This is a genomic window from Pseudidiomarina salinarum (assembly GCF_000753715.1).
GTDB classification, from domain to species: Bacteria; Pseudomonadota; Gammaproteobacteria; order Enterobacterales; family Alteromonadaceae; genus Pseudidiomarina; species Pseudidiomarina salinarum.
The window spans coordinates 113,930-282,282 of the sequence record NZ_JPER01000003.1 but is presented as its reverse complement, the minus strand read 5'-3'; the positions used below and the strand labels follow the sequence as shown (position 1 = coordinate 282,282).

General features: G+C 53.5%; 172 protein-coding genes and 1 pseudogene (1 of these 173 cut by a window edge). 86 read left to right on the top strand and 87 right to left on the bottom strand.

The features are described from left to right. Positions 1-141: 141 nt before the first annotated feature. Positions 142-690 (top strand): gamma carbonic anhydrase family protein, encoded by a 549-nt coding sequence (locus IDSA_RS07640; RefSeq protein WP_034775665.1) that lies wholly within the window; start codon positions 142-144, stop codon positions 688-690. Positions 691-694: 4 nt separating this feature from the next. Here the strand turns inward: IDSA_RS07640 and IDSA_RS07635 are convergent, their stop codons facing one another. The 3 genes from IDSA_RS07635 to IDSA_RS11875 are packed head-to-tail and all read right to left on the bottom strand — an operon-like array spanning position 695 to position 5,959. Further along, positions 695-3,811: an error-prone DNA polymerase gene (locus IDSA_RS07635; protein WP_034775663.1), complete on the bottom strand. Its 3,117-nt coding sequence runs from the start codon at positions 3,809-3,811 to the stop codon at positions 695-697. Then, positions 3,795-5,267, bottom strand: a complete 1,473-nt coding sequence (locus IDSA_RS07630) for a Y-family DNA polymerase (RefSeq protein ID WP_034775661.1) — start codon at positions 5,265-5,267, stop codon at positions 3,795-3,797. The genes IDSA_RS07635 and IDSA_RS07630 overlap by 17 nt, the downstream gene beginning before the upstream one ends. Further along, positions 5,264-5,959 (bottom strand): hypothetical protein, encoded by a 696-nt coding sequence (locus IDSA_RS11875; protein WP_051986165.1) that lies wholly within the window; start codon positions 5,957-5,959, stop codon positions 5,264-5,266. The genes IDSA_RS07630 and IDSA_RS11875 overlap by 4 nt, the downstream gene beginning before the upstream one ends. A 122-nt stretch (positions 5,960-6,081) precedes the next feature. Here IDSA_RS11875 and IDSA_RS07620 point away from each other — a divergent pair, with 122 nt between their 5' ends. Continuing rightward, a complete protein-coding gene (locus IDSA_RS07620; RefSeq protein WP_034775659.1) occupies positions 6,082-7,020 on the top strand; it encodes an acyltransferase in 939 nt (312 codons plus the stop codon). On the opposite strand, the gene IDSA_RS07615 is transcribed toward IDSA_RS07620, so the two are convergent. From IDSA_RS07615 to ccoG, 3 genes are read right to left on the bottom strand one after another with little or no spacing between them, the layout of a single operon-like run. Continuing rightward, positions 7,002-7,607, bottom strand: a complete 606-nt coding sequence (locus IDSA_RS07615) for a thiol:disulfide interchange protein DsbA/DsbL (protein WP_034775657.1) — start codon at positions 7,605-7,607, stop codon at positions 7,002-7,004. The genes IDSA_RS07620 and IDSA_RS07615 overlap by 19 nt on opposite strands. Before the next feature lie 20 nt (positions 7,608-7,627). Further along, positions 7,628-8,647, bottom strand: coding sequence for a serine/threonine protein kinase (locus IDSA_RS07610; protein ID WP_034775655.1), 1,020 nt, complete (start codon positions 8,645-8,647; stop codon positions 7,628-7,630). Beyond that, positions 8,640-10,055: a cytochrome c oxidase accessory protein CcoG gene (ccoG, locus tag IDSA_RS07605; protein WP_034775653.1), complete on the bottom strand. Its 1,416-nt coding sequence runs from the start codon at positions 10,053-10,055 to the stop codon at positions 8,640-8,642. Before ccoG ends, IDSA_RS07610 begins: the two co-directional genes overlap by 8 nt. Positions 10,056-10,221: 166 nt before the next feature. On the opposite strand from ccoG, the gene IDSA_RS07600 reads away from it, so the two are divergent. The 6 genes from IDSA_RS07600 (at position 10,222) to IDSA_RS07575 (ending at position 18,968) form a co-directional block, all read left to right on the top strand. Beyond that, on the top strand, positions 10,222-12,702 hold the full coding sequence (locus IDSA_RS07600; protein WP_034775651.1) for a S8 family peptidase: 2,481 nt from the start codon (positions 10,222-10,224) through the stop codon (positions 12,700-12,702). A 118-nt stretch (positions 12,703-12,820) separates the two neighbouring features. Beyond that, on the top strand, positions 12,821-13,642 hold the full coding sequence (locus IDSA_RS07595) for a DUF6689 family protein (RefSeq protein WP_034775649.1): 822 nt from the start codon (positions 12,821-12,823) through the stop codon (positions 13,640-13,642). A gap of 11 nt (positions 13,643-13,653) precedes the next feature. Beyond that, a complete protein-coding gene (locus IDSA_RS07590) occupies positions 13,654-14,505 on the top strand; it encodes an FHA domain-containing protein (RefSeq protein ID WP_034775647.1) in 852 nt (283 codons plus the stop codon). A gap of 113 nt (positions 14,506-14,618) precedes the next feature. Then, a complete protein-coding gene (locus tag IDSA_RS07585) occupies positions 14,619-17,624 on the top strand; it encodes a serine/threonine-protein kinase (protein WP_034775646.1) in 3,006 nt (1,001 codons plus the stop codon). Then, entirely contained in the window at positions 17,572-18,333 is a 762-nt protein-coding gene (locus IDSA_RS07580; protein ID WP_051986164.1) for a sensor histidine kinase, read from the top strand. Before IDSA_RS07585 ends, IDSA_RS07580 begins: the two co-directional genes overlap by 53 nt. Next, positions 18,330-18,968: a response regulator gene (locus IDSA_RS07575; RefSeq protein ID WP_034775644.1), complete on the top strand. Its 639-nt coding sequence runs from the start codon at positions 18,330-18,332 to the stop codon at positions 18,966-18,968. Before IDSA_RS07580 ends, IDSA_RS07575 begins: the two co-directional genes overlap by 4 nt. Here IDSA_RS07575 and IDSA_RS07570 read toward each other — a convergent pair. The 3 genes from IDSA_RS07570 to IDSA_RS07560 form a co-directional block, all read right to left on the bottom strand. Beyond that, on the bottom strand, positions 18,965-20,233 hold the full coding sequence (locus tag IDSA_RS07570; RefSeq protein ID WP_034775642.1) for a Zn-dependent hydrolase: 1,269 nt from the start codon (positions 20,231-20,233) through the stop codon (positions 18,965-18,967). The genes IDSA_RS07575 and IDSA_RS07570 overlap by 4 nt on opposite strands. 174 nt (positions 20,234-20,407) lie before the next feature. After that, positions 20,408-20,935, bottom strand: a complete 528-nt coding sequence (locus IDSA_RS07565; protein ID WP_034775640.1) for a carboxymuconolactone decarboxylase family protein — start codon at positions 20,933-20,935, stop codon at positions 20,408-20,410. 80 nt (positions 20,936-21,015) lie between these two features. After that, positions 21,016-21,561 carry a peroxiredoxin gene (locus IDSA_RS07560; RefSeq protein WP_034775638.1) on the bottom strand — a complete coding sequence of 182 codons (546 nt, stop codon included), beginning with the start codon at positions 21,559-21,561 and terminating at the stop codon, positions 21,016-21,018. A gap of 151 nt (positions 21,562-21,712) precedes the next feature. Between IDSA_RS07560 and IDSA_RS07555 the strand changes: the two genes are divergently transcribed. The 3 genes from IDSA_RS07555 to IDSA_RS07545 all read left to right on the top strand — a co-directional run bounded on the left by IDSA_RS07555 (position 21,713) and on the right by IDSA_RS07545 (position 25,912). Continuing rightward, positions 21,713-22,627, top strand: a complete 915-nt coding sequence (locus tag IDSA_RS07555; protein ID WP_034775636.1) for a hydrogen peroxide-inducible genes activator — start codon at positions 21,713-21,715, stop codon at positions 22,625-22,627. Positions 22,628-22,713: 86 nt separating this feature from the next. Further along, complete coding sequence (locus IDSA_RS07550; RefSeq protein ID WP_034775634.1) at positions 22,714-23,862, top strand: PQQ-dependent sugar dehydrogenase; 1,149 nt, start codon at positions 22,714-22,716, stop codon at positions 23,860-23,862. A 19-nt stretch (positions 23,863-23,881) separates the two neighbouring features. Next, positions 23,882-25,912 carry a TonB-dependent receptor family protein gene (locus IDSA_RS07545; protein ID WP_034775632.1) on the top strand — a complete coding sequence of 677 codons (2,031 nt, stop codon included), beginning with the start codon at positions 23,882-23,884 and terminating at the stop codon, positions 25,910-25,912. Here IDSA_RS07545 and IDSA_RS07540 read toward each other — a convergent pair. Continuing rightward, positions 25,890-27,272 carry a sigma-54-dependent transcriptional regulator gene (locus IDSA_RS07540; RefSeq protein ID WP_034775630.1) on the bottom strand — a complete coding sequence of 461 codons (1,383 nt, stop codon included), beginning with the start codon at positions 27,270-27,272 and terminating at the stop codon, positions 25,890-25,892. The genes IDSA_RS07545 and IDSA_RS07540 overlap by 23 nt on opposite strands. Beyond that, a complete protein-coding gene (locus tag IDSA_RS07535) occupies positions 27,269-28,771 on the bottom strand; it encodes a sensor histidine kinase (protein WP_232221281.1) in 1,503 nt (500 codons plus the stop codon). The genes IDSA_RS07540 and IDSA_RS07535 overlap by 4 nt, the downstream gene beginning before the upstream one ends. 161 nt (positions 28,772-28,932) lie before the next feature. On the opposite strand from IDSA_RS07535, the gene IDSA_RS07530 reads away from it, so the two are divergent. Further along, positions 28,933-29,313, top strand: coding sequence for a DUF4168 domain-containing protein (locus tag IDSA_RS07530; protein WP_034775628.1), 381 nt, complete (start codon positions 28,933-28,935; stop codon positions 29,311-29,313). A gap of 95 nt (positions 29,314-29,408) precedes the next feature. Here the strand turns inward: IDSA_RS07530 and IDSA_RS07525 are convergent, their stop codons facing one another. After that, entirely contained in the window at positions 29,409-30,089 is a 681-nt protein-coding gene (locus tag IDSA_RS07525; RefSeq protein ID WP_034775626.1) for a type 1 glutamine amidotransferase domain-containing protein, read from the bottom strand. An 80-nt stretch (positions 30,090-30,169) separates the two neighbouring features. Between IDSA_RS07525 and IDSA_RS07520 the strand changes: the two genes are divergently transcribed. After that, positions 30,170-30,664 (top strand): PH domain-containing protein, encoded by a 495-nt coding sequence (locus IDSA_RS07520; RefSeq protein ID WP_051986163.1) that lies wholly within the window; start codon positions 30,170-30,172, stop codon positions 30,662-30,664. A gap of 5 nt (positions 30,665-30,669) precedes the next feature. Beyond that, on the top strand, positions 30,670-32,157 hold the full coding sequence (locus IDSA_RS07515) for a PH domain-containing protein (protein WP_034775624.1): 1,488 nt from the start codon (positions 30,670-30,672) through the stop codon (positions 32,155-32,157). 8 nt (positions 32,158-32,165) lie between these two features. Here the strand turns inward: IDSA_RS07515 and IDSA_RS07510 are convergent, their stop codons facing one another. Then, positions 32,166-32,627 carry a methyltransferase family protein gene (locus IDSA_RS07510; protein ID WP_034775622.1) on the bottom strand — a complete coding sequence of 154 codons (462 nt, stop codon included), beginning with the start codon at positions 32,625-32,627 and terminating at the stop codon, positions 32,166-32,168. A gap of 55 nt (positions 32,628-32,682) precedes the next feature. On the opposite strand from IDSA_RS07510, the gene IDSA_RS07505 reads away from it, so the two are divergent. Then, positions 32,683-33,252 (top strand): gamma-glutamylcyclotransferase, encoded by a 570-nt coding sequence (locus IDSA_RS07505; RefSeq protein ID WP_034775619.1) that lies wholly within the window; start codon positions 32,683-32,685, stop codon positions 33,250-33,252. Here IDSA_RS07505 and IDSA_RS07500 read toward each other — a convergent pair. Further along, positions 33,249-33,596, bottom strand: coding sequence for a zinc ribbon domain-containing protein YjdM (locus IDSA_RS07500; protein WP_034775618.1), 348 nt, complete (start codon positions 33,594-33,596; stop codon positions 33,249-33,251). The two genes, IDSA_RS07505 and IDSA_RS07500, sit on opposite strands and share 4 nt — an antisense overlap. A gap of 53 nt (positions 33,597-33,649) precedes the next feature. Then, entirely contained in the window at positions 33,650-34,498 is an 849-nt protein-coding gene (locus tag IDSA_RS07495) for a patatin-like phospholipase family protein (protein ID WP_034775616.1), read from the bottom strand. 196 nt (positions 34,499-34,694) lie between these two features. Here IDSA_RS07495 and IDSA_RS07490 point away from each other — a divergent pair, with 196 nt between their 5' ends. Continuing rightward, complete coding sequence (locus IDSA_RS07490; protein WP_034775614.1) at positions 34,695-35,258, top strand: porin family protein; 564 nt, start codon at positions 34,695-34,697, stop codon at positions 35,256-35,258. 55 nt (positions 35,259-35,313) lie between these two features. On the opposite strand, the gene IDSA_RS07485 is transcribed toward IDSA_RS07490, so the two are convergent. Further along, a complete protein-coding gene (locus IDSA_RS07485) occupies positions 35,314-36,345 on the bottom strand; it encodes a saccharopine dehydrogenase family protein (RefSeq protein WP_034775612.1) in 1,032 nt (343 codons plus the stop codon). A 114-nt stretch (positions 36,346-36,459) separates the two neighbouring features. Between IDSA_RS07485 and IDSA_RS07480 the strand changes: the two genes are divergently transcribed. Beyond that, the gene (locus tag IDSA_RS07480) at positions 36,460-37,407 is read left to right on the top strand and encodes an ATP-grasp domain-containing protein (protein ID WP_034775611.1); all 948 of its coding nucleotides are present in this window, start codon (positions 36,460-36,462) and stop codon (positions 37,405-37,407) included. A gap of 3 nt (positions 37,408-37,410) precedes the next feature. On the opposite strand, the gene IDSA_RS07475 is transcribed toward IDSA_RS07480, so the two are convergent. Beyond that, positions 37,411-37,746, bottom strand: coding sequence for an antibiotic biosynthesis monooxygenase family protein (locus IDSA_RS07475; RefSeq protein WP_034775609.1), 336 nt, complete (start codon positions 37,744-37,746; stop codon positions 37,411-37,413). Positions 37,747-37,841: 95 nt separating this feature from the next. Here IDSA_RS07475 and IDSA_RS07470 point away from each other — a divergent pair, with 95 nt between their 5' ends. Further along, positions 37,842-38,978, top strand: a complete 1,137-nt coding sequence (locus IDSA_RS07470; protein WP_034775607.1) for an alkene reductase — start codon at positions 37,842-37,844, stop codon at positions 38,976-38,978. Here IDSA_RS07470 and IDSA_RS07465 read toward each other — a convergent pair. After that, the gene (locus tag IDSA_RS07465) at positions 38,973-40,526 is read right to left on the bottom strand and encodes a phospholipase D family protein (protein ID WP_232221279.1); all 1,554 of its coding nucleotides are present in this window, start codon (positions 40,524-40,526) and stop codon (positions 38,973-38,975) included. The genes IDSA_RS07470 and IDSA_RS07465 overlap by 6 nt on opposite strands. A 188-nt stretch (positions 40,527-40,714) precedes the next feature. On the opposite strand from IDSA_RS07465, the gene IDSA_RS07460 reads away from it, so the two are divergent. From IDSA_RS07460 to IDSA_RS07435, 6 genes are read left to right on the top strand one after another with little or no spacing between them, the layout of a single operon-like run. Beyond that, positions 40,715-41,116: a hypothetical protein gene (locus IDSA_RS07460; RefSeq protein ID WP_034775603.1), complete on the top strand. Its 402-nt coding sequence runs from the start codon at positions 40,715-40,717 to the stop codon at positions 41,114-41,116. Next, entirely contained in the window at positions 41,113-41,304 is a 192-nt protein-coding gene (locus tag IDSA_RS07455; RefSeq protein WP_034775601.1) for a helix-turn-helix transcriptional regulator, read from the top strand. The genes IDSA_RS07460 and IDSA_RS07455 overlap by 4 nt, the downstream gene beginning before the upstream one ends. Positions 41,305-41,362: 58 nt before the next feature. Next, complete coding sequence (locus tag IDSA_RS07450) at positions 41,363-41,617, top strand: hypothetical protein (protein WP_034775600.1); 255 nt, start codon at positions 41,363-41,365, stop codon at positions 41,615-41,617. Positions 41,618-41,620: 3 nt separating this feature from the next. Then, positions 41,621-42,364, top strand: a complete 744-nt coding sequence (locus IDSA_RS07445; protein ID WP_034775598.1) for a hypothetical protein — start codon at positions 41,621-41,623, stop codon at positions 42,362-42,364. Continuing rightward, positions 42,339-43,592 (top strand): APC family permease, encoded by a 1,254-nt coding sequence (locus IDSA_RS07440; RefSeq protein WP_126760560.1) that lies wholly within the window; start codon positions 42,339-42,341, stop codon positions 43,590-43,592. The genes IDSA_RS07445 and IDSA_RS07440 overlap by 26 nt, the downstream gene beginning before the upstream one ends. Continuing rightward, entirely contained in the window at positions 43,589-43,924 is a 336-nt protein-coding gene (locus tag IDSA_RS07435) for a TraR/DksA family transcriptional regulator (RefSeq protein ID WP_034775594.1), read from the top strand. The genes IDSA_RS07440 and IDSA_RS07435 overlap by 4 nt, the downstream gene beginning before the upstream one ends. Here IDSA_RS07435 and IDSA_RS07430 read toward each other — a convergent pair. Together IDSA_RS07430 and IDSA_RS12030 are read right to left on the bottom strand one after the other, a co-directional pair. Continuing rightward, complete coding sequence (locus IDSA_RS07430) at positions 43,908-44,444, bottom strand: NUDIX hydrolase (protein WP_034775735.1); 537 nt, start codon at positions 44,442-44,444, stop codon at positions 43,908-43,910. The two genes, IDSA_RS07435 and IDSA_RS07430, sit on opposite strands and share 17 nt — an antisense overlap. A gap of 16 nt (positions 44,445-44,460) precedes the next feature. Further along, positions 44,461-44,589, bottom strand: a pseudogene (locus tag IDSA_RS12030) (GFA family protein); the annotation flags it as partial. 102 nt (positions 44,590-44,691) lie between these two features. Between IDSA_RS12030 and IDSA_RS07425 the strand changes: the two are divergent. Then, positions 44,692-45,255, top strand: coding sequence for a flavin reductase family protein (locus IDSA_RS07425; RefSeq protein ID WP_034775592.1), 564 nt, complete (start codon positions 44,692-44,694; stop codon positions 45,253-45,255). A 14-nt stretch (positions 45,256-45,269) separates the two neighbouring features. On the opposite strand, the gene IDSA_RS07420 is transcribed toward IDSA_RS07425, so the two are convergent. The 21 genes from IDSA_RS07420 to IDSA_RS07320 all read right to left on the bottom strand — a co-directional run bounded on the left by IDSA_RS07420 (position 45,270) and on the right by IDSA_RS07320 (position 66,008). Next, positions 45,270-45,740: a hypothetical protein gene (locus IDSA_RS07420; RefSeq protein ID WP_034775590.1), complete on the bottom strand. Its 471-nt coding sequence runs from the start codon at positions 45,738-45,740 to the stop codon at positions 45,270-45,272. 108 nt (positions 45,741-45,848) lie between these two features. Beyond that, entirely contained in the window at positions 45,849-46,052 is a 204-nt protein-coding gene (locus tag IDSA_RS07415) for a hypothetical protein (protein WP_051986162.1), read from the bottom strand. A 30-nt stretch (positions 46,053-46,082) separates the two neighbouring features. Beyond that, positions 46,083-46,880 carry a PhzF family phenazine biosynthesis protein gene (locus tag IDSA_RS07410; protein ID WP_034775588.1) on the bottom strand — a complete coding sequence of 266 codons (798 nt, stop codon included), beginning with the start codon at positions 46,878-46,880 and terminating at the stop codon, positions 46,083-46,085. Positions 46,881-47,010: 130 nt separating this feature from the next. Then, a complete protein-coding gene (locus IDSA_RS11870; RefSeq protein WP_051986161.1) occupies positions 47,011-48,486 on the bottom strand; it encodes a hypothetical protein in 1,476 nt (491 codons plus the stop codon). Between the two features lie 128 nt (positions 48,487-48,614). Beyond that, complete coding sequence (locus IDSA_RS07400; protein ID WP_034775586.1) at positions 48,615-50,447, bottom strand: SLC13 family permease; 1,833 nt, start codon at positions 50,445-50,447, stop codon at positions 48,615-48,617. Positions 50,448-50,474: 27 nt separating this feature from the next. Beyond that, positions 50,475-52,307 (bottom strand): glutamine--fructose-6-phosphate transaminase (isomerizing), encoded by a 1,833-nt coding sequence (glmS, locus tag IDSA_RS07395; protein ID WP_034775732.1) that lies wholly within the window; start codon positions 52,305-52,307, stop codon positions 50,475-50,477. Between the two features lie 7 nt (positions 52,308-52,314). After that, positions 52,315-53,679, bottom strand: coding sequence for a bifunctional UDP-N-acetylglucosamine diphosphorylase/glucosamine-1-phosphate N-acetyltransferase GlmU (gene glmU / locus IDSA_RS07390; protein WP_034775585.1), 1,365 nt, complete (start codon positions 53,677-53,679; stop codon positions 52,315-52,317). 153 nt (positions 53,680-53,832) lie between these two features. Then, the gene (locus IDSA_RS07385) at positions 53,833-54,252 is read right to left on the bottom strand and encodes a F0F1 ATP synthase subunit epsilon (RefSeq protein WP_034775584.1); all 420 of its coding nucleotides are present in this window, start codon (positions 54,250-54,252) and stop codon (positions 53,833-53,835) included. Positions 54,253-54,268: 16 nt separating this feature from the next. Next, the gene (gene atpD / locus IDSA_RS07380; protein WP_034775583.1) at positions 54,269-55,654 is read right to left on the bottom strand and encodes a F0F1 ATP synthase subunit beta; all 1,386 of its coding nucleotides are present in this window, start codon (positions 55,652-55,654) and stop codon (positions 54,269-54,271) included. Positions 55,655-55,693: 39 nt separating this feature from the next. Further along, positions 55,694-56,560: a F0F1 ATP synthase subunit gamma gene (atpG, locus tag IDSA_RS07375; RefSeq protein ID WP_034775581.1), complete on the bottom strand. Its 867-nt coding sequence runs from the start codon at positions 56,558-56,560 to the stop codon at positions 55,694-55,696. A gap of 67 nt (positions 56,561-56,627) precedes the next feature. Further along, complete coding sequence (gene atpA, locus IDSA_RS07370) at positions 56,628-58,169, bottom strand: F0F1 ATP synthase subunit alpha (protein ID WP_034775579.1); 1,542 nt, start codon at positions 58,167-58,169, stop codon at positions 56,628-56,630. A gap of 14 nt (positions 58,170-58,183) precedes the next feature. Next, on the bottom strand, positions 58,184-58,717 hold the full coding sequence (gene atpH / locus IDSA_RS07365; RefSeq protein WP_034775577.1) for a F0F1 ATP synthase subunit delta: 534 nt from the start codon (positions 58,715-58,717) through the stop codon (positions 58,184-58,186). An 18-nt stretch (positions 58,718-58,735) separates the two neighbouring features. Beyond that, positions 58,736-59,206 carry a F0F1 ATP synthase subunit B gene (gene atpF / locus IDSA_RS07360; RefSeq protein WP_034775575.1) on the bottom strand — a complete coding sequence of 157 codons (471 nt, stop codon included), beginning with the start codon at positions 59,204-59,206 and terminating at the stop codon, positions 58,736-58,738. Positions 59,207-59,252: 46 nt separating this feature from the next. Continuing rightward, positions 59,253-59,486: a F0F1 ATP synthase subunit C gene (gene atpE / locus IDSA_RS07355; RefSeq protein ID WP_034775573.1), complete on the bottom strand. Its 234-nt coding sequence runs from the start codon at positions 59,484-59,486 to the stop codon at positions 59,253-59,255. A 62-nt stretch (positions 59,487-59,548) separates the two neighbouring features. Beyond that, positions 59,549-60,409 carry a F0F1 ATP synthase subunit A gene (gene atpB, locus IDSA_RS07350; RefSeq protein ID WP_034775570.1) on the bottom strand — a complete coding sequence of 287 codons (861 nt, stop codon included), beginning with the start codon at positions 60,407-60,409 and terminating at the stop codon, positions 59,549-59,551. Between the two features lie 13 nt (positions 60,410-60,422). Beyond that, a complete protein-coding gene (locus IDSA_RS07345; RefSeq protein WP_034775568.1) occupies positions 60,423-60,809 on the bottom strand; it encodes an ATP synthase subunit I in 387 nt (128 codons plus the stop codon). Between the two features lie 72 nt (positions 60,810-60,881). Beyond that, on the bottom strand, positions 60,882-61,781 hold the full coding sequence (locus IDSA_RS07340) for a ParB/RepB/Spo0J family partition protein (RefSeq protein ID WP_034775566.1): 900 nt from the start codon (positions 61,779-61,781) through the stop codon (positions 60,882-60,884). A gap of 8 nt (positions 61,782-61,789) precedes the next feature. Then, positions 61,790-62,593 carry a ParA family protein gene (locus IDSA_RS07335; RefSeq protein ID WP_034775564.1) on the bottom strand — a complete coding sequence of 268 codons (804 nt, stop codon included), beginning with the start codon at positions 62,591-62,593 and terminating at the stop codon, positions 61,790-61,792. 6 nt (positions 62,594-62,599) lie between these two features. Next, positions 62,600-63,232, bottom strand: coding sequence for a 16S rRNA (guanine(527)-N(7))-methyltransferase RsmG (gene rsmG, locus IDSA_RS07330; protein ID WP_034775562.1), 633 nt, complete (start codon positions 63,230-63,232; stop codon positions 62,600-62,602). Between the two features lie 32 nt (positions 63,233-63,264). Further along, positions 63,265-65,166: a tRNA uridine-5-carboxymethylaminomethyl(34) synthesis enzyme MnmG gene (gene mnmG / locus IDSA_RS07325; RefSeq protein WP_034775560.1), complete on the bottom strand. Its 1,902-nt coding sequence runs from the start codon at positions 65,164-65,166 to the stop codon at positions 63,265-63,267. Between the two features lie 353 nt (positions 65,167-65,519). Next, positions 65,520-66,008: a flavodoxin domain-containing protein gene (locus IDSA_RS07320; RefSeq protein WP_034775558.1), complete on the bottom strand. Its 489-nt coding sequence runs from the start codon at positions 66,006-66,008 to the stop codon at positions 65,520-65,522. Positions 66,009-66,134: 126 nt separating this feature from the next. Here IDSA_RS07320 and IDSA_RS07315 point away from each other — a divergent pair, with 126 nt between their 5' ends. From IDSA_RS07315 to IDSA_RS07295, 5 genes are read left to right on the top strand one after another with little or no spacing between them, the layout of a single operon-like run. Next, positions 66,135-68,558, top strand: a complete 2,424-nt coding sequence (locus IDSA_RS07315; protein WP_034775556.1) for a M1 family metallopeptidase — start codon at positions 66,135-66,137, stop codon at positions 68,556-68,558. Then, positions 68,558-69,052, top strand: coding sequence for a DUF6702 family protein (locus IDSA_RS07310; protein ID WP_034775554.1), 495 nt, complete (start codon positions 68,558-68,560; stop codon positions 69,050-69,052). The genes IDSA_RS07315 and IDSA_RS07310 overlap by 1 nt, the downstream gene beginning before the upstream one ends. A 51-nt stretch (positions 69,053-69,103) precedes the next feature. Next, positions 69,104-69,562 (top strand): hypothetical protein, encoded by a 459-nt coding sequence (locus tag IDSA_RS07305; protein WP_051986160.1) that lies wholly within the window; start codon positions 69,104-69,106, stop codon positions 69,560-69,562. Further along, complete coding sequence (locus tag IDSA_RS07300; protein WP_034775552.1) at positions 69,559-70,677, top strand: PQQ-dependent sugar dehydrogenase; 1,119 nt, start codon at positions 69,559-69,561, stop codon at positions 70,675-70,677. Before IDSA_RS07305 ends, IDSA_RS07300 begins: the two co-directional genes overlap by 4 nt. Further along, on the top strand, positions 70,677-71,489 hold the full coding sequence (locus IDSA_RS07295; protein WP_051986159.1) for a S1/P1 nuclease: 813 nt from the start codon (positions 70,677-70,679) through the stop codon (positions 71,487-71,489). Before IDSA_RS07300 ends, IDSA_RS07295 begins: the two co-directional genes overlap by 1 nt. A 1-nt stretch (position 71,490) precedes the next feature. Here the strand turns inward: IDSA_RS07295 and IDSA_RS07290 are convergent, their stop codons facing one another. The 3 genes from IDSA_RS07290 to flgA all read right to left on the bottom strand — a co-directional run bounded on the left by IDSA_RS07290 (position 71,491) and on the right by flgA (position 73,013). After that, positions 71,491-71,943 (bottom strand): flagella synthesis protein FlgN, encoded by a 453-nt coding sequence (locus tag IDSA_RS07290; RefSeq protein WP_034775550.1) that lies wholly within the window; start codon positions 71,941-71,943, stop codon positions 71,491-71,493. A 6-nt stretch (positions 71,944-71,949) separates the two neighbouring features. Further along, positions 71,950-72,246, bottom strand: a complete 297-nt coding sequence (gene flgM / locus IDSA_RS07285) for a flagellar biosynthesis anti-sigma factor FlgM (RefSeq protein ID WP_034775548.1) — start codon at positions 72,244-72,246, stop codon at positions 71,950-71,952. Positions 72,247-72,314: 68 nt separating this feature from the next. Continuing rightward, entirely contained in the window at positions 72,315-73,013 is a 699-nt protein-coding gene (gene flgA / locus IDSA_RS07280) for a flagellar basal body P-ring formation chaperone FlgA (RefSeq protein ID WP_034775546.1), read from the bottom strand. A gap of 152 nt (positions 73,014-73,165) precedes the next feature. Here flgA and flgB point away from each other — a divergent pair, with 152 nt between their 5' ends. The 11 genes from flgB to flgL all read left to right on the top strand — a co-directional run bounded on the left by flgB (position 73,166) and on the right by flgL (position 82,447). Next, the gene (gene flgB, locus IDSA_RS07275; protein ID WP_034775545.1) at positions 73,166-73,576 is read left to right on the top strand and encodes a flagellar basal body rod protein FlgB; all 411 of its coding nucleotides are present in this window, start codon (positions 73,166-73,168) and stop codon (positions 73,574-73,576) included. Between the two features lie 26 nt (positions 73,577-73,602). After that, positions 73,603-74,007, top strand: a complete 405-nt coding sequence (flgC, locus tag IDSA_RS07270) for a flagellar basal body rod protein FlgC (protein ID WP_034775543.1) — start codon at positions 73,603-73,605, stop codon at positions 74,005-74,007. A gap of 12 nt (positions 74,008-74,019) precedes the next feature. After that, on the top strand, positions 74,020-74,688 hold the full coding sequence (locus tag IDSA_RS07265) for a flagellar hook assembly protein FlgD (protein WP_034775541.1): 669 nt from the start codon (positions 74,020-74,022) through the stop codon (positions 74,686-74,688). 36 nt (positions 74,689-74,724) lie between these two features. Beyond that, the gene (gene flgE, locus IDSA_RS07260) at positions 74,725-75,909 is read left to right on the top strand and encodes a flagellar hook protein FlgE (RefSeq protein ID WP_034775539.1); all 1,185 of its coding nucleotides are present in this window, start codon (positions 74,725-74,727) and stop codon (positions 75,907-75,909) included. 16 nt (positions 75,910-75,925) lie between these two features. Continuing rightward, a complete protein-coding gene (locus tag IDSA_RS07255) occupies positions 75,926-76,669 on the top strand; it encodes a flagellar basal body rod protein FlgF (RefSeq protein WP_034775537.1) in 744 nt (247 codons plus the stop codon). 14 nt (positions 76,670-76,683) lie between these two features. Further along, positions 76,684-77,466: a flagellar basal-body rod protein FlgG gene (gene flgG / locus IDSA_RS07250; RefSeq protein WP_034775535.1), complete on the top strand. Its 783-nt coding sequence runs from the start codon at positions 76,684-76,686 to the stop codon at positions 77,464-77,466. A gap of 38 nt (positions 77,467-77,504) precedes the next feature. Then, positions 77,505-78,137 carry a flagellar basal body L-ring protein FlgH gene (locus tag IDSA_RS07245; RefSeq protein WP_232221278.1) on the top strand — a complete coding sequence of 211 codons (633 nt, stop codon included), beginning with the start codon at positions 77,505-77,507 and terminating at the stop codon, positions 78,135-78,137. Positions 78,138-78,166: 29 nt separating this feature from the next. Further along, positions 78,167-79,267, top strand: a complete 1,101-nt coding sequence (locus IDSA_RS07240) for a flagellar basal body P-ring protein FlgI (protein WP_034775532.1) — start codon at positions 78,167-78,169, stop codon at positions 79,265-79,267. Beyond that, positions 79,267-79,563, top strand: coding sequence for a rod-binding protein (locus IDSA_RS07235; RefSeq protein ID WP_034775530.1), 297 nt, complete (start codon positions 79,267-79,269; stop codon positions 79,561-79,563). Before IDSA_RS07240 ends, IDSA_RS07235 begins: the two co-directional genes overlap by 1 nt. 61 nt (positions 79,564-79,624) lie before the next feature. Then, positions 79,625-81,229, top strand: a complete 1,605-nt coding sequence (gene flgK, locus IDSA_RS07230; RefSeq protein WP_034775529.1) for a flagellar hook-associated protein FlgK — start codon at positions 79,625-79,627, stop codon at positions 81,227-81,229. An 18-nt stretch (positions 81,230-81,247) separates the two neighbouring features. Beyond that, positions 81,248-82,447, top strand: coding sequence for a flagellar hook-associated protein FlgL (gene flgL / locus IDSA_RS07225; protein ID WP_034775527.1), 1,200 nt, complete (start codon positions 81,248-81,250; stop codon positions 82,445-82,447). A 17-nt stretch (positions 82,448-82,464) separates the two neighbouring features. On the opposite strand, the gene fliR is transcribed toward flgL, so the two are convergent. The 13 genes from fliR to fliF are packed head-to-tail and all read right to left on the bottom strand — an operon-like array spanning position 82,465 to position 93,223. Beyond that, the gene (gene fliR, locus IDSA_RS07220) at positions 82,465-83,244 is read right to left on the bottom strand and encodes a flagellar biosynthetic protein FliR (RefSeq protein WP_034775525.1); all 780 of its coding nucleotides are present in this window, start codon (positions 83,242-83,244) and stop codon (positions 82,465-82,467) included. Positions 83,245-83,257: 13 nt separating this feature from the next. Continuing rightward, the gene (fliQ, locus tag IDSA_RS07215) at positions 83,258-83,527 is read right to left on the bottom strand and encodes a flagellar biosynthesis protein FliQ (RefSeq protein WP_034775523.1); all 270 of its coding nucleotides are present in this window, start codon (positions 83,525-83,527) and stop codon (positions 83,258-83,260) included. A 9-nt stretch (positions 83,528-83,536) separates the two neighbouring features. Beyond that, positions 83,537-84,271: a flagellar type III secretion system pore protein FliP gene (fliP, locus tag IDSA_RS07210; RefSeq protein WP_034775522.1), complete on the bottom strand. Its 735-nt coding sequence runs from the start codon at positions 84,269-84,271 to the stop codon at positions 83,537-83,539. After that, positions 84,271-84,645, bottom strand: a complete 375-nt coding sequence (gene fliO / locus IDSA_RS07205) for a flagellar biosynthetic protein FliO (protein WP_034775520.1) — start codon at positions 84,643-84,645, stop codon at positions 84,271-84,273. Before fliO ends, fliP begins: the two co-directional genes overlap by 1 nt. After that, complete coding sequence (fliN, locus tag IDSA_RS07200; protein ID WP_034775518.1) at positions 84,642-85,055, bottom strand: flagellar motor switch protein FliN; 414 nt, start codon at positions 85,053-85,055, stop codon at positions 84,642-84,644. The genes fliO and fliN overlap by 4 nt, the downstream gene beginning before the upstream one ends. After that, positions 85,048-86,130 (bottom strand): flagellar motor switch protein FliM, encoded by a 1,083-nt coding sequence (gene fliM, locus IDSA_RS07195; RefSeq protein ID WP_034775516.1) that lies wholly within the window; start codon positions 86,128-86,130, stop codon positions 85,048-85,050. The genes fliN and fliM overlap by 8 nt, the downstream gene beginning before the upstream one ends. Positions 86,131-86,135: 5 nt before the next feature. Next, positions 86,136-86,630: a flagellar basal body-associated protein FliL gene (fliL, locus tag IDSA_RS07190; protein ID WP_034775515.1), complete on the bottom strand. Its 495-nt coding sequence runs from the start codon at positions 86,628-86,630 to the stop codon at positions 86,136-86,138. A gap of 31 nt (positions 86,631-86,661) precedes the next feature. Further along, positions 86,662-87,906, bottom strand: coding sequence for a flagellar hook-length control protein FliK (locus IDSA_RS11865; RefSeq protein WP_051986158.1), 1,245 nt, complete (start codon positions 87,904-87,906; stop codon positions 86,662-86,664). Positions 87,907-87,908: 2 nt separating this feature from the next. Further along, positions 87,909-88,367, bottom strand: coding sequence for a flagellar export protein FliJ (fliJ, locus tag IDSA_RS07180; protein WP_034775513.1), 459 nt, complete (start codon positions 88,365-88,367; stop codon positions 87,909-87,911). Further along, on the bottom strand, positions 88,364-89,734 hold the full coding sequence (gene fliI / locus IDSA_RS07175; RefSeq protein WP_034775511.1) for a flagellar protein export ATPase FliI: 1,371 nt from the start codon (positions 89,732-89,734) through the stop codon (positions 88,364-88,366). The genes fliJ and fliI overlap by 4 nt, the downstream gene beginning before the upstream one ends. Continuing rightward, positions 89,727-90,464: a flagellar assembly protein FliH gene (fliH, locus tag IDSA_RS07170; protein ID WP_051986157.1), complete on the bottom strand. Its 738-nt coding sequence runs from the start codon at positions 90,462-90,464 to the stop codon at positions 89,727-89,729. Before fliH ends, fliI begins: the two co-directional genes overlap by 8 nt. Beyond that, positions 90,451-91,467, bottom strand: a complete 1,017-nt coding sequence (gene fliG, locus IDSA_RS07165) for a flagellar motor switch protein FliG (protein ID WP_034775726.1) — start codon at positions 91,465-91,467, stop codon at positions 90,451-90,453. The genes fliH and fliG overlap by 14 nt, the downstream gene beginning before the upstream one ends. Further along, on the bottom strand, positions 91,460-93,223 hold the full coding sequence (gene fliF / locus IDSA_RS07160; protein ID WP_034775509.1) for a flagellar basal-body MS-ring/collar protein FliF: 1,764 nt from the start codon (positions 93,221-93,223) through the stop codon (positions 91,460-91,462). The genes fliG and fliF overlap by 8 nt, the downstream gene beginning before the upstream one ends. A 185-nt stretch (positions 93,224-93,408) precedes the next feature. Here fliF and fliE point away from each other — a divergent pair, with 185 nt between their 5' ends. Next, on the top strand, positions 93,409-93,726 hold the full coding sequence (gene fliE / locus IDSA_RS07155; RefSeq protein ID WP_034775508.1) for a flagellar hook-basal body complex protein FliE: 318 nt from the start codon (positions 93,409-93,411) through the stop codon (positions 93,724-93,726). Positions 93,727-93,732: 6 nt separating this feature from the next. Here fliE and IDSA_RS07150 read toward each other — a convergent pair whose 3' ends face one another. Both IDSA_RS07150 and IDSA_RS07145 read right to left on the bottom strand, forming a co-directional pair. Then, positions 93,733-94,086, bottom strand: a complete 354-nt coding sequence (locus IDSA_RS07150; RefSeq protein ID WP_034775506.1) for a flagellar protein FlaG — start codon at positions 94,084-94,086, stop codon at positions 93,733-93,735. Positions 94,087-94,183: 97 nt separating this feature from the next. Beyond that, positions 94,184-95,002 carry a flagellin N-terminal helical domain-containing protein gene (locus tag IDSA_RS07145; RefSeq protein WP_034775503.1) on the bottom strand — a complete coding sequence of 273 codons (819 nt, stop codon included), beginning with the start codon at positions 95,000-95,002 and terminating at the stop codon, positions 94,184-94,186. A gap of 216 nt (positions 95,003-95,218) precedes the next feature. On the opposite strand from IDSA_RS07145, the gene IDSA_RS07140 reads away from it, so the two are divergent. From IDSA_RS07140 to IDSA_RS07070, 15 genes are all read left to right on the top strand, one after another. Further along, on the top strand, positions 95,219-96,913 hold the full coding sequence (locus IDSA_RS07140) for an HD domain-containing phosphohydrolase (protein WP_034775502.1): 1,695 nt from the start codon (positions 95,219-95,221) through the stop codon (positions 96,911-96,913). Between the two features lie 114 nt (positions 96,914-97,027). Continuing rightward, entirely contained in the window at positions 97,028-98,380 is a 1,353-nt protein-coding gene (gene fliD / locus IDSA_RS07135) for a flagellar filament capping protein FliD (protein WP_034775500.1), read from the top strand. Positions 98,381-98,394: 14 nt separating this feature from the next. Then, entirely contained in the window at positions 98,395-98,793 is a 399-nt protein-coding gene (gene fliS / locus IDSA_RS07130; RefSeq protein WP_198024052.1) for a flagellar export chaperone FliS, read from the top strand. A 2-nt stretch (positions 98,794-98,795) separates the two neighbouring features. Then, entirely contained in the window at positions 98,796-99,152 is a 357-nt protein-coding gene (locus IDSA_RS07125) for a flagellar protein FliT (RefSeq protein WP_034775499.1), read from the top strand. Beyond that, positions 99,149-99,958 carry a flagellar hook-length control protein FliK gene (locus tag IDSA_RS07120; RefSeq protein ID WP_034775497.1) on the top strand — a complete coding sequence of 270 codons (810 nt, stop codon included), beginning with the start codon at positions 99,149-99,151 and terminating at the stop codon, positions 99,956-99,958. The genes IDSA_RS07125 and IDSA_RS07120 overlap by 4 nt, the downstream gene beginning before the upstream one ends. Then, on the top strand, positions 99,955-100,224 hold the full coding sequence (locus IDSA_RS07115) for an EscU/YscU/HrcU family type III secretion system export apparatus switch protein (RefSeq protein ID WP_034775495.1): 270 nt from the start codon (positions 99,955-99,957) through the stop codon (positions 100,222-100,224). The genes IDSA_RS07120 and IDSA_RS07115 overlap by 4 nt, the downstream gene beginning before the upstream one ends. Before the next feature lie 161 nt (positions 100,225-100,385). After that, positions 100,386-100,685 (top strand): flagellar transcriptional regulator FlhD, encoded by a 300-nt coding sequence (locus tag IDSA_RS07110; protein ID WP_034775493.1) that lies wholly within the window; start codon positions 100,386-100,388, stop codon positions 100,683-100,685. 10 nt (positions 100,686-100,695) lie between these two features. Further along, positions 100,696-101,235 carry a flagellar transcriptional regulator FlhC gene (gene flhC / locus IDSA_RS07105; protein ID WP_034775491.1) on the top strand — a complete coding sequence of 180 codons (540 nt, stop codon included), beginning with the start codon at positions 100,696-100,698 and terminating at the stop codon, positions 101,233-101,235. Positions 101,236-101,297: 62 nt separating this feature from the next. Continuing rightward, positions 101,298-102,161 carry a flagellar motor stator protein MotA gene (gene motA, locus IDSA_RS07100; protein ID WP_034775489.1) on the top strand — a complete coding sequence of 288 codons (864 nt, stop codon included), beginning with the start codon at positions 101,298-101,300 and terminating at the stop codon, positions 102,159-102,161. A gap of 2 nt (positions 102,162-102,163) precedes the next feature. Next, the gene (gene motB, locus IDSA_RS07095) at positions 102,164-103,081 is read left to right on the top strand and encodes a flagellar motor protein MotB (protein WP_034775481.1); all 918 of its coding nucleotides are present in this window, start codon (positions 102,164-102,166) and stop codon (positions 103,079-103,081) included. A gap of 98 nt (positions 103,082-103,179) precedes the next feature. Further along, entirely contained in the window at positions 103,180-104,319 is a 1,140-nt protein-coding gene (flhB, locus tag IDSA_RS07090; RefSeq protein WP_034775479.1) for a flagellar biosynthesis protein FlhB, read from the top strand. 5 nt (positions 104,320-104,324) lie between these two features. Beyond that, positions 104,325-106,403 (top strand): flagellar biosynthesis protein FlhA, encoded by a 2,079-nt coding sequence (gene flhA, locus IDSA_RS07085; RefSeq protein ID WP_198675481.1) that lies wholly within the window; start codon positions 104,325-104,327, stop codon positions 106,401-106,403. Beyond that, complete coding sequence (gene flhF, locus IDSA_RS07080) at positions 106,400-108,523, top strand: flagellar biosynthesis protein FlhF (protein ID WP_034775477.1); 2,124 nt, start codon at positions 106,400-106,402, stop codon at positions 108,521-108,523. The genes flhA and flhF overlap by 4 nt, the downstream gene beginning before the upstream one ends. Positions 108,524-108,533: 10 nt before the next feature. Beyond that, on the top strand, positions 108,534-108,998 hold the full coding sequence (locus IDSA_RS07075) for a hypothetical protein (RefSeq protein WP_051986155.1): 465 nt from the start codon (positions 108,534-108,536) through the stop codon (positions 108,996-108,998). A gap of 14 nt (positions 108,999-109,012) precedes the next feature. After that, on the top strand, positions 109,013-109,708 hold the full coding sequence (locus IDSA_RS07070) for an RNA polymerase sigma factor FliA (protein ID WP_034775475.1): 696 nt from the start codon (positions 109,013-109,015) through the stop codon (positions 109,706-109,708). Between the two features lie 17 nt (positions 109,709-109,725). On the opposite strand, the gene IDSA_RS07065 is transcribed toward IDSA_RS07070, so the two are convergent. From IDSA_RS07065 to IDSA_RS07050, 4 genes are read right to left on the bottom strand one after another with little or no spacing between them, the layout of a single operon-like run. Then, complete coding sequence (locus IDSA_RS07065) at positions 109,726-110,397, bottom strand: DUF6969 family protein (protein ID WP_034775466.1); 672 nt, start codon at positions 110,395-110,397, stop codon at positions 109,726-109,728. After that, entirely contained in the window at positions 110,397-111,158 is a 762-nt protein-coding gene (locus IDSA_RS11860) for a protein tyrosine phosphatase family protein (RefSeq protein WP_051986154.1), read from the bottom strand. Before IDSA_RS11860 ends, IDSA_RS07065 begins: the two co-directional genes overlap by 1 nt. A 4-nt stretch (positions 111,159-111,162) precedes the next feature. After that, on the bottom strand, positions 111,163-111,783 hold the full coding sequence (locus IDSA_RS07055; RefSeq protein WP_051986153.1) for a DUF6691 family protein: 621 nt from the start codon (positions 111,781-111,783) through the stop codon (positions 111,163-111,165). Next, entirely contained in the window at positions 111,780-112,286 is a 507-nt protein-coding gene (locus IDSA_RS07050; protein WP_034775463.1) for a YeeE/YedE thiosulfate transporter family protein, read from the bottom strand. Before IDSA_RS07050 ends, IDSA_RS07055 begins: the two co-directional genes overlap by 4 nt. A 315-nt stretch (positions 112,287-112,601) precedes the next feature. On the opposite strand from IDSA_RS07050, the gene IDSA_RS07045 reads away from it, so the two are divergent. Then, the gene (locus tag IDSA_RS07045; protein ID WP_034775461.1) at positions 112,602-113,165 is read left to right on the top strand and encodes an NADPH-dependent FMN reductase; all 564 of its coding nucleotides are present in this window, start codon (positions 112,602-112,604) and stop codon (positions 113,163-113,165) included. A 17-nt stretch (positions 113,166-113,182) separates the two neighbouring features. Here IDSA_RS07045 and mnmE read toward each other — a convergent pair whose 3' ends face one another. From mnmE to rpmH, 5 genes are read right to left on the bottom strand one after another with little or no spacing between them, the layout of a single operon-like run. Further along, positions 113,183-114,559, bottom strand: coding sequence for a tRNA uridine-5-carboxymethylaminomethyl(34) synthesis GTPase MnmE (mnmE, locus tag IDSA_RS07040; RefSeq protein ID WP_198024051.1), 1,377 nt, complete (start codon positions 114,557-114,559; stop codon positions 113,183-113,185). After that, positions 114,556-116,220: a membrane protein insertase YidC gene (yidC, locus tag IDSA_RS07035; RefSeq protein ID WP_034775451.1), complete on the bottom strand. Its 1,665-nt coding sequence runs from the start codon at positions 116,218-116,220 to the stop codon at positions 114,556-114,558. Before yidC ends, mnmE begins: the two co-directional genes overlap by 4 nt. A gap of 19 nt (positions 116,221-116,239) precedes the next feature. Continuing rightward, positions 116,240-116,506, bottom strand: coding sequence for a membrane protein insertion efficiency factor YidD (gene yidD, locus IDSA_RS12025; protein ID WP_084694070.1), 267 nt, complete (start codon positions 116,504-116,506; stop codon positions 116,240-116,242). Further along, positions 116,440-116,832, bottom strand: coding sequence for a ribonuclease P protein component (gene rnpA / locus IDSA_RS12020; protein ID WP_084694069.1), 393 nt, complete (start codon positions 116,830-116,832; stop codon positions 116,440-116,442). The genes yidD and rnpA overlap by 67 nt, the downstream gene beginning before the upstream one ends. Beyond that, positions 116,833-116,967 carry a 50S ribosomal protein L34 gene (gene rpmH, locus IDSA_RS12015; RefSeq protein ID WP_084616802.1) on the bottom strand — a complete coding sequence of 45 codons (135 nt, stop codon included), beginning with the start codon at positions 116,965-116,967 and terminating at the stop codon, positions 116,833-116,835. Positions 116,968-117,277: 310 nt separating this feature from the next. Here rpmH and dnaA point away from each other — a divergent pair, with 310 nt between their 5' ends. Genes dnaA through gyrB form a run of 4 tightly spaced genes read left to right on the top strand, consistent with a single transcriptional unit; the run spans position 117,278 to position 123,335 of the window. Then, entirely contained in the window at positions 117,278-118,678 is a 1,401-nt protein-coding gene (dnaA, locus tag IDSA_RS07030; RefSeq protein WP_034775449.1) for a chromosomal replication initiator protein DnaA, read from the top strand. Positions 118,679-118,713: 35 nt separating this feature from the next. Continuing rightward, positions 118,714-119,814 carry a DNA polymerase III subunit beta gene (dnaN, locus tag IDSA_RS07025; protein WP_034775447.1) on the top strand — a complete coding sequence of 367 codons (1,101 nt, stop codon included), beginning with the start codon at positions 118,714-118,716 and terminating at the stop codon, positions 119,812-119,814. Positions 119,815-119,820: 6 nt separating this feature from the next. Then, entirely contained in the window at positions 119,821-120,903 is a 1,083-nt protein-coding gene (recF, locus tag IDSA_RS07020) for a DNA replication/repair protein RecF (RefSeq protein WP_034775445.1), read from the top strand. Positions 120,904-120,914: 11 nt separating this feature from the next. Continuing rightward, positions 120,915-123,335, top strand: coding sequence for a DNA topoisomerase (ATP-hydrolyzing) subunit B (gene gyrB, locus IDSA_RS07015; protein WP_034775443.1), 2,421 nt, complete (start codon positions 120,915-120,917; stop codon positions 123,333-123,335). A gap of 70 nt (positions 123,336-123,405) precedes the next feature. On the opposite strand, the gene glyS is transcribed toward gyrB, so the two are convergent. Further along, positions 123,406-125,475, bottom strand: coding sequence for a glycine--tRNA ligase subunit beta (glyS, locus tag IDSA_RS07010; protein ID WP_034775441.1), 2,070 nt, complete (start codon positions 125,473-125,475; stop codon positions 123,406-123,408). A 3-nt stretch (positions 125,476-125,478) separates the two neighbouring features. Continuing rightward, positions 125,479-126,384: a glycine--tRNA ligase subunit alpha gene (gene glyQ, locus IDSA_RS07005; RefSeq protein WP_034775440.1), complete on the bottom strand. Its 906-nt coding sequence runs from the start codon at positions 126,382-126,384 to the stop codon at positions 125,479-125,481. A gap of 81 nt (positions 126,385-126,465) precedes the next feature. On the opposite strand from glyQ, the gene IDSA_RS07000 reads away from it, so the two are divergent. Both IDSA_RS07000 and IDSA_RS06995 read left to right on the top strand, forming a co-directional pair. Then, complete coding sequence (locus tag IDSA_RS07000; RefSeq protein WP_034775438.1) at positions 126,466-127,071, top strand: DNA-3-methyladenine glycosylase I; 606 nt, start codon at positions 126,466-126,468, stop codon at positions 127,069-127,071. Positions 127,072-127,084: 13 nt separating this feature from the next. Then, positions 127,085-127,564, top strand: coding sequence for a GNAT family N-acetyltransferase (locus IDSA_RS06995; protein WP_034775436.1), 480 nt, complete (start codon positions 127,085-127,087; stop codon positions 127,562-127,564). Between the two features lie 7 nt (positions 127,565-127,571). Here IDSA_RS06995 and tusA read toward each other — a convergent pair whose 3' ends face one another. The 3 genes from tusA to fadB are packed head-to-tail and all read right to left on the bottom strand — an operon-like array spanning position 127,572 to position 131,168. Further along, positions 127,572-127,826: a sulfurtransferase TusA gene (gene tusA / locus IDSA_RS06990; protein ID WP_034775434.1), complete on the bottom strand. Its 255-nt coding sequence runs from the start codon at positions 127,824-127,826 to the stop codon at positions 127,572-127,574. A gap of 6 nt (positions 127,827-127,832) precedes the next feature. Next, positions 127,833-128,999, bottom strand: coding sequence for an acetyl-CoA C-acyltransferase FadA (fadA, locus tag IDSA_RS06985; RefSeq protein ID WP_034775432.1), 1,167 nt, complete (start codon positions 128,997-128,999; stop codon positions 127,833-127,835). Between the two features lie 27 nt (positions 129,000-129,026). Beyond that, on the bottom strand, positions 129,027-131,168 hold the full coding sequence (fadB, locus tag IDSA_RS06980) for a fatty acid oxidation complex subunit alpha FadB (protein ID WP_034775430.1): 2,142 nt from the start codon (positions 131,166-131,168) through the stop codon (positions 129,027-129,029). Between the two features lie 168 nt (positions 131,169-131,336). Here fadB and IDSA_RS06975 point away from each other — a divergent pair, with 168 nt between their 5' ends. Genes IDSA_RS06975 through IDSA_RS06965 form a run of 3 tightly spaced genes read left to right on the top strand, consistent with a single transcriptional unit; the run spans position 131,337 to position 135,381 of the window. Beyond that, complete coding sequence (locus IDSA_RS06975; protein WP_034775428.1) at positions 131,337-133,304, top strand: transglycosylase SLT domain-containing protein; 1,968 nt, start codon at positions 131,337-131,339, stop codon at positions 133,302-133,304. Positions 133,305-133,309: 5 nt separating this feature from the next. After that, entirely contained in the window at positions 133,310-133,927 is a 618-nt protein-coding gene (locus IDSA_RS06970; RefSeq protein WP_034775426.1) for a YigZ family protein, read from the top strand. Between the two features lie 2 nt (positions 133,928-133,929). Beyond that, entirely contained in the window at positions 133,930-135,381 is a 1,452-nt protein-coding gene (locus IDSA_RS06965) for a TrkH family potassium uptake protein (protein WP_034775424.1), read from the top strand. 13 nt (positions 135,382-135,394) lie between these two features. Here IDSA_RS06965 and trkA read toward each other — a convergent pair whose 3' ends face one another. Genes trkA through def form a run of 4 tightly spaced genes read right to left on the bottom strand, consistent with a single transcriptional unit; the run spans position 135,395 to position 139,547 of the window. Continuing rightward, a complete protein-coding gene (trkA, locus tag IDSA_RS06960) occupies positions 135,395-136,771 on the bottom strand; it encodes a Trk system potassium transporter TrkA (protein ID WP_034775422.1) in 1,377 nt (458 codons plus the stop codon). Beyond that, positions 136,768-138,078, bottom strand: a complete 1,311-nt coding sequence (rsmB, locus tag IDSA_RS06955) for a 16S rRNA (cytosine(967)-C(5))-methyltransferase RsmB (RefSeq protein ID WP_034775420.1) — start codon at positions 138,076-138,078, stop codon at positions 136,768-136,770. Before rsmB ends, trkA begins: the two co-directional genes overlap by 4 nt. A gap of 1 nt (position 138,079) precedes the next feature. Then, positions 138,080-139,036, bottom strand: coding sequence for a methionyl-tRNA formyltransferase (fmt, locus tag IDSA_RS06950; RefSeq protein ID WP_126760572.1), 957 nt, complete (start codon positions 139,034-139,036; stop codon positions 138,080-138,082). 4 nt (positions 139,037-139,040) lie between these two features. Further along, a complete protein-coding gene (gene def, locus IDSA_RS06945; protein ID WP_034775418.1) occupies positions 139,041-139,547 on the bottom strand; it encodes a peptide deformylase in 507 nt (168 codons plus the stop codon). An 81-nt stretch (positions 139,548-139,628) separates the two neighbouring features. On the opposite strand from def, the gene IDSA_RS11855 reads away from it, so the two are divergent. The 7 genes from IDSA_RS11855 to aroE are packed head-to-tail and all read left to right on the top strand — an operon-like array spanning position 139,629 to position 144,993. Then, complete coding sequence (locus IDSA_RS11855; RefSeq protein WP_157980781.1) at positions 139,629-140,693, top strand: LysM peptidoglycan-binding domain-containing protein; 1,065 nt, start codon at positions 139,629-139,631, stop codon at positions 140,691-140,693. 35 nt (positions 140,694-140,728) lie between these two features. Continuing rightward, positions 140,729-141,766, top strand: a complete 1,038-nt coding sequence (dprA, locus tag IDSA_RS06935) for a DNA-processing protein DprA (RefSeq protein WP_034775417.1) — start codon at positions 140,729-140,731, stop codon at positions 141,764-141,766. A gap of 2 nt (positions 141,767-141,768) precedes the next feature. Beyond that, a complete protein-coding gene (locus IDSA_RS06930) occupies positions 141,769-142,242 on the top strand; it encodes a DUF494 family protein (RefSeq protein WP_034775415.1) in 474 nt (157 codons plus the stop codon). Further along, positions 142,243-142,641: a DNA topoisomerase family protein gene (locus tag IDSA_RS06925; RefSeq protein ID WP_051986151.1), complete on the top strand. Its 399-nt coding sequence runs from the start codon at positions 142,243-142,245 to the stop codon at positions 142,639-142,641. A 28-nt stretch (positions 142,642-142,669) separates the two neighbouring features. Further along, entirely contained in the window at positions 142,670-143,221 is a 552-nt protein-coding gene (gene tsaC, locus IDSA_RS06920) for an L-threonylcarbamoyladenylate synthase type 1 TsaC (RefSeq protein WP_034775413.1), read from the top strand. A 2-nt stretch (positions 143,222-143,223) separates the two neighbouring features. Beyond that, a complete protein-coding gene (gene hemF / locus IDSA_RS06915; protein WP_034775410.1) occupies positions 143,224-144,141 on the top strand; it encodes an oxygen-dependent coproporphyrinogen oxidase in 918 nt (305 codons plus the stop codon). A 24-nt stretch (positions 144,142-144,165) separates the two neighbouring features. After that, positions 144,166-144,993 (top strand): shikimate dehydrogenase, encoded by an 828-nt coding sequence (gene aroE / locus IDSA_RS06910; protein WP_034775409.1) that lies wholly within the window; start codon positions 144,166-144,168, stop codon positions 144,991-144,993. Between the two features lie 15 nt (positions 144,994-145,008). Here aroE and IDSA_RS06905 read toward each other — a convergent pair whose 3' ends face one another. Further along, the gene (locus IDSA_RS06905) at positions 145,009-145,275 is read right to left on the bottom strand and encodes a hypothetical protein (RefSeq protein ID WP_051986150.1); all 267 of its coding nucleotides are present in this window, start codon (positions 145,273-145,275) and stop codon (positions 145,009-145,011) included. A gap of 518 nt (positions 145,276-145,793) precedes the next feature. Here IDSA_RS06905 and polA point away from each other — a divergent pair. Further along, positions 145,794-148,568, top strand: a complete 2,775-nt coding sequence (gene polA / locus IDSA_RS06900) for a DNA polymerase I (protein WP_034775408.1) — start codon at positions 145,794-145,796, stop codon at positions 148,566-148,568. Between the two features lie 140 nt (positions 148,569-148,708). Here polA and IDSA_RS06895 read toward each other — a convergent pair whose 3' ends face one another. Beyond that, positions 148,709-149,626: a DMT family transporter gene (locus IDSA_RS06895; protein ID WP_034775407.1), complete on the bottom strand. Its 918-nt coding sequence runs from the start codon at positions 149,624-149,626 to the stop codon at positions 148,709-148,711. Then, positions 149,613-150,251: a ribosome biogenesis GTP-binding protein YihA/YsxC gene (gene yihA, locus IDSA_RS06890; protein ID WP_034775406.1), complete on the bottom strand. Its 639-nt coding sequence runs from the start codon at positions 150,249-150,251 to the stop codon at positions 149,613-149,615. The genes IDSA_RS06895 and yihA overlap by 14 nt, the downstream gene beginning before the upstream one ends. A 112-nt stretch (positions 150,252-150,363) precedes the next feature. On the opposite strand from yihA, the gene IDSA_RS06885 reads away from it, so the two are divergent. The 3 genes from IDSA_RS06885 to IDSA_RS06875 all read left to right on the top strand — a co-directional run bounded on the left by IDSA_RS06885 (position 150,364) and on the right by IDSA_RS06875 (position 152,463). Then, a complete protein-coding gene (locus tag IDSA_RS06885) occupies positions 150,364-151,002 on the top strand; it encodes a c-type cytochrome (RefSeq protein WP_034775405.1) in 639 nt (212 codons plus the stop codon). 512 nt (positions 151,003-151,514) lie between these two features. Continuing rightward, positions 151,515-151,994 carry a Der GTPase-activating protein YihI gene (yihI, locus tag IDSA_RS06880; protein ID WP_034775404.1) on the top strand — a complete coding sequence of 160 codons (480 nt, stop codon included), beginning with the start codon at positions 151,515-151,517 and terminating at the stop codon, positions 151,992-151,994. Further along, positions 151,987-152,463: a DUF2489 domain-containing protein gene (locus IDSA_RS06875; protein WP_051986149.1), complete on the top strand. Its 477-nt coding sequence runs from the start codon at positions 151,987-151,989 to the stop codon at positions 152,461-152,463. Before yihI ends, IDSA_RS06875 begins: the two co-directional genes overlap by 8 nt. On the opposite strand, the gene IDSA_RS06870 is transcribed toward IDSA_RS06875, so the two are convergent. After that, positions 152,460-153,734, bottom strand: coding sequence for a metal-dependent hydrolase family protein (locus tag IDSA_RS06870; RefSeq protein WP_084694068.1), 1,275 nt, complete (start codon positions 153,732-153,734; stop codon positions 152,460-152,462). The genes IDSA_RS06875 and IDSA_RS06870 overlap by 4 nt on opposite strands. 171 nt (positions 153,735-153,905) lie before the next feature. On the opposite strand from IDSA_RS06870, the gene cysE reads away from it, so the two are divergent. Beyond that, a complete protein-coding gene (gene cysE, locus IDSA_RS06865) occupies positions 153,906-154,703 on the top strand; it encodes a serine O-acetyltransferase (RefSeq protein WP_034775402.1) in 798 nt (265 codons plus the stop codon). A gap of 68 nt (positions 154,704-154,771) precedes the next feature. Here cysE and IDSA_RS06860 read toward each other — a convergent pair whose 3' ends face one another. Beyond that, positions 154,772-154,978, bottom strand: coding sequence for a cold-shock protein (locus IDSA_RS06860; protein ID WP_034775401.1), 207 nt, complete (start codon positions 154,976-154,978; stop codon positions 154,772-154,774). Between the two features lie 207 nt (positions 154,979-155,185). Further along, positions 155,186-155,734, bottom strand: a complete 549-nt coding sequence (locus tag IDSA_RS06855) for a hydrolase (protein ID WP_034775400.1) — start codon at positions 155,732-155,734, stop codon at positions 155,186-155,188. A 155-nt stretch (positions 155,735-155,889) separates the two neighbouring features. Here IDSA_RS06855 and IDSA_RS06850 point away from each other — a divergent pair, with 155 nt between their 5' ends. From IDSA_RS06850 to IDSA_RS06840, 3 genes are read left to right on the top strand one after another with little or no spacing between them, the layout of a single operon-like run. Beyond that, positions 155,890-156,903 (top strand): GGDEF domain-containing protein, encoded by a 1,014-nt coding sequence (locus IDSA_RS06850; protein WP_034775399.1) that lies wholly within the window; start codon positions 155,890-155,892, stop codon positions 156,901-156,903. 57 nt (positions 156,904-156,960) lie between these two features. Next, positions 156,961-157,452, top strand: a complete 492-nt coding sequence (purE, locus tag IDSA_RS06845; RefSeq protein ID WP_034775398.1) for a 5-(carboxyamino)imidazole ribonucleotide mutase — start codon at positions 156,961-156,963, stop codon at positions 157,450-157,452. After that, positions 157,449-158,537 (top strand): 5-(carboxyamino)imidazole ribonucleotide synthase, encoded by a 1,089-nt coding sequence (locus IDSA_RS06840; RefSeq protein ID WP_034775397.1) that lies wholly within the window; start codon positions 157,449-157,451, stop codon positions 158,535-158,537. The genes purE and IDSA_RS06840 overlap by 4 nt, the downstream gene beginning before the upstream one ends. On the opposite strand, the gene IDSA_RS06835 is transcribed toward IDSA_RS06840, so the two are convergent. Both IDSA_RS06835 and IDSA_RS06830 read right to left on the bottom strand, forming a co-directional pair. Beyond that, positions 158,534-159,196, bottom strand: coding sequence for an alpha/beta hydrolase (locus IDSA_RS06835; protein WP_034775396.1), 663 nt, complete (start codon positions 159,194-159,196; stop codon positions 158,534-158,536). The two genes, IDSA_RS06840 and IDSA_RS06835, sit on opposite strands and share 4 nt — an antisense overlap. A gap of 4 nt (positions 159,197-159,200) precedes the next feature. Further along, entirely contained in the window at positions 159,201-159,821 is a 621-nt protein-coding gene (locus tag IDSA_RS06830) for a DUF502 domain-containing protein (RefSeq protein WP_034775394.1), read from the bottom strand. A 54-nt stretch (positions 159,822-159,875) separates the two neighbouring features. Here IDSA_RS06830 and IDSA_RS06825 point away from each other — a divergent pair, with 54 nt between their 5' ends. Both IDSA_RS06825 and IDSA_RS06820 read left to right on the top strand, forming a co-directional pair. After that, positions 159,876-160,436, top strand: a complete 561-nt coding sequence (locus IDSA_RS06825) for a glutathione S-transferase family protein (protein WP_034775392.1) — start codon at positions 159,876-159,878, stop codon at positions 160,434-160,436. Between the two features lie 44 nt (positions 160,437-160,480). Continuing rightward, positions 160,481-162,631, top strand: coding sequence for a prolyl oligopeptidase family serine peptidase (locus tag IDSA_RS06820; RefSeq protein ID WP_034775391.1), 2,151 nt, complete (start codon positions 160,481-160,483; stop codon positions 162,629-162,631). A gap of 71 nt (positions 162,632-162,702) precedes the next feature. On the opposite strand, the gene IDSA_RS06815 is transcribed toward IDSA_RS06820, so the two are convergent. Beyond that, complete coding sequence (locus IDSA_RS06815) at positions 162,703-164,715, bottom strand: tetratricopeptide repeat-containing diguanylate cyclase (protein ID WP_198024050.1); 2,013 nt, start codon at positions 164,713-164,715, stop codon at positions 162,703-162,705. Between the two features lie 342 nt (positions 164,716-165,057). Between IDSA_RS06815 and IDSA_RS06810 the strand changes: the two genes are divergently transcribed. Then, complete coding sequence (locus tag IDSA_RS06810) at positions 165,058-167,196, top strand: S9 family peptidase (protein ID WP_232221277.1); 2,139 nt, start codon at positions 165,058-165,060, stop codon at positions 167,194-167,196. Positions 167,197-167,264: 68 nt separating this feature from the next. Here the strand turns inward: IDSA_RS06810 and IDSA_RS06805 are convergent, their stop codons facing one another. Then, positions 167,265-167,981 (bottom strand): YebC/PmpR family DNA-binding transcriptional regulator, encoded by a 717-nt coding sequence (locus tag IDSA_RS06805; protein ID WP_034775389.1) that lies wholly within the window; start codon positions 167,979-167,981, stop codon positions 167,265-167,267. Between the two features lie 116 nt (positions 167,982-168,097). On the opposite strand from IDSA_RS06805, the gene IDSA_RS06800 reads away from it, so the two are divergent. After that, positions 168,098-168,353, top strand: the 5' end (the start) of a protein-coding gene (locus IDSA_RS06800) for a YeiH family protein (protein ID WP_034775388.1). The gene runs 683 nt beyond the window's last position; only the first 256 of its 939 coding nucleotides appear in the window; the start codon lies at positions 168,098-168,100; its stop codon lies beyond the right edge, outside the window.

Below are 168,353 nucleotides of genomic sequence, written 5' to 3'. Positions count from 1 at the left end.
TTGCCGACTGCTGCGTTTCTGAACAAAGGCTGTAGGAAATCTGCACAGAGCGTATAATTCGCCAGCATTACGGCTTTCTGCTAGGCTTTTAGGTTGATGGGTAACAGATCAAAAAGACAACAAAATTAAGAGGATTCAGTCATGAGTGGGGATATTCGTAGTTATCGTGGCATCGAGCCCCGATTCGGAGAACATGTTTATATTGATCCCAGCGCGGTTATTGTTGGTGATGTTGAAATTGGCGAACACAGCAGCGTCTGGCCTTTGGTTGCCGCCCGCGGCGATGTGAACCATATCCGCATCGGCAAGCGCACCAATATCCAGGATAACTGCACGATTCATGTCAGCCGGGTCAGTGACCGTAACCCCGAAGGGCATCCGGTACATATTGGGGATGAAGTCACTGTTGGCCATCAGGTCATGTTGCACGGCTGTAAGATTGGCAGCCGGGTACTCATCGGCATGGGCGCAGTGATTATGGACGGCGTGGTGGTTGAAGACGATGTGATTATCGGCGCCGGCAGCTTAATTCCGCCAGGCAAAGTGCTGCGCAGCGGCTATCTGTATGTTGGCAGTCCGGTCAAGGAGCTGCGGCGACTGAGCCAGCAGGAACTGGACTTTCTGCCCGAATCAGCCGCGAATTATGTCGAACTGAAAGATGACTACGGGCTGAACGTCTCGCCGGTATAACCGCTTAATGAAAATCCCGGGAACGGTTGGTGCGCATCCCCAGACGCGCCAACTGTTCACTTTCGTCAAATAACTTACCGGCGATCACATGCATCACCTCACCGTGAATTTCGACGATTCCACGTACCTTTAGCAGGCGCGCGGTCAGATACGGCTTGCGGAACTGCCGCGCAGTGGTCTGCCAGATCACCACGTTCACCAGCCCAGTTTCATCCTCAAGGGTAATAAAAGTCACGCCACTGGCGGTTCCCGGTCGTTGCCGGCAGGTAACCAGGCCCGCTACCTGAACCACCTGTTGATGCCGGCACCCGCGCAACTCCGTCGCCGTCTTGCAACCGCTGAGCCCGCCTTGTTCCCGTAGCAACGCCAGCGGGTGCCGCCGCAGGGACAAACCTGTGGTGCGATAGTCGGCGGCAATATCAACAAACTCACGGGGCGGTGCCAGCTCCGTTGCTTCGTCCTGCTGTTGCGCTTGCTCCTGAGCAAACAAGGGCAACTGCTCCTCTTGCAGGGCCAGACTCTGCCACTGGCTCTGATAGCGATGACCACTCAGATTCGATAACACATCCGCCGCCGCCAGCCGTTGCAGCTCCGTAGCCGGAAGCCCGAACTCGCGTAATTGCTGCTGGGATGAGAAACCGCCGGCCGGGCGCTGTTGTAGGATCGGTGCCATAACCTTTTCCGGCAGCCCCCGGATCAGCCGCAGCCCCAACTGAATAGCAAGCTGCCCTTGCATTGGCACTAACTGATGATGCCAGTCACTGTGCTGGATGTCGGGCGGCAGTACCACCACATGATGCCGCCGCGCATCCTGCACCAGTTGATCTGCCGAATAGAACCCCATCGGCAGACTGTTCAGCAGGCCACAATAGAAAGCCGCCGGATAGTGACACTTCATCCAGGCTGAGGCATAAGCCAGGTTTGCAAAGCTGGCAGAGTGTGACTCCGGAAAACCATACTCACCGAAACCACAAATTTGCTGGTAGATACGCCGGGCAAACTCGGCGTCATACCCCCGTTTTTGCATGCCGTCGATCAGCCGCGCTTCAAACTGCGCCAGTTCACCACTGCTGTGCCAGTTGGCCATAGCGCGCCGTAGTTGATCCGCCTCACCACCGCTGAAACCGGCCGCCACCATGGCCAGTTTGATTACCTGTTCCTGAAAAATCGGGACCCCGAGGGTGCGTTCAAGTACCTGGCGCACTTCCGGACTGGGAAAATCGACCGGCTCCTCACCGGCACGGCGGCGCAGATAAGGATGAACCATGTCGCCCTGAATAGGCCCGGGGCGCACAATAGCAATTTGCACTACCAGGTCATAAAAGGTGGCAGGTTTCAGTCGCGGCAGCATATTCATCTGCGCCCGGGATTCAATCTGAAACACCCCAACCGAATCGGCGCGCTGCAGCATCTGATAGACCTTAGGATCTTCGGTGGGTATGGTGGCGAGATCCCAGTCCAGCTGATGATGCTGTCGTACCAGCGCGAACATTTTCCGCAATGCCGTGAGCATCCCCAGCGCCAGCACATCCACCTTGATCAGCCGTAAAGTCTCAAGGTCATCTTTGTCCCACTGGATCACCGTGCGCTCCGGCATACTGGCATTTTCCACCGGCACCAGTTCAGCCAGCGACCCGGCCGCAATCACAAAACCACCCACATGCTGGGACAAATGGCGGGGGAAGCCCCGTAACTGGTCGGTCAGCTCCAGCAGCCAGCGGCCGCGTGGGGTGCCGGTCAGCCCCGGCACCTGTTGCTGCAACTGCGCCTGCCAGCTGGTTTCGCTGTCACGGCGATCAATATGCCGCAGGTAATGACTCAGTTCCTGCTCGCTGAAACCCAGTGCCTTACCGGCATCTCGCAGCGCACTACGCAGCCGGTAGCAAATTACCGTTGCCGCCAGCGCTGCCCGGTCACGACTATATTTCCGGTAAATATACTGAATAATCTCTTCCCGGCGCTCGTGTTCAAAGTCCACATCGATATCCGGTGGCTCATCCCGCTCTACCGAAATGAAACGCTCAAACAGCACATCGATTTGGTCCGGATTCACCGCGGTAATCTGCAGGCAATAGCACACCACTGAGTTCGCCGCCGAGCCACGGCCCTGGTATAAGATGCCGCGCTGTTGCGCAAACTGCACCAGATCCTGAATAGTCAGAAAGAAATACTCGTAACGCAGCTGCGCTATCAGTTTCAGTTCTTTTTCGAGCTTCTCCCGCACTGCGGCAGTCAAACCATTGGGAAAACGCTGCGCCGCGCCCTGGTAGGTCAGTTCACACAAATAATCCGTGGCAGTTCTGCCAGGAGGGACCAGTTCAGCGGGGTACTCATAACAAAGTTCGCTCAGACAAAAGTCACAGCGATCGGCAATGTCCGCCGCGGCGGTCAGCCAGTCGGCGGGGTAGCATTGCTGTAATTCAGCCGGACTGCGCAGCCGGTATTCCTGATTCGGCAGTAAGGTCGATACCACTTCGGTTAGCGGTTGCTGTTGGCGGATTGCCGTCAGCAGGTCATGCAGCGGCTGGCGACCGGCGCTGTGATAATAGACTTCACAGGCAGCCAGCACCGGCAGTCCAGTTTGCTGCTGATAGCGCTGATAGGCCCGGTATTTAGCGGCATCATCCGCCAGATAGTGACGACTGTAGGCTAACCAGCAGCGCTGCGGGAAAGCTGCTGACAACGCCTGGCCATAGTCCGCAACGGCCTTGTCATCCTGCGGACGCCAGTACAGCAGACAGTTATCCAGCTGCGCCATAAAGTCGGCTGCGGTCACCTCATAGTGGCCTTTCTTGCTGCGCCCGCGAGCCGTGGTAATTAACCGACATAACTGGCCATAGCCGCTGCGGTTGGTGGCCAGCAAAATCACCGTGCCCAGTTCAGGCACCTTGAACTCACTGCCAATTAACAACTTCAGGCTGCTATCCCGGGCTGCCAGATAGGCTTTCACCACGCCGGCCATGGAGCACTCATCGGTGATCGCCAGCGCCTGATAGCCCAGTTGCTGCGCCTGTGCGATCAGTTCGTGCGGGTGAGAGCCGCCCCGCAGAAAGCTGTAATTACTCAGACAGTGCAGGGCAACAGGGGCGGGCATAGCCGCCAAATCAGGTGAACCAGCCATGTAAAAACCATCCATACTCTGACTGATAAATCCAACCCTGCCGCTGGTGCTCATCAAGGGCAATGAAATAGTCGCGCTGCACCGCCTGATCATCCCACCAGCCGCTGCTAATCCGCTCCGGACCCCATTGCAACTGCCAGTGTTTCGATTCGGTAGCCTGCGGCTCAGGCAGCAGCCATAACGGCCGGGGCAGGGAAGCTGTACCGGCCGACGCTTGCTGCTCGCGCCAGGGCTGACACTGATGGGCGCGTTCCGGCCGCCAGTCGGTTACCGGCATAGGAACCTGCACCGCAGCAGCACCCAGCCGCGCCTGTAAGCGGCTGACCAGCTCACCCAGTGGCCGCGCGGCGGTGGTGGCGTGATCATCGCTATCCGGGTCACCGTGAATTAACGTGCCAGCAGTAGCGGTTCGCGGTTCCAGCGCACCGGCCTGCACACTTAGTTCAAGCGCGGGATGCGTAAGCTTATAGTTCTCTAACTGCAACTGGCATAAGTTCAGCAGATCCTGTTGCTGCCACACCGCATGGGCAAAGTTAACCCGCACCTTGGTTGGCGGGCGATCCCGGTGATAGGCCTGTAGCGTCAAGCCGCGCAGGCTCAGCTGGCGAATTTGCAAAAACACTTCCAACTGCTGCAACAAGCGTTTCAACGGGAATAAGAGCTGCGGCCAGTTGCTCACTTCACTGAGTAAGTCCAGTCGCTGGTAAAAACGCGCCGGAGGCCGGAAATAGTGCTGCGGCGGCAAGTAATCGCCACGCAACTCGGCCAGATATAAAGTCACCGCCTTGCCGAAACGGGCGCCCAGTTCAGCGGCAGGCCGGCTCAGCAGGGCGCCGACAGAATCCAGACCTACCTCCTGTAGCCGCTTGATTTGTGCTGCTGGCAGTTTACTGGCAGTGATTGGCAACTGCTGTAACGCCGCGGATACCCGTTGTGGATCGCTGCACAGACCAGCTTGACCGGCCTCGGCCAGCAACCGCGCACTCAGCGGACTATAACCGCTGGCCAGCGCCAGCCGCACCGGCCAGTCCTGCAGTCGTTGCTGCAAACGCTGTTGCAACCCTTCGTAGCCGCCATAAAGCCGCAATAAACTACGCACTTCAAAAAGCAATCCCTGAGGTGGGTATAAGGCAATCTGCGCCACATCCTGATAAATCACCTGAGCTAATTGTTGCAGGATCTGCTGCTCGCGCCAGCTCTGATAGTCACGCAACTGCAGTGCGGGTACCAGGGTGGTGGCGGTGACTTCAGCCATACCCACACTAACCCCGGCATCCAGTGCGGCCTGGTTGGCCTGCACCAGATAGCGCTTACCCGGCCCGGCGTTCTGCGCCAGCGCCTGAGGCTGTTGCTGCTGCTCAGCACTTTGCAGTGCCGACTGGTAATCGATCAGCAACTGCGAAGCATGCAGGTACAGCCAGCCATTGGTGGCTGGCGGCGTGATCTTACTGGTCATGCGAGCACTTTTGCCTGGCTACGCCGCCGGGTGGGCAAATACTGATCTATCGCACAGGGAAATGGCGGCAGTGGCCAGCCATAGCGCCGCTTCAGAATGCGGATCTGAAAGTCACCGTCGCGCCATACCTGCAACCGGTTCACATAAGCTCTGGCCTCAATCTGGGGCTGGGCTCTGGCCATAGTTCCGGCCATAGCTCCGGCCATAATAAAAACCAGTTGCTGATGCCGCTCGGCACATTGCTGCAGCCGCCGCACTAAAGGTGCCGACAAATCAGGTAGCCAGGCAATGATCAGACCCACCTGGCCGCCGGCCTGCAGACACTGTTCCAGGGCCCAGACCGCGCGCAGGGTGTCGCTTTCACGGATAAGCAGCTGCGTACCAGTGAGCTGCTGGTGCTGCAAGCCTGGTGCATAAAGTTCGGCCGGGGGGTTCAACCAGACCACAGGCTGGCGTTGCTGTCGCAGTACCGGCAACAGCAGCGCCAGCTCGCCACTGAAAGGCCGCTCGATCTGCAATTCATTCACACTGCCGCGCAGCCAGCCACCGCCCAGCGCCTCATTGAGTTCAGGCCAGCCGCTATCAATAAAGTCACTCGCCTGTTTGTGGAGTGGAGCCTGTTGTCCTTGCCAGACCCACCCTTTGCTGACTAACTCTTGCAAGTTCTGCAACTTTTGCAATGGCTGAGCCATAAAACCACCTCACCAACTACTGTATAAACATACAGTATAATTTAGTGGTTTTTTCTGCTGCTGGCAAGTCGTTTACTTTTGCGTATCATAAGAAATCCAGGTCGGACTACAGGGGCTTCCTTATGTTAACCACGGTGCTGCTGCCTCTTAAGGTGGTGATCAACTTCAGCTTCGCCGCTATCATCACCGCCATTATCGGCTGCCTTATTATTTTAATCGGACTACCTAAACTGCTGCTGCCTGTTCCCGCCGTGCAACGAATGCTGTCGACCCTGGCGAACAGTGTGTTCCGGCTCTGGGGTTATGCCATGTCGATGCTATTCGGCCTCACCCAGCCGGTACGCTGGCATATCGAAGGGGACAGTGAACTGCACCGCGATCGCTGGTACATGATCCTCTGTAATCATCAGAGCTGGGTTGATATTCCGGTCCTCATGCATCTGGCCAGTCGCAATATGCCGATGCCGCGATTTTTTCTGAAACAGGAGTTGTTCTGGGTACCGGTTATCGGACTGGGCTGCTGGACTCTGGATATGCCTTTTATGAAGCGCTATTCGCGGGCACAAATCGCCCGTAATCCGAACCTACAGGGCAAAGACATTGCCACGACCCAGAAGAAATGTGAAAAATTCCGGCATATACCAACGACCGTTATCAACTTCTGTGAAGGCACCCGCTTCACCGTGGAAAAACACCAGCGCAAGAACAGCGCGTTTCAGCACCTGCTCCCGCCGAAGGCCGGCGGCACTGCTTTTACCCTGCAAACCATGGGGCACCAGTTCGACGCCATCCTGGATATTACTATCGCTTACCCGCACAGCAGTAAGTCTACCGTGTGGGCGTTGCTTAGCGGACAATTACGGGATGTTTATGTCAATGTGGAAACACTACCGGTCACAGAGGATCTGATTGGTAGTTATTTTGAAGATGCGTTATTTAAAACCCATTTTCAGAACTGGCTGAACAGCCGCTGGCATCGTAAGGACAAAATCATGGGCGGCTTACTCGAACAAGCCGGGCAGCCGCCCACCGTCACTGTGGGTTATTTTTCCAGTAAGTAACCGGCAAGTTTAACGAAGTCGCCGATGAAATCCTGGCTGTCACGGAAACCCGCCGGATCCATTTTGTATTTGCCATTAACGATAAAGGTCGGCGTTGCATTCACGCTCAGGTTACTGGCGTTGCGATCCATTTTGTTCGCCATGCCGCGTACCGAAAAGCTGTTCATTGCCTTATCCAGTTCTTCCGGTGGGATACCATGCGCCGCAAAGATATCCTGCAGATCTTCTTTACTGCCAATCATATTGTTATCAATAAAGTTGCGCTTAAAGATCGCGTCGCTGATTTCTGCATCTTTGTTTAACTGGCGCGCCACCAGGTACGCCCGCGACAGGCTGATGCCCATGCCTTTGTAGTTGATAAAAGACACATGGTTTTTGACAAAATTTTCCGGATACTCTGTAGCCAGCGCCTTGGCGACCGGTTCAAACCGGTAACAAGCACTGCATAAGAATGAAAAATATTCACGGACTTCCGGCTTATCGGTGGCGGTTTCAGCGATCACTTCATAGTGTACGCCTTCTTCGAACTGCTGTGCCGCAGCAGGCCACATGACTAACGCCAAAACAGCAAAAAACAACTTTTTCATGGGTTACTTCCTAGTTTCTATCAACGATTAAAGTTAGGTTGCAGATCGATAGGCTCTTCCTGCAACACTGCAAATTGTTCTTTCAGGGTCAGCACTTGTTGTTCCCAGTACCGCTGCTCGGCAAACCAGGGGAACGCCCGTTGAAACGCCACATCATTCCAGCGCCGTGCCAGCCACGCCATGTAGTGTATGATGCGAAAACTGCGTAAGGGTTCAATTAATACTGTCTGCCGGCTATCAAATTCACAAAATTCTTCGTAACCACTGACCAGGGCATCCAACTGCAGGGTTCGTTCCTGCCGATCATCACCCGCCAGCATCATCCATAAATCCTGAATCGCCGGGCCACTGCGGGCGTCATCAAAGTCGACAAAAGTCAGCAGATCATCATGCAGCAGCATATTGGCAAGATGACAGTCGCCATGCAAGCGTTGCACATCAAAAGGGCTGAAATCAACCTGTCGTAACTGCTCAGCCAGGGGTTCAGCAATGGCCCAGAAAGCGGTCTGCAGATTATCCGGCAGCAGCGGTGACTCGCGCAAGGTGTTCAGCGATTCAGTGACAAACTCATCATAGTTAACTGTTGGCCGGTGAACAAAGCTTCCGGTACGGGCAACGGCATGCAGCCGCCCGATTTGCCGGCCGATACGCTCTAACTGATCCAGGTCACCCGGCTCGACGGCACGCCCGCCAATACTGGGAAATACCGTAAACCGGTAACCGCCATAGCGGTGCAGCGTTTGTTGTTCCAGCACCAGAGGAGTCACTACCGGCACTTCTTCCGCAACCAGCTCAGCGGTAAACCGATGCTCTTCCAGGATCTGCTCATCACTCCAGCGTGCTGGCCGGTAGAACTTGGCCACATAGCGCCGACCGTCGTCAGCGACAAACTGATACACCCGATTTTCATAACTATTTAACGCCAGCAAACCCGAGGCCGGATCCACTCCTACTGACGCCAGGGCGTTAGCGATAAGATCCGGCGTCAGTCCGGTAAAGCTAAAATCCTGACTATCGGTTTGCTGCTCATCATCATTCATAAATAAAACTCGTGACATGGCGCTGTACGATATCACCTTCGATGCTTTTTACCACAAAGGTAACATCCTGCACCCGCTCAGTAACCTGCTCAGGATTTACTGCCAGAGTCACCGGAACATTGGCCACTTCACCACCATCAACGGTCACCCGGGTATCGCCTTTCAGCTGCGTATTAGTAAAGCCTTCGGTGTCAACCACAAAAGTCTTCGGCAACTGGGATTTATTGAGGATCTTCAGGGTATAGCTATTCTCCACCCAGCCTTCCATATTGATAGAATAAAGCTGATTGCGATCGCGCAGAATATCGACCTGCAGCGGCACCCGAGTGGCAATCTCCCACACCAGCAAACCGGCCATCAGTAGCATCGCCACAAAATAGCCAATGCTCTTAAACCGGAACTTGCGGGTTTTGCCACCTTCCAGATTGCGTTCAGTGGTAAAGCGGATTAACCCGCGCGGATAGTTCATCTTATCCATCACGTCATTACAGGCATCCACACAGGCACCACAGTTAATACACTCGTACTGCAGGCCATTGCGGATATCAATACCGGTCGGACACACCTGCACGCACATGTTGCAGTCGATACAGTCACCTAATCCCAGCTCACGACGATCGGCTTTGCGTGGCCGCCCGCCACGCGGTTCGCCCCGGCGCGGATCATAAGAGACCGTGACCGTGTCCTTATCAAACATGGCCGACTGAAAGCGCGCATAAGGGCAGATATGGGTACACATGATCTCGCGCATCCAACCCGCGTTGCCATAGGTACAGAAAGCAAAGAACAGCACCGAGAAGGTGGCCCAGAAGCCCGTATCAAAGGTGAAAAAATTCACGAAAAGTTCACGTATATCGGTGAAGTAACCGACAAAGATGAGCGCGGTAAACAAGGAAACGATAATCCAGGAGCCGTGTTTAGCGGTTTTGCGCCACAGTTTATCAAAGTCCCAGGGGCGTTTGTCGAGCGCCATGCGCTGGTGCCGGCTGCCTTCGATCTTTTTCTCAAACCACATGAAGATAAAGGTCCAGGTGGTCTGCGGGCACATAAAGCCACACCACACCCGACCGTATAAGGTAGTGACAAAAAACAGGGCAAAGGCTGCCACTATCGTCAGCCAGGCCAGAATGGTTAGATCCTGAGGCCAGAGTGTCATGCCAAAAATCCGGAAGCGCTGCTCAGCGATATCCAGCAATACCGCCTGCTCGCCGTTGAACTGCAACCAGGGAATAATCACAAACAGCGCCAGCAATAAGAAACCGAAGCCACGCCGGAACCACTCCAGCTTGCCTTTGGTATCCCGCACGTAAATACGACTACGGGGCGCGTAATTATTATTGCTTTGATTGGGATCCGGCCGCTGGATTTTCACCCGGTCAGCCGCAACTACCTTCACCTTCTGTTCCATAACAGTACCGCAGATGTCGCTGTGAATCGTTCTCGTGCGGCTATTTTACCACATAAAAAATGAGGGTGATCCCTCATATAAAAGCCAGCCTAATACTGCAACTATTTAGCCGTTACAAAATTGATTCATCGCATGATTCATCTAAAAAGACAGTAAGGAAACGATTATGAAAAAATTCACCTTATCCACGATCGCGGCGCTGACGCTTGCCGCCGCGCCCGGCCAGGCGGCCGCAGAAGCTATTATCGGTGAACAACTTCAAGCTAAAATGCCGACCCTGGCCGTGACGGACACCGTAATGGCAGTCATTACCTATAATCAACTTGAGCCAGTATCCGAAGCGCAAATCCAGTCACTATTAAATCTGAACATTACCGATGGCGTGCAGTTCTCTTCGCTGCCTATCATCGGTGTTGTCGCCACTCCCGCACAAATTCAGGCCATCGCGCAGCAAAGTGACGTGCGCTCAATCTGGCTGAATCGCGATCTTGAGTACTTCAATGCCGACGCGCGTCAGATCACCGGCGTTGCACAGTTGCAGAGCAATGCATTTTTCCAGCGCAATAGTACCCAGTTCACAGGTAAAGGTGTGACCATCATGGTCAACGATACCGGGGTCGATGCATCGCATCAGGATCTTCTGTTCGGTGACACTGTGATTGAAAACGTTCAGGGCCTGACCCACGCTGAAGCCATTAGTCTGGTAGCACCCACCGAGGGGTTTGTACTTGAAGGCCAGATCAATACTGACCTGAACAGCGGGCACGGCACCCATTGCGCCGGTACCATTGCCGGTAGCGGCCTGATGTCCGACGGCAAATATATGGGCGCTGCACCCGATGCCGACATTATCGGTTATGGCTCAGGGGCAGGCATTTCGATTCTTGATGCTGTTGGTGCCTATGATTACGCCATCAATAATGTGTACGCTTTTAACTCGCCGCTACGGGTGATGAGCAATTCCTGGGGCAGCAGCGGCAAATTCAGTCCGGACAGCCCGGTCAGCATCGCCTCCTATAAAGCATACAAACTGGGTATTTTATCGGTATTTGCGGCTGGCAACTCAGGCCCCGGTGAAGACAGCCATAACCCATATGCGCAGATCCCGTGGGGTATTTCCGTGGGTGCCGGCGATAAATTTGGCAAGTTGGCCGGCTTCTCATCGCGCGGCCTTGATGGCGAATCAGGCACCTTCACCATGCCGGACAACACCACCTGGACCTACCACAACGAAGTGACCATAGTGGCACCCGGTGTGGATATCATCTCCACCCGCGCCAGCACTAACCTTTCAGCTAACGGTGGTGATGCGGATCTGGATGCGATAGAAACCGAATATGTGCCTTTCTATACCATGATTTCCGGTACCTCAATGGCCACCCCGCATGTCGCCGGTATTGTCGGCCTGATGCTGGAAGCCAATCCTGAGTTATCACCGCTGGATATTAAGCGTCTGTTGCAGGAAACGGCTACCAACATGCCCGGCCTCGAAAAATGGGAAGTCGGCGGTGGTTATGTAAATGCACGCGCAGCTGTTGCAGCCGCCCTGGGTAACAACCTGGATTATGTTTCCAGCGTCAACAACCTCAGCACCTTTAACGCCAACGCATTACTGGAGCCCGGCGATCAGGTTGAGCAATTTGAAGTTCTGTATAGCCCGGTCGGCGAGCCCGACACCTATAGCTTCCAGGTTGGCCCGGAAGTGGCCTGGGTTAAAGCCAGCGCCAATACTGATGCCAATACTACCAAGCTGGTGCTGGTTGCACCGGATGGCACCGAATATTTCGGCAACCTGACCTTACCGGTACTGGAAACCGGCATGCGCGTTTCGGCACCCGGTCAGGAAGGAACCTGGCAGGTTTACGTCTACGGCCTGACGTCACTATCCGGGGTTGATCCGGATCCAATTGACGCGACCAATGGCCCGGGCGTTCCTGAGATTATCAGTGGCACTGTCAGCTTCCTGAACAGCGGCGGTTATGAAGGTGTGGATGATATTGAAGGCCATCCGCAACAAAATGCGATTGAGTTTGCTGTTTCGGAGCGTTTAATGGATGGCTTTAATACCGTTAAATTCCGCCCTGATCATGACCTGAAACGTCAGGATCTTGCCCAGTATCTGGTAATGGGTGCGGCAGTGCGCCAGTATCGTGACCTGCTCAATGAGCCAGCGCCATCCACCGGCCAGGTAAAGCCCGGCTATGAAGCTGTTGCCGAAGCCGTTTCCAGCCCCGCCTCAGCGCTCAAAGATAACCTGCATCAGCAGGATCCCTTGTTCATCAATGAGAATGGCCAATTTGACGGGCAGGGATCGGTCAGCAAACTGGACTTAGCTTATATGATGGTTACTGCATTAGGCCTGCAGGATCAGGCTAAAGCCTTCGGCGCGGATCAGGACATCATTGTCGATTACCGTGGTGAGCAGGTGGTATTGCAGGACCAGGACAGCATTCCCGCACACCTGCGTGGCTATGTACAACTGGCGATCAACTACTCGCTGCTGAACGTGCGCTTTGCTATTGAGCAGGATCCATTTGGCCTGGAGCCAAGCTTAACGGCTGCATTCCTGCCGACTGAAATCATCAGCCGTGCCCGTTATGCCGTGATTGCCGGCCGCTTCTATTCCAATTATCTGGAATCCCTGTAACCCCTTGGGGGGCTCACCAGAGCCCCTTTTTTAGATGTAACGGGTGACATTTTGTACAGCACGCGGTAGTTTAGAATTAAATTTGTATCAAAATGTAACAACCTGTGAGGGCACGACTATGACGTTTTTACGCTTTATATTGCTGTCAGCTTTGTTCCTGCCAGCTGCGGTCAGCGCCACCACGATTGATGTGAAATTCAATCAGGCTGCGCATTCAGTAAAGGCCGAAATTAATTTATCGCCGGCGGTTAGTCTCGATTTCTCTATCGGTTTTGGTAATGCCGTTGGACTCACCCCGCAAAACTTCACTATCAATGCTGAGCTGATCAGTCTGACTGACCCCCGCATTGTGAACCGCTTACCGGACAGCTTGCTGACATCATTACCGTCAGCGTTTCCGGTGCTTATCTCGGTTGAACCGGATCCCGCCAGGGGCTTTGCCTTTAGCGGTACAGCGGATATCGAGCTGTATACCAAGACGCTGCATTACACCGAAGGAACACCGCTGCGGCTGTTTCATGCGCATGGCAACGAGAGCTTCCAGGATATTACTACTATGACCGGCGCCGGTAGTTACCGTGTGCGTGGTAGTGGCGGCCAGTTCTCCGACTTTGTCGTATTGGTAGACTTGCGCAGCAACCTGACTGTCATCAATGAAAAAGTGACTCAGTTACAGAGCTTTACCAGTTCGGTGCAGCAACAGCTGAGCTACGATGCCGAACTGCAACTGACTACTCTGGTGCAGGATATCGCCGACGCAGTTGCACAGAGTCAACTGGTGCAGGCAAGTACCGCCGTAAATGAACTGATTCGTGTGCTGGAGCTTGATGATGGTGTGCTGTATCCCGATGTCTGGCGCTCTTCGGACGACGTCATTAACGTCCGCGGCCGCCTGCTAAGTATCAGTCGCACGCTACGTTACAGCTTGCGGATCCACTAAGCAGGTGCGCCATGCCCGTTAACTGCCAGATACTCTATCGTGATCGCTTTGTACCTAAAGCGACCTTATTTGAGCAGCGTGGCTATTTGCTTGGACGCGATCCGCAGTGCGATATTCATGTTGATCATGCCGATGTTTCCCGGCGCCATGCCCATCTTCGCTACGATGGTGAAAGCTGGCAGCTAACCGATTTAAATAGCAGTAACGGCACCTTTATCAACGGCCAGCGTCAGACCCGGATTCAGCTTGACGGTCCGATGCTGGTAACACTGGGTTCACTGGATTTCCAGCTGACCCCGCTAAGCCATCGTGAGCTGACCACGGATATTAACCATGCCGCATGGCTGCAAAAGCGTGTGCAGTCCGCACTGCAACAGTGCGCAGCTGCCGGCTCAGTTGCCGCCATGCTTGATAGTGCCCGGCGCACAGCGATGCCATTGCTCAACAGTGACCGGGCGGCACTCATTTTTCTCGATACCGACACCTCAATACAGGCCTGCCGGGGCTACCCGGAATGGCTTGATGACGGCAGTTTCAGCGGATCAACCACCTTGATACGCCAGGCCGCCAAAGCCGCTGTGCCGATAGCAGCAAACAACGCGCAGACTCACCAACACCTGCAGCATCAGCCCAGTGTGCAGCGCCACCGCATTAAAGCAGCGATTGCCTGTCCGGTGCTTCAGGCCGGTCAGGTTATTGCGGTTTTTTATGCTGACAGCCTGCATGATCACCACCTCTTCACGCAGCAGGACATTGATTTACTTCAGGCCTTTGCTCGGCAACTGGCCATGCACCTGTCACTGGCCAGTATTGACGAGCAACTGGAGCAGCTGGAATCCCGCCTGCATCAGCAGTACGCCTGAGCGATTTGAAATAATTCATGCCCCGGTTTATCTGTGATACTTTGTAGTTATCCTACATTGAGCTGTAACGGAGCGTGCCGGCCTTGGTTCAGGATGACTCGCGATCGACTACTGTGAACAATGATACCCAGCCCCTGCAAGGCGCTGCGCGCCTGCCGGCGGGCTTGCTTTTGGCTGAGCGCTTTAAAATCATCGAGTTGCTCGGTCATGGTGGCCAGGCGCAGGTCTATCGCGCTTATGACCAGGTATTGGGTATCGATGTCGCGCTGAAGGTCGTGCTAACCACCCACCGGCTGGCCCAGGCTGAAGTCGACAGCATGCGCAATGAAGTCTTACTAGCGCGGCAACTGAACAACCCCCACATCGTACGCATTTATGAATTTTATCAGACACAGGACTACGTCTTTTTCACCATGGCCCTGGTATCTGGCCAGTCGCTGTCGGCAATATTGGAACAGGGTGTCGAACCAGTCCAGCTTGATCGCTGGTTCAGTCAGTTGCTCGATGCGTTGCAAATCTGCCACGAAGCTGAAATTGTTCACGGTGACATCAAGCCTGCTAACCTGATGATCAATGACCAGAATGAACTGGTGCTGGTTGACTTTGGCATTGGTAAACACCTGGCGGCGCCGTTACAAACGGCAGGCACCAGCGAGTTTCTGGCGCCGGAAGTGAAGGAGTCGGGCAATCTGTCAGCTGCCAGTGATCGCTATGCGGCGGGCAAGATCATGGCAGAAATGCTAAGTGCGCTGACCGCCGCTGAGCGGCCCCGCCGGTTTTCTGGCTGGCGCATGCGCCGCCAGCGTATCGCGGTGGGGCTGCAACACCCTCAACCGCATCAGCGGCTTTCAATTGCCGCCTGTCGTGATCTCTTGCAATCCGCCACCGCCAACCGGATGGCGATGCTCGGCTGGGCCGCCGGTGTCGCGGTGTTAGCCGTTATTGGCGTGCTGCTGTGGCAACAACAAAACACCCTGCCGGTTCCCGCCGTTACCGAGCAAGCAGCGACAGTAATCGCCATCACCACCGATTCGGCGGATCAAGAGTTACTTGATGTCGCTGAATTCACACAACTTTCACTGCAGTCGCTACCCAGCGTCTATGCCCTTGATGTCAGGCAGGTACGGCAGATCCAGAATAATCTGGCGATCGCGCCAGCCAGTTCACAGCGCGATCGCGAGCGTCTGGCGGAACTAATGAACAGCAATCTGTTAGTGGTGCTAAGCCGTCGGCAGCTTGGTCAGGATAACCTCATTCACCTGTTAGTTACCGAGGCCCCCGGCGATCGGGTGCTGATAAACACCAGTTTCGACCTGGCCACTAACCGGCTGGCAGCAGTACCGGGGCTGATTCTTGAGACCTTGTCGGAGGAACTGGATCAGAGTGCGGTACCGCTTGAACTTGACGAGTCCACTGCCACCTTGTTGCAAGCTATTCAGCACGCGCTTGCTGATGGCGACCAAGAGCAGGCACTGGTACTACTTAACCGCCTTAAAGAAGCCGATGCCGGCCGCTTCTGGCTGTTGCGGGGCGATGCATTGCTGGCAGCCAGCAAAGGCAACTACGAGCAAGCTGCGACCGTACTCGATAAGTTACTCGCTGACTATCCTAACCGGCCTGACTTACTCGCTGAACGCGCTGCCCTGGCATTTGCAACCAATGATCTCAGTGAAGCAAAGAGCTACTACCAGCAAGCGGTGGCCGGCGATCCCAGCCAGGCCATGTGGTGGTTCGAACTTGCTAAGATCAAGATTATTCAGGGCGATATCCGTCCGGCGCTGGATAACGAGTTACTGCAGGCACTGGTACGTTTTCGTCAGAGTGAAGATGCCGCGGGTCAGGGCTTGGTATTGAATGCTTTTGGGGTGGCTCATCTACGCCTGGCACAGTTCAGTACGGCCGCCGACTATTTTAGCGAAGCGCTGACCTATCGAACTGCCGAGTCGGCACCATCGGATCGCGTCACTACCTTGTCGAATCTGGCTACAGTTCAGGCCATTGAGGGTAACTACCAGCAGGCGGACCAAAACTTACAGGAAGCACAGAAACTGGTTGCTGCGTTAAATGATTCGCTGGGTGTCGCTCACATTGAAAATGAGCGTGGCTTACTGATGGAAGAGCAAGGCTTTTACACAGAAGCACTGGCGCACTACAAAACAGCCCTGGATATCCGGCTGCAGGCGGGAGACGATTACCAGCAAAGCCAGAGCATTAATAACGTCGCTTTTATTCATTTCTTGCTCGGCGACTTTAGTCTGGCTGAAGTCTACTGGCGCCAGGCACTTCAGGCTCTCGAAGATATGGAAGAAACCGCGGTACTGCATAGCACCCAGATTAACCTGGCCCAATTACTGGTGATCCGCGGCCAGTTTCAGCAGGCCGAACAACTGCTGGCCCAAATTCTGGCCCATCAGGATATTAGCCCGGAGGCAGAGTTCGCCACCTACCTCCAGCTCAGCAGGCTTAACTTCGCACAAAGCCGGGTCGCAGTGGCCGCAGAAAATATCTCGCAGGCCATATCTATAGCCGAGCGAATTAACGACAACCGGGCGGTTACCGAGAGCTTGCTGTGGGCCGCCGAAATAGCCGTTAGTTTGCACCAGCATGAACTACTCAATAAGTATCTGGCGGAACTTGCGCCGCTGGCGCCCGAGTTTAATGTTGAGCAGGAATTGTATTACCAGTGGTTGCTGGTACGTCAGCAATTGCAAGCCAATGCGTACGACGCCCACACCAGTGGGTTATTACTTATCGATAGTGTTCTGAACCGGTCAGTATCGCGCATTTCCGAAGCCAGAATTTTAGCTGATCTGGCAGGTCGCTTTACCTTGCCAGCCGATCACGCCATCTGGCCGCGGCTGGAGCAAATCATCAGCCCGGCTATGTACGAAGCTTATCTCGCCTATCTGGCCGCACAGAGCAAGAGCGCTGTGCAGCAAACTCTGCGTGCACAGCTGGCGCGTTATCCCCTATACTGGCGCAACTTTGAGTATTACACCGAGCTACCTGGTAGCGAGGCAGATGTGCTTGCCGCCAGCGCCCTACAACGCCTATACGGGCTGATGAATGATGAGCAACGACAAGCCTACCAAGAATTTGCCGCCCGCCGAGCTCCTTGAGCTGGTGCGGCAGATGCGAACGCAGCAGGAAGCGCTGCGCGAGCAACTGCGCCATGAGCAAAACGCCTTGCAGACTTTGGCGCGCCGGTTATGGCTACAGCAGGAGCATGAACGGGCACGCTTATCGCGCGAACTTCACGATGGTGTCGGCCAGTTACTGACCGGCCTGAAAACGCAGCTCGGGCAGAGTGCCGCGGCGGATCCCGCGCTGACCCCTTTATATGAGACCGCCAGCGACGCAGTCGAAAGTATTCGGTCGTTATCGCGACTCATGCACCCAACCGTACTCACTGACCTAGGTTTAGCCGCCGCGATATCGTGGCTGGACCGCCAGCTGCTGCAACCTGCAGGCATCCGCTGTCAGCCCGAGCTGGATATCCCCGCCGATCTTGAGATGGACCTGCAAATCTTTCTGTTCCGGCTTATCCAGGAAGCCATGGTGAATACCGTAAAACATGCTGGCGCTCAGCAGTTCTCGATTTATCTGCACCAGGCCTCTGATAGTTTACGCCTGGATTTACTGGATGACGGCAAGGGCTTTGCGGCCAGCGCAACGCAGCCAGGTATTGGTTTGCAGAGTATGCGCGATCGCTGCAAGGCCTTCGGCGCCGACATCAGCGTAAGTAGCTCACCCGGCAACGGTTGCCAGATTTCCGTCTGCCTTGCGTACCAGCAACCGGGCACGGCCTTTTCGCCGGAGGTATTATGATCAGGCTGATCCTGGCTGATGACCATACGCTGGTACGCAACGCGATCGCCCAGGCACTGGAAGCAACTGGACAATTTCGTGTCGTCTGCCAGTGTGCTGATGGCACTGAGCTATACCAAGCTGCCCTTAATGTGGCCGCCGACGTGATCCTGATGGATATATCGATGCCAAAAATGAATGGCTTTGTGGCGCTGGACAAAATCCTGCAACAGCGACCAGATAGCAAGATCATTGCCCTGAGCATGCACAACGAAATGGAATATATAGACGCAATCCGCAGGGGCGGCGCCCGCGGCTATGTTTTTAAAGACGCGACCACGGAGCAACTGACGCAAGTGATCTTAAGGGTGATTGGCGGTAAGACCTGGTTTCCGCAAACAGCAAATGGCAGCGATGCGACCAACCCGGCTGCCGGCGAAACAGCTGGCCCATCGCTGGATGTGCTGACACGCCGTGAGCGAGAAGTGTTTTTTCTGGTGGTGGCCGGGCGCTCCACCCGCGAAATCGCCAACCTGCTGGCAATGTCGCCAAAGACGGCGGAAAACCACCGCGGCAAGGTACTCCGGAAACTCAGCGCCTCGAATACCGTAGAACTCATTCATTTCGCAGCGAAGCGCGGTTTGCTCGAGCCTTAGTTGCGGCCGCGCTTGCGACCGAAAGCTTCACCCTGCTCGCCGACCGACAGGGCCAGCACGGTATCCAGCAGTACATTGGTGCCAGCTTCCACATCATGCCAGTGCGACCACTCATCGGGGGCGTGACTAACACCGTTTACAGAAGGGATAAAAATCAGTCCGGCGTCGGTAATATCGGTAAAGAACTGGGTGTCGTGACCAGCTCCGCTGGGCATCCGCAAATAGCTGAAGCCACGCCCTTTCACCTGCTCCTCGATCAGATCCGTTAAGCGCTCTGAACACAGCTTAGGCTCCAGCCAGCTCACTTCTTCATATTCGAACTTCAGGCGGTGCTTACGGGCGATAGCCGACAGGGTTTTGTGACAGGCTCGGGCAAGTTCTTTCATCACATCTTCATGCATATCACGGCCGACAATAGTAAATATCGCTTCGCCGGGCACCGTATGCGGATGGCCGGGCTTCAGCTCGACTTTACCAACAGTAATCCGGGTTTTATCAGTGCCATTTTCGTTAATAATACGCTCAATCTCATGGGCAAAATCCGCCAGCCCGGAGAACGCATCACTGCGCATATCCATCGGTGCGGTACCGGCATGATCGGCCTTGCCTTTAAGGTGCACAATCCATTTAAACACTCCGGAGATGCCATCAACCACGCCAATCTGCTGGTCTTTCTGGAACAGGACCGGGCCCTGTTCAATATGCAGTTCAAGAAAAGCCTTCAGTTGCTCGGGCTGCCAGGCGGCATCCAGCGCTTTCATCACATCCAGCCCCTGCAGCCCCATCGCTTCTTTTAAGGTTACGCCATCGGCATCATGGGCAGACAACAGCCAGTCGGGATTCAGCGTCCCCGTTATCGCCTGCGAGCCAAGCATGCCACCAAAGCGGCCCTCTTCCTCAGCCGTGGCCACGCCCCACACCGGGCTATCCAGCTCCACCCCGGCGTCTTCAATAGTCTGCAGCACTTCCAACGCCGCTATCGCCCCTAAGGCGCCATCAAACATGCCGCCTGCGGGCACGGTATCAATATGCGAGCCCATCAGCACCGCTGGCTTATCCAGCGGCTGGTTACCGAAGAATACATTGCCGGCCCCGTCCATATAGGTGTCCCAGCCAAGTTTTCTTACTTTTTCCTGCAGCCATTGCCGGCTTTGCATATCGGCATCGCTAAAGCCAACCCGGTAAATGCCGCGGTCGGCCTCGTTATAGCCTATCCGGGATAGCTCGATTAAATTCGCTTTGAGTCGTTCGCCATTGATTTGCATAGCACCTCTCAGCTGCAGGTTCCGCAGCCGGTTACTTAAAGTATTGAGTACTAAGTGTAGGCGAAAAAAAACCCGAACCACAAAATGGTCCGGGTTAAAGGGTTATAACAACCAGTTCACAGGGAAATCAGGAGTAGCTTAACCGCCATAAATGACAGTGTTATGACAATATCTTTAGCCTATACGCCGGGCTGTTGCCGCTGCGTTCAGTACCGCGGCCATTTTGATCGAATGCTGAATAGCCTGCGCCGAAATATTATGCTTAAGCAATACGCCTACGTGCGAGTCAATGCACATACCGCAACCGTTCAGCGCCGAAACTGCCAGTGAATAAAGTTCAAAGTCAGCCTTCTCAACACCAGGGTTCGCCATCGCATTCATCCGCAACCCGGCTGGCAGTTTGGCGAATTGTTTATCGGTGCTCAGATGCACAAACCGATAGTAGATGTTATTCATCGCCATCAGCGTGGCAGCCAGTTTTGCTGCGCTGTCTACATTGGCTTCGATCTTGCCTTCCGCTTCGGCCTGAACCGCAGCGATTAACTCAGCATCGCCAATTGAATAGGCCAGGGCCAGGGCGGTGCCGTAGAATTGGGTCGGAGTCATACCAGAGGTATCGACATTACCGAAAATACTCGACAGGTTGAGTTTGGTATCTTTACCGTGCTCACCGAGCTGCTGTTTATAATCTGCAATGCTCATAAAAATCTCCTTGGAAAAAAGAGGTGCCACAAGCGTGGCACCTCAAAGGACATCACCAAAAGTAGGGGAGTGATGCCCGCTTACAGGGTCTCGCCACCAACTGCGCGGTTACATGGGCACAGTTCGTCAGTTTGCAGGCTGTCTAAAATACGCAGCACTTCAGTTGGGTTACGGCCAACATTCAGGTTGTTCACAGAAACGTGTTGAATCACGTTGTGCGGGTCAACGATGAAGGTCGCACGCAGGGCTACGTTTTCAACTTTGTCGCGGATACCCAGGCCATCGATCAGCGCACCTGAATCAGCAAATGAATACTGTTGCAGGTTTTTCAGATCCGGGTGTTCACGACGCCATGCCAGCTTCACAAACTCGTTATCGGTGCTGCCACCCATGACCACTGCGTCACGGTCAGCAAATTCGTCATTCAGCTTCGCGAACTCAACGATTTCCGTCGGGCATACAAAGGTGAAATCTTTCGGGTAGTAGTAAATAATTTTCCATTTACCCGAGAAGCTTTCGTTGGTGATGGTTTCAAATGCGCTTTCGCCATTTTCTTCCGGCAGGTTAAAGCCAGGCTTTGCTGCTACAACCGAAAACTCTGGTAATTTATCGCCTACTGTTAACATATACGTTCTCCTTGTGGATAAAGGGTAGTTATCAAATTCTGAAGCGCTTTCGCCTCGAGTCGGAGAGCATAATAAGCCGCATGCCTTATTTGTTAAAACGAATAAAACGGATTATCATAATCGGTAATACCAATTAAAGTGGAATAGACCGATGAGCAAATTGCCGAGTCTGAAGAATCTGAGTTATCTGCTGGCGCTGCATCAGCACCAGAACTTTAACCGTGCTGCAGAGGCCTCTCATGTCAGCCAGTCCACCCTGAGCAGTGGCATCCAGAATCTGGAAGAGCAATTGGGCTGCCAGCTGATTGAACGCGACCATAAATCCTTTTTGTTCACCAGCATGGGTGAGCAGGTGGTCGATCAGGCCCGGCAAATTCTCACCTCGACCGAAGAATTGCTGAACTTCGCCCAAAGCCAGGGCAAACTGATGGAAGGCCCGATGCGGTTAGGCTGTATCCCCACCATCGCGCCCTTTTTACTGGGTGATCTAAGCAAATCCTTACAACGCCAGTACCCCAAACTGCAGCTTAACTTCCGCGAGGACACCACCAGTAATCTATTGTTGCACCTGCGCAACGGCGAACTTGATGCGCTGGTGCTGGCGTTACCGATCGACTTGCAGGGTAATCTGAGCTACGTACTGGGGCGTGATCCATTCAAGCTGGTCATGCATAAACAGTTAGCAAGCGACCTGAGCGAGCCGGTGATTTATAACCAGCTTCCGGATCAGTCAATCTTTCTGCTGGAACGCGAGCACTGCCTGACCGGCCACGCCGTAGCCGCCTGTGAGCTGGCTGACTCAGCGAAGATTAACCCCTTTACCGCGACCAGCCTGCACAGCCTGGTGCAAATAGCGGATGCCCGCTTAGGCGCGACCTTTTTACCGCAGATGGCCATTGATCGGGGCATTTTAAATGGTACTGACCTGGTGGCGCTGAAACCTTCAGGACACCAGGCCGCACGGGAGATTGGGCTGGTTTACCGGGCAACGACCAGTCGCCGGCAGACGTTCCGCAAGCTGGCCGAGTCGATCGCCGCATTATTGCCGGAGCCGACCTTAAGCTAACTCGTGCGAACAGCAAATTTAGCCTATATTAGAGTAACTTTGGTTTTGCCCACTTAGTCTGCAGACAGTTACCAGGAGCACACACTATGATGAAGAAAACAGTTCTGGCCACCGCCATTCTTACCTTAAGCCAGCTGCCCACAGCACTGGCGCCCGTCGCTGCTGAAGAGGTGTCCACCGAACGCCATAAAGTCAGCATCAATACGCTGGCTTCGGGCTTAAGCCACCCCTGGGGCATGACTTTTCTGCCCTCGGGCGATCTGCTGATCACCGAGCGTGGCGGAGACCTGCATAAGGTCAGCCTGGACGGCACCATCAGCGATCCCATCAAGAACGTACCTGAAGTGGTCGCGGAGCGGCAGGGCGGCCTGCTAGACGTTACCCTGGATCCGGATTTTGCCAACAACAACATGATCTACCTGAGCTACTCGGAAGCAGCGCAGGATGGCGGCACCGGTAATAGTACTGCGGTAGCGCGGGCCGAACTGGCGGGCGACAGCCTGCAGAATGTTGAAGTTATTTTCCGCGGTGTGCCCAAATACGAGAGCAACGCCCACTTTGGCTCGCGCTTGGTGTTCTCGCCTGAGGGGCACCTGTTTATTACCCTTGGTGACCGTTATTCCGCGATGGATGATGCCCAACTACTGGATAACCATCACGGTAAAGTGGTTCGTATCTGGCCAGACGGCAGCGTACCGGAAGATAACCCCTTCGTGGACCGGGATGACGCGCTGGATACGATCTGGTCCTACGGACACCGCAACGTGCAGGGTGCAGCGATTCATCCGCAAACCGGTGAGCTGTGGATAAGTGAACATGGCCCCAAAGGCGGCGATGAAATCAATATTTCCCTCGCCGGAGAAAACTACGGCTGGCCGGAAGCCACCTATGGCGTCGATTATGATGGGACTATTATCAGTAAAAAGACCCATTTAGAAGGCGCTAAACAACCCCATTACTACTGGGTTCCGTCCATCGCCACATCCGATATTATCTTCTATACCGGCGATAAATTTCCTGACTGGCAGGGCGATCTCTTTGTGGCCGCATTACGCGGCTCGCACGTGGCCCGTATCGACCTGGAAGGCGAGCGCGTCATGCATGAAGAAACCCTGTTTGATGAGGCTATTGGCAAGCGCATTCGCGACATCGAACAAGGTCCCGATGGCTATATTTATGTCATCACGGATCAACCCAAAGACGCTGAACTGATTCAGATCAAACCCGCCAACTAATTGGGGTAGCCGACAAACTATGTTGTCTGATTATACTGCTGTACTGACGCTGGCTATGGCCAGCGTCGCTTTTTCTGCCACCGCGCAGGAGCAACCCGTACCGGCGACTGAAGTGATTGAAATAACAGGTTCAGCCGTCCAGTTAAACCGCGAAATTCCCGCGGCCGTCACCAGCCTGAACGTCGCAGAACAACCACCGGGTCTGCGAATTGATGCGGCTGAGTTATTGGGCGGTATCGCAAGTGTGCAGGCCGACAGCCGCGCCAACTATGCTCAGGATACCCGTATTACCTTACGGGGCTTTGGTGCCCGCTCAGCCTTTGGCGTTCGTGGCGTGTTGCTGCAGCTTGACGGCATTCCGCTAAGTATGCCCGATGGCCAGGCCCAGACCTCAAGTATTCTGCTCGATGAACCCGAGCAGATTCAGGTGATTCGCGGCCCGCTGGCAACCCTTTATGGCAATGGTGCTGGTGGCGTCATTGACTGGCGCTCGCGCGCGCCGGTGACCAGTCAGTTGACCCTCAAAGCCATGGGCGCCGCTAATGATACCTCGCGCCTGCTGCTGCAAAGCGACCTGGTGGGCGATGATCAAGCGCTGCGTTTAATCGGTGCCCGCTTTCGTACCGATGGCCCGCGCGAACACAACAGCGCCGAGCGCGATCAGCTGGCATTGCGCTGGTATCATGATTTGACCAATACCCTACGCCTGGTGCTGCGCATCGACGACAATCACGCGCCTTCACTCCAGGATCCGGGTAGCCTGACCCCAGCGGACTGGCGCACCGATCCCACCCAGACCTTTAGCCGCGCTGAAACCTTTAATACCCGCAAGTCGATTCACCACCAGCAAGTGTCGGTGAGCCTGCAACAAGAAACTCTGGATAACCGCTGGCATGTCAGTGCCTGGCGTGGCTGGCGTGATATCGAGCAGTATTTGCCCTTTGCCGGTGATGATCTCACCAGTTCTGGCGCCGTCATTGACCTGCAGCGCCAGTTTAGCGGTATTGATGCCGCCTATAACTGGCAACTGGTACTACCGATTACCGCGACCCTGGGAGGTACCATCGCCGAGCAGAAAGATCGCCGCTTCGGCTATGTGAATGACTTTGGCCAGCGGGGCGAGCTGCGCCGTGACGAGCTGGGCACAGTGACTAATCAGGCATTGTACGGCCTGCTTGAATGGCAGCCTGCGGAGCAATGGCGGTTTCTGACCGGGCTGCGCTACAGCGCCGTCGACTTCAGTGTGGATGATTACTACACCAATCCGGTTAATCCTGATGATAGCGGCGCGCAGGATATGAATGCGCTGAGCTGGAATCTCGGTCTGACTTATCTGGTCAGCGACAGGCTCAGTGTTTTTGCCGCCCGCGGTCGCGGATTTGAAACGCCGACACTGACCGAGCTCGCTTATAGTCCGCAGGGCACCGGGCTGAATACACAGTTGGGTCCGGCGCATAGTCAGCAATGGGAGGCCGGGCTGAAATGGCGCAGCCCAGCGTTACGAGCGCAGCTGACGGCTTTTGTGATTGATACCAACGATGAAATTGTGGTGGATCAGAGCATAGACGGCCGCACGACTTACGTTAATGCCGGCCAGACGGAGCGCGAAGGTGCTGAGGTGGAAGGCAACTGGCAGATTGCGTCGGCCTGGGATCTCCGTTTTTCTGCCACCTGGCTGAACGCAGAATATGCCAATGGCAACCGCTTGCCTGGCGTCGCGCGCCGGCAAGCATATGCGCAACTGAACTGGACCAGCCGGCCGGTGGCAACGTTCCCCCTTCAGGCCAGCCTGATTGCTGACCACCGCAGTGATGTCGCCGCCACAGATGATAACTCGGTGCTGGCGCCGGGCCACACGCTGTGGGATCTGGCGCTGAGCAGCCAGATTAACTGGCAAGGGCTGGAAATTGAACCCTGGTTAAAAATTCACAATCTGGGCGACCGTGACTACGTTGGTTCAGTCGTCGTGAATCAGGGCAGCGGACGCGCTTTTGAGCCCGGGGTGGGCCGCGAAATACAGGCCGGCTTCAGTGTTCGTCATCGTTGGTAAGCCAGCGATATAAGGTGCGGCGGGTAACGCCCAGAATGCGGGCGGCCTGCTGCTTATTCCCTTGCGTATAAACCATTACTTTTCTTACGTAGTCGGCCTGTAACTCCTGCATCGAAGGCCAGTGGGCTGGCGCGCTGACCGGCGCCGCCACCTCCTGCGCTTCTTGCTGCCGCAAGCGCGCGGGCAGGTGCGCCGGCTCAATAAACTCACCGTCACAGAAAGTATAGGCCCGCTCAATGGCGTTTTGCAGTTCACGCACATTACCGGGGAAACGATAGGCGTACAGCAGATCGCGAGCCGCTGAAGATAACCCCTGCACCGACTTGGGCTGCTGTTGCTGCAACTGGTCAATAAAGTGCTCGGCCAGCAACTCAATGTCGTCGCCCCGCTGGCGCAACGGCGGCACGTGCAAACTAAAGGTCTCCAGCCGGTAAAACAGGTCAGCCCTGAACTCGCCGCCAGCAACGCGCTGCTCGAGATCCTGATGGGTGGCCGCCAGGATCCGCACGTCTACCCGCACCTCCTGATCGCTGCCGACCGGGCGCATGGTGCCTTCCTGTAATACCCGCAGTAACTTAGCCTGCAGCGGCAGCGGCATTTCACCAATTTCATCCAGCAGCAGGGTGCCTCCGTCCGCTTCTTTAAGCAGCCCGGCACGGGCTTTCTGAGCACCGGTAAAAGCACCGGCGGCATGGCCAAAGAATTCACTTTCCAGCAACTCGCTGGGGATGCCGGCGCAGTTTACCGCTAAAAAAGGCCCGTCGCGGCGCTGGCTCAGTTGATGCAGCGCTTGCGCGACCAGCTCTTTACCGGTGCCACTTTCACCCAGTATCAGGACGCTGCCATCAGCTGCGGCAATTTGTTCAATTTCCGAATACAGCTGGCGCATCACCCGGCTGGCACCAATGATGCCGCCGGGCCCTTGTTGCTCCGCTTTAACGGAACGCCGGTAGGCTTCCACTTCGTTGCGCAGCTGATGGTAGTCCAGCACCCGCGAAACGCTCACCAGCAGGTGCTCCAGATCCAGCGGCTTGGTCAGAAAGTCGTCTGCTCCCTGGCGCAATGCATCCACGGCCTGGTCAACAGTGCCAAAAGCGGTGATCAGGATCAGCGGCGGCTGGCTGTTACGCTGTTGCAATTGTCCCAGAAGTTCCAGCCCCGACATGCCAGGCAGCCGGATGTCACTGATAATAAGCGCAGGGAACTGCTCGTCCAGCTGCACCAACAAGAGTTCGGCGGTTTCAAAGGCAATGACCCGGTAGCCGGCGCTTTCCAGTTCTTCCTGCAGCAATTCACGCAGGCCGGGATCGTCCTCAACCACGGCAATCAGGTGCCGCTGTTTAAGCGTGGATATTTTCATATTGAGGTTTCCTCAGCTTGCGTCGGCCGGGGCAGGCTAACCACCGCCTGACAGCCGCCGTCAGGCCCTGGCTGCAGCGCGAATTCACCGCAATGGTCGGCAATAATATGGGCCACGATCGCCAGCCCCAGACCGGTGCCTTCACCCTGTGCTTTGGTGGTTTTAAACGGCTTGATGAGTTCATCCTGGTCGGCATCGGCGGGAATACCGGCGCCATCGTCGCTGATCAGGATCACAACGTGCTGCTTCTGGTCACGGACTTGCTCGCGCACTTCAATGACGACTTGCTGCCGGGCAGCCTGCAACGCATTGCGTAACAGGTTCACCAGTGCCAGCTCGAGTCGCTGGGGGTCGCCACTGATAGTGATGGTGGCGGTGGGCATATCGACCGTTATGGCCGGACCATCGGGCTCGAATTCATAAGAGGTGCTTAGCTGTGCCTGACGAACCAGCTCCTGCACGCTCAGTGGCTGCCAGGCAGTGACCGGGGTACGGCTAAAGGCCAGCAGTTGCCGTACCATCTTAGTCAGTCGCTGCACCTGCCCTCGTATCGCCGTCAACTGGCGTTGCGATTCCACGTCTTGATGTTCCTGCTGCAGTCGCCGCGCCCGGCCGTCGATAACTGTCAGGGGCGCACCCAGTTCATGGGCCACGCCGCTGGCAACCTGGCCGATGGCCGCCATCTTTTCACTTTCCCGTAACTGATAGTTCAGCTGTTGCTCATGTTCCCGACGCGCTTCAATTTCCTGCTCCGCCGCCTCAATGCTATCGAGCATCCGGTTAAGCCCTTCCGCCACCTCGCGCAGCTCTCCCGGCCCCTGCACCGCAGCGCGATGCTTGCGATCACCCTGAGCGACGCGGCGCATGCTGGTGACTAAAGTTTCAATGTGGCGGCCGACGGCACCGTAATGACCAAAAATCAGAATCGCTACCGTGGCCACCGCAACGATCAGCCAGCTGCCCCAAGCGATGCGACTTAACTGGGCAAACGATTGCTCAAAATCCTGCGCCCGTCGGGTGATTTGCAACAGGCCGATGATGCGACCACCGCGGTCGTTGATCGGCAGAAACTGGGAGAATACGTCACGCCCGGCCACTTCACGATAACTGTCTTGCTGCTCACCGGTACGGACCACCTGCTCCGCCAGAATACTCTCGCTTAAGTCGCGTTCAACGATACCGGCTGCGGCCACCAAGGTGCCCTGGGTGTCGTATACCGAAGCGCCGTAAACCCGGCCAATGCGGAATACTGAGTCCAGATTCGAGCGCACGGCCTGAATATCGCCCTGCATCAATGCATCAGCAACAGGTAAGCGGATGGCCCGGCCGATCAGCTCCAGATCACCACGCAAGCGTTCATCTTCCAGTTCGCTGGCGCGCTCAAGACCAAAACCTATGGCCAAACCGGATAGCACCAACATGGGCAACACCACATAAAGCAGCAGAGTTCGTTGTAAACCCGACAGCCCCCAGCGGTGTGATCTGTATCTTTTTGTCACGCATCACTCCTGCTCAATATGTATCAATAGTATACATAGCGTGTTCTACAAATTCACACCGCATTTTTTTGTACATTTAAAACAGCATGTTACAAGTAATAAAAAGTTGGCACAGGGCTTGCTTAGATCATGGCGACATTTACTTTAAGGAGAATGACATTATGAAAAACACATTAACCGCACTTGCTATCGCCGCTGCGTTCGCCGGTTCTTCAGTTGCTATGGCTGCGCCAGCACCACAACAAGCCGCGCAAAACCAGCAAATGGCTGCGCAACAACAAAACATCGAAATTACTGATTCGATGCTGGAAAAATTTCTCGCTGCCATGAACGCAGTCCAGAAAATTAGCTCCAAATATGCTGAAGAGTTCCAGAATGCCCAGGATGCTGAACAGGCACAGTCTATCCAGCAACAGGCTCAGGAAGAAATGATTGGCGCCGTTAACGATTCCGGCTTATCTCCGCAGGAATACAACGCCATCGTTCAGCGCGTTCAGCAAGATGAAGAACTGCGCACTCGCTTAGAAGCGATGACTGAATAAGCCAGCCGGCTTTCAAAAAAGCGCGCTAACTAAAAAGGGCAGTCAGTTTAAAACTGACTGCCCTTTTCTTGTGGCGGATTCTTATAGCTACCGAATTAAGCGGTTAGCTTCTTCTTAAGTTCGGCCGCCAGCTTCCTTGACGAGGCTGGATTCTGGCCCGTAATAAGCTGTCCGTCGACCACCACACAAGCTTCGGAATCAGCAGCCCGCTCGAATTTGGCACCACACTCTTTTAGCTTATCTTCAACCAAAAATGGGACAACGTGGTCCAGGCCGGCCGCCTTTTCTTCACTGTTGGTCAGGCAGGTCACCCGGCGCCCCTTAACAATGGGGTCACCGTCACGCGTTTTAGCATTTACCAGCGCTGCCGGACCATGACAGACCGCCGCCACCGGCTTACCCTGACGCCAGAAATTCTCAATCAGGTCAATTGAACGTTCATCTTCGGCTAAATCCCATACCGGGCCATGCCCACCAGGATAATAGACCGCGTCAAAATCTTCCGCGTTCACTTCGCTCAGTTTCAGCGTGGTGGCAACCTGCGCCATGGCATCTTCGTCATCAAATAAGCGAACGGTAGCCGGGGTTTGTGCGTTGCTTTGCTGGCTTTTTGGATCAATTGGCGCATGGCCACCTTTGGGCGATGCCAGGGCGACTTCAGCACCCGCGTCTTTTAATACATAATAAGGAGTGGCGAACTCCTCAGCCCAGAATCCGGTCATTTCGCCGGTTTTGCCGAGTCGATCGTGTGACGTAAGAACAATCAAAACTTTCATATACGTGCTCCTGTCTTTTTGCGAGTACATCTAGTTTAATGGGACTCATTACAGCCGTTTCAACCCAAGGACTAATTCGCATGGCGCCCGAATGGAAATCTGTATCGAAAGATTATCAGACGTACCTCCAGCTGAAAGGTGGCTTTAACATGGCCATACTGGCCGTCGCGTTGTCTGTCTTCAGTATAGTAGAAAATATCGGATCCTGGCTGCCGGACTGGTGGATCCTGGCCTCAGGCTGGCTGGTTCTGACGCTGTTTTTGCTGCTGTTCTGGGCGCCGCGCCGATATCGGTTTACCGGCTATGCCGAAACCGACGAAGCCATGTATCTGCGCCGGGGCGCGCTCTGGCGCCTGCAGCGCGGTGTACCGCTTAATCGCATCCAGCATGTGGAAATTAAAGAGTCGCTGCTTGAGCGGATGCTGAGCCTGTCCCATCTGGTTATTTATACCGCCGGCAGCAGTGGTGCTGACCTGGCTATCCCGGGATTGAAGCCCGATGAAGCTGAACGTATTAAAAGCAGCCTGATCACTGAAGTCGCCAACGAGCCGGATGCCGATGAGCTGAGCGAGTAACCTGAATGAGTGAGCTGAACTGGCAACGTACCCCACCCATTACCATGGTCTTTTTTATTCTGCGTGAAATAAAAAGACTGGTCAGCAATGTAACCAACCTGATTCCGGTACTGGCAGTAGTCGCCGTGAGCGGTACCCCGGCCAAAGCCGGAATCCTGGTCGCGCTGGCATTTTTTCTGTTTACCATCGCGGTCGCCGTGATGCACTACAACCGGTTTCTGTTCGCCATTGCCGACGATGCTATCCACTTACGCACCGGCATTATGAACCGCCAGAATCTGACCCTGAAATTCGATCGTATCCAGCAGGCTGAATTAAATGAAACCTGGTACTTCAGACCCTTTGGCCTGACCATTCTTAGCGTTGATAGTGCCGGCGCCGGTGGCAGTGAAGTGGAGATCCCCGGGCTGAAAACAGAACTGGCACAACAGCTGCGACAACAGGTGCTGGCAACGGAAAAAACCGACGACAAGAAGTCAGGTGAAGCGGCTGATTCCGGCTCGCAAGAACAAAGCGAACCTGATTATCAGCGCCAGTTCAGTTTGCCGGATATTATCCGCGCCGGGATTATTGATAACAAAATCTTCGTGTTGCTGGCGGTGCTGGCTTATCCGTTAAGCCAGCTGGATATCATGGAAGACTATATCGTGCCGTGGCTGGAAACCAACACCCAATGGCTTGATACCGATAACTGGTGGGTCGCGCCTTTGCTTGGTATTGCGGTGCTGGCGGTGCTGTTCGTGCTGGCCATTGGCGTTAGCATTGTCCGCTATTACGGGCTATCCCTGACCATTGACGGTGGCCGTTATCAGGCGCGCGGAGGCCTGTTCACTATTCGCACCCTCAGCTTTCGCTACCATAAACTGCAGCGGGTTCAGATTCGTCAGAATCTGCGCGCCCGGCTACTGGGCCGGTGGACGTTGCGGGTGAGCCAGTTACGCCCACGCCAGCAGGCACAAGGGCAATCAGCATCACAATTTACCCTGCCGGTGGTTACGGCTCCGGTTCTCGCTGATTTACGGAAGTTGCTAAAGTTACCAGCGCCGGAGTCACTCGGCTGGCAGCGCATTTCCGTGCTGGCATTATTAGGGCCATCGATCTGGCTGGCCGTGCTGGCACCGCTTGGAGCTTACCTGATCTACCGGCAGGTGGATTCGCTGATGCTGGCAGCAATTGTCAGTGCCGGACTCTGGTTACTGTTACAAATTTATATTGTGCTGCGCTGGATGCGTTTCAGTTACAGCACCGGCGAAGACTGGCTGGCGGTACGCCGCGGCGTGCTCAGCCGGCGGGAAAACTGGTATCCGCTGTATAAAGTGCAGCAGATTGATGTGAAGCGCTCGCCCTGGTTGCGCGTGCTGGGCTTCGCCGATCTGATCCTCAACACCCCTGCAGGATCTGAAGATATCCGCTATCTGACCCGTTCCCAGGCCGAACAATTGCAGCGTCAGTGGGTCAATGATATCGCCCGCAGCCATAAGCCCTGGATGTAACGGCTGATTTAAAACCAGCGGCGAACCCGGCGACAGTACTCACAATAACTGTCGCCGAACTTCGCTAACAGCATGCGCTCTTCCGGCACAATCTGAAAACGGTTCATGTAAATAACAAACACCGGCAACCAGATAAGCGCCGGCAGGCTACCTAACCATAGCGCCCAGCCAATTAGCATCATTAAAAACCCCAGATACATGGGGTTGCGGCTGAACCGGTAAATGCCGTTCTGAACCAGACTGCTGCTGAGATTTGGATCCATTGGATTCACCGTGGTCGCGGCGCGCCGGAACTGCCAGACCCCGGCCGCGGCAATCAATACCCCTGCCACAACAAAGCCGACGCCAGCCTGGCGTAAATCGCTGAAGTGCCACGCGCCCGTAGGCCATAGCCAGTTGGTCAGCCACATCAGCGCGCCGATCAGCAAAACCAGCGCAAGGGGAGGAAGCTTGAGTTCCAGGTTGGACATCGGCATGGCTCCGTAAATTTGTTAGTATTTACTGATTATTATTACGCGGGCGCTTATGTCACACAATACAATTGAATTAAATCGCCAACAGCAGCCGCTGGACCATCTCGAATCGGTCTGGCTGTTTGGTTATGGCTCGTTAATTTATAAAGCGGATTTTCCGTACCTGCAGCGCCGCCCGGCACGCATTCACGGCTGGCAGCGGCGCTTCTGGCAGGGCTCTCACGATCACCGCGGCACGCCGCAGGCGCCTGGCCGGGTTGCCACTCTTGTTCCAGTTGAAGATGCCCACTGCGCCGGAATGGCTTATGAAGTAACGCCTGATGTATTTGAGCACCTGGATCATCGCGAGAAAAATGGCTATCTGCGCTTCTTTACGCCGTTCGAATGGTTAGATGGCGGTGGCTCAGTCGAAGGTCTGGTTTACGTTGCCAATGCATCAAACGCTGCCTGGCTGGGCGAAGCCGACGAGCAGGAAATAGCCCGTCATATAGCCCGGTCAGAAGGCCCGAGCGGGAAAAATAGTGAATACTTACTGCGGCTGGCCGAGGCGCTGCGAGAGATTGACGAGCAGGACGATCATGTTTTTGCCATCGAGCGCGAACTACGCCGGTTAATGGTTTAGACCTTTTTCACAAACTCGGTTTTTAGCTTCATCGGCCCGATACCATCGATTTTGCAATCAATGTCATGGTCTCCGTCCACCAGCCGGATCCCTTTCACTTTGGTCCCCACTTTCACTACCAGCGATGAGCCTTTTACCTTCAGGTCTTTGATGACAGTTACGCTGTCACCATCCTGCAGCACATTGCCATTGGCATCGCGGAATACTTTCTCATCACTGCCTGCCGGTTCGGCTGGTGACCATTCATGGGCACATTCAGGACAAATCAACATGGTTCCGTCTGGATAAGCGTAAGCTGAGCCGCACTGAGGGCAATCCGGATTAGGCGAGTGGTTATCGGCCATTAATTAATCTCTTCGCAGTATAATGAGGTCGGTATTGTACCCTGCCGCAGCGGCTAAGCGAACTGTTGTGCTTCTTCCAGAAAGGCAAAGCCGCGCTTGCGACCAATTTCGTAGCCCCCATGCAAGGCATCAAGATTACGGGTAAAGCGGCCGACACGAAAATCCGCGGGCGGTGCGATCACATGTATTTTGCAGTCATCGGGCGGGTTGGTAATAAACTCCAGACTGCGGTTAAATTTATCCGGGCGGTCGGTGATGGCCTGCCGCAGTACCAAGTGATTAAGCAGAAAGTCTTCAACCGGGCCGGGCAAGGTATACACCTGCTTTCTGACCCGCAATGACTGAGACAAAATCACGGTAATCTCACGTGCGCCCATCTCGTAGGCTTTCTCGACCGGAATCGAGTCGGCCACGCCGCCGTCTGTCATCGGGATACCGTTTACCTCCGGGTAGTCACGGTAAATAAACGGAATCGCGCAGGACGCCGGGAACAAGTCATGCATGTTATCCCTGGTCACCTCGATATAGCAGGCCTGGCCAGTATCCACCCGGGTGGTCACCACATATAATGGCACCTGGCGGGCCATATAGTGCTCCAGATCTAACTCCAGGTCTTCAAAGGATTGGCGCCATAACCATTCGACGTCACAAAAATGGCCGCCGGTCAGATAGCGAAGGGGGTTAAGGAAATTGGAACTCTGGGCATGCTCAGTGAGAATGCGCAGGCTGCGCTTATGCTCCTTAGCCAGGTAGCCAATCAGGTTGGTAGAGCCGGCGGATACGCCGATAGCAAAATCAAAGGGGTTATAGTCCTGCTCCATAAAGGCATCCAGCACGCCGGCCGCAAAGACCCCACGCATTGCCCCTCCTTCGACTACCAATGCTCGTTTTGCTGATGTCATACTGCGATCAATTCCTTTTCTGATTTCTTCCTCTGCGAAGTGATTTTCAGACTACCTGTTAACTATAAGAAAGAATTCGGGATTCAGCAAAAAAGCAGCTTTACCTGCTCTTTACACCCCGTCGTTTCTCACTTTTCTGGATTTATGCTACGTTTGAAGTACGCACATTTAGTCAGCGTAAAAAGGAGTAGTACTTATGAAACGTATATTAATCGCAAGCGCCATTACTGCAGCTTTATCAGCACCAGCCATGGCGCAGAACACACCATCGTTCGATTTTGTTTCTGCCGACTATCAGCGCGTTGATTCCTTTGGAGAGGACTTTGACGGCTTTGGTGCCGACTTCTCACGGTCGCTTACCCCAAATGTTTTCGTTGAAGGCGCTGTCGCTTTCTTCAGCGAGTCGGGCGTCGATCTCGACAACTATGATATAGGCCTTGGCTATCGCCATGCGCTGTCGAGCCAGACCCATGCCTATGGTGTGGTATCGGCTATCCATACTAATGTGGAATTCGATAGTCCGGGCTTCATGCATACCGACGATACGGGCTGGGGCTTAGCCGCCGGTGTACGTCATCGTCTGAATGACATGGTAGAACTTGATGCTCGTCTGCAGCACATCGACATTTTCGATGATTCGGATATTGGTGCCCGCATTGGCGCTAAGTTTTTCCGCGGCGTCTGGAGCTTTGATGTTGGCTACAACCATCAGGATAGTGAAAACTCAAGCGTCAATCTTGGCGTGAGCTATCACTTCTGAATCTGATTTATGAAACGGTAAGGGGCCCTCGGGGCCCCTTTTTTTATGCCGCTATTTATTCGATTTTATAGCGGTCAATCAAATCACTTCCGCATAGCTTCGCCGGGGTGTAATAGCCCGGCGCCGGGCGCTGCTCAAGGATATGCATAGCCACATCAACAGCCCCCTGGCTGGTTAACTTATAGCCGTTCATCACTTTAACCCGCAGTGATTTGCTATCCCCTTTGCCATTTTTTGCTTCGCCCCAAACATAAGTGACCGCCTTTTCACGTTCTTCTTCATCGGGCCCGGCAGGCTGCTGTTCTATATTTTTCTCCAGCATATTGCGCAGCGGCTTAAAGCGAAATAGCCAGCGGAACCAGTTCATCCGTTTCATGCGCTTAATCAGCCGCGGCGACGCCGGGATATAAACTTCAATATTTGGAATGCTGGTGGTGTAGTACGCCGTTGCCACATCGCCCCACGGGATAGTCATCGCACACTTTTCGCCGTTACCGAAGTCGATCTTCCGGGTGTGATAGGCCAGCGGCACATTGACGACATCGCCTCCACGGCGGACCGCGCCGCCTTCAGCAAGCTTACGCATACCGGTGCGTGCGGTGCCGCGACTCATCCGCGACGAGGAGTCAAAGCCGAGCACTAAATCGATGGCGTCTGGCAGCTGCTCTTTAAGCTGTGCCGCAACACAGTCCGTCGGAATCACGTCAAAGCCGACGCCGGGGCAGAGCACCACGCCCGCAGATTCAGCCAGTTTGTGCGACGCATGAGCAAACTCAAATACCGAGATTTCTCCGGTAATGTCCAGATAGTGGGTTTTGGTTGCCAGACAAGAGGCGATCATTGGCTCGGCCGTTACTTCAAAAGGACCGGCGCAGTGAATCACCAGATCCATATCCGCCAACGCAGCTTCCAAAGCGCCAGGCTCATCCAGGCTAACCACGACATAGTCACGGTCGAGTTCTTCAGCCAGTTTTCTGACTGCTTCGCCGTTGCGTCCGGCCAGCACCGGCTTATGCCCCTCAGCCACTGCATGTCGGCTGATCAGTTCACCGGTATAGCCGTATGCTCCATATATCATCCACTTCATGGTATCTGCCCGCCTGATTACTAAAATGACTATAAGATATAACGTTATGGTTCTTAAATTAGCACGGCTTTCCGTTATGATCCCGCTCTGTTCGTGAAAAACTCCGAGGTGTCTATGCGCAATATCGTCATCATGCATGAAAACGAAGAATGGCTTGTCCCTCTACGCGCTGCCTTTTCCGGGCGCGGCGTGACGCCTCAGGAATGGTTTTTAGATACCGGCAAGGTGCCTTATAACCAAGTCCCTGCCAATGCTGTTTATTACAACCGCATGAGCGCTTCATCCCACACCCGTGGGCACCGCTTCGCACCGGAACTTACCCGCATGGCACTGACCTGGCTGCAGCAGCATCCCGCTACTGTGGTTAACGGTACTCCGGCGCTGGCGCTGGAGGTCTGTAAGTTATCTCAGTACGCAGCCCTTGAGCGCGCTGGCTTGCAAGTACCGGCAACCCACGCAGTGGTGGGCCGGGAAGAGCTTATAGCGGCGGCTGAAAATTTCGGCTACTGGCCCCTCATACTGAAACCAAACCGCGGCGGAAAAGGCCTGGGTGTGACCCGCTTTGACTCGCGGGCCGCGCTGCAACGATTTATCGATGGTCCTGAATATGAAGAACCCCTGGACGGGATCTGGCTGCTACAGGAGTATATTCAGCCCAAAGCGCCTTATATAACCCGCGCTGAGTTTGTCGGGCGCGAATTTATTTATACTGTGCAGGTGAATACCGAAGGCGGTTTTGAATTGTGTCCTGCCGATGTCTGCAGCGTGGATGATGCTTTTTGCCCGACCACCGAGCAACCTGTGGAGAGTAATGAGCATAAATTCACCATAACCAATCGCTTTGACGACCATAGCATCATCAGCCAGCTACAGACTTTTCTGCAGCAGGCACAGATTGATGTGGCCGGTATTGAGTTTATTGAAGCCGAAGACGGTCAGTTATACGTTTATGATGTGAATACCAACACCAACTATAACCAGGCCGCTGAGCAGCGTGCTGGTGTGGCACAAACCGGCATGGGCGCGCTGGCAGATTATCTGATCGGGCTGGCGCAGCAATAACGGTTACCACGCACTCGAGTCAGCCGGTGGATTCGCCGGCCTGACCACCCAGTCCGGCTCCGCAAACTCACCAATAGGCCGGATCTCACAGAACTCAGCCGCCGCGCGGATAATCGCTGCCACTTCCTCGTTATGCCGCGACTCCATCGCATCGCGATCAGCTTTGCTGTCCCAGTGGGCAATAGCGATTAATACCTTTGGATCGTCCAGTTTCCGGTGTAATTCGGTACCCCGCGCGCCGGGCGCACGCTGGATAATTTCGCTGGCCCGGACCCAGGCAGCAGCGTAATCTTCGGCACTATGGCCCTCTTTAATATGCACTTCGAAAATGTATTTCATTTACCCTCCATTCGTTCTGTGAGTGCTGCCAACCGCCTTGAATTTTCAGGCGTTACGGTCTATTTGATCAGGTAGGTTTTCTTACGGAGATACAAATGACTGTAGAGGTACCGGACGATCCATTATTTCAACCGCTGCAATTTGGCACGCTGAAGTTGCGCAACCGTATCATTATGGCACCACTGACGCGATCCCGCGCAAGCCAGCCCGGTGATGTGCCGACTGAGATGAATGCCCGGTATTACCGGCAGCGCGCCAGTGCCGGCTTTATTATCGCCGAGGCCACCCAGGTATCCCCGCAGGGCAAAGGCTATGCTTTTACCCCGGGCATTCACTCACAGGAGCAGATCGAGGGCTGGCGCAAGGTAACCGATGCGGTACATGCAGCCGGTGGCCGGATTTATCTGCAGCTCTGGCACGTTGGGCGGATTTCGCACCCCGACCTGCAGCCCGACGGCCAACAGCCGGTGGCGCCCTCAGCGATCCAGCCGAAAGGCGCGCAAACGTACACCAGCAAAGATTCCGGTATGGTGGATATCCCCGAACCGCGGGCACTTAAAACGGAAGAAATCCCCGATATTGTAGAGCAGTTCCGGCAGGGCGCTAAAAATGCCCGCGACGCCGGCTTTGACGGCGTGGAGTTACATGCCGCTAACGGCTATCTGCTGGATCAGTTTCTCCGCAGCGGCAGCAACGAACGTACTGATAAATATGGCGGCTCGGTCGAGAACCGCTTACGCCTGCCGCTTGAGGTTGTTGAAGCCGTTGTTGATGTGTGGGGCAAGGAGAATGTGGGCATTCGCGTAAGCCCTACCGGTAGCTTTAATGACATGAAAGATGATGATCCGGTAGCAACTTACGGGCTGCTGGCGAAACGCCTGGATGATCTTGGTATATCTTTCATTGAAGTGGTAGAAGATTCATTTCAGGGCAATCATGCGGACGATCGGCCAGAAGACGTAATTATGGCCATACAAACCGGCTTTAAAGGCGTCTACATCGCCAACGGCGAATACGATGCCAAAGAGGCGCGCCAGCGCATCACCGAAGGCCGCTGTGATTTGGTCAGCTTCGGGCGACCTTTTATTGCCAACCCGGATCTACCGCGTCGCTTCCGCGAAAATGCCGAACTGAACGACTGGGACTCTGACACCTTTTATGGCGGCGATGAGCGCGGCTATACCGATTATCCATCGCTCGACGAGCAGGATCCACTCGCCCGGCCGTCATAAAAAGTAGTCAATCGGCAGTAGCGACATTAACCACACGTAAGTGCGCCGCCACCAGCTTGTTTCAGGGTCCGTCTGGTGGCGGATAAGCTGTTGCTCACTCCGCTCAATCCAGATCAGCTCGCCTTGCTCGTCCAGCACCAGTTCATAAGCCCGTGCAGGAACCCGGGTTTCAAAGGTCTGTTCCAGTGCTGCCGCCAGCTCCGGACTTTCGATAATAAATCCCAGTTCGGTATTGAGATTGGCTGAGCGCGGATCAAAGTTAAAGGATCCGATAAAAAGTTGTTCGCCATCGATGGCTGTGGTTTTCGCATGCAGGCTTGAGCCCGCCGACAAGCTGAAGTTGCCCGCCGGTTCAGCTTCATCAGTCAGCTGCATCTCGGTAGGCCGCAGTTCATAAATTTTGATGCCGGCCCCGAGCAGTTCCTTGCGCCATTTTATATAGCCAGCATGGACGATCGCCAGGTCGGTAGCCGCCAGCGAGTTGGTCAGTATCTTGATGTCCACGCCCCGCTCAGCCAGCTGTGTTAGCACTTTTACGCCGGATTTGGTTGGCACCAGGTAGGGCGTCACCAGATACAGATGCTGATCCGCTTGCAGAATAACATTCTCAAGTTTGGGATACAGATGCCCGCCATCGGGCGCTTCGCCCAGGGCCTTGCGCGGATCGTCGCTTAACATGGTGGTCGGTGCCCACGTCAGCTCTAATTTATGGTCAACCAGCTTTTCAAAAAACTGTGCCTCCTCAATAGCTTCCAGATATTTTGCTGCCTGCTCGTTGCTTCTGTACCGTTGGACAATATCCTCCACCGGCTCTGAGCCGGCAAGCGGATTATCTACCGAGCGCACGATATCGATCGGATAAGCCGATTCGCTGTTCCAGTAGGCATCAAACTCCTGCTGCACGTCATCAACCACCGGCCCGATTGCCAGCACATCCAGGTCTGAAAAAAGAAAATCATCGGTAGCGCCAAAATAGGAATCGGCAATATTACGACCGCCGATGATGGTCACGCTGCCATCCACAGTAAAGGTCTTGTTGTGCATGCGTCGGTTGGCACGGCTGAGGTCGATAAAAAAGCCCAGCCATTTATGGGAGCGCATCACGAAGGGATTAAACAGGCGCACCTCGATATTGGGGTGCTGATGCAGACGGCTAAGTTGCGCATCAAGCCCGGTGGTTTCAAAATCGTCGAGCAGCAACCGCACCCGCACACCGCGATCGGCGGCATTCACCATCTCCTGGGTCAGGATGCTGCCGGTATTATCCAGTCGCCAGATGTAATACTGCAGGTCAAGACTACGTTCTGCGCCCTGAACTAACTCGACACGCGCCGCGAACGCCTTGCGGGAGTCTGCCAGAATATGGATACCCGAAGTGCCAGGATGCTCTGCGGCCTGTTCTGCAGCCGCGGTTCCCAGCGGTGTTACTGTGGTTATAGTGGTGGGCAGGGCATAGCTTTGCTCAATCCCTTGCCGCGGCGGCAGCTCACATCCCGCCAGCGACAACGCCAGCAGTAGCGCTGATAGTCCGCTTAGTCGTCTCACCATTGTCATCCCTTGCAACGCGTTGACAGCTAAATTTTGCCGTAGAATTAACAGTATAGACACTAAGTGAGAGACCGATAGCCGTATCGCTTAATCAGTTAAAATGTAAAACACGCTTGACACGCTAAAGCACCGGCGCTAAGCTGAGCGCAAAGTCAAGCTTCATTGACTTAATAACAAGGAACATTGACATGACTACAACCACAAATCGTTCATTAACTAGTACCCGTAAACCGTTACTTCTCTGGACTATCAGCTGGTTGCTGATACTTGCCGGCAGCCAGTACCTTCTTAATACCCAGGGCGACAGCCTGCAGGCAATCGAATGGCTAGTCATCATTTTGCCTTCACTAATTGCTATTGGCCTTGCTAAATCGTACTGGAATTACCTGAGTCAGGCAGACGAACTGGCCCGGGCTATCGAATTAAAAGCACTGGCAGCGGCGCTGATCGCCGGATTTATTGTCTGGCCAGTGAAAGTGCTGGCGGAACAAGCGGGTTGGTCTTTTGATGGCTGGCCGAACCCCGTGGTTGTGGTGATGGTAATCAGCTATCTGAGCGCGCTGGTACTGGGCTGGAGGGCTTATCGTTGAAAAACCGTATCAAAGTACTTCGTGCTGAACGGAACCTGACACAGGCGCAACTGGCTGAAGCGCTCGGCGTTTCGCGCCAGACCGTTAACGCCATAGAAACCGGCAAATATGATCCCAGTCTGCCGCTGGCGTTCCAAATCGCCAGACAGTTCGGCTTAACCATAGAGAACATTTTCGACCCCGAATAACCAGCTATACTTTGAGCTGAACCGGATAAAAATTAGTTCGCGCGGCAAGGGAGCTTCAATGACTTTTGTTATTCAACAACTGGACTGGTACAAACGCAGAAAACCAACGGACGCACCAAGGCCGGTCAGTGTGGAGGTTCCAGATTTCAGGAAAGAAGTGAATCACTTCTGCGATATACAGGTGATTTTTGATGCCGGCGATGTCGCCACACTGAAAGGTCGGGTTACTCAGAACCCGATTACCGGTATCTGGTCTGTGCACGGAATCAATAGTCTTGGCCAGAGCATTTCCGCCCGTTACGTGGAGGACTGACTGATGTCGGAGTATGTCGAACAAGGCGATGTCTGTTTCTTTTATCGACCCGCCATTGATACCGACGAGGTAAATAGCATCGATGATATTCAGCGGCTGTTCGTGGTACTGGCACCCGACGGTGACGATCAGGCGCGACTCTTTGTCATCGGGCAGAAACGCCTGCCAGAAATCATTGAGGGCGAGTCCAAATCAAGTGAACGCGGCTGGATGATGAACCTTATGATCGCCGAACCGAAACGCATTGGCGAGCGGCTGGGGCCGGACACCTACGAGACAAAAACTGAAGGAACACGTGAACTCAGCGCCGCGGTACCGGTTGGGGAAGGCCGTTATGAAATTTTCGACGCTGGCGACAGCACCTTTTTTGCGTACCGGCTATCGCAGCCAGAGCACATCGGCGAGGCCCAGAGTGAACTGGGGATACGTCATGAGGCCAGCTATGTGATCTCGGTACGGAACCCATCGCTGGAGGTGTCGGGCTTTCCTGATGCATCGCCGGATTATCCGGCCCATCTCAAAAACAAATTTGGCGATAAACGCTGGATCCGGATTGATGACAGCGAGTTACTCAATTATGAAGATGCGCAACTGGTTCTGGTGGGCGCCAAAGACGATTTGAGTGATACCGGCGCCGATCTGAGCGGCAAACCGGATTTATTCGCAACCCTGGAACTGAAAAAGCGTGACTGGCCGACAAAATCGCTCAACAAAGGAGAATTTGCCGATCCCAACAATGAAGGATAAGCCGGAAAGCTCGGGCAAATTACAGCGCAGCATCGGTTTCCCGATGCTGGTGCTCTATGGTATGGGCACCATGGTCGGTGCTGGCTTCTACGCGCTCGCCGGCAAGGTGGCCGGTACCGCAGGTTTATTCGCACCCATCGCGTTTGGTCTGGCAGGGTTGTTAGCACTCTTTAGTGCCCTGGCTTTCGCTGAATTATCATCGCGGATTCCCCATGCTGGCGGATCAGCTCGTTACCTGGAAGAAGTTTTTGGTAAACAGTGGCTGTCGGCCATAGTCGGCTGGCTAATCATTACCACCGGCATTGTTTCAGCAGCAACGCTGACGGTTGCCACGGTGCGCTTTATCCGTGACTTTGTGAGCCTGCCAGAACAACTAACCTTAGTTGCGGTGGCCCTGATTATGGGTGGCATCGCCGCCTGGGGCGTGCGCCAGGCTGTAGGCGTGGTAGCCGGGATTTGTGTATTACAGATAGCAACGCTGCTGTATGTTGTTTTCGGCTCGGCTACCCTGCCGGATCCCACCGCTGTCAGCTGGGCCGAACTACTACCCCCGCTGGAAAGCACCGCCTGGCTGGGTATTCTGAGCGCGGCATTCCTGGCCTTCTATGCCTTTATCGGCTTTGAAGACATGGTCAACATGGCCGAAGAAGTAAAAGATGTGCGCACAACCATGCCCTGGGCTCTCATCCTGGCCCTGATTCTTACCGCACTCTTATATATGGTCGTCAGCACCGCTCTGATGCTAACCATTCCGCCAGAGACTCTGGCCTCAGCTAAAACACCCTTAGCAGAAGCGGTTCGCCATCATGGCGCCTGGGCGGTCGGCGCCATTGGTATCATCAGTATCCTGTCCGCAGTAAATAGTGCGCTGGTGCAAATTGTGATGGTCGCCCGGGTAGCTTATGGCATGGCCGAGCGCGACTATGCGCCGGCGGTGCTGGGCAGGGTCAGCGCCCGCACAAAGACGCCCTGGGTGGCTACGGTATTAGCGACGCTGGCTATTATAGTGCTGGCTTTGTCACTGGAAATGACCACTCTGGCGAATGCGACCAGTGTGGTATTGTTGAGCGTGTTTACTGTGGTGAACATTGGCTTATGGTGGTTGAAAGGCCGTGATAAAGAGCAGCAGCCCGCTGGTCGTTTTAGTTTGCCGCGTAGTGTTCCACTGATCGGCGCCGGGGTTTCAGTCGCGGCACTGTTGTTCAAATTATGGCAGGCACTTACATGACAACCCAAGACACAGATATGAAGCAGATCAAAAACAAAATTGAGCAATTAGTCACTGAACTGAATGAACAGCTTGAATCCGATCAAACCGCTACGGTGGAGCTGGATCAGTCCCGTGTGGGCCGGTTATCGCGCATGGATGCCCTGCAGGGTCAGCAAATGGGATTGGCGCAGAAGCGCCGTAACGAACAGCGTGTCAGAGCCCTTGAGGGCGCTCTGCGCCGTATCGAAAGCGGTGACTTCGGTTACTGTTTCGTTTGCGGAGAAGAAATTGCGCCGGAGCGACTGAAGTTTGATCCGGCCGTAACGCGCTGTATCAGTTGCACGGAGTAAGAATATCCAGCTCATGAGCCAGACGCTTTAATACGCGCGTCTCACGATGAATCGACAGACCCATGGTCGCCGGCGCCTGCTTAATCACCTGTTCGTTATGTTTTATCGCATCAGCTAACGCGACCCACTCCGGCCGCATGCCATTGGCCACTTCATAGTGTTCCATTCTGGTCGCGACAGTTTCCTGCGCAACCTCACAGTGATACCAGTACGACTTCTGGTACATGATCGGCCACTGCGGCTTCCAGTAAGGCTGGTACTCGCTGACCATGCCGAAAGGCTCTGGCTCGCCCACTACGATAAGGCCCGCCTCTTCATGAAGTTCGCGCTTTAATGCGAGGATCCGATCTTCATCTTCATCGACACCGCCACCAGGGAAACTGAAGTCATCGTAACGCCCGGTGTAGAGCAGCAAAATTTTATCCTCGCGCATCACGATGCCACGCACCGCCTGCCGGTACAACTTCTCACCCGCAAGATCCATAAGCGACGGATGCACGATATCTGCCAGTAAACGCATAAACTCTCTTTTTAGCTTACCGGTCGGCGGGATGATTAACACCATCATTGACCGGAAAATCGGTTAATTCGAAGGGATTCACGCCTTCAAGACAGCCGACATTATAGCCATATTGCTCAGGATTGGAACGCCGCCGATGGTGCGTATTCCGGCGCTATAGCGCCGACGCTATTTTGACAAAAGCATTTTTAACGCTAATCCTTTTCGTGTCGACTATTAATTCTGAAGCTTGAGAGGGGGCAATCCAATGAACGCCATTTCCACCAAACAACAGCTGCCCGTTGATAAGGCACGCCGTTACCTGGAGCCTGGTCCGATTGTACTAGTGTCGTCGCACCACGACGGCGAATCTGACGTCATGACGCTTGGCTGGCACAGCATACTGAATAGATCACCATCACTGGTGGGCTGCGTTATATCTGAGCAAAACTATAGTCATCATCTGATCAGACAAAGCCGGGAATGTGTGATTAACCTGCCCACGACGGAAATGACGAAAAAAGTGATCGGGATTGGCAATACGACCGGTGCGAAAACCGATAAGTTTTCGGAATTTGACCTCTGCACGGAACGCGCGCAGCAGGTGAGCGCGCCGCTCATCAAAGAATGCTACGGCCACTTCGAGTGTCGCCTGTACGACGATGCCCTCATCGATCGCTACAACTACTTTATCTTTGAAGTCGTCGCTGCTCAGGTGATGACGGACCCCGAATACCCAACAACGCTGCATTACACCGGCGACGGGATATTTATGGTCGCCGGCGAAATGATTAACCGCCGGGAGTTGTTCTCAGACGATATGCTGGATTAACCGGCGCTTGCCGATTAGTTGTCGGACTCGAAGCTCTGCATATACGGGTTTTTATCGGTACGTTTGATATTGATAAAGTTATACCCGGTAGCCTGGTGGCAGCTGTTACAGCTGTCGATCATGCTATCGAAGCTAGAGGAAATACTTTTCCAGTCACTCCCTTCCGCCGCGCTTTTAAACGCCTTGAATTTAGGCGCCAGCATCCCCTTCACCAACTGCCCGATAGGCTTGCCATCGGAACTTTCTATGCTTTCGGCTTTCTCAATATATTCTTCCAGCTCATGGGCGTAGAAATCGAGCAAGCCCGAGTTTTTGTGATCAATGGCCAAACTGGATTTATGGGTCATGGTCTGCAACATGGACATGGTTTCCAGTAACTCTGGTTCGCTGCCTTCGTCTGCCTGCGCGACGCTGCTTATCATGCCAGCACAGAGCAGGCCCGCAGCTACATGCGTACTAAAATTGATCGAATGCTTGTTTGCCATCAGGTAGCTCCTTCACCAATTAATTGTGGAACACACCTATAAGTTATAGATGGGGGGACGCACTTAACGCAAGCGCCCCCTTAATAGCAGCTGGTTAAAACTTGGATATCACCTGGGGATTCCGCTTCTATTGCTTACTGGGGCAATCAGCAGGTAAATAATCCACGCGAACCAGGATACAAAAATGACCGCCAGAACCCAGGCAAGTTTCTCGCCGCCGGCGGTTTTATTTGAACCAAGGATCAGTAATATTGGTAGCAGCCAGATAAAACCAGCTACGACAATCATCAACAAACCAAATTCGGCATCCATGATAGCTCCTTTTAAAGTGAACAATGCAGTCTAAACGGTGATCTGGCCTTTCAGGTACTGAACGGCGGTGCCGGAAATAAGCACTCTGTCGCCGTTAACCCGGCAGTAAAGCACACCGCCACGCTGTGAGGCCTGATAGGCCACTAACTCATTTTTACCCAGGCGTTCGGCCCAAAATGGCGCCAGCCCGGTGTGAATCGACCCTGTTACCGGATCTTCATCGCCGCCATTTGCCGGCCAGAAATACCTCGAAACGAAGTCATAGTCCCTGGATTCGGATTGGCATGTCACCACCACATCATGTGGCTTAAGCTGAACCAGCGACTCGTTATCGCGAAGCACAGACTTAACGTCGGATTCCGATCGGTAAACGACAAAGTAAGCCTGTCCATTACGGTAGACCTCATGAGGCGTGATAGAAAGTCCGGCCAGTAAACTATCAGGGATAGCCTCTACTTTCTCAGGCTTTGTGTTCGGAAAATCCATCTGTATCTGGCCCGAGCCCGTTTTGGTAACGGCCAAATCCCCAACTGCTTTCGCTGAAAAATTAAGGCTTTTCACTTCTGGCTTTTTGTTAAACAGCACAAAGGCCGACGCTAAGGTCGCATGACCACAAAAAGGAATTTCCGTGATTGGCGAAAACCACCGGATCGCATAGCCTGATGCTTCACCCGGCACCAGAAATGCCGTTTCTGACAAGTTGTTTTCTGCCGCAATAGATTGCATTAAGTCGTCGGCCAACCAACTATCCGTGATGATCACGGCGGCCGGGTTCCCGCCGAAAACAGCATCCGTAAATGCATCAACTACATTGATTTCAAGTTCCATTCTGCTCGCTTATTATCACTCGTTTTTGGTGGTAAGTTACGACGCTAAGTTATAACCGTCCAGCCACAAAAAAGCCAGATACGTTTCGCTCGTATCTGGCTTTTTCACCTTGTATTTTAAGCGGCCTCTATCACATTTTTTTGCCGTTGATATAAACCACCGCGTTACCGGCGTTGTCCAGTTTCACTTCCGGCTTATCGCCATAGACAACAAAGCCGTCGTTGCCGCCAGCAACTTGCCCTGTGGCGGTGGTACCGCTTACCTTATCGCCGGACTGGATCGACACCTGATAACCGGCCAGAGAGCCGCTTACCTGCTGAATGCGGCCGCCGCTATGAATAGTGTAACCGGTTGTACCAGAAGCTTCGGCGCCGGCGATCACAACGGTGTGATAGGGTTCACCGTTTACCAGAACCTTGGCGTTATCCGGATTCTCAAGGGTAACAGTAGGCAGTTCGCCTAATACAATAAAGCCATCTAAGCCACCACCTACGGCGCCTTTGGCACGGTCGCCGCTGATATTGTCATTAGCCTGAACGGTGACGTTTTGACCCGCCAGTGAACCTTTCACCTGGCGGATATCACCGCCTCCGGTAATGGTATACGAAGTGCTGCCCGAACCGGCGCTGCCATCAATGACCACCGTATTATAAGGTTGGCCATTAACGAGGATTCGCGCGTTAGCAGGGTTCTCCAACGTAATACGGGGCAATTCACCGGCTACTAAAAAGCCATCGGCTCCGGCGCCGACAGCGCCTTCAGCGCGGTTACCGCTGACCTTATCGCTGCCCTGGATAGTGACATCAATGTCGCCTATCTTACGCGCTACCTGTTCGATCGCGCCGCCACCTTCGATTGTGTAGTTGGTACTTCCGGAGCCGGCGGATCCGTCAATCACCACAGCGCTGACCGGTTCGCTCTCTGCACGCAGCTCGTAGCGCATCGACTTGGCAACACTTTTCCCTTTAAAGGTGACAGCTACCAAGTGCCCATAGGCAGCGGGAAAGGTTTTACTCCAGGTCTTGTCGATATTCTGAGGGCCCGGATCTATGGTAAATGACCAAATCTCGTTGCTATCAACATTGTGATCAGTCGGGTCAGAGCCTGGCCCGAAGGTGCATACACTGACGGTAGTCTTCCCTTTAAATTTCACCTTCTCCAGGTTCAGGTGCAGTGCGCCGGTCACCGGTGCTGGCGTTATGTACAGACGAGTACCGCGGCTGGTCACTGTACCTTTTTGGGTTTCGCCAAGCGGTAACGAGCGAGGCCCAATATGCGCCCAGTTGTTGCCGACCATATCATTCCAGTTGGAAATCATATTACGCGTCGCTTGGTCGGCATCGTCGGCGACTGTCATGCATTTAGAGTATATTTTTTGTGATTGCAGTAAGCCCACGCCAGCTGTACCTACCACAGCGGCACCCGTAACGCCGACGCAGCCAACGTTTTTAACTACATCATCGTATTCTTTCCAGAGATCAGCCCCAACCTGGGCTGCGGTTGAACAGGCATTATTGGCATGGACTGCCGGGGAAAAACCAAGAGCAGTTGCTGTGGCCAGGGCAACCAGGGGTTTAGCCACTCCTTTTGAAGCTGTGCCAGACATACCTTTCCTCCTCGCTTTGCTACGGATGGATTAGGCGACCAGCTCCCTCTGCCGAAAAACCGTTAACGAAACTGGCCCCAAGTATAAAAAAAGCTTAGATGCTGAACGAACACATTTCAAACGATGTATCAGAGCGGCCATACAATCAGCAGCAAGGGTAATGCTACAGCAACCACGATAATCTCCACTGGCAGCCCTAATTTCCAGTAGTCACTAAAGCGGAAGCCGCCGGGGCCAAGAATCAGCGTGTTGTTCTGATGACCAATGGGCGTCAGGAAGGCGCAGGAAGCACCTATGGCGACGGCCATCAGAAAGGAGTCAGCATTCACGCCAAGGGCGTTGGCGATGCCGATAGCTATCGGGCACATCACCGCCGCAGTAGCGGCGTTATTCATCAGGTCAGATAAGAACATGGTAACTACCAGTATCAGACCCAATCCTACTACGGCATTGCCCTGGGCTACGCTTTCAATCAGAAAGCGGGCTATCAGATCGGCGGTACCGGTAGTTTGCATGGCATTAGCTACCGGGATAAGCGCACCCAGCAACACGATAACCGGCCAGTCGATGGCCTCATAAACTTTGCGTGGTGGCACCGTCCGCAGCGCCATAGAAGCCAGTACGCCCATAGCAAAAGAGATGACTGCCGGCACCAGTCCAAATGCGGCACCACCAATGGCAAAGAGCATAATCAGACTGGATTCCCATACTTTGCGTTTGTCGGGAATGCGCAGCTCCCGCTGCGCCAGTGGCACACAGCCATTATCGGCGGCAAACTCACTGATTGCCTCTGGCGGCCCCTGCATCAGCAACAGGTCGCCCGACTGCAGATTAATAGAGCGCAATCGTTTCATGGTGCGCGAGCCTTCACGGGATAGCGCCAGTAAATTAATGCCATAGCGGGTTCTTAGTGAAATATCACTGGCTGAACGTCCGCTTAGGACAGAGCCGGGCCGCACGGCCAGCTCCATCAGCACTATATCGTCTGTTGGCGGTGCTTCATCCTCGGCTTCCTGCTCCTCCTGGTCCTGTTCTTTCTGTTCGTCCTCGTCCTCGTCGGCTTCATCCAGTTCCACCGACTCTTCGAGCTTAAGCCCCAGGGTCGACAGTACCTCGGTTAAGGCATCAGCCTCGGCTTCAATCATCAGAATATCGCCAGCGTGTACGCGCCGGCCAGGACTCGCAGCAATAAGCCGGACTTCTCTTTGCACGATACCAATAATCTGAGCATCCGCATCGGCCAGCTCAGCCTCGATTTCCCGTAAGCTCAAGCCAGCGGCTTTACTGTCTTCCTCGATTCTGACTTCGGTAATATAGGCACCCGCTTCAAATCCTTCCACACCGGATTGTTTACGAGCCGGTACCAGCCGCCAGCCGATAATTAAAACAAAGGCAATCGCAACGGCAGCTACCGGCAACCCGATGTAGGTAAAATCAAACATGCTAAAACTACCCAGGCCAGCTTCGGCGCGAAAGCCCGAGACAATGAGGTTAGGCGGTGTACCAATGAGCGTCGTCATGCCGCCAAGGATAGTTCCGAAGGCCAGTGGCATGAGGACCTGCCCGGGCGTCAGCTCAAGCCGGTGGGCTACGTGAATCGCCACCGGCATTAACAGTGCCATGGCGCCTACGTTATTCATAAAACCGGATAGAAAAGCGCCCAGCCCCATCAGCGCAGATAGCGTGACCAGCCTGCCCGCCTTAGCGGGCAGCACAGTGCGGGTGAGGGCATCCACCGCACCAGAATTTTGCAGCCCCTGACTTAACACCAGCACAGCGGCAACGGTAATAACGGCCGGATGGCCAAAGCCAGAAAACGCATCGGCGGGGGCAACCAGACCCGCCAAAACACAGGCAAGTAAGGCACCAAGCGCCACCATATCATGGCGCCAGCGCCCCCAGAGAAACATGACTACCGTGCCGGCTAATATAGCCAGAATTAACCACTGTTCTTGGGTCATAGGTGCCTCAGGTTAATTCTTTGAGTTTTACTCTACCGTCACCGATTTAGCCAGGTTGCGCGGCTGGTCCACGTCGGTGCCTTTGATGATGGCAACGAAGTAGGAGAGCAACTGCAGCGGCACGGTGTAGACGATAGGCGCGATGATTTCATCGCAGTGACAAACATTGATGACGCGCATGCTCTGGTCGCCTTTGAAGTGGGCGTCTCGGTCGGCGAATACGTACATGATGCCGCCGCGCGCGCGTACTTCTTCCACGTTGGATTTCAGCTTCTCGAGCAATTCGTCATTAGGTGCCACCACAATAACCGGCATGTCGGCGTCGATCAGGGCCAGCGGGCCGTGCTTGAGTTCGCCGGCGGCATAGGCCTCGGCGTGAATGTAGGAAATCTCTTTAAGCTTCAGCGCACCTTCCATCGCAATCGGATACTGCGAGCCACGGCCCAGGAACAGGCTGTGATACTTATCAGCAAACTCCGGGGCCAGGGCTTCGATTTCGTCGCTCAGCAGCAGGGCTTCTTCCAGCCGTGCGGGCAGGGCCTGCAGGCCTTTAACAATGGCGTCCCGTTGCTGCGGCTTAAGATTGCGGTGCTGACCAATTGCTAATACCAGCATCAGCAGGCCAACCAGTTGCGTGGTGAAGGCTTTAGTCGATGCCACACCAATCTCTGCGCCGGCGCGGGTCATATAGGCTAAATCCGACTCACGCACCATAGAGGAGGTGGTCACGTTACAGATAGTCAGGCTACCTTTGTAGCCAAGCTCTTTAGAGAGACGCAGAGCCGCGAGGGTGTCAGCGGTCTCGCCCGACTGAGAAATGGTCACCAGCAGGCTGTTTGGGTGCACATAAGACTGCCGATAACGAAACTCTGAGGCAATCTCAACATTGCAGGATACGCCGGCCAGGGATTCCAGCCAGTAGCGCGCGACCATGCCGGAGTGGTAGCTGGTACCACAGGCGACGATCTGCACATGCTCGATGCTCTTCAGCAGTTCCATCGAACCCTTGCCAAAGGCGTCGTCGGCAACCTTACCGTTAACCAGCCGATCTTCCAGGGCGTTGCGAACCGCCGTTGGCTGTTCATGAATTTCTTTGAGCATAAAGTGGCGGTAGTTACCTTTGCCGCCGGCATCATAACTGCCATCGGATTCAGTCACTTCACGTTCAACCCGCTCACCCTGCTTGTCATAAACTTTGACTTCGGTGCGGTTGATGTCGGCCATGTCACCTTCTTCAAGGTACATAAAGCGGCGGGTCACTGGCAGCAGTGCCAGTTGATCCGAGGCGATAAAGTTCTCGCCGATACCCAGACCAATTACCAGCGGGCTGCCCGACCGGGCGACGACCAACCGGCCCGGCTCGCGGCAATCCATGACCACGGTACCATAAGCGCCTTCGAGCTGACGCACGGCAGCTTGCACTGCAGCGAACAGATCCGAGCGGCTTTTTTGCTCGTGATGAACCAGGTGGCAAATAACTTCCGTGTCGGTATCAGAAGTGAACGTGTAGCCCAGCCCGGTCAGGCGCTCGCGTAATTTCTCGTGATTCTCGATGATGCCATTGTGCACAACCGCAATACAGTCAGATGAAATATGCGGATGCGCGTTGGCTTCAGTCACACCGCCATGAGTTGCCCAACGCGTGTGCGCGATGCCGGTGGTGCCGCTTAACGGCGTATCGCCGACTGCGTCTTTAAGAGCCTGCACCTTACCGGTGCGGCGCAGCGACTCAATTTGACCATTCTCGTTAAGTACCGCCAGACCAGCTGAATCATAGCCGCGGTATTCCAGGCGTTTAAGGCCTTCAATAAGAATTTCACTGATCCGGCGTTCTGATGTTGCACCGACAATTCCACACATAAATCCGTTATCCTTTTCGCTGCGGCCGCTGCCAGCCACTGATATTTTTCTGTTTGCCCCGGGCAATGCCGAGTTCACCGTCTTCAATGTCTTTGGTTACGGTTGAGCCAGCGCCAACCGTCGCGCTCTTCCCAATACGTACCGGCGCCACCAGCGAACTGTTGGAGCCAACAAAAGCACCATCATCGATGCGGGTGATATGTTTATTTACACCGTCATAGTTACAGGTGATGGTGCCGGCGCCAATATTCACGCCTTCGCCGATTTCGGCATCACCAAGGTAAGTCAGGTGGCTGGCTTTTGAGCCTTTGCCCATGCGGGTTTTCTTGATCTCGACGAAGTTACCGATCTGGGCCCCTTCAGCGAGGTCAGCGCCAGGCCGCAGCCGGGCAAAAGGCCCTACGGAACAGTTTTCCGCCAGCGTGGCATCGTCAATTACGGTATGCGAGCGCACGCGCGAGTTCGCGCCGATACGGCAGTTGCGCAGGATGCAGTTACTCTCAATGACCACACCATCACCCAGTTCGACCTGGCCTTCAAAAATCACATTGACGTCGATGACGACATCGCTGCCAACCTGTACTTCGCCGCGCACATCAATCCGGGCTGGGTCCATAAGGGTCGCGCCGTTGAGCATCAGGTGTTCGGCCTGGCGCTGCTGATAAGCGCGCTCAAGGGTAGCCAGCTGCACCCGGTTGTTCGCGCCTTCGACTTCGTTAATGACTGCAGGTTGGGCGGTGGCGATCTTTACGCCTTCTTCCGATGCCATGGCCACAATGTCGGTCAGGTAGTATTCGCCCTGGGCGTTGTCGTCAGACAAGTTCGCCAGCCAGCGCTTCAGTGCCGCGCTTTGCGCCACCATAATGCCGGTATTTACTTCAGTGATTTGGCGCTGTTCCAGTGAGGCATCTTTTTGCTCCACGATACCCAGCACCGCGCCTTGTTCATTACGGATAATACGGCCGTAACCGGTAGGATCGGGCAGTGTAACGGTAAGTAGCGCCAGTTCGGTGCCATTAGCGGCTTCAATAAGCTTCTGCAGCGTCGACAGCCGGGTCAGTGGCACGTCGCCATAAAGAATCAGTACTTGCTCATTATCGCCAAGATGAGGGACCACCTGCTGCACGGCATGACCGGTGCCTTTCTGCTCGGCCTGCTCGACAAAATTCAGGGGCTGACCGGTGAGGGCGTTGCGGAGCGCTTCGCCGCCGTGGCCATAGATAACATGGGTCGTCGCAGGGGATAGCTCGGTCGCCGTATCAATAACGTGCTGAACCATCGGCTTGTGGGCGATAGGGTGCAGAACTTTCGGGAGCGCGGAGCGCATCCGGGTGCCCTTGCCAGCAGCAAGAACGACTACACTGAGAGACATGAATCCATCCGTTCTCGTTGAATTTGTTTGAAGTTGGTTATTTTACCGATTTTACATAAGATTAACAGGCGAAAAAAAGACCCGGCAGACTATCTGACGGGTCTTTTTCAATTTTTTAGCACTATTTGTTAGCACTCATGCTGCCAACTGCGATTATTTGCGGCGTACCTTGCGAATAATCTGCAGCTGAGCCAATGCCCGGGCCAGTTCCGCAGCTGCTTCCGCATAACTGAGGTCAGAACTGGAGTCTGCAATTGCTTCTTCAGCTTGTTTCTTGGCCTTCAGAGCTTCCTGTTCATCAAGCTCTTCACCGCGAATCGCTGTATCTGCAAGCACCGTGACATTATGTGGCTGCACTTCAAGCACACCACCGGCAACATAGATGATTTCTTCCTCACCGCCTTTCATCACAACCCGCACCATACCTGGCTTAATGGTTGTTAATAAAGGGGCGTGGCCGGGGTAAATACCCAGCTCACCTTCGCTACCGGTCACTTGCACGGTCTCTACCGCACCAGAGAACAACATCTCTTCGGCGCTGACCACGTCAAGCTGTACAGTTTTAGCTGCCATTTAAACCTCCCGGTTCTTACATTTTCTTAGCTTTATCGACCGCTTCTTCGATGCTGCCAACCATGTAGAACGCTTGTTCTGGCAGGTCGTCATAATCACCGTTTAAGATGCCTTTAAAGCCAGCGATTGTGTCTTTCAGAGGCACATACTTACCTGGCGCGCCAGTAAATACTTCGGCTACGAAGAATGCCTGCGACAGGAAGCGCTGAATTTTACGTGCACGGGATACGCTGAGTTTGTCTTCTTCAGACAGCTCGTCCATACCCAGAATCGCGATGATGTCTTTCAGTTCTTTGTAGCGCTGCAGTACGGACTGTACGCCACGAGCGACATCATAGTGTTCTTTACCGATAACCTGCGGATCCAGCTGACGCGAGGTTGAATCCAGAGGATCAACCGCCGGGTAGATACCCAGTGACGCGATGTCACGTGACAGTACCACGGTCGCATCCAAGTGAGCGAAGGTGGTTGCTGGTGAGGGGTCAGTCAAGTCATCCGCCGGTACGTAGACCGCCTGGATTGAGGTGATTGAACCGGTTTTGGTTGAGGTGATACGTTCCTGCAGAACGCCCATCTCTTCCGCCAGGGTTGGCTGGTAACCTACCGCTGAAGGCATACGGCCTAACAGTGCAGATACTTCAGTACCGGCCAGAGTATAACGATAGATGTTATCCACGAAGAACAGAACGTCGCGACCTTCATCACGGAATTTTTCCGCCATGGTCAGACCGGTCAGTGCTACGCGCAGACGGTTACCCGGAGGCTCGTTCATCTGACCGTAAACCAGCGCTACTTTGTCCAGTACGTTGGAATCCTTCATTTCATGGTAGAAGTCGTTACCTTCACGGGTACGCTCACCCACACCGGCGAATACTGAGTAGCCGCTGTGCTCGATCGCGATGTTCCGGATCAACTCCATCATGTTAACGGTTTTACCAACACCGGCACCGCCGAACAGACCAACTTTACCGCCTTTAGCAAACGGGCAAATCAGGTCGATAACCTTGATGCCGGTTTCCAGTAGCTCGGTAGAGCTCGACTGCTCTTCGTACGATGGCGCTTCACGGTGAATCGACATGCGCTCTTCTGCACCGATTTCGCCCGCTTCGTCAATTGGCTTACCCAATACGTCCATGATGCGGCCTAAGGTCTTCTGACCTACTGGCACCATGATTGGCTCACCGCTGTTTTTAACGCTTGCTCCACGACGCAGACCGTCGGTAGTACCCATTGCGATTGCCCGCACGATACCACCACCTAACTGCTGCTGTACTTCCAGGGTCAGACCCTCGAGGCCACCGTCGGTCACCTGCAGCGCGTCGTATACCTTTGGCACATCTGATTGTGGAAATTCGATATCCACAACCGCGCCAATTATTTGCACGACCTTACCTTGACTCATGACATATCCTCTAACTCTAAAATTCTTGCAAGCTTCGCCTTATACCGCTTCGGCGCCCGATACAATTTCCGAAATTTCTTGGGTAATCGCTGCCTGACGTGCTTTGTTGTACACCAGCTGCAACTGATCGATCAGGTCTTCGGCGTTGTCGGTAGCGGCCTTCATGGCGACCATCCGAGCTGCCTGTTCACTGGCGATATTGTCCACAACACCCTGATAGACCGTACTTTCAACGTAACGGCGAATCAGTACTTCAAGAATCGGCTGTGGATCTGGCTCGTACAGGTAATCCCAGGTACCTTTTTGCAAATCTTCCCGGGATTCTGCTTTTGGCAATGGCAGCAGTTGCGTTACCGTTGGCTCTTGCGACATGGTGTTCACAAACTTGTTGTACACCAGGTACAGACGATCCACTTTGCCTTCGTCGAAAGCATCGAGCATCACCTGTACTGTCCCGAGCACGTCATTCACGCTTGGCTTATCGCCCAGACCAGATTTTTGCGCCAGTAAACGGCCACCAAAGCGTTTGAAGAAACCTGTTGCCTTGCTACCTATGGCTGCAAAGTCGACTTCAATACCGTCTTGCTGCTGCTTCTGTGCATGCCGGACCACCGCTTTAAATTCATTGGTGTTCAGGCCGCCACACAAGCCGCGGTCGGTTGAAATCACAATGTAGCCAACCCGCTTAATTTCCCGCTCTTCCAGATACGGATGACGGTATTCAAGCTTGGCATGGGCAACATGGCCGATCACCTTGCGAATGCTGTCCGCGTACGGACGGCTGGAGGCCATACGTTCCTGCGCCTTTTTCATTTTGGACGCAGCAACCATCTCCATTGCACTGGTGATCTTCTGAGTATTGTTAATACTCCCGATCTTGGTTTTAATCTCTTTACCGATGGCCATGATATTCTCCTGTTAACTCAACGACTGATGACCACAGCGTTATGCACGGCTGCGGTCATCCTTGCGCTTACCAAGACTGCGTCTTTTTGAAGGATTTCAGACCTTCATGCAGCTTGGCTTCGATGTCGTCGTTATAGTTGCCAGTTTTGTTAATTTCAGCTATCAGCTCAGCGTACTCGCTCTTCATGTACGAAATTAACGCACTTTCGAAGTCGAGGACTTTGTCCATTTGCACATCTTTCAGATAGCCTTTTTCGGCTGCAAAGATAGAAACGGCCATTTCCGCTACGCTCATTGGCTGGTATTGGTTCTGCTTCATTAGCTCAGTAACGCGCTGACCGTGCTCTAACTGCGAGCGGGTCGCTTCGTCAAGATCCGAAGCAAACTGAGCGAATGCCGCCAGTTCACGATACTGTGCCAGGGCCAGACGAATACCACCACCTAACTTCTTGATGATCTTGGTCTGTGCTGCACCACCAACCCGCGATACCGATACACCGGCGTTAACCGCAGGGCGGATACCGGCGTTGAACAGGTCAGTTTCAAGGAAGATCTGACCATCGGTGATTGAAATCACGTTGGTTGGTACGAATGCTGATACGTCACCGGCCTGAGTTTCAATGATAGGCAGGGCTGTCAGTGAACCGGTTTTGCCTTTCACTTTTCCGTCGGTGAATTTCTCAACATAGTCTTCATTGACTCGTGCCGCCCGCTCAAGCAGACGTGAGTGAAGATAGAAAACGTCACCAGGATACGCTTCACGACCTGGCGGACGACGCAGCAGCAATGAGATCTGACGGTAAGCAACTGCTTGCTTAGACAAATCATCATAAACGATCAGCGCGTCTTCACCGCGGTCACGGAAGTATTCACCCATGGTACAACCAGAGTAGGCTGCCAGGTATTGCAGTGCAGCTGACTCAGATGCAGACGCAGCAACAATGATGGTGTTTTTCAGCGCGCCGTGCTCTTCCAGCTTACGTACTACAGAAGCGATGGTTGATGATTTCTGACCGATAGCTACGTAGACACACTTAATGCCGGAATCTTTCTGGTTAATGATGGCATCGATTGCCAGGGCACTTTTACCAGTCTGACGGTCACCGATAATCAGCTCACGCTGACCACGGCCGATTGGCACCATGGCATCAATTGACTTGTAACCAGTCTGTACTGGCTGGTCAACCGACTTCCGCTCGATAACGCCGGGTGCGATTTTTTCTACCGCTTCGTAGCCTTCAGCTTCGATTGGCCCTTTGCCGTCGATTGGTGCGCCCAGGGTGTTCACAACCCGGCCCAGCAGCGATGGGCCTACTGGTACTTCCAGGATGCGCCCGGTAGATTTAACTTTTACGCCTTCTTGCAGGTCCGCATAAGGACCCATAACCACGGCGCCGACAGAGTCGCGCTCGAGGTTCAAAGCGATAGCGTAACGATTGTCAGGAAGCTCAATCATTTCGCCCTGCATACAGTCGGCAAGGCCGTGAACGCGGATAATACCGTCTTTAACAGAAACGATAGTACCTTCGTTACGAGCTTCACTGACCACTTCGAACTGGTCAATACGTTTCTTGATCAGTTCTGCGATTTCATTCGAATTCAGTTGCATGCTCAAGTCCCCAATTAGGATTGCAGTGCGTGGGCAAGCCGAGTCAGCTTACCGCGCACCGTACCGTCAATCACGGTGTCACCGGCTTTAATATAGAGGCCACTGACGATCGCTGCATCGACACTGCAATTCAGCTTAACTTTGCGTGAAAAACGTTCTTCTAACGCTTTTACCAGATTGTCCTGCTGCTTTTTCGTCAATTTCACCGCAGAAGTAACATCAACCGCGATTTCCTTGTCGTAATCAGCACGAAGCGCGCTATATAGCGTCTCCACTTCAGGCAAAGCTTTCAGTCGGCCATTTTCAGCCATGACGCGCACGAAGTTCTGGGCTTTCTCGTCCAGTTGTTCGCCGCACACTTTAATGAAAACTTCGGTTTTCTTATCTGGTGTTTCGGCGCTGTTCAAAAACGTGGTCATCTGATCATCTTTTGCAACAGCTGCTGCGAAGCTAATCATCTCGTGCCACGATTCGATTGCGTCCTGTTCTACTGCAAAATCAAAAGCTGCTTTTGCATAGGGGCGAGCAACCGTAGTCAATTCTGACATTTGCACAAACCCCTTTGGTTAGAGTTCAGCGACCAGTTTTTCAACGATGTCACTGTGAGCGTCTTTATCAATTTCACGCTCGATAATTTTTTCTGCGCCGGCAACAGCCAATACAGCTACTTGCTTACGCAGTTCTTCGCGTACGCGGTTGCGCTCAGCTTTGATTTCCGCCTGGCCAGCTGCGATCAGTTTTTCACGCTCTTGCTCGCCACGCTTCTTACCGTCATCAATCGTCTCTTCGGCGCGTTTCTTCGCCTGGGCGATGATTTCGGAAGCTTGCGCTTTCGCATCATTAAGTTCGTCAGCTATCTTGGCTTGCGCCAGCTCAAGGTCTTTTTCCGCACGTTCACCGGCGGCAAGGCCATCAGCTATTTTCTTCTGACGAGCTTCAATCGCATTGTTCAGCGGAGGCCAAACGAACTTCATGCAGAAAAGCACAAAGACGATAAACGCGATCAATTCTCCGATCAGGGTCATGTTTAGGTTCACGACCTGCCCTCCCTTAGTTCAGTTGTTCGAGTAATTGGCTTGGGCCTTAAAGTACGAACAACAGTACCATGGCAATACCAACGCCGATCATCGCTACCGCATCGATCAGACCTGCCAGGATGAACATTTTAACTTGCAGAGACGGTGCTAATTCTGGCTGGCGTGCACACGCTTCCAGGAACTTACCGCCCATGTTACCGAAACCGATCGCAGTACCGATTGCACCAAAACCGATCAGCAGTGATACAGCGATGTATTTAAGACCTAATGCTAGTTCCATTGTTTTCTCCGATATTTCAAAGGTTAAAGTTAAAAATAAAAAATAAAACGTAATGCTAAAACTTAGTGGCTTTCAGATGCTGCCATGCTCAGGTATACGATGGTCAGCATCATAAATACGAAAGCCTGCAACACGATTACCAGGATGTGGAACACTGCCCACACAAAATGCAATGGCAACTGCATCAGGCCAATCGCACCAATCAGAATAAATATCAGCTCACCGGCATACAGGTTACCGAACAGACGCAGTGCCAGTGAGAACGGCTTGGAAACCAATGCGATCAGTTCGAGAATCAGGTTGAACGGAATCAGGATGATCTGCACGAACATATTGTTCGAGCTGAACGGATGCAGCGTCAGTTCTTTAATGAACCCACCGACACCTTTCATTTTGATGCCGTAGCCGATCATCAGGAAGAATACGCCCAGCGCCAGCGCTGCGGTCATGTTCAGATCCGTAGTCGGTACAACTTTCATGTACACATTCTGCGGGTCCATGCCAAATGCGGTTTCGCCGATCCAGCCGGCAAAGGCGGGCAGGAAGTCAACCGGGACTAAATCCATCAGGTTCATCAGGAATACCCAGACGAAGATGGTTAATGCCAGGGGCGCTATGAGTTTACTTTTCACATGGAAGGTATCGCGTACGTTGTCGCCAACGAAGTCCACGACCATCTCAATGAAACACTGAAACTTCCCGGGTACACCGGTATCGGCACGGCTGGCCGCCCGACGGAAGATCACCAGGAACAGAATACCTAGTCCGATCGACCAGGCGAGGGTGTCAATGTGCCATACCCAGAATCCCATATCCTCACACGCTTTATTGAAGGCAATACCATCTTCGGTATTACACATTCTGGCGTTGGTCAAATGGTGCTGAATATGGCCTGTCAGCGTTAACTCGTCACTTGCAGCCATCTCATTTCCCAATTTACGTTGATTTTAAAAACAAAATCGGTGCCAGCCATTGCACGATTAAGGTTGCGATGTAGCCGCTAACAACCGCACTGAGCGGGAGCGAAGTAAACACCAGTAAAACAACCAGCAAGGCTACGGTCAGGATGATTTTTATCCCTTCACCGGCAAAAAAGTTACTGACGACTTGTTGCGCCGCCCGCGCACCGCCTACAGCAAAAGCGCGCCAGGCAAAAAGTGCTGTGGGTATCATCACGGCCAGACCGCCGCCGACAACACCCCAAAAATATTCGTACGAGTTAAGCAGTGATAACACACAAGCCAGTAAAAATATCGTGCCAGCCTGAACCCGTAATAGGCGCGCAGCAAGCTGTTTTCCGGTACTTGTCAGTGTTTTTGTCACAGGCTTAAACCTCTTTAAAAAGCCCGCGATAGTATAAAGATTTGTGTCTTAATTGCAAACAAATCAAACAGGCTAACTGTCGTCATTCAGCTGAAAATGGGTCAGAATTCCGTCCAGTTCATCTAAGCTACTGTAATTAATGACCACCTTGCCTTTCCCTTTTCGGCCGTGGTTGATAGCAACGGCGGCGCCAAGATGGTCACTGAGGCGTTGCTCCAGGCGCTGAATATCGGCATCGGGTTGCTTCGGCTCGGGGCTGCTCTTGGGTGGCTCGAGGATCTGCCGTACCAGCTTCTCAGCTTCACGCACGGTCATGGCCTTAGCGGCAATAACCCGCGCGGCCTCAGCTTGTGGCTCGCCTTGTAAGGCCAGCAGCAATTTGGCGTGGCCCAAATCAATATCACCACGCTCCAGCAAGGTTTTGGTTTCGCCCTCAAGATTATTCAGACGCAGCAGGTTGGTGACGGTGGCGCGGGATTTACCAACGGCATCGGCTACTTCCTGGTGAGTTAACTGAAATTCGTCAAGCAAACGTTGTAACGCGGTGGCCTCTTCCATGGCATTTAAGTCTTCGCGCTGAATATTCTCAATCAGCGCCATGGCCACGGCCGCTTCGTCCGGCACATCTTTCACCAGGCAGGGTACTTCGCTCAGGCGCGCCATCTGCGCAGCGCGCCAACGGCGTTCACCAGCAATTATTTCATAGCTTTCATGGCCTAACGGGCGCACGACAATCGGTTGGATAATACCCTGTGATTTTACCGATGAAGCGAGATCTTCGAGCGCTTCCGGCGACATATCTTTGCGCGGCTGATACTTACCCGGCTGCAACCATTCGATGGGTAATTTCTGCAGTTCACTCTGGGTAAAGTCAATGGGCGGCTCAGCGGACTGCTCCAGATCGCGGGCCGTTTTGCTATTGGTCAACAGGGCATCTAAGCCGCGTCCTAATCCTCGTTTTTTGGCAGACATAACGCGTTTTATCCTTGGGCTTCAGCCGCTGCTTCGGCTTTTTTCAGTTTTCCCTCGCGACGAATGAGTTCGCCGGCAAGGGATAAATAAGCTTTAGCACCAGTTGATGATTTATCGTAATACATCACCGGCGCACCAAAACTGGGCGCTTCGGCGAGTCGCACATTGCGGGGGATGACGGTGCGATACACTTTATCGCCAAAATGGGTTTTCAGTTGTTCGGAGACATCATTGGCAAGTCGGTTACGCGGGTCGTACATGGTTCGCAGAATACCTTCAATGCCCAACCGTGGGTTCACTGCTTCGGCCAGCCGTTCGATGGTATCCATCAGCGCGGTCAGACCTTCCAGCGCATAGTACTCACACTGCATGGGTACCAGCACCGAATCAGCGGCTGCCATCGCATTCACCGTCAGCATACTCAGCGAGGGCGGACAGTCGATAAAAATAAAGTCATAGTCGTCGACTATTGGCCGTAACGCGTTGGCCAGCCGTTGTTCGCGGGCAAAAGCTTCCATCAGCTTAATATCAGCGGCCGTGGTGTCACCGTTAGCGGCGACCAGGTGATACTTGCCATTGGTATCGGTAATAATGACTTCTTTGGCGGGCTTCTGATCAACCAGAAGCTCATAGGCGGTGTTTTCGACCTCATATTTATCCACACCACTACCCATAGTCGCGTTGCCTTGCGGATCCAGATCGATTAACAATACCTTACGGCGGGTCGCTGCCATCGACGCCGCCAGATTGACTGCCGTCGTGGTTTTACCCACTCCACCTTTCTGATTTGCAATGGCTATGATTCGGCCCACTGGACACTAACCTCTTGTTTTTATAATAACCAGATGGCGTTCGCCTTCTGCTCCCGGAACCTGTAACCGGTTAATCGCTTCAATTTCAAATTCAGTACCAAAAGTCTGTTCAAACTGCGCCAGCTCTTCGGTTGGGTAAACGCCTTTAAGGGCCAGGTAACGACCCTGCGCACCGGGCAGATGCCGGCACCAGCTGAGCATATCATTAAGCGAGGCAAAGGCTCTACTTATCACGCCGTCAAATTTGCTGTCAGGCTGGTAATCTTCAACCCGGCTCTGCACTGCAGTGACATTGGTTAATTGCAGCTGGTGGCACACCTGGCGGATAAAACGGATGCGCTTACCCAGGCTGTCGAGCAATACAAATTCACAATCGGGCCGGGCAATGGCAAGTGGTAATCCGGGCAGACCGGGGCCGGTTCCGACATCGATAAAACGTTGACCCTGAAGATAAGGTAACACAACTAAACTGTCGACAATATGTCGGCTTAGCATCTGCTCGGGATCACGCACCGAAGTCAGATTATAGGCCTTATTCCATTTGTTCAGTTGTTCAACCAGGGTGAGTTGTTGTTCAAGCTGCTGGTCGGTCAATTCAATTCCGGCCTGGGCCAGCAGCTGGTCTAATTTTTTGCGCATAACTGCCTGTTTTTCCCTTTAAGGTCTTCCGTTTAAGCGCTCTTGCGCAATAGTCCCTGTTTTTTCAGATGCACCAGCAGCATGGAAATCGCCGCCGGGGTAATCCCGGAGATCCGCGCCGCTTTACCGACGGTTTCGGGCTGATGTTCGTTCAGTTTGGCGATCACTTCGTTGGACAGGCCTTTGATTGACTTGTAATCGAAATTCAGCGGCAACCGTGTATTTTCATGGCGCAACTGTTTAGCTATTTCATCCTGCTGGCGAACAATATAGCCGGCATATTTGGTCTGAATTTCGATCTGTTCAGCAGCTTGCTGATCGGTCAGGCCCGGGCCCAGTTCCGGCACACTCATCAGCGCATCATAAGTCACCTCAGGCCGGCGTAATAGTTCTTCGACGTTTACTTCGCGGGCAATGGGTGTTTTAACCAGGGTATTAACTGCTTCGGCAGCGGCATGGTGCGGATAAATCCAGGTACTGCGTAAACGCTGTTGTTCTTGCGCAATACCTTCAATTTTCTCATTAAAACGCGCCCAGCGGGCATCATCAACCAGCCCCAGTTCACGGCCTTGCTCGGTCAGACGCATATCGGCGTTGTCTTCCCGCAGTAATAACCGGTATTCAGCACGTGAGGTGAACATCCGGTACGGTTCTTTGGTACCCAGGGTGGATAAATCGTCAATTAAAACGCCCATATAGGCCTGGTCACGGCGCGGTGCCCAGCCCTCTTTGCCTTGTACCTGCAAAGCAGCGTTGGCACCAGCAACAAGCCCTTGGGCGCCAGCTTCTTCATAGCCGGTGGTACCGTTGATCTGGCCAGCAAAGAACAATCCCTGGATATATTTGGTTTCCAGGGTTTGTTTCAGATCCCGCGGATCAAAATAGTCATATTCGATGGCATAGCCTGGTCGGGTAATATGCGCATTTTCAAAACCTTTAATCGAACGCACCAGTTCTACCTGCACGTCAAAAGGCAGGCTGGTAGAAATACCGTTCGGGTAGACTTCCTGAGTGGTTAAGCCTTCGGGTTCGACGAAGATCTGATGCGAGTTTTTATCAGCAAAACGCATCACTTTATCTTCGATCGACGGACAGTAACGCGGTCCTACGCCTTCGATTACGCCTGAATACATCGGTGATCGATCTAAACCACTGCGAATGATCTTGTGGGTTTTTTCACTGGTATGGGTGATATAACAGGAAATTTGCTGCGGGTGATCGCTTTGCTTGCCCATAAACGAAAAAATGGGCGTGGGCTGATCACCGGGCTGTTCCTGCAGTGCCGAAAAATCGATGGTTTTGGCATCAATTCGTGGTGGGGTACCGGTTTTTAACCGATCAACCCGTAACGGCAATTCACGTAGCCGTTTGGATAACGCATTGGCTGGTGGATCACCGGCCCGACCGCCCTGATAATTATCCAGACCAATGTGAATTACACCACCAAGGAAAGTTCCGACGGTAAGCACCACGGTGGTGGCAGAGAATTTCAGACCCATCTGGGTAACCACGCCAACAACGCGATCCTGTTCAACGATCAGATCATCACAGGCTTGCTGGAACAAACTTAGATTTGGCTGGTTCTCGAGGATCGAGCGGATCGCAGCGCGATAGAGCTGCCGATCAGCCTGGGCACGGGTTGCCCGAACTGCAGGACCTTTCGATGAATTAAGCGTTCGGAACTGGATGCCGGCATGGTCTGCAGCGGTTGCCATAGCGCCGCCTAAGGCATCGATTTCTTTAACCAGATGGCCTTTACCAATACCGCCAATAGCCGGATTACAAGACATCTGGCCCAGGGTTTCCATGTTATGTGTCAGCAACAGGGTTTGACTACCCATACGGGCTGCTGCAAGAGCTGCTTCCGTACCGGCATGTCCACCACCAATGACGATGACGTCATAATGCTGATGGTATTTTGAGTTGTCTGACATAGAGAATTTCCCTTGTTGTACGTATTAAAATTTCTGGCAAAACTGAGCCGGCTATTTTAGCGCGAATTGCTGCAGATCAAAATGGTTAAATTCTGAACAGGATTAGCCTTTAAAGATCTTTAGTAGTTAGTAGAGATCTTTTGTTTTGATCTTTTATTACTATTACTACTAGCAACGGCTTTTCTGTGGATAAGCGCTTTGAAGCCATATTCCATGAGGATCTCAAGGATCTGTAAAGCTGTGTTCAGACGATGATCCTTGCGGTGATCAAACGGTGGATAACCAGACCACTTATCCACAGGGTAGGTTATTCACATAGTTATACAGCGTCTATCTACAGTGCTTAGACCGACTTATTCTTCTTTTATACACATGAGATTGGTAAAAGATCGTCCCCATGTTGATGCTTTTTTGTCCGGATCGTCGATCGACATATCTATTTCCAGTCGATCCAACAATCGTTTTGCCCCCGCTTTGGCAAGTTTTTCGTCACAATCACGACCCGCCGCACAAAAGGTGTCATAGCAGCTGTCGCCAACTGCGATCACTGCATAGCGAAGGGTTTTAAGATCCGGTTGATCGCGATGCAGCTGTTCAGCAAAGTCGAGCATGCTGTCGGCATAATCACCGGCGCCGTGGCTGGCAACACAACATAGCCAGATGCTGTTTTCATTAACGTCCTCAGTTAGTTGATGGTAATCCGGCTCATAATGCATGGCCGTGGTGAAGCCAGCAGCTTCGAGCTGTGCGGCCAGTTGATCGGCCAGGTACTCGGTATTGCCTGAGGTTGTGGCAACCAGAATATCTATGTTTTGCGGTTTACTTGGGATGTTATTTGGCATGAGTTACTCGTAGCTTAAAAACGATAAATCGCTGATTTTTACGGCCAAAGGTCATGGTATCAGGATCTAAACATTGATACAGTCACCGCCTACTCTTCTAATTCTAACAACAGAGACCCTATCCATATGAAATCAAAGCTAATCTGGTTAGGTGCTGTCCTTGTAGCGACGGCGCAGTTTACGGTATTACCGGCACATGCCGAGTCCGCGATTCAGCAAACCAAAGGGGACTTTGTTGATAAATTCCGGCAGCTGGATGAAAGCCTGCCTACCCCGAACGTTTACCGCAGCGCAGCTGGCGAACCGGGTGAAAAATACTGGCAGCAGCGTGCTGATTATACAATAGATGTGCGGCTTGACGAAGCGAAGCGGCGACTTGAGGCTGCTGAAGTTATTACTTACCACAACAACTCACCATATACATTGAAGTACATCTGGATTCAGCTGGATCAGAATATCTTTCGTGGTGATTCCATCGCGGAGCGCACCGCAACTTTTAGTAGCAAGCCCGAAAAAAGCCTTGGGGGCATTGATAAGCCCGCGCGGATCAGCCTGGGTGATTTGCGTCGTCAGCAGTTTATGGCGGATAACGAACTCGGTTTTGCGATCAATAAGGTTGCTGATCGCTTAGGTAAAACGCTGGATTTTGTCATCGTTGGCACCAATATGCGGGTCGATTTACCCCAGCCATTGAAGCCGGGTCAGCAAACCGAACTGGCCATCGATTTTGCTTTTAATATTGTTGAAGAAGATGCGGTTGGCGCGCGTTCAGGTTATGAGCATTTCCCTGATGATGCCCGCGAAGGTGGTAACGACATCTTCCTGCTGGCTCAGTGGTATCCGCGCGTTGCGGCCTTTACCGATTATGAAGCCTGGACCAATAAAGAATTTCTCGGTCGTGGTGAATTCACTCAGGAATTTGGCGACTTTGAGGTCAGCATCGATGTACCGGCTGATCATATCGTATCGTCAACCGGCGAGCTGGCGAATGCCCGCGAGGTATTAACGGCCGAACAACGGAAGCGCCTGAAGCAATCTGAAAGTGCGAAGCGGCCGGTATTTGTGGTTACGCCGGAAGAAGCTCTGGCGAACGAAGCTGAGGGCACAACTGAGCGTAAAGTGTGGCGCTTCAAGGCTGAAAACGTGCGTGATTTTGCCTGGGCATCATCGCGGAAGTTTATCTGGGATGCCCGTGGCTATCAGCAGGGCGGCAGTGTACAACCGCTGGTTATGGCAATGTCATTTTATCCCAAAGAAGGCGGTGAGCTCTGGGAGAAATACTCCACTGAATCCGTGATTCACACCATGGATGTGTACAGCCGTTTTTCGTTTGATTATCCGTATCCGACAGCCCAGTCCGTCAACGGCCCGGTTGGTGGAATGGAGTACCCGATGATCACCTTTAACGGTCCGCGTACTGAATTGCAGGACGATGGCAGCCGTACCTACTCGCTGGCAGAAAAGCGGTTCCTGATTGGCGTGGTCATTCACGAGATTGGGCATATTTACTTCCCGATGATCGTCAACTCCGATGAGCGCCAGTGGACCTGGATGGATGAAGGCCTGAACAGTTTTCTTGATGGTGTCGCTGGCCGCGAATGGGATCCGTCGATTCCATGGGGCGTCGAGCCGCGTTCAATTGTCGATTACATGAAATCCACCGAGCAGGTGCCGATCATGACCCAGTCAGACAGTGTGTTGAACCTGGGACCGAACGCGTATACCAAGCCAGCCGCAGCACTGAATATTCTGCGCGAAGTGATTCTGGGTCGCGAGCTCTTCGACTTCGCGTTCAAAGAGTATGCTCAGCGCTGGATGTTCAAACGTCCTACACCGGCGGATTTTTTCCGCACTATGGAAGAAGCCTCAGGCGTTGATCTGGATTGGTTCTGGCGTGGCTGGTTCTACTCTACGGATCATGTCGATATCGCCTTGCAACGGGTCTATAAGCTGCAGCTGGATACTCAGGATCCCGACATTGACTGGGAGCGTCGCCGCCAGGAAGAAGCAGATAAGCCGGTATCTCTGTTCGAACAGCGCAACAAGGCCGAGGGCCGCCGTACCTGGGTTGAACTCAATACCGACGTGCGCGATTTCTATGATGAAAACGACCCTTTCACTGTGACCAACAAGCAACGCAAGGAATATCAGGAGTTTCTGGAGAAATTAGAGCCCTGGGAGCGTCTGGCGTTCGAGCGCGCTATTGAGGAAGATCAGAACTACTATGTACTGGAATTTGAGAACCTCGGTGGGCTGGTGATGCCGATTCTGCTTGAGGCGACTTATGCTGATGGCACCACGGACATGCTGGAGATCCCAGCGGAAATCTGGCGCCGCAATGCCAAGGCCGTCAGTAAATTGATCGTGACGGAAAAAGAAGTTGTTGGCTTTGCCGTGGATCCGAACTGGGAGACGGCGGATGTCGATATTGAGAACAACTATTATCCGCGTAAGATTATTCCGTCACGCATTGAAGCCTTTAAGTCGGAACGCAAACTGGATCATATTTCGCGGGATCTGATGCAGGACGCCAAAGAGAAGCTGAATTAATGCGGTATATTGCTTTAGCGTTATTCGGGCTGATGTTGATGGGCCAGGCGACGGCCCATCAACTGAAGACGGCTATTACCACGGTCTTGTTTAATGACCGGACCGGGAATATTGAAGTCATGCATAAATTCTTATTGCATGATGCTGAACACGCGGTGCAGCAGTTGTTTGATAAAGCGGGCAATATGCATACCAGGGACGCTACCCGTAAGCAGTTCAGTGACTATGTGTTAACGCGCTTTAAGATGACGGATCTTGATGGTCAGCCACTGCCATTAGAGCTGGTGGGCTACCAGGTCGACGGCGCAGATTTCTGGATTTATCAGGAAGCGCCGATCCCCGCTGAACTGGAAGGCCTGCAAATGCAGCACAAAGCTTTGCAGGATATCTGGTCAAGCCAGCAAAATCTGGTCAATGTAGAAGGGCGTGGTGCCATTCAGAGCCTGAAATTTTCAGCAGCGGATGACTGGCAGCGGGTTCGCTTTGCGCAATAGGCTAAGCTAGCCTAAGTTATAGGCTAATTTGTTGCCCGGAGATTCACGACTATGCTGCGTACTATTCTGGCCTTTATTATTGCGATTATCGCCGCGGCGCTGGTAGCCAGCGTCATTCAGACCCAGTTTAACCTGGCAGCGCTGTCCGAACTTACCCTGGATATCGACATCAACACCCGGATTTCGACGATAATCCACGATATTATTCATTTTTCGCCGACAATCGCTGTAATTTTATTGGCAGCATTACTGATAGCCTTCCCCGTCGCGTACTTTCTGGCCCAACGCTGGCCAAGCTACGAGCGCTGGTTATTTATGGCTGCCGGCGGTGTCGGGCTGGCCGTTGCCTTTTCCGTGGTCGACGCGCTGGTACCTATGCCGACCTTAATTGCCGCGAACCGGACGCTTTTTGGCTTCGTGCTGATGAGTCTTACCGGGGTACTTGCTGGCTGGGTTTTTGACAGGCTCTGGAATCCGCGTCGTTATGAACTGAAGGAGCCTGTTGCATGAAAACTGTGGTCACCGCGGCATTACTGTCGTTGCTTACCGTGCTGCCGGGCCACGCGCAAGTTGCCGAAAATAATTATCAGGCCGAAGAAGTCGTGACCGGATTGCATTATCCCTGGTCGATAGCCAGCCTGCCCGAAGGCGGCTGGTTGGTGACTGAGCGCAGCGGTGGGCTAAAGCACGTTACGGCTGCAGGGGTCGTGACAGCAGTTGCAGCCGAGTTTCCTGACCTTTATGTCGAGAGCCAGGCAGGCTTGTTTGAGCTGCAGCTGACGCCTGATTTTGATAATACCCGGGCGGTGGTGGTCAGCTATGCCTGCGGTACCGGGGATGCCAATAATACCTGTGTGGTACGCGGCATTATCCCTGAAGATCGACCCTACCGGCTGACCGATCTGCAGATGATTTTTACGGCCCAACCCAAAAAGGCGGGCGCGTCACATTATGGCGGACGCATGACCTGGCTGGCCGATGGTACCTTGCTCATCGGTTTGGGTGATGGTTTCGATTATCGCGAGCAGGCGCAAAATCTGGATAATCATCTTGGCACTATTGTACGTATTCATGCGGATGGACGCGTGCCGGATGATAATCCCTATCTGCATAAACAAGCACCGGAAATATACAGCTATGGGCACCGCAATGTGCAGGGCCTGGTGTATGATCCCGTGCGTGACGCTGTGTGGCAGCACGAACACGGTCCGCGTGGTGGCGATGAGCTCAATAAGATTATCGCTGGCAAGAACTATGGCTGGCCACTGGTAAGTTATGGCATCGATTATAGCGGCGCCAGGGTCACGCCCTTTGACGATTTGCCGGGGCTGGTATCGCCCCTGTATCACTGGACCCCGTCACTGGCACCCGCAGGTTTGGCGTTATACAGCGGCCATGCGCTGGAAGGCTGGCATGGTGACTTGCTGGTGGCGCATCTGGTCGGACGCCGCCTGCAGCGTTTTAGCCAGGATGCCAGCGGTGAATGGCAGCTGACCGAAGAATTGCTCAATGAGTACGGCGCGCGCCTGCGGGCCGTGCATGTAGGCCGCGATGGCGCGGTGTATGTACTCACTGACAGCGACAATGCAGCACTGCTGCGGATCACCCAAAAAGGTACTGACTGATGAGAAATATGTTGGCCTGGTTCGGTCCGGCGTTGTCCGGCCTGGTGTTGGTGGTGGTACTGGTGCCTGCGGCGAAAGCTTACGGTGGATCCGGTCACGAGCTCTTTTGCCAGATGGCATATGAACTGAGCCAGCCGGCGACTCAGCAGAAGCTTGATGAAATGGCAGACGCGCATCCCGATTACGAGAATTTCGCGAGCATCTGCAACTGGGCGGACCATATTAAGAGTGATGACCGCTGGGACTATGCGAGCCCGCACCATTATGTGAATTTTGCCCGCACCGCGGATAAGGTCACCGAACTCGACTGCCCTTCGCAGGGCTGTATTTTGTCGGCCATCATGCATCACTATAATGTGCTTGAGCATAATCGCGACAGCTGGACCTCGCTGGCTTTTCTTGCGCATTTTATCGGTGATTTGCACCAACCGTTACATGTTAGTTATGCCGATGATTTGGGTGGTAATCGCGCGCAGCTCGAGTTTTACGGTGAGCCGGCTAATCTGCACTGGGTGTGGGACAGTGGCATGTTGAGTAAACGCGATATTGAGCCGCTAACGGGCAAAGTTGCGGCGTTACTCGATGGTATCAGCCCCCTCGCTCATGAAGTGCAACTGGACCGGGAGACGGTGTTAGCATGGGCCAATGAGTCAGCAGCTGTTACCCGCGGGGTCTATACGGACTTCAGTAAATACCAGCAGCTTGATGACAGCTATACGGACCAATACGGTCCGGTGTTGGAGCGGCGCCTGCAAAAAGGCGCGCAGCGCTTAGCCGCAGTGCTGGATTATTTATACCAGGGGAAAGACTAAGTCAGGCTTTTGAACTGATCCGCTGGGGGGTGCGCGGCTGGCTGCCATCGGCACCATAAAGGCTGCCGCCACCGGCAGCATCGCGCAGAATATTAAGCATGTGCTGGTTATGATGCAGGCGGTGTTGAATTAATTCGCCATTGAGGCTATTCAGCCGGGCGGTACGATCGGCCAGGTCTATCAGTTGATTCCAGACCGGCAGGCAGTTGGCCTGGTCGGCAGCCCGGCGTGCGCCAGCTGCGTCATCGCTATAACCTAATTTAATCTGCGCGTCACGGCGGAGCTGTTCTGCTCGCTCTAATTCGTCATGGAGCTGGCGCTTGGCCTGAGCAATCTGTTGCAGGCGCTCGCCGTCAATGGCGCCATCACCTAGCAGGCGTTGTTCCTGCTCCAGCTCATCGAATAGCCGGCTCAGGCGATCACATTGTTGTTCTAACAGCCGGGGCAGACTCATCAGGGATTATTCAGCTTCGCCGGTAAGACCGTCAGTCATGCTGCGTAGCAATGACTCGGCGATATTTTCCGTATTCATCGACAGACGACCGTCGCGAATCGCTTCGCGCAATTCTTCAACGCGCGCCATATCGATATCCTGACTGGCATCCTGAGGCAACTGGCTGAAATGCGTGACCACATCGCCCTGGGCCCCGGTAGCCTTACTCTTGTCAGCTGCCGACGTATTGCGGGTGGCCTGCGACGAGCGATTTTGCTCAGTCTGGCTTACGCTATTAGGTGGTTGAAATCCATTCACTTTCACAGTGAGCTACCTCGTAAATTTGTTTGCTAACAAGATTATCGGCAATTACGAAAAATACTTTAGTCTTATTACCGGGTGCCGGCTGGACGAGCTTGCCGCGGGCCTGTTACTTCAACGCGCAGGACCAGCCGGTTATCTACTTTGACCCTGATTATATCACCGGCTGCGCCAGTATCCAGCGACTTCCCCGTTCGCTGTATTGAAAAGCCTTTGCCGGCCGCAGTAATAGTGACTTCATCACCAAAATTTACCAGCCTGAGCTGTTCCAGCAGATTACTCTGTAGCGGCGTACCAGCACTAAGATTACGTCGGAGTTGCTGACCTCTGAGCGGCTCAGCCGCCAACATCGTATGGCGCGGTAAATCACTTAGCTGGCCACGCTTCACTTCGACATCAGCCTGAGCCAGGGTTTGGCCCCGGGTCAGCTCCCGCGCTGTCACCAGATAATCCACAGTGGCGTCCACTTCAATCTGCACCAGGTGCTGGCGCGAACTGGCGTCACAGGTGACACTGACCACCAGTCGGCCCACCATCTGTTCCGGAATATGGTTAAGAAAAGCGACGGGCTTACGGCACCCGGTCAACTGCTCGCGGGTTCGCTCGTTACTGAGCAACGTGACCTGGTGATCAAGGTAATGTTCCGGTATGCGCTCAGCGATAACTTGTTTAACCGCCGCCAGCCAGGGCTGATCAGCTGCTGCCGCCGGCGCGGACACAGTGGTAGTGAGCAACAGACCCAATAGCAGTAATAAAGCAGAAAAACGCATATGAATTCCATCTGGATTATCTCTTATGCCCAGATTATAACCAGCGACGCAACCAGCCAAGGGCAGAAATGGCGCACTAAAAGCCGCTTTTTCTTTGCTTTGTATTGCTCCGGGTAGCAGTAATCTTCATGGTGTAGAGGAGGGTCTGCATTATGATCGACAAATTAAGCAATGCATTGCAGTTTCAGCAACAGGCACTGGCGCTCCGCGCGCAGCGGCACGAAGTCCTGTCCGGCAACATCGCCAACGCCGATACACCAAACTATAAAGCCCAGGATTTCAATTTCGCTGCCGAACTCAAGCGTGCGACGGCGGCACAATCCGGTGGTGGCCTGAAATTAGCCACTACCAGCAGCGGCCATCTGAGTACAGGCAGCAATAATGGTGTGGCACCACATATGCAATACCGCACGCCCTCGCAGTCCAGAATGGATGGTAATACGGTCGAAATGGATATTGAACGCACGCAGTTTCTCGATAACTCGATGCGTTATCAGGCGGATATTCAGTTTCTCGATGACCGGATCACTGGTATGCGTAAAGCCATGCAGCCAGAACAATAACAGTAGCCGGAACGGAGCACATCACTATGGCTAACTTTTCGATTTTCGATATTGCCGGATCAGCCCTGGCAGCGCAGTCACAGCGCATGAACGTAGCCGCAAGTAACATGGCGAACGCGAACAGTGTGAGCGGTCCTAATGGCGAAGCCTACCGGGCCAAACAAGTTATTTTTGAGCAACAGCTGCAGGCGAACGGCATGAGCAGCGTAAGAGTGCAGCAGGTCATTGAATCGGATGCGCCCGGACGCACCGAATATCAGCCCGGCCATCCACTTGCTGACGAACAGGGCTATGTGACCATGTCGAACGTCGATCCGGTTGGCGAAATGGTGAACATGATTTCTGCATCGCGTTCGTATCAGGCCAACGTCGAAATACTCAATACCAGTAAAGACTTGATGATGCGCACCCTGACGATTGGCAAAGGCTGAGGACGTTAATTTATGAGCACTATAGATACGGCAGTACTGAACCAGATAAATCGCAATCCCAATGGCGGGGTGGCTTCCAACAGTGCCGAGATGCGCGATAACTTCATGACCTTGCTGGTTACGCAGCTACGCAACCAGGATCCGTTGAACCCGATGGAAAACAACGAGATGACCTCGCAGTTGGCGCAGATCAATACCGTCAGCGGTATCGAGTCATTGAACGACACCATGCAGACGATAAATGGTCAGATGGATGCTGCCAAGGCCATGCAGGCGGCCGGGCTGATCGGAAAGGCCGTGCTGGTGCCAGGCGATAAGTTAATGGTTGGCGAGAGCGGCCAGACCACGCCATTTGGTATTGAGCTTGATGCTCCGGCGGGCGATGTAAAGGTCACTATTTACAATAACTCTGGTGTGCCGGTTCGCCAGCTTAATTTTGACCAGGTGGGCAGTGGCTCGCAGTCATTTGTCTGGGACGGTGTTATGGATGATGGTAGCCCAGCACCGGCGGGTTCATACAAATTTAGCGTCGAAGCCGCTAACAACGGCGAGGCAGTCAGCTTTAAACAGCTTAATTATGCTCAGGTGATGGCGGTGAGTAATACCGCTGATGGCCTGCGCCTCGATTTAGGCGGAATATTTGAGCCGGTGCGGCTTGAAGATATCCGGCAAATTATTTGATCAGCGTGATCACTTACAAAAACTAAGGAGCTCATCATGGGTTTTTCACAAGCACTTTCAGGATTACGCGCTGCAGCAGTTAACCTTGACGTGATCAGTAACAACATTGCTAACTCACAGATTGTGGGTTTTAAAAGCGCCCGGGCGCAGTTTTCTGACATTTATGCCAATGCTCAGGTCGGTTTAGGTACCCGGGTTGCCGCGGTACTACAGGATTTCAGCGAAGGTAACCTCGAAACCACCAATCGCTCTATGGATCTGGCTATTAGCGGTAAGGGCATGTTCCGTTTTGACCAGGGTGGTCAGGTTCAGTATTCCCGCAACGGTCAGCTGAGCATGGATAAAGATGGCTACATTGTAAACGTGCAGGGCGCACGGTTAACGGGCTACCCAGATGGTGTGGACGTTGGCGGGCAGCCGCAGGTTCTGCAGGTTCCGGCGCAAGGCCTGGCAGCAAGTGCGTCGACTCAGATTAGCGCAACTTTCAATCTGGATGCGGCCACGCCAATTCTGGATCCGGCGACTGTTACTTTCGATCCAACCGATGTGAATACCTACTCCTATTCAAACAGCGTGACCATGTTTGATTCGTTGGGTAACCCACAACAAGCGCAAATGTATTTTTCAAAGGTCGGAGCCAATCAATGGGAAATTCGGGTCGGTTCTGACGGGGGAATGGCACCGGAAGTGGGTACGGCAGAATTCAATGGCAACGGCGTAATGATTAATACCGCCAATCTGGGCGGCTTTACGTTTAACCCGGGTGGCGGCGCTAACCCGATGTCGGTGGCTTTAAATCTGAACAACACCACGCAGTTTTCCAATACCTTTGAACTAAGCAGTGTTTCTCAGAATGGCTATGGCTCGGGTACGCTGATGCAGGTCAGGATAAGTGATGCCGGCGAAGTGGTCGGTACTTATTCCAACGAGCAACAGCGCATTCTGGGTACCATCGCGTTAGCCAATTTTCAGAGCATGGAAGGCTTGCAGCCAGTTGGTGATAACGCCTTTATCGAAACTACGAAATCCGGTCCGGCCATAGTAGCTACCGCCGGTGTTGGGCAGTTTGGCTCGATTATGTCCGGCGCTGTGGAAGCGTCGAACGTGGATCTGACCCAGGAACTGGTCGCTATGATTATTGCCCAGCGTAACTACCAGGCGAATGCGCAGAGCATCAAGTCGCAGGATGAAGCCCTGCAGACTACGATGAACCTTCGTTAATAGTTAGGAATTCGCTATGGATGCCATCTTATATACCGGAATGAACGGCGCCCGTTCAACGCTCGACGAACAGACCGTTATTACCAACAATCTGGCCAATGTTTCCACCAGCGGCTTTCGGGGGCAGTTAGCCGCAGCGCGTGCGGTGCCGGTTAATGGCCCGGGCGTGCATGAGACCCGGGTGGCAACGGCTACTGGTACCGGTTTGTTTGATACCACAGCCGGCCCGGTACAGACCACCGAGCGTGAGCTTGATGTTGCTATGCAGGGCAATGCCTGGCTGGCAGTGCAGACGCCCGCTGGTGAAGCCTATACCCGTCGGGGCGATTTGCAGGTTGACGCCCAGGGCGTACTGAAAGTGCAGGGCATGACGGTGCTTGGTCAGGGTGGTCCGGTGATGGTACCCCTGGGTACGCAATTATCGATTGGTAACGATGGCACCATCAGCGGTATTGGCCTGGGCGCAGACCCAGATGAGCTGGTACCGCTGGAGCGGCTGAAGCTGGTTACCGTGGGCGAGGCGCAACTACTTGAGCGTGGTGAAGATGGCTGGTTCCGCGGGATCAACAATGCGGTATTGCCGCAGGATGAAACGGCGCAGCTTCGCTCCGGCGCGCTGGAAGGCAGTAATGTCAGCGCGGTCGATGCCATGGTCGCGATGATCGATAACCAACGCCGCTATGAAATGCAGATGAACTTTATTAATAAAGCCGATGAAACCGCGAAGCAGGCCAATAGCCTGCTGTCGGTAAGAGGCTAAGCAGGGGTTAAGTTATGATTAAATCATTATGGACGGCAAAAACCGGGTTAAGCGCACAACAGCAACAGCTGGATGTGATCACCAACAACCTGGCTAACGTCAATACCACTGGCTTCAAGCGCTCGCGCGCGGTTTTTGAAGATTTGCTTTATCAGAACATGCGTCAGCCCGGAGCCATGAATAATGCCCAGGATGCGCTGCCGTCAGGTTTACAGACCGGTACCGGCGTGCGGGCCGTAGCTACTGAGCGGTTACATACTCAGGGTAATTTGAATAACACCGAAAACTCCCGGGATTTGGCGATCAGCGGCAAAGGGTTTTTCCAGGTGCTGATGCCGGACGGCAACATAGCCTATACCCGGGATGGTAGCTTTCAGGTGAATGAAGATGGTCAGATGGTGACTGCCAACGGTCATCCGCTGGAACCAGCCATTTTCCTGCCGGCCAATGCCATGAGCGTAACTATTGGTGAAGACGGTATCGTTACGGTTAAACAGCCGGGCGTTGCTGATAACCAGCAGGTTGGTCAGATCAGCCTCGCTACCTTTATGAACGAAACCGGCCTGGAAGCGGTCGGCGGCAATCTCTACGTCGAAACAGCTTCTTCTGGTGCGCCTACGGAGTCACTGCCGGGCATGAACGGTACCGGCACGCTGTATCAGGGCTTTGTTGAAGCATCCAACGTGAATGTTGTCGAAGAGATGGTCAACATGATCCAGACCCAGCGCGCCTATGAAATCAACAGTCGCGCGGTACAGACCAGCGATGAAATGCTGGGACGCTTAGGGCAGTTATGATGAACAGATGCGGGCATTGGCTATTTCTGGCGCTTATTGTGAGCGGGGTATCGGCCTGTAGCAATGTTCCTGATCCGGTACTGGTTGAGCCTTATCAGCCGGTTACGGTACCGCAGCCAGCCGCTGGCGAGCCCAATGGCGCGATTTACCAGGCCAGCCGGGGTTATATCCCTTTATTCGAGGATCAACGTCCGCGGCGGGTGGGCGATATTCTCACCATAGTGCTTGAAGAAGAAGTTAATGCTACCAAAAGTTCAGCAAGCCAGGCCAGTCGCAGCAGCTCGATGGGGGTTGACCTTGAAGGCCTACCGGATGCGCTTGAGCAATTGGCAGAATATGGTTTTACCGTCAGCAGCGATAACGAGTTCAGCGGTGGCGGTAACTCCAGCGCTAATAACCGCTTTTCGGGCACCATTACGGTCACCGTGATGGAAGTTCTCTATAACGGTAATCTGCGAGTGCGGGGTGAGAAACAAATCGCCATTAACCAGGGTACCGAAGTCATCCGGTTCTCCGGTACTGTAGATCCGCGCAATATTAACGGCCTGAACAATGTGGTGTCGACGGCAGTCGCTGATGCCCGGCTTGAGTATCTGGGCGGTGGCTACATTAACGAAGCGCAGCGGATGGGCTGGTTACAGCGATTCTTCAACAAAATTGCGCCGTTTTAGGCCGCGTCAGGAATACAGGAGTGAGCGCAATGCGTGGTGTAGCACTAATTAGCTTGTTAGCAATGCTTCTCAGCGGTACGGCGATGGCTGCCGAACGGTTGAAAGATATTGCCAGTTTTGCTGGCGTACGAACCAATGATCTGGTGGGTTACGGCTTGGTGGTTGGCCTTGATGGCACTGGCGACCAGACCATGCAGGCGCCGTTTACCGGACAAAGCATGACCAATATGCTCACCCAGCTTGGGGTCTCCATTCCGCCCGGCACTAATATGCAGTTGCGCAACGTGGCAGGCGTCATTGTAACGGCTAAAGTGCCTGCGTTTGCACGACCCGGCCAGCAAGTAGATGTGGTTGTTTCATCTATTGGTAACGCCCGCAGCCTGCGTGGCGGTACCTTATTGATGGCACCGCTGAAAGGTGCCGATGGCAACGTGTATGCGCTGGCGCAGGGCAATCTGCTGATTAACGGTATCGTTGCCGAAGCGCAGGGCTCGTCCGCAGTAATCAACCATCAGGCGGCCGGCCGGATTTCCGGCGGGGCCACGATAGAGCGCGCGGTCGATCTGGACCTGGGCCGCAGCCAGGGGATCCTGGAACTTAACCTTAAAGAAGCTGACTTTACCACGGCATTGCGGGCAGTAGAGCGGATCAACGAGGAATTCGGCTACCAGGTGGCGCAGGCTATAAATGGCGGCACCATTACGCTGGACGGCCCCGCGACCGCTAATGAACGGGTGCGCTTTATGGCGCGTATTGAGAATATTGAAGTGAATCCGGCCGATGCGACCGCCCTTGTGGTACTGAATTCGCGCACCGGCTCGATCGTACTCAACGGGTCGGTGCGTTTGCGTCAGGCTGCTGTTGCTCACGGTAATCTTTCAGTCACTATTACCCGCCGACCAGTAGTCAGCCAGCCACCGCCATTCAGTGGCGGCGATACCGTGGTAGCGGAAGTAGCGGATATTGAGATTCAGCAGGAAGAAGCTTCACTGCAAGTGGTAGAAGGCACCGAGCTGATGCAGGTGGTGCAGGCGCTGAATAACCTGGGTGCGACGCCATCTGACCTGATGGCTATTCTACAGGCGCTGGAAGCTTCGGGTGCGCTGCGCGCCAAGCTGGAGATTATCTGATGAGTAGCACTATAACCGGGTTGGCGATGGATACCCAGCAACTGGCGCAGCTGAAAACAGATAGCCAGCACCGACCTGAGGAAGCCGCTAAGGCAGCTGCCACACAGTTTGAAGCCTTGTTTTTGCAGCAGATGATGAAGTCCATGCGCGAAGCAGGCGGCGATTCCGTATTTTTTAACAGTAATGCGATGAAAACCTATACCGAAATGTTCGATCAACAGATGTCATCTGAACTTGCCAGCAAGGGTATTGGTTTAGCCGACAGACTATTTGCCCAGCTTCAGCAAAAGCCGTGAATAAGGCTCAAGTTCAGGGCTGTGATGCCGATAATCAGGGGTATCATCAGAGGGTATATTCATGAGTATTTTTTCCATCGGCCTGAGTGGCCTGCATGCAGCACAAACCGCACTGCATGCCACCAGTGGCAACATCAGTAATGTGTATACGCCGGGCTATAACCGCGAAGTGGTGCTACTTGGCGAAAATAACGGCGATGGCGTAAAAGTGAATGATGTGCAGCGGCAATTCAATCAGTTTGTCGCAACCCGCCTGAATGCGGCCAGTGGCTCACTGGCATCTCTGGACACCTATGGCACCCAACTCAGGCAGATTGATAATTTACTGTCAGATGATGAAGCCGGGCTGGCGCCGCTGATGCAGAAATTTTTCAGTTCGATCGGTCAGATGGCAAGTAATCCGGGCGATCCGGCGGCCCGGCAGGGCGTGATTGGGACCGCCAGTACCATGGTTTCGCAGTTCAGCTCTTTCGGTAATTATCTGGACGATATTGGCCGCGGTGTTAATGAGCAGATTTCTCAGGAAGTTACCGGGATCAATAGTCTGACCACGCAGATAGCTCGCCTGAACGATGAAATTCAACTCGCACGAGGCAGCGAAGGCAATGCACCGAACAGCCTTTTGAACCAGCGCGACAATCTGGTGCACGAACTAAGCCAGCGGATCGATATCCGGGTGAATGAGCAAGATTCAGGCTCTTATACAGTCGCTTTAGGTAACGGCCTGCCGTTGGTTTCCTCAGGCACACAATATCAGTTGCGCGCAGAAGCGGGGCAGGCAGATCCAACCCGGACCATGGTGTCTTACGTTGATGGATCGGGTAATTCGCGTGAGCTGGCGGAGGACCATTTTAAACGGGGTAAGCTAAGCGGACTACTTGAATTTCGCAGCGAAAGCCTTGATAAAATGCAAAACCAGTTAGGTCAGCTTGCCTATTCGCTGGCCTCGGCGTTCAATGAAGTTCACCAACAAGGTGTTGATCTTAAGCAGCAGCCAGGCGGCGCCTTATTCGGGATTGGTGCCCCAAGCGCGTTTAGTAATACCCGCAATACCGGCGGTGTCGAAGCTGCAGTTAGTATTACTGATACCAGCAGCCTGATGACCACGGGCTTTGATATACGCTATGGTGATGGCGGCTATGCAGTGACGCGTCGGGATAACGGCAAACCCGTGGAAGCGACATTCGATGCCGCTACCAATAGTCTCAGTTTTGGCGGCATGGACGTTACGTTGTCCGGGACCCCTGCTATAGGTGACAGGTTTCGGGTGGAACCGCTTAATAATGTCGTCAATCAGTTCGAACTACTCGTTACCGAGGGCTCTGAGCTTGCGGCAGCGCAATCGAATAGCACGGGTGATAACCGGAATGCACTGGCACTGTTGGAGCTTCAGAATCAGCGACTGGTGCAGGGTAATGCGACCTTCAATCAGGCCTACGGCGGGATGATTAGCACCGCCGGTAACCAGATGAGCGTAGTGCAGGCGAACTTTGCCGCACAACAAGGGCTTACTGATCAGCTTAATGCCCTGCAGCAATCAGAGTCAGGGGTCAATCTCGATGAGGAAGCGGCCAACCTGATCCGTTATCAGCAATATTATCAGGCCAATGCCAAAGTAATCGAAACCGGATCCACCATCCTCGATACGATTTTGAGCCTGCGTTAACCCTTGCGGAGTAGCCTTATGCGCATTAGTACCATAACGATTTATAATCAGCACACCTCATCAATGAATAAGCAGCAGGCAGACGTTATGAAAGTTGGCCAGCAAATTGCCAGCGGCAAACGCGTGACGACGATTTCTGATGATCCACAGGCAATGACGCAAGCCGTGGCGTTAAGCCAGTCACAGGCCGTTACCCAGCAGTTCGTTGATGCACGTATTGGCGTTAGGAACTCGCTGGGTCAGGAAGAAAGCGTACTCAACAGCGTTACCGAGATTTATAGCCGCGCGAAGACGCTGATGGTGCAAGCAGCTAATGGTACGCTGGGTGACGCCGACCGATCCTCCGTTGGTAGCGAGCTAAAAAGTTTATACGAGTCACTTGTCGGCCTGGCAAACAGCGGCGATGGCAATGGCCGGTATCTGTTTGGCGGCTACCAGGATGACACCGCTCCGTTTGTCCGCCAGCCCGATGGCTCAGTCAGTTTTAACGGTAGTACCGAAATCAGAGAGCAACGGGTTGATGCTGACCGGTTGATGGCAACCGGCCATACCGGGGACGAGATTTTTCGCCAGGTGCATAGTAGCGCTGGTTACCTTGTGGATGCGAGCCCGGCGAATGGGGGCACCATGACGTTTGGCGCGGTTGAGATTCTGGACCCTTCTGATCCGCAGTTCGGGCAGGCTTTTGATGTAAACTTTGGCGGTACGGCAGCCGCACCAACCTATTCAGTTAATGGTGGTGCAGCAGTAGCTTATAACGCGCCGCAAGATATTGAGGTTGGTGGCCTGAGGGTTCGCCTGGAAGGGCAGCCAGCAGTTGGGGATACACTTCGTATTGCGCCGGCCGAGCAGGGCAATACAGATATTTTCAGAACCTTTGAGCGGGCTATAACGGCCTTAGATACCCCGGCGCTAACGGATTCAGATAAGGCAAACTTAAGAAATACCGTCAATGTTGTTATGAATGAGCTCGACAATGGGCTGGATAACGTACTTACGGTTCGGGCCGAAGTCGGCGCCCGTTTTAATGAGCTTGATACCTTGGATGCGATATCGGCCAACCGAATGATCGGTTATAAACAGGCGATGTCTGATCTGGTCGATCTAAACTATGTCGAGGCGGCGTCTGAGTACAGCATGCGGATGGTTGGTTTGCAGGCAGCGCAGCAGTCGTTTGCTAAAGTGAAGGATTTAAGTTTGTTCAACTACCTGCGTTAAGCGCGGGTAGTTTTGCCTCAGAGGGTGACCAGAACTTTTTCGACCATATCCAGACCCACATGGAACATCCGCTGCATATAAGTTCCCAGCTCGGTCATCAGCACCATAAGCAACACCAGCCCCAGGGTTAGCGACATCGGGAAGCCAATCGAAAATACGGTTAACTGAGGTGCTGAGCGGTTCAGAATACCCAGGGTCAGGTTAACGATCAGCAGGGCGCCAAATACCGGCAATGCCAGCAAAATCCCCGCACTGAACACCACAGCACCAAAGCGCGCAATCAGGTCGAAGGCATCGGCGTTCATCCCTATGGTGCCGATTGGCAGCATGATGAAGGAACGCGCCAGAACTTCGAGCAGAATCAGATGGCCATCAATCGCTAGAAACATCAGCATAGCGAACACATAAAGCAGCCGTGAAAGAATCATCGTGTTGGCGCCGCTATCGGGCGAGAAAAAGGTAGCGAAGGCCAGGCCCATCTGTAAGCCGATAAACTCACCAGCGGCCTGTATGGCGGCAAAAATAACCTGCATCACCAGGCCGATAGCAGCGCCTATCAGTAACTGCTCAACGATAATTCCGAAACTGGCCCAGGAAAACAACGGCACATCTGGCAACGGCGGCAGTAACGGGCTGATGACCACGGTAAATATCAGCGCCAGCCCCAGTTTAATTTGTCGGGGCAGGCTGGAATGACTCAGCACCGGCGCGATCAGTAGCAGCCCGCTGAACCGGCAAAAAGGCCACAGGAACAAGCTGATCCAGTGTTCAAGTTGAGCAAAAGTGAGGGTCAGCATCGGTAGCGGCCCGTCACTGGATCATGATCGGGATATTGGTGAATAAACGCCGGGTAAAGTCGACGATAAGCTGCAGTAAATAGGGTCCGATGGCGACCAGCACGGCAATAACACCCAGAATTTTCGGAATAAATGACAACGTCATTTCGTTAATCTGGGTGGCCGCCTGAAACAGACTGATAAGTAAACCCAGCAGCAGTGCCGTCAGCAGCAGTGGACCGGCCAGGAACAAACAAACCTGCATCGCCTGATAGGCGATGGTCATTACTGTTTCTGGCGTCATGGCTTAGCCCTACACATAGAAGCTTCTCGCCAGTGAGCCGATCAGCAGTTCCCAGCCATCGACCAGCACGAACAGCATCAGCTTAAAGGGCAGCGAGATCGTTGCCGGCGGTACCATCATCATACCCAATGCCATCAGCACACTGGCAACCACCAGGTCGATGATTAGAAACGGAATAAAAATAGTGAAACCGATCTGAAAGGCGGTTTTCAGTTCGCTGGTTACAAAAGAGGGCACCAGTACGTAAAAGGGCACGTCGTCGGGGCTCTGTAGCGGGCCAACATTGGCCAGCCCGGCAAACAGAGCCAGATCGGGTTCACGAGTCTGCGCCATCATGAATTCGCGCAAGGGCTCAGAGGCCAGCGAAAAGAACTGCGTCAAATCGATGGTATCGTTGCTTAATGGGATCCAGGCGGTGTCGTAAATCTGATTAAACACCGGTGCCATAATGAAAAATGTCAGGAATAACGATAGCCCCAGCAACACCTGGTTTGGCGGCGCCGACTGGGTACCGATAGCCGTTCGCAGCAGGCTGAACACAATAATGAGCCGGATAAAGCAGGTCATCATCAGGATCATAGCCGGAATAAAGGCCAGGCTGGTCAGCAAGATTAAGGTTTGCAGCGGCAGCGACCATTTTTGCCCGCCGTCCGGCGTTGGCTCGCTGATAATGCCGGGAATGCTCTGCGCTAAAAGTTCGGCGGGGAATAACAGCACCAGTAAAGCAATAATAAGAATACGCATTATTCTGAACTTCCACTCTTATTATTTAGCTGCTTATTCAGGGCTTGCTGGAAGCGCCGGGCAAAGCCCTGGCTGTCTTCTTTGGCTGGTGGCTGTTGCGCGGGCATTTCGTGAAGCTTGCGCACCTGACCGCTGGCGACACCCAGTACCAACCAGGTGTCGCCAACACTGACAATAACCACCCGCTCACGCTGGCCGACGCCAACGCTGCCGACTACTTTCAGTAATCCGCCGGCGGCCTGGGCAACGCCGGAAAACCGCCGGAACAACCAGGCGCAGCCTAAGATGACCAGGATAATAAAGATTAAAATCAAAGCGACCTGGCCAAATAATTCAAGGCCTCCGGTCAGCTCAGGAGCTTCGGTTGCGTTCATCGGTTCAGCTTCTGGACACGTTCGGATGGCGTTACGATTTCGGTGATCCGGATGCCGTATTTATCATCAAGCACCACCACTTCGCCCTGGGCGATCAAATAGCCGTTGATCAGAATATCCATTGGCTCACCAGCTAAGCCATCGAGCTCGACGACAGAACCTTGTGCCAGTTCCAGTAGCTGCTTGATGGTGATGCGGGTACGGCCGAGTTCCACACTTAATTTAACCGGGATATCCATAATAATATCCAGATCATTCATGGTGCCGCCGGCGGCCGCTGTATTATCCAGCGGCTTAAAAACCTTCTGGCTGTCACTGGTGGGCGCGGCCTGTTGTTCTTCGGCGAGCGCATCGGCCCATGGATCCTGATCCTGGTCAGCGGGGGACTGGTCTTGGTCTTTATTAGTCATGGTCGGACTCCTTGGTACGCAGCACCGCAGTTGGAAATTGATGATTTTCTAATAAATGCTTCACTTTGAGGGCGCGGTGGTCATTTACGCTGCCAAATTCGCATTCCAGTACGGGTAATGAATTAACGGTTGCGGTTACCGTGTCAGGCAGCTCTACCGGGATGACGTCGCCCGGCTTCAAGGACATGACTTGCGGTAAGCGCAATGGAATATCAAGAAAATCAGCGACCAGTTCGATGGTCGATGACTTAAGTTCATGGGAAATACGCTCACGCCAGGCTTTATCGTTGCTGTAACCCGTATCAGCCCGCAAGTTGGTTAACTTATCGCGCAACGGCTCGACCATCGAGTAGGGCATGCAAATCTTAAAGTTGCTTTCTAATTGACCCACTTCCAGATGAAACGTCGTGGTTACGACGATTTCACTCGGTGAACTGGTAATTGCGGCAAACTTTGGCTGCATCTCTGAACGAATAAAGGTGATCTCCAGCGGATGTACCGCGCGCCAGGATTCCTGATAGGCGTCGATAGCCAGGTTCAGGACCCGGTTGATAATACGTTGCTCGGTGCCGGTAAATTCGCGCGCTTCGTTGCGCGTCATAAAGCGGCCATCACCGCCGAACAGGTTCTCGACAATCATCGACACCATAGGATGCGGAAACACCACCAGCGCGCTGCCGCGCAATGGCTTCATGGCGATAATATTCAGGTTGGTCGGCGATGGCGTGGCATCGGCAAAATCACTGAAGCGCTGATAGCGAACCGACTCGACGCTAATGTCGGCGTTGCGTCGCAACAAGTTAAATAAATTCATCCGGAACTGCCGGGCGAACCGCTCGTTAATGACTTCCAGGGTATGCAGGCGTTCCCGCACTACGCGATTCTGTGAGGCCGGGTCAAAGGGCCGTTGCCGTGGTTTGCTTTTCGCTTTTGGCTGGCGCGGCGGCGCATCAACCGGATTCACATCTTCAGTTGTTTCGATATCAAGGGCTTCTTCATCAGCTTCGGGCTCAGCGGCAACGCCGCTTAACAAGGCATCGAGCTCGTCCTGACTTAAGTGGTTATCACTACTCATAGCACCTACTGAACAATAAATTCGGTGAACAGAACATCATTAATGACCATCTCTTTGTCGCCGTAATAGGGCTCGCTGAGGCTTTGCATAATACTGCTGGCCAGCGCTTTTTTGCCGTCCGACATCGCTATTTTCTCTGCCTCCTGACCGGATAACAGCACCAGCAGACGGTTACGCACCTGCGGCATATTGCTGAGTATCGCCTGCTTAACTTTCTCGTCAGGAACTTCCAGAGTCAGGCCGGTATACAACAGGCGCGGGCCAAACTGGTCACTCTTCAGGTTCACCGTAAAGGGCGAAATATTGACGAATACCGGTTCATACTCTTCGGGTTCTGCAGCCACTTCCTCGCCGTTACCGGCTGCCATCGCGATATTGCGGGTGTCCAGCAGCAACCAGGTATTACCGGCGCTTAATCCAATGGTCAGAAACAGCAAAACGTAGAGCACAAGGCTGCTCTTATTCCCTGTTGCTTCCTGAGTATCATTTTTACGTGCCATACATCACCTTCGTTAAATTAACTTGATCGGATCAGGCGTAAATATCGACCTGGCCCCGCTGTACTGAATCCCCCGCTGGGGAAGTTAAACTAGCTGAATCAGCGGTTGCTGCTGTGTCGCTTAGCGTCGCTGCGGTAGACCATTGTGTACCACGTTGCTGAGATGACTGCTGCGATTGTTGCTGCTGGCTGCCTTGCTGACCAACTTGCGAGTCGGTCAACTGGATGCCCTGGTTGGCAAGGGCTTCGCGCAGCTGCGGCATGGCCATTTCCAGCGCGCCGCGGACCTGACTGCTGTGCGTCAAAATGTTCAGCTGCGCCGAGGTATCATCCAGCTGCAGCTGCATCTGAATCGGACCCAGATCAGCTGGATTCAGCCGTAGTGTAACCTGTTGTTGGTTGTGCATAACCATTTGCACCATATTTTGCTGTAACTGGTTTTGCCAGGCCTGGCTGCCGACTGTCGCGGTTAGCTGAGGCTGCGCTGCAGGCGTTGCTGGCTGGCCACTGCTTGTTGGCGCGCTGGCGGTGACGGGCACTTCCGTCATCATGATCTGGATGCCGCCCGAAGCCGCAGCGCTAAGCGGTTTCAGCACCGGCTCGGCTGTGGACCCGGCGCGCAGCGAGGCGGTGGCTGAAGCCAGCTGACCGACAGCCGGCGCACCTGGCTGCATGGTTTCACGCAATGCTGCCGCATCGGCGCGAGTGTTAACGGTCGCCTGCGCGAGTTCTGGCGCTTTTGTGCTTTGTTCAGGGATCTGGACAGCACCCGGCTTATCTGTTGCCTGGTTTACAGCGACGGCTGCGGCTTTCGCGGCAACTTCCATCGCTAGCGGGGCTGCTGCGGGAGCTGTCGTCTGGGTAGCCACTGGTTCCACGGTGGTTGCAACTGCCGGCTTTATTGCGCCGTTAGCTGCTTCAGGCAGCGGTTGCGCAGCGGCTGGCCGCTGGGATTCGCCAGCGATTGCCTGAGCGGATGACAGCGTGGCTGACGCCAGTGATGCCGCATTGGCGGTGGCTGGCATTGGCAGTGCGACAACTTCAGCAAAAATAGGCGGGCCAGGCGGTTGCTCAGACAGGTCAATGAGCTCCTCTTGTCGCAGGGCTTTACCGTCGCCTGCAGGTAGCTGGCCGTGCTTCAGCGGCGCGCCTTCAGATAGCGGCGCAAGCGCAGCGAAGAGCGCGGCAAAGGCTCCGGGTTGCTGAGGCTCGGTGGCGGCATCTGACGCTCGTCCTGGTTGTTGCAGTAACTGGCTTATTACATTGATTTGAACCATGATTAAACCCCTTCCTTAGCAAGTTGCAGCCGCCGCGCGTACATGGTGGTGGTCAGTTCGTCGGCCAGCTTCTGTTCCCGCTGCAGTGCTTGCTTACGGATCACTTGTTGCTGACGTTCGCCCAAGGTAGTAAAAGACTGCAGCCGCTGCTGCTTCTCAATCCATAACTGTTGCACCTGATCAGCCTTATTGGTCTGCTGCTGCAGCGCCTGTTGAGCCTGGTTAATGGCGTGGTCGAGGCTGCGCAAAAATTGCTGATAGGTGGCGATAGTAGCCGGTGCCAGGCCGTTCAGCAGTTGGCGTTGTAACTGGATCCGATATTCATGGCGGTAGCCTTGCAGGGTCTGCAACTGGGCCGCGATTTTTTGCTTATTCTGACGCTCATTGGCAAGCAGCTGTGCAGCTTCATTTCGGGCCCGTTCGGCTTGCTCAGTAAGTTGTGCTAAAGCGATGGTATTCATTGCAGTCCTCCAATGACATCGGTTAATGCTGTTTGCGCCGCACTGAAACTGGCTTGTTCATGCATTTGTTGCTGCAGATAATGTTCAACCTGCGGGAATTTCTGTACCGCCTGATCCAGCACCGGGTCATGGCCTGGGCTATAAGCGCCGACACTGATAAGATCCCGGTTGCGCTGATATACCGAAAAGAGTTTTTTCAGCTTCTGCGCCTGCTGTACCTGCTGCTGGCTTATCACTGACGGCATGACGCGGCTGATGGAGGCTTCAATATCAATCGCCGGATAATGGCCGGATTCTGCCAGGCCACGCGACAACACAACATGGCCGTCAAGAATGGCGCGGGTGGCATCGGCGATAGGATCCTGCTGGTCATCACCCTCTGTCAGTACGGTATAAAATGCGGTAATGGAGCCCCCGCCGACAGCACCATTGCCAGCGCGCTCAACTAACGCAGGCAAGCGCGCAAACACACTCGGCGGATAGCCTTTGGTGGCCGGCGGTTCGCCAATAGCTAAGGCAATTTCACGCTGCGCCATGGCAAAGCGCGTTAGTGAATCCATGATGAGCAGTACATGCTGACCACGGTCACGGAAATCTTCTGCCAGGCGGGTTGCGTATGCCGCGCCCTGCAGTCGTTGCAAGGGAGAGGAGTCGGCCGGGGCTGCCACGACGACCGCGCGCTGCATGCCTTCCTCACCCAGAATCTGATCGATAAACTCCTGCACTTCACGGCCACGCTCACCGATAAGCCCGACCACGATTACATCAGCTTTGGTAAAACGAGCCATCATGCCAAGCAATACTGATTTACCAACGCCGGAGCCGGCGAACAGCCCCATACGCTGACCACGGCCGACGGTGAGTAAGCCATTAATCGCCCGGATGCCGACGTCAATAGGCGTATCAATCGGGGCGCGGTGCATGGGGTTGATCGCTTTACCGGCCAGCTTGCCGTATTCCACTTCGCGTGGCAGTGGCTGTTGATCCAAAGTCCGGCCGCAACCGTCCAGTACCCGGCCCAGTAATGCTGGCCCAAGCGGAAAGCGGCGGCTGTCATCACCGGCTTCACTGATGGGCAGAACGCGAGCGCCCGGGGTGAGTCCCTGGACTGCTTCAAGCGGCATCAAAAAGGTTTTATCGCCGGCAAATCCTACTACCTCGGCTTCTATAAGAGCGTCGCTCTGATGCTGTACTTCAATCACACAGGCGCTACCGACAGGCAGCTGCAAACCCACGGCTTCCAGCACCATGCCAGTGGCACGCACCAGGCGGCCACAGTGGCGCCATTGCGGCAGCGCGACGAGTCGCTCGCTGACGCTGGTAAGCGCTGATTGCCAATGTTCTGTGAGTTGCTCAGCGTTATGCATGGCGTCCTCTTAACTGCTGAATAATGCGCTGCCACCGGGTTTCCTGGGTTGCATCCAGCTCACCGGTAGTACTGACTAAGCGGCAACCACCGCGCTCTATGCGTTCGTCCGGCCGCAACTTCCAGCCAACCGTTGCCACTTCATTATCTAAGTGTTCGGCGACCAGCTTCAGGTCGTCCGGATGCAAAATAAGAACCGGTTTCTCGGTCAGCATAGGCTCCGCATGCAGCATCTCGCGGACCAGCGCCAGCACAGTTTCCGGACTTGCCTGCATGGCTTCACCGGCAAGCTGGCGGCCCACCGCCAGCGCCAGCTGTACCAGTTGTTCACTGACGTTGTCATCCAGCTGGTTTAGTGCGCGGTCAACTTCGCCAATCAGATTGCCCAGTGGTGCCAGCGTCTGATCCAGGGTGTCCTTTAATTCCTTATCGGCAGCAAGGCGACCTTCCTCAAGGCCTTTTTCATAACCTTGCGCATAACCTTCTTGCTGGCCGCGCGCTAAACCTTCCTGATGAGCTTTATTACGCGCTTCATTGCGCAGTTTCTGAAGTTCACTATTGGGCTGAAAATCACCAGAATCGTTATTTTCATTGATTGCGGTTGCTGCCAACTTGCGTCCTAAGGGTTGCATCGACCAGCTTTGCCAGTGGCCGTCATTGGCGGAGCTGGCAGAAGGGGCCGCGCTGGCCCGCTGCTCGTTAGCGACTGAGAAGGGCTTAAACGAAGGCATCGTCACCACTTCCTAAGACAATTTCGCCACTGTCGGCAAGGCGGCGGACCACCTGCAGAATAGCTTTTTGTTCGGTTTCAACCTGAGATACGCGAATCGGACCACGGGTTTCCATTTCTTCACGAATAAGCTGGGCCGCACGCTGCGACATATTGCGCAGGAATTTCTCGACCAGGGCATCGTCGGCGCCTTTTAGTGCGATAACCAAAGCAGAGGTCTCGATCTGACGCATCAGCACCTGGATGCTGCGGTCGTCCAGCTCGAGCAGGTTCTCGAACAGGAACATTTCGTCGACGATTTTCTGGGCCAGTTCGTCGTTGTACGCACGGATGTTTTCCAGCGCGGTATCTTCCTGGCCAGCACTGAGCAGGTTGAGGATTTCCGCCGCGGTACGCACACCACCCATTTTGCTGCGCTTCAGGTGCTGTCCGTCGAGCATGCCGCCCAGCACTTCTGTTAACTCCTGTAACGCGGCAGGCTGCACACCGGTAAAGGTAGCTACCCGCAGCACCACGTCGTTACGCAGGCGTTCATCAAAGAGTTCGAGCACACCGGCTGCCTGGGCACGGTCAAGATGGATAAGGATGGTGGCGATAATCTGAGGATGCTCGTCACGGATCATCTCGGCTACTTCCGGAATGTCCATCATGTTCAGGGCATCAATACCAACACTGCCAACCTTATGCTCGAGCACATCTTCAATCAGGCTGTTAGCGCGATCCTGGCCCAGTGCTCTGGTCAGTACCGAGCGGATGTAATCGTCATATTTATCCAGCGACGGCGTATCGGCCAGTTCCTGATGGAACTGCTCCAGTACGGCCTTGATGTCCTTATGCGATACATCAGTGAGCTTGGTCATCTCTTTACTGATCTTTTGGATCTGCTGGGGCGCGAAGTGTTTAAACACCTCAGCGGCAGACTCTTCTTCCAGCATGAGTAATAACAGTGCGGCGCGACGCAAGCCGGGCATATTTGCTGCCGCCGCCGTTTGTTGATTAGACATGGTCATCACTATTTATCCAGTTTTGTAAAATTCGGGCCACTTGCTTCGGATTGTCGCGCGCTTGTTCCTGGGCTTTTTTCAGACCTTTTTTGTAATTCGATTTATTCTCTTTTTCAGGCCAGCGGAATGAGCCTGCTTCTTCTTCATCATCGTCATCGCCGGTAGCGCCCGCTCGGGGTGCGCTGCGAGGCCGTGCCTGCTCCAGATCATCGTCGTCATCATCACCCACTACCGCACGCAGGTTGCCACGCGGGCGGCTGCGGGCTGGGCCGCTTGAGCTGGTAAAGCGATTAAGCAGTGGCCGTAACAGGAATAGATAAAGCAGCAGAATGCCAAGTCCGGCCAGCAGATAACGGACCACCGACATCACCAGTTGCTGCACACCCTGTTGCTGCCACCAGGAGAGCTCTTCAACAGGTTCAACCTGATTAATGAACAAACTGTTAATTACGTCCAGCTGATCGCCCCGGGCTTCGGTAAAGCCCATTGCCTGACGCACCAGGCGGTTAATGTATTCCAGTTCTTCTTCGCTGCGTTTGACGCGGGTAGCAATACCATCTTCGCCGATGACTTCGCGATGATTCACAACTACAGCCACAGACAGCCGTTCGAGCTGCCCGCGATGGTGATCGACATGCTCAATAGTGCGGTTCACTTCGTAGTTAACAATCTGATCCTGCTGTACTGAGCGGTTGCCAGCGTTATTCTCAGCTGTCTCGACGGCCGGTTCATCACCCGGCTCAGCGGCGGTCATCTCGATGGGTGAAGCTTCCACGCCCGGCGGCGTATTGGTCAGCGCGCCAGGCACTCCCCGAGCACCCATGCCGTTACCCTGCATGGTGGTATTGCGCTGAATGCTGCGTATGGCGGCGGTGTCGATATTCTGGTTCGGGGTGTAGCTTTCGGCAGTTGCTTCGCGCTTGGCAAAGTCCACATGGGCCACAACCTGTGCCTGGATATTGGTACGGCCGAGGATTGGCGTGAGAATATTCTCAATACGTTCCTGGTAGGAGCGTTCGATCTGTTCGATATAGGTAAGCTTGGTGCCGCTTAAGGCGTCTTCGCGGTTATTTCTGGACAGCAGGTTGCCGTATTGATCCACTACAGTGACTTGTTCGGTGGACAGTTCCGGTACGCTGCTGGAAACCATATGAATGATCGCCTGCACCTGGCCATCGCCTAGCTTGCGGCCAGCGTGCAGGGTCAGAATCACCGAGGCTTTTGCCGGTTCACGGTCACGCACAAACACGGAAGCCTTGGCCATCGCCAGGTGCACCCGCGCGCGCGCAACCGGGCCCAGCGACTCCATTGAACTGGATAGTTCACCTTCGAGGGCGCGCTGGAAATTAACCTGTTCGGCGAACTGACTGATACCGAAGGCCTGGTTGTCCATGAGCGAGAAGCCGGCATTGCCACCTTGTGGCAGCCCCTGCTCGGCCATACGCAGCCGCAACCGGTGCACCTGGTCGCCGGGCACCATAATAGTACCGGCGCCATTTAACTGGTATGGGACCTGCTGGGTTTCTAACTCAGTGACGATACGGCCGCCATCGGCCTCGCTCAGATTACTGTAAAGCACCCGGTATTCCGGTGTGCTGGCCCACATGATGAGTGCAAATACCAGACCAACGAAAGCGGCACCACCAATTAACAGGGGCACCAGGTTGTTCGTTTTCAGCTGCTGCAGCCACTGGGGCGTGCCAGCCGCGGCGGGGGCGGCCGTTGCAGAAGGTTTAACGGTCTGAGTTGCTTCCATAATGTCGTCTGGGTTCCGGATTCGTGAACAGGCGGATTTAGCTAGATGACATTATGCGGGGGTAGGGGCAAGTCAAAGAGTGAAAAAGGGCACTTTTTTAGCGTTAATTAGATGCTTCGGTTGCGCTACCGGCTGCTAAAGTGTGGCCAATAAAAATATCTCATGTGCTTTTGAGGGTGATGACTATGAGCGTACCAGCAATTCAGACCGCGCTGCAGCAGATGCAGGCGCTACAGACCGAAGTCAAAGCGCAGCCAGCGGCGACCGGAAATATTGAGTCGGGCGGCTTCGCGCAAGAGTTGAAGGCCTCAATTGATAAAATTAACTCGCTGCAGCAGATTTCGGGAGAAAAGACGCGGGCGTTTCAGTTAGGCGATCCTAACATTACCCTGAATGAAGTCATGGTCGATAAACAAAAGGCGTCACTCGCCTTTGAAATGGGCGTGCAGGTACGTAACCGCATGATCGGTGCTTATAAAGAAATCATGGGCATGCAGGTCTGACCCTGCTTACGCCTGCTGCTGAAGCAACAATCCTTTCAGTTCATCCAGATGCTCAGAAATACGGAGCATTTCTTCGGACGGGATCTGCCGGATAACCTCACCGGAATCCCGGCTCACCAGCTTAATCACAACCTGACCGCCAGCCTGTTCGGATAAATCAAAGTGCAGGCCGTAGTTCTCCATTACCTGATTGACCCGCTGTACCGGACCGACAAGTTCGGCTGCTTTATATTGCTGCGGCTCGGCGGAAGCTTTGGGTACCGGAAATTGCTGCAATACCCGTTCCACGCGCTGGCGTTCCGATGCAGCATAAGCGGCCGGCCAGTTGTTATAAGACAACTCATTGATGGGTGTGGTCATAATTTCCGCCTCCTAAGCGAAAAAGGCAGCCCTTAAAATAAGGGCTGCCACGGGATTGACGGTCAGTGCGTTACCGCCAGGGAGATACCCGATTTTCTTAGCCCAGCAGTGACAGAACAGACTGTGGAGTCTGGTTTGCCTGCGCCAGTACAGAAGTACCAGCCTGCTGCAGGATGTTCGCACGAGTCATGTTGCTGACTTCTACGGCATAGTCAGCGTCTTCGATACGTGAGCGGGCAGCTGACAGGTTAGTAGAAGTTGTTGCCAGGTTCTCAATTACTGAATCGAAACGGTTCAGAGTAGAACCCAGAGTAGCGCGTTGCGTATCCAGAGTTCCCGTTGCGGCGTCAACCTGATCAATCAGTCCCTGGTAACCAGCGTGGTCATCAGTTGCTGGCGCAGTGACGGCAAGGCCTGTAGCAGTAGCATCAACCGTGTTTACCGTAATAACATCACCAGCGCCAGTGCCAGCACCGACCTGGATGTTCAGGGCTGCTGCGCCATTCAACAGGCTAGTACCGTTGAAGTTTGCACTGCCAGCGATCCGATCGATTTCAGCGATGCGCTCAGTGATTTCAGTTTTAATCGCAGCGCGGTCTTCTAAAGTATTGGTGTCGTTAGCACCTTGAACCGCCAGCTCACGAATACGTTGCAGGTTGTCGTTGATTTGGTTCAGGCCACCTTCCATTGTTTGTACCAGTGAGATACCGTCGTTTGCGTTACGGCTCGCCTGGTTCATACCGGTGATTTGGGCGCTCATTTTATTGGCGATTGCTTGGCCAGCCGCATCATCTTTTGAACTGTTGATACGCAGGCCAGATGACAGGCGCTCCATCGAGGTTTGCAGTGCAGACTGCGACTTTGACAGGTTGTTCTGACCAATCATCGCCGTGATATTTGTATTTATAACTGACATAGTCTTTATCCTTCTGTTTCCGAAAATTGGCTGCCGGTTGTGGCCTCCGTCCTGACTAGTTATCGGTGCCCGGAAAAAAACCTTTAGAAAAATTTTTTGATAGCAGGTATTTTGCTACTTACGCCTGCAGACATGCCGGCAAACATTAAAGAAGAACAAGCGTCAGCCGATAAGGACATTGCGCGATAATACGAGCTCGCCACGAGGGAAATAAGAGTGAGTGAAACCGAAATTGAATTTAGCCCGGTGAACAATCCGATTGAGTTAGCGACTTATTATGAGGCGCTGAGTCAGCCGGGTGTGGCCTCGCTACAGATTACCAACGGCGGCGGTAAGGAACACCCCGTGGTATTACTGGAGCAGGAAGAACGCGATTACCTGCTGTTTGATCTGAGCGCCATCCGCGATCTCGCCCCGCAACTCCGTCGCGGTGTTAAATTTACCCTGCACGGCTACACGCCGGGCGGATTGGTTCAGTCCAACCCGATGACCATGCGTGAACTGATAAGCGCTGACGGCCGGCTGCTCGCCTACGCCGACTGGCCCACGGAAATAAATGTGAAGCAACGCCGTGCCAGTTTCCGGGCGTCGCTGCGGCTGGGAATGGACGTTGGCGTGCGCTTATACAGTGAAGATGAAGAAAGCCAGAATAAAATTGAATTACAGGGTGACTTAAAAGATTTATCAGCCACCGGCTGTCTGGCAGAATTTTTTATGCAGGATGGCGTTTCACGGGTATTACCGGATCTGGATACCGACATTGAGCTGTACTTTCCTAATGGTACTAAGTTTGAGGTTCCGGCAAAGGTCCGGCATCTGAAAACCGATAATGATCGCCAGGTACTGGCGGTGGGCTTTGAATTCCCTGAAATTGGTCAGGCGAAAGAGAAAGACCTGTGGAATTTCGTTCGGGAAATCGAGCGCGAGGCGAGCCGTAGCGCAGGTGAGGGCGGCAATAAGACGCCGTCTGAATTATTTCAGGTAAAAGATGAAAATGATAAGCGCCTGGGCCGACGGCACGGACATCAGTACGCCACACCAATGGCACGACGGCTGGCGCGCATAGCGGGCTACCTGGACAGCCAGATGGTGGTGCTGAAGCAAGGGCAACCGGTCAACTCCCATCAGCTGTCGCTGCATGCGGACCGGCTGCTTGATATGCTGGATGACTCGCGGGAAGACCTTCTCTTTGCCGTGCATTGCATTCATCGTGAATCGCGCTGGATCCGTCATGGTTTGTCGGTGGCGGTGCGTCTGGCAGATTTATTAACTACGGTGAAAGTTCCCCGGGATATTCGCAAGGCGGTGACAGCGGCGGCTATGGTACATGATTTAGGCAAAGGCATGATGCCGCCGGAAATCTGGCGGGCGGTTACCTTAAGTACGGAAGTCTATAAAGAAATGCAGGCCCACGTGGATCATATTATGGGCAAGCTGGAGAGCTGCAAATGGCTGTCGCCGGTGGTGCGCGATAATGTTATCGGCCAGATTAACGAGCGGCTGGATGGTAGTGGCTATCCTGATGGAGTAAGAGACAAAAGCCTGGGGCAACTGGCCCGTGGCGCCGCGGTGGTTGACGTACTTGATGCGTTGCAGCGCGCGCGACCGGATCGGCCGGCGATGAGCGCGGTAGCCGCCCATAAATTTATTCAGGCCCGCACTGAACAGTTTGATGAGGTCTGGATTGATCGCTATATCCGTCACTTCGGGCCTGTTCCTATAGGTAGCCTTTTGCGCTTCGATAGCGGTATATTTGCCTGGGTGGTTGGTTTAGATCGCGATAAAAAAATTGCCAGGGTGCGGGTGTCGCCCCATAAACTGGCCCCGGATTCAAAGCTTGGTGAGCCGCTGGAAGGTGGTGCGCTGAGGGATCTCGGGAAAATAAAAGATATCGTGGTACCGGAAAACTAAAGTTGTTCCGGTTTTGGCCGATAGATAAAAATAGGCGGTGTTTCACCGGCTATTATCGGTTTTGATTTACCTGGGTTCAGGCAAACTGAACTGACTTAGAAAAGGAAGGGAATTATGGCGTCTATTGCCGCACTCGGGGTTGGCTCCGGACTGGATTTGAATGGTTTACTTAAGCAGCTCGAATCTGCTGAGCGCCAGCGCCTGCAACCTATTACACTTCAGAAACGTAGCTTCGAAGCGAAGATTTCGGCTTACGGAAAGCTGGAAGGTGCGCTGTCTCAGTTTCAGGACGCTGTAAAAAAACTGGGCGCAGCGGAAACTTTTGGCGCGTCCACCAGCAGTGTGACGGGGGATTCCGTTCTGGCGGCAGCGACGAACGCAGCGCCGACAGGGTCCTATTCAGTCAGCGTCGGGCAACTAGCCCGCGCTTACAGCGTCGCCACCAATGGGGTAGCGGATAAGACAGCCGAACTTGGGGTTGGCACTATAAGTTTTACTCTTGGAGACGGAACTGCGCATACCGTTGACGTTGCTGCAGGATCTACTTCCTTAGAAGCCATTCGCGACACAATCAATAATCAGCAAAACGATGTACGAGCCTCGCTCGTCAACGACGGCTCGGGCACACCTAACCGCCTGGTATTTAGTTCAGCCGTTAGCGGCACCGACAAGGCAATAAGCTCCCTCACCTATGGCGGGGATCTCGCGGCCAACCTGAGCAGCGACGCAGCAACTGAAATAACCGCCCAAAACGCGGCATTATCGGTGAACGGTATCAACGTAACCAGCCAGACTAATCAAGTAGCCGGGGCGATCGAGGGAGTAACACTGAGCCTGACTAAGGCGGGCGATTCAACGGTAACGGTGAATCGTGATCAGGAAGCTATATCCGGAGCCGTCACCGAGTTTGTCGAGGCTTACAACAATATACAGAAAACCATCGGCGACCTGAGCAGTTTCAATAGCGAAACGGGTTCAGCCGGGCAACTGTTAGGTGATAGCGGATTGCGGTCAGTTGAAGGGCGACTGCGAACAGCATTGAGTAACAGCGTTCCAGAGGCAAATTTAAAGACATTATCCGAGTTGGGAATTACGCGCCAACTCGACGGAACCCTGGTGGTAGATGAAGAACGCCTTACCCAGCTAAGCACGGACCAGGTCGGTGACCTGCAGGCCTTTTTCGCTGGTACTGGCACTGCTGAAGGATTCGCCTCGAAAACGGCGACCGCAGTGGGGCAATTGCTCGGTGAAAACGGGCTGATTACGACCGGTACCGAGGGTTTTAAGAATATGTTGTCGCGTCTGGATGATCGTTACATCCGTGAGGAAGAGCGTATCGCCAGCACGATAGATCGCTACCGCACACAGTTTGGTCAGCTTGATAGTTTGATCGCGAGCATGAACTCAACCAGTTCCTATCTGACCCAGCAGTTCGCTGCGCTTGACGCGCAATTGGGCCGGAAATAACAGGAGATAAAGCGATGTATGGAATGAAGGGTGCTGCAGCATATGGTCGGGTCGGTGTAGAGAGTCACGTGCTTTCCGCGAGTCCACATAAATTAATCAACATGCTGTTCGACGGCGCGCTACGGCAAATTAGCGCAGCGCGGTTACATATGTCTGAAGGCCGCATAGAACAAAAAGCGAAAGCCATCAGCAAGGCGCTGGATATCGTCAATCAGGGCCTGGCAGCGGCGTTAGATAAAAAACAAGGCGGCGAACTGGCTGAGCAACTGGATTCGCTGTATGTCTATGTGGCTGGCTTATTGCTTAAAGCTAACTTGCGCAACGAAGACGCTTTACTGAAAGAAGCCGGCGATTTGCTGGGCCAGATTGGCTCTGCCTGGAAAGAAATTCAGACCGAGGCCGAAGGAGTTTAGGCGTGGCAGCCCAAACTCTCGAACAACATTATATGATGTCCCCTATGGAGGTAATTATGTCCTATCAGACGCTACTGGATCATTCAAACCGAATGCTGGCCAGTGTGCGCAATGAGGACTGGGATACCTTGATCCAAGCGGAAGTAGATTATGTCCGCGAGGTTGAGCGTATTAGTCACGGCGAGTCGGGTGTAGCACTGGATGAAGAACAGCAGCTGCAGAAATTACAACTGTTAAGCACCATCATGGACCAGGACCGCGAAATCCGTGAGCGATTAATCGCGCGCCGTACCCTGCTGGAGCAAACCTTGCTCAGCGTGCAGAAGAAGCAGAAGCTCGAGCATAGTTATCGCAATTGAGCAGTATAACCCCGTTACTGGATACGCTGGTTCATCAGGTGATGAAGCAGCGCACCGCGGTCGAGCCGCTGCCGCGGCAGACCTTGCCGGTACAGCAGATTCTGCCTACCGCGACCACCACCGAGTTTAGTCAGGCCGGGCAGCAGGTAGCCCGCCTGATTGCGATTATCCAGAGTTTACAGCAGCAGATTCCCTCTTCGAACTTACCTAAAGGCGCGGCCCATGTGCAGGGTAGCCAGCCATTATTCCCCGGCGCCGCCGAGCTTGATGCCGCCAGGTTGGCTAGCCGGCTGGGCCAGGCGGTACGCGAGTCGGGGCTATTCTACGAGAATGCGCTGAGCCGCTGGGCCGCCGATAAGCTGCCATTAACCAACTTGTTACGCCACCCCCAGGCACAGCAATCCGCCGCCCAGAATCAGTCCATTCTCGGGCAGCAACTTGAATTGATGCAGTCCGGCGTATTGCGCCTTGAAACAGAAATATGGCCGCAGGTGATTCTGCAAATGCTGGTGCAGCCGGAACGGAACCCGCTGATAAAACGGTGGCGCGACCAGCAGGAGGCCGATGATCAGGAAGTGCCGGCCTGGCAAAGTGAATTTAAGCTTGAGTTACCGACGCTTGGCGAACTGCGGGCGCAACTAAGAATTCAGTCGCACAACCTTGAATTACGGCTGCAGTGCCAGCCCGAGCATCTCGATAAAGTGAAGGCTGAAGTTGAAGCGCTTGCCATACGCCTGCGAAAACAGATCGGCATCTCAATCGCGGATATTCCGGTTACAGCACTGCGTTCGGAGGTGAGTGAATGAGTGATGAATTTAAACCACCGAAACGTGCTGTTGCGTTGCGTTATCAGGAGTTTGAACCGGCGCCGAAAGTCATCGCGACCGGACAAGGTGAACTTGCCGAGCGAATTCTGGCGAAAGCAGCCGAGCATGGCATTTTTGTCCACCATTCACCCGAGCTAGTCGACCTCTTGTCGCAATTAGACCTTGACGATTACGTACCTCAAATGCTCTGGGAGATTGTTGCTGAGTTGTTGCTGTGGGCGGCAGCACTGGACCGCACCCCGTAGTTGGCGCCATCGTGCTTTTTTAGATCAACATTTATAGATCGTTTCTATATGCGAATCATTCATTATAAATATTTTATTCTGCTTGACCTGCTATGTAAAAGTTTGATAAAAGTCCTTTACAGAATCATTTCTCGTTTTCCAGGTAACGGAACCCATCAGCCATGCAGCAAAGTCGAAATATCGCCGAATTGCAGGATTTAAACCTCAGTTACTTATTGCTGGTCCAGAAACTATTATTGGAAGACCGCGAAACCGCAGTGTTTCGCTTGAAAATAGAAGATGATCTAGCCGATCTCATCGCCGAAATGTCGGTTAAAGACCTCTCTCTGCTAGCCAGACAGCCCCACAGCCTGTTGCGTCCCAGCCTGGGACCAGTTGACCAGTTGCGGGCAATTCTGAGCAATAAGCGGGATACCGGCCTACAGGAAACGCACCTGGCCATGTTGCTAGCCTCTGCATGAAACGAAGCCAGTGAAAAAGCTCCTCGACGAACTTAACCAGGTTCAGCTAGCTATTGAGCTTATTGAGCTCGGTGCGCGGCTGCAGGTTCTGGAGTCCGAGGTCGAACTGAACCGCGGCCGCTTGGTCAGGTTATATAAAGAAGTTTCCGGTAAGTCACCGCCTAAAGGGATGCTGCCGTTTTCGACAGACTGGTTCCTCACCTGGATGCCTAATGTCCACTCGTCGTTTTTCTATACCATCTATATTCGCTTGCGCGAAGGCCAGAACATGGAACGGATGCAGGCGTTTATTAAAGCCTACCGTCTGTATCAGGAGCATATCCAGTTAAGTGGTGATGAAGAGGTGCTGGCGCTTACCAGAGCCTGGACGCTGGTGCGCTTTTTTGAAAGCCATATGTTCCAGTTATCGACGTGTAATTCCTGCAAGCTGCAATTTGTCAATCATGCTCACACTCCCGATTCTGCTTATGTATGCGGTGTATGTCAGCCGCCTTCGCGCGCCGGAAAACCCTTAAAGAGCGCCCGTAAAAACCGCAGTAAATCCGCTTAAGTTCTCAGCTCCTCTGCCGATAACTAACTACAGAATAACTCCAATAGGTAAAGGATGCTTTTGTGCTCATTCCACTCGGCTTTTTAATCGTACTGTTTTCCGTATTCGGCGGCTTTGCGCTGGCTGGCGGAAGCCTGGGTCCGCTATTTCAGCCGCTGGAATTTCTGATTATCGGTGGCGCTGGGCTTGGTGCTTTTATTGCGGCCAATAATGGCAAAGCAATAAAAGCCACCATGAAATCACTGAAAAAATTCAAGGCATCGTCAAAATATGACAACGATACCTATCTTGAACTACTGGCAGTAATTTATAAGCTTCTGAATAAAATGCGCCGCGACGGTATGCTGGCGGTCGAACGGGATATCGAGGCACCGGCTGAGAGCGCGATTTTCAATGAGCACCCGCAGGTGCTTAACGACGAGCTGATGTTGAATTTCATCGTCGATTATCTGCGTCTAATGATTAGCGGCAATATGAACCCGCAGGAGCTGGACGAGCTTATGCTACATGAGATCGAGACCTTTGAAGCTGAAGCCGAAATCCCTGCAGATGCACTGACCAAAGTCGGCGATGCCATGCCGGCTTTCGGTATCGTAGCTGCAGTATTAGGCGTGGTCCGGGCATTGAGTTCAGCCAGTGCAGACCCCTCCGCAATGGGCGTAATGATAGCGCACGCGCTGGTCGGAACCTTCCTCGGTATCCTGATGGGCTACGGTTTTATTAATCCGGTTGCCAGCCGCATTGAGCGACAGATCGCGGTGATGGCGAAGACTATGCAATGCATCCGGGTGACACTACTGGCAAGTATGCACGGCTATGCCCCGCAGCTGGCGGTTGAATTTGGGCGCAAGGCCTTACATACCGCTGAACGGCCAACCTTTAATGAGCTGGAAGACTTTGTTCGCGGCGCCAAAGCGGAAGCGTAACTATGTCCGATGATCAACGCCCGATAATTATCCGTCGCAAAAAAATCATCAAGAAGCATCATGGTGGTAGCTGGAAGATCGCCCTTGCTGACTTTATGACGGCGCTGATGGCGTTGTTCCTGGTGATGTGGATCCTGTCGATTTCCAGTGAAGAAAGTAAGCAACAGGTCGCGGATTACTTTAGCACGCCGCTAATGGTCGCATTGACCAGTGGTGACAAGTCATCGGCGAGTACCAGCGCGATTAAGGGCGGTGGCGATGATCCTTCTCACGCCAAAGGGGAACAGATGCGCATTGATCTGCGCCGGCAAACCCGCCCGTCGGATGTGCGACGTCATTTTCAGGGGCTGCAGGAACGGATAAAACGTGCGGTTGAGGACGATCCGGTGTTAAGGGAGCTGGCGGATCAGCTGCGCTTTGACATTACCCGCGAGGGGCTTCGCATTCAGGTCGTCGATTCGGAGCAGCGGCCAATGTTTGAGCTGGGTAGCGATAAAGTCGCCTCCTACATGGATCGCCTGTTGCGAACCTTGACGCCTATTATCAACGAAGTCCCTAATGAAATTACCTTGAGTGGCCATACCGATAGCTTGCCCTATGCTGGCGGTGAGCGAGGCTACAGTAACTGGGAATTGTCAGCCGACCGCGCCAACGCCTCCCGTAAAGTGATGCTGGACGCTGGACTGGATACCGGAAAATTATTGCTGGTAACCGGGGTTGCTGATCGTATCCCGATGGATGGCGTCGAGTCAGATGATCCGATGAACCGGCGCATTACGCTGGTCCTCCATACTCAGGAATCAGCGGAATTTATTAAGCGCCAGGGCTACTTTCCGCAGGATCAGGCAGAGTATGAAGCCCTTATCCGTTCACAGCTTGAACAGGAAGGTAACTTCACTGACCAGCAACCACTGAAATAGCGGGTACAAACCCGCCTTTTCTCTCCTTCAACACCATTGGTGTTTCGGCATACTAAGCAGCACAGTCCAGCAGTGTCGCTTTTAACCCCGGAACCCAGATGGCAGAAGACCAGAGCAGCGATCAGGAAAAGACCGAAGAACCCACGGCCCGACGACTACAAAAGTCGCGGGAAGAGGGTGAGGTTGCGCGATCCCGCGAGCTGACCACCTTTGTGCTGCTGTTTGGCGGCATTATCGCGCTATGGGGCATGAGCTCATCGCTGTACCAGGATCTTGGTGGGGTGATGGAGCAGGCTTTCCTGTTTGACCGCGTACAAATCTTCGAATCCGGGCCTATGCTACAGAACATTCTGGAGCTGGCGACCCATGCATTATTTTCCCTCCTACCCCTGTTTATCGTTATGGTAGTGCTGGCGCTGGTTGCGCCGGCGCTGCTTGGCGGTTGGGTCATGTCAGCAAAATCTTTGCAGCCAAAGCTCAGTAAACTCAATCCGGTAAAAGGGCTGAAAAGGGTTTTTTCGGCACAGGCATTGGCTGAGCTTGGTAAGGCTATTGCCAAGTCGGTGCTGGTTGGTGGTGTGCTGGTGCTGTTTTTATGGCAGCAGAAATCAGCTTTTATGGCGCTCATGCACATGCCGGTTAAGCAGGCGCTAACCGAGGCCGTAGCCCTGGCCGCAGAGGCTTGTCTGTGGATGGTGCTGACGCTGGTGGTGGTGGTGCTTTTTGACGTGCCCTACCAACTCTTCACCCATACCAAGAAGCTGCGCATGAGCAAAGAAGAGGTCAAGCGCGAGAACAAAGAAACCGACGGCGACCCGCATATCAAAGGCAAAATCCGCCAGCAGCAACAGGAAATGGCCCGGCGCCGGATGATGAGTGATGTGCCTACGGCAGATGTGATCGTCACCAACCCCAGCCGTTATGCGGTTGCGCTCAAGTATGATGAGCAAGGTAATGGCGCGCCGCGAGTGGTGGCCAAAGGGGTCGAGCAAGTAGCCGCAAAAATACGCGAGATTGGTGATGCCAATAAGGTTCCGCGATTAGAAGCACCGCCACTGGCGCGGGCGCTTTATACCCACGTGGAACTTGGTCGGGAAATCCCCGGGCCCCTGTATAGCGCCGTTGCCGAAGTGCTGGCCTGGGCCTTCCAGTTAAAACGGGCGCAACAGGGGGTGACTGAAACGCCACCGAAACCAGCATATATCAGCGTGCCTGATGACTTTGAGGTGCCCGCCTGATGAATATGGACTGGCGTATGATCGCAGGAGGCATTACCAGTGCCCGCATGCAGGTATTGGTAGGGCCGGTACTTATCCTGATGATTCTGGCGATGATGGTGCTGCCATTACCGCCGTTTATGCTGGATTTTCTCTTTACCTTCAACATCGCCTTGTCGCTGATGGTGTTGCTGGTGGCCATGTTTACCGAAAAGCCACTCGAATTCGCTGCCTTCCCTGCGGTACTGCTGTTTACCACCTTGCTGCGGCTGTCGCTGAACGTTGCTTCAACGCGTGTGGTACTCATGGAAGGCCACCAGGGTGGCGATGCGGCAGGTAAAGTCATTGAAGCTTTTGGCCAGTTCCTGGTGGGCGGCAACTTCGCGGTCGGCATCGTGGTGTTCCTGATCCTGGTAATCATCAACTTTATGGTTATTACCAAAGGTGCGGGGCGTATCGCCGAAGTGGGCGCTCGCTTTACCCTGGATGCCATGCCGGGTAAGCAGATGGCCATTGACGCGGATCTGAACGCTGGTCTGATTGGCGAAGAAGAGGCCCGCCGGCGCCGCACCGAAGTGGCCCAGGAGGCCGAATTTTACGGCTCCATGGACGGTGCCAGTAAGTTTGTCCGTGGTGATGCAGTCGCCGGCTTGATCATCATGGTGGTGAACATTATTGGTGGCCTGATGATCGGCACCATGCAGCACGGGCTAAGTTTTGGCGCGGCTTCACATACCTACATTTTGCTCGCCATCGGTGATGGCCTGGTAGCACAGATTCCCGCACTAATTATCTCCACCGCTGCGGGTGTAACCGTATCGCGGGTTAATACCGACCAGGACGTTGGCCAGCAGCTGATCAAGCAACTGTTCGTTAGCCCCAAAGTACTGATGCTGGCGGCCGGCGTTATTGGCATGCTGGGGCTGGTTCCCGGCATGCCGAACTTTGTTTTCTTGCTGTTTACGGTCATGTTGGGGTCGCTGGCCTGGGTTATGCATCAGCGGCAGCAACGCGAACTGGCGCTGGCCGGTGCAGACGAACCTGCCGCAACTGCGCCAAGCTTCAGCTCGCCCGAAGCCAGCTGGCAGGATGTGCAACTGGTCGATACCTTGGGTATGGAAGTGGGCCACCGTCTGATATCGCTGGTTGATGATCAGCAGCAGGGTGAATTACTGGGTCGTATCAAAAGCGTACGCAAGAAATTCGCCCAGGAAGTGGGCTTTCTGCCGCCGGTGGTGCACATCCGCGATAACCTTGAATTACCACCCAACACTTATTCTATTACGCTGAAAGGCGGTGAAGTTGGCCGGGCCGAGATCCACCCGGATCGCTGGCTGGCAATTAATCCGGGCCAGGTAACCGGCAACGTAGAAGGTATCGATACCACAGATCCGGCCTTTGGCCTGCCAGCGCTTTGGATTCAGTCAGACCAACGCGAACATGCCCAGATATTTGGTTATACGGTAGTTGACGCCAGCACTGTGGTGGCAACGCATCTTAATCACCTGTTGCAGCGCTATTCGTCTGATTTGCTTGGACGCGGCGAAGTTCAGCAACTGGTGGACCGTCTTGCGGAAGAAAACAAAACCCTGGTAGAAGATGTTGTACCTAAGTGTGTCACCCTAACCACCCTGCAGCGTATCTTGCAGAATCTGCTGGCCGAGGATGTATCCATTCGCGACCTGCGTACCATATTCGATACCCTGGCTGAGTCGGAAGGCCAGCAGAGTGATGTACATGATCTGACCGCCCGGGTGCGGCTGGCGCTGGGCCGTATTATTACCCAGAAATGGTTTGGCAGTGCGCGCGAACTGCAGGTTATTGGTCTGGATATGCAACTCGAAGCTATGCTGAGCCAGGCGCTGCAGCAAAACGGCTCACTGGAACCCGGTTTGGCGCAGACTCTACAGCAGCAGACGCAAGAGGCATTGCAACGCGCCGAAACCCTTGGCATGGCCCCGGTCATGGTGGTACCGCACCAGTTGCGGCCGTTATTAGCGCATTTCTTGCGCCGCCAATTGCCCGATTTAGTGGTATTATCCCAGGCTGAAATTCCCGATGATCGATCAATCAAGGTGGTTAGTGTGATTGGAGAATCAGCATGAGTGTGCGGCGCTTCACTGGTAGTACGCAGCGCGATGCGATGCGTCAGGTACGCGATACGTTGGGTGAGGATGCGGTTATCGTGTCGTCACGTAAAACTGCGCAGGGCGCGGAAGTATTTGCCATCGCTGAAGCTGAACTGGACGCCGTAGGTAATGAGGCTCCGGCCAGCGCTCAGCCCAGCAGCCTGGCTAACAGTAGTGCTCCTGAGTTCGCCGCGCTGGCACAGCAATTACTGGCCGAAGTGCAGGATATGCGCAGCATGATGCATGAGCAAAAGGGCACTAAGGTACCGGTCGATAACCGTAAGCGCCTGTACCGCCAGCTGCGCGCCGGTGGTTATAGCGACGAACTTGCCCGGCAACTGGTGAGTTTGTTGCCGGCGCATCTGAACCATTCCGAAAAACAATCTGAAGCCGCGCGCGACTGGCTGCAACAGCAGCTGATTACGCGCATCGCGGCACCTGACGCTGAGCTGGATATTCTCAATCAGCAAGGTGTGCTGGCGCTGGTGGGCCCAACCGGGGTTGGTAAAACCACCACCACCGCCAAACTGGCTGCCAATTATGTCATGAAACACGGCAACGACAGCTTGCTGCTGGTTACCACCGATAGCTACCGGATTGGCGCCCAGCAACAGCTGGCAATCTATGCCGAATTACTTGATGTTGAAATGCATGCGCTGGCCGACGGCGACTCAATGACAGCGATTGCCGGCAAGATGCAGGGTAAACGCCTGGTTCTGGTGGATACCGTGGGCATGAGTCAGCGCGATCAGAACCTGGCGCGGCGACTCGCCGCTTTACGCGGTGATCAAGCCGATGATGCCACCCGTATTGTGTTGCTGCTGAACAGTGCTTCGCAGCAACAAACCCTGGATGAAGTGGCGCGTATCTATCAGCGCATCGCCAGCGAAAGCGCGCTGCGTATTAATGACTGTATTTTGACGAAACTGGATGAAGCGGCGCAACTGGGCGGCGTACTGGATACCGTTATTCGCTATAAGTTTTCGGTGCAGGCCTGTTCGGTGGGTCAGCGTGTACCCGAAGATCTGATCGCGGCCGACATTCGTAAGATGGTGAGTGAGTCACTAGCCGCTAACGAAACTGAATCGCCTTATGGCCATGACGACTGGGAGCAGCAGCTGCCGCAAAATTATTCATCCAGTCAGCTGTTTAGCCATAGTCGGGTAATACGTTCGGTGGTTGAAGCGCTGCGCATACAGATTCCGGGATTTCGCTTACTGGAAGATGCGTGGCAGCGGCAGCAGTTGCCGCAAGCTGCAATACCAGAGCAAGCTCCGGTTATCCGTTGGGGCGCACCGCAGCCGTTGCAGGGTTGGCAGCAACTGACACCGCATCTTCAGCTTGATACCCATGGCTTGCCATTGTTGCCGTTACAGTTGCAAAGTGGGGCGGCCAATATGGAAATTGATGCCGATAGCGCCGCGGTTCAGTTGTTTGATTATTTGCCCGATGCCGCGCTGCTGGCGATTTTTGACGAGCAAGCTACGGGCTGGCTGGTTACGCTGAATTTGAACCATCGCTTGTCAGTGAACGGACAGCGGCGTGCGGTTGCGACCATAGCACGGGAACAGGCCGTGCCACTGTCGCGTTGTCCTATTGACTACCGCGGCGAACGCCGAGAACTGGCCGTTCGCGTCGCGGCGGTAGACGCTGTGGATAGCGCCCGGCCGCATCAGTTGGTTTACGGGGAATTGCATGGCGGTACCGGCAAGAATCCGGTGCAGCGGCGCTATTGGCTGGTCGATGGGCAATGCTCAGCAGAGCAGCTCATACAGCGGATCCGCCAGGCCTTGCAGCTTGAAGAATATGGCCGGCTGACCCGGCTGGCGTGGCAACAACTGGACGATCATATTGCGCCACAGGACGATCAGGGGCAGCGGCAGGCGCTGCAACTGTGGCTGGCAGGCGCTATTGCCGCCGTGGCGGTGCATATTGAATATAGTCAGGCGTCCGGCTTCGCGAGCGTCCGCGGTGAATTACTCAGCCTTACAGGGAAGCGCGGACGGGTGCAGGGTGATAAACTGGTCAGCGGATTGCTGCAGGGCCTTCAGGGCTATCAGTCGCTTCAGGCCGCCGGACGGGAGTTAACAAATTAAGTGATGGTTTATGAGTGATCAGGCAGCTGGCTTGCGCGAATGGGCCGCTAAGCGCACTGACAATGTCGAAGGTGAACAACTGCCGGCAACCACCAGTAAATCTGTCGTGGTGCTGGGATTACCCGGTGCCGCGCAGCCGCAGACTGAACTGGCCAGTCAGGTATTTGTTCGCTGGGCCGAAGCGGGCAAGAAGTGGGTGGGCGATCCGGCCTCCTGGCATATAATTGCCGCCTCGCCAGATTACGATAACTTGTCGGAGCTGGCGCAAATACATGCGCGTTGGGCAATCTGGATAGCGGACGATATTAACGGTTTTTACCGGGCCTATGAGGCATTGAAAGCGGTTGCAGCAGCAGGCCCCCGCCGGGTAATCGCGCTGCACCCGCCGATAGCCTCGCGGCAAGGGCTGCTGGGTAACCTGCAGCAAGTAGCCCGCAACTATCTTGGTATCGATTTGATATTATTTAAAGGCTGACGAGCTGAGGAACTATGTATACAGCACAAGGCACCATCAACCGTAACAGTCTGGTTGAACAGTATTACCCGATGGTACGCAGGCAGGCACTCAGTCTGCGGGTGCGCCTGCCTGCGGGCGTTGATACTGATGACTTGATTCAGGCCGGCCTTGAAGGCCTGCTGTCGTCGATTGATCGCTTTGACCCTGAGGCTGGGGTGGCGTTTTCAACTTTCGCCCATCAGCGGGTACGCGGTGCTATGATCGACGAACTGCGCAGCCGTGACTGGATCCCGCGTAGCGTGCGGCGCAGCGGTCGTGAGCTTGAGCAGGCTATGCGCCGGTTGGAGCAGCAGCTGGGGCGTGCGCCCGAAGAGCGTGAAATAGCGGGCGCGCTGGAGATGACGCTGGATGAGTATCAGCAACTGCTGCAGGATACCAATAGCGGTCTGGTGCTGTCCTATGACGAGGTGGTGCTGGATCAGCCCAACGCCGAGACGCCTGACACAACCGATGATCCCGATACCCTCGTGGGCTCTGCACAACTGAAGCAGCAACTCATGGGGGCCATCGATGGGTTGCCTGAGCGGGAAAAGCTGGTGATGACGCTGTACTACCAGGAAGAACTGAATTTAAAAGAAATAGGCGCGGTGCTGGATGTGACTGAATCCCGTGTTTCTCAACTCCATTCACAGGCGATAAAACGCATTCGTACCCGCCTGGTCAAATAGGGATTTTTTTATTTCGCTCACGTTAAATTTTTTTCCAGGCAGACGGTTTCTATTTTTTTTAGCCAGGCGCTGACGTCTACGCTGCACGCACTCAATACTTCAAACGCGCGATTTTCAAAGGCCTCAGCCAGAGCTCCATCTACTTGTCGAATGACCTTATCACGCTCCAATAACAAGTTTGCGATCTGATACCGGTAAAGCCTGACAAACTGCGATATCCAGATGTTGAGCGGCCAGCTTGGCGATGCGTGATCAATCTGGAACTCACCAAGTCGCGGGATAATGTGCTCGGCGAACTGCCATTGCTCATCGGTAACCCACCGGTTAGTGGTAAAAAGCCCGGTTGGATAGCCCCAGGTGTCCATAGAGATGGCGATGAGATGCGTTGTTTCGCTGTTTTCTGTCTTTTCGCCGGGACGTCTCAGGAAAGTATGAAAATGACCGTGCTCCGAACTATTCGATCGGTGGGCGTGGTAGTAGTACTGACTTTGAGTGTGTGTATCGAGGACATCTCCACGAGGGTAATGCTCCATCGTGTAAAAAGTACCTTGTCCTTTCAGCACTTCGCCGACTAAGTTTAAGCCGCCCTTTTCAAGAACGCGGTAACATTCCTGGATTCGAACACCCGCTTCCCGGAGACTTAGAAGCTCCTCGTCGGATAGTTGGATAAGGTTCGGCTCAACGATCATCAAAGGCCCATCATTTCCCTAACGGCTCCTTCCCGACTAGTTTGCAGGCCAGCAGCACGGCCTTCTTCGATAGCTATTTCGGCGGGCACACCCATATGAAACCGATAAAGCGCCCAAATGGCACCAACCCGATTACTGCTGGCACAGTGGACCAGAATCGGGTAATTGGCCGGCGATGATGCAATTTTTGCAAAGGCCTGTACTTGATCCCAAGTGGGAGCAGTAGTGGACACACCAAGCCCATAAAAGTTCAGGCCAGCTTCATGAGCTTCAGTTTGTTCTTCCGCAACGCCTTCTTCTTCAGTCAGCAGGCTGACAACAGTTCTGAAGCCCTGAGCTTTTAACTCGGCTAATGCTCCTTCCGAGAGCTGGCCGCCAGCTGCAATGTAAGGTGATGGGCGACTATAATTTTCGACAACTGGCGGGATATTGATGCCATACGGGGTCTGTGGCCAGTCTTTTTCAATTGCAAAGGGAAGGGCGCGATCGTTGGGTTGTCCCTTGGGTGCCGAAGTAGCCGCTTTATTTTCCTGTGCGGCTTGGTTAGTCTTACTGCGATTTGCGGCACAGGGATTCGTTGACGTCTGAGCGGCGGCACATGGGTTACCCGCCGCACAGGGGTTCGCCGCAGCAGCCTGACGACTATTCGGCGACTCCTTTGCCGGCGGATTTTGAGAGTCGGAGCAAGCGGTAATTCCCATACCCAATGCTAGAGCAACTGCCAACGGCAAGGTTGCCCGTTTAAATTTATAGCAGGTCATACTTTTACTCCTTAGATCTTACTTGTTTTTCTCTCGGGAACAAATCTTCCGCTTTATAAGGGCCGCCAAGCTTTCGCTCGACCTTGGTACCCAACTTAAAGCCACCCCAGCCAACTAAAGCAAGAATCAGAATAATTAGCCACTCAGGTACACCGGTAAGATCCATGATGGTTTGTGCTTCCGGACCGGGGAATGCTAGATAGAAGTCTTCGAGAGGGCCAAACCAAGCGGCAAACAATGCCGTGCCGGCTACCATTCCGATCATGAACACCAGTGCGTCGAGCCGCCCTCCGGCGAGCCCTGCCACAGAGGTTCCCGGACAATAGCCACCAATGGCGAATCCCGCCCCAACTAATACACCGCCAACCGCCATTGCGGCATAGAAAGGGGTTGGAATATGATAGCTTTCGGCACCCATCAGTCCAAGTTGCTTCGATAGCCAAAGCAATGCGGCTGCGACGATGACCGCGGTGAACATAACTTTAAAAACGGACCAGTCTTCCAGACGAAACTGCCCGGTGAGCTTGCGGGGGCTTCCAAAGCCCGCATTTTCGAGGACAAAGCCAAACAGAAAGCCAGCGAGTAAGCCGGCAGCAATCCCAGAATCATATAGAGGCCAAATCATTTCCAGTACCTCCTGACCATGAAGCTAAACAAAAAGCCGGCGACGAAAAAACCGATTAGGAAGATAAACCCCCCAACGGCAAGAGCCGCGCCTCCGGATAATCCAAGGCCGCTGGTGCAGCCCCGAGCAAGACGCGCTCCTAAACCAGTTAGCACGCCGCCCAAAAGCGACATTAACAAACGGCTTGGAATCGCTGATGATGGGCCCCTTTCAATTTTGGGGCGAAAGCGTCGGCCTGATAACGCGCCGACAAGTGCGCCCACAAAAGCTGCTAACACCTCCCATGTGATCCAGGCACGTAATGGGTCGGATCGTAGATAATCGCCCAGATAGCGATTATTAGCCGTCAAGTCGGGCATGACCCATTGGCCAAAATCGGCGGTCAGTCGCGTAAAAAAGCCGCTTGCTCCAAGACCATGCCCAGTTAATATGAAGGTGAGGAATAATACGAGCCCCAGAGCGATACCTGCCCATAAGGGTGGCCAGAACGGACGTGGAGACATCGCAGACTCCTTTCGTTGGTGCTAGGATAATAAAAGTATAATCCGCTACGCCGTGATGTCAAATGTCGGAAGGAAAGGCGCTAAAATAACAAAAGGGCGCTCATAACGTCTTCACTCCTCAGTCAGATGTTAAATATCTTAAAGACATCTTAGTATCGTCCTGAGTAAATAGGAAATTGGTGTTTCTGGATTGACGTTTTGCCGGTTTTCGATAAAAACGAATGAATAACCCTAAATTATCCGTTATCTTCCTGCAATTTAGAACGTTATGCTGGGTGTCCAGGTTATTATTGCGACACGAAAAGGATTAACGTTATGTCACTTAAGCTTCAGACCATTATTTGCAGTACCCGTCCGGGTCGGATTGGCCCTTCCATTGCGCAGTGGTTTAATGCCTTTGCCAGCGAGCAGGGTAGTTTCGACAGTGAGCTGGTCGATCTGGCGGATTTCAATCTTCCTGTATATGACGAACCCAATCACCCGGCCATGCAGCAGTATGCGCACGAACACACAAAAGCCTGGTCAGCCAGTGTGGCCCAGGCGGATGCCTATGTGTTTGTTATTCCCGAATACAACTTTTCGCCGCCACCATCACTGGTGAACGCGCTCAACTATTTGTATAAAGAGTGGAACTATAAGCCATGTGGCTTCGTCAGTTATGGTGGTGTTTCGGGTGGGCTGCGCTCGGCGCAGAGTGCCAAACAGCTAATCACCACGCTGAAGATGATGCCGATGGTCGAAGGTGTGATGGTGCAGATGCCGTGGGAATTACTCGACGAGCAGAAGAACTTTGTCGCCGCTGATGTTCATGAGCTGTCGGGCAACGCCATGCTTGAAGAGATGGCCAAATGGGCCCAGGCACTCAAGGCAATGCGCTAAGGGCATAGCCGCTTAACTTACTTGCCGATACAGAACGAGCCGAAAATCTTGCTCAGCAGGTCGTCCGAGGTGAATTCACCAGTGATTTCATTGAGGTGCTGCTGAGTCAGGCGCAGCTCTTCGGCGAGCAGTTCGCCGGCAAGGCTGGATTCAAGGTGTTCCTGCCCGGACAGCAGATGCTGACGGGCCTTTTCCAGTGCATCCAGATGGCGGCGGCGGGCCATAAAGCTGCCTTCGCTGGTGGCCTGATAGCCCACACAGTGTTTCAGGTGTTCGCGTAGTAAATCTACGCCATGGCCGGTTTTGGCCGATAAATGCAACACCGGGATGCCAGCAATGTCTTCGAGCGCTACGGATTCTGCGTTGAGATCGACTTTATTACGGATAACGGTATAGGGCAGATCCTCCGGTAACCTGGCAAAGAACTCCGGCCAGATATCAGCGGGGTGGATAGCATCGGTTTCGGTGGCATCCACCATAAAGAGCACGCGGTCAGCAGCAAAAATCTCGTCCCAGGCGCGCTGGATGCCAATTTGCTCCACTTCGTCCGGGCTTTCCCGCAGTCCTGCCGTATCGATGATATGCAGCGGCATACCGTCAATCTGAATATGCTCACGCAGTACATCACGGGTAGTACCCGCAATGGCGGTGACAATTGCCGACTCACGACCAGCGAGGGCATTCAGCAGGCTTGATTTCCCGGCGTTGGGGCGGCCAGCGATCACCACTTTCATCCCTTCGCGCAGCAAGGTGCCTTGCCGGGCTTGTACCAGTACTTCGTAAAGGCGGTCGATGATAGCTTCGAGATCGCCGGCGACTTTACCATCACTCAGAAAGTCGATTTCTTCGTCGGGAAAATCAATCGCAGCTTCCACATACATGCGTAAATGGATAACGGCGTCGACGAGTTGATCGATTTCATGCGAAAAACCGCCCTGTAAGCTCTGTAGCGCCGCTTTCGCGGCTTGCTCTGAGGTTGTATCGATTAAATCGGCAATCGCCTCTGCCTGGGTTAAATCAAGCTTATCGTTCAGAAAGGCGCGTTCACTGAATTCGCCGGGGCGGGCCGGGCGCACATCAGGGAAATCGAGCACGGCCTTGATGATCATATCAATGAGTACTGGCCCGCCGTGTCCCTGCAGTTCGAGCACATCTTCACCGGTAAACGAGTTGGGGCCGGCAAAGAACAGCGCGATGCCTTCATCGAGTAAGGCACCATGTAGATCACGGAAGGGCAGGTATTCAGCTTTGCGGGGAACCGGACAATGGCCGAGCAAGCGCTCAGCCACCTGTTTTGCGGCAGGGCCGCTGACCCGGACAATACCGACCCCGCCACGCCCGGGAGGCGTGGCTTGGGCGACGATAGTGTCGTTGGTCAGCAGATCCTCGATCATTTCTTCTTTTTACGCTCCATGATGCCTTTTTTCTCAAGGCCACGGTAAATCCACTGCATCTGACCGATGGTGATCAGGTTGCTGCTTAGCCAGTACAGTACCAGACCGGACGGGAACCATAGGAAGAATACCGTGAAGATCACCGGCATATACTGTAACAGCTTCTGTTGCATCGGATCGGTAGCCGGCGTTGGCTGCAGACGCTGCATCAGGAACATAGAGGCACCCATCAACAACGGCAGTATGTAGTACGGGTCTTTAGCCGACAGATCTTCAATCCACAGGAACAGCGGCGCATGGCGTAATTCAACGCTCTCCAGCAGTACCCAATACAGTGCCAGGAATATCGGCAGCTGCAGAATCATTGGCAGACAGCCACCAAGTGGATTCACTTTTTCTTCTTTATACAGCTTCATCATCGCCTGCGACATCTTCTGGCGATCATCGCCATGCCGCTCGCGCAATGCGGTCATTTTCGGCTGAATCATCCGCATTTTGGCCATGGACACATATTGTGCCTTAGTCAGCGGGTACAGCAGTAGCTTGATAACTATGGTGACGGCGATAATCGCCAGACCCCAGTTTACCAGCACGCTTTGCAGAATTTGCAGCAGCTTGAAGATAGGCTGTGCCAGCCACCAGAGGAAGCCGTAATCAACAGTCAGATTCAGGTCTTCAGCGACTTTCTCCATCGCGTCCTGATCTTTTGGCCCGATAAACAGGGTAGAGCGAATCTCAGCGGAAGCACCAGGGGCCACCATAGTAACCGGGTACTGCATACCCATAATGGCGTGATCGCCGCCGATAACGCGGGAATAAAGTTGTTTAGAGCCTTCAATACGCGGTATCCAGGCCGACACGAAATAATGCTCGAGCATAGCGACCCAGCCTTCCTCGGTGGCGCGGTTCAGGCGCTGATCACGCATGTCATCGAAGGCGTATTTTTCGTAGCGGTCTTCATCCCACGAATAAGCACCACCGCGGTAGGTTGGCATCATCATATTGCCAGAGCCTTCGGTGATCAGTTGCTTAAGCTGAGCGTAGTACTGCATTTGTTTGTGTTCAGTGCCGGCATTGCGGATGCTGTACACCACGTCCACAGCGTAGGAGCCGCGTGTCAGCACGAAGGTCTTAGTAATAGTGCTGCCATCTTCCAGAGAAAGATGAAGGGGTACTTCTAGCCGGTCGCCTTTCATGGTGAATTCAGACTGTTCTACGTGGAACAGTGGGCGACCTTCGGCAGAATCCGTGCCATGGGTGCCGACCAGACCAGACTGAGCTATATAGAGGTTATTCGGGTCTGAATGCAGCAGTTCAAAACGAGCTGCGGAATCCTGGGTGCGGGCAAACTCCAGCAACTGGGCGTTAACTACGTCGCCACCGCGCGGGTCAATATGAATATCCAGCACATCAGTAATAACGCGCACAGGCTGCTGGCTGATATTGGTCTGCACGGGAACACTGGTGGAGGCATCACTACTGATAGCAGTTGCTTCAGGGACAGCGCTGTCAACAGGTTCGGGCACCGGGCTTTGCTGCGTATCCTGTGCTTGTTGTGCACTAGGTTGCGTACCAGGAGCGGTATCGACCACCCAACTCTGGTAGAGGAAAAAAGTGACAACCAGAAAGGCTATAAACAAGATAGAACGTGGCGAATTCATAAAATCTTTCGTCTCTGTTTTACTTTGAATCGTTATTGTCCGGTGCAGGGGCAGTGCCTGGTACCGGGTCGAAGCCGCCCGGGTGCCCCGGATGACATTTCACAATGCGTTTACTGGCAAGCCAGAAGCCCCGCATCATACCATGCTTTTCTATAGCTTCTACGGCGTACTGCGAACAGCTGGGCTGAAAACGGCAACGCGGACCTAACAGTGGGCTAATTAGCCACTGGTAGAGTCGGATGAAGCCGACAGGTATTGCTCGCAACGCTTGCTTAAAGTTCGCCATAGATAGTCTAACCGTTGTTGCAGATCTTCATTGGAGAGATCCGTAACACCGCTTTTTGCAATTACGATGATATCGAATGCCGGTATTTTATACTGTTTTAGCCGAAAAGTTTCGCGAATCTGACGCTTTATACGATTTCGATCAACGGCGCGTTTGGCACGCTTTTTCGAGATGGTAACACCGAGGCGAGGATTGGCGAGATTATTGGGAATAGCTAATGCAGTCAGTTCGGCCGTAACAGCCTTAACCGGGGGGTTATTGAAAACGACCTGGAAGTGCGCGGGAGTTAGTAAGCGTAACTCCCGCCCATAGGAAAGCTTCTTCAATTACGCTGACAGGACTTTGCGGCCCTTGGCACGACGACGGGCCAGAACTGCGCGGCCGTTTTTCGTTGCCATGCGAGCACGGAATCCGTGAGAACGCTTACGCTTTAGTACGCTTGGTTGAAATGTTCTTTTCATAACGTTAGTCCGTATTCGGGTTGTCTAAAAATTAAGAGCGCGAATTCTAACGAGAATCGGGGGTAAAGTCAACGACAAAAGCTATCCACAAATAGGATTTGATAATGATCAGTATTGTGGATAAGGCAGGGCAGGGCTGACGGATTATTTTGCCTGAAGGCTAGCGATCCTGGCCTCATTTCAGTACAATCAGACTATCCTAGAAGCGCTGTTTAACAGTGATCCCGCAACCGTATTTTATGGCTTGGCGGGGCGCTCGCCGACAGCCAGAAGAATAAATAATTATAAATGAATACGCAGGGAGACAGGTGTGAATAAATCGCTTTGGCAATATTGCTCAGAACGACTGCAGAGCGAGTTGTCGACACAGCATTTTAATACCTGGATTCGACCGTTGCAGGCGGACATGTCGGATGACACCCTCACCCTCTATGCACCGAACAGTTACGTGGTGGACTGGGTTAAGGATAAATACCTTAACCTGATTAATGATTACCTGGGCGAATTAGTGAAAGAGAAGGGCGGACGGGCACCGAACGTGGCTTTTACCGTAGGTGGAATGCAGGCGCCGTCAGGCAATGGCTCGTCACGGCCAGCTCCGGCACAACAGCAGCGTCCGGTGAATCGCCTCAATGGCGCCATCCGGCGACAAAATCCATGGGACCGGGACGAGACCCCGGCACCGGCATTTGAGTGCAATATCCATCCTGAGTATACCTTTGATAATTTCGTCGAAGGTAAGTCTAATCAGCTCGCTCGCGCTGCGGCGTTACAGGTGGCAGAAAACCCCGGTGGTGTGTATAACCCGTTATTTGTCTACGGCGGTACCGGCTTGGGTAAAACCCATCTGTTGCATGCCGTTGGTAATGCCATTATGGGGCATAAGAAAGACGCGAAAGTGTTTTACATGCGCGCTGAGCGGTTCGTGCAGGATATGGTAAACGCGATTAAGAACAACTCGATTAACGAATTCAAACGTTATTACCGTTCCGTTGATGCCCTGCTTATTGATGACATTCACTTTTTTGCCAATAAGAAAGGCTCGCAGGAAGAATTCTTCCATACTTTCAATGCGTTACTTGAAGGTAATCAACAGATTATTATGACCAGCGATCTCTACCCCAAAGAAATTGAAGGGGTTGAAGATCGGCTGCGTTCGCGCTTCGGTTGGGGACTGACCATTGCCATTGAGCCGCCGGAACTTGAAACGCGGGTGGCTATTTTGATTCGTAAAGCCCAGGAACGGGGTATTACCTTGCCCCACGAAGTGGCGTTTTTTATAGCCAAGCGGCTGCGTTCGAACGTACGTGAGTTAGAAGGGGCGCTAAACCGCCTGGCAGCTAACGTAAACCTGACCGGCCGACAGATTACCATCGACTTCGTACGCGAAGCCTTGCGCGATCTGATTGCTGCCCAGGAAAAGCTGGTCACTATAGATAATATTCAGAAAACGGTCGCCGAATACTACAACATTAAAATGGCCGATTTGCTGTCGAAGCGCCGCAGCCGCTCCGTCGCACGTCCGCGACAGCTGGCGATGGCCTTGTCTAAAGAATTGACCAACCATAGCTTGCCGGAAATTGGCGATGCGTTTGGCGGACGCGACCACACGACAGTTTTACATGCGTGTCGAAAAATTCAGGAATTAAAAGACGCGCAACATGATATAAAAGAAGACTACAGAAATTTAATACGCACCTTATCTGCGTAAGTAGCGTTTTCAACTGATAACAGGGGAATGTGGGGATGAAATTTACCATCAGCCGTGATGCTTTTTTAAAACCGCTGCAGGTTGTGAGCGGAGCTGTTGAGCGCCGTCATACGATTCCGATCCTTTCGAATGTACTCATTCAGGTAAGCGAATCGGAGATCCGACTGACGGGCACTGACCTTGAAGTTGAACTGGTATCTGCTTGCGAAATTGATAAAGGTGCGGAAGGCCAGGTAACAGTACCGGCCAAGAAGTTGCTGGATATTATTCGTAGTTTGCCTGATGGCGCGGCGATTGAGTTGACTGCCTCGGAAGACAAAGCGACGATTCGCTCAGGCCGCAGTAAGTTCACCCTGGCGACGCTGCCGGCAGAAGACTTTCCGAACATTGACGACTGGGACAGCGATATTCAGTTGGTGACCAGCCAGGCAGTGCTTAAAGACTTGATGGAACGTACGCATTTTTCCATGGCAAATCAAGACGTTCGCTATTACCTGAACGGCATGTTGTTTGAAACGGACGCTAATATTCTGCGTACCGTTGCCACAGATGGCCACCGGCTGGCAATGAGCAGTTGCGATATTGGCCAACCCAACCTTACCGGGCGCCAGGTGATTGTGCCGCGCAAGGGCGTCATGGAATTACTGCGTTTGCTTGATGACGTGGATAACGAAGTTAAGGTAGCTATTGGCAATAACCATATTCGCGTAGAGACCAAAGGCATCAGCTTTACCAGTAAACTGGTAGACGGACGGTTCCCGGACTACCGTCGGGTACTCCCACAGGGGGGCGATAAAACCGTTGTTGCGGATCGCGAGGTACTGAAACATGCTTGCTCACGGGCGGCGATTTTATCGAATGAAAAATACCGCGGTGTGCGTATTGCACTGAGTTCTGGCGAAATGATTCTTACAGCGAATAATCCGGAGCAGGAAACCGCTGAGGAAATTATCGAAGTAGAATATCAGGGCGAGAGCTTAGAAATTGGCTTCAATGTAAGCTATTTGATTGATGTGCTGAATACGATTCAAGGCAACAAAGTCAAGCTGACGCTCTCTGGTCCTGACGCCAGTGGTCTGGTTGAAGACAATGATGATGATTCGTCGCTTTATGTTGTGATGCCGATGCGCCTGTAATCGTTCATGTATATTGAAGCTCTGGCGTTAACACAGTTCAGGAATTTTGCGTCGGCGAAGTTAGCACCAGGGAAGACCGTGAATCTGATTATCGGAGATAACGGCAGCGGTAAGACGAGTTTATTGGAATCGATTTATTGTCTGGGTTTTGGACGCTCGTTTCGTCCGGGAACCTACAAGCAATTGATTCAACATGAAGCCGAACGCTTTACGGTATTTGCCAAAGTTATTGAGCAATCAGGGCGACGGCATCAGGTTGGTTATCAACGAGACGAAAGCGGTGATGTGCAGTTGCGCATTGACCAGGAAAAAGAAAAACGTTTCGCTGCTTTAGCGCGATTAGTTCCGGTTCAGCTGATGACTCCTGAGAGCATCGAACTGATTCTCGGCGGTCCAAAACAACGACGGCAGTTCATGGATTGGGGTGTGTTCCACGTGGAACATTCCTTTTATAACGACTGGTTAAATTTTTCAAAAGTGCTTAAGCAACGTAATAGTCTGCTTAAGCAGCGCCGGTTTGAAGCCGAACGCAGTTATTGGGATAAACAGTTTGCCGCATATGGTGAACGTATCAAGAAGCACCGGGAGGATTACCTCGAAGGTTTTTTGCCTGTGCTAGAAGAACGGCTCGGAGCCTTTCTTCCCCAATATAAATTTGAGTTTTACCTGAAGAATGGCTGGGATCGCGAAGTGAGTTTGTCCGAGGCGCTAATCAAGCATCAGGACCAGGATTTGCGATACGGGCATTCAACAGTTGGTCCGCATAAGGCTGAGTTACGAATTCAGGCAAATGGGGAAGATGTCAGGAATTTGCTGTCCCGTGGACAGCTGAAGTTGTTGGTTGCCGCACTGAAGCTTGTTCAAGGCGAATACCTACAACAGAAGACTGGCGTTCAATGTATCTACTTAGTGGACGATATAACCGCTGAGTTGGATACCGAAAGCCAGACTAAATTTTGTGATGCCCTGGTGGCATCAGAATCACAGGTTTTTGTATCAGCGATTGAGATGGGTGATTTGAATCAACTACTTCAAACGCCTGATACCAAAATGTTCCACGTGGAACATGGAACCGTCAAGGAACAATAGAGAAACTAGTTATGGCAGAAAATGATTACGGCTCGTCCAGTATTAAGGTCCTCAAAGGGCTCGACGCAGTACGGAAACGTCCTGGGATGTATATCGGCGATACCGATGATGGTACCGGCCTGCATCACATGGTTTTTGAGGTCGTCGATAACTCAATCGATGAAGCACTAGCGGGCTATTGCAAAGACATACTAGTCACCATCCATAGCGATGGTTCAGTATCTGTGCGCGATGATGGCCGTGGTATTCCTGTTGATATCCACGAAGAAGAGGGCGTTTCAGCTGCCCAGGTCATCATGACGGTACTCCACGCCGGTGGTAAGTTCGACGATAACTCATACAAAGTATCAGGCGGCTTGCACGGTGTTGGTGTCTCGGTTGTTAACGCGCTATCAGAGAATCTGCAGTTGACCATTCGTCGCCAGGGACACGTTTACGAACAGTTCTATAAAATGGGTGACCCGGTCACGCCACTGAAGCAAATTGGCGATACCGATAAAACCGGTACCGAACTGCGCTTCTGGCCGAGCTCTGTTATTTTTGCAGACGTTGAATTCCACTATGACATCCTGGCGAAGCGTCTTCGCGAGTTGTCCTTTCTGAATTCTGGCGTCTCTATTATCTTAAAAGATGAGCGCTCCGATCGCAGTAACCACTTCAAATATGAAGGCGGTATATCTGCGTTTGTTTCGTATCTGAATGATAAGAAAAACCCGATTCACCAGAGCGTATTTCATTTTACGCATGACCGTGACGATGGAACCACGGTTGAAGTAGCGATGCAGTGGAATGATTCATTTCAGGAAAACATCTTCTGCTACACCAACAACATCCCCCAAAAGGATGGTGGTACTCACTTAGCTGGTTTTCGGTCAGCGCTGACCCGCACCATGAATACCTACATGGAAAAAGAAGGGCTGAATAAGAAATACAAAACCAATGCGACGGGTGATGACGCCCGTGAAGGCTTAACCGCGGTTATCTCGGTTAAGGTTCCGGATCCTAAGTTCTCTTCACAAACAAAAGAGAAGTTGGTGTCCTCGGAAGTTAAGACTGCCGTCGAGCAGTCTATGAATGAGAAATTCAGTGACTTCCTGCTGGAGCAACCGAACGACGCGAAGATCATCGTTGGTAAAATTATCGATGCGGCCCGTGCCCGTGAAGCGGCTCGTAAAGCTCGTGATATGACCCGTCGTAAAGGCGCGCTGGATATCGCTGGTCTGCCAGGTAAGCTGGCGGATTGCCAGGAAAAAGATCCTGCACTTTCTGAACTCTATATTGTGGAAGGTGACTCTGCGGGTGGTTCTGCGAAGCAGGGCCGTAACCGCAAATTTCAGGCCATTCTGCCTCTTAAAGGTAAGATCCTGAATGTTGAGAAAGCACGTTTCGATAAGATGCTTGGCTCACAAGAAGTCGCCACGCTGATTACGGCACTAGGTTGTGGTATTGGCCGCGACGAATATAATCCGGACAAAACCCGTTATCACCGTATCATTATCATGACCGATGCTGACGTCGACGGCTCGCACATTCGTACCTTGCTGTTGACCTTCTTCTATCGTCAGATGCCTGAGCTGATTGAGCGGGGCTATATGTACATTGCTCAGCCGCCACTTTACAAGGTGAAGAAAGGTAAGCAAGAGAATTACATTAAAGATGACCCGGCGCTGATTCGTTATCTGACCAGCCTGGCCCTGGATAATGCCTCTTTGCACGTCACCGCTGACGCCCCGGGCATTAGTGGTGCGCGGCTGGAAACTCTGGTGACAGAGTATCAGCTGGTGCAAAACAGCATTAAACAGCGGTTGTCACGCCGTATGCCGGAAACCTTCCTGCAGCGTTTGGTCTATGCGCCACGGCTGACAGAAGAACTCCTTAAGAATCAAGAAGCTATGGAGTCATGGGTACAAGCGCTGCAGGGCGACCTGACCACTCGCGAAGTGAATTCAGCAACTTATACCTTATCCTCGCAGCACGATGCGGAACGTCAGCTGCATCTGCCAGTGGTTACCGTACGTCAGCACGGCATAGATACGGACTATCCGCTGAACTATGAGTTCTTAATGTCACGTGACTACGACCAGCTGGTATCGATCGGCGAGAAGATCTTTGGTCTGGTTGAGCCGGGTGGTTTTGTTCGCCGGGGTGACAAAGAGAAACCGGTAAACGACTTTGTTGAAGCCGTTGAATGGCTAATCAGCGAGTCGAAGCGTGGTATCTACATCCAGCGCTATAAAGGTCTGGGTGAAATGAACCCGAACCAGCTGTGGGAAACCACAATGGATCCGGATACCCGGCATATGCTGCGGGTGACCATCGAAGACGCCGTTGCTGCCGACCAGCTGTTCACTACTCTTATGGGTGATGATGTTGAGCCACGGCGCGCCTTCATCGAAACCAACGCACTGAAAGTGGCGAACCTGGACGTATAACTTCAGGATAGCCAGACTACAGCGCAATAAAAAAGGAGCCTGATGGCTCCTTTTCTATTTAACGCTTCCGTTAATTAAGTACGGAAATATCGGCTATCCGCAGGAATAGCTCGCGCAACCGTGACAGCAATGCCAGACGGTTCTTACGCACCGCATCGTCCTCGGTATTTACCATGACGTTGTCGAAGAAGGTATCCACCGGCTTCTGCAAATCAGCAAGCGCTTTTAATGCACCGGTATAATCGCCGGCATCGAGTGCCTTCGAGGAGCTGATGCGGGCGGCGCCCACTGCTTTCGAAAGTTCAATTTCAGCTGCTTCAGTGAGCAGGCCCTGGTCGATGTCCTGACTGATTTCGCCTTCTACTTTAGCCAGGATGTTGCTGACGCGCTTATTTGCAGCGGCCAACGCTTCGGCCTCTGGCAATTCGCGAAACGCCGTCACGGCACGTACGCGCTGGTCAAAGTCAACCGGACGGGTGGGCCGCCGGGCCTGTACCGCCTGGATAACGTCGACGGCAATGTTCTGATCCTGATACCAGGGACGGAAGCGACCCAGTAAAAACTCGACGACATCATCTTCAACAGTAGCTGAAGTTAGTGTGCCGGACTTAAATGATGATTTCGCTGCGGCGACCAGTTCTTGTAAGTCCAGTGGCAGGTCCTTTTCGACAATAATACGCAGCAGGCCAATGGCGGCACGACGCAACGCAAAGGGGTCGCGATCGCCTTTTGGTACCTGGCCGATGCCAAAAATGCCCACCAGCGTATCAAGTTTGTCCGCCAGCGCGACCGTGCAGCCGGCAAGGCTCTGCGGCAGGCTGTCGCCGGCAAACCGTGGCAGATAATGCTCGTAAATCGCCTGCGGCACGCCATCAGGCTCACCATCGTGGCGCGCATAGTGCATACCCATCACGCCCTGTGTTTCAGGGAATTCGAGCACCATTTGGGTGGTCAAATCCGCTTTAGAAAGCTTACCGGCACGTTCTGGAACGGCACGATTAATACCAAGAAGTTCGGCGATCTTGCCGGCTATTTCTGAGATACGCTCCGATTTATCCTTAACTGATCCGAGTTGCTTCTGGAACAGAACGGACGATAGGGCTTCGATGCGATTAGTAAGGGGAATCTTTTTATCGCTTTCGAAGAAAAACTGCGCGTCGGCCAGGCGTGGCCGCACAACTTTTTCATTACCAAGAATGATTTGCTGCGGGTCCTTGCTTTCTATATTGGTTATAAAGATAAAGGAAGGTAACAGATCGCCATTTTTGTCATGCAGCGGAAAGTAGCGCTGATCGTCTTTCATGGTGACAATCAAAGGCTCTTTCGGCACCGTCAGAAAGTTGCTGTCGAAGCTCGCGGACAGGGCCACAGGCCACTCAACCAGGGCTGTTACTTCATCCAGCAGCGCTTCGTCGGCAAGAACTTCGCCGCCTAACTCTTGCGCCAGCTGATCAATTCCTTTTTGGATCCGCTCACGACGACGGCTAAAGTCAGCGATGACCCAGGCCTTCTCCATGGTCTGCTCATAATTATCGGCATGCTCAAGGTTGGTGCCTTGCGGGCAGTGAAAGCGATGCCCCTGCAGGTGACTACCGGAAGATATGCCCAAAATTTCGCCGGCAATCAGATCGGCGCCATATAGCATGGTGATTGTATGAACCGGGCGGATAAACTCTGCCGTCGAATTACCCCAGCGCATGGGCCGGGGAATGGGCAGGCGGCCTAAAGCTTGCTGCACCAGCTCAGGTAGTAGTGCGCTGAGTGGCTGGCCCTTTACCTCGGCTTTATAGAGTAACCATTCGCCTTTATCGGTCACCAGCCTGTCAGCGTCGGCAACAGTGATCCCGTTGGAGCGGGCCCAGCCTTCAGCGGCTTTGGTTGGCGTTCCTTCGGCATCAAAGGCCACATCAACCGCCGGGCCACGCTTTTCCACAACCTTATCGGGTTGCTGGGCGTCAAGCGTTGCTATCTGCACCGCCAGTCGCCGCGCCGAGGCAAAGCTGCGCACCGTACCAAAGTTAAATTCCTGCTCCGTCAGCAGTTGCACCAAGGCGTCTGTGAACGCATCGCTCAGGCTCTTCAGGGCTTTTGGCGGCAGCTCTTCGGTGCCAATTTCTACCAGTAATGTATCCTGTCGCACGGGTTAAGATCCTTGCTCTACGAGTGGAAATCCAAGCGCTTCACGCGCCGCGTAGTACGCTTCGGCACAGCCTTTGGCCATGGTCCGCACCCGCAGAATGTAGCGTTGCCGCTCAGTTACTGAAATGGCATGGCGGGCGTCGAGCAGGTTAAAGGCATGAGAAGCGCGCATGACCTGCTCATAGGCGGGCAGGGCAAGGCTATGTTCGAGCAAATGCAGGCATTCACGTTCGCAGGCATCAAAGCGATCAAAGAGTACCGCAACGTCGGCATGTTCAAAATTATAAGTCGACTGTTCCACTTCGTTCTGGTGGAACACATCGCCGTACAAAATGGTGCCGCGCGGGCCTTTGGTCCAGACCAGATCGTAAATGCTATCCACACCCTGGATATACATCGCCAGGCGTTCCAGACCGTAGGTGATCTCGCCGGCTACCGGCTTGCATTCAAGGCCGCCAACTTGCTGAAAGTAGGTGAACTGGGTCACTTCCATACCGTTTAACCAGACTTCCCAGCCCAGGCCCCAGGCGCCCAGGGTCGGCGATTCCCAGTTATCCTCAACAAAGCGGATGTCGTGCACCAGCGGATCGAAGCCAAGCAGTTTCAGCGAGCCCAGATAAAGGTCCTGAATATCGCTCGGAGACGGCTTCAGAATGACCTGAAACTGATAGTAGTGTTGTAGCCGGTTTGGATTCTCGCCGTAGCGGCCGTCGGTCGGCCGGCGACAGGGCTGCACATAAGCAAAACTTGCCGGCTCGGGGCCAATCGCGCGCAGAAAGGTCATCGGATGAAAGGTGCCTGCGCCCACTTCCATATCCAGCGGCTGTACCACGGCACAGCCTTGCTGGGCCCAGTAATCCTGCAGGGCCAGGATAAGACCCTGAAACGTCTTCACATCATAGCTCGCCATGCTCTTCTCTTGCTGCTTTTTAGGTCGAATTGGCGTAAATTATACCCTTTGTTTACGCGCGGTTACAGGACACCATGCAAAATGGCAACGACAATTAAGCGATGTGGCTGGTGCGGCACCCATGCTGATTACGTGCAGTACCACGATGAGGTGTGGGGCCGACCGGTTAAAGATAGCCGCGAGCTGTTCGAAAAGCTATGTCTGGATGGCCAGCAAGCCGGTTTGAGCTGGTTAACGGTATTGCGTAAACAAGCTGGCTACCGCCAGGCATTTTGCGATTTTGTGCCCGAGCGTATTGTAGCGTTACCAGAGCAATATAAAGACGAGCTGATGCAAAATCCCGGAATCATACGGAATCGTCTGAAAATCGAGTCGATCTTCAAAAATGCCCGGGCTTTTCTTAAGTTGCAGGAGCAGGGCATCGAGTTTAACCAGTTCCTGTGGCAGTTCAGCGACGGCCAACCCCGGATTTTCAGCCGTCAGGGCGGGGATGTGCCCACCTCAGACGAAGTTTCTGATACCATGGCCAAAGCGCTTAAAAAAGCGGGTTTCACCTTTGTCGGAACCACTATTTGCTATGCCTTTATGCAAGCTGTGGGCATGGTCAATGATCACCTGGTCGACTGTCATTGTTATCAGCCGGTCAGCGATCAGATGCGAACCTTTAACCTTAATTCATACCCTTAACCATGAGAAAACCATGTTAGAGATTACCTTAGCCGATTATCAAAACCCCAAGCATCGGCAAGCCGTTGTTACCATGCTCGATGATTACGCCCGCGACCCTATGGGCGGCGGTACCGCGTTGCCTGAGGCTACCCGCCAGAACCTGGTGGATGAAATGGCAAAGCGGGATCATGTATTCTCGCTACTGGCTTTTGTTGACGATGAGCCGGTTGGCCTGGCCAATTGTGTTGAGGGCTTTTCAACTTTCGCCGCCAAACCGGTGATGAACATCCACGATATCGCTGTGACCAAGGCGTTTCGGGGGCAGGGTATCGCGAAGCGGCTGTTAGAAGAAGTCGCTACCCTGGCGCAATTCAGGGGCTGCTGTAAGCTTACGCTTGAGGTGTTGCAAGGTAACGAGCCGGCCAAACTGGCCTATGAAAAGTTCGGCTTCGCGCCGTATCAGCTTGAAGAAGCTATGGGCAAAGCCGAGTTCTGGCAGAAGTCGCTCTGATAGCCGCTCAGGCAGAGTCGCCTTTGCGGATTAAATAGGTATAGGGCGGAGCGCTTGTCTCCGCCCGCACCAGTTCGTGATCCATGAAGCGACAGAAACTCGGAATATCACGGGTTGTCGCCGGATCATCCGCGATGACTGCCAGCAACTCACCTGGCGCCATGCGTCGGATGGCAACTCGGATCAGCATTACCGGCTCGGGGCAACGTAACCCGAGCGTATCTAACTCAACCTGTGCTTCAGGCAGTTGCGCGTCGGACATGAGCTGTTAGTTCATCCGTTCGTAGACGGTCGCGATACCTTGGCCCAAGCCAATACACATGGTCGCCAGACCTAAAGTCGCATCACGATCTTCCATCAGGTTGATGAGCGTGGTTGAGATCCGCGCACCCGAACAACCTAAAGGGTGACCCAGTGCAATGGCACCGCCATTGAGGTTCACCTGATCTTCCATCTGCTCATAAATTCCCAGCCCTTTAAGTACCGGCAGTGACTGCGCGGCAAAGGCTTCGTTAAGCTCAAACAGATCGATGTCCTTAATGTCTACGCCAGCGCGTTTCAGTGCTTTCTTGGTAGCCGGAACCGGCCCATAACCCATAATTGACGGATCACAACCGGCTACAGCCATACCGCGAATGCGGACGCGCGGCTTAAGGCCCAGCGCTTTGGCTTTGTCAGCGGACATGATCAGTACTGCCGCAGCGCCATCTGATAACGCAGAGGAAGTACCTGCGGTCACGGTGCCGTTGGCCGGGTCAAATACCGGGCGCAACTGCGACAGCGTTTCGACCGTGGTGTCCGGGCGAATTACTTCGTCGTTTTTGATCATCCGTAACACGCCGTCGGCATCATGACCTTCAATGGGCAGGATCTCTTTGGCGAAACGGCCTTCGACCGTGGCTGCATGAGCGCGTTTATGGGAGCGGGCACCAAAAGCATCCTGCGTGGCGCGATCCACATCAAACTTACGGGCCAGCAGTTCAGCGGTCATCCCCATCATACCGGCAGCGCGTGCGACCGACTTGTTGAGACCCGGATGAAAATCAATGCCGTGGTCCATAGGTACATGCCCCATGTGTTCCACACCACCGGCGATAAAGATCTCGCCGTCACCCGCCATAATGGCGCGGGTGGCATCATGGATGGCCTGCATTGACGAACCACACAGGCGGTTTACCGTGACAGCTGCGACATGATGGGGAATACCCGCCAGCAAGGCTGCGTTACGGGCCACGTTGAAGCCTTGCTCCAGGGTTTGCTGCACACAGCCCCAGTAGATGTCTTCAAGTTCATTTACATCAACCTGGGGATTGCGTTCCAGCAGTCCTTTCATCAGGTGAGCCGATAAGTCTTCAGCGCGCACATTGCGGAACACGCCGTTCTTAGAGCGCCCCATGGGGGTGCGGATACAGTCGACAATTACTACGTCTTTCATAAATTCCTCCGTTAGCTCTGCGCTGAATTAACCGGCCAGATACGATTTACCTGACTTGGCCATGTCGCGCAGGCCATCGGTTACCTGATACATTTCACCCAGATGGGCATAGCTGTCAGCCAGTTCAATAAATTTGTCCAGACCCATAGTTTCCAGGTAGCGGAACGGGCCGCCACGGAACGGCGGGAAGCCTAAACCGTAAAGCAGGGCAATATCACACTCGGCGGCGGATGCGACTATGTCTTCTTCAAGACAGCGGACACATTCGTTGACCATAGGCACCATGCAGCGGGCGATGATCTCGTCAGCGCTCAGCTCTTTACCGGAAATACCCAGCATCTCGTACACTTCCGGCGCTTTTTCTTTTACCGGACGGCCTTTTTTGTCAATGCCGTAATTATAGAAACCTTTGCCGTTCTTCTGGCCATACCGACCGGCTTCCGCGAGCTTAGCAATAGCGCTGCTCTTATCGCGTGGCATACGCGAAGGGAAGCCTTCGGCCATCACTTCGGTACAATGATCGGCGGTATCAATACCAACAACATCAGAGAGATAAGCCGGGCCCATGGGCCAGCCGAACTGCTTTTCCATAACTTTGTCGATGCCAGCGAAGTCGACGCCTTCATCAACCATTTGCGAGAAGCCTGCCAGGTAAGGGAACAGCACCCGGTTTACTAAGAAGCCAGGGCAATCGTTGACTACGATAGCGGTTTTGCCCATGCGTGCGGCATAGGCCACTACGGCGGCAACGGTTTCATCAGAGGTATCTTTACCGCGAATGACTTCCACCAGCGGCATTTTATGTACCGGGTTGAAGAAGTGCATACCACAGAAGCGCGACGGGTCTTTCAGGCTTTTTGCCAGGCGGTCGATCGAAATTGTTGAGGTGTTGGATACGATGATGGCATCTTTATCCACCACGGATTCGGTTTGCGCCAGCACTTTGCCTTTCACATCCGGATTCTCAACCACAGCTTCGACCACAATATCGACGTCTTTAATACTTTCGTCGAGCAGGGTAGGCGTAATAGACGACAGCACCTTAGCCAGTTTCTTGTTGTCGATTTTACCGCGTTCAACCAGCTTATCCAGAATCTTGCTGGCTTCGTTCATACCTAAATCAAGCGCATCCTGGCGGATGTCTTTCATGACTACCGGCACACCTTTATAGGCCGACTGGTAGGCAATACCGCCGCCCATGATGCCGGCGCCCAATACGGCAGCGCGCTTGATTTCTTTGGTGGCCTGTTTAGCGGCTTTCTTGGCTTTGCCTTTTACTTGCTGATCGGCAAGGAAAATACCAACCATGGCCTGACAGGCATCGGTCTGGGTCAGTCCAACAAAGGCCTCGTTCTCAGCTTTCAGGGCTTTCTCGCGATGTTCGCGGGCACCTTGCTCAATGGCTTTAATAGCAGCATGCGGTGCAGGATAGTGTTTGCCCGCCTGGGCCGCGACCATGCCTTTAGCCGTAACCAATGTCATGGTCAGTTCGGTATCATTAGCCTGCAGCGGATCCAGCTTCGGCTGGCGCTTGGCTTGCCAGTCCAGTTCGCCGTCTGCCGCCTGACGCACGATAGCCAGTGCCGCTTCACGCAGTTTTTCGGGGGCGACTACGGCGTCGACCAAACCCACTTTCTGGGCATCAACAGCGCTGTTATTTTTACCTGTGGTAATCCACTCCAATGCGTTATCCGGACCGATGATGCGGGGCAGCCGCATGGTGCCGCCGAAGCCGGGTATCAAGCCCAGCTTCACTTCCGGCAGGCCGATGGTAGCGGTGGTATCCGCTACCCGGTAATCACAGGCCAGCGCCGCCTCACAGCCACCACCTAACGCAAAACCAGTAACCGCAGCGACGGTAGGAACCGGCAGATCTTCGAGCTGATCAAACACCCGAGACGCTTTAGCAACCCAGGTTTTGGTCTGGTCAAGATCAGCAAAGAGTGTCAAAAATTCTGTAATGTCTGCGCCCACAATGAAGGTCGACTTGCTGCTGGTGACGATGACGCCACGCAATTTATCGGTGTCGGCAAGTTTCGTTAGCGCGTTACTGAATTCTTCCAAGGTTTTCTGGTCAAATTTGTTTACTGAGCCGGCGGCTGCGAACTGGAGTTCGGCAATACCGTCTTCAACAAACTCGACCTGAATGCTATCACCCTGATAAATCATATTCGGTCTCCTCAGCATTTACTGATTCTCAGATTGCTTTAGGTTAAAGTGGTACTATCTAAGGTCATCCAAGCTCTGATGAGCTAAAGTCTCTTGTAAGTAGTCAAACAAGAGTTTGGCCTGATCAGGTTCATTTTTCAATGATTATTTAAACGTGCGTTTGAAATTATGCTAAAGCAAGTTGTCTTCAGTTGTACGCTGTTTTTTACGGTTATCCTGATTCCATTGGGTCAGGCCGAGCCGCTCATTGATGACCCCCTCATTGGTGATACCGAGCTATTGCGCCAGCAGCGCGAGTTATTCGTTAAAGCCGAATACGCCGCCAGTCGCGGCCGGCTGCCTGAATACCGGCTGTTACTGCAGCAACTAGGTGACTATCCGCTGACCCCATATCTGGAATTAAAACGCCTGCAGCAAGTGGGCTACCTGTCAAATGAAGAGCGGGTGCTTAATTTCCTCGATAACTATAAAAACACCCCGATGGACTGGCAATTACGGCAAGTCTGGCTGACTTATCTGTCCCGCAATGATGAAAAAGCGCGTTTTGTGCGTGATTTCCAGCCGCCAGGCAGCGTCGCGAACCAGTGCCTGAATTATCGCTATCAACTGGATCTCGAACTTACTCCTACAGACGCTATTTACCGCGCGGTCGACCATCTCTGGCAGAACGGCAATTCCTTGCCAAAAGCCTGTGATCCCCTGCTGGAGAGCTGGCAGCAGGCCGGTCACCGCACCAATGAGCTGATCTGGGCGCGCCTGAAACTGGCGGCGGAAGGCGGCAATCATACGCTGATCCCTTATCTGGGCCGGCTACTGCCCGAGTCCATGGGTTATCTGGCTGATCATTATCACCGGGTTCGCCGCGATCCGGCCAACGTGCGGCATATGCGGTATGTCACCGGCGCCTTCCCTGAGCATGAGGCTGAAATTATTACCTATGGCCTGAGCCGGCTGATTTGGCGGGATCCGGATCGCGCGGTCGGCCTGTTACAGAATTTGCCGGCAACAATAAACTTAAGTGCAGAGCAGCGTATTTATCTGTACCAGCGTTTTGGCGTGGCACTGAGTTCAAAAAACCATCCGGGTGCCGATGAGTGGCTGGCAAAGCTGGCACCGGATGAGCATAACGATTCGTCGTTGCAGTGGCAGCTGGCCAGCTGGGCACGCACCGGGAACTGGCAGGCGTTGATTGAATTTGTGCCGCGCATGCCGGTAGTCACCCAACAGTATTCGGTATGGCAGTACTGGTTAGCCCGGGCCTATGCCGAAACCGGTCGCGAAGCGCAGGCACTACCTATTTTTCAGGCGCTCGCCCGTGAGCGTCATTATTACGGCTTTCTTGCTGCGGCCCGGCTGCAAAAGCCCCACAGCCTTGCTCGCGAAGCCATCAACTACGAACCCGAAGAGATAGCCGCATTGCGTGAGCGTGCTGATATCCGTCGTACCTACGAATTTCTTCAGTTGGGGCGTTACCTTTCCGCCCGCCGTGAGTGGAACCAGCTATTGCCTAAGCTGGATGGACAGCAGCAACAGCTGGCGGCGGTGCTTGCCCATCAGTGGGGTTGGTATGATCAGGCGATATTTACGCTCGGACAGCTGGGCGAATACGACGCCGTGAATGTGCGCTTTCCGCAGGCCTACCGCAGTGATCATGAGAGCTATGCGGAGCGGGTTGGCATTGATCCGAACTGGGCTTTTGCTATTTCGCGCCGCGAAAGTGCCTTTCGCTTCGATGCTCATTCACCGGCCGGCGCCCACGGCCTGATGCAAATCATGCCGCGCACCGCCGAATACCTTGAGCGTAAGCCCCTGAGTAACCAACAGTTGCAACATGTGCCGACCAATATTCGCCTGGGTACCAGCTATCTGGCCGAGCTTCGTGGGCGACTGGGCAACAACTGGGTGCTCGCCACCGCAGCTTATAACGGCGGTATTTACCGGGTATACGAGTGGTTACCGGAGGACCCCATGGCGGTCGATCGCTGGATTGAAACGATTCCCTTCCGTGAAACCCGCGATTACGTAAAAAACGTGCTGGCGTATCAGCAGATCTACCGTGACCTTCGTGGTGGCGATACCTCGGTGTTTGCGGAACTGATGCCGATGGAGATCAGCCGGGCAGCAGCAGGGCGCTAGGCAAAATGGGCGGTTATCATGTTCCGAAAAGCCCCGTCATCGCCGAGCTGACAATAAAAAATAGCCGTTTTATTGCCTCGGTGGAGCATGCTAACACTGCTGCCGCGACCGCTCGCCACCAACAGCAATGCCAACAGCGCTGGCCGGGCGCCAGCCACTATTGCACGGCGGCCGTTTATGGAGCCCCGGAAGATAGCCGCTGTTACGCGATGAGTGATGCCGGTGAACCGAGCGGTACGGCGGGCCGGCCGATGTTAAATGTACTTCTGCATTCAGGGCTGGGTGAAGTTTCAGTGGTGGTGGTGCGTTACTTTGGCGGAGTGAAGTTAGGTACCGGCGGTTTGCAGCGGGCCTATAGTCAGGCTGTGAGCCACGCGCTCAGTGATTTGCCGCTGCGCGAAAAAATACTACGCAAAGCCGCTGCAATACACTACGATTATGCAGACCAGAGCGCGATTCAGCATTTACTGGAGCGCTATAATGCCGAGATTACGGAACAGGAATTTTCTGAACGGGTCGCAATGCAGCTCGCAGTTGTGGCAGACTCAGTTACTCTGTTGGCGAACGATATAAAAAACGCGACCCAGGGGCGGGTTGCGCTAACAATAAAAACCGGGGATTAACTGTGCGTCTACGCGGAATATTTCGCATTCTAGGTCTGTTGATTTGTTTATTTAGTGCCACGCTGCTGCCGCCCGCAGTGGTCGCTGTGATCTACGAAGACGGCGGCGGCATGGCATTTATGCTGGCCTTCGCCGTATCTATCCTGCTGGGTTTTGTGGTGTGGTATCCCAACCGGCATCAGACTACGGATCTTAAAGTGCGCGACGGCTTCTTACTGACCGTGTTGTTCTGGACGGTGCTGGGCATGGTTGGCTTTATGCCGCTTTGGTTCGCCGAGGAGCTGCCGTTGTCCGTAACCGATGCGGTGTTTGAATCGTTTTCGGGGTTGACCACTACGGGTGCTACCGTTATCCAGGGCATTGAGCACTTGCCGCATAGTATCTTATTCTATCGCCAGCAATTGCAGTGGTTGGGGGGCATGGGGATTATCGTGCTAGCCGTGGCTATTCTGCCGATGCTGGGTATTGGTGGTATGCAGCTCTATCGCACCGAGATCCCCGGCCCACTAAAAGACGCCAAACTCACCCCGCGAATCGCCGATACGGCCAAACATCTCTGGTACATCTATGTGGCCCTGACCGCGGCCTGCGCCATTGCTTACAAACTGGCCGGCATGAGCTGGTTTGACGCCATCGGCCATTCATTTTCAACTATTGCGGTGGGTGGCTTCAGTACCTACGACGCTAGTATGGGCTATTTTGACAGCAGTACGATTAATACCATCTGTGTCGTTTTCCTGTTGCTGTCATCAATGAATTTTGCCGTTCACTATGCGTCGCTTACCGGCCGTACTGCCCGTAGTTACTGGAATGACCCCGAAGTAAGAGCGTTCTTGCTGATTCAGTTGGCGCTGGTTTTGATCGTCTTTGCCACCGTACTGCTTCACAATATATTCAGCGATGTGGGCACAGCTTTTAACCAGGCCATGTTCCAGGCTGTATCCATTAGTACAACGGCGGGTTTTGCCACGACGAACTTTTCGGCATGGCCACTGTTTCTTCCCATCCTGCTGGTTTTTGCCAGCTTTATCGGTGGCTGTGCAAGCTCTACAGCGGGTGGCCTCAAGGTCGTCCGCGTACTCTTGCTGTTTCGTCAGGGTGTGCGTGAACTGAACCGGCTGGTACATCCGGCAGGTGTGTATACAGTGAAGCTCGGGCAACGGATTCTGGCGCCGAGGGTGGTCGAAGCCGTATGGGGTTTCTTCGCCGCTTACGCGCTGGTATTTGTGGTGATTATGCTGGGCTTACTGGCCACCGGAATGGACGATCTGACCGCCTTCTCGGCAACAGCGGCCTGCCTCAATAACCTGGGGCCGGGTTTGGGCGATGTCGCGGCTAACTATTCAGACATTCCGGATACAGCTAAGTGGCTGCTGGTTATCGCCATGCTGTTTGGCCGGCTCGAAGTCTTCACTATTCTGGTGTTGCTCACGCCGACCTTCTGGCGCTCCTGACCAGAGCGTTCGCTTAGAAGAACAGGGCGCTTGGCTGGAACAGGCGCTCGACTTCGCGGATATATTTTTTATCCACCAGAAACAGAATCACGTGATCATCGGCGTGCAAAATCGTGTCATCGTGGGCAATCAGCACTTCGTTACCCCGGACTATCGCACCAATAGTGGTGCCAGGCGGCAGCTTGATTTCGCTAATGGCTTTGCCAATAACTTTTGACGTTTTCTCATCACCGTGCGCAATAGCTTCGATGGCTTCGGCAGCACCTTTACGAAGCGAGTAGGCGTTCACGATGTCGCCTTTGCGAATCAGTGCGAGCAGGGCAGAAACCGTCGCGCGCTGAGGTGAAATGGCGATATCGACAATATCGTCCTGCACCAGATCCACGTATGCCTGCCGCTGAATCAGCACCATGGTTTTCTTGGCGCCGAGTTTTTTCGCCAGCATGGCCGCCATGATATTGGCTTCATCATCATTCGTCACAGCAATAAATACGTCGATATCTTCAATATGCTCTTCAATCAACAGCCGTTTATCCGAGGCGTCACCCTGTAAAATTGTGGTTTTCCGTAGGCTTTCGTTAAGCTTTTCGGCGCGTGCATGGTTTTGCTCGATGAGTTTGATTTGATGATCAGACTCCAGCAGCCGTGCCAGTCCCGCGCCAATATTGCCGCCGCCGGCAATCATGATGCGGCGATACTGGTGTTCCAGTCGTTGCATCTCTTCCATAACCGTACGCACATGACGGGTATCGGTAATGAAAAAGACTTCGTCACCGGCTTCAATGATGGTGGTACCCATCGGCTTAATCGCTTGACCTTTGCGGAAGATGGCAGCGACCCGGGTATCGATATCAGGCATGTGATCTTTCAGCGAGGAAATCGCATGGCCAACCAGACGGCCGCCATAGTAGGCCTTTACCGCCACCAGGCTGGCACGACCGCCGGCAAATTCCATTACCTGCAACGCGCCGGGATAATCAACCAGACGTTTGATATAAAGCGTAACCTGCTGTTCCGGCGAGATCAGGTGATCGACCGGCATGTCGTCTTTATGGAACAGCTGGTCTTTGAAGTCGATATATTCTTCAGAGCGAATACGGGCAATCCGCTTGGGGGTTCTGAACAGGGTATAGGCGATCTGGCAGGCCAGCATATTGGTTTCATCGCTGGGCGTTACCGCGATGATCATGTCGGCGTCTTCACAACCGGCGTTGCGTAATACCCGCGGGTGCGAAGCGTCGCCCTCAACGGTCCGGATATCATGGCTGGAAGCGAGCTCGCTTAATACCGCAGGATCCCGGTCAATGACAGTAATATCGTTATCTTCATTGACCAGATTTTCCGCCAGGGTGCCACCGACATGGCCGCCACCCAGAATGATAATTTTCATGTGCGCTTTTCCAGTTTTGCGTAATAGAATCCATCGCCGGCATGTTCGCCGGGCAACCATTGCCAGTCTGGTGATCCTGTCGGCGCTACAGCAACTTGCCGGGCATCATCATGGCGCTTCATAAAGGCTGCTATTTGTTCTGAATTTTCAGCCGGTAGTATCGAACAGGTCGCGTATAGCAGCGTACCACCGGGTTTCAGTAATGACCACATGGTATCCAGAATATCTGCCTGTAGCTGCGCCAGCACGGCGATGTCCTGACTGCGCCGCAACCACTTTATATCGGGATGGCGGCGAATAACGCCGGTAGCAGAGCAGGGGGCGTCCAGCAAAATACGATCAAAGTGCTCGCCGTTCCACCAGTTGTCGGGCTGCATAGCGTCGCCATTGATCACCTCGGCGTTGAGTTGCAGTCGCTGGAGGTTGTCATGCACCCGCTGTAAACGCGTTGCATCACTATCCACAGCAATCAGGGTGCAGTCAGGTTGCCGCTCGAGGATATGCGCAGTCTTTCCGCCTGGTGCCGCGCAACAATCGAGCACCCGCTCTCCGGCAGCCGCGTTAAGTAGCCAGGCGGCGTGCTGAGCAGCAAGGTCCTGTACTGAAACCATCCCCTCGGCGAAGCCTGGTAAACGCTGTACATCGACCGGTTGCACCAGCTGAATGGCGGAGCTAAGCGGTGATTCATCATGGTAACCGATGTCGGCTTCGGCAAGGCGGGCCAGATATTGCGCCCGGTCAGTGCGCTGTTCATTGATGCGTAACCACATCGGCGCCTGCTGATTATTGGCCGAAAAAATGGCTTCTGCCTGTTCCGGTCCATAATGGCTGCGAATGAGATCAGCCAGCCAGCGCGGGTGGTTATGTTGTAGTTCATCATGACTGGCCAGCGCTGCTTCAAGCTGTTCGCGCTGGCGCTGCACATTACGCAATACCCCGTTGATTAAACCTTTCTGCCGGCTGCGCTGAAGTAGCGACGCGGCTTCTACGGTCGCTGAGATCGCGGCATGATCGGAGGTCCGCAGAAATATAAGTTGGTAAGTACCCACTAGCAGTAAGGAGTGCAGAATTGCTAAGTCTTTCTTAAGCGGCTTGGCAAGCAAGTGGGAGATAACAAAATTAAGCTGGGGTAAAAATCGCAGCACGCCGTAGCAAAGCGTCTGGCACAGGGCGCGGTCGCGACCGCTAAGTGAACTGGTGACCAGCGGCAATGCCTGGCTCAGCGAACGACCCTGCTCGAGCACCATAAACAATGCCTGGGCAGCCGCCGCACGACTGCCGGCTCCGGCACTATGCGGCGTCGCCATCTTAATGAACTCCCGTTGCGGTTAGCTGCATTCCAGGTTGCAGCCAGTCGCTGCGGCTATTCAGAAAATCGGCGGCGGACATTTGTTTTTTCCCCGGGGGCTGCAGTTGTGTGATCGCCAGTGCCTGGTCTGCTGTTTGTATGACAATACCCTGCTTATCGGCGCTGATAATGGTTCCTGGTGCGGCGCCATGCTCACCCGGCACCACCATTGCCGACCAGACCTTGACCACCTCATGCCCGGGGGGCTGCAGCCAGCAGACTGGCCAGGGATTAAAGGCCCGCACCCAGCGTTCCAGCACGGCCGCTGGCTGTTGCCAGTCTAATTCTGCTTCTTCTTTGGTCAGCTTATGGGCGTAGCTCACCTGATCTTCGGGTTGTGGTTGGGCTCCGGCAAGATAATCAGGCAGTTTATGCAGGCATTCGAGCAAGGCTTCCGGGCCAAGTTGGGCCAGCTTTTCATAAACGCTCGCCGAGGTGTCATCCGGGCTTATCGGCAAGCGCTGCTCCAGCAATACCGGACCGGTATCCAGGCCAGCGGCCATCAGCATAATCGCGACCCCGGTTTCCGGGTCGCCCGCCCAGATTGCGCGCTGGATTGGCGCGGCACCGCGCCAGCGGGGTAATAAGGAGCCGTGAACATTAACGCAGGCCAGCCGGGGAATATCGAGCACCGCCTGTGGCAGGATCAAGCCATAAGCCACGACCACCATGACATCAGCCTGCCAGCTCGCTAGGCGGGCCTGGGCCTCTGCTGATTTAAGGGTAGGTGGCTGCTCTACTGGCAAGTCATGAGCCAGCGCCAACTGTTTTACGGCACTTGGCTGGAGCTTTTTACCGCGCCCGGCAGGGCGATCCGGCTGGGTGTAAACAGCAACAACCTCAAACGCTGGCTCATTGAGCAGAGCCGCCAGATGACGCGCAGCAAAATCGGGTGTTCCGGCAAAAATTAGTCGCATGGCTTTACTCAGCGCGTTGACGGGCTTCTTTCTCAAGTTTCTTGCGGATCCGGTCACGTTTCAGCGGCGACAGGTAATCCACAAATAGTTTGCCATTCAGATGGTCAATTTCGTGCTGGATACAAATAGCCAGCAGACCTTCAGCATTTAGTGTAAAGGTCTCGCCATGACGATCCTGCGCCTGCACCTTGATGTTTGAAGCCCGCTCCACTTTTGCGTAGACCCCGGGAAACGACAGGCAGCCCTCTTCGTTGGCGAACTCTCCTGATTTTTCTGTAATCTCAGGGTTGATAAACACCAGAGGTTCGCTCTGATCTTCGCTGCAGTCAGCAATGAACAGACGTCTGTGCACATCCACCTGGGTGGCCGCAAGGCCAACCCCACTGGCGTCGTACATGGTTTCGAACATATCATCAATGGTTGCGCGTAGGGCATCGTCAACAGCCTCAATAGGCTGAGCCATGGTGCGTAAACGCTCATCAGGGTATTCTAAAATAGTCAATTTAGTCATAACTTGTAATTCGCTAGTTTCATATTGGGTAATTTTAACGTAATTTGGTGATGAACACACGGATTTACAATGGAGCTCAACATGGTCGGGTGGCGATTTCTACCGATTGCGTTAATCGGTTTTTTACTCAGTGCACCGGGTATCGCTGAGACAAGTGGCGATGTGCTGCGTCTTCGCGAAGGCGCGCCGCAGGAATATGTCGTTAAGAAGGGGGATACCCTGTGGCATATTTCCGAGTTATTTCTGAATGATCCCTGGCTGTGGCCGGAACTCTGGCGCGTGAATGAAGACATTGCCAACCCACACCTGATTTATCCGGGTGACCGGCTTTATTTGATCTGGCGGGACGGCCGGCCGCAACTGGTACGTAAGCAACAGAAGACGCTGCTGCCAGATGGCGAGATAAAGCCGAAGGATCAGGCTATTCCGATGTTTTCACGGGAGCAGCTTGCGTCCTACCTGACCGAACACCGGGTAATGAGCGTCGCGGAATTCGAGCAAGCGCCGAAAATCCTCGGTGATAATCGTGGTGCGCCACGGGTGAACGGCATGGCGCCGGTATTTGTCCAGGGTGATGTGGAGCCTGGTCCTTACCGGGTATTTACCCCGTTTACGTCGCTGCAGGGCGAACAGCTGGTGCGCTATGTGGCCAACGCCCGCGTGACGATGCAGCAGGGCGATCTGTGGGAAGCTGAACTGGCTAATCTGCAGCGGGAAGTTCGCCGGGGCGACGTACTACTTAGCCCGGACAGGGTGAAGTTACCGGAGATGATCGTGCCGCAGAGCGGTGCTGAAATTGACGGTTATATTGTCGCCGCCCTGAATGAACGACTGGAACAGGGGAAATTTGATGTGGTGGTGCTCGATCGTGGTACCGCAGACGGTGTCGAAATCGGGCAGATGTATCAGGCGGTAAGGCCGGGCATTATTGTCTTCACCGGCGGTGAACGGCCACGAGCGGTTAACCGTTACAAACCCTCAGATGACTTGTCGCGGTTATGGCGCGAAACCAAACAGCTGCCGGCAAAAGTCACTGCTGAGTTACTGGTTATTGAGGTGAATGACCACTCAAGCTACGCGATGGTGGTGGGTTCGGAAGAATGGCTCAAAGTAGGCGACTACTACGTACCTAAATACCTCGATTAACTGATTTCTGATAAGAGCATGGAGAGCACATCAGCATGGATGCTGACGAACTATCTGTTGTATTACAGGCGTTGCGGGCACCCGCCCGCCTACAGCGCAAAATCCAGCGGCAAAGTAGCTGGTCAGCGGCCCGCCGACTGCTATCTGACCAGCCCATGGTCCGGCCGGCGGATCTCGAACGCAGCCACAACTGGCTTCACCAGCCCCATCACCATCTGATCGACTGGTTTAGCCCGGACTATCCGGCTCCGCTAAGAGAAATCCCCCAACCGCCTTTAGCCTTATTTGTGCATGGCGATCCCGAATTACTGAACCGTCCCCAGCTAGGCATTGTCGGGAGTCGCAAAGCCAGTCCGGTGGGCCTGCATAGTGCCAGTCATTTCGCTACCGGACTGGCTCGCGCTGGCATTATCGTCAGTAGCGGACTGGCGCTGGGAATCGACAGCGCTGCGCACCGGGCCGCGTTAAGTGAAAGCACTACGCTGGCGGTACTTGCCACCGGGCCTGATATTTACTATCCGCCCCGCAACCGGCAACTGCAGCAACAGATCGCCCAGGGCGGGCTGCTGGTCAGCGAATTTCCGCCGGGTATGACCGCGCGCCGCGACCATTTTCCCAGACGCAATCGCATTCTGAGCGGCCTTAGTCAGGGTATTCTGGTGATTGAGGCGCAACGGCAGAGTGGCTCGCTCATTACCGCCCGGCTGGCAGCTGAGCATAATCGCACGGTATTCGCGCTTCCCGGCTCGGTCTGGGACCCGGCCATGGCGGGCTGTCACCAGCTGATCAGAGAGGGCGCAACCCTGGTAACGGCAGTCACTGAGATACTCGAAGAGTTGAATTTTGCGCCATCGCCCATACATACCAGTGATGGCACAGAAAATAAATGTAGTGGAAGCTTGGCAAACCTGAAATTGTTGGCTAATGTGGGCAATGAGACGACCTCTGTTGATACGATAATAGCACGGAGCGGACTACCGGTCGCGATCGTGACAGAGCAGCTGGTACTGCTCGAATTAGAGGGGCACATCGTCTCAGTAGCCGGTGGTTACATAAAGATGGGGAGGCGCTAACGATGTTTGATATCCTCATGTACCTGTTCGAGAATTATATTCATTCGGACATGGAAGTAGTGGTTGATCACGATGAGTTGACGGATGAACTGACCCGGGCAGGTTTTCACCGGCAGGAAATTCTCAAAGCTCTGGCGTGGTTAGAGCGGCTGGCTGAGCTACAGGACAGCCAGACTAAACCCTATTTAAATCGTTCGCCGAACAGTGCTATCCGTATTTACACCGCAGAAGAAGCCGCTCGACTGGATTGCGACAGCCGGGGCTTTCTGATGTATCTGGAGAATCTGGGTGTATTGGATTTCGCTACCCGCGAAATGGTTATTGACCGGGTAATGGAACTGGATACGCCGCAATTTACCCTGGATGATCTCAAGTGGGTGGTGCTGATGGTACTGTTTAATGTACCCGGACGCGAAGACGCTTATGATCAGATGGAAGGCTTACTGTTTGAGGAGCCGGAAGGTCTGCTGCATTAAATGACCGCCGATAACTTTCTTGAACCACAACCACTGGGCGTTCCCTGTCCCCGGTGTGAGCGTGAGCTGCAGCTTAAAAAAGGCCGTTATGGCCTTTATGTTGGCTGCAGCGGTTATCCTGACTGTGACTATATGACGGCGGCTGATTTTGATCCCGGCACCGATGTCGCTTGTCCCGAATGCAAAGCCGGTAAGCTGGTACAGAAAACCAGCCGCTTCGGTAACTCCTTTTATGCCTGCGATCAGTACCCAGCCTGCAAGTTTTCCGTTAATCTTCCTCCGGTAGCAGAATCATGCCCGCTGTGCGGCTATGCACTGCTACTGAAAAAACGTACCGCCGCTGGTGAGCGCATGGTTTGCGCGCAGGCAGAGTGCGAGTATAAGTCATCAATTTCGTAATTTTTCAGCGATTATTCAGGAGTACTTCATGGATTGGCAGGCTGCACGTGACGCGTTTCAGCAAGGCGAGCTATTAGCCTATCCGACCGAGGCGGTCTATGGTCTGGGTTGTGATCCGCGCAATCAGGCGGCGGTGGAGAAACTGCTGGAGCTTAAACAGCGGCCCGTAGAGAAGGGGCTTATTCTGCTGGCGGCCGATTACAGTCAACTGGTTTCTTTTGTTGATGATCTGGCAATACCTCAGGACAAACGATTCAGTGTATTTTCGCAGTGGCCTGGCCCCGTCACGTTGTTATTGCCAGCGGCGGCGCATGTGCCGCGCTGGTTGCGGGGTGACTTTGAACAAATAGCGGTACGGGTAACGGCCCACGAGCCAGCGCGGCAGTTATGCCGGGCACTGAACAGCCCGATTGTGTCCACCAGCGCCAACTATAGCGGGCAGCCGCCGTTAGTGCGGGCTGAAGATGTGCGCGAAGCCTTTGGCGATAAAATAGCCTGGGTAATGGACGCGCCAACGGGCGGGGCAACCCGGCCGACCAAAATCATCGACCCCCTGAACTCAAAAATTTTCCGGGACTAAGTATGCACAATGAAATGCTGGAACAGGTGAACACCTATTTAACCGATCTACAGGATCGCATCTGCACAGCCCTGGCGGAGGCGGACGGCGGCCGCAGCTTTGAAGAAGAAAGCTGGCAGCGCGAAGGCGGCGGTGGCGGACGTTCAAGGATCCTGCGTGATGGCAAGGTGCTGGAGCAGGGCGGCGTGGGCTACTCTCATGTGTTTGGCGAGCAGATGCCGGCCTCAGCCACTGCCCACCGGCCTGAACTGGCGGGGCGCAATTTTAATGCCTGCGGGGTGTCGCTGGTTATGCATCCGCATAATCCCTATATCCCGACCAGTCATGCCAATGTACGTTTTTTCATTGCCGAAAAAGAGGGCGCTGACCCGGTCTGGTGGTTTGGTGGCGGCTTTGACTTAACGCCTTTCTATCCGTTTGAAGAAGACGTAAAGCTCTGGCATCAGGTAGCTGCCGATGCGCTGGCGCCGTTTGGGCCGGACTTATATCCGGCTTTCAAAACCTGGTGTGATGACTACTTCTGGTTAAAGCATCGCAATGAAACCCGCGGGGTGGGTGGTCTGTTCTTTGATGACCTCAATGATCGTGGCTTTGATGAATGTTTTGCCATTATGCGCGCGGTTGGGGATGCATATCTTGATGCCTATCTGCCCATTGTGCGGCGGCGTAAAGATACCCCCTATGGCGAGCGCGAGCGTGAATTCCAGCTGTACCGGCGCGGCCGTTATGTTGAATTTAATCTGGTTTGGGACCGGGGCACCTTGTTTGGTTTGCAGACCGGCGGCCGGACCGAGTCAATACTGATGTCGATGCCACCGCTGGCGCGCTGGGAATACGGCTACCAGCCTGAACCCGGATCGCCGGAGGCCCGATTGTATCGTGATTTTCTGCGGCCCCGCGACTGGCTTAATGAACTTTAACCTGGCGCACAGGAGGTAACTGACATGGCTTTATTTACGGTATTTGGTAATCCAATCGCACACAGCCTGTCGCCACAAATTCATGCGTTATTTGCCGCTCAGTTTCAGCTGACGAATAGTTACACGCGCAGCTTATGCTCGCCTGGCCAGTTTGCGGCAACGGTGTCACGCTTTTTCCGCACCGGCGGTGCCGGGGCGAACGTCACGCTGCCATTTAAAGAAGCCGCCGTGCAGGTTGCCACGCATCTGAGTGAACGCGCCCGTGAAGCTGGTGCGGTCAATACGCTGGTGCCGCTGGGGCAGGGCCAACTACTGGGTGATAATACCGACGGCCTGGGATTGGTTCGCGATTTACAGACGGCAGGAGTGCGCCTGTCAGGGCTTGAGGTTATTCTGCTGGGCGCCGGCGGCGCGGCGCGAGGCGTGCTGCCAGCGCTGATGAATGCCGGCGTGAAACAAATTACTCTGGTGAACCGGACCCGGGCCCGGGCCGGGCAATTAGCGGGTGATTTCCCTCAATATCCACTAAAGATTGTCGGAGCTCGTGACCTGCAACCCCTGGCTGAACCTTACCTGATCGTGAATGCCACCAGCGCGTCGCTGACTGGCGCAAAGCTGCAGCTGCCAAAAGAGGTGCTGGGGTCAGCGGCTTGCGTGTACGACATGATGTACAGTGGCCGGCCAACAGCCTTTTTGCAGGAAGCGGCGCAGGCTGGCGCAGGGGAAATACGCGACGGTCTGGGTATGCTGGTGGAACAGGCCGGGGTAGCTTTTTCAATCTGGCATGGTGGATTAGAGCCTGACACCGCACCAGTACTGGCGAAGATCCGGCGGGATTTGCTAAATCGTTAGCGCGCTGCGAATAACCTAGTCGCGAATAACGATATCCGGGTTGAGATCGACGTCCCCTTCGCTATCCACAGTGGCAAACTCAACGCCACGACGTACCACGGCAATAGGGCCATTGTCCGGGTTATTGCGGATAAAGGCTAAGTCATAACCAAACTTCTGTAGCTGGTAGACACCAAACTTTTGATCCATGGACAAGCGCTCCCACCACTCGGACTGATTCAGAGCAATACGGCGCCGCTCAAAATCTTCGAGTTGTTGTAGCTCTTCTCTTGTTAGCTTCATTGGTGAAACATCCATAGGACTTTGACTATCCTCAGAGTAGGCCTAAAACGAATTTAACGCCAGCCCAGTGTGACGCTGAGCATAATCAAATTCAAGTACTGGTTTGATTACTTTTGCGTCTATACGATCGATAACTCAGGTCAAAAACGTTCTAAAAAATCTGAGATCAAAGCTGGTAATCGCGACCTGTTGTGATAAAGTTGGTGGCTGGTTGAGGGAGTAACCGGAAGCAACACAGGGATTCATTTACGTGCTCGCTTCGTTCAGTTTCCACAACTGACACAAAATAAAAAAACAAAGCTGTCATGGAATATTCTGAGTATTAATTCCTTGAAAAACAACGTGATACAAAATCACATCCACCAGAGATCTCCGATCTTTCCCTGGTGAGATTTCCTGTTGCACACAGACATATCCACAGCTTATCCACATTCCTTGTCAGGTCCTTGACTGGCTTGCAAGCCGCGGCTGTGGCATCCTAATTACTTACTAAGTTTAACCAAAGCAGCAGGCCAACTATGACCGCATCTGTACCAGAAAATCCATTCATCCTGGTTGATGGATCCTCGTATCTTTTTCGCGCTTTTTACGCTCCGCCGCATCTGACGAATTCAGCAGGCGAGCCGACGGGCGCGATCTACGGAGTGGTCAATATGTTGCGCAGTCTGCTTAAAAAATACGGGCCCACCCATATGGCCGTGGTATTTGACGCCAAGGGACCGACCTTCCGTAATGAAATGTACACTGAATATAAAAGTAACCGGCCGCCGATGCCGGATGATCTGCGTCAGCAAATCGAGCCGCTGCATAAAATCATTAAAGCTTTGGGCTTGCCGCTGCTGTGTATTGACGGCGTCGAAGCCGACGACGTGATTGGTACGCTGGCACAGCAAGCTGGCGATGAAGGCCGTTTTACCCTGATCAGCACCGGCGACAAAGACATGGCGCAGCTGGTCAACGGTAATGTGATGCTGATCAATACCATGACCGATACTCTGCTTGATACCGCAGGCGTGCAGAATAAGTTTGGCGTAAAACCGTCGCAGATTATTGATCTGCTGGCGCTGATGGGTGATAGCTCGGATAACATCCCCGGTCTGCCGAAAGTGGGCGAAAAAACCGCGCTGGCGATGTTGCAGGGCATGGGCAGTATTGACGCGATGCTGGAGAATCCGGAGGCGCTGGCGGAACTAAGTTTTCGCGGGGCGAAAACCATGCCGGATAAGATCCGCGAACATGAAGAGATCCTGTTGTTGTCACGGGAGCTGGCGACGATAAAACTGAATGTTGAACTCGACTTTACCCCCGATCAGCTGCAAATCGAACCGGCGGATCAGGGGCAACTGATTGAATTGTACAAGCAATGCGAATTCCGGCGCTGGCTGGCTGAGGTGCTGGAGCAGGGTCCCGCGTCCGACGCGGGTGTGCGGCGTAGCAGTGAAGCACCAGCGGCACCAACCGAGGAAGACGCTATTGCTCATGACGACTATCAGGTGATCACCACTGAAGCGGCGTTGAACGATTGGCTGGAGCAGCTGAAAGACGCGGATTACTTTTCCTTTGATACGGAAACCACCAGCCTCAATTATATGGAGGCTGAACTGGTTGGCGTGTCCTTTGCCATCAAGCCTGGCAAGGCGGCCTATGTGCCTGTAGCCCATGACTATCCGGGCGCGCCGGATCAGCTTGACCGGAGCAAGGTACTGGCACTGCTGAAACCATTGCTTGAAGCCGAAAAGCCCGGCAAAATCGGCCAGAATCTTAAATATGACAGCCATATCCTGCGTCGCTATGACATTCACCTGAACGGCATTGCCAACGACACCATGTTGGCTTCCTATGTCTTTAACAGCGTGGGGTCGCGCCATGATATGGATACCCTGAGCCTGCATTACCTGGGGCATCGGGCCATCAGTTTTGAAGATGTCGCGGGTAAAGGCGCCAAGCAGCTAACCTTTAATCAGGTCGGTCTGGAGCAGGCCGGGCCTTATGCCGCTGAGGATGCTGACGTGGCGCTGCGCCTGCATCAGAAGCTATGGGGTGAGGTCAGTACCGTCCCGTCATTGCAGAAAGTGCTGACCGAAATCGAACTGCCGCTGGTTCCGGTGCTGGTGAATATGGAACAGCGCGGCGTGCAGATTGACGCTCAACTTTTGGCCCGCCAAAGCCACGAAATAGCCAAGGATCTGCAGGAGCTTGAGCAGCAGGCCTATACCATCGCCGGTGAGGAGTTCAATCTGGGTTCGCCCAAGCAGTTGCAGCAGATTCTGTTTGAAAAGCTACTGCTGCCAGTCCGGAAAAAGACGCCAAAAGGTGCACCGTCAACCGCTGAAGAGGTTCTGCTTGAGCTCGCCCATGATTACCCGCTGCCTGATGTGATCATGCGTCACCGGGGGCTTAGCAAGCTTAAATCGACCTATACCGATAAGTTGCCGAAAATGGTCAATCCGCGCACCAACCGGATCCACACGTCGTATCATCAGGCGGTTACCGCCACTGGCCGGCTTTCGTCAAGCGACCCCAACCTGCAGAATATTCCAATCCGCACCGAAGCCGGACGGCGGGTGCGCAAAGCCTTCACTGCGCCCGAGGGCTACAAGATAATGGCGATAGACTACAGTCAGATCGAACTGCGGATCATGGCCCATCTGTCACAGGATCCAAATTTAGTTGAAGCTTTCTCCAAAGGCCGCGATATCCACGCCGCCACCGCGTCAGAAGTTTTCGGCGTACCGCTTGAGGACGTCAGCAGCGAGCAGCGGCGGCGCGCCAAGGCAGTGAACTTTGGGCTGATTTACGGCATGTCGGCGTTTGGTCTGGCGCGGCAACTGGATATTCCGCGCCATGAAGCGCAGTTATATATGGATAAGTATTTTGAGCGTTTCCCGGGCGTGCTCCGATATATGGAAGATACCCGCACCCAGGCCAAACGCGATGGTTATGTCGAAACGCTGTTTGGCCGGCGGCTGCAGCTGCCTGAAATTCGTTCATCCAATGGGGCGCGGCGCAAAGGGGCAGAGCGGGCCGCGATTAACGCGCCGATGCAGGGCACTGCGGCCGATATCATCAAGTACGCCATGATTGCTGTGTCGGACTATCTGCGCGACCACATCAGCAACGATGATGTCTGGATGATCATGCAGGTACACGATGAGCTGGTGTTTGAGGTCAGGGAAAATCGGGTTGAGGAACTGAAAACCCGGTTGGTAAACGTGATGGAACAGGCTGCTAAGCTTGATGTGCCACTGATCGCCGATGTCGGTGTGGGCGATAACTGGGATGAAGCACACTAAAAATCAGGGACTTATCGAAAAATAGAAAAAATTATGAACTTTTGTAATGACGCTTAGTCTGATTTATTGAAAGGCGCATTAAACGAGAAGTATCAAGTTCGTTTGTTATTTCCTTTCATAGATGTTCTCTCCCTGGATTGTTAGAACTTTTGCCCGGCTTTTGCCGGGCTTTTTCTTTTTCGGCGGTTGGCAATCCACACGCCACTGAGTATCGCCCCCATGCCCATGCCATGCTGAACCAGAAACGGCTCGCCATCCAGTACGCCGAGCAATAAGGCGACAATCGGGATGAGATAGGTCACCGAACTGGTAAAAGTGGTATTGGTCATCTTCACCAGCGTATTAAATATGATAAGCGCCGCCGCCGTGCCAATGATGCCCAGAATCAGAATAGCCGTTAGCGCAAAAGCAAATTGCGGATCGGCGAATTGCTCGGTAAAAGGCGTGGCGAAAAATAAATAAAGCGCGGCTGGCGGAGCCACCAGAAACAAAGACACGCCGGTAATGGTCAAGGCGCCCAGATCAGGAATATGATGTTTGATCAGGTTCAGGTTCAGGCCGTAACAAATGGTGGCCAGAATAATCAGCAGCCCGTACCTATTAAACTCAAAGCCGCCGCCGGTGCTGGCGGTAACCAGCAAGATGGTGCCGCCGAGGCCAATAATAACGCCCAACCACTGTTGCAGACGAGCCCGCTGCCGGAACAGGAAGACCCCGATAATCAGGGTTGCCAATGGCGTAAAGGTATTGAGTACGCCGGTAACACCGCTGGGCAGTTCGGTTTGCGCGAAGGCGAATAAAAACGCGGGAATAAAACTCCCCACCAGGCCAACACAGATGAGTTTCGGCCAGTGGTGCCGCTGTACCAGCGCAAAACGACGCAGAATAAAGGGTAAGAGTACGAAACCGGCCGAAGCTATACGAATAGCAGCCAGCTGATCGGGGGTAAAACTGAGTAGGCCTTTTTTGATGAGCAGGAAGGAGCTGCCCCAGATCAATGCCAGTAGAAGTAGTAATAACCACGCCCGTAAGGGCTGTACCTCACTATTCAGCGTCATCGCCTGGTTCTGGATCAGCAACCGGCTGGTTCAGCCAGTCCGAGATAATGGTTTCAGCTTGTGGCAAGCCAATCTTAGTTAATGAGGAGAACATTTCAACGCGCACGTCACCGCCAAATACCAGCGCGGCTTCCCGGGCCTGTAGCAAGGTGGTTTTACGCGCACCAGGCTTGAGTTTGTCGGCCTTCGTCAGCAGTACCAGTACCGGAATGGCTGAATCCGTTGCCCAGTGCAGTAGCTCCTGGTCGACTTCACGGTAAGGGTGGCGGATATCCATTAATACTACCAGGCCTTTAAGCGACTCGCGCTTTTGCAGGTACTCACTGAGTGCGCGCTGCCATTTTTCTTTTACTTCCAGCGGCACTTTGGCATAGCCATAGCCGGGCAGATCGATCAGGCGTTTACCCGGCGCGACTTCAAAGACATTAATGAGCTGGGTCCGGCCAGGTGTTTTACTGGTGCGGGCCAGACTGTTCTGCCGGGTCAGGGTATTGAGCGCGCTTGACTTACCGGCGTTTGAGCGACCGGCAAAGGCAATTTCGACGCCATCGTCAGCGGGTAGCTGCGAAATAGTGGCGGCGCTGGTGACAAATTGTGTTGGCTGAAAGTTTAATGTGGTGTTCATAGACATGCATAGCGTTGACTGAAACCCAATAGTATCATGATTAGACGTTTAATCCGCACAAGTTTTGTGTAAAATAGCCTTTGTTACCAAATCCAGAGCAGAGATATCGCTTATGAAAAAAGTCGCATTGTTTGTTGCGCTATATATTGGTTTATATACGGGCCTGACCGCTAACGCCAACACCGTTGAAGGTGACGCAGACAGAGGCCAGGAGCTGGCTGCTGTTTGTGCTGCATGCCATGGGCCCAGCGGTAATTCACCGTCTGATATGTATCCGAAAATTGCTGGCCAGCATGCGCCTTACCTTCTGAAGCAGCTGCTTGATTATCAGCTCGCCGCCGCCACCAATGGTGAAGAAGGCCGGGCGAACGCCATTATGCAGGGGCAGGTTGCCGCGTTTAATGAGCAGGAACTGGCTGACCTTGCGGTTTATTTTGCTGCGCAAGATCCTGAAATAGGCACCGCCACTGAAGAATCAGTCGCCTATGCCCAGCCGCTTTATCGAGGCGGTGATGCCGAGCGCAATATTCCATCATGTTCAGCCTGTCACGGACCGCGTGGTGATGGCATGGGATTGGCGAAGTTTCCTGATGTCTCTGGCCAGCATGCCAACTACACCCGGCAGCAGCTGGAAATGTTCCGCTCTGGTGAGCGCGCTAATGACCCGAATGGTATGATGCGCGATGTCGCGGCGAAGCTGACCGACCAGGATATTGAAATGCTGTCCCGCTACCTGCAAGGGTTGTATTAAGAAGAAAGCACGATACAGCCGGGCGTAAGCCTGGTTAAAAAGGCAGCAGTCAGGGCTGCCTTTTTTTATTTTTGTTAAAGAAATAGTAAAGAAAAGACGTTATAAACCATAGCTTAAACAAAAAGGTTATAAGAAACTTTTTTAATAGATCATAAAAATCATTGATAAAAAATTCGGATTCAGTAGTCTGAATGCCATCGAAAGCCGCCACGGCGGCGTTTCAAGGCTTTAATCCAGGGAATAACAACATGGCCAGGAGGCCTTTTTTAACCAAGCAGACTAATAACAACAAAGCTCGGTTAATGCGCTTAAAAAATAATAACAATAATAAGAAAAGTTCAGGGACGTTATAATTTAACAACAGGGAAGATATGACAACCGTTCTCAACATAATCGCATGTGCGCTTTTGTGAAGAGAGAATAAATATTGGGCGATGGAGACATCGCCTTTTTATTTGCCCCCGCACTCAGGTAGACTATTATTCAGTAAAGCCCCTTAAACTGGATAGTTTATGACCCGTCGTAAGAAAACCCGCAAGACCGGCCCACTGGCCGCATCACAAAAGCCTAAATCAGAATTAGACCGGACGCCTACGGCTAGTAAGGTCACCCCTGGTAAAGGACGGAAGCCTGGCAGCCGCATGAATGAACTTTCTGAAGCTACCCGGCGTAAGTTATCAGCCAGCCAGAAAAGTCAGCAAGACCCGCGGATTGGCAGCAAGAAGCCAGTCGAACTGGTGTCGTCGGTAACTGCAGCAGTAACACCAAAGCCAAAGCAGAAGGCCTTTGATGAAGAAGCCGCCTTTGCCGAACTGCAGGCGCTGGAAAATGATCCGCGGCTGCAATCCTTGCTCGAGCGGTTGGATCAGGAAGAAGAGCTAAGCGATGCCGATCTGCGCTATGTGGATGAGCGTACTGAGCGCTTCAGTCAGTTAGCTGGGCAGCTTGGTATTGATGTGAATGACGATGATGAATGGGAAGACGATGACTGATTACGCGATACCCCTGTGGGGCTGGATTGTCATTGGTGCGGCAATAGCCGTTATTGTAGTACTGGCGTTCATTGCCGGGCGTCTGCTGGCACGTCTGCATCAGCAGCAACGCCGCCGTCAGGAAGCCATGACCAAGCGCAACACCAGCCTTGATGAAAGCGTCACCACCCTCGCCCGGGCCATGGAGCAAGGTCAGTGTGACTTCTCTGAGGGCGCGCTGCGCATTGTGGTATTACTTGATCATCGCGCTGAGCCGGAAAAACCGGACTATGCGGCCAAATACCCGGCGCTGCATCAGATGTATGAGCGGATTAAGCACATGCCAACGCATGATGCCCGCAAGCAGTTTCCGAAAAAGGAAATCCGGCGCATGGATGAAGAACGGGAAGGCTATGAGCGCGAGCTGAAGGACGCCATTTTAAAAGACGTCCGCCAGCTGCGCGAAGATTTCAGGGAAGATAAAGCTTAGTTTTTATAGACCAGACCGTCTTTGATGACCAGGTCAACCGCGCTCAACAGGGTAATATCTTTTAACGGGTCACCGGTTACCGCAACCACGTCGGCCCGCTTTCCTACTTCAAGCGTACCAATATCGGTAACACCTAACAGCGCGGCGGCTTCGGCCGTTGCGCTGCGGATAGCGGTGAGCGGTGGCATCCCAGCCTCGACCATGTAGATAAACTCACGATAGTTCTCACCGTGGTCAAATACACCGGCGTCGGTACCAAAGGCGATTTTTACGCCAGCTTTGTATGCTTCAGCAAAAGTGTTCTGGATCAAAGGACCGATAGCGGCAGCTTTGGGCCGTACAATTTCCGGAAAATAGCCATCAATTTTAGCTCGTTCAGCCACTGACTGGCCGGCAGTAATAGTCGGCACGTAGTAGACGCCTTTAGCTTTCATGGCGTCCATAACTTCGGTATCCATGTAGGTGCCATGCTCAATGGAATGCACACCCGCCTTAATTGCGCGCAGCATGCCTTCTTTACCATGGGCATGCACGGTTACTTTCATACCGTAATCTTTGGCGGCAGCAACTACGGCTTCCAGCTCGTCCATCATAAACTGAGGGTTCTGGCCGCTTTTTGCCATGCTCAATACGCCGCCTGTGACGGTCAGCTTGATTAAGTCAGAACCATCCTGATAGCGCTCACGCACGGCCTGACGAGCCTCGTAGGGGCCGTTAGCGACGCCCTCAGCCGGGGTAGGCGAGTCGTAAAGTCCTTCACGGGCGCCATTGGTAGGATCGGCATGGCCGCCGGTGGTGGCAATTGATTTACCGGCAGTAAAAATGCGTGGGCCTGTTACCTTTCCGGCATTGACGGCGTTACGCAGCGAGATACTGGCATTAAACGAGTCACCAAGGTCACGTACCGTGGTAAAGCCCGCTAACAGGGTTTTCTCGGCATAGTAAACGGAGTCCAGCGTTACGTCGGCGGCGTTCTTGGTATACCTTTCGATGTAGCTGCCGCGCGCCATTTGTGAGGTCAGGTGCGTGTGCATATCAATAAAGCCCGGCATGACGGTGCCCGAGCGGCGGTCAATGATGACATCGCCAGCCTCGGCTTTACGGAAGCCTTTTTCCACCGCGACAATGTGCGCGCCATCAATGATCAGCGTCATGTTTTGCTGCGGCCCATTGGCGGTGCCATCAATCAGGGTGCCGGCATAGACTAAGGTGTCAGCCTGGGCGCTGTGCGTACAGGCCGCAATAACGGCAATACCTAGTAATTTACGCATAATGCTGTCTTCTCTGTTATTGGTTAATGATAGGTTCACCTTACGCTGCTATTAGTTGCGAGATCAAGCCAACTGCTGGCAGCCTGACTGATATTCAAGGTGAATTAACGCTATAGCACGTAAATTGATATACTAGACCACAGAAACCTTGATCTGATGGTAAGACGATAGATGTTTACACGCATTCGCGAAGATATAAAAAGTGTATTTAACCGGGATCCGGCCGCCCGCAACGCCTTCGAGGTGCTGACCACCTATCCGGGGCTGCACGCCGTATGGTTTCACCGGTTGAGCCATAAATTATGGACCTGGCGCTGGTACTGGCTGGCGCGCTTTATCTCGACTATATCCCGCTGGTTTACTGGCGTAGAAATCCATCCCGGCGCCCGCATTGGCCGCCGGTTCTTTATCGATCACGGCATGGGAGTGGTCATTGGCGAAACAGCCGAGATTGGCGATGATGTCACCATTTACCATGGCGTGACCCTGGGTGGCACCAGCTGGGATGGCGGTAAGCGCCATCCCACGCTGAAAAACGGCGTGGTGATTGGTGCCGGAGCCAAAGTTCTGGGGCCAATTGAAGTAGGAGAAAATGCCCGGATTGGTTCCAATGCTGTGGTTGTGAAAGCGGTACCCGCAAATACCACGGTAATGGGAATTCCGGCGCGCGTGGCCAGTTCCCCGCAGGATAAAGAAGCGGTGAAGCGGCGTGAAGAAATGGCTAAAGCCTATGGCTTCGATGCCTATGCGATTTCGGCCGATAATCCGGATCCGGTGGCGACCGCTATGGGTCGTATGCTGGATCATGTTCACGTACTGGATCAAAAGGTCAGCGACTTATGTAAGGCTGTCAACGAGTTAGGTGGGGACGTTTGTGAAAAACTACCTGAAGTCGAGCTCGATGATGTGGATTTTATTAATGCTGAGCAGAAAGCTGCCGAACGGCGGCAGACTAAGAAAAAGGAATAAAAAAAAGCCGCTCAGTGAGCGGCTTTTTCGATAAAGAGTTCGCTTAACGCGAGCACCTTATGCAGTAATTACATAGGTACTACGTTTTCTGCTTGTGGGCCTTTAGGACCTTGAGCGATAGTGAACTGAACTTGCTGGCCTTCAGCCAGAGTTTTGAAGCCGTCAGACTGGATTGCACTGAAATGTACAAATACGTCTGCGCCTTGTTCTTGCTCGATGAAACCGAAGCCTTTAGCTTCGTTAAAGAATTTTACTTTACCAGTTACTGTAGACATGCTGTGAATTCCTCGTATTGCATGTGAAAATCTAGGGTATTGCTAATAAAAATACGTGTATTACTTGGGACTTACAAAACGAGGTACAGCAATAGACTTCGTAACAGACCACAATCAAACAGCCGAATTTTTCTAGCGACAATTAGTATACGCGAGAACAGCTTATTGTCAATTAAACTTTTATTAACGCTCTCTATGACGGGAGCCCTAACCCCGAATCCAGTTCTTGGTGATATGTCGGAACTGATCTGTCGCACCCCGATGTAGCCATTCATAAGCGGCCATTTCCGAAGAAATAACGCAAACGCCGGCCTGACGTAGTCGTGCTAAGGCGGTTTCTTTATCGCTTGGCCGCCGCGAGCCGACCGCATCCTCTACCACATAGACCTGATAGCCGCGCTGCTGCAGTTCAACAGCTGTCTGTAAAATACAGACATGCACCTCCATGCCCATAAGGATGACCTGCTTGGGTTTGATCTCGTCCAGCGCGTCCATAAAATGTGGTTCCTGCACGGCGCTAAAATGGATTTTCTCAACCACCCGGGCATTTTCAATTACCCCGGCAAGTTCGCTAACACTGATACCAAGACCTTTTGGATATTGTTCAGTGACGACTACCGGCACGTGCAGTTCATTGGCTATTTCACCCAACCAGCGCATCCGCGCAATAAGTTGATCACGCTGGTGGATGACCGGCGCCAGACGCTCCTGGACATCGACAATAACCAGCAGGCTGTCGGCTGCTTTAAGTAGCATAGGTTTGAATCCTTTACGTGTTCAATTAATAGTTGTCTATTGTGCCGCAAACGAGTTGCTATTCACAGTTGTAGGTTATAGTTTAAACGGAGCGACAACGTGATAACTGGCAAGACGCTCCTTGGCGCAACCACTAGCCTGACCGGATGACGACCATGAATTCATTGCATATGGATAAAACATCATCAGAACACAGCCTCTGGCAGCAATTCCGGCTGAATGCCATGCGGCTTATCTATTTTGGTGTTGGCCTGGTAATGGTGGTGATGGCTGCATTCTATTTTACCGATCAGAAATTTATCGGTGCCTCTGCTTTACTGTTAACCGGCCTGGCGTTTCTGGTCGCTGGCTATATTTATCGTGACAAGTTAGCCCCCCAATGGCTTAATTTTTTATTTATCTGCGCGCTGGGTTTGCTGGTGAGTATTTCGATGCGTCAGACTGGCGTTCTCGGCGTGTACTGGATGTACCCCGTACTGGCGATGGTTTTCTTCATGTTTGATAAAGCCATCTTTGTACTGGTTATTATGTTGATTTATGCGCTCTTTGCCGCGGTCACATATTGGTTTCTACCGTTCGATTACGCCTGGCGTATCGCTTTATCTATGTTGGTGCTGATCGGAGTCGGAGCAGTTTTTCTGATATTAATGGCGCGCCTGCAGCGCAACCTGGATCAAGCCACCGCGACGGACACCCTGACCGGTTGCTATAACCGTGATCATCTTGCCGACCTGCTGCAGCAAGCAATAACCAAGGCTATCCGCCGCAAACAGCCGCTATCGGTGATGGTGCTTGACCTTGATTCCTTTCAGTCGGTAAACGACAAGTACGGCTATATGTTCGGCGACCGGGTGCTGCAGGAGACGGTTAGCCGTATTCGGCAAACCGTAGGTGACAAGGCAATAATTGTTCGCAGCCGGGGCGCTGAATTTACCGTGCTGTTAGCGGGCACTTCCCTGAATGAAGCTGCTGAGATCGGCAGTGAAGTGCTGAACCGCATTCGTCATGAACCTTTTTCAGTAAAAACCATGATGACTACAGTTACCGCTAGTGCGGGCGTAGCTCAGCATAAGCCGGGGCAGAGCTGGGATGAGGTGCTGGAAGCCGCCGATGCGGCTATGGGCAAGGCCAAGACTCAGGGCCGCAACCGGCTGAAGATTGCGCAATAAATTTGCACCCGCTCGCGAGGCTGGCTACAATTCGCACCTTTCCAAAAGGAGCACCTCATGGCACCTGTACTTATTCTGATGGGCTCGCAATCCGACTGGCCCGTAATGCAACATGCAGCGCAAATGCTCAAAGATCTTGGCGTTGAATGGCGCGCCGAAGTGGTGTCTGCGCACCGTACGCCCGACTTGCTGCAGACGACTATGCAGCAGGCTGAGCAGGACGATGTGCCCGTGGTCATTGCCGGCGCTGGTGGCGCTGCGCATTTACCCGGGATGCTGGCAGCTTTTACCGCTATTCCGGTATTGGGCGTACCCGTGCCGGGGAAACAGTTAAAAGGCCTGGATAGCCTGCTCTCAATTGTGCAGATGCCAAAAGGCGTCGCTGTCGGTACCCTGGCGGTAGGGCCGGCTGGCGCAGCGAATGCTGGTCTGTTGGCGGCGCAGATTATTGGCGTCAGCGACAAGTCTGTGCGTGACCGGGTGCAGCGGTTCCGCGCTCAACAGCGCGAAAAAGTGATGAGCGGAGCCAAGCTGGAGCTGCCGGAATGAAGTTACTCTTTATCGGTGATGGTCAGCTCGGCCAGATGCTTGGCGGCAGCGCAATAAGCCATGGGCACGAGTGTCTGCTGTACAGTACCCGCACCGAAAAAGTAAAACCCTTATCCGCGCAGGTTGACCTGCAAATGAGTCTGACGGATGCCATCGCCTGGGCCGATGCCGTGAGCTGGGAACATGAAGATATCCCCGCTGATATTATTGCCGCCGCCCATGACAAATTCCTGATGGATCCGGCGCGCATTAAAAGCCTGACCGACCGCCGCGCGGAAAAGAAACTCTTTGATGACTGCCAGTTGCCAACGGCACCCTGGAAAAGCTACCACACCGAAACTGAACTGCAGCGTTTGCTTGAGCAAAGCGATTATCCGTTGGTACTTAAGACGGCCCGCGGCGGCTATGACGGTAAAGGGCAATGGCGTTTTAAATCAGGCGATGACGCCGCGGCGCTCGCTACCGAGGCTGGTGTACAGTCCGGTATCGCTGAGCAATTGATCCCGTTTGAGCGCGAGGTGTCGCTGGTCGGCGCGCGTGGTAAGGATGGCAGCGTCTGCTGCTACCCGTTAATCACCAACGTTCACCAGCGTGGTATTCTGAGTTATAGCCTGGGCGCGATCGACAGCGTCCCGGAAGCGTTACAACGCCGCGCAGAAACCTGCTTCAGACGTCTGACGGATGCGCTGAATTACATTGGCGTGCTGGCGATTGAGTTTTTCGTGGTCGGTGAGGGTGCTGATGCCCGCTTACTGATCAATGAAATTGCGCCGCGGGTACATAATTCGGGCCACTGGACTATGACGGGCGCCAACTGCAGCCAGTTCGACCTGCATATTCGTGCGTTGACAGGTATGACGCTACCGGAACTGCGCCTCGAACCCACCTTAATGATTAATGTCATTGGCGCGGAAAAGATCCCGGTCGGCTTATGGCACCACAGTGACACCCATTGCCACTGGTACAATAAAGATGCCCGTCCGGGGCGCAAAGTCGGCCACGTGAATGTACGTGTCAGTGATCGCAACAGCGCTTTACGCTGGGTTGATCAGTGGGCTGATAAGCTGCAGGTGCTGGCGAACTAAGTCGCCAGTACCTTGGTTAGCCAGTTACTGATTTCCTGAATCTGCTCAGGGCAAACCTGGTGCTCCATATCAAACGCCTGATAATCCACCTTGTAGCCGTGATCCATCATCCAGGACTTAGCCTGTTGCCCAAGCCGCTCAGCGACTATAGGATCCTGTCGGCCATGTTGAATCATTACCGGTAAATCCTGGTTTGCCGGATGCAGCTCAATAGAAGGTGCCGTTGCCAGATAACTGGATAACACCAGTAGCCCCGCCAGCCGCTCGGAATGGGACAGCGCCGCCTCGTAAGCAACCGCGCCGCCTTGTGAAAAACCTGCTATCACGATGTGCTCACTGGGTATCCCACGCTCATTTTCGCGCGCAATCAAATCCGCTACGCTGTCTGCTGAGGCACGCAGCTGAGCAGTGTCTACCTTACGATCAATGGTCATATCCGTGATGTCGTACCAGGCCGGCATCACCATGCCACCGTTAATGGTTACCGGAATTTTCGGCGCGTGGGGAAAGATAAACCGCACCTGTACCGATTCTGGTAAGCGCAGGTGGGGTACCAGTGGGGCAAAATCGTTACCGTCAGCACCAAGGCCATGTAACCAGATAATGGCACGGTTTGCCGGCTGGTCCGGCTCAATTTCAACACAGGGCAAATAGGGCATGCTGTTATGAGTCCTTGCTATCATTTTTGGGGATTGCTTTATTCTTGCCCAGGCCGGCACTGATAGTCAGCTGCATGGCATCGGCCGGGGACATATTCAGTGGTTTAATACAGCTGCGTGGCACGATAATGGTGTAGCCACCAACGTTGTAACTCATCGGCAGTAATACTGCGACATGGTCTTCGTCGAGCAGCGCCGAGAGCCGGTCGCCATCGACACCACTGCGTTTGGTAATAATGCCTATCAGGCGCACGTCACCGCCCGCCAGGGTCACCAGCACCACGGATTCATCAGCAAAACTTTTGCCCGACATCAGATCCACTGCTTCGGTGAGGGTGCCGTAGAGGTTGCTCAGTACCGGCATGCGCTCGATTATTTTGCCAGGCAACGCCCAGAACTTATTCACAATTTGCCAGCGGGTACTGAAGCCGACAAAGATGGCGATGCCAAGAAAGCTGATAAAGGCGAGCCCTGGCAGATAATAATTCTCACCAATGAGACTGATCCATAACGGACGTAGCCAGGCCTCGACGGTTACCAGCAGCCAGTGCACCAGAGCCACCGTTAAGGCGATAGGTAATAAAACGGCCAGGCCTTTGAGTAAATACTGAAGCGCTTTTTTCATTATGCTAATCTCTTGTACAACATATCTATAGCTTAACGTTTTTCAGGACTCAGTATGAAGTTATTTGGCAGTTATACCTCGCCTTACGTGCGCCATTGTCGGATCGTGCTGGAAATGAACCGGCAGGATCACCAGCTCATTCCAGTCGATTTTTCCGCCAGCGCCAGTCAAAGCCCAACCAAGCGTGTTCCCTATTTCGAACATGATGGGGTGAAATTGCATGATTCTGCGGCGATCATCCGTTACCTGCGAAGCCTGGCCGAGCAACCCTTTTGTGAGGATCCGGCCGATTTTGATCTCTTCTGCATGGTCAGTACCGCCATGGATACGGAAATTAACCTTTTTCTACTGGAGCGCGATGGGCTGGCGCCAGAGCAAAGCCCTTACTTACAGCGTCAGCGCGATCGTATCGAAAGTATTCTGGCGGATTTAAACCAGCGCGAATTGCCGTCAGAAGGTCCCTATACTGATGGTCAGCTGCGGTTGGCCTGCTATCTGAGTTGGGCACAGTTTCGTCAGCGCCTGGATATTCACCAGTGGCCGGCATTACAGCAATTTTTAGCATCGTTAAACAACCAGCCGTGGTTTGCCAATACCCACCCGGCATTGAGTTAATGTATAGTGAGCAACAGTAATTATCAGCTTATGGAGTGCACAGAATGAAATACCTTACCGTTATGGTTGGCGCGGCGCTGTTAGCGGCCTGTTCACCACAGCAGCAGGACAAAGAAAAAGAGACCGCCGTCGATGCGGAGGTCACTTATCCGGTGACCTATCGGGGCAATGTCAGTGATACTTATTTTGGTACCGTAGTGAGCGACCCGTATCGTTGGCTGGAAGACGATCGCAGCCCGGAAACTGAAGCCTGGGTTGAAGCACAAAACGAAGTGACCTTTGAGTACCTCGAGAAGATCCCCTACCGTGATGATATCCGGGAGCGTCTGACCGAACTCTGGAACTACGAGAAAATCAGCGCGCCCTTTACTGAGGGTGAATACACCTACTTTTATAAGAATGACGGGCTGCAGAACCAGTACGTGGTATACCGCACTGATGCTGAGGGCAACACCGAAGTATTTCTTGATCCCAATACCTTCAGTGAAGACGGCACCACGTCGCTGGCGAGCTTAAGCTTTTCTAAAGACGGCTCACTGGCCGCTTATGCGATTTCTGAAGGTGGCAGCGACTGGCGCAAAATTATCGTGATTGACGCTGAAACCAAAGAGCAGCTGGAATCAGAGCTGGATGATGTCAAGTTCAGTGGCATTTCCTGGTATGGCAACGAAGGCTTTTATTATTCAAGCTATGACAAGCCCGAAGGTAGTGAGCTGTCGGCGAAAACCGACCAGCACAAACTCTACTATCACAAGCTGGGCACGCCACAGTCAGAAGACGAAGTAGTATTTGGTGGCACTGAAGCACAGAAGCATCGCTATGTAAGTGGTTCAGTGACTGAAGACGATCGTTATCTGCTGATTTCTGCGGCGGTATCAACCTCAGGCAACAAACTCTTTCTGAAAGATTTATCTGAGCCAGGCAGCGCCATGGTAACTATTCTGGATCATACCGATTCAGATACCTACCTGCTTGATAACCAGGACAGTACCTTATATCTGGTGACCAACCTGGATGCGCCGAACAAGCGCGTGGTAACGGTGGATGCGAGTAACCCGCAACCAGCGAACTGGCAGGATTTTATCGCCGAAACTGAAAATGTGCTGAGCCCTTCAACCAGTGCCGGCTACATTTTTGCCGAGTACATGGTTGATGCTATCGCCCAGGTTCAGCAGTACGGCTATGACGGCGAATTAATTCGTACCGTTGAGCTACCGGGGGTTGGTAGTGTTGGCGGTTTCCGCGGTGATCGTGATGATGAAGAAGTCTATTACACCTTCACGAACTACAATACCCCGTCAACCATCTACGAGTTTGATCCGGAATCAGGCGACTCAGTGGTTTACGAGAAATCACAGGCTGACTTTAACAGTGATAATTATGAGTCGAAGCAGGTGTTCTACACCTCTAAAGACGGCACTAAAGTGCCCATGATTATTACCCATAAAAAGGGCCTGGAGCTGGATGGTACCAATCCGACTATGCTCTATGGTTACGGCGGCTTTAATGTCAGCCTGACCCCGTCGTTCAGCGTTGCCAATGCGGTATGGCTGGAACTCGGTGGCGTCTATGCGGTGCCGAACCTGCGTGGTGGCGGTGAATATGGTAAAGACTGGCACATTCAGGGTACCCAGTTTAATAAACAAAACGTGTTTGATGATTTCATCGCTGCGGGTGAGTACCTGATCCAGGAAAACTACACATCGAGCAACAAACTGGCAGTCCGGGGTGGCTCAAACGGTGGCTTGCTGGTTGGTGCGGTCATGACTCAGCGTCCGGATCTGATGCAGGTTGCATTACCTGCAGTAGGGGTACTGGATATGCTGCGCTACCATACCTTCACATCAGGAGCCGGCTGGGCTTATGACTACGGCACCGCCGAAGACAGCCCGGAGATGTTTGAGTATCTGTATGGTTATTCACCGGTGCATAATGTGGAGCAGGGCGTGCGTTACCCGGCCACCCTGATCACCACCGGCGACCATGATGATCGCGTGGTACCGGCGCATTCATTCAAGTTTGCTGCTGAACTACAGGCCAACGACAACGGGCCGTATCCACAACTTATCCGCATTGAAACCAATGCCGGCCATGGTGCGGGTACCCCGGTATCTAAAACCATCGAGCAGTGGGCAGATATCCATAGCTTTACTCTGTACAACATGGGTATCAGTGCGTTGTCTGAACTGGAATAATCCAGTCGGCATTGAATGCTTCAGATAGTAGAGCCCGCGCTAACAACGCGGGCTTTTTTTATTCGGGGCGCTTATTCTTGAGCCGGACCATGAATCACGGTGACAGAAATGATGTTCTCGCTGATGGCACCGGGTAAGTCGGTTTCGAGGCGCTTGCGGGCTTTTTCAAAGGGCTCGTTCAGCTCCATGACGCCCCAGGCCTGGTTCCGGCCGTAGACTTTACCAGCATAGAGCGCCATATCGGCCAGCTGGAGGGTTTCCTCCCAGTCCATTTCGTTGTTATCAAGATCGGCGAAGGGGAAGCTGATGAAGCCCGCAGTGGCGGTAATAGGGATGGTGTGCCCGTCATGAGACACTGGCTGGCTGCCAATCACATCAAGCACACGCTGGGTTAAGCGCGGCATGGCGTCGTGTTCAGCGTCCGACAGGTAGATGAGGAATTCTTCGCCGCCCCAACGCACCACTTTATCGGAGTCGCGCGAGACCTCCACCAGCCGGCGTGAAATCTCCATGAGCACGGCATCGCCAGCGGTATGGCCGTAATGATCATTTATGCGTTTGAAATAGTCGACATCCAGCAGAATCATCGCATCTTCGCGCTTGGTTTGCCTTGCCTCTTTCTTCTGCCGCTCCAGTTCCTGCTGAATCGCCCGGCGGTTTAATAAACCGGTTAGCGGGTCGCGAATGGACTGATCGGCGAGCCTGGCGTTAGCATCTTTGAGCTTCAGGTTCGACTTACGCGCAGCACGGTACAAGAAATAAACCAGTACCCCGGCGATGGCCGCGAGGATGACCAACAGCGTCAGAATCAACTGGCGTTGTTCTTCGTTTTTCAGCAACTGTTGTTTAAGATCATTCTGCTGCTGCAACAACTTGATTTGCTGCGCTTTGTCTTTGTTGTCATACAGGCTTTGCAGCTCGGTCAGGTTTTTTTGTAGTTCCAGGCTGAACACCTTGTCGCGTAGGTCCCGTTGTTCCAGCAGAATTCGCGCCTGCTGCTGGTATTGTCCTGCCATCCCGAGTGCTTCCGCATATTCACCGAGCACACCTTCAAACTCTGAGTCGATCCAGGTATCACGGAAGCGATCCACGGCCGTCTTCATGGTGCTCAGCCCTTGTTCGTGCTCACCCTGATGAACATCAACGAACCCCAGGTTAAACTGGATCAGTTCAGCACTGACCGGATCCTCATGTTCCTGCGCCAGCGCCAGGGCCCGATTGAGAAGCTCTTCGGCTTCATTGTAGCGGCCGGTGCGGATATCCAGATCCGCCATATTATTGAGCACAATGCCATAGAGGTCGCCATTTTCTTCATCGCCGGCGAAATAGTTCTCCAGTTGCTGATAAACAGCTAAGGCGTCGTCATAATTGCCGCGGTCAGTTTCGGTAATGGCTTTTTGCAGCAGGATTTCGCCGTAAAAAATATCAGTCAGCTGCAATGATTCTGCCAGCGCAAGGGCTTCATCGGTATGGCGAATCGCTTCGTCATAATTCTTAAGCTGTGTCTGCAGCTGAGCAATGCGCAACTTAATATGAATACGGCGGATATGCGTACGGGAATCGTCGGTTTCGTCAACCGCGTCAGCTGCCTGTATTAAATGCTCCAGCGCCCGTTCGTATTGGTTTTTATTGCTGTATACCCGCGCGACCAGATTATGAATGTAATACCGTACCCGCGGCAAAGTGGCATCCTGCAAAGGCAATATCGCTTCATTGAGCAGGGTGTAGGCCTCTGTTAACTTGCGCTCGAGCAGCTTAAGCTCAATGTGGTTCGCTGCGGCCTCAGCGATGGCATCGGGAATGCCAGAGGCGTCAGCGAGTCGTGACACTCTGGAATGAATCGCATAGGCTTCTTCAACTTTCCCGGCATAAGCCTTATACATTGACAGGTAAGTCAGGGTGCGAACCTGGCTCATTATCGGCGTGGTATCAGTTAGGTTGTCGGTGATGGTTTGCAGTTCGGCGGCTACTTCTTCGGCACCACCTGCGTTGTTAAGCAATTCATCAAGCCGGGATTCCACCACGGGATCGACAGCAGGCAACTCCTGGGCCATTACTGCAGAACTAAGCTGTATTACAGCCACGGCAAAAGCTATACAAAAGAAAACTTTGTATAGCGAGCGCGGCATATAACTCCGTTTAGCAGTCACTTATTGTCAGATTCCCTGAAAAATAAAAAAATGTATTATATTTTGTTCGTCTCCATAGCTAAACAATACCGAACTGGTCTGACATGTGCAATTGTTCATGCGACGAACGACACCTATGTACGATAACAGGTATAGATGTTATATCAATGTTGTGATGAAATATTTTTTTACACTTTGCTAGTGCTTTCTGCCTGTTTTCTGTGAGATATATGGCAGTAGGTCCCGAATATACTAATCATGCCGCTATGAAGTCTGGCTGTAACAGAGAACAATAATATGACTATTACCTGTACACGCAAATCACTGTTTATCCCTTCATTGATGCTGGCGCTGCTGCTTTCCGCCTGCTCCGGTGAAACTCCGCCCCAGAAAAGTAGTGCGCCGGTCGCGGAACAGAGAGCATATGTGGTTGCATCGCCTCATGGTGATCGCGAAGACCCCTATTACTGGCTGCGTGACGATGCCCGTGCTGCGCCAGAGGTCATTGCCTATCTGGAAGCAGAAAACGCCTACTATGATGAATACCGCGCGGAGTACAGCGAGCTGACACAGACGCTGGAACAGGAAATTATCGGCCGTATCAAGCAGGACGACAGTTCAGTTCCTTATATCAAGGGCGACTATAGCTATGCAGTAAAATACGAAGAGGGTAACGAGTACCCGATTTATACCCGTACCCATCTTGAAACAGGTGACGAGCAGATAATGCTGGATGTGAACCTGCTGGCCGAGGGCGAGTCCTTTATGCAGGTTGGTAATCTGCAAGTGAGCCCGAATCAGCAGTTAATGGCTTATATGGTCGACAACACCGGCCGCCGCCAGTACCAGTTGCACGTTCGTGATCTGACCACAGGCGAGACTGTCGATAGCGGCATGGCCGGTCTATCGGCCTCGATTGCATGGGCACAGGATAACGAGACGCTGTTCGTTATTGAAAATGATCCGCAGACCTTGCTATCCACCCGCGTTCTTAAACACAAAATCGGCAATTCGCCGGATGCCGCCGAGCTGGTCTACGAAGAGCAGGACAACACCTTCTATATGTGGGTGAATAACAGCACTGACGGCGAGTACATCATGATTAATCTGGATGCCACGCTATCCGATGAAGTCCATGTGATGGATGGTAGCGATCTTGATGCCGGCTTCCAGGTCATAGCCCCGCGCGAGCGCAATCTGAAGTATGGGGCTGATCACCTTGATGGCCGCTGGATTATCCGTACAGATCTGAACGCGCCTAACTATCAAATCATGCAGGTTGCCGCTGACCAGCTGGGCGATAAAGCCAACTGGCAGCCGCTGGTAGAACACAGCAGCAGCGTGTTTATCCAGGACTTTACCGTATTCGAATCGCACCTGGCACTAAACGAGCGGAACGATGGCTTGCGTCAGATCCGGGTTATTGGCTGGGATGATATGGACAACTCAACCACCATTGCGGCGGATGAGCCAGTCTATGCCATGTATTTTGAGCGCAACCCGGAACAGGACACCGATACCCTACGTTACACCTACACGTCGCTGAAAACGCCTGCGATCGTTTATGCCTACGATATGAAGTCCGGCGTGCGCACAGTGCTGAAAGAGACTGAGGTGCCGAATTACGATGCCAGCAAATATGAAACCGCCCGTACCTGGGCACCAACTGCTGATGGCGTGAAAGTGCCGGTATCGCTGTTGTACAAAAAAGGCTTTAAGCCCGACGGTAGCGCTCCTCTATACCAGTATGCCTATGGCTCTTATGGCTCGACCTCTGAGCCGAGTTTCCGCTCGCCCGTGTTCTCACTGGTCGATCGCGGCTTCGTTTATGCCATCGCCCATATCCGCGGTGGTCAGGAAATGGGCCGCGACTGGTATGAAAGCGGCAAGCTGCTGAACAAGAAAAATACCTTTACCGATTACATCGCGGTAACGGATCATCTGGTAGCCGAGGGCTATGCGCATCCGGATAAAGTATTTGGCATGGGTGGCAGCGCCGGTGGCTTATTGATGGGCGCGGTGGCGAATATGGCTCCTGAGAAATATAAAGGCCTGATGGTACACGTGCCGTTTGTTGACGTGGTCACCACCATGCTGGATGAAAGCATTCCGCTGACCACCAACGAATTTGACGAGTGGGGTAATCCGAAGGAAAAAGCCTATTACGATTATATGTTGTCTTACTCGCCATATGATCAGGTCAGCGCACAGGATTATCCGGCGTTGCTGGTAACGACCGGCTTACACGACTCGCAGGTGCAGTATTTTGAACCGGCTAAGTGGGTGGCCAAGTTGCGGGCCCATAAAACCGACGCAAATCCGCTGATGATGAAAACCAATATGAGTGCCGGGCATGGCGGCAGTTCAGGCCGCTTCTCGCGGCTGAAAGAAACCGCTGAAGAATATGCCTTTGTACTGAATTTGCTGGAAGAGTAAAACGAACTGAAATGGGGCGTACCGCGCGTTAATTTGCGGTACGCCTGCATTTTATTTAAGAAAGCGGGTTAAAACTCCGCGTTGTGGTAGATGTTTTGCACGTCGTCACAGTCATTGAGCATGTCGAGGAATTTCTCCATCACCGCCACATCATCGCCGCTGACAGTCGTCATCACCTGCGGCAGGTACTGAATCTCATCAACATCAAACTCAAGATCAGGAAAAGCGTCAAGCAGTGCCTGCTTAGCTTTGTGTGACTCGGTGTGTGGAGCAAAAACGGTGATCTTGCCGCTATCTTCTTCGATATCGGTTACATCGACGTCAGCCATCATCAGCGTTTCAAGTACCGCATCTTCATCATCGCCGGCAAATACCAGAATCGCACAGTGATCAAACATGTGGGATACACTGCCAGGCGCGCCAATCTTCGATTTGGTTTTGGTAAAGCAGTTACGTACTTCGCCAATCGTCCGGTTTGGATTGTCGGTCAGGCACTCGACCATCACCATGCAGTTACCCGGCCCATAACCTTCATATACAGCTGGCGCATAATCTTCGCCGGCACCGCCTTTGGCTTTCTCGATGGCTTTGTCAACCACGTGCGCTGGTACCTGATCTTTTTTCGCGCGATCAATCAGCGCGCGCAGTGCCAGGTTCCCTTCGGGATCCACGCCACCTTGCTTGGCAACAACGTAAATTTCCCGGCCATACTTGCTGTATACTTTACTTTTAGCATTAGCTGTTTTGGCCATCGACTCTTTGCGGTTTTGATAGGCACGACCCATAAGCACTCTCGCTGAAGACTAATAACAAAGGCGCAATTTTATACTGACAGAGCGGGTGTGATCCAGTTAAAGGATCATTTTATCCCGCTTTATCCAATAGAAGAGGAGCGTTAAGCATGTCAATACGGCATCTGGCCTTCTGGCTGGCAGCACTGCTTTGCCTGACACCATTAATATCGGCGCCGCTGGCTTTGATCATAGGCTTCGCGCTGGCGGCCGGTGGGCTGGTACCCGCTGCCGTGCAGCCAGCACTTACGGTTAAAAAGTTACTGGCGGTGGCAATTATCGCACTGGGCTTCGGCGTGCAATTTGACGCGGCATTGCAGGCAACCGCTGACAATCTTGGATTGATGCTGGTGTCGGTAACTCTGA

Excerpts from the sequence above, each read along its gene's own strand:
- IDSA_RS07640 (WP_034775665.1), top strand. The coding sequence starts at position 142 with ATGAGTGGGGATATTCGTAGTTATCGTGGCATCGAGCCCCGATTCGGA.
- IDSA_RS07635 (WP_034775663.1), bottom strand. The coding sequence starts at position 3,811 with ATGGCTGGTTCACCTGATTTGGCGGCTATGCCCGCCCCTGTTGCCCTG.
- IDSA_RS07630 (WP_034775661.1), bottom strand. The coding sequence starts at position 5,267 with ATGACCAGTAAGATCACGCCGCCAGCCACCAATGGCTGGCTGTACCTG.
- IDSA_RS11875 (WP_051986165.1), bottom strand. The coding sequence starts at position 5,959 with ATGGCTCAGCCATTGCAAAAGTTGCAGAACTTGCAAGAGTTAGTCAGC.
- IDSA_RS07620 (WP_034775659.1), top strand. The coding sequence starts at position 6,082 with ATGTTAACCACGGTGCTGCTGCCTCTTAAGGTGGTGATCAACTTCAGC.
- IDSA_RS07615 (WP_034775657.1), bottom strand. The coding sequence starts at position 7,607 with ATGAAAAAGTTGTTTTTTGCTGTTTTGGCGTTAGTCATGTGGCCTGCT.
- IDSA_RS07610 (WP_034775655.1), bottom strand. The coding sequence starts at position 8,647 with ATGAATGATGATGAGCAGCAAACCGATAGTCAGGATTTTAGCTTTACC.
- ccoG (WP_034775653.1), bottom strand. The coding sequence starts at position 10,055 with ATGGAACAGAAGGTGAAGGTAGTTGCGGCTGACCGGGTGAAAATCCAG.
- IDSA_RS07600 (WP_034775651.1), top strand. The coding sequence starts at position 10,222 with ATGAAAAAATTCACCTTATCCACGATCGCGGCGCTGACGCTTGCCGCC.
- IDSA_RS07595 (WP_034775649.1), top strand. The coding sequence starts at position 12,821 with ATGACGTTTTTACGCTTTATATTGCTGTCAGCTTTGTTCCTGCCAGCT.
- IDSA_RS07590 (WP_034775647.1), top strand. The coding sequence starts at position 13,654 with ATGCCCGTTAACTGCCAGATACTCTATCGTGATCGCTTTGTACCTAAA.
- IDSA_RS07580 (WP_051986164.1), top strand. The coding sequence starts at position 17,572 with ATGATGAGCAACGACAAGCCTACCAAGAATTTGCCGCCCGCCGAGCTC.
- IDSA_RS07575 (WP_034775644.1), top strand. The coding sequence starts at position 18,330 with ATGATCAGGCTGATCCTGGCTGATGACCATACGCTGGTACGCAACGCG.
- IDSA_RS07570 (WP_034775642.1), bottom strand. The coding sequence starts at position 20,233 with ATGCAAATCAATGGCGAACGACTCAAAGCGAATTTAATCGAGCTATCC.
- IDSA_RS07565 (WP_034775640.1), bottom strand. The coding sequence starts at position 20,935 with ATGAGCATTGCAGATTATAAACAGCAGCTCGGTGAGCACGGTAAAGAT.
- IDSA_RS07560 (WP_034775638.1), bottom strand. The coding sequence starts at position 21,561 with ATGTTAACAGTAGGCGATAAATTACCAGAGTTTTCGGTTGTAGCAGCA.
- IDSA_RS07555 (WP_034775636.1), top strand. The coding sequence starts at position 21,713 with ATGAGCAAATTGCCGAGTCTGAAGAATCTGAGTTATCTGCTGGCGCTG.
- IDSA_RS07550 (WP_034775634.1), top strand. The coding sequence starts at position 22,714 with ATGATGAAGAAAACAGTTCTGGCCACCGCCATTCTTACCTTAAGCCAG.
- IDSA_RS07545 (WP_034775632.1), top strand. The coding sequence starts at position 23,882 with ATGTTGTCTGATTATACTGCTGTACTGACGCTGGCTATGGCCAGCGTC.
- IDSA_RS07540 (WP_034775630.1), bottom strand. The coding sequence starts at position 27,272 with ATGAAAATATCCACGCTTAAACAGCGGCACCTGATTGCCGTGGTTGAG.
- IDSA_RS07530 (WP_034775628.1), top strand. The coding sequence starts at position 28,933 with ATGAAAAACACATTAACCGCACTTGCTATCGCCGCTGCGTTCGCCGGT.
- IDSA_RS07525 (WP_034775626.1), bottom strand. The coding sequence starts at position 30,089 with ATGAAAGTTTTGATTGTTCTTACGTCACACGATCGACTCGGCAAAACC.
- IDSA_RS07520 (WP_051986163.1), top strand. The coding sequence starts at position 30,170 with ATGGCGCCCGAATGGAAATCTGTATCGAAAGATTATCAGACGTACCTC.
- IDSA_RS07515 (WP_034775624.1), top strand. The coding sequence starts at position 30,670 with ATGAGTGAGCTGAACTGGCAACGTACCCCACCCATTACCATGGTCTTT.
- IDSA_RS07510 (WP_034775622.1), bottom strand. The coding sequence starts at position 32,627 with ATGTCCAACCTGGAACTCAAGCTTCCTCCCCTTGCGCTGGTTTTGCTG.
- IDSA_RS07505 (WP_034775619.1), top strand. The coding sequence starts at position 32,683 with ATGTCACACAATACAATTGAATTAAATCGCCAACAGCAGCCGCTGGAC.
- IDSA_RS07500 (WP_034775618.1), bottom strand. The coding sequence starts at position 33,596 with ATGGCCGATAACCACTCGCCTAATCCGGATTGCCCTCAGTGCGGCTCA.
- IDSA_RS07495 (WP_034775616.1), bottom strand. The coding sequence starts at position 34,498 with ATGACATCAGCAAAACGAGCATTGGTAGTCGAAGGAGGGGCAATGCGT.
- IDSA_RS07490 (WP_034775614.1), top strand. The coding sequence starts at position 34,695 with ATGAAACGTATATTAATCGCAAGCGCCATTACTGCAGCTTTATCAGCA.
- IDSA_RS07485 (WP_034775612.1), bottom strand. The coding sequence starts at position 36,345 with ATGAAGTGGATGATATATGGAGCATACGGCTATACCGGTGAACTGATC.
- IDSA_RS07480 (WP_034775611.1), top strand. The coding sequence starts at position 36,460 with ATGCGCAATATCGTCATCATGCATGAAAACGAAGAATGGCTTGTCCCT.
- IDSA_RS07475 (WP_034775609.1), bottom strand. The coding sequence starts at position 37,746 with ATGAAATACATTTTCGAAGTGCATATTAAAGAGGGCCATAGTGCCGAA.
- IDSA_RS07470 (WP_034775607.1), top strand. The coding sequence starts at position 37,842 with ATGACTGTAGAGGTACCGGACGATCCATTATTTCAACCGCTGCAATTT.
- IDSA_RS07465 (WP_232221279.1), bottom strand. The coding sequence starts at position 40,526 with ATGGTGAGACGACTAAGCGGACTATCAGCGCTACTGCTGGCGTTGTCG.
- IDSA_RS07460 (WP_034775603.1), top strand. The coding sequence starts at position 40,715 with ATGACTACAACCACAAATCGTTCATTAACTAGTACCCGTAAACCGTTA.
- IDSA_RS07450 (WP_034775600.1), top strand. The coding sequence starts at position 41,363 with ATGACTTTTGTTATTCAACAACTGGACTGGTACAAACGCAGAAAACCA.
- IDSA_RS07445 (WP_034775598.1), top strand. The coding sequence starts at position 41,621 with ATGTCGGAGTATGTCGAACAAGGCGATGTCTGTTTCTTTTATCGACCC.
- IDSA_RS07435 (WP_034775594.1), top strand. The coding sequence starts at position 43,589 with ATGACAACCCAAGACACAGATATGAAGCAGATCAAAAACAAAATTGAG.
- IDSA_RS07430 (WP_034775735.1), bottom strand. The coding sequence starts at position 44,444 with ATGCGTTTACTGGCAGATATCGTGCATCCGTCGCTTATGGATCTTGCG.
- IDSA_RS07425 (WP_034775592.1), top strand. The coding sequence starts at position 44,692 with ATGAACGCCATTTCCACCAAACAACAGCTGCCCGTTGATAAGGCACGC.
- IDSA_RS07420 (WP_034775590.1), bottom strand. The coding sequence starts at position 45,740 with ATGGCAAACAAGCATTCGATCAATTTTAGTACGCATGTAGCTGCGGGC.
- IDSA_RS07415 (WP_051986162.1), bottom strand. The coding sequence starts at position 46,052 with ATGGATGCCGAATTTGGTTTGTTGATGATTGTCGTAGCTGGTTTTATC.
- IDSA_RS07410 (WP_034775588.1), bottom strand. The coding sequence starts at position 46,880 with ATGGAACTTGAAATCAATGTAGTTGATGCATTTACGGATGCTGTTTTC.
- IDSA_RS11870 (WP_051986161.1), bottom strand. The coding sequence starts at position 48,486 with ATGTCTGGCACAGCTTCAAAAGGAGTGGCTAAACCCCTGGTTGCCCTG.
- IDSA_RS07400 (WP_034775586.1), bottom strand. The coding sequence starts at position 50,447 with ATGACCCAAGAACAGTGGTTAATTCTGGCTATATTAGCCGGCACGGTA.
- glmS (WP_034775732.1), bottom strand. The coding sequence starts at position 52,307 with ATGTGTGGAATTGTCGGTGCAACATCAGAACGCCGGATCAGTGAAATT.
- glmU (WP_034775585.1), bottom strand. The coding sequence starts at position 53,679 with ATGTCTCTCAGTGTAGTCGTTCTTGCTGCTGGCAAGGGCACCCGGATG.
- IDSA_RS07385 (WP_034775584.1), bottom strand. The coding sequence starts at position 54,252 with ATGGCAGCTAAAACTGTACAGCTTGACGTGGTCAGCGCCGAAGAGATG.
- atpD (WP_034775583.1), bottom strand. The coding sequence starts at position 55,654 with ATGAGTCAAGGTAAGGTCGTGCAAATAATTGGCGCGGTTGTGGATATC.
- atpG (WP_034775581.1), bottom strand. The coding sequence starts at position 56,560 with ATGGCCATCGGTAAAGAGATTAAAACCAAGATCGGGAGTATTAACAAT.
- atpA (WP_034775579.1), bottom strand. The coding sequence starts at position 58,169 with ATGCAACTGAATTCGAATGAAATCGCAGAACTGATCAAGAAACGTATT.
- atpH (WP_034775577.1), bottom strand. The coding sequence starts at position 58,717 with ATGTCAGAATTGACTACGGTTGCTCGCCCCTATGCAAAAGCAGCTTTT.
- atpE (WP_034775573.1), bottom strand. The coding sequence starts at position 59,486 with ATGGAACTAGCATTAGGTCTTAAATACATCGCTGTATCACTGCTGATC.
- atpB (WP_034775570.1), bottom strand. The coding sequence starts at position 60,409 with ATGGCTGCAAGTGACGAGTTAACGCTGACAGGCCATATTCAGCACCAT.
- IDSA_RS07340 (WP_034775566.1), bottom strand. The coding sequence starts at position 61,781 with ATGTCTGCCAAAAAACGAGGATTAGGACGCGGCTTAGATGCCCTGTTG.
- rsmG (WP_034775562.1), bottom strand. The coding sequence starts at position 63,232 with ATGCGCAAAAAATTAGACCAGCTGCTGGCCCAGGCCGGAATTGAATTG.
- mnmG (WP_034775560.1), bottom strand. The coding sequence starts at position 65,166 with ATGTCAGACAACTCAAAATACCATCAGCATTATGACGTCATCGTCATT.
- IDSA_RS07320 (WP_034775558.1), bottom strand. The coding sequence starts at position 66,008 with ATGCCAAATAACATCCCAAGTAAACCGCAAAACATAGATATTCTGGTT.
- IDSA_RS07315 (WP_034775556.1), top strand. The coding sequence starts at position 66,135 with ATGAAATCAAAGCTAATCTGGTTAGGTGCTGTCCTTGTAGCGACGGCG.
- IDSA_RS07310 (WP_034775554.1), top strand. The coding sequence starts at position 68,558 with ATGCGGTATATTGCTTTAGCGTTATTCGGGCTGATGTTGATGGGCCAG.
- IDSA_RS07305 (WP_051986160.1), top strand. The coding sequence starts at position 69,104 with ATGCTGCGTACTATTCTGGCCTTTATTATTGCGATTATCGCCGCGGCG.
- IDSA_RS07300 (WP_034775552.1), top strand. The coding sequence starts at position 69,559 with ATGAAAACTGTGGTCACCGCGGCATTACTGTCGTTGCTTACCGTGCTG.
- IDSA_RS07295 (WP_051986159.1), top strand. The coding sequence starts at position 70,677 with ATGAGAAATATGTTGGCCTGGTTCGGTCCGGCGTTGTCCGGCCTGGTG.
- IDSA_RS07290 (WP_034775550.1), bottom strand. The coding sequence starts at position 71,943 with ATGAGTCTGCCCCGGCTGTTAGAACAACAATGTGATCGCCTGAGCCGG.
- flgA (WP_034775546.1), bottom strand. The coding sequence starts at position 73,013 with ATGCGTTTTTCTGCTTTATTACTGCTATTGGGTCTGTTGCTCACTACC.
- flgB (WP_034775545.1), top strand. The coding sequence starts at position 73,166 with ATGATCGACAAATTAAGCAATGCATTGCAGTTTCAGCAACAGGCACTG.
- flgC (WP_034775543.1), top strand. The coding sequence starts at position 73,603 with ATGGCTAACTTTTCGATTTTCGATATTGCCGGATCAGCCCTGGCAGCG.
- IDSA_RS07265 (WP_034775541.1), top strand. The coding sequence starts at position 74,020 with ATGAGCACTATAGATACGGCAGTACTGAACCAGATAAATCGCAATCCC.
- flgE (WP_034775539.1), top strand. The coding sequence starts at position 74,725 with ATGGGTTTTTCACAAGCACTTTCAGGATTACGCGCTGCAGCAGTTAAC.
- IDSA_RS07255 (WP_034775537.1), top strand. The coding sequence starts at position 75,926 with ATGGATGCCATCTTATATACCGGAATGAACGGCGCCCGTTCAACGCTC.
- flgG (WP_034775535.1), top strand. The coding sequence starts at position 76,684 with ATGATTAAATCATTATGGACGGCAAAAACCGGGTTAAGCGCACAACAG.
- IDSA_RS07240 (WP_034775532.1), top strand. The coding sequence starts at position 78,167 with ATGCGTGGTGTAGCACTAATTAGCTTGTTAGCAATGCTTCTCAGCGGT.
- IDSA_RS07235 (WP_034775530.1), top strand. The coding sequence starts at position 79,267 with ATGAGTAGCACTATAACCGGGTTGGCGATGGATACCCAGCAACTGGCG.
- flgK (WP_034775529.1), top strand. The coding sequence starts at position 79,625 with ATGAGTATTTTTTCCATCGGCCTGAGTGGCCTGCATGCAGCACAAACC.
- flgL (WP_034775527.1), top strand. The coding sequence starts at position 81,248 with ATGCGCATTAGTACCATAACGATTTATAATCAGCACACCTCATCAATG.
- fliR (WP_034775525.1), bottom strand. The coding sequence starts at position 83,244 with ATGCTGACCCTCACTTTTGCTCAACTTGAACACTGGATCAGCTTGTTC.
- fliQ (WP_034775523.1), bottom strand. The coding sequence starts at position 83,527 with ATGACGCCAGAAACAGTAATGACCATCGCCTATCAGGCGATGCAGGTT.
- fliP (WP_034775522.1), bottom strand. The coding sequence starts at position 84,271 with ATGCGTATTCTTATTATTGCTTTACTGGTGCTGTTATTCCCCGCCGAA.
- fliO (WP_034775520.1), bottom strand. The coding sequence starts at position 84,645 with ATGAACGCAACCGAAGCTCCTGAGCTGACCGGAGGCCTTGAATTATTT.
- fliN (WP_034775518.1), bottom strand. The coding sequence starts at position 85,055 with ATGACTAATAAAGACCAAGACCAGTCCCCCGCTGACCAGGATCAGGAT.
- fliM (WP_034775516.1), bottom strand. The coding sequence starts at position 86,130 with ATGAGTAGTGATAACCACTTAAGTCAGGACGAGCTCGATGCCTTGTTA.
- fliL (WP_034775515.1), bottom strand. The coding sequence starts at position 86,630 with ATGGCACGTAAAAATGATACTCAGGAAGCAACAGGGAATAAGAGCAGC.
- IDSA_RS11865 (WP_051986158.1), bottom strand. The coding sequence starts at position 87,906 with ATGGTTCAAATCAATGTAATAAGCCAGTTACTGCAACAACCAGGACGA.
- fliJ (WP_034775513.1), bottom strand. The coding sequence starts at position 88,367 with ATGAATACCATCGCTTTAGCACAACTTACTGAGCAAGCCGAACGGGCC.
- fliI (WP_034775511.1), bottom strand. The coding sequence starts at position 89,734 with ATGCATAACGCTGAGCAACTCACAGAACATTGGCAATCAGCGCTTACC.
- fliH (WP_051986157.1), bottom strand. The coding sequence starts at position 90,464 with ATGCCTTCGTTTAAGCCCTTCTCAGTCGCTAACGAGCAGCGGGCCAGC.
- fliG (WP_034775726.1), bottom strand. The coding sequence starts at position 91,467 with ATGTCTAATCAACAAACGGCGGCGGCAGCAAATATGCCCGGCTTGCGT.
- fliF (WP_034775509.1), bottom strand. The coding sequence starts at position 93,223 with ATGGAAGCAACTCAGACCGTTAAACCTTCTGCAACGGCCGCCCCCGCC.
- fliE (WP_034775508.1), top strand. The coding sequence starts at position 93,409 with ATGAGCGTACCAGCAATTCAGACCGCGCTGCAGCAGATGCAGGCGCTA.
- IDSA_RS07150 (WP_034775506.1), bottom strand. The coding sequence starts at position 94,086 with ATGACCACACCCATCAATGAGTTGTCTTATAACAACTGGCCGGCCGCT.
- IDSA_RS07145 (WP_034775503.1), bottom strand. The coding sequence starts at position 95,002 with ATGTCAGTTATAAATACAAATATCACGGCGATGATTGGTCAGAACAAC.
- fliD (WP_034775500.1), top strand. The coding sequence starts at position 97,028 with ATGGCGTCTATTGCCGCACTCGGGGTTGGCTCCGGACTGGATTTGAAT.
- fliS (WP_198024052.1), top strand. The coding sequence starts at position 98,395 with ATGTATGGAATGAAGGGTGCTGCAGCATATGGTCGGGTCGGTGTAGAG.
- IDSA_RS07115 (WP_034775495.1), top strand. The coding sequence starts at position 99,955 with ATGAGTGATGAATTTAAACCACCGAAACGTGCTGTTGCGTTGCGTTAT.
- IDSA_RS07110 (WP_034775493.1), top strand. The coding sequence starts at position 100,386 with ATGCAGCAAAGTCGAAATATCGCCGAATTGCAGGATTTAAACCTCAGT.
- motB (WP_034775481.1), top strand. The coding sequence starts at position 102,164 with ATGTCCGATGATCAACGCCCGATAATTATCCGTCGCAAAAAAATCATC.
- flhB (WP_034775479.1), top strand. The coding sequence starts at position 103,180 with ATGGCAGAAGACCAGAGCAGCGATCAGGAAAAGACCGAAGAACCCACG.
- flhA (WP_198675481.1), top strand. The coding sequence starts at position 104,325 with ATGGACTGGCGTATGATCGCAGGAGGCATTACCAGTGCCCGCATGCAG.
- flhF (WP_034775477.1), top strand. The coding sequence starts at position 106,400 with ATGAGTGTGCGGCGCTTCACTGGTAGTACGCAGCGCGATGCGATGCGT.
- IDSA_RS07075 (WP_051986155.1), top strand. The coding sequence starts at position 108,534 with ATGAGTGATCAGGCAGCTGGCTTGCGCGAATGGGCCGCTAAGCGCACT.
- IDSA_RS07070 (WP_034775475.1), top strand. The coding sequence starts at position 109,013 with ATGTATACAGCACAAGGCACCATCAACCGTAACAGTCTGGTTGAACAG.
- IDSA_RS07065 (WP_034775466.1), bottom strand. The coding sequence starts at position 110,397 with ATGATCGTTGAGCCGAACCTTATCCAACTATCCGACGAGGAGCTTCTA.
- IDSA_RS11860 (WP_051986154.1), bottom strand. The coding sequence starts at position 111,158 with ATGACCTGCTATAAATTTAAACGGGCAACCTTGCCGTTGGCAGTTGCT.
- IDSA_RS07055 (WP_051986153.1), bottom strand. The coding sequence starts at position 111,783 with ATGATTTGGCCTCTATATGATTCTGGGATTGCTGCCGGCTTACTCGCT.
- IDSA_RS07050 (WP_034775463.1), bottom strand. The coding sequence starts at position 112,286 with ATGTCTCCACGTCCGTTCTGGCCACCCTTATGGGCAGGTATCGCTCTG.
- IDSA_RS07045 (WP_034775461.1), top strand. The coding sequence starts at position 112,602 with ATGTCACTTAAGCTTCAGACCATTATTTGCAGTACCCGTCCGGGTCGG.
- mnmE (WP_198024051.1), bottom strand. The coding sequence starts at position 114,559 with ATGATCGAGGATCTGCTGACCAACGACACTATCGTCGCCCAAGCCACG.
- yidC (WP_034775451.1), bottom strand. The coding sequence starts at position 116,220 with ATGAATTCGCCACGTTCTATCTTGTTTATAGCCTTTCTGGTTGTCACT.
- yidD (WP_084694070.1), bottom strand. The coding sequence starts at position 116,506 with ATGGCGAACTTTAAGCAAGCGTTGCGAGCAATACCTGTCGGCTTCATC.
- rpmH (WP_084616802.1), bottom strand. The coding sequence starts at position 116,967 with ATGAAAAGAACATTTCAACCAAGCGTACTAAAGCGTAAGCGTTCTCAC.
- dnaN (WP_034775447.1), top strand. The coding sequence starts at position 118,714 with ATGAAATTTACCATCAGCCGTGATGCTTTTTTAAAACCGCTGCAGGTT.
- recF (WP_034775445.1), top strand. The coding sequence starts at position 119,821 with ATGTATATTGAAGCTCTGGCGTTAACACAGTTCAGGAATTTTGCGTCG.
- gyrB (WP_034775443.1), top strand. The coding sequence starts at position 120,915 with ATGGCAGAAAATGATTACGGCTCGTCCAGTATTAAGGTCCTCAAAGGG.
- glyQ (WP_034775440.1), bottom strand. The coding sequence starts at position 126,384 with ATGGCGAGCTATGATGTGAAGACGTTTCAGGGTCTTATCCTGGCCCTG.
- IDSA_RS07000 (WP_034775438.1), top strand. The coding sequence starts at position 126,466 with ATGGCAACGACAATTAAGCGATGTGGCTGGTGCGGCACCCATGCTGAT.
- IDSA_RS06995 (WP_034775436.1), top strand. The coding sequence starts at position 127,085 with ATGTTAGAGATTACCTTAGCCGATTATCAAAACCCCAAGCATCGGCAA.
- tusA (WP_034775434.1), bottom strand. The coding sequence starts at position 127,826 with ATGTCCGACGCGCAACTGCCTGAAGCACAGGTTGAGTTAGATACGCTC.
- fadA (WP_034775432.1), bottom strand. The coding sequence starts at position 128,999 with ATGAAAGACGTAGTAATTGTCGACTGTATCCGCACCCCCATGGGGCGC.
- fadB (WP_034775430.1), bottom strand. The coding sequence starts at position 131,168 with ATGATTTATCAGGGTGATAGCATTCAGGTCGAGTTTGTTGAAGACGGT.
- IDSA_RS06975 (WP_034775428.1), top strand. The coding sequence starts at position 131,337 with ATGCTAAAGCAAGTTGTCTTCAGTTGTACGCTGTTTTTTACGGTTATC.
- IDSA_RS06970 (WP_034775426.1), top strand. The coding sequence starts at position 133,310 with ATGGGCGGTTATCATGTTCCGAAAAGCCCCGTCATCGCCGAGCTGACA.
- trkA (WP_034775422.1), bottom strand. The coding sequence starts at position 136,771 with ATGAAAATTATCATTCTGGGTGGCGGCCATGTCGGTGGCACCCTGGCG.
- rsmB (WP_034775420.1), bottom strand. The coding sequence starts at position 138,078 with ATGGCGACGCCGCATAGTGCCGGAGCCGGCAGTCGTGCGGCGGCTGCC.
- fmt (WP_126760572.1), bottom strand. The coding sequence starts at position 139,036 with ATGCGACTAATTTTTGCCGGAACACCCGATTTTGCTGCGCGTCATCTG.
- def (WP_034775418.1), bottom strand. The coding sequence starts at position 139,547 with ATGACTAAATTGACTATTTTAGAATACCCTGATGAGCGTTTACGCACC.
- IDSA_RS11855 (WP_157980781.1), top strand. The coding sequence starts at position 139,629 with ATGGTCGGGTGGCGATTTCTACCGATTGCGTTAATCGGTTTTTTACTC.
- dprA (WP_034775417.1), top strand. The coding sequence starts at position 140,729 with ATGGATGCTGACGAACTATCTGTTGTATTACAGGCGTTGCGGGCACCC.
- IDSA_RS06930 (WP_034775415.1), top strand. The coding sequence starts at position 141,769 with ATGTTTGATATCCTCATGTACCTGTTCGAGAATTATATTCATTCGGAC.
- IDSA_RS06925 (WP_051986151.1), top strand. The coding sequence starts at position 142,243 with ATGACCGCCGATAACTTTCTTGAACCACAACCACTGGGCGTTCCCTGT.
- tsaC (WP_034775413.1), top strand. The coding sequence starts at position 142,670 with ATGGATTGGCAGGCTGCACGTGACGCGTTTCAGCAAGGCGAGCTATTA.
- hemF (WP_034775410.1), top strand. The coding sequence starts at position 143,224 with ATGCACAATGAAATGCTGGAACAGGTGAACACCTATTTAACCGATCTA.
- aroE (WP_034775409.1), top strand. The coding sequence starts at position 144,166 with ATGGCTTTATTTACGGTATTTGGTAATCCAATCGCACACAGCCTGTCG.
- IDSA_RS06905 (WP_051986150.1), bottom strand. The coding sequence starts at position 145,275 with ATGAAGCTAACAAGAGAAGAGCTACAACAACTCGAAGATTTTGAGCGG.
- polA (WP_034775408.1), top strand. The coding sequence starts at position 145,794 with ATGACCGCATCTGTACCAGAAAATCCATTCATCCTGGTTGATGGATCC.
- IDSA_RS06895 (WP_034775407.1), bottom strand. The coding sequence starts at position 149,626 with ATGACGCTGAATAGTGAGGTACAGCCCTTACGGGCGTGGTTATTACTA.
- yihA (WP_034775406.1), bottom strand. The coding sequence starts at position 150,251 with ATGAACACCACATTAAACTTTCAGCCAACACAATTTGTCACCAGCGCC.
- IDSA_RS06885 (WP_034775405.1), top strand. The coding sequence starts at position 150,364 with ATGAAAAAAGTCGCATTGTTTGTTGCGCTATATATTGGTTTATATACG.
- yihI (WP_034775404.1), top strand. The coding sequence starts at position 151,515 with ATGACCCGTCGTAAGAAAACCCGCAAGACCGGCCCACTGGCCGCATCA.
- IDSA_RS06875 (WP_051986149.1), top strand. The coding sequence starts at position 151,987 with ATGACTGATTACGCGATACCCCTGTGGGGCTGGATTGTCATTGGTGCG.
- IDSA_RS06870 (WP_084694068.1), bottom strand. The coding sequence starts at position 153,734 with ATGCGTAAATTACTAGGTATTGCCGTTATTGCGGCCTGTACGCACAGC.
- cysE (WP_034775402.1), top strand. The coding sequence starts at position 153,906 with ATGTTTACACGCATTCGCGAAGATATAAAAAGTGTATTTAACCGGGAT.
- IDSA_RS06860 (WP_034775401.1), bottom strand. The coding sequence starts at position 154,978 with ATGTCTACAGTAACTGGTAAAGTAAAATTCTTTAACGAAGCTAAAGGC.
- IDSA_RS06855 (WP_034775400.1), bottom strand. The coding sequence starts at position 155,734 with ATGCTACTTAAAGCAGCCGACAGCCTGCTGGTTATTGTCGATGTCCAG.
- IDSA_RS06850 (WP_034775399.1), top strand. The coding sequence starts at position 155,890 with ATGAATTCATTGCATATGGATAAAACATCATCAGAACACAGCCTCTGG.
- purE (WP_034775398.1), top strand. The coding sequence starts at position 156,961 with ATGGCACCTGTACTTATTCTGATGGGCTCGCAATCCGACTGGCCCGTA.
- IDSA_RS06840 (WP_034775397.1), top strand. The coding sequence starts at position 157,449 with ATGAAGTTACTCTTTATCGGTGATGGTCAGCTCGGCCAGATGCTTGGC.
- IDSA_RS06835 (WP_034775396.1), bottom strand. The coding sequence starts at position 159,196 with ATGCCCTATTTGCCCTGTGTTGAAATTGAGCCGGACCAGCCGGCAAAC.
- IDSA_RS06830 (WP_034775394.1), bottom strand. The coding sequence starts at position 159,821 with ATGAAAAAAGCGCTTCAGTATTTACTCAAAGGCCTGGCCGTTTTATTA.
- IDSA_RS06825 (WP_034775392.1), top strand. The coding sequence starts at position 159,876 with ATGAAGTTATTTGGCAGTTATACCTCGCCTTACGTGCGCCATTGTCGG.
- IDSA_RS06820 (WP_034775391.1), top strand. The coding sequence starts at position 160,481 with ATGAAATACCTTACCGTTATGGTTGGCGCGGCGCTGTTAGCGGCCTGT.
- IDSA_RS06810 (WP_232221277.1), top strand. The coding sequence starts at position 165,058 with ATGACTATTACCTGTACACGCAAATCACTGTTTATCCCTTCATTGATG.
- IDSA_RS06805 (WP_034775389.1), bottom strand. The coding sequence starts at position 167,981 with ATGGGTCGTGCCTATCAAAACCGCAAAGAGTCGATGGCCAAAACAGCT.